We start from the raw sequence: 223831 nt of genomic DNA on the forward strand, positions 1-223831 counted from the left end.
CGCATCCAGAAGGGTCATGCCCCCGCGATCAAGGGCCAGGCCCTCACCTACAGTCGCAACAGCAGGAGCTGCCGGATCTATCTGAATGACGCGCAAATGAAAAAGCCCGCCTTGAAAGGCGGGCTCTTCATGTATGGTGGGTCGTGTAGGATTCGAACCTACGACCAATTGGTTAAAAGCCAACTGCTCTACCAACTGAGCTAACGACCCGTTGGATGGCGCGTATAATACTGATTTCTAACGGGAAATCAACACCCCATCGCAATTTTTTTTAAAAATATCGAGTCGGGTCCGCGACACCCGCCGCCTTGAAGCCCTCGGCACGCAGGCGGCAGCTGTCGCACTTGCCGCAGGCACGGCCGTCGTCGTCCGCCTGGTAGCATGACACCGTGAGGCTGTAGTCCACGCCCTGGGCGATACCGGCCTGGACGATCTGCGCCTTGCTCAGGTTCTGCAAGGGGGCCTGGATACGGAAGCCCTGCCCTTCCACGCCCGCCTTGGTGGCCAGGTTGGCCATGCGCTCGAACGCCTCGACGAACTCGGGACGGCAATCCGGGTAACCCGAGTAGTCCACGGCGTTCACGCCGATGAAGATGTCGCGGGCCTGAAGCACTTCCGCCCAGCCCAGGGCCAGGGACAGGAAGACCGTGTTTCGGGCGGGCACGTAGGTGACCGGAATGCCCTCGCCAGGTGCCTCAGGTACATCGATGCTGGTATCGGTCAGGGCCGAGCCACCGATGCCGTCCAGGTTCAGGCCGATCACCTTGTGCTCGACCACGCCCAGGTCTCGGGCAACTCGCGCTGCAGCATTCAGCTCGGCGCGGTGGCGCTGGCCGTAATCGAAGCTCATGGTATAGCAGCTGTAGCCCTCGGCCTTGGCCATGGCAACCACGGTGGCCGAGTCCAGGCCACCGGACAGCAGGATTACCGCACGTTTCTCAGTCATGTTCATACTCCTTTTATCAGCGGCCAGGCTCGTCGTTCCACAGCAGTTTGTGCAACTGCAGCTGGAAGCGCACGGGCAGGTTGTCGGCGACGATCCAGTCGGCCAGGTCGGTGGCATTGACCTGGTGGTGGCTGGGCGAAAACAGCACTTCGCCTGCGCGCTCGGCCAGGTTGTACTGGATCAGTTTCGAAACCGCCCAGTCGTAGTCCTCACGGGAACAGATCACGAACTTGACCTGGTCGTTACGGGTCAGCAGCTCGATGTTCTCGTAGCGGTTACGGTGCGACTCCTCCGAGCCCGGGGTCTTGAGGTCGACCACGCGGCTGACGCGGGTATCGACGCGGGCGATATCCAGGGCACCGCTGGTTTCCAGGGACACCTCGTAGCCGGCGTCACACAGGCGCTGCAACAGCGCCAGCACGTTGGGCTGGGCCAAGGGTTCGCCCCCGGTCACGCAGACATAGCGCGGCCGGAAGCCCGCCACCTGCTCGAGGATATCGTCAAGGGTACGAAGGGTACCGCCGCTGAAGGCGTAGGCACTGTCACAGTATTGGCAGCGCAAAGGGCAGCCGGTGAGACGCACGAATACGGTGGGCAGCCCCGCCGTTCGTGTTTCACCCTGCAACGAGTAAAAGACTTCGGTGATGCGTAATGTGTCTTGCATGGTCGCCACGGGCGTGACAGCTAAACAGGCTGTCCGCCTCCGTCAGGCACTGGTACGGACTCGACATAGCGTTATCCGCAACAGCGTGTTTACGAAAAAAGGGCCAAGATTCTAACGAAAAAACCCGCGACAAGCGCGGGTTTCTTTCGTCAGGCGATATTCAGAGCTTTTGCAGGTCGCGCTGCGCCAGTTGCGCGGCAGAGGTGCCGGGGTACTGGGTGATGACCTGCTGCAGGATGCCCTTGACCTTGTCGGTGTGGCCCATGCGGCGCTCGACGTCCGCCAGCTTGTACAGCGAGTCAGGCACCTTGCTGTGCTTGGGGTACAACTGGCCGACCTTGGCGAAGGCCTGGCTGGCACCTTGCAGGTCGCCCTTGGCCAGGTTCACCTCGCCAAGCCAGTACTGGGCATTGCCGGCGTACTGGCTGTTAGGGTACTTGCGCAGGAAGGCGGCGAAGGCCTGGCTGGCCTTGTCGAAGTCCTTCTGCTTGATCAGGTCGAAAGCGGCGTCGTAATAGAGCTTCTCTTTCGCCGGATCACCGGGTTCGCTGCTGGCGGCCGGCTGTTGGGCAGCGGCGCCAGCGGCAGCACCGGCGGCGGCACCACCGGTGGAAGAATTCTCGGGAGCCTGGGCAGGCGCGGCACCACTGTTGATGCGGCTGTCCAGATCCTTGTAACGCTCCAGGCTTTCCTGCTTCATGCGGGCCACATCGTTCTGCAGCTCTTCGATGATGCCCTGCTGGCGGGAAATCTGGTCCTGCATCTGCTGCAGCTGCATGAACAGCTGGCCCTGTGCAGAGGCAGGGGTCGAAGCCCCTGCCCCGGCATAGGCGCCGCTCGTGCCATAACCCGCAGGCGGATAGCCGCTCGCGTTGTCATCTACTACGGGAACCTCAGCCCAGGCCGCAAGCGGCAGGCTGAGTGCGAGGACGGTTACAGCACGACGGCACATACGCATAGGAACTTACTTACGCAGTTCTACGCGACGGTTCTGAGCCCAGGACTGCTCGTCGCCACCAGTGGCAACCGGACGCTCTTCGCCGTAGGAAACCAGTTCCAGCTGAGCAGGGGAAACGCCCTGCAGAACCAGGTAGCGCTGAACGGCCTTGGCACGACGCTCGCCCAGAGCCATGTTGTACTCGCGAGTACCGCGCTCGTCGGTGTGGCCTTCCAGGACAACACGGTTGCCGTTGGCTTTCAGGTCCTTGGCGTGAACGTCCAGGGCGCGCATGGCTTCTGGCTTCAGGTCCGAGCTGTCGTATTCGAAGTAGAAGGTGGTGATTGCGCGCAGGGCGGCTTCTTCGCTCAGGCTGCCGTCGACAGCGCCGGTGTTGGCACCGTAGCCAGCGTTCGGGTCAACAGCGGCGCCTTCGCCAGCGTTGTCACCGCCCTTGGAGGAGCAACCTACAGCTACGGCCATGGCCAGAGCCAGCGCAGCGAATTTACCAAACTTCAGCATTTCCATCGTGAAACTCCTAATGAAACCCCAGTGTGTTAAGCAAATAGTGTTACGCCGCAATCAGTTCAGGTAAGGGGACCAGGACGGTTCTCTGACTTCGCCTTGCGCGGTAGGAAGCGGGAGCCTCACGCGTCCGTTGAGAGAGACGAGCATCAAGACTCCCCGGCCCTGCTGGCGGGTGGCGTAGATTAGCATGGTGCCGTTTGGCGCAACAGTGGGAGACTCATCAAGACTGGTGTCCGAAAGAATCTTTACACTTCCACGCTCCAGGTCCTGCGCAGCCACCTTGAAGTTGGTGAAACCCTGCTGGCGATGGATCATCACCAGGGTCTTCTCGTCGGCCGACAGTTTCGGGTTGGCGTTGTAGTTGCCCACGAAGGTCACGCGCTCGGCACCACCACCACCGATGGAGGTCTTGTAGACCTGCGGCTTGCCGCCACGGTCGGAGGTGAAGTACAGGGTGTTGCCATCCTTGCCCCAGAACGGCTCGGTGTTGATGCCAGGGCCGGCGGTGACGCGGGTGATCTGGCGCGAGCCCATGTTCATCACGTAGATGTCCGGGTTACCGTCCTTGGACAACACGAAGGCCAGGCGCGAGCCATCCGGCGACCAGGCCGGAGCACCGTTGAGGCCTTCGAAGTTGGTGACCTGCTCACGGCGACCGGTGTCGATGTGCTGGACGAAGATGCGCGGGCGCTTCTGCTCGAACGAGACATAGGCGATACGCTTGCCGTCCGGCGCGAAGCGCGGCGACAGGATCGGCTCGCGGGACTGCAGCAGGGTCACGGCGCGGGCACCGTCGTAGTCCGAGCGCTGCAGGGTGTAGCGGGTGTTGTTGGCAGAGAAGCGCTCGGCGGTCACGTACAGCATGCGGGTGGAGAACGCGCCCTTGATGCCGGTGAGCTTCTCGAACGACTGGTCGGCGATGTAGTGCGCCATGTCGCGCAGCTGGTCGACGCCGCCGGCGACGCTGCCGGTCAGCACTTGCTGCTCGGTGGCGACGTTGAACAGGGCGTACTGCACCTGCAGGCGACCGCCGGCCGGCACGATGCTGCCGACCATCACGTACTGGGCACCCAAGGCCTTCCAGTCACGGAAGATCACTTCGCTGGCCTGGCTCGGCTGGCTGATCATGTTCTGCCGTGGAATGGGCGAGTAGTAACCGGAGTTGCGCAGGTCATTGCCGATGATCTCGGCCATGTCTTCCGGCAGCACGCTGCCACCCTGCAGACCGAACGGCACCACCGCGATCGGGGTCGCCCGGTCGCTGCCGCTGGTGACCAGGATGTTCTTTTCCTCTGCCACGGCCATACCTGCCACGCAGCAGAGCATGACCAGCAGTCCTTTCAGACGTTTAATCACAACGCAAGATCCTCAGGTGTAAATGTCATCTTGAATGAACGATACGGATTGAACTCGTTCGGCTTCAAGCCCTGCATTTCGGTCAAACGACCAATGTTCTTCACTGCTGCCACCGCCGAGGCGTCGAACGGGCCGTCGCCGCTGGAGCGCGCCACGCTGACATTGGTGATGGTGCCATCGGGCAACATGTTGATCTGCAGGACTACCGTCATGCCCCTGCGTGCGGACGGCGGACGTGCCCAACCTTCGGCTGCCCGCATGCGAATCAGGTCGTCGAAATCGCCGGCCACTTCATCGCCACGCTCATCGGCCAGGGCCTGCTGCCGCTCGGTGGTGTCGGACAACAGCTCGGCCAGGGCCTGGGCTTTCTTGTCCTCCGCTGCCTTGCGGGCCGCTTCCTGGGCCTTTTTCTTCTGGGCATCTGCCGCCGCCTTCTTCTTGGCGTCTTCAGCTGCCTTTTTCTTGGCCTGCTCGGCCGCCGCTTTTTTCTTGGCGTCCTCGGCTGCTTTCTTCTTGGCCTCCTCGGCGGCTTTTTTCTTCGCCTCCTCGGCGGCCTTCTTCTTGGCTTCTTCCTCGGCCTGCTTCTTCGCCTCTTGCTCGGCCTTTTTCTTGGCGATGTCGGCCTGCTGCTTCTCGGCGGCCTTCTTCGCCTCTTCGGCTTTCTTGGCCTCGGCGGCCTTCTTGGCTTCGGCGGCTTTGGCAGCCTCTTCAGCCTTCTTCGCCTCGGCGGCCTCTCGGGCCTCTTCGGCCTTTTGAGCGGCGTCAGCTTTCTTTTGTTCCGCGGCCTTGATGGCTTCCTGCTCGACCTTCTTCTGTTCCAGCTGCTCGACTTCGGTCTGGCGCGAAGCGGTTTTCTTCGCTTCCCCGGCGATCTTCTGGTTGGTCTGGGTGGTTGCCTGGCTCTTGGACTTGAGCTGGTAGAGCGTGGCCTGGACGATAGGCTTGGACGGCGGCAGTTCCGGCGTCATGGCGAAGCTGACGAACAGCATCGCGAACACCAGCACATGCAGACCGATGGCCCAGATACTGGGCCAGAAGTAGCTTTCCGAGGCGGATGGCTCTCGCTGTTGCATCAGGGCGCCTCGGTAATCAGGCCAACGTTACCGACACCGGCCTTCTGCAACCCACCCATGGCGCCCATGACCGCGCCGTAGTCGACGGCCTTGTCGCCACGGATGAAGACCTGGGTCTGCTTGCCCTGGTCACGACCGGCGGCAATGATCTTGGTCACCGCGTCGGTCATTTCCGGCAAGGTCATGGCCTTGTCCATCTGCTTGTCGGTGTCGACCTCGCTGCCGAGGTTCCAGTAGTAGGTCTTGTCGGCCTTGATCGAGATGGTCAGGATCTGAACGTTGTTGTCCTGGGGCAAGGCTTCGCTGGATACCTTGGGCAGGTCGACCTTCACGCCCTGGTTGAGCATGGGAGCGGTCACCATGAAGATGACCAGCAGCACCAGCATCACGTCGATGTAGGGCACCACGTTCATCTCGGCGACCGGCTTGCGTTTGTGGCGAACTCGGGCCATGGGCTTCTACCTGATCACTCTTCGCTGGTGTGTACTTTGCGGTGCAGGATCGCCTGGAACTCGTCGGCGAACGTGTAGTAACGACCGATCAGCACTTCGCTGCGGGCCGAGAAACGGTTGTAGGCGATGACTGCCGGGATCGCGGCGAACAGGCCGATCGCAGTGGCGATCAGCGCCTCGGCAATACCCGGGGCCACGGTGGCCAGGGTCGCCTGCTGGGCAGAGGCCAGGCCGCGGAAGGAGTTCATGATGCCCCAGACGGTACCGAACAGGCCGATGTACGGGCTGGTGGAACCGACGGTGGCCAGGAACGGCAGGCTCTGCTCGAGCTTCTCTTCCTCGCGGGAGATCGCTACGCGCATGGCACGGCCAACGCCTTCCATGACCGCATCCGGGTCGACGCCCGGCTGCTGGCGCAGGCGCGAGAACTCTTTGAAGCCGGCACGGAACACCTGCTCGACGCCGGAATCCGGGTCTGGGTTGCTGCCTGCCTGGCGGTACAGCTTGGACAGGTCGATGCCCGACCAGAAGCGCTCTTCGAAGGCGTCCAGCGCACGACGACCGGCGCGCAGCATGGTGCTGCGCTGGAAGATCATGATCCATGAGGTGACCGAGGCTGCCACCAGGGTCAGCATCACCAGCTGCACCACAATGCTGGCATTGCTGACCAGACTCCACATGGAGGTATGGTCGACGACGTTAGCTTCCACGCTTATTCTCCTGCGTTCGATTGAGTACCCGTGCCGTCCGCCAGGAAGGCGTCGCGCAGCTCTTGGGGTATGGCCCGGGGTTTGAAAGTGTCGGCGCGCACGGCGGCCACCAGGAACTGCCCCTCGCAGAGCAGCGTTTCATCCTTTTCCCGCCAGACCTGCTGCACGAAGCGCAGGCTGGCGCGATTCAATTCAAGTACTTGCGCGGTCACCCGCAACGCGTCGTCCAGCCGCGCCGGCGCGTGGTAGCGCGCTTCGCTGGAATGGACCACGAACAGCAGGTTCTGGCCTGCCAGCTCGGCTTGGGAAAACCCCAGGTGCCGCAGCCGCTCGGTGCGTGCACGCTCCATGAATTTCAGGTAATTGACGTAATACACCACGCCACCTGCGTCGGTGTCCTCGTAATAGACGCGACAGCGGTGGGCGAACGGTTCCAGGCCTTTTTGCGCGCGCATACTCTAGTGCTTACTCCTCAGCTTGCCAATCCGCCCCGGCAACTGTTTTTGCATCGATAATGTCTTATTGCCAGCGCCGCGAGGGCGTGCCAGCGGTAGGACCACGAAAACCCCGATTCGATCTGTCATTCATCGTCGGGATCGGAAAATTCGCCACCTTCGGCAAAGCGGCCGGGAATGTTCAGGCCGAAATGCAGGTAGGCGTGACGGGTGACCACACGCCCGCGTGGCGTACGCATGATGTAGCCCTGCTGGATCAGGTATGGCTCGAGCACGTCTTCGATGGTATGGCGCTCCTCGCTGATGGCTGCCGCCAGGTTGTCGACCCCCACCGGGCCACCGTCGAACTTTTCGATCATGGTCAGCAGCAGGCGGCGGTCGGAATGGTCGAAGCCACGCTCGTCGACATCCAGCAGGTTCAGCGCCATGTCCGCCACCGCCTTGGTGATCTCGCCCTTGCCACGCACCTCGGCGTAGTCGCGCACCCGGCGCAGCAGACGGTTGGCGATCCGCGGGGTGCCACGGGCCCGGCGAGCGATCTCATAGGCGCCTTCGTCCTCGATCACGAGGCCCAGGATGTTGGCCGAACGGCTGACGATGGTGGCCAGGTCCCTGTTGCTATAGAACTCCAGGCGCTGGACGATACCGAAGCGATCGCGCAGCGGGTTGGTCAGCATGCCGGCACGGGTGGTGGCACCGACCAGGGTGAAAGGTGGCAGGTCCAGCTTGATCGAGCGGGCCGCCGGCCCCTCGCCGATCATGATGTCCAGCTGGAAGTCTTCCATCGCCGGGTAGAGCACTTCCTCGACCACCGGGGACAAGCGGTGGATCTCGTCAATGAACAGCACATCGTGGGGCTCGAGGTTGGTCAGCATGGCCGCCAGGTCGCCCGGGCGCTCGAGGATCGGGCCCGAGGTGCTCTTGACCGACACGCCCATTTCCTGGGCGATGATGTTGGCCAGCGTGGTCTTGCCAAGGCCGGGCGGACCGAAGATCAAGGTGTGGTCCAGGGACTCGTTGCGCCCACGGGCTGCCTGGATGAACAGTGCCATCTGCTCGCGCACCACCGGCTGGCCGATGTATTCCTCCAGGCGCAGCGGGCGGATCGCACGGTCCTGGATGTCTTCGCGGTCGCGCCCGCTGGCGGCGATCAGTCGGTCGGCTTCGATCACTTGGTAATCATCCCTTTGAGGCTACGGCGAATCAGCTCCTCGCTGCTCAGACCGGCCTTGTCCTTGATCGCCGATACCGCCTTGCTCGCCTCCTGGGGCTTGTAGCCCAGGGAGACCAGGGCGCTGACCGCATCGGCTTCGGCCGTGGAGGCACTACTGACCGGCAGCGGGCCATCGGACACCAGGGTGAACATGGCAGGCGAGGTTTCCCAGGCCTTGAAGCGGTCCTTGAGCTCGACCAGCAGGCGCTCGGCGGTCTTCTTGCCGACGCCCGGCACACGCACCAGGGCCGAGGTGTCCTGGGCCTGCACGCAGCGCACCAGCTCGTCCACTTCCAGCCCGGACATCAGCGCCAACGCCAGCTTCGGCCCAACCCCGTTCAGCCGGATCAGTTCGCGAAACAACTCGCGCTCGCGCTTTTCGGCGAAGCCATAGAGCAGATGCGCATCTTCACGCACCACCAGATGGGTATGCACGGTCACCGGTTCGCCGACCTTGGGCAGGCGATACAAGGTGGTCATCGGCACTTCCAGCTCGTAGCCTACGCCGTTGACGTCGATAATCAGGTGCGGCGGCTGTTTTTCCGCCAGGGTGCCGCGCAAACGTCCAATCACGTTCCGATCCTTTCTCTCGGGGAGCCGGTCGAAGACCGCTCAACCCTATCAGCAAATGCAACGGGTGAACGTTTCACCCGGACAAAATTTGTATCTGCGCATGAAGCGCTCAAAGACGCAAGCGCCCGCCTCTTCGCCGCGCCGTGGCCAGGCCGTGGGGCACCAGGCTGGAGCGGGTATGGGCATGGCACAGGGCGATGGCCAGGGCGTCGGAGGCGTCGACCTGCGGTTTTTGCGTCAGCTTCAACAGGTGCATGACCATCAGCATCACCTGCTCCTTGTTGGCGCCACCAGTACCTGCCACGGCCTGCTTGACCTGGCTGGCGCTGTACTCGGCGATCTCAAGGCCCGCTTCGGCGGCGGCGACGATGGCCGCGCCCCGCGCCTGACCGAGCTTGAGGGCCGAGTCGGCATTGCGCGCCATGAACACCCGCTCGATGCCCATGGTCACGGGCCCGTGCTGGCGAATGATTTCGCTGACACCACGAAACACGATCTGCAGGCGCTCATGCAGCTCGCCGCTGCCGGTGCGGATACAGCCAGACGCCACGTACTCGCAGCCACGGGCAGTCTGGCGCACCACACCGAAGCCGGTGATGCGCGAGCCGGGGTCGATACCAAGAATCAGAGTCATAACGCCTGCAATAGATAAAGAATACGACGCGCGCGGCCCCTGGGGCTGCTTTGCAGCCCTTTCGCGGCACAAGGCCGCTCCTACAGACATCGCGCCGACCTGAGGAACGTCGCTGTACCTGTAGGAGCGGCCTTGTGCCGCGAAAGGGCCGCAGGCTCAACGAGCCATGCCAGGATAAACCAGATACCTTAGCCGAGTTTTTCCATGATCTCGTCGGAGATTTCGGCATTGGAGTAGACGTTCTGCACGTCATCCAGGTCCTCGAGCATGTCGATCAGCTTGAGCACCTTCTCGGCGCCCTCCTGGTCCAGCTCGGCACTGGTGGTCGGCTGCATCACGATCTCGGCGTCCGAAGCCTTGAAACCGGCTTCCTCCAAGGCGTTGCGCACCGCATAGAAACTGTTGAACGAGGTGAAGACGTCGAAGGAGCCGTCATCGTTGCCAACCACGTCGTCGGCATCGGCTTCCATGGCCGCTTCTATCAAGGCCTCTTCGTTTACGCCCAGGTCGGCGGCGAAGCTGATCTGCCCCTTGCGCTCGAACAGGTAGGCCACCGAGCCGTCGGTGCCGAGGTTGCCGCCACACTTGGCGAAGGCATGGCGCACAGCGGCCGCGGTACGGTTGCGGTTGTCGGTCATGGCCTCGACCATGATCGCCACGCCACCGGGGCCGTAGCCCTCGTAGCTGAGTTCCTCGACGTTGTCGCTTTCGTTGGTACCGGCACCACGGGCTACGGCGCGATCGATGATGTCGCGGCTCATGTTGGCGCCCAAGGCCTTGTCCAATGCCAGGCGCAGGCGTGGGTTGGAGGCCGGGTCGGCGCCGCCCTGCTTGGCAGCGACGGTCAGCTCGCGGATCCACTTGGTGAAGATCTTGCCTCTCTTGGCATCCTGGCGTTCTTTGCGGTGCTTGATGTTTGCCCACTTCGAATGACCAGCCATAACGTCTCCAAATCCTTCAAACAGAAACAGGTTCCGCCCCGAAGGGCGGAACGCGAGAAAACGGCGCCGAAGCGCGTGGGCGCCCCCACCGGGAAGCGCCCGGGCCGATTACTCGACCTTGGTCTGCTCGCGCAGACGGATGTGCAGCTCGCGCAGGGCCTTGGCATCCACCAGGCCAGGGGCCTGGGTCATGACGCACGCGGCGCTCTGGGTTTTCGGGAAGGCGATCACTTCACGGATCGACTGGGCGCCGGTCATCAGCATCACCAGGCGGTCCAGGCCGAAGGCCAGGCCACCGTGGGGCGGCGCGCCGAACTTCAGGGCGTCGAGCAGGAAGCCGAACTTCTCCTGCTGCTCTTCTGCACCGATGCCCAGCAGACGGAACACGGCCTGTTGCATTTCCTTGCGATGGATACGGATCGAACCACCACCGAGCTCGGTGCCGTTGAGGACCATGTCGTAGGCACGGGACAGGGCGCCGGCCGGGTTGGCCTCGAGCTCCTGCGGGGTGCACTTGGGCGCGGTGAACGGGTGGTGCAGCGCGCTGAAGCTGCCATCGTCGTTCTCTTCGAACATCGGGAAGTCAACGACCCACATCGGCGCCCACTCGCAGGTCAGCAGCTCGAAGTCGTGGCCCAGGCGGATACGCAGCGCGCCCAGGGCTTCGCTGACGATCTTGGCCTTGTCGGCGCCGAAGAACACGATATCGCCATCGACTGCACCCACGCGATCGAGGATCACGTTGAGGTTGGCCTCGGGGATGTTCTTGACGATCGGCGACTGCAGACCTTCGACGCCCTTGGCACGTTCGTTGACCTTGATGTACGCCAGGCCCTTGGCACCGTAGATGCCGACGAACTTGGTGTATTCGTCGATACGGCTGCGCGGCATGCTGGCGCCGCCTGGCAGACGCAGGGCGGTGACGCGGCACTTAGGATCGTTGGCCGGGCCGGCGAAGACCTTGAAGTCGACATCCTTGAGCTGGTCGGCAACGTCGACCAGTTCCAGCGGGATACGCAGGTCAGGCTTGTCGGAGCCGTAGCGACGCATGGCCTCTTCGTAGGTCATGTGCGGGAATTCGCCGAACTCCAAGTCCAGGACTTCCTTGAACAGCTTGCGGATCATGCCTTCGGTCAGGCCCATGATCTCGGATTCGTCGAGGAAGCTGGTCTCGATGTCGATCTGGGTGAATTCCGGCTGACGGTCGGCACGCAGGTCTTCGTCGCGGAAGCACTTGGCGATCTGGTAGTAGCGGTCGAAGCCGGCCACCATCAGCAGCTGCTTGAACAGCTGTGGCGATTGCGGCAAGGCGAAGAAGCTGCCGGCGTGGGTGCGGCTCGGCACCAGGTAGTCACGGGCACCTTCCGGGGTGGCGCGGGTCAGGATCGGCGTCTCGACGTCGAGGAAGCCGTTCTCGTCCAGGTAGCGGCGGATGCTGCTGGTGATGCGCGAACGCAGGCGCAGCTTGTCGGCCATCTCCGGGCGACGCAGGTCGATGAAGCGGTAGCGCAGGCGGGTTTCCTCGCCCACGTCGGAGTATTCGTTGAGCGGGAACGGCGGGGTCTCGGCCTCGTTGAGGACGGTCAGCTCGTAGCCCAGCACTTCGATGGCGCCAGAGGCCATGTTCGGGTTGACCGCGCCTTCTGGACGCAGGCGCACCTTGCCGGTGATCTGCACGACGTACTCGCTGCGCACGCGGTCAGCGTTGGCGAAAGTCTCGGCGCGATCCGGGTCGAAAACGACCTGGGCCATGCCTTCGCGGTCACGGATGTCGAGGAAGATCACCCCGCCGTGGTCGCGACGACGATGGACCCAGCCGCAAAGAGTGACTTCCTGGCCGTCCAGGCGCTCGTTCAGTTGGCCGCAATAATGGCTGCGCATCATGATGGTGGTTTCGCTTCTCGTGATTCGTGTATTCGGTGGAGGTCTGGCCGCCCTGAGGGGCTAATACTGCAAGACCCGGTCACTGCAATTCAACTCAGTCGGCCTTGTCGCCGCCTGCCAGATTCTTTTTCGCCCCGGTCTTGAAATCGGTCTCGTACCAGCCATTGCCGCTCAGGCGGAAACCGGGTACCGACAACAGCTTCTTCAGCGCCGGCGCCTGGCACGCCGGGCAATCGGTCAGCGGCGCGGCGCTGATCTTCTGCAACACCTCCATACGGTGGTCGCAGGATGCACATTGATAGTCATAAAGGGGCATGGGTGTCTCTCGTCAACCACAACGCTGACTGCCGGGGGCAGTGAAAAGCGGGATTATATATGGTTAAGGACAGCCGTGCAGCCCGCCTGGCGATCAGCGCATGCTGGGCGGATCGAGCAACCAGGCCACGCAGATGACCCGGACCAGGCCGCTGAAGTTGCGCACCCCACCATGACGCAGGTGCACCTCCCGGTCCACATAGGACAACACAGCGCTTACCGTACACTGATTGGCCTCGGCGATCCGCTCCAGAATCCGCCAGTACACCACCTCCAGGCGCAGGCAGGTGGCAAAGCCATTGAGCCGGACCGAACGCGAGACCGGCCTGACCTGCACCATGTCGAAATCAGCCCTGAACGGGTCAATGCACTGCTTGCCCGGCCACTTTCCCTGGCAAGCACCACGCTTGCCTTGCTGCATCCTTATATCCACCGCACCACTCCATCGCCTGGGAAGACACCCAAGTGCTGCGCACGAGGGGCGCGCCCAATAAAGCGCCGCAGGCGCCTGGAGAGCAGTGGCAAAACCTTCCTCAAGGAAATGGAGCAGCCTGGTTCCGGTCGCGGAACCAGGCCTTGCATCGCACTACGGCCGGGCGATCAATTGCCGTCGAGCAGCACGCGCAACATCCAGGCGGTTTTCTCATGCACCTGCATGCGCTGGGTCAGCAGGTCGGCCGTCGGCTCGTCGCTGACCTTGTCGACCACCGGGAAGATGCTGCGCGCAGTACGCACCACCGCCTCCTGGCCCTGGACCAACTGGCGGATCATCTCGTCCGCCGGCGGCACGCCCTCTTCTTCCTTGATCGATGAATGGCGCGCATAGAAGGCATACGAGCCCGGAGCCGGGAAGCCCAGGGCGCGGATCCGCTCGGCGATCGAATCGACCGCCAGGGCCAGCTCGTTGTACTGCTCTTCGAACATCAAGTGCAGGGTACGGAATGACGGGCCGGTGACGTTCCAATGGAAGTTGTGGGTTTTCAGATACAGCACGTAGGTGTCCGACAACAGGCGTGAAAGCCCGTCGACGATGGACTTGCGGTCTTCTTCGCTGATACCGATATCGATTGCCATGGATCTCTCCTTTTCACAAGGCTTGGTCATCAAGGGGGCATCACAAACTGTATCAGACCTACCCGTTCCTGCCTGTGACCCAGGGCAATCCATCCCTCGCGGTTTGAGAACCCCCGGCCTTTGCTGTTAAATAGGCACCGTGCCACCCGTGCGGACTGTCATTGCCGGGTGCATAGGCTGCCAACCGTGTGATCGCGCCTTACACCTGCGCACCACCCTGGCAGCTCTTCCTGTGATCGGCCTTATCAATGTGAGCCAACCCAAATGTTCAAGATCGTCCATCTGGTGACGGGCGTGGCAGCTTTGCTGCTATCGCTCATACCCAGCCTCAAAACCGAAGCTACACCTTTCCTCCAGCAACCTGAAGCCGTCTACCTGGCCTTGCTCGGCCTGCTCAACCTGCTCCTGGCCCCAGCCCTGCCGCACTACTACAAAGGCCTGCGCCAGCAACTGCAATACCTGGCCTGCGCCCTGCTGGTGCTGGCCGTGGTCCTGCAGACCGTGACGCTGCTGGCCCGCCCGGAGCTGGGCGACCTGCCTGCCCTGCTCTGCGCCGTCGCCGCCGTCGCCCTGCACCTGGGCGCAGGTTTCGCCCGCAGCATCGGCAAGCCCCGCGCCAGCCTGGGCGTCACCCAGGATGGCGGCAAGCGCGATACCGGCACGGTCAAGTGGTTCAACACCTCCAAAGGTTTCGGCTTCATTTCCCGCGACTCGGGTGACGATATCTTCGTGCACTTTCGCGCCATCCGTGGCGAAGGGCATCGCGTTCTGGTCGAAGGCCAACGCGTGGAGTTCTCGGTGATGCACCGTGACAAGGGCCTGCAGGCCGAAGACGTAGTCGCGGTCTCCCGCCGCTGACCCTGGGCGGTTCGTGGCGTAGCGGCTTGCCCGCCACGCCATTGGCCGCACTTCAATAATGAGGCGGTGGCGCCTCCTCTCCCTCGCTGCCGTACTGCCCCACCATTTCCTCGTAGCGTTTGATCAACTCGGCCATCTGCAACTGCAGGCGCTCGATCACGCGGGCCTGCTCGACCACCACGTCATTAAGCGCCTGGATGGTGTCATCCTGAAACGCCTGACGGCTTTCAAGCTCGACGACTCTCGACTCCAGCGACATGGCGTCAGGCCTCCGTGAAGTCTTCATTCAATACCGCGCGCAAGCGTTGACGGATCGCCTCGACCTGCTCCGGGGTGTAGTCGACCGCAGGATGGCGCCCCCACACCGGCGCCGGCCAGGCGGCATCGTCATGGCGGCGAACGATGACATGCATGTGCAACTGGCTGACCACGTTACCCAGGGTGGCCACGTTCATCTTGTCGGCCGCGAAGCACTCCTTGAGGGTCTCGGCCAGGTAGGTGGTTTCCTTCCATAACTGTTGCTGGTCGGCCTCGCTCAGCTGGAACAGCTCGCTGACCTCGGCACGCCGCGGCACCAGGATGAACCAGGGGTAGTTGGCATCCTTGCTCAGCAGCAGCCGGCACAACGGCAGATCTCCCAATACCAGGGAATCCTGTTGCAGACGCGAATCCAGGACAAACACGGCAAACCTCCTCAACGTGAAACGGCCCAGCGGGCACTACGGGCCAATGAGCCAAGGATACCCTGCTTCAACACCCAGGCAGGAGCATTGTTGTGCTCACTGCGGTAACACTGCGCTACTTTTCGCACCAAAAGGAGGCCCGCCCGCGCGATACACCCCACTGCTTTCTACTCGGATTAACAAGTGGCGGTAACACATTGACTTCAATGGCAGGTTTTATCGCAGGCGTTTGATGCGGCTCCTGGCACACCATCAGACATGCTTCGCCCCGTGTTTGCGGAGGTTTTCTCGCCTCGTCCGCAGCGAATGTGAAAATTTCATGAAGAGCTCGTGATTTTGAGCACGCTTGTTGCATTCCCTGTCATTCAAGTCGGCACGATGCCTGCAACCGGCAGGTACGCGACAAATAACAACAGCGGCATGGATTTCCAGGGAGTTTCGCTCGCTTACTTATGTTTGTTACACATTTGTTACGAGAGTGATAACGGCGCTGGCGTTGTACGACCCTGAAAAGGGCGTGATTTGCGACACGGATCTAACTAAAAGCGACATTGTGAAAAAGTTATCAAAAGGTTGTTTTTTCTTTGTCGCCAAGCACAGTCAGCGTGATATACATTTTCGCCGACATAAAAAGAAAGAGCTGCCCCTATAACTAAAAAACCTGGGCGCAGCGGTAATCTTCCTAAAACCAAAGGAGCAAATCACGATGCGCGTGATGAAGTGGAGCATGATCGCCCTGGCCGTCGCGGCAGGGACCTCGCAGCTGGCCCTGGCCTCTTCGCAAGATGAATCCAAGGGTTTCATCGAAGACAGCCAGCTGAACGTCAAGACCCGTATGCTGTATTTCAGCCGTGACTTCCGTAACAATGACCGGGATCCCATTACCGGCGACCGTCAGAGCCGCGTGGAAGAGACCGGCCTAGGTTTCGTGGGCACCTTCGAGTCCGGATTCACCCAGGGTACCGTAGGTGTCGGTGTGGATGCGATCGGACTCCTGGGTGTCAAACTGGACAGCGGTCGCGGCCGCGCGGGCACAGGCTTGTTCCCACTCGGCGAGGATGGTCGTGCGCAAGACGACTACTCTGAAGCTCACGGCGCCGTGAAACTGCGCATCTCCGATACCGTGTTGAAGTATGGCGGACAATTCACCGCCCTGCCGGTCTTCGCTACCGATGATAGCCGCCTGCTGCCAGAAGTCGCCGAAGGCTTCCTGTTGACCAGCAACGAAATCGAAGGCCTCGAACTGAATGCCGGTCATTTCACACGCCTTAACGCTCAGGCCCAGACCTATAAGGACAGCATCGGCGGCCGCGACGGCGACACTGGCATCAAAAACCCTGGCCTGACAGAAGCCAACATCGTTGGCGGCACCTATGCCTTTAACGATAACCTGAGCACCAGCCTGTATTACTCCAAGGTTGAAGACTACTGGCGCAAATATTACGCCAACGTCAACTGGGCCCTGCCAATCTCCGACAAGCAAGGCTTGGTGTTCGACTTCAACATCTATGACACCAAGAGCGATGGTGACCGCGCTCGCGCCTTTGACGGCGACAAGCTCGACAACCGCGCATTCAGCCTCTCGGGCGCTTACAACATTGGCGCACACACCTTCACCCTGGCCTATCAGAAAGTCACCGGTGACGGCGACTATGCCTATGGCGTCGATGGTGGCGGCACCATCTTCCTGGCCAACTCCGTTGCCCGTTCCGACTTCAACGCCGAAGACGAGAAGTCCTGGCAGGCTCGCTACGACCTGAACTTCGCCGAATACGGCATCCCAGGCCTGACCTTCATGACCCGCTACGTGCGCGGTACCGACGCCAACGTCGCCGGCACCAGCAACGGCAAGGAATGGGAACGCGACATCGACATCAAGTACGTGCTGCAGGAAGGCCCGGCCAAAGACCTGAGCTTCCGCGTGCGCCAGGCCACCTACCGCTCCTCCGATGGCGTTTACTACGGTTCCCCATCGCTGGACGAACTGCGCCTGATCGTCGAGTACCCGCTGAGCATCCTGTAAGCCCCCTGGCTTGCATTTGCCCCGCACTGGAAAAGCCCGGCGATCGCCGGGCTTTTTCTTGGCTGACAAGCGCCCCGCCCTGGGGCATCCTGTACGCCTTCGCTTCGCCCCCGTACAATGCGGGGTCATTTCAACGTCTTAGGCAATCGACACGGCTCACCATGCGCACCAGTCAATATTTGCTCGCCACCCAGAAAGAAACCCCTGCCGACGCAGTGGTCATCAGCCATCAGCTCATGCTGCGCGCCGGCATGATCCGCAAGCTGGCCTCCGGCCTGTACACCTGGCTGCCGATGGGCCTGCGGGTGATGCGCAAGGTCGAAGCGGTGGTCCGCGAGGAAATGAACGCCGCCGGCGCCCTGGAAGTGCTGATGCCGAGCATCCAGCCCGCCGAGCTGTGGCAGGAATCCGGCCGCTGGGAACAGTACGGCCCGGAGCTGCTGCGCCTGAAGGACCGCCATGACCGCGAGTTCTGCGTTGGCCCGACCCACGAGGAGGTCATCACCGACCTCGCGCGCAACGAGCTGTCCAGCTATAAACAGCTGCCGCTGAACATGTACCAGATCCAGACCAAGTTCCGTGACGAGATCCGTCCGCGCTTCGGCCTGATGCGCGGCCGCGAATTCATCATGAAGGACGCCTATTCCTTCCATGCCGACCAGGCTTCCCTGCAGGAAACCTACGACCGCATGCACCAGGCGTACACCAATATCTTCACCCGCCTGGGCCTGGACTTCCGTCCGGTGCAGGCCGACACCGGCTCCATCGGTGGCAGCTACTCCCATGAGTTCCATGTCCTGGCCGAGTCCGGCGAAGACGATGTGATCTTCAGCGACAGCTCCGACTACGCCGCCAACATCGAGAAGGCCGAAGCCATCCCGCGTGAAACCGTGCGCCCTGCCCCCACCGAGGAGCTGCGCCTGGTCGACACGCCCGATGCCAAGACCATTGCGCAACTGGTCGAAAACTACGGCCTGCCGATCGAAAAGACCGTCAAGACCCTCATCGTGCGCGGTGCCGAGGAAGGCAAGCTGGTCGCCCTGGTGGTCCGTGGCGACCACGAATTGAACGAAATCAAGGCTGCCAAGCTGGAACAGGTCGCCGACCCGCTGGTCATGGCCACCGACGCCGACCTGCGCGCTGCCATCGGTGCTGGTGCCGGCTCCCTGGGCCCGATGAACCTGCCGCTGGAATGCATCATCGACCGCTCCGTGGCCCTGATGAGCGACTTCTGCATCGGCGCCAACATCGACGACAAGCACTACTTCGGTGTCAACTGGGAACGCGACCTGCCAGTCCCACAGGTCGCCGACCTGCGCAACGTGGTCGAAGGCGACCCGAGCCCGGACGGCCAGGGTACGCTGGTGATCAAGCGTGGCATCGAGGTTGGCCATATCTTCCAGCTCGGCACCAAGTACAGCGAGGCGCTCAAGTGCCAGGTACTGGGCGAGAACGGCAAGCCGGTGACCCTGTCCATGGGTTGCTATGGCATCGGCGTGTCCCGCGTGGTCGCCGCCGCCATCGAGCAGAGCTATGACGACAAGGGCATCATCTGGAACGACGCCCTGGCACCGTTCCAGATCGCCCTGGTACCGCTGCGCTACGAGACCGACGCCGTTCGCGAAGCCACCGACAAGCTGTACGCCGAACTGACCGCCGCCGGCTACGAAGTGCTGCTGGACGACCGCGACAAGAAGACCAGCCCCGGCATCAAGTTCGCCGACATGGAGCTGATCGGCATTCCGCACCGCATCGTGGTCAGCGACCGCGGCCTGGCCGAAGGCAACCTGGAATACAAGCACCGCACCGAGCAGGAGGCTCAGACCTTGCCGCTCAACGAGGTGCTGACCTTCCTGCAAGCCCGCATTCGCCGCTGATACGAGTAGCCATGTCCAAGCGAAGTACCTTTGCCCTGGGGGGCGCCGCACTGTGCGGCGCCCTGCTCGTCAGCGGCTGCGCCAACCAGATGTCCCAGCGCAGCGAGCATGAGGAGCGCGCCGAGCGCAAGCTGCTCGAACATACCCTGCAGATCGACGTCGGCGAGCCCAAGGTCATGGAGCTTCCGCAACGGCGCGTGCGGGTTCATGAACAGAAGCGCTTCGAAGTCACCGAGTTCGAAGTCACTCGCCGGTATGACCGCTACACGCCGTACCAAGCCTGGCGGGAGATCTACGAGATCCCCCTGGGTGCGGTGGCGGTGGTCGCTGGCATCGGCGCCAACGTGGTCAATGTATTCGCCCTGGGCAACCTGCCGCAAAGCGTTACCCGTGACTGGCTCGGCTATGGCCTGGCCGGGCTCAACCCGTTCATGAACGTGCAGTCCAACGGCCGCGCCCAGCAGAACCTGGCGGGTATCAGTGAGGTGCAGAAAGACAAGCGCGAGGAATACACCAGCCTGCCGTGGAACGAGCGGCTGGTCGAGGTCAAGGCCGGCAAGCTGACCCACGAGCTCACCACCGACCACAACGGTGTGTTGCGCCTGAATCTGCTGGACAGCCCGTTCTCCGAACAGAACCTCAACCACGTCGGCACCTTGCACCTGCACGTGGCCGACGAGGACAACGGGGCTCGGGCCGATGCCAGCCTGCTGGTCAGCAGCGCCCTGCGGGGCAAGCTGCAGGAAGCCCACGAGCTGATCTTCGACGACCTCGAGGATGACGAGGTGGGGCAATGGGTCCACCGGGTCAAGCGCTTGTCTGAACTGGGCTTGGAAGAGGAAGCCAGCGAACTGGAGCAAAGCCTGATCGAGCTGACCCGCAACGATCCGGAGCTGCAACAGGAATTCCTGCATGCCTTGACCAAGGATGCCGGGCGGCTGGTGGCTGATCCGGGCGTTCGGTAGCTGAGATCGATGGGGCCGCTTTGCGGCCCTTTCGCGGCGCAAGGCTGCTCCTATACCTTTTACGCGCTTGCCGCTCTATTGCGGTGGAAAAAGCTCCAGCTGCTCATGGGCCCCGCGCAAATCCCGCAAACGTACCCCCACCCCCAGTAGCCGCACCGGCTTGCCGCCCCTGGCAAAGGCCTGGCTCAACAACTGCCGATAGCTCTCCAGGTCTCGCCCCGCGCCCGCCTGCTCCAACGTGGTCTGGCTGAAGTCATGGAACTTGACCTTGACGAACGGTTTGTCGGGCCGATAGCTGCTGTCCATCCGCGCGATACGCTCGTTCAGGCTGCGCAGCAGCTCAGGTAGTTTGGCCAGGCAGCTCGCCAGGTCCGGCAGGTCGGTGTCGTAGGTGTTTTCCACGCTGACCGACTGGCGCCGGCTGTCATTGTGCACACTGCGCTCATCGATACCCCGCGCCAAGCCCCACAGCCGCTCGCCAAAACTACCGAACTCACGCACCAGCGCCAGCCGTGACCAGTCGCGCAGTTCCAGGCAGGTATCGATGCCCAGGCGCGCCAGTTTGTCGGCCGTGACCTTGCCCACCCCATGCAGCCTGGCGACGGGCAACGCGGCCACGAAGGCCTCGACTTCAGGTGGCGTGATGACGAACAGGCCATTGGGCTTGCGCCAGTCGCTGGCGATCTTGGCCAGGAACTTGTTCGGCGCCACACCGGCAGACACCGTGATGTGCAAGGTCTTGGCGACCCGCCTGCGTATATCCTCGGCAATGCGCGTGGCACTGCCGGCGTACCACTGGCTGTCACTGACATCCAGGTAGGCCTCGTCCAGCGACAGCGGCTCGATCAGGTCGGTGTAGTCGCGAAAGATCGCATGGATCTCCCGGGAGGCTTCGCGGTAGGCCTCGAAACGCGGCTTGACGATCAACAGGTCCGGACACAATTTCAAGGCATGCCGCGACGACATGGCCGAGCGCACTCCATAGGCACGCGCCTCATAATTGCAGGTAGCGATGACCCCACGCTGCTCCGGCGCCCCGCCCACGGCCATGGGCCGGCCAGCCAGCCGCGGGTCGTCGCGCATCTCGATCGCGGCATAGAAACAATCGCAGTCGATATGGATGATCTTGCGCAGGGACATGGATGACCGTCAGCACTGTAAATTCATACAGATACTACTCCATGGGACGAAACGGCGTCAGCAGCCTTCCAGTAAAACCGCCAAATTCCTTGCAAGCCCCGCCATGACTGAGCTGCAGCCACGCGATCGACGCTAAGGGATTGAACAAAAAAGGATTTTTCAAAATAAGCCTTGACATGGGGCAGGATTTCCGTAGAATTCGATCTCACAGGCGCGGGATGGAGCAGCCTGGTAGCTCGTCGGGCTCATAACCCGAAGGTCGTCGGTTCAAATCCGGCTCCCGCAACCAGATTCAGAAGAAGGCCACTGTCTATGCAGTGGCCTTTTTTCTTGCCCTGAAAAAAATCGACGGAAAATCAAAGAGTAATGCTTGACAGCCACTCAGAAATCCGTAGAATGCGCCCCACTGACGCGGGATGGAGCAGCCTGGTAGCTCGTCGGGCTCATAACCCGAAGGTCGTCGGTTCAAATCCGGCTCCCGCAACCATATTCGTCAGAACAAACCCCGCACTGTGAAAGCAGTGCGGGGTTTGTCGTTTCTACCCCCGAAAAATACGTCCCCCTGTAGGAGCGGGCTTGTCCCGCGATCGGCTGCAAAGCAGCCGCAAACCAGCGACACCTGTTCTGTCTGTTGTATCGACGTGGGTGGTTTCACGGCTGCTTGCAGCCGATCGCGGGACAAGTCGGACCGCCGCACCGCCGCTCCTACAGGAGGGCATGGCAGCGTGCCGCAAAGTCACACCTTCGGATGAACTATCTTTAACCCTGCCAGAGCGCTGAAAGCGCGTCGGCCAGGAGTAATATCTGGATACGTTTTCCGAAGAGACTTTCACTTGGCCGCACCTCTGCCCAACCTCGCGCAGCCTGCCCGGGGTTACCTATGAATGCGCATGACACCCAAAACCCGGTGCCTCTTGCCACCACGCTGCCCAAGGCCGCCCATCGCCTGCCTTGGCTGGAACGGCTGAGCCGATACCGCCAGCCCCTTGGCCTAGCCTTGACCCTGCTGCTGTTCAGCCTGGCCCTGGTCGCCTGTCGCCACCTGCTGAGCGAACTGGACATCCATGCCCTGCATGACGCTATGCTCAGCGTGCCGGGCCCGTCCCTGGCTGGGGCACTGCTGGCCACCGCGCTGGGTTTCACGGCCCTGCTCGGCTATGAATGGTCGGCCAGCCGCTACGCCGCGGTGCCCCTCCCCGCGCGCACCCTCGCCCTGGGAGGGTTCAGTGCCTTCGCTATTGGCAATGCCGTCGGCCTGTCGATCCTCTCTGGCGGCTCGGTGCGTTATCGCCTGTATGCACGCCATGGCTTGGGCGCAGCAGAAATCGCCCGCATGACCGTGTTCGCCAGCTTGTCACTGGGCTGTGCCCTGCCACCCCTGGCGGCACTGGCAACGCTCGGTGACCTGCCGGCTGCCGCCGCTGCGCTACGCCTGCCCGCCCCCGTGCTGGCCGGTATCGCCGTGGCGGTGCTGGCGATCACCGCTGTACTGGTGGCCAGCCTCTATCGCCGGCGCCTGCCCGAACAACCCTTGGCCGATAACGTGCTGGTGCGGTTCGGGCGACGGACCTTGCGCCTGCCTGGCCTACGCCTGGCGGCCTTGCAACTGCTGGTCACGGGCCTGGATGTCATCGCCGCAGCCACGGTGCTGTACCTACTGCTGCCCGACGCCCCGCCGTTCGGCGCCTTTGTCCTGGTCTACCTGCTGGCCCTGGCAGCAGGCGTGCTCAGCCACGTACCGGGCGGGGTCGGGGTGTTCGAGGCCGTGCTGCTTGCAGCGTTCGCCGAGCAACTGGGCGCCGCACCGCTGGCCGCCGCCTTGCTGCTGTACCGCCTCATCTATGTGGTGCTGCCCCTGCTGGTGGCCTGCGTATTGCTGCTGGCCAGCGAAGCGCGCCGCCTGCTGTTCGCCCGCCAGGCGATCAATGCCGCGGCCGGGCTGGCCGCACCGGTGCTGGCGATTCTGGTGTTCCTATCAGGCGTCGTGCTGCTGTTTTCCGGCGCCACGCCCGAGATCGACACGCGCCTGGAACACATGGGCTTTCTTATCCCCCATCGCCTGATCGACGCCTCACACTTCGGCGCCAGCCTGGTCGGCGTGCTGTGCCTGCTGCTGGCCCAGGGCCTGAGGCGACGGCTGTCAGCGGCCTGGCTGCTGACCACCGTGCTGTTGCTGGTGGGCGCCGTGTTGTCCCTGCTCAAAGGCTTCGACTGGGAGGAAGCCTGCATACTGAGTGTCACCGCAGCGCTGCTGGCCCTGTTCCGCCGTTCCTTCTACCGGCCCAGCCGACTGCTGGAGCTGCCATTCTCACCGGTCTACCTGGTGGCCAGTGTCTGCGTGCTCGGTGCCTCATTGTGGCTGCTGTTATTCGCCTATCAGGACGTGCCCTACAGCCACGAACTGTGGTGGCAGTTCACCCTGGATGCCGACGCACCCCGCGGCCTGCGCGCCGCCATGGGCAGTGCCATGCTGCTGGTGATCGTCGCCCTCACCTGGTTGCTGCGTACCGCGCGGCCAGTCATCCACCTGCCCACCGAAGAAGAACTGCAACGGGCCAAGCGCATTCTGCTGGACTCCGACCAACCCGATGGCGGCCTGGCCCTGACCGGCGACAAGGCGCTGCTTTTCCACCCCAACGACGAAGCCTTCCTCATGTACGCCCGCCGAGGCCGTAGCCTGGTCGCCCTGTACGACCCGATCGGCCCCGCCGAGGCGCGTGCCGAGATGATCTGGCAGTTCCGCGACCTGTGCGACCTGCACCATGCCCGGCCGGTGTTCTACCAAGTGCGTGCGCAGAACCTGCCCTACTACATGGACATCGGCCTGACTGCGCTCAAGCTCGGCGAGGAAGCCCGGGTCGACCTGCAGCGCTTCGATCTGCAGGCCCAAGGCAAGGAAATGAAAGACCTGCGCTACACCTGGAACCGAGGCGGGCGCGATGGCCTGGCTCTGGAGATCCATGAACCCGGCCAGGCACCGCTGGCGGCGCTCAAGGAGATTTCTGACGCCTGGCTCGGCGGCAAGAACGTACGCGAGAAAGGTTTTTCCCTGGGCCGCTTCAGCCAGGACTACCTGCGCCATTTTCGCATCGCCCTGATCCGCTTCCAGGGGCGCCCGGTGGCCTTCGCCAACCTCCTTGAAACCCATGGCAACGAGCTGACCAGCCTGGACCTGATGCGTGCCCACCCCGAGGCGCCCAAGCTGACCATGGAATTCTTGATGATCGGCCTGATCCAGCACTACAAAAGCCAGGGCTACGCCCACTTCAGCCTGGGCATGGTACCGCTTTCCGGCCTGCAGCCAAGGCGTGGCGCGCCCCTGACCCAACGCCTGGGCTCGATGGTGTTCCAGCGCGGCGAGCAGCTCTACAACTTCCAGGGGCTGCGACGCTTCAAGGACAAGTTCCAACCGGACTGGGAACCCCGCTACATGGCCGTGCCGGCCGGGCTCGACCCGCTGGTGGCGCTGGCCGATACCGCCGCCCTGATCGCAGGCGGCCTGACTGGTTTGGTGAAACGTTGATGATCCGACGCTATTGGTTGTACGTATGCAGCGCATTTTTCCTGGCCTTGCTGGCAGGCGCCGCGACGTTCTGGCTATGGACCCGCCCCGCCCCCGAGGCCCACTTGGAACACCTGGCCCTGGCCGACGGCAGCCCCCTTCTGCGTGCCACACCCGGCGTGCATGCCCGCAGCCATGTCGCCATCGCCGTCCCTGCAGGGCAGGCGTTGAGCGACAGGCAGCTGCTTGACCTGAGCCAGGCCGGCGAGGCACAACTGGTGCAGGTCGTCTTGCCGCCAAGCGATTGCACCCGGCAGCAACAGGTACTGGACGAAGCCATGAAGGCCTTGTCCGCACCTGCGAACCTGGTCGCCGGTATCGGCCCTGGTGCCGCCCAGGCCTGGCGTTGGCTCGCTGCCCAAGACGATGACAAGGCCCGCGCCATCTCGGTAGGTTTCACCCTGGAGCAACCCGGCTGCCAGCCCTTGCCCCAAGCGGCCGCCCACGGGCACTGGAACGTGGCCTGGAACGACAACCCCGACGATGCCAGCGCAGCCTTCGTGCGCAACCAGGCCAACGCCGAAACCAGCATCAGCGACTATGACATCCACCTGCCGCAGGTACTCAAGGCGCAACTGACCCAGGCCCTGGTGGGCAACAATGGCAATGGCCTGAACATCCCGGTGGTCGAGGTTCCGGCCGGGCAGACCACCGACACGGTGACCCTGTTCCTCTCCGGCGACGGCGGTTGGCGTGACCTGGACCGCGACGTGGCCGGGGAAATGGCCAAGCTCGGCTACCCGGTGGTCGGTATCGATACCCTGCGCTACTACTGGCAGCACAAGAGCCCGGAACAGAGTGCCGCGGACCTTTCGGAGCTGATGCAGCACTACCGCCAGAAGTGGGGGACCAAACGCTTCGTGCTCACCGGCTATTCCTTCGGTGCCGATGTTCTTCCGGCGATCTACAACCGCTTGCCGGACGAAGACAAGCGACGGGTCGATGCGGTGATCCTGCTGGCGTTCGCCCGCAGTGGCAGTTTCGAGATCGAGGTCGAGGGCTGGCTGGGCAAGGAAGGCCAGGAAGCGCCAACCGGGCCGGAGATGGCCAGGCTGCCGGCTTCCAAGGTGGTGTGTGTGTATGGCGTCGAGGAAGCCGACGAGAGTGGTTGCACGGACAAGACCGCCGTCGGCGAACATGTGAAACTTCCAGGCGGCCACCACTTCGACGAGAACTACCCGGCCCTGGCCAAGCGCCTCATCGGCGAGATCGAGACCCGCCAGGGCAAGGCCAGCGTGGCGGAGCAGAACTGAAACGCAGGAATGGCCTTGCGGGGGGCCGCTTGGCAGCCCTTTCGCGGCGCAAGGCCGCTCCTACACGACCGCGTCGGGCGCTATAGCGAGGTAGGCCTTGTGCCGCGATTGGGCCGCACAGCGGCCTCGATAATCGGCCGCGCAAGGCTACTGCTCAAGACAACGGTTCAGATCTCCACCTGCGTCCCCAGCTCGATCACCCGATTCAACGGCAGGTTGAAGAATCGCAGGTTGCCGTTGGCATTCTTTAACAGGAAGGCGAACAGGTTGCCACGCCAGCGCGCCATGCCTTCGAGCCGTGAAGCGATCACCGTCTCGCGGCTGAGGAAGTAGGTGGTGCGCATCGGGCTGAAATCCAGCGCGTCCAGGTGACACAAACGCAATGCCGCCGGCACGTCAGGCTCGTCCATGAAGCCGAAGTGCAGCAGCACCCGGAAAAAACCGTCGCCATAGGCCTCCACCTCGAAGCGTTCATGCTCCGGCACCCGCGGGCGGTCTTCACTGACCACTGTCAGCAGCACGACCTGACTGTGCAGCACTTGGTTGTGCAACAGGTTGTGCAATAGCGCATGGGGCACGGCATCCGAGCGTGCGGTCAGAAATACCGCGGTGCCCTCCACCCGGTGCGGCGGCTGCGCGCGGATACTGCTGATGAACAGCGGCAACGGCAGCGCCGCGTCATCGATGCGCTCCACGAGGATCTGCTTGCCACGCTTCCAGGTGCTCATCAGCACGAACAACACGATCGCCGCAAGCACCGGGAACGCGCCACCCTGCACGACTTTGGGCAGGTTGGCCGCGAAGAACAGCCCGTCGACCAGCAAGAAGCCCAGCAGCACCGGCACCGCCAGCACGGGTGGCCACTTCCATAGCAGCAACATCACCACCGACACCAGCACTGTGGTCATCAGCATGGTACCGGTCACCGCCACACCATAGGCTGCCGCCAACGCGCTGGAAGACTCGAAACCGATCACCAGCAACACCACGCCGACCATCAAGGCCCAGTTCACCGCGCCGATGTAGATTTGCCCCTGCTCGTCGCTGGAGGTGTGCTGGATCTGCATGCGCGGCACATAGCCCAGCTGGATGGCCTGTCGGGTCAAGGAGAAGGCACCGGAAATCACTGCCTGGGATGCGATCACCGTGGCCAGTGTGGCCAGGCCTACCAAGGGCAGCAAGGCCCAGCTGGGCGCCAGCAGGTAGAACGGGTTGCGTGCCGCAGCCGGGTCCTGCAGCAACATGGCGCCCTGGCCGAAGTAGTTGAGCACCAGCGCTGGCAGCACCAGGGCGAACCAGGCCCGGGCAATGGGCTTGCGACCGAAGTGGCCCATGTCCGCATACAGCGCCTCGGCCCCGGTCAGGGCCAATACCACCGCGCCCAGGATCGCCACCCCCACGCCCGGGTGGACGATGAAGAAACGCACCGCCCACGCCGGGTTGAGTGCCTTGAGCACCTCGGGACTCTGCAGGATGCCATGCACGCCCAACGCCGCCAGCACCAGGAACCAGGCGACCATCACCGGCCCGAACAGGATTCCGATCTTCGCCGTGCCGTGCTTTTGCACCAGGAACAAGGCCACCAGGATCACCACGGCAATGGGCACTACCCAGTGGTCGATGCCGTCGAAGGCCAGCCCCATGCCCTCCACCGCGGACAGCACCGACACCGCCGGGGTGATCATGCTGTCGCCATAGAACAACGAGGCACCGATCAACCCGCAGCCGACCATGACCATGCGCAGCCTCGGATAAGGCGCCACGGCGCGCCGGGCCAGGGCGGTCAGCGCCATGGTGCCGCCCTCGCCCTGGTTGTCTGCACGCAAGATGAAGATCACGTACTTGACCGACACCACCCACACCAACGACCAGAAGATCAGCGCTAGGATCCCCAGCACGCCATCATGGTTGACCGTGACGCCATACCCGCCCGTGAACACTTCCTTGAGGGTATACAACGGGCTGGTGCCGATGTCGCCATACACCACCCCTACCGCTGCCACCAGCAGGCTCAGCGGCCGGGCCGCTCCCTGCCCACTTTCGGCGTGACTGCTTGCCTGAACCATCGACCACTCCCGCAGACGGCCTTGCAGGCCGATAGAATTCACACCCGCGCCAAGGTGTCACGCCTGCCCCGGCACAATGGCGCGAAGCATAGCTCAGCGTTCGTCGCTTTTCTGCTGGTCAAGCGTCCTTGTGCTCGCTAGAATTGCGCACTTTTTGATCAGAGGCGCCAAAAGCGCCCGTCAGGATCGCCCCCTTCAATTCCGGCCGGGCGAGCCGTATTCAATACCGAGGTTAGTCATGTCCACCACTCCCGCCACGCCGAAGGTCGGCTTTGTTTCCCTGGGCTGTCCGAAAGCTCTGGTCGATTCCGAGCGCATCCTGACCCAGCTGCGCATGGAAGGCTACGAAGTCGTGCCCACCTACGAGGACGCCGACGTAGTGGTGGTCAATACCTGCGGCTTCATCGACAGCGCCAAGGCCGAGTCGCTGGAAGTGATCGGCGAGGCGATCAAGGAAAACGGCAAGGTCATCGTCACCGGTTGCATGGGCGTCGAGGAAGGCAACATCCGCGACGTGCACCCGAGCGTGCTGTCGGTCAGCGGCCCGCAGCAGTACGAGCAGGTGGTCAACGCCGTGCATGAGGTGGTGCCTCCGCGCCAGGACCACAACCCACTGATCGACCTGGTACCGCCCCAGGGCGTCAAGCTGACCCCACGCCACTACGCCTATCTGAAGATTTCCGAAGGCTGCAACCATAGCTGCAGCTTCTGCATCATCCCGTCCATGCGCGGCAAGCTGGTCAGCCGCCCGGTGGGCGAGGTACTGAGCGAGGCCGAGCGCCTGGTCAAGGCCGGGGTCAAGGAAATCCTGGTGATCTCCCAGGACACCAGCGCCTACGGCGTGGACGTCAAGTACAAGACCGACTTCTGGAACGGTCGCCCGGTCAAGACCCGCATGCTCGAGTTGTGCGAAGCCCTGAGCAGCCTGGGTGCCTGGGTGCGTCTGCACTACGTCTACCCGTACCCGAACGTCGACGACGTGATCCCGCTGATGGCTGCCGGCAAGATCCTGCCGTACCTGGACATCCCCTTCCAACACGCCAGCCCCAAGGTGCTCAAGGCCATGAAGCGCCCGGCCTTCGAAGACCGCACCCTGGCTCGCATCAAGCGCTGGCGCGAGCAGTGCCCTGAGCTGGTCATCCGTTCGACCTTCATCGTCGGCTTCCCGGGCGAGACCGAAGAAGATTTCCAGTACCTGCTCGACTGGCTGACCGAAGCCCAGCTCGACCGCGTCGGCTGCTTCCAGTATTCGCCTGTCGAAGGCGCCCCGGCCAACGACCTGGGCCTGGACGAAGTACCGGACGACGTCAAGCAGTCGCGCTGGGACCGCTTCATGGCGCACCAGCAGGCGATCAGTGCCGCACGCTTGCAGCTGCGTATCGGCAAGGAGATCGACGTGCTGATCGACGAAGTCGAGGAACAGGGCTCGGTCGGCCGCAGCTTCTTCGACGCGCCGGAAATCGACGGTAGCGTGTTCATCGACGGCGACCACGGCTTCAAGCCGGGCGACAAGGTACGCTGCCGCATCGTCGATGCCGACGAGTACGACATGTGGGCCGAGCCTGTCTGAGGTTTTCTGCCAGCCACTTAAGATCGTCGGGGCCGCTTTGCGGCCCTTTCGCGGCACAAGGCCGCTCCAGGGTTTGCGCGAACCTGTAGGAGCGGCCTTGTGCCGCGATGGGCTGCGCAGCGGCGAAACCGCTCTCACTGGCAGGGTATTTTTTAGCATCTATGTTTTCCTCTATGCCCCACGAGGAAAGCCCAATGTCATCGTCCCTGACGCTACAAACCCCACACGTAAGCGACTACCCGGAGCTGGTCCGGATCTGGGAAGCGTCGGTGCGTGCCACCCATGATTTCCTGCCGGACGCCTATATCGTGCTGCTGCGCGAATACGTGCTGCGCCAGTACCTCGACGCCGTCATGCTGGTCTGCTGCAAAGACACCGCCAAGCGCATCCGCGGCTTCGCGGGCGTGGCCAACGGGCGGCTGGACATGCTGTTCGTGGACCCTGAGTTCATCGGCCAGGGTATCGGCAAACGCCTGCTGCGCTATGCCGTCGATGAACTGAACGCCGAGCGCCTGGACGTCAACGAACAAAACCCCAAGGCCCTGGGCTTCTACCTGCATGAGGGCTTCGAAGTCAGTGGCCGCTCGGAAACCGATGGCCTGGGCCAACCCTACCCCCTGCTGCACATGAGGCTGATTCCTACGAAACCTTGAGATTGGGGCGAAGGATGCCGTACACCTCCCCTGAAATGGCGTAAATGGCGTAGATTCCCAGCCCCAATGTCGCCTGGGCAGGTACAATGTCGGCTTCCCCTGCCCTTATGCGAATCGCTTTCATGTCTGAACCCGTGCGCCTGTCCAAACGCCTCATCGAGCAACTCGGCTGCTCCCGCCGGGAGGCCGAGCTGTTTATCGAGGGCGGCTGGGTCACGGTGGATGGCGTGGTGGTCGAACAACCCCAGTACAAAGTCTCAGCCGAACAGGTCGCCCTGCTGCCCGGTGCCCGTGCCGAGCAATTGCCGCCTGTCACCCTGCTGCTCAACCATCTGACCGGCCAGGACGCCGAGACGGGCCGGACCAGCATGACCATGGCCACCCTCAGCGAAGCCCACCCGCCAGCGGTGCGCCCGCTGCACGGGCATTTCGCCAGGCTGTCCTGCATCGCGCCCCTGGAGCCCGGCGCCAGCGGGCTGCAGCTCTATACCCAGGATTGGCGGGTAACGCGCAAGGTCGAGGCGGACCTGCATCGCCTGGAGCAGGAATATATCGTCCAGGTCGAAGGCCAGGCGCCTGCAGAAGCCTTGCAACGCCTGGCCCGGGGTATCACCCATAGCGGTCAGGAGCTGCCCAAGGCCAAGGCCAGCTGGCAGAACGAAAACCACCTGCGCCTGGCCCTGAAGAACCCACGCCCCGGGCAGATCGGCGCCCTCTGCGCCAGCCTCGGCCTGAAGGTGCTGGGCATGCGCCGTATCCGCCTGGGCGGCGTGTCCATGGGCAAGCTGCCTACCGGCCAATGGCGCTACCTGGCTGTCAACGAACGCTTCTAGCATTACCGCCACGCCATGGTCTGCGTGGCGCTTGAACAGGATCTGTCACATGAACCACAACGATGTCCTGCGTAGCCTGCGCTACATGCTCAAGGTGAACGACGCCAAAATGGCCGAGATCATCGGGCTGTCCGGCCTCGAGGTACACCCGCTGGTACTGGCCACCTACCTGAAGAAAGAGGACGAAGCCGGCTTCGTGCGCTGCCCTGAACGGGTCATGGCGCACTTTCTCGATGGCCTGGTGATCCATCGCCGCGGCCGCGACGACAGCCGTGCACCGCAACCGATCGAAGTGCCGGTGAGCAACAACACCATCCTCAAGAAACTGCGCGTAGCCTTCGAGCTCAAGGAAGAAGACCTGCACGTGATTCTCAAGTCGGTGAACTTCCCGGTGTCCAAGCCAGAGCTGAGCGCCCTGTTCCGTAAGGTCGGGCACGACAACTACCGCCCTTGCGGCGACCAGTTGCTGCGCAACTTCCTCAAGGGCCTGACCCTGCGCGTGCGTGGCTGAGTGACCATGCAGCATACGGTTTCACCGGTCGGTATCGTCCGCTCCTGCTTCAAGGAGAAATTCGCCATCCCGCGTCAACCGCAGTTGGCGCCAGCGGCGCGTGGCGTGCTGGAACTGTTGCCGCCGTTCGACCAGGGCGATGCGGTGGCCGGGCTCGAGCAGGTCAGCCATGTCTGGCTGCTGTTCCTGTTCCACCAAGCCCTGGAAGACAAACCGCGCCTTAAGGTCCGCCCGCCGCGCCTGGGCGGCAACAAGAGCATGGGCGTGTTCGCCACACGTGCGACCCATAGGCCCAATGGCATCGGCCAATCGGTGGTGCGCCTGGAAGGCGTGGAACCGGGGCGCCTGCTGCTGTCGGGCATCGACCTGCTCGATGGCACGCCGGTGCTGGATATCAAGCCCTATGTGCCGTACGCCGACCGTATCGACGGCGCCATCAACCAGATGGCCAGCGATGCACCTGAGGCGATTGCCGTAAGCTGGAGTGAAAGCGCCCTGCCCCAGGCCCATGCCCATGCCGTGCGCCTGGGGGAGCCGTTGGTGGAGCTGATCGAGCAATGCCTGGCGCAGAACCCGCGACCGGCGTACCAGGTGCCGCCGGCCGAGCGGGTGTATGGGGTGAAGTTCTGGGACGTGCAGGTGCGCTGGCACTACCCGCAGCCTGATGAGATTCGCGTATTGGAAGTAGTGCAAGACCTTTGATTTGCAGCGCTACCAATGGCCGATCGCGGGGCAAGCCCTATAGAACAACTCATAACTATTTGATATTACGGGCTCTTTGTGGGAGCGGGCTTGTCCCGCGATTAGGCTCGACCGCCCCTGGCAAGGGCTTCGCCCTTGCCATACAGCCGCGGCGGCTGGGCCGGCCCAATCGCGGGACAAGCCCGCTCCTACAGAAGAAGGCGGCGCTAGCCACTTGTTCTCTGCGCGACAGCACAGCCCAAAGGGCTGGGTGATCTCCCACAGGAGGCAGCACTGATCAATAGTTCTCTGTATTCCACAGGCAATAAAAAACGCAAGCCAAGGCCTGCGTTTTCTTATGCAGCGTGCCGCTTACTTCTCGACGAAGGCACGCTCGATCAGGTAATCGCCCGGCTCGCGCATGCGCGGGGAGATCTTCAGGCCGAAGCTGTCCAGGACCTCAGCGGTCTCGTCGAGCATGCTCGGGCTGCCGCAGATCATGGCGCGGTCGTCCTGCGGGTTGATCGGCGGCAGGCCGATGTCGCTGAACAGCTTGCCGCTGCGCATCAGGTCGGTCAGGCGGCCCTGGTTCTCGAACGGCTCACGGGTCACGGTCGGGTAGTAGATCAGCTTTTCACGTACCGCATCGCCGAAGAACTCGTTCTGCGGCAGGTGCTCGGTGATGAATTCGCGGTAGGCCACTTCGTTGACGTAGCGTACACCGTGAACCAGGACCACCTTCTCGAAGCGCTCGTAGGTTTCCGGATCCTGGATGACGCTCATGAACGGCGCCAGGCCAGTGCCAGTGCTGAGCAGGTACAGGTGCTTGCCCGGGTTCAGGTCGTCGAGGACCAGCGTACCGGTAGGCTTCTTGCTGATGATGATCTCATCGCCTTCCTTCAGGTGCTGCAGCTGGGAGGTCAGCGGACCATCCGGCACCTTGATGCTGAAGAACTCCAGATGCTCTTCCCAGTTCGGCGAAGCGATCGAGTAGGCGCGCATGAGCGGACGGCCATTGTCCTGCTGCAGGCCGATCATCACGAACTGACCGTTCTCGAAGCGCAGGCCCGGGTCACGGGTGCACTTGAAGCTGAACAGGGTGTCGTTCCAGTGGTGCACACTGAGGACACGTTCGTGGTTCATGTTGCTCATCTATGGGGCTCCTGAAGAAAGACGCAGCGCGGACCAAGCGCACTATTGCGCGATATTTTAGGGGCAGCGACAATATCTGTTAAATGGATTATCAAGATATGTCTTATCGGTTATATAGATATGCGATTCACGCTTCGTCAGCTACAAGTCTTTGTCGCCGTCGCCCAGCACCAGAGCGTGTCACGGGCGGCGAGCGTCCTGGCATTGTCGCAATCGGCTGCCAGTACCTCGATCACTGAACTGGAGCGTCAATCCAGCTGCCAGCTGTTCGACCGCGCCGGCAAACGGTTGAGCCTCAATGCCCTGGGCCACCAGTTGTTGCCCCAGGCCGTGGCCCTGCTCGACCAGGCCAAGGAAATCGAAGACCTGCTCAACGGCAAGACCGGTTTCGGCTCATTGGCGGTCGGTGCCACCCTGACCATCGGCAACTATCTGGCCACCTTGCTCATCGGCAGCTTCATGCAGGGCCACCCCGAGAGCCAGGTCAAGCTCCATGTGCAGAACACCGTACATATCGTGCAGCAGGTGGCCCACTATGAAATTGACCTGGGTCTAATCGAAGGCGACTGCAGCCACCCGGACATCGAGGTGCAGCCATGGGTGGAAGATGAACTGGTAGTGTTCTGTGCGCCGCAGCATCCTTTGGCCAAGGCCGGCAGGGCGGACGTGGAGACACTGTCCCACGAAGCCTGGATCTTGCGCGAACAAGGCTCCGGCACCCGCCTGACCTTCGACCAAGCCATGCGCCACCATCGTGCCAACCTGAACATCCGCCTGGAGCTGGAACACACCGAGGCGATCAAGCGCGCCGTGGAGTCGGGCCTGGGCATCGGCTGCATCTCGCGTCTGGCTCTGCGCGATGCGTTCCGCCGTGGCAGCCTGGTGCCGGTGGAAACCCCACAACTGGACCTGTCGCGGCAGTTCTATTTCATCTGGCACAAGCAGAAGTACCAGACTTCTGCCATGCGAGAGTTTCTCGAATTGTGCCGCAGCTTCACCGCCGGCGTCAGCCGCAGCGACGAGATCGTCCTGCCGCCGATCGCCTGATCAGAGCAGGATCACGCCCCACACCAGCGCCACCATGGTCATGGCGACCAACTGGGCGGCGCTGCCCATGTCCTTGGCGTTCTTCGACAAGGGGTGACGCTCCAGGGAGATTCGGTCGATGGCCGCCTCCACCGCCGAGTTGAGCAGTTCGACGATCAACCCCAGCAGGCAGACGGCGATGAGGATCGCCCGCTCCACACGGGTGACCGGCAACCAGAACGCCAGGGGAATCAGCACCAGGTTGGCGATCACCAGTTGGCGGAACGCGGCCTCGCCCTTGAAGGCGGCACGCAGGCCGTCCAGCGAATAGCCGGCGGCGTTGAAGATACGTTTGAGGCCGGTTTGGCCCTTGAATGGCGACATGGGAGTCACTTCACCGGTAAAGGGCCGGCAGATTAGTCCAACCCGAGTCAAAAAAGCGTGAACGGACGGGGACTTAGCTGCTCGCAACCGATTCCAGTTGTTGCAGCAGCAAGGCCGCCTGGGTGCGGGTACGCACTCCGAGCTTGCGGAAGATCGCCGTCACGTGGGCCTTGATGGTCGCCTCCGAGACATTCAGCTCATAGGCGATCTGCTTGTTCAGCAAACCTTCGCAGACCATCGTCAACACCCGGAACTGCTGAGGGGTGAGGCTCGCCAGACCTTCGCTGGCAGCCTTGGCTTCGGCCGAGACATCGACCTTCTCGAACGCCTGGGGCGGCCACCAGACCTCGCCGTCGAGCACTTTCTGCACTGCATCCTGGATGACGTCCAGGTTGCTGGATTTAGGAATGAAGCCACTGGCGCCGAACTCGCGGGACTTGACCACCACGGCCGCTTCTTCCTGGGCCGACACCATCACCACCGGGATCTGCGGGTACTGCCCACGTAGCAGGACCAGGCCGGAGAAACCATAGGCACCGGGCATATTCAGGTCCAGCAGGACCAGATCCCAATCGGCCTTCTCGGTCAGGCGGGTTTCCAGTTCGGCGATGCTCGCCACCTCGACCAGGCGCACGTCGGGCCCCAGGCCGAGGGTAACGGCCTGGCGCAGAGCGCTGCGGAACAGCGGGTGGTCATCGGCAATCAGGATTTCGTATGTGGCCATCGATCTATGGATCCTGTTCTGTGCCAGGCGCTAGAGGGGTGGAGGAAGCACCTGGCAGGCAACTCAAGGCGCGAACGGCAGGGCCGCCGGCCGGTAAGGCACGGCGAAGTCCGGGGTAACAGCATCTTCGTCGTGCCCGAATCGGCGCCAAGAATGCCGAGCACGCTCCGGGTGGTCAAGCCAATCGCCCGGTCGTCCCCGCCTTCCTGGCTGCCAGCCCGGACATTATGAACCAATCCGGCGCACCTGCCCCTTGGACTATAGGAAGGTATGCAAGCGCTGGTGGGTATCGTCCTGCAAGTCCAGCGGCAGGTGCCGCTTGGCACTGAGGTAGTGCAGGCTGAAGACATCCAGGTAGGCATCCAGGGCCCGGGAGGCCTGCTGATCGCCGGCCAGCTCCAGGCACATGGCGGCAACCTCGGCCGTGCAGAAATGGTCGTCACGCTTGGAACGACGCAGGCGATAGCGCGACATCTGCTCGGCCTGCAGGCTCAGCACCGGGAAGCGGTCAAGGTATGGGCTCTTGCGGAACATCTTGCGTGCTTCGGTCCAGGTCGCATCGAGCAGGATGAACAGCGGCCGCTTGCCAGGCTCGCGTACCACGTCGCTGACCACCCGCTCCGGCGCCACGAACTCGCCCGGGAAGACGATATAGGGCTGCCACTGGGGGTCATCGAGCAACGCCAAAAGGCGCGGGTCGACCTCGGTGCGCTGCCAGCCGAACGCTGCGGTATCTTCGACCAGGTCGGCAATCAGCCAGCCGGTGTTGGTCGGCTTCAATGGCTCGGTATCGTGCATCACCAGGCACACCCCGGCCTCGGCTTGCACCTTGGGCTTGAGGGCGCATAGGCAATGGCTGGCGATCACCCGGCAATCCGGACAGCGCAGCGCGCGCGAGCCACGGGCAATGAAAGGTTTGTTGCTGCGGGCCAGGCGCTCGGCGCGCAGGCGCGCTACCGCGTGGCTCATGGCTGCAAGCCTCTGGAGAGATAAGGAACGGACACTGCGACAACTCGGCGAGAAACGAGCCGCCAGTCTACCAGAGGCGGCGTCATTTGCCGTGCAGGCGGCCGGACGCCTCCTTTATAATCACGCTTTTGCGACCTGGGATCCCCATCGATGCGGGGGCCACGGAACGCCGCTCGCCGGCGCAGGTCAAAGTGCCAGTCATCGAACCAGGAGAGATTCATGCTGCGTTTTACCATCCCGGCCTTGAGCCTGTTGCTCGCCCTGCCCCTGGCGGCCCAGGCAGCCTCCAAGCAGGAATACGAGCTCAACCAGATGCTGGAGAAGGTCGCCAAGGAAAGCAGCGTCGGCACGCCCCGCGCCATCAACGAAGATATTCTCGACCAGGGCTACACCGTCGAGAAAGGCAAGGCACTGGTCAACCACCTGAGCGTGCGCGAGAGCCATGCCGAGCGAATGCGCGCCAACCCGGAGCAAGTGCGCAGCCAGCTGGGTGACAGCGTTTGCCGTAACAACGGCTACCGTCAGCTGATGTCCAAGGGCGCCGTACTGGTCTACCGGTTCACCGTGTACAAGACCAACCAGCCGATCATGGATCAGGCGTTCGATAACGCCAGTTGCGTAGCAGGCAACAAGAAGAAGTAATCAGGCCACCCGGCCGTTGTCATTGGCGCGCCGCTGCTCTTCGTCGGCGCGCAGCTCTGCCAGCAGGGCCTGGAGGTAGCGCGACCGCCGCTCGCCGACGCCTAACCTACGCAGGCACTCCGCTTCAAGGCTCAGGTGGTTGGCCTGAGCTGCCCGCTCCAGCAGCAGGTATAGCTGCCTGTCCACCTCGATCACCAACCGATGCATACCACAACCTCCTGCATCGAAACGCCGCGCCTCCAGTTAACCAGAGCTTCGCAAGGCTTGGATCCGATCCGACGAGTGGCGATTGCTCGTTCTGTCTCGCCTGTTTGCGTGCCCTTCGCCCGGCCAGGGTCACCCGAGGCGGCACGTTTGCGCGCCAGGGTCTAGATTGATAGCACCCCCCGTGTATTTCCGGCAAACCGAGGAGAATGCCGAGGGCACGGTATTTGCGGTCCAAATATAGAACGACAACGTGATGGATTTGCCACTGCACCATGGCCTTGAAGGCCTACTGCAATGCTCGGTGTGCACACTCGAGCTAGAGCAGCCAGCGACACACGCAGTGTCGCGGCCGGGATATGCCATCGACCCGGTCAGAGGTTCTGCTGCAGAAGGAGACGTTGAATGCCTTACCAACCGAATGAACTCTTGTTCAATCACTTCAGAGACAACGGTATCGACCTGAGCAAGATTGAAGAACAGCTGCAACTGGTCGCCCCCGGCAGCCCCAACCTGCCGCTGTACCGCGACATGATGTTGACCATCCTGCGTATGGCCCACGACGACACCGACCGCTGGAATGCCAAGATCACCTTGCAGGCCCTGCGCGAACTCGACCATTCCTTCCGCACCCTGGAACGCTACAAGGGGCGGCGCAAGGTCACGGTGTTCGGCTCGGCGCGTACGCCGCTGGAGCATCCCATGTATGCCCTGGCCCGAGAGCTGGGGGCGACCCTGGCCCGCTCGGACCTGATGGTCATCACCGGGGCCGGCGGTGGCATCATGGCTGCCGCCCATGAAGGCGCTGGCACCGAGCACAGCCTGGGCTTCAATATCACGCTGCCTTTCGAGCAGCATGCCAACGCCACGGTGGATGGCACGGAGAAGCTGCTATCGTTCCACTTCTTCTTCATCCGTAAGCTGTTCTTCGTCAAGGAAGCCGACGCGCTGGTCCTGTGCCCGGGCGGCTTCGGTACCCTCGATGAAGCGCTGGAAGTGCTCACCTTGATCCAGACCGGCAAGAGCCCGCTGGTGCCGGTGGTGCTGCTGGACTCGCCCGGCGGCAGTTTCTGGCAAGACGCCCTGGCATTCATCAGCCGGCAACTGGAAGAAAACCGCTACATCCTGCCCAGCGACCTGAAACTGCTACGCCTGGTGCACAGCGCCGACGAAGCCGTCGAGGAAATCAACCAGTTCTACAGCAACTACCATTCCAGCCGCTGGCTGAAAAACCAGTTCGTCATTCGCATGCACCACCCGTTGAGCGACGCGGCGCTCTATGACATCCAGGAGGGGTTCGCCGACCTGCGCCTGAGCGGCAAATACCACCAACAACCTGATAGCGGGCTTGAACATGAGGTAGGCAATTTCAGCCATCTCACGCGGCTGACCTTCGCTTTCAACGGTCGAGACCAAGGCCGCTTGCGCGAGCTGGTGGACTTCATCAACCTACCGGAAAACTGGGCCAAGCCGCAGCCGATGCATACCACCCAACGGGCGCGGGAGGCCTTGAAGGTCGATTGAAGAAGGGATTGCCTTGAGGGGTATGTACCGGCTCTCACCGGTCCTGCGCTGTTTTCAGAAACACCGTCATACCTGTGGGCGCTGGCTTGTCAGCGATAGGGCCGGGGCAGGCAACTCAAGAGCGTTGCTCCGACCCGCTCCTGTGTGAGAATGCTCAGTCGTCCAGATCCCGGCCACTGAGCAGCCGACCGATCAGTTCCATGGGGAAACCACGATAGGCCAGGAATCGGGTTTGCTGGGCTCGGCTACGGGGATCATGGGGGCGTTGCCCGGCGAACTTGCGTTGCCAGACATCCTGCAACCGGGCCGCCCAGTCCACCCCGCTTTCACGCAGGGCCTGGTCGATATCACCACGGTTCAGGCCACGCTGGCCAAGCTCTTCGCGAATACGCGCGGGGCCGTAGCCGGCATTGGAACGGTAGGAAATGAAACTCTCGAGATAACGGGCCTCACTGAGCAGCCCTTCTTCGGCAAGCCGATCGAGCGCGGGCTCGATCAGCTCATCCGGTGCACCGCGCTGACGCAGTTTTCGCGTCAGCTCGACACGACCATGCTCGCGGCGTGCGAGCAGGTCCATGGCTGTCCGTCGGACGGCGACGGGGGTGTCGAGTACGACGGACATAGGGCCAATCAATAACCAGCGTCGGCGTCAGCCATGTCGTCGGCATCGGCCTCGGCGGCAGCAGCCTTGCCTGCAGCAGCGACGGCACCAGCGTTGAGCAGCTTCTCGCGGATCTGCTTCTCGATCTCGGCGCCCACGGCTGGGTTCTCTTGCAGGAACTTGGCGGCGTTCGCCTTGCCCTGGCCGATCTTGTTGCCTTGGTAGCTGTACCAGGCACCGGACTTCTCCACCAGGCCTTGGGCCACGCCCAGGTCGATGATCTCGCCGTTGCGGTAGATGCCCTTGCCGTAGAGGATCTGGAACTCGGCCTGGCGGAACGGTGGCGAGACCTTGTTCTTGACGATCTTGACGCGGGTTTCGCTGCCCACGACTTCGTCGCCTTCCTTGACCGCGCCGGTACGGCGGATGTCCAGGCGCACAGAGGCGTAGAACTTCAAGGCGTTACCACCGGTGGTGGTTTCCGGGCTGCCGAACATCACGCCGATCTTCATACGGATCTGGTTGATGAAGATGACCAGGCAGTTGGCGTTCTTGATGTTACCGGTGATCTTGCGCAGCGCCTGGGACATCAGGCGAGCCTGCAAGCCTACGTGCATATCGCCCATCTCGCCTTCGATCTCGGCCTTGGGCACCAGGGCCGCCACGGAGTCGACGATGATCACGTCGACGGCGTTGGAGCGCACCAGCATGTCGGTGATTTCCAGGGCCTGTTCACCGGTATCCGGCTGGGAAACCAGCAGGTCGTCGACATTGACGCCCAGCTTGCCGGCATATTCCGGATCGAGGGCGTGTTCGGCGTCGACGAAGGCGCAGGTGGCGCCGTTCTTCTGGGCTTCGGCGATGACCGACAAGGTCAGCGTGGTCTTACCCGAGGATTCCGGACCGTAGATCTCGACGATACGGCCTTTTGGCAGGCCGCCGATGCCCAGGGCGATGTCCAGGCCCAGGGAGCCGGTGGAGATGGCTGGAATGGCCTGACGCTCGTGATCGCCCATGCGCATGACTGCGCCCTTGCCGAACTGGCGTTCGATTTGACCCAGGGCCGCAGCCAAGGCGCGCTTCTTGTTGTCGTCCATTGAAATCCTCACGTGATCGACTGGCGGCCCTGGGGCCGGGAATACCTGTATAAGTAGCCAGTATTATTCCACAGGGATACGATTCCGCAAACCCCCGCCAGCGATTTACTCCGCACCAAGCTGTAACAAGCCGTCTAACGCGGCGATCACCGTCTGTCGGCGCACCGCTTCGCGGTCGCCGTCGAAGTGCCGGCGCTCACTGGTTACATGGCTGCCGTCGGCCCAGGCCAGCCATACGGTACCCACCGGCTTGGCCGGTGAACTGCCATCCGGCCCGGCTACGCCACTGACCGCCACGGCAAAGCGCGCCCCGCTGGCAGCCTGGGCACCGCGGACCATGGCCTCGACCACTTCCTGGCTGACGGCGCCTACGTCGGCGAACAGCGCTTCGGGCACCCCCAGCTGACGGGTCTTCTGGCGATTGGAGTAGGTCACGTAGCCGGCTTCGAACCAGGCCGAGCTCCCGGGGATGCGGGTGATGGCCTCGGCGATGCCCCCACCGGTGCAGGATTCAGCAGCGGTCACCTGGGCATTGAAGCGCCGCAGGTGCTCGCCCAGGCGGGTGGAGAGAACGGTGATCGGGTCCATGGCGCACTCCTTGAAGACTGCGCACTACCCTACCACCCTCGACAACCCAGGCAAGCGTTCAGCGCACCAAGGCGCGTATGTAGGCCTGGCAGGCACGCAAGGCGATCAGTCCGCGGTCGCCCCGGTCGGTGATGGCGATAATTCGTCCAGCATGCGCCGGGTCAAGTCGGGCGTGTACGGGGCCATTATCCAGGCCGCCGGCATCGGCGGTGGAAGGCAGTGCGGCACAGGTGGCGTCGCGCTCGACCAGGACCGACAGCCGCAGGTCAGCAGTAGCCAGGCGATCACGCAGGCGAACCTGGGTCTGTCGGGCATCGGAAAGCTCCTTGAAATAGCGTGATTCGTTATCGTGCAGGCGCCGCTCCAGTTGCTGACGCCCCTCGCGCTCAGCCAGCAATTGACGTGTCGCGGCCTCGGCCTGCACCTGCGCCTCGCGGGCCTGGGTTTGGGCCTGCTGCGCCAGCAATCGGCCAAGGCGCCAGCCCTGGACTTGCCAGGCCAGGGTCGCCGACAACAGCATCAGTACCATGCACAACCCCAGGTGCAGGCGGCTCACGACAACACCTCGCGCGCCCGGGCCCATATCGCCAGTCGGTCCTCCAGACCATTGAGCCCCCCATTGATATGTCGGGTGATGCGATTGAACTCGCCGCGATCGGCCAGCCCATTGAGCCCACGCGAATGCCAGAACCAGGCTGCCGATTCACAGGCCCAGCGAGGCTGCTCCAGCATCTGCGGCTGCGCCATCAGCCGCTCGTCACCGAACAGCGCCCGGCTGCATGCCTGGTAGTTGTTGCGCCCGGTGACCTGGATCAGGCCCCGGCCTCGATAACGCTGGCCATCGCCGTCCGCCTCGGGGGTATTGCCCAAGCGCAAGGCCAGGCTGCCGGTGTCATAGCGCGAGAGATAGCGGTCGCTGCCAAGCTCCTTGAGGTAGCGCAGTTGGCCGGACTCATGGCCGACCTGGGCGAGGAAGGCCGCGATACGCTTGGGGTGGTCGATTTCCCAGCGGGCCATGGCGTCGTTCAGTGGTTGTACGAAAATGCCGGCGCGCTGGCCGGCAAGTGGGTAGATAGCTTCAATCTGTCGCTCCGTGAGCATGCTGTATCTCCTGAAAGAGGGTCGACGGCGCCCGCCGCAGGGCCCGGTCAGGCCTTGCTGTCGAGGGTGCGCCGCGACGCGTTGCCCTTGGCCCTGGCCTTGCCTTGTCGGCCACCGTTGCACTGCACAGTGGTGCGCCACCCCGCGTTCGTGAATACCTGCTCGACAGACTCGATCAGGTACGTACCGTCGAGCCCCGAGAGAAAGCCATGCAGTCGCACCGGCCGCTCGGCGAACAGGTCGGTACGCCCCGGCATGTCCAGGCGCACGCTGGCGGTGTCGCGGTTGAAGCTGGCCAGGCGGGCCTTGGCGGCCTGTTCGGCGGCGGCGCGATTGGGGTACAGGTGGCGGTCGGTATAGACCGGCTGCAGGCCATCGGGGGCGTTGTCGTTGGTGAGCTCGACGACATCGAGCTCACCGCTGGCGCCGTTCTGGTGGCGGGTGCGCACGGCCTTGTGGGTGGTCTTGTCGCCCAGCCTGAATTGCCATTGGCTGATGTCTTCGCGGGCAAGGCTCAATGGCGCCAGGGCCTTGCCGGTGGCGCTTTGCCCGCCCTGGCGTGGCAGCACCAGAAGCTGGCCATTGGCAAGTTTGGCGGTGCAATCATATTGGCGTGCCAGGCGTGTGATGAAATTGAAGTCCGACTCGCTGTACTGATCGACTCGGGGGATCTTGCTGGTGACCGGACAGGCGGCCTGCCAGCCGTTACGCGCAGCGATATCGGTGACGATGCGTTGCAGCGTGGCGTCCTCCCAGCTGCCGCTGCGGATGGTCTTGCCGCTGCCTCGCACGTCGCTGGCCTTGCCACGGATGACCAAGGTATCCGGCGGGCCGGCCAACTCCACCTCATCCACGGTGTAACGCCCCAGGCGGGTCAGCGGCCGGCCGGCATGGCCCAGACTGACGTCGATCAGGGCACCACGGGCGGGCAGTGCGATAACACCGTTGCGGGCATCGATGCGCAGCTCGAACTCATCCGCCTCCAGGCCCGGTTTGTCGGTGGTGCGCAGTTGCAACAGGCGATCGTTGATCAGTGCGGTGATGTCCTTGCCATCGGCCAGGACAGAGAAGACAGGCTGCATGAGGCGAACTCCTTGGCTCACACGAGGGGTCAATCCCAAAGCTGAACGGTCGTGGCCAGCGTCATAGGCAGGTCGGGCAACCGGATCGTCACCCCGGAGCGAAACGGCTGAGCCTCCTCGGCCAGGCCCTGGTTGGCAGCCAGCACCGCCTCGACCGTGCCGTTGAGATGCCCGTAGTTATGCTGGCAGAGCGTGTCGAGCACATCGCCCTCAGCGGTCTTGCAGGTCTTGGCCATAGCTGACGAACTCCAGTGAAAAGCCTTGTTTGCGTGGAATGCCACCGGCCAGCAGGCTGCCCTGCTCTTCCTCGATACTGGTCAGGCACCAGGTGCCCAGCACCTCGCCATAGCCGGTGGTGAGTGAAAGCGGCAGCAACTGCCGACCGATACTGCGCAGCGCCTGCAATTGGCCGAGCCCCCCTTTGAAGGCGGGGAAGATCGCACCGCGGATGCTGATGTTCTCCTCCCCCAGGTTCACCGCCTGTTGCGCGGTTTCACGACTCAAACGTTCCTGGCCGGCCCAGCGGAAGCGGGTCTGCCGACGTAACTGGTCGAAGGCCGCGGTATCGAGGTTGAAGTAGTACGGTGGCGCGCCGGCCTTGAGCGGCTGCAGCACCAGCAGGTGGGCGAACGGTGTGACGGCTTGCGCCGTCGGCGTCGCTTCGGGTGCAAGGCCCAGGCTCGACAGTACCGAGCCCACTGTCGCTTGTACCTCGCCTGCCAGCCGCCGTATCGCCCCGTGCGCCTGGTCGACGTGGCCGGCAAAGGCGTCGACTCGATCGCGCACCTCGCGTCCAACGCCCACCGCCTGATCGTACTTGCCGATCACGTTTTCGACCCGCGCCTGCGCTGATGAGATCGCCCGCATCGTGCGTTGCAGGCGCGCCCCGATGGCCGGGCCGACCACCGGCAGCCCCTGCAGCTCGCTCACCGCGCCCTGCACATGGCCGATGGCGTCGTCCATGGGGTCAAGCATGGCGTCGACACGTCGCCGCCCGGCCTCACCAGCGCGGACCACCGCATGCAGCCCGGATTGCAGCTGCTCCATGTAGGTCATGATTGCTCCTCAAAGTGCGATATGTGGGGTATCGGCCAATTGCACCGAACGGGCCTGGCGCATCAGCTCTTCCAGTTGCCGGCGCGCGATGGCTTCCAGGTGCTGGAGGGTGAGCGGGTCGTCGAGGCGGTTGTTGACCGTGACGGGCATGTTGGCGGTGAACGTGAATTGCTGGTTATACACAGGGGCCGAGGCAGCGGGCGCGGTCGGATTCGGCACGCTGGGATTTTGCGAAGGCGGTTGCTCCCGCCTGATCGACCGAATCACTTCACCAGGCGCGACCTTCCGGTCAGGCACCCCCTGGTCCGGAACAGTGGGTTCGGCAGCCACCTCGCCCTTTACCGTGCTGTCGAACCAGGATTTCCCCAGCCACCCACCCAAATGGCCTCCGACCAAGCCCCCCAAGGCGGCACCGAACGTAGTACCGATGATGGGTACGACAGCCCCAATGGCGCCTCCTGCCAAGGTGCCGATCAGCCCTCCTGCAGCCATGCCGTAGCCTTCGGCCTTTTCCCTGCCGGGCTTTTCGCTGGCGAAAGTGTCGAGCGTGCGTTCAGTGGCACTGAGGACAGCAGGCTTTGCCAATGCCTTCATGGCAGCGGCCATACCGCTGGGCTTGGACGGCGGCGGGGAAGACATTGGCTGCGCGTCATGCGAGGTGGTGGTATCCGAACCAGTGCGAGACGCATCCCGCTCGCGGGCGGTCGGCAAGGACGCTGCAGTGGCGCCTCGCGCCTCCTCTACCCCACCGAACCAGGTCTTGCCCAACCAACCGCCCAGCTGGCTTGCAACCAAGCCCCCCAAGGCCGCTCCGAACGTTGTGCCAAGCAAAGGCACCACCGAGCCGACCGCACCGCCCAGCAAGGTGCCGACCAACCCACCTGCGGCGCGTCCATACCCATCGGCCTTTTCATTACGAGGCTCGTCGCTGGCGAAGGTCCGCAGACTTTGTCTGGCCGCCTCCACGATGGCAGGCTTCACCAATACATTGATGGCGGCACCTTTCCCCCTGGGCTCCGACGTCGATGTTTCTATGGTTTGCTTGCCCGGCGCACTCGCTATCGTTGCCGGGGACATCGCAACACCTTCGACGTTGGCAGATGCGGTATTCGAACCAGCTTGCTGCGAAACCGTGCGAGACTCGCCATCGCCAGCAAACCAGGTCCTACCGATCCAACCACCGACCGCCTCGCCGAGCAGACCGCCAACTGTCGACCCCACAACCGTGCCAAAGCCTGGAACGACCGATCCGATGGCTCCCCCCACCAACGTCCCCACCAGCCCGCCCGCTACGCTGCCAAGACCTTCGGCCTGTTCAGCGGAGGCTTGGCCATTGGCGACAGTCGTCTGGTCTCTACCTGTCGCCGCCAAATGAGTGGGTGCCCCTGGCTCCTCGACACTTGTGCGTGGGTTGCCATCGGCAATCGATGCCCTCCTATTCGAGGGCTGCTCATGGGTGGTGCCCAACACGGCCGGGCTTTCGCCAGCCTGGGTTTCGCCAATTCTGGCCCTGTCCTGCGCCAAACCTCCGCCCGACAGGGGCTTGCCCCGCTCCTCAACAACAGTATGGTCGGCACCTTCGGTAACCGATGCCTCAGGCGTGGGCCCGGCGAACAGTTCATGGGCCGTACTGCCTACCCAGTTGCCAAGCTTCTCGCCGAAAAAACCACCCAACAGGCTGCCATATTCGGCCCCCTTGCCCTTCCCTACCAATCCGCCCAGGGCGGCCCCCAGCAAGGTTCCGCCCAGCTCGCCCACTGCACCGCCGACACCTTCGGCGGCCTCCTTGCCATCCTGGGCACTCCCCAACGCATCCATCGTCTTGAGGATGAAAGCCGCTTCCCCCATTTCGAGCTGGTCGCTCACCGCGGTACGTGCCCGAGTGCGTGCAATGGGCGAAGATCGTTTGACGAGGCGATGCCCCACGTAGGCCGCCCCCACTGCTGCGGTTACACCAGTCGCCACCGCAAGGCCCTTGGTAGAGGCGGAGCCACGGGAGCCGAGCGATGGCGGCTCCGTTTGCCTGCTGCCTGGTGCATGAATCGGCACCGGGCGGCGCGCAGGGTGGTCACTGTTCCCACGCGACGCCGCTGACGTCGTCTTCTCGACCCTGGGAGGGCTATGCGCGGCTTCCCCAGACTGCCAAGCCAACGCCTGGTAGAGCCGCCGCAATCGCTCGACTTCACCGCCTTCCCTGCGTAGCCTGTCGATATGTGCCTCGTGCTCGTGGGCCTGCGCGTACGATGCCAGATCAGTTTTTTGCAGCTTGTCCTGCTCCAACCCAAGGCGAATCACTTCGTTGATGATTCGCCCCAACCGTAGGCCGTCGGCCTGCCTGCGCAAGCGCTCGAGCCACTGATGGAGCGAGTCGAACGCGGCGCCTACCGGCTTGTCGACGGTGGCGCCAAGCCCGAGCGTGAACACAGGTGTGTTCGCCATCGATTCCTCCTCTCACTCCGAGAGCCACCAGACCATGTCGCTGTACGACATGGTCATGATTTCGCTCGCGGAAAAGTTCAGCTCCTTGGCCAGCCGCCGGGCGGCGGCCTTCTGCCGGGCGGGATCAAAGCTCGTCGTCCTGCACCAGGCGAAAATAGCCGGCCTGCAGGCGGCTGTAGTCCTTGAGTGTCAGACCTTCCAGATCCCTGACGCCGACTTCGGCCAGCGAGGCGAACAGGTTCAGCTCCCGTTGCTCGTCGTCATTGGCACCGCCCGCCTGGGCATTACGGATGTCCCGCACGGTCGGCGCACGCAGTGACAGGCTGTCGACCTGCATGCCGTTGGCCTCGCTGGGGCGCGACAGGCGCACGGTCACTCGATCAGGATCGAGCGCCAGCCATTGAGGAAGCTTTTTCGCTTGAGCCATCGTCACACCTCCTTACAGACCAAGAGCCGCACGCTGGGCGGCCAGCTGATCGACACCGTCGATCACCCGACGCATGCCCAGGGCATCGATTTCATAGACCAGGCGGCCATCGACTTCGAGCTTGTAGTAGGTCAGGGCCACGCTGTGCTTGATCTCGGCCTTGTCGCCGGACTTCCAGTCGCCCATGTCGATTTCCTTGAGCGAACCACGCAGGGTGACGACCACGGGGTTGATCCGGCCCTTGAGACCTTTGAAAGCACCGCGGAAGGTGCCGTTGAAGGCGGAGCCGTCGGCCAGGCCGAAGAACTTCAGTGCTTCGCGGCGCACGCCAGTGGTGGTGAAGGCCGCTTCCTGCTTCTCCATGCCCTGGTCCATTTCGACCGGCATGTCCATGCCGCCGGGGCGGTGCTCTTCCATTTTCAGGGTGAGTTTGGGCAGGGTCAGGCTCGGGACATCGCCCTGGAAGCTCACACCGTCGATGAACAGGTTCAAGTTGGCCAGGGTTTCGGGAATCATTGCCATGTCATGGGCTCCTTAGGCGGCAGAATCGAGGACTTCGGTCAGCCACTGGTTGGTGACTTCGACGCGGAAGTTGGGGTTTTCGGCAGGCGGTACGTCGGTGAAGCGGATGTTCCAGTACACCTTGCCCTGCTCCAGCTGGCTGGCGGTGTTCAGTTCAGGGTCGGCGTAGACTTCGAAGTTGATGATCGCGCCCTGGTTCTTCAGGTCGCGCATGAAGGCCTGCAGGCCCTCGGTGACGTCCTTGACGTAGGTGGCGGTGATGGCGCGGTCCACGGCCCACTTGTGGCCGTAGAGGATCGCGTCCATGACGATGTCCAACGTGCGCACGCGGGTGACGAAGGCCCATTTCGGGTCGCTCGACAAGGTGCGGTTGCCCCACAGGCGGAAGCCGTCGTCGCGAATGATGGTGGCGATGTTGGCATTGTTCAGCAGGTTGGCGCGGCAGGTGTCGTCACCGTCGAGGAACTCCACCGGGCGGCTGGTGCCAGTGATGCCGACCAATTCCTTGTTCGAGGGCGACGCCCAGAAGCCGTACTCGCTGTCGGTCCAGGCGAACAGGCCGGCGACCCAGGCCGAGCCGGGGGCATCGACGGTGGCTTCGGCGTCGTTGTCCCAATAGCGCACGCCCGGGTCGACCATGAAGGCGCGCTTGGCACCGAAGTTGCCGGCATAGGCGATCGCCGCTTCGTCGGTATTGTTCGGCCCGTCGATGATGGCGATGCCGCGCAGCTTGTCGGCCAGCGCCACCAGGGCTGTGCCCACGGCGTCGGTGGCGCTGTGCTTGGGCGTTACCAACAGGCGCGGCTGGGCGTTGAAACGGCTCTTGCCATCGAGCAGTGCCTGAAGGCCGGTACGCTTGCCATCGTTCTGGACGGTGCCAATGATCGCCACCGTCTGCTCGGCAGCGTCTTCGACCTTGGCCACGCCGCAGGCGACGATGACCGCCTTGGCGCGGGTATAGATGGCGCGGCAAGCCTTGGTGATCGCCGCATCACTGCCGAATGCCGCAACCGCTTCGCGCTCGCTGGTGATCAGCACCAGGTCGTTGGTCTTGGCAGTGACGCCAGGGCCTTCGGTGAAGGTATCGACCAGGCCGATGATCGAGGACGACGGCAGGGCAATGCTGCGGGCGCCGGTGTCGACGTTGGTCACGGTGACGCCGTGGAAGAATCCAGTCATTTAATACTCCAGGTATGAAAAGGCCCCGCGATGCGGGGCCTGAATAGGTAGCCAGATGTAAAAACGCCCCGTCGGTGCGGGGCGCTATCGAGCAAGCTGGTCAGGACGGGTTGGCCATTCGATGGTGAGCGGAAACCCTGGCTGCAACTCGATCCGGTTGAGCGCTACGCGATAGCGCTTCCAAGTCAACAACGCGGCCTGTTCGCTTGCAGTGGCGTCACAGAGATCCAGAGCATCCTGTAAAGGTGGAATCCGCGTGGCTGCCTCAGCAAGCCTTTCATCGCGCTGGGCGAGAACGACCAGACGCACGTTTTCCAGTTCGTCTTTCAGCACCCAGGCTTCGCCACTCCATACATAGGAAGGCCCAGGGTAAGGTAGCTTGGTGAGACCGGCTGGCAGCGGCCCCAAGGTTTGATACTCCTGGGGCGCGCCAGTGGCAGTGTCATACACCGTGCCACGGTTGTCCTCAATGTAGGTCCAAGCCGTCAGATCTGCAGTACGCACGATGGCATGACCGGTTAGAGCAGCAGGCGGTGCATCAAGGTAGGCACCTGCTGGGACCAGCCAGTTATTCGGATCCATCGGATCGAAGTCTGCCAAGCCCTCGCCGATATATTCCAGGGTTTCAGGCTGGGTATAGTAGATTTTTGGTGGGTTCATTCAGATTTCCCTTTGAGTCCATTCGGTGGCGTCGGAGTTTGGGTTGACGCGAGGAAGAAAAACGCCCCGGCGGTGCGGGGCGTTATTAAGTGTACAAACCTATCCAGTCAGGGGCAGGTGGTCGGTATTGTGCGTCTGGAAAATCAGGATTTTGCGGCCAGTCGCGAAGCGCCTGGATATAGGTTAGAAGTTCAATGAACCTTTCCTGACCGAGCGATGTAGGACGGCCTAAATCTTCTTCGTCACGGTGGCGCTCACGCAACCATTGGCATGCCGAAAGCTGACACTCCCGCCACCCCCGCTCTTCTGCAGCCTTTTCAAGCGAACTACGTGGAGGTTCATCGATCAAGATCGGAAACCCCGACTTATCATGACTCCGGACCTTTCCCGGCAACGGGTTGCCAATTACAGCCTCAAAACATTCATCAGATATTTCCACTGCATCGACAGGCATTTCTGCATGGAGCCCGGAAATATAACAATTACCTGTCGTCCTACTATAGAAACGCATTCTACCTCCCCATACAAATAAAAGTATAGCTTAACAAAACCGACGGAACTGCAAGCGCCCCATTAACAATAGTTCTGGCGATAACAGTAATACCGGACGGCGACGCTGATTGTCCGGTCATGATGGTGCCTGCAGATGATGTACCAATAGAATAAGTTATGAGATTACTTGGGAATGCCAAAGGCAATTTAATATCAGCACTTCCGACCCCGCCAGGAATATTACCATTTGCCCATTGAATGATGAATCCACCCATCCAGCTGGGGAAAACAAAATAACCATTGGAGCTAAAAGAGAACGCAAATCCCCATCGCATTTTCTTGGGAGTCACTACCACCTGGTCACTATCCCCAGCGTTTACTTCGTCTTGCGTAGCGATCTGATCAGTTGTGAGAACCGAAGACCAATATAGAATGTCAGATGACTTGTTATATTGTCCCAACCATAGTCGGCGACCTTCGCTTGTAGTGGAATTTTCCACAACCAGATAGTATGTACCATCCGGACGTGGAGTCATCGCCAAAACGGCCATAATATTATTTCTTTGCGAAGGCGGACCATTCGGCGTTGGTATCGATGTTCCACCCGCATAGGCAATATAGAGTCCTGCAGGATTGTTGAATTTAAAATCAGGCATAATGGGCGCAGAAAGCGCCGCAAGCCCTATCTCGTTTAACCGCTTTATTGCTGACTGACGAACACCCAGCGATGTCATCCACTTATTGTCGTCTACACCGCCCTCGGCAAAAGTTTGCGATGCCTTGTCGGCAATATTTACCTTTTCAGCCAGCAAAGAATTCATCGTCGCGGCAAAGTTAGGATCATTGCCAAGTGCGGCAGCCAGCTCATTAAGAGTATCCAATGCTGTCGGTGAAGAGCCCACCAATGCAGAAATTGCGCTACGTACAAATGCAGTCGTTGCAACCTGTGTCGTATTGGTTCCAGCTGGGGCAGTAGGAGCAGATGGAATGCCAGTCAACGCCGGACTCGCCAACGGCGCCTTCAGCGCCAACACTTGGTCGATCTGCGCCTTGGTGTACACATCGGTCAGGCCATAGCCCATTACTGTCGTAGGATTAGTGGCAGCCAGGACACGACCGTAAGCATCCACCGTCACGCTACGATAGGTTCCTGCTCCTACCCCGGTACGACCAAATGCCATTTCGAAAATCAGGGTGGTCACACCGAGGGTAACCGGCGCATCGGTGACCATTTGCCAGGCACTGTCACCATTGACGGCGCCCCGCTCCACCAGCACCAGCAGTCCGGGGGTAACCTTCGCGTTGGTATCGGCATCCGGACAACGCTTCCAGGTCCCTGCGGCGACAGTGTATAGACCGTTATCTTTTCCGGCTGTCTGATTCTTCACCAGCACGCGGGCACCGGCGCCCAACGACACGCCATCGACGCTTTGCAAACCACTCAAAGCAATATTCGTGGTGGTTGCAGCCTGTACCGAATGCTTGAAATCCTGCTTGGCCAACTCCTCCGTCACCCATTCCCGGGTGGCCAGCACCACGCTCGGATCGATCTTCAGCTCCACGTTGCTCGAGCTGCTGACGATGAGGTTCATGCGCACCACCTGGGTACGGCCCGAGCCCTGGCTCAACAAAGGCTTGTAGGTCGGTGCGCAATTGGCGACCGCAACCATGTCGCCATCGGCGTCATACAGCGCAATCTCGCGGATCCAGCGCCCGCCGACATCTGCAGGAATGACCTGCTCGGCAATGATGATCGCGTTGTTCTTGTCGTCCACCTTGAGCTGGTTCAACGGCGCGCGGCGCCACTCATTGATCAAGCTGGCCTGGTTGGCGTTGGGGGTCGGGTCGGTACCGTTGGCGTCCCCCACTCCCATGTGCGTGATTTTCCATGCGATGCCCAAGGCATCTGCATTTGCCTGTTTCGCAGCCCCCACATTGGTGAGGATCGCGTAGAACTGTGAATTCTGGTCAACCATGTGCAATGTCCAAGGTATCGATTGTATGTTCGCGGCCGCCGCGACCGATCGAGCCCATCACGTCGATGTCATGTGGCGCCGGCGGATAGATGTCCAGTTCGTCACCGTCCTGGATCGCGCAGCCAAAGTAGAAGTCGCCACGGCTTTCAAGACTGATTACCAGGCCCGTCATGTGGCGGCTGACCGGGCGGGCGTCGTCGATCAGCGACGACAGTTCGTTGTAGGTCTCTTCGCTGATGCCCGATTCCGACACGCCGACCTTCAGGGCGAAGGTGCCCGGCACCTGGGCAGGCTCGCCTTGCCACCACTCCTGTATTTCGATCAGGTAGCCAAACGGCTCGACCACCCGACGCAAGGCGCCGACGGTGCCCTTGTGGGCATGGACGAAAAAGGCCGAGCGGATCACCGACCGCTTGACGGCGTCGCTCCAGCCATCGTCCCAACGGTCCACGGACCAAGCCCAGGCCAGCTGATGGAGCAAGTGTGCAGGGCAGGCATCTGGGTGATAGAGCAGGCGCAGGTCGACCTTGAGATCTTCCTCGCCCGCCACTTCGATGGCCCTTTCCAGCGGTGTGCGATTGAGCGGCAGCAGGCTTTGCATGTCAGGCTCCCTGCTTGATGTCGAAACCAGTGCACCAGGCTGCCTGGGCCTTGCTGGGCCGGATATCGGCCCAGCCACTCAGCTCGACCCGACTGACTCCGCCGATATGCAGTTGGGCGTCGATCCCCGAACGAGCGACCTCGACACCCAGGCGCCGACGTGGATTCACCCAGGCCTCGAGACGACGCCGGCATTCGACCAGCACCGCCTCCGACTCCGGCCCTTTGTCCGCCATGTACACCACCGCATCGATCCGGTACGGCAATACCTGCGCGCTGCGCACGTTGACCCGGTCAGCCACTGGGCGGATGTCGTCGTCATTGAGGTACACCCTGACCTGCTCCAGCAGCTCGGCGCTGGCCACGCCATTGCCCTCCAGGCTCAGCACCGTGACATCCACCACAGCCGGCGACGGGCTTTCGGCGGTCGCATCCGCGACCAGCCCGGAGGCGTTGCGGGCATGCAGGATGTAGCTGTTGCGCGGGCCTGCGGTGGTGAGGCCCTCATAGACCAGTTGCACCCGCTCGCGCAGGGCTTCATCGGACTCGAGCACCGTTTGGATCGGCGGCACGTGGGTCAGGTCCTCGGCCTGGACCACCAGGCGTTGCAGGCCCACGTTGGCCGCCAGCTGATCCAGGTCACTGCCCTGGGCATAGGCCAGCAGCAATGCCTTGGCCGCATCGTTGATACGTGCCCGGTTGAGCAGCTTGCGGTAGGCACCGACCTCCAGCAGCTTGGTCACCGGATCGCTTTCCAGGCGAGCGTCCCAGGCCTCGCCCAAGTGGGCGCGGAAGGTGTCCAGGTCGGCCTGGTACAAGGCCTCGTAGTCGAGGTCCTCGAGCAATTGCGGCGCAGGGAGTCTGGACAGGTCGACCTGGCTCATACACTCACCTCCACCAAGGCTTCGTCGCCCAGGTAGCGCCCGCTTAAAGCAAGGTTGACCTGGCCGTCGAGCACTGACAGCACCTTTACCCGCTCCAGTTGCAAGCGTGGCTCCCAGCGCCCGAGCGCACGGGCCACCTCGGCCTGCACGGCGCTCTTCCAGCCTTCGGTAACCGGCAGGTCGATGTAGCGGCGCAGTTGGCTGCCATACTCCGGTCGCATACGGCGGCTGCCCAATGGCGTGGTGAGAATGTCTTCGATGGATTGACGCAGGTGGGCGATGCCGGCCAAAGGCTGGCCGGTACGGCGGTCCATGCCGATCATGGCGTACCTCCTGCCCTGGGGCGCAAGGCCCGTCGATGGGGTCGCATATGCAGTCTCCTGACATGAAAAAGCCCGCTGTTGCGGGCCTTGATCAATGTTTGTGGTTGGCTGTGTTGCCGGCGGTATCGATGATCCTGCCGCCGCCGTTGATATCGCCGCTAACGGTCAACGGACCATTGATGGCGACCGTGCCGGTCAAGGTGATGGCCGCAGCGTCGAGGGTGAGCGCGCCATCGCTGACCGCCAGCGTGCTGTCGCCGACCTTGATGCTGGCATTGCCGCTGGGCAAATGGATGTCATAGCGCTTTGCCTGCCAGTCATAGGCGAGCGAGCCGCCATCGTCGAAGCGCCACACCTCCACATGGTCGCGGTTATCCGCTGGGCTGCCGGCATCGCCGTAGAGCCCTGGCACGAAAGTGCCCTGGGCCGGCTCGCCGCTGGGGCTGACCAACACGCCCTGCTCGCCCAGGCTCGGCGCCCTCCAATGGCGTGCCTTGCCGGCGGCCAGGGAATGCCAGCGCAACCAGGCGCTGGTCCAGGTGCCATCGCTTACCCGCACCCGAGCGGCGGCAAGGTCTACCGCTACCACGCGGCAGGGGATGACCAGGCTGGCCAGCATCCGGTCATGCATCGCACTGGCATAGCTCATGGGGTGTCCTCGGCGGCTATGTAGCGGTGTTCGTTGCCCGGGCCGGTGTCCGGGTCGATACCCAGCATCAGCGTGCCGGGTGGTTGGTCGGGCCAAGGCCACTGCATTTCACCCAGCAGCACCGGCTGCTCCCAACGGACTTTCCACAGGCCGCCTTCATATTGGGCCTGGGCGTTGCGGCTGGCCTCGACGAAGTCCAGGCCCCAATGCTGCTGACGCAGCAGATCCATCAGCTGCGCGGCGAGCAGGCTTCCCTGCAGGCGCGCCTCGGGGTTGGCCACATCCGGCGTGATATCCGCCTCGAAGGTGGTGATCAATACCGAGCGGCCATCACGAGGGGCTGCATCGGCGGTCATGCGTACGATGCCGTGGCGCAGGGCCGGTAGTGTCGCGCCGCTGTCGGCCTCGGATGCGATGTCGACCGACGCGAGGTCGGGAATCGCCTCACGTATCGTTACGGTCAATGCTGCATGCAGCGTGGCCAATTCACTCATTGCTTGGACTCCTGTCGCTCATCGACCTGGGAAATGTCACGCAGCCCCAGGCGCTTCGCCGCCCAGCGCTCGTAGAGCCCGATGGCCACGTCGGCGCCTGCCATCGCCGTCATGCAGCCAAAGGCGCTGGCACTCCAGATCGACATGCCGCTGGCATACAGCAGCATCACCGTCGAGACCCCGCAGACCATGCACGCTCCGGAACGCAAGGCCAGCCGCCGCGCCAGCGACCATCCTCGGGCGCCGGCCCTGTCGGCCCGCCACATCTCACCGCTGAGGCCGCCCAGCAATGCCAGGACGATTACCAGCCAGAGCGGTATCTCCAGCAACGTCTGTTGTTCGCTCGTCACTGTCCTGCCTCCTGTAGAAAGCCCGCCGGCAGAGCCGGCGGGTCGGTTGTGTATGAACTCGGCATTCCAAAAAGCCCGGTTTGCCAGGCTTTTCAGTAATGCGTTGTCGAACCGCCGGCCACGGCTGGTGACGCCTGGCGGTTCCGCTTCAAATTGGTGACTCCGACCGCGGCTGCCTGCCCGCCGGATAACTGATCGTGGTGCTTTACGCTGCACACCCGGGCCAGTTGCCAACCCTCTGAACAGTCGAGGCCTGTTCATCGCTGCCTGTGTAACAACCGGTGTCGACCGGCTTGGGACACAAGATATGCACTCATGCATATGCGGTCAATGCGTTTCTTCATATTTTTATGCATAAGAAATTGCTGAAATGCATGGACGCCACGTACGACATGGCTTGTAGGGATTTTCCACAGACGAAAAAAAAACCCGCCGAAGCGGGTTTTCCTAAGCAGATCACCGATCAGCGGGCGTACATCCCCCACCAGAACACATGCCCGAGCAGGCTGATCTGTTCGTCCTGCATCTGCTGGAAGCTGTAGTCTTCGTCAGGGTGCTCGTCGCGGTTGAAGCTGCGCAGGCGGATGCCGGTGGGCAGGCGATAGACCTGCTTCACCCGCAGTTGGCCATTGTGGTTGATGGCATAGAGGTCGCCATCGATGATGTCTCCAATGGAGCACTTGCCGGTGTTGACGCCTACCGTCGCCCCGTCGCGCAGCACTGGCAACATGCTGTTGCCCCGTACCGTCACGCATTTGGCCTGGTCGAACTGCACGCCATTGTGGCGCAGGCTGCGCTTGCCGAAACGCAGGCGCGCGCGTTCGCTTTCCTCGATGACGAATCGTCCTGATCCTGCTGCCAACTCGACCTCTCGAAGAAAGGGAACGGAAACCTCGTCGTCCTCGACTGGGGTTTCGTCGTCCCACAGGCTGATGTCGCTCAGCTCCGCATGGCCATGGGCCGGCTGCGCCGACTCGCGAAGCTCGCGGGTCTCGCCCAGCTCGGCACGGCCTCGCAGCTGATCGGTACTCACGCCGAAATAATCGGCGATCTTCGACACGTGCTTGTCGGACGGGTCGACGATCTTCTCGCTGAGGATGCGCGACAAGGTGGATTGGGGAACGCCCGTGCGCCGGTGCAGCTCCGTCGGGGACAGGCCGTGGCGATCGAGCAGTGCTCTGAGTACGGTGGCAACGTTGCGTTTTTGCATACCGTGCATCATGGATGTGCTGCAACGCAAATGCAATCCATGCAGGCCATTTCTCTTGTCGTTCCCCATGAACAAGCAATTCCTTGTAGGCTCATGGGCCCGGTGGTGCAGGATGATTTCGCCTGCCAACAGAAGGACAAGAACAACAATGATCGGCTTTACCTTCCGCCAGCTCGAATACTTCGTGGCCACTGCCGAACAAGGCAGCGTCAGCGCCGCGGCCCGGGCCAAGCATATTTCGCAACCTTCGGTGTCGCTGGCGATCTCTCAGCTCGAGGCGATCCTGGGCGAGAAGCTGTTCCTGCGCCAGGCCAGCCGCGGCCTGGAACTGAGCCCGGCCGGGCGCCAGCTGCTCGAGCAGGCGCGCGAAATCCTGGCCATGGCTGCTGGCATCGGCACAGCGGGGGACGAACCGGAAGTGCTGCGCGGCAACCTGAGCCTGATCTGCTTCCAGGACCTGGGCCCCTGGTACGCGCCACGCCTGCTCAGCGGCTTTCGCCAGCGTCACCCGGAAGTGGCCATCACCCTGTTCGAGACCGACCTGGCGGGCGTCAACCGACGCCTGAACGACGGCAAGGCGGAACTGGCACTGACCTATGACGTGGGCCTGGACCCGCAGATCGAGCGGCGCGTGCTGGCGCAGGTGGCGCCCTATGCCCTGTTGCCGGTGGACCATCCCTTGGCCCGCCAGGAACAGGTCTCGCTGGTCGAGCTGGCCGAGGAATGCCTGATCCTCGAAGACATCGCCCGCACCCGTGAATACTTCCTGTCGCTGTTCTGGGCCCATGACCTGCAGCCACGTTCCCAGCAACTGACCCAGACCTTCGAGATGCAACGCGGGCTGGTCGCCCATGGCTATGGCGTGGCGTTATCCTGCACCCGCCCCGCGGGGGACCAGAGCTACGATGGCCGGCCATTGGCGTGCCGGCCCTTGCGCGAAGCGGTCAGCCCGCAGTCGGTGGTGCTGGCGCAGTCCAGCGCCATGCGCCCCTCGCCTGCGGCCCAGGCATTCCTGCGCTGGGCCAGCGAGCTGTTTTCCGTCTGACTCAGGCGCTGACTGGTGCCGGGCGCGACTGGCGCGCCACCCACAACCAGTAGCCCACCGACAGCAGGGCCAGCCAGCCGAGGCCGACGTACATCGCCGTGCGGGTATCCGGGAACCAGCCCAGCACGCCGAAGATGAACAGCATGAACACGATGGCCAGGGCCGGCCCTACCGGCCACAGCGGCACCGGGAAGTCCAGGGCGGCGATTTCCTCGCGGCTCATGCCGCGGCGCATGGCGACCTGCGAGAGCAGGATCATCAGCCACACCCAGACGATCGAGAAGGTCACCACAGCGGCCAGGATGAGGAACAGGTTCTCCGGCACCAGGTAGTTGAGCACCACACCCAGCAGCAAAGCGACGCCCATCACCACCACGGTCATCCATGGCACGCCGAAGCGCGACAGCCGCGAAAAGCCCGACGGTGCCTGGCCGTTCTGGGCCATGCCGTACATCATGCGCCCGGCACTGAAGATATCGCTGTTGATCGCCGAGACTGCCGCCGAAATGACCACGATGTTGAGCAGGGTCGCGGCCGAGCCGATGCCCAGGCCGCTGAAGATCTGCACGAACGGGCTGCCCTGGCTGCCGATCTTGGTCCAGGGGTAGATGGCCATCAGCACCACCAGCGTCAGCACGTAGAACAGCAGGATGCGCAGCGGCACCGAATTGATCGCCTTGGGCAGCACGCGCTTGGGGTCCTTGGCTTCGCCGGCGGTGATACCGATCATCTCGACGCCGCCGAAGGCGAACATCACCACGGTGAAGGAGGCGATCATCCCGCCGATGCCGTTGGGGAAGAACCCACCGTGACTCCACAGGTTGGACAGCCCCGTGACGGTCTCGGCGCCATTACCCAGCTGGATGCCGAACAGCAGCACCGCGCCACCGGCCAGGATCATCGCGATGATCGCAGTGACCTTGAGCAGCGACAACCAGAACTCCATTTCACCGAACACCTTGACGCTGCACAGGTTCAGCGCGCCGATGAAGCAGACGATGCCCAGCACCCAGATCCAGCGCGGGGTGTCGGGGAACCACAGGCCCATGTAGACACCGAAGGCGGTGACGTCCGCCAGGCACACCACCAGCATGGAAAACGCATAGCTCCAGCCGGTGAGAAACCCCAGGTAGCGCCCCAGGTACTGACTGGTGTACTGCCCGAACGAGCCGGACACCGGGTTGCGCACGGCCATCTCGCCGAGGGCGCGCATCATCATGTAGATGGCCGCACCACCGATCAGGTAGGCCAGCAGCACCGACGGCCCGGCCAGCTTGATCGCCGACGCCGAGCCATAGAACAGCCCCGTGCCGATCGCCGAGCCCAGCGCCATGAAGCGGATGTGCCGGGTACTCAGGCCCCGTCGCAGGTTGTTGTGGTCGTTCATCCCAGGGACTCCTCGTTGTTCTTGTTCTTGGCCGGCAGTCGCGCTGCCGTGGAAGGGTTCACGCAAGGCCCGGAAACCGCAGGGCGCAGGGCTATTAACCGGCCAATCGAAAGGCAAGACAACAAGGTGGGGCATACAGAATAGCTATAGTGACGAATAGGAATTCTGTGATTTACCCGGCCCTCGCCGGCACCCGATGCTGGTGCCACGACAACAACAAGGAGAGGGCTGCCCCATGAATCCCCACATCGAAGACTACCAGCGCGACGGCGCAGTGATCCTGCGTGGCGTGTTCAAGGACTGGATCGAACGCCTGCGCGAAGGCTTCGAGCAGAACCTGGCCGAACCCAGCGCCTTCGCCATCGAGAACGTCGGCTCCGGCGAAGGCGGGCGGTTCTTCGAGGACTACTGCAACTGGCAGCGCATCCCCGCGTTCACCGACTTCGTGCTCAACTCCCCCGCTGCGGGCCTGGCCGGCGAACTGATGGGCGCCCAGCAGGTGCAGGTGTTCCACGACCACATCCTGGTCAAGGAGCCCGGCACCGCCAAGCCCACCCCCTGGCACCAGGACCTGCCCTACTACTGCGTAGACGGCCTGCAGACTGCCAGCTACTGGATCCCCCTGGACCCGGTCACCCGCCACAACACCCTGAGCGTGGTGCTTGGCTCGCACCGCTGGCCCAAGCCGGTCCGCCCCAAACGCTGGGCCAGCAACCAGGACTTCTACGGCGCCACCGACGCCGACGGCCAGAACCTGTACATGGACATGCCGGATGTAGAGAACGGCGAATACCAGATCCTGTCGCCGGAACTGGAGCCGGGCGATGCCATCATCTTCGACTTCCGCACCGTGCACGGCGCGGCGGGTAACACCGGCACCGGCAGGCGCCGGGCTTTCTCCACCCGCTTTTTGGGCGACGACGTGCGCTACGTGCAGCGCCCCGGCCGCACCTCACCGCCCTTCCCGGGCATCAACCTGCGTGATGGCGAGCGTATGCGCGAAGACTGGTTCCCGGTGGTCTGGCAACGCAGCTGAAAGCGCGTTGCCCCGCGCCCGCCCGCGCGGGGCAACGCCGCTTCGATGATCAACGAAGTGGCCTGGGCGCCTGTGCCCGGCAGGCAAGAACCTGTAGACTTGGGCGTTTCGCATTTTGTCTGAGACGCACAGCTTCAAGGCCTTGAATGTCTGACCTTTCCGCACACACACCAATGATGCAGCAGTACTGGAAGCTGAAGAACCAGCACCCAGACCAGCTGATGTTCTACCGCATGGGCGACTTCTACGAGATCTTCTACGAAGACGCGAAGAAAGCCGCCAAACTGCTGGATATCACCCTGACCGCCCGTGGCCAGTCCGCCGGCCAGTCGATCCCCATGTGCGGGATCCCCTTCCATTCGGTGGAAGGTTACCTGGCCAAGCTGGTCAAGCTCGGCGAGTCGGTGGTGATCTGCGAGCAGATCGGCGACCCGGCCACCAGCAAGGGGCCGGTGGAGCGCCAGGTGGTGCGGATCATCACCCCCGGTACGGTCAGCGACGAGGCCCTGCTCGACGAGCGCCGCGACAACTTGATTGCCGCGCTGCTGGGCGATGAGCGCCTGTTCGGCCTGGCAGTGCTGGACATCACCAGCGGTAACTTCACCGTCCAGGAAATCAAGGGCTGGGAAAACCTGCTGGCCGAGCTCGAACGCATCAACCCGGTGGAGCTACTGATCCCCGACGACTGGCCCCAGGGCCTGCCGGCGGAAAAGCGCCCGGGTTGCCGCCGCCGCGCGCCGTGGGACTTCGACCGCGACTCGGCACGCAAAAGCCTGTGCCAGCAGTTCGCGACCCAGGACCTCAAGGGCTTTGGCTGCGACAAGCTGACCCTGGCCATCGGCGCCGCCGGCTGCCTGCTGACCTACGCCAAGGAAACCCAGCGCACCACCCTGCCGCACCTGCGCAGCCTGCGCCATGAGCGCATGGACGACACGGTGATCCTGGACGGCGCCAGCCGCCGCAACCTGGAGCTGGACGTCAACCTGGCCGGTGGCCGCGACAATACCCTGCAATCGGTCATCGACCGCTGCCAGACCGCCATGGCCAGCCGCTTGCTGACCCGTTGGTTGAACCGCCCGCTGCGCGACCTGAAGGTGCTCAAGGCGCGCCAGGACTCGATCCGCTGCCTGCTCGACGGCTACCGCTTCGAAAAGCTGCAGCCGCAGCTCAAGGAAATCGGCGACATCGAGCGGATCCTGGCCCGTATTGGCCTGCGCAACGCCCGCCCGCGTGACCTAGCCCGCCTGCGCGATGCCCTGGGCGCCCTGCCCGAGCTGCAGAACGCCATGGCCGAGCTGGAGGCCCCGCACCTGGCACGCCTGGCGGCGATCACCGGCACCTACCCGGAACTGGCCAGCCTGCTGGAACGGGCGATCATCGACAACCCGCCAGCGGTGATCCGCGACGGCGGGGTACTCAAGACCGGCTACGACAGCGAGCTGGACGAGCTGCTGGCCATGAGCGAAAACGCCGGCCAGTTCCTCATCGACCTGGAAGCCCGGGAAAAAGCCCGTACGGGCCTGGCCAACCTCAAGGTCGGCTACAACCGCGTGCACGGCTACTATATCGAGCTGCCCACCAAGCAGGCCGAGCAGGCGCCGGGCGACTACATCCGCCGGCAGACCCTCAAAGGTGCCGAGCGCTTCATCACCCCCGAGCTCAAGGCGTTCGAGGATAAGGCGCTGTCGGCCAAGAGCCGCGCCCTGGCCCGCGAGAAAATGCTCTACGACGCCCTGCTCGAGACCCTGATCGGCCACCTGGCCCCGTTGCAGGACAGCGCCGCTGCCCTGGCCGAGCTGGATGTGCTGAGCAACCTGGCCGAGCGCGCGCTGAACCTGGACCTCAACTGCCCGACCTTCGTCGACGAGCCCTGCCTGCGCATCGATCAGGGCCGCCATCCGGTGGTCGAGCAGGTGTTGACCACGCCATTCGTGGCCAACGACCTGGCGCTGGACAACAACACGCGGATGCTGATCATCACCGGCCCGAACATGGGCGGTAAGTCCACCTACATGCGCCAGACCGCGCTGATCGTACTGATGGCGCATATCGGCAGCTTCGTACCTGCAGCGCGCTGCGAGCTGTCGCTGGTCGACCGCATCTTCACCCGTATCGGCTCGAGCGACGACCTGGCTGGTGGGCGCTCGACCTTCATGGTCGAGATGAGCGAAACCGCCAACATCCTGCACAACGCCACCGACCGCAGCCTGGTGCTAATGGACGAAGTCGGCCGCGGCACCAGCACCTTCGACGGCCTGTCGCTGGCCTGGGCCGCCGCCGAGCGCCTGGCCCAGCTGCGTGCCTACACGCTGTTCGCCACGCACTACTTCGAGCTGACCGTGCTGCCGGAGAGCGAGCCGCTGGTGGCCAACGTGCATCTGAACGCCACCGAACACAACGAACGCATCGTCTTCCTGCACCATGTACTGCCTGGTCCGGCCAGCCAGAGCTACGGCCTGGCCGTGGCGCAGCTGGCCGGCGTGCCGGCGCCGGTCATCCAACGTGCCCGCGAGCATCTGGGCCGCCTGGAAACGGCCAGCCTGCCCCATGAGCAACCGGTCAAGGTCGCCAAGGGTGAGCCGCAGGTCCCGCACCAGAGCGACCTGTTCGCCAGCCTGCCACACCCGGCCATCGAGAAGCTGGGCAAGCTAGACCTGGACGAAATGACACCGCGCCAAGCTATCGAAACGCTATATCAACTGAAAAACCTGTTATAACGGCGCCCACAACAAGCTGGTAGAATCCGCCGCGGTTTGCCGGTGCTGCAGGTTATTAGCCTGGCCTGCAGCCAACTGCCTGTAAACCGCGCGGCCCGTTAGAGGAAGGGCCGCCGCCGTCGCCTGAGGAGAGAACTAGAAATGACCTTCGTCGTCACCGACAACTGCATCAAATGCAAATACACCGACTGCGTGGAAGTCTGTCCGGTGGACTGCTTCTACGAAGGCCCGAACTTCCTGGTGATTCACCCGGACGAGTGCATCGACTGCGCCCTGTGTGAGCCGGAATGCCCGGCCCAAGCCATTTTCTCGGAAGACGAAGTACCTGCCGGCATGGAGAACTTCCTCGAGCTGAACGCCGAACTGGCGGAGATCTGGCCGAACATCACCGAGCGCAAGGACCCGCTGCCGGACGCCGAAGAGTGGGATGGCAAGCCTGGCAAGATCGAGTATCTGGAACGTTGAGCGTCCGAACCTGAAAAAGGCCCGAAAGGGCCTTTTTATTGCCTGCAAAACACCTTGCAGACTTCACCCTTGTGGGAGCGGCCTTGTGCCGCGATCGGCTGCGCAGCAGCCGTAAAATCAGCGCCCCCAATACACCAGGTAGAACGTGCATGCAGGCTTTACGCCTGCTACGCAGCCGATCGCGGCACAAGGCCGGCTCCTACAAGGCGAGCGTGGGTATTGCGGCTTTTTCCGGGCAAAAAAAAGGGGCGGTTTGACCCGCCCACATTTTTTCCGTAGTCCCTGCTTGTCCCAATCATCATCCTGATGAATCGCGTCTTGCGATGTCCCTGACCTTCATCCTTGAAAGCCTGTGTCAGTCCGTCGACACAGTTCGAATACTAGCCATTCCAGTTTGACGAGCAAGGGTCAAACCTCTCAAAACAATTCAGTGGACACATGTTTTCACACCTAAAAAATCCTCAATTATCAGCATGTTAGGATTTCAAGCCCGGTGGAAACGACAATGATTTACTGATCCCTACAGAAAAGTCCTACATAACAGGTAAGCAATCTCTTACACGCACTGCTACAACGGTAGCGAAGTAAACATTCTCGCCCACGAACAAAAACGCCCCGAGGTCATCGGGGCGTATATCAAAGCAGCGGCGCTTACTGGAACAGAGACTCGCTGGAGAGCCCGTTCTTCTCGAGGATCTCGCGCAGGCGCTTGAGCCCCTCGACCTGGATCTGCCGCACCCGCTCGCGGGTCAGGCCGATTTCCAGGCCGACATCCTCCAAGGTGCTGCTCTCATGCCCGCGCAGGCCGAAACGGCGTACCACCACCTCACGCTGTTTGTCGGTCAGCTCGCCCAACCACTGGTCGATGCTCTGGGACAGGTCATCGTCCTGAAGCAACTCGCATGGGTCGGTCGGGCGGTCATCCGTCAAGGTGTCGAGCAGAGTCTTGTCGGAGTCCGGGCCGAGCGAGACGTCCACCGAAGAAACCCGTTCGTTGAGCCCAAGCATGCGCTTGACCTCCGCGACCGGTTTTTCCAGCAGGCTGGCGATTTCTTCCGGGGAGGGCTCATGGTCGAGCTTCTGGGTCAACTCCCGTGCCGCGCGCAGGTAGACGTTGAGCTCCTTGACCACGTGGATCGGCAGGCGAATGGTGCGGGTCTGGTTCATGATTGCCCGCTCGATGGTCTGGCGGATCCACCAGGTGGCGTAGGTCGAGAAGCGGAAACCCCGCTCGGGGTCGAACTTCTCCACCGCCCGGATCAACCCCAGGTTGCCCTCCTCGATCAAATCGAGCAACGACAGGCCACGGTTGACGTAACGGCGAGCGATCTTGACCACCAGGCGCAGGTTGCTCTCGATCATGCGCTTGCGACCAGCCGGGTCCCCTTTCTGCGACAGGCGCGCATAGTGCACTTCCTCTTCGGGAGAAAGCAGCGGGGAGAAACCGATCTCGTTGAGATACAGCTGGGTGGCATCGAGCGCCCGGCTGTAATCGATGTACTTGTGTTGCTTGAGCGATGAGCCTTGTTTGGCCTTGGTCCGAACCGAAGGTACAGCAGGTTCGTCTGACACCACATCCGTTTCCAAAACGATGCCTGTCTCCATCAGAAGGAGGTCATCGTCGATGTCAAACTCCGGCACTTCTTTGCTGAGAGCCATTGTTATAGTCCTTTGCTGAGTTCGAACTCAGGCTCGAGCGGCACCTGTTTCCCTGGCAGCGCTGGAGCCTGTCCCCTCTACGTCAGTGGGAACAGGCCGGGGGCAAAGATCAACGACGTGGCAGGAACTGGAGCGGATCGACGGGTTTGCCCTGGCGGCGAATCTCGAAATGCAGCTTCACCCGATCAGTGCCCGTTGACCCCATTTCAGCGATCGTCTGCCCTGCCTTGACCTGCTGTCCCTCCCGAACCAAAAGCCTGCGGTTATGACCGTAGGCACTGACGTAGGTATCGCTGTGCTTGATGATGATCAGCTCGCCGTAGCCCCTCAAGCCACTCCCGGCGTACACCACTGAACCACCAGACGCAGCAAAAACAGGCTGTCCCAAATCACCGGCGATATCAATGCCTTTATTCAAACTACCGTTTGAAGCGAATTTTCCAATCAGCACGCCATTGGCTGGCCACGTCCACCCGCCCACGGAGCGCTCTGCGGCAGGCACCTGGGTGATCACGGGAGCCGGCGTCGTGGGTGCTGGAGTGGAAGGCCGGCTACTCGCAGGAGGCGTGGCCGGGGTGCCCACAGGGCGGCGGGTGACCGTGGTCCTGCTGGACGAGGAAGGGCTGGACACCACGCGGGTCGTGCCGGTGGAGCCACTGCTGAAACGGATGGCCTGGCCAGGCCGGATGGTATAGGGGGCGGCGATATTGTTGCGTGCCGCCAGCTCCTTATAGTCCCAGCCATAGCGGAAGGCGATGGAATACAGGGTATCGCCAGGCTTGACCACATAATGACCGGACGTCACGGTGGGGCGCTTGGGCACCGTGTTGTTGCGATCCACCACACGCGCGTTGTTGGAACCGGTGCTGGAGCAGCCAGCCAGCGTTGTGGCCATGGCCAGGGCAATCAGCAGAAGCCTGAAAAACGACTGATCCTTGCGTTGCCGCATGATTGTGTGCCCCACCCGCGCTCCCCTCATGGTGCCGAAACGATGACGATACGAAATGCAATATTGTTGCAATTATAAACGAGCCGACACGCCTTGGGGTGCCGGCTCAAACGCCACGACAAGACTGGCGAAACCCCGCACGATAGACAGGGACGCGACAGAAGAATTCGTCGATGTTGTAAATATTCCCGTGTGCCCTCAGGCCAGCGGGCCGTTGAGCAGTGGCACGAAGCGCACGGCTCCCAGCACGCGGCGGGAGAAACCATGCTCCTCACGCACGATCAGCATCAATTGCTGCGCTTCGCCGGCAGGCCCCACCGGGATCACCATGCGCCCACCGGGTGCCAGCTGGTCCAGCAGCGCTTGAGGCACTTCCGGTGCCACGGCAGTGACGATGATGCCGTTGTAGGGCGCAAGCGCCGGCCAACCCTCGCAGCCGTCCCCCCAACGGAACACCACGTTGCGCAGGTTGAGCTCGACCAAGCGCTCCTTGGCTCTGTCCTGCAGGACCTTGATCCGCTCCACCGAGAACACCCGTTCCACCAGCTGCGCCAGGACCGCCGTCTGGTAGCCTGAGCCCGTGCCGATCTCCAGGACCTTGTCCAGCGGGCCCGCCTCGAGCAGCAGCTCGCTCATGTGGGCGACCATGAACGGCTGGGAGATGGTCTGGTTGTGCCCGATCGGCAGTGCGGTGTCCTCGTAGGCCCGGTGCGCCAAGGCCTCGTCGACGAACAGGTGGCGCGGGGTACGACGAATGACCTCGAGCACTTGCGTGTTCGACACACCTTCCTCGTACAGGCGCTGTATCAGCCGCTCCCGGGTCCGCTGGGAAGTCATGCCGATACCGCGGCGCAGCATATCGTCCTGTTCACGCATCAGAGCAGGCCCTCCAGCCAACCGTCGAGACGTTCGAAGGCATCATTGAAGGTGCGGTCCAGCTGCAGTGGGGTGATCGACACATAGCCCTGCATCACCGCATGGAAGTCGGTACCCGGCCCACCGTCCTCGGCATCGCCGGCCACGGCAATCCAGTAGCCTTCCTTGCCTCGTGGGTTGACCACTTTGGTCGGCGCAGCCGCGCGCGCCCGGTGGCCGAGGCGGGTCAGCTGGATGCCACGGATATGCTCGAGCGGCAGATTGGGAATGTTGACGTTGAGCACTGTGCGCGGTGGCAGCTCCAGGCGCGACTGAGCCTCGACCAGACGCCGCGCGATGTAGGCGGCGGTGGGCAGGTTATCCGGCTGGCGCGACAACAACGAGAAAGCAAGCGACGTACCGCCCAGGAAGCGCCCCTCCAATGCCGCGGCGACAGTACCGGAGTACAGCACGTCGTCGCCCAGGTTGGCGCCCAGGTTGATGCCGGACACGACCATGTCGGGCGTCTCCGGCAACAGGCCGTTGAGCCCCAGGTGCACGCAGTCGGTCGGCGTGCCGTTGAGGCTGATGAAGCCATTGGCCAGTGTCTGCGGGTGCAGTGGCCGATCCAGCGTCAGCGAACTGCTGGCGCCGCTCTTGTCTTGATCCGGGGCAATCACTACGCACTCGGCGTGATCCACCAGCGCAGCATGCAGCGCGGCGAGGCCGGGTGCGGTAACACCGTCGTCATTCGAAATCAGAATACGCATGGGCTGTCCGTCTGCCCTGCCGGCACCAGATCGACGAGCTCGCGCACAACCACGGTGGCGAAGCATCCGGCCGGAAGGACGAATTCCAGTTGCAGGATATCAGGCTCGGGATAATGCCACGTCAGCTCGCCAATAGGGAGCCGCAAGATACGCCGTTCGTGACTCATGCCCGCTTGCGCCAGCCACTGGCACAGCGCCACGTGCTGTTCGCCGATGCTTGATTCCAGCGTGGATACTGGGCCACAGGCCGGCGTAGGCCCTTCGCCCCACAAAGGGCCGGTAGGATGCAAGTCGAGAATCGACAATCGAGGATCAGAACATTCCTCCTCTCCCGCAGGAAAAAAGCTACGACTGTCCGTGAATGCCAACAGATCACCCACCTGCGCCTGGTTCCAGGTGCCTTCGGCGACCCGTGCGGCCAGCACTTGGTTGAACAGGTAGCTGCGCCCGGCCGACAACAGCCGCGAACGGACATTGCGCTGCTCGGGCAATGCCTTGCGAGCTGCCCAGTCCTGGGCATCGTGCACGTTACCGCCGGCATGACCGAAGCGCTGGCTGCCGAAGTAGTTCGGCACGCCCTGCGCCTTCAACAACGCCAGGCGCGCATCCAGGGCGTCGTGGTCGGCCTGCAAGGCGGTCAGGCGCAAGGTAAAGCCATTGGCCGAATGGGCCCCACGCTGCAGCTTGCGTTGGTGGCGAACCTGCTTGAGCACCCGCAGGCTGGCGTCTTCGGCCCGCGACAGGTCGGGGTCGGCCTTGCCCGGCAGATGCAGGCTGAACCATTGGCGGGTCAAGGCCTGGCGGTCCTTGAGGCCCGCATAGCTGATGGTACGTACCGGCACGCCTGCGGCACGGGCCAGGCGCCGGGCTGCCTCCTCGGTGTTCAGGTCGCGCTTCTCGACCCACAGCCAGAGGTGTTCGCCCTGGCCGGACAACGGGATGTCCAGCACCTCATCGACCTGGAAGTCCTCGGCAACGGCTTTGAGCACCGCCTGGCCGAGCGGTTCGCCCGATGCCCTAGGGCCCAGCAGCTCCAGTTCGGTCATGCTGGCAGTAACAGGGCCACCGCATGCACGGCGATGCCCTCCTCACGGCCGGTGAAGCCTAGTTTCTCGGTGGTGGTGGCCTTGACGTTGACCTGGTCGAGGGCGACCTGCAAGTCTTCGGCGACCCGCTGACGCATGGTCTCGATGTGCGGCGCCATCTTCGGTGCCTGGGCCACGATGGTGGCGTCGACGTTGCCGACCTTCCAGCCCTTGGCCTGGACGATGCCAACCACGTGGCGCAACAGCACGCGGCTGTCGGCGCCCTTGAACTGGGGGTCGGTATCGGGGAAATGCTTGCCGATGTCGCCCAGCGCCGCGGCGCCGAGCAAGGCATCGCTCAGGGCGTGCAACAGCACGTCACCATCGGAATGGGCCAACAGGCCGTATTTGTGGGGGATACGCACCCCACCCAGGGTAATGAAATCACCGTCGCAGAAACGGTGCACATCGTAGCCGTGGCCAATACGCATAGGAAAAAGCCCTGATTGAGTCAGGGCTGGATTCTACCTGCTTTTGAGACATTGGGGCTGGAGGTGATCGCCACGACATTTTTTGCGCCTGCGAGATCGAGCGCCGCGCGGGCGGCGCTCGATCTTGCAGGCACCCAAAATGCTACGCCTTACACCCGCCCCAAGGCCACCGCATGATGACGCAGATGTTCATCGATGAAGCTCGCGATGAAGTAGTAGCTGTGGTCATAGCCCGGCTGCAGACGCAGGGTCAGCTCATGGTTGCCCTTGCGTGCGGCCTGCTCCAAGGTTTCGGGTTTGAGCTGCTTCTCCAGGAAGTCATCCCGGTCGCCCTGGTCCACCAGCAGCGGCGGGCATTGACCGACAGGCGTCTCGGCAAGCAGCACGCTGGCATCCCACTCACGCCAGCGCGCGCGGTCGTCACCCAGGTAACGGGAAAACGCCTTTTCGCCCCACGGGCAATCCATCGGGTTGCTGATCGGTGAGAATGCCGATACCGAGCGGTACCGGCCCGGGTTGCGCAAGGCGCACACCAGCGCACCGTGGCCGCCCATGGAATGGCCGCTGATGCTGCGCTGATCGGAGGCCGGGAAATGAGCTTCCACCAGGGCCGGCAGTTCGTGCACCACATAGTCATGCATGCGGTAGTGCTGGGCCCAGGGCTGTTGGGTGGCGTTGAGGTAGAACCCGGCACCCAGGCCGAAGTCCCAGGCCCCCTCCGGGTCACCCGGCACCTGCTCGCCGCGTGGGCTGGTGTCGGGGGCGACGATGATCAGCCCAAGCTCGGCGGCCAGGCGCTGGGCGCCGGCCTTCTGCATGAAGTTCTCGTCGGTGCAGGTCAGGCCGCTGAGCCAGTACAGCACCGGTAGCTTCTCGCCCTGCTCGGCCTGCGGTGGCAGGTAGACGGCGAACACCATGTCGCAGCCCAGCACCTTGGAAGGGTGCCGGTAGCGCTTGTGCCAGCCGCCGAAGCTCTTCTGGCAGGAAATGTTTTCCAGGCTCATGACAGACCTCAGAAGTGGATCACGCTGCGGATGCTCTTGCCTTCATGCATCAGGTCGAAGGCTTTGTTGATGTCTTCCAGGCCCATGGTGTGGGTGATGAAGGTATCCAGCGGGATCTCGCCTTTCTCGGACATTTCCACGTAGCTTGGCAGCTCGCTGCGGCCGCGCACGCCACCGAAGGCCGAGCCGCGCCATACGCGACCGGTGACCAGCTGGAACGGACGCGTGGCGATTTCCTGGCCGGCACCGGCCACGCCGATGATCACCGACTCGCCCCAGCCCTTGTGGCAGCACTCCAGTGCGGCGCGCATCAGTTGTACGTTGCCGATGCACTCGAAGGAGAAGTCCACGCCGCCGTCGGTGAGGTCGACGATCACTTCCTGGATCGGGCGATCATAGTCTTTCGGGTTGATGCAGTCGGTGGCGCCCAGCTGGCGAGCGATCTCGAACTTGGCCGGGTTGATGTCGATGGCGATGATGCGCGAGGCCTTGGCCTTGACCGCGCCGATCACGGCAGACAGGCCGATGCCGCCCAGGCCGAAGATGGCCACGGTATCGCCCGGCTTGACCTTGGCGGTGTTGAGCACCGCACCGATACCGGTGGTGACGCCGCAACCGAGCAGGCACACCTTCTCCAGCGGCGCTTCCTTCTGGATCTTGGCCACGGAGATTTCCGGCAGCACGGTGTACTCGGAGAAGGTCGAGGTACCCATGTAGTGGAACAGCTGCTGGCCTTTGTACGAGAAGCGGGTGGTGCCGTCAGGCATCAGGCCCTTGCCCTGGGTGGCACGGATGGCCTGGCACAGGTTGGTCTTGCCCGAGAGACAGAACTTGCACTTGCCGCACTCAGGGGTGTACAGCGGGATCACGTGGTCACCCACGGCCACCGAGGTCACGCCCTCGCCTACCGCTTCGACGATGGCGCCGCCTTCATGGCCGAGGATCGATGGGAAGATGCCTTCCGGGTCGGCCCCGGACAAGGTGTAGGCGTCGGTGTGGCAGACACCGCTGGCGACCACGCGCAGCAGCACCTCACCGGCCTTGGGCATGGCCACGTCGACTTCGACGATTTCCAGGGGTTTCTTGGCCTCGAAGGCAACGGCAGCGCGGGACTTGATCATCAAAGGGCTCCAGATAAGAGGATCGATACTGCCCGGCAGTGTAATTCACAAGCTTTTGATGAATAATCCGGCAAAAGTAAAAACATTATTGCTGTACAGGGATAATCAATGAGCAGCCGTTGGGAAGGTATCGACGAGTTCGTCGCCGTGGCCGAAACCGGGCAATTCACCGCCGCAGCCGAACGCCTGGGTGTTTCCTCCTCCCATATCAGCCGACAGATAGCCCGCCTCGAAGAGCGCCTGCAGACGCCACTGCTGTACCGCAGCACCCGCCGGGTGACCCTCAGCGAAGCCGGGCAGACCTTCCTGCAGCATTGCCAACGCCTGCAGGACGGCCGCGAGGAAGCGCTGCGCGCCATGGGCGACTTGGCCAGCGAGCCCAAGGGGCTGCTGCGCATGACCTGCGCAGTGGCCTATGGCGAACGCTTCATCGTGCCCCTGGTGACCCGCTTCATGACGCAGTACCCACAGTTGCGGGTCGAGGTGGAGCTGAGCAACCGCACCCTGGACCTGGTCCATGAAGGCATGGACCTGGCGATACGCCTCGGGCGCCTGCAGGACTCTCGCCTGGTCGCCACGCGGCTGGCCCCACGGCGCATGTACCTGTGCGCATCGCCTGCGTACCTGGAACGTTACGGTCGGCCCCACAGCCTTTCGGAGCTGGCCCGGCACAACTGCCTGGTCGGCAGCTCGGATGTGTGGATGCTGCAACAGGACGGCCGGGAACTGAGCCAGCGGGTTCAGGGCAACTGGCGGTGCAACAGCGGGCAGGCGGTGCTGGATGCGGCATTGTTGGGGATGGGGTTGTGCCAGTTGCCAGACTATTACGTGCTCGAGCATTTGCACAGCGGCGCGCTGGTGTCACTGCTGGAGGCACATCAGCCACCGAACACGGCCGTGTGGGCGTTGTACCCGCAGCAGCGGCACCTGTCGCCTAAGGTGAGGCGGTTGGTGGATTACCTGAAGGAAGGGTTGGCGGGGTTGCCGGAGTACCGGGTGGCCTGATGGTTCGCTGGGGCCGCTGCGCGACCCTTTCGCGGCACAAGGCCGCTCCTACAGGTGAACGCGAAGCCCTGTAGGAGCGGCCTTGTGCCGCGAAAGGACCGCGCAGCGGTCCCAACACCTTCAGCGTCTAGCCGCCCACCGCTGGCGCAACCACTCCAGGTCTTCCGGGCGGGTGACCTTGATATTGTCACTGCGCCCTTCGACCAGCCGCGGCGCCTGCCCGGCCCACTCGATGGCAGACGCTTCGTCGGTGACCAGCACATCCGACACCAGGCATTCCGCCAGGGCCCGGTGCAAGGCGCCGAGACGGAACATTTGCGGCGTATAGGCCTGCCAGATGGTACTGCGGTCCACCGTGGCGCTGACCCGCCCATTGGCATCGGCGCGCTTGAGGGTATCGCGCGCCGGCACCGCAAGCAGGCCGCCGACAGGGTCATCGGCCAACTCCGACAGCAACCGGTCCAGATCGCTACGCGCCAGGTTCGGCCGCGCCGCGTCATGCACCAGCACCCAATCGTCGTCGGCCGCGCCCTGTGCGTGCAACAGCAACAAGGCATTGAGCACCGAGTCGGCACGTTCACAGCCACCGGCCGCCCGCTGGATACGGGGGTCGCTGGCGCAACGCAGGCCAGGCCAGTACGGGTCGTCGGGGGCAATACTGACCACCACGCCCTTGAGCGTGGGATGGTCGAGGAAACAGTCGAGGCTATGCTCGAGGAGGGTCTGCCCGCCCAACTGCAGGTACTGCTTGGGTCGATCGGCAGCCATGCGGGCGCCAACACCCGCAGCAGGAATCACGGCCCAGAAGGCCGGTAGCATCTGTGTCATTTTTGCGGTAACTGGTAGAGGGTTTCGCCCTCCTTGACCATCCCCAGTTCATGACGAGCCCGCTCTTCCACGGTCTCCATACCTTTTTTCAACTCCAGGACTTCGGCATCCAGCACACGGTTACGCTCGAGCAGCCGCTCGTTTTCCGCATGCTGTTCGGCGATCTGCTGCTTGAGCTCGGCCACCTGCGCCAGGCTGCCATTGCCCACCCAGAGGCGGTACTGCAGGCCACCCAGCAGCAGGAGCAGGACGAGAAACAACCAATAGGGACTGCGCATCAAGGTATCCAGAGGTAAAAGGCCGCCGCTGCGGGCTTCCGATAGCACGAAGCCTGGCCGAGGCCAGGCTTCGTCGACAGAAACCCGTAAGAAGCGTCTGGTGTTCAGTGCGAACGTTCAGACAGCCTCGGCTGCTGCCTTTTTACCATCTCTTGCTCAGCCGCGAAACTCGGCACGACCGCGGTACACCGCCTTGGCGCCCAGTTGCTCTTCGATACGCAGCAGCTGGTTGTACTTGGAGACGCGGTCGGAACGGCACAGCGAACCGGTCTTGATCTGGCCGGCAGCGGTACCCACGGCCAGGTCGGCGATGGTGGAATCTTCGGTCTCGCCGGAGCGGTGCGAAATCACCGCAGTGTAGCCAGCGGCCTTGGCCATCTGGATGGCTTCCAGGGTTTCGGTCAGCGAGCCGATCTGGTTGAACTTGATCAGGATCGAGTTACCGATGCCCTTCTCGATGCCTTCCTTGAGGATCTTGGTGTTGGTCACGAACAGGTCGTCACCGACCAGCTGGACCTTGGCGCCGATCTTGTCGGTGAGGATCTTCCAGCCAGCCCAGTCGGACTCGTCCAGGCCGTCTTCGATCGAAATGATCGGGAAGCGCTCGGTCAGGCCCTTGAGGTAGTCGGCAAAGCCTTCGGCGTCGAACGACTTGCCTTCGCCGGACAGGTTGTACTTGCCGTCTTCATAGAACTCGGAAGCCGCGCAGTCCAGGGCCAGGGTCACGTCGGTGCCCAGCTTGTAGCCAGCCTTCTCGACGGCCTCGGCGATGGCGCCCAGGGCGTCTTCGTTGGAGGTCAGGTTCGGGGCGAAGCCACCTTCGTCACCCACGGCGGTGTTCAGGCCACGCGCCTTGAGCACAGCCTTGAGGTGGTGGAAGATCTCGGTGCCCATGCGCAGGGCGTCGGAGAAGGTCTTGGCGCCGACCGGCTGGACCATGAACTCCTGGATGTCGACGTTGTTGTCGGCGTGTTCGCCACCGTTGATGATGTTCATCATCGGCACCGGCATGGAGTACTGGCCTGGGGTGCCGTTGAGGTTGGCGATGTGTGCGTACAGCGGCAGGTCCTGATCCTGGGCAGCAGCCTTGGCAGCAGCCAGGGAGACGGCCAGGATGGCGTTGGCGCCCAGCTTGGCCTTGTTCTCGGTACCGTCCAGTTCGATCATGGCGCGGTCCAGGGCTTTCTGGTCAGCCGGGTCCTTGCCCAGCAGCAAGTCGCGGATCGGGCCGTTGATGTTGGCGACGGCCTTCAGCACGCCCTTGCCCAGGTAACGGCTCTTGTCGCCATCACGCAGCTCCAGCGCTTCGCGCGAGCCAGTGGAAGCACCCGACGGCGCACAGGCGCTGCCGATGATGCCGTTGTCGAGCAGTACATCGGCTTCCACGGTGGGGTTGCCACGCGAATCGAGAACTTCACGACCTTTGATGTCGACGATCTTTGCCATTGTTGTAAGCACTCCAGAATTGACGAAAACAACGCAGCTTTGGGAATTCTTGCCGTTCACCAGGCGACATGGCACGGGCAGGCCTGGCGAAGGGAGCCCCTGACCGAAAGGTCAGGGGTGGAACGGGCGGTACTTTACCCGAGAAATGAGCTTTACGCGGTTTCTACCGTCGGAAAACTTTTCACCAGGTCGTCCAGTTGCTTGAGCTGGGCCAGGAACGGCTCCAGCTTGTCCAGGCGCAGGGCGCATGGGCCATCGCACTTGGCGTTGTCCGGGTCCGGGTGGGCTTCCAGGAACAGCCCGGCCAGGCCCTGGCTCATGCCGGCCTTGGCCAGGTCGGTGACCTGGGCGCGGCGACCGCCGGCAGAATCGGAGCGACCGCCCGGCATCTGCAGGGCATGGGTCACGTCGAAGAACACCGGGTACTCGAACTGCTTCATGATGCCGAAGCCGAGCATATCCACCACGAGGTTGTTGTAGCCGAAGCTCGAACCCCGCTCGCAGAGGATCAACTGGTCGTTGCCGGCTTCCTCGCACTTGGCCAGGATGTGCTTCATTTCCTGGGGCGCGAGGAATTGGGCCTTCTTGATATTGATCACTGCGCCGGTCTTGGCCATCGCCACCACCAGGTCGGTCTGGCGCGACAGGAAGGCCGGCAGCTGGATGATGTCGCACACCTTGGCCACGGGCTCGGCCTGGTAGGGCTCGTGCACGTCGGTGATCACCGGCACCTTGAAGGTCTGCTTGATCTCCTCGAAGATCTTCAGGCCTTCTTCCATGCCGGGGCCACGGTAGGAGTTGATCGACGAACGGTTGGCCTTGTCGAAGCTGGCCTTGAACACATACGGGATACCGAGCTTCTCGGTAACCCGCACGTACTCTTCGCAGACCTTCAGGGCCAGGTCACGGGACTCCAGGACGTTCATGCCGCCGAACAGGACGAACGGCTTGTCGTTGGCGATCTCGATGTTACCGACGCGAATGATCTTCTGGGTCATGGGTCAGGCCTTGTTCTTCTGCGCCAGGGCCGCCTTGACGAAGCCACTGAACAGCGGGTGGCCGTCACGCGGGGTCGAGGTGAACTCTGGGTGGAACTGGCACGCCACGAACCATGGGTGGTCCTTGGACTCGACGACTTCGACCAGGGCACCGTCGCCGGAGCGGCCGGACACCACCAGGCCAGCCTCGACCAACTGCGGCAGCAGGGTGTTGTTGACTTCGTAGCGGTGACGGTGACGCTCGACGATCACGTCCTTGCCATAGCAGTCGTGGACCTTCGAGTTGCCCATCAGCTGGCACTCCTGCGCGCCCAGGCGCATGGTACCGCCCAGGTCCGAGGCTTCGGTGCGGGTCTCGACGGCACCGGTGGCATCGGCCCACTCGGTGATCAGGCCCACGACCGGGTGGCCGCTGTTGCGGTCGAACTCGGTGGAATTGGCGTCTTTCCAGCCCATCACGTTACGGGCGAACTCGATCACCGCAACCTGCATGCCCAGGCAGATACCCAGGTACGGGACCTTGTTCTCACGGGCATATTGCACCGCGGTGATCTTGCCTTCCACACCGCGCAGGCCGAAACCGCCCGGAACCAGGATGGCATCGGCGCCCTCGAGCAGGCTGGTGCCCTGGTTCTCGATGTCTTCGGAGTCGATGTAGCGCAGGTTGACCTTGGTGCGGTTCTGGATGCCGGCGTGGCTCATCGCCTCGATCAGCGACTTGTACGCGTCCAGCAGCTCCATGTACTTGCCGACCATGGCGATGGTGACTTCATGCTCAGGGTTGAGCTTGGCGTCCACCACCTGGTCCCACTCGGACAGGTCGGCGCTGTTGCACTGCAGGCCGAAGCGCTCGACGACGAAATCGTCCAGGCCCTGGGCATGCAGCACGCCTGGGATCTTGTAGATGGTATCGACGTCTTCCAGGGAGATCACCGCACGCTCTTCGACGTTGGTGAACAGCGCGATCTTGCGGCGCGACGACGCGTCGACCGGGTGGTCGGAACGGCAGATCAGCACGTCAGGCTGCAGACCGATGGAGCGCAGCTCCTTGACCGAGTGCTGGGTCGGTTTGGTCTTGGTCTCGCCTGCGGTGGCAATGTACGGCACCAGGGTCAGGTGCATCAGCATGGCGCGCTTGGAACCCACTTCGACGCGCAGCTGGCGGATCGCCTCGAGGAACGGCTGCGACTCGATGTCGCCGACGGTGCCGCCGATTTCCACCAGGGCCACGTCGGCATCGCCGGCACCCTTGATGATGCGACGCTTGATCTCGTCGGTGATGTGCGGGATGACCTGGATGGTCGCGCCCAGGTAGTCACCACGGCGCTCCTTGCGCAGCACGTGCTCGTAGATACGGCCGGTGGTGAAGTTGTTGTTCTGGGTCATGGTCGTGCGGATGAACCGCTCGTAGTGGCCCAGGTCAAGGTCGGTCTCGGCGCCATCGTGGGTGACGAACACCTCACCGTGCTGGAACGGGCTCATGGTGCCGGGGTCGACGTTGATGTACGGGTCCAGCTTGAGCATGGTGACCTTGAGCCCCCGCGCCTCCAGGATGGCCGCCAAGGAAGCCGAGGCAATGCCTTTCCCCAATGAAGAAACAACACCGCCCGTGACGAATATGTAGCGCGTCATGAAAAACCCTAGAAGTCTGCGTTAAAGCGGCCAGCGCCGCCGGAGAAAGCGAAGGAAGGCCGAAGCCCCCGATCACCTGCGTCTATCACAGTGCATCTCGAAAAACTGCCGCGTCTGTACAAACCAGGGGTATCCCCGGCATGGCGCTCGCTCGTCATTTTAAGAATCAGCCCAGCAAAAAACTGCTTGGTAATCGGCAACTCCTGTGTTTTCGATGAACCCACAGAAGCTGTATCAAGAAGGGAGGGTAGTCTACCCGAATGTACCCTTCAGCTCAAACCTTGCACGCTCGTCGGTGGCTGCCAGCGAAACTGCAGGCCGCCCTGCCCAGCCGGCGGCAGGTTGGCCACCGCCAGCACCTGTTCGCCCTGCAACAGCAACGGCAGGCGTGGCCGCACGAAATGCGGGACCTGCCACTCATTGAGCAGGCGCTTGAGGTCGCGTCGGCCGCGCCCGGGCAGGTCGAGCACCTCGCCCCCTTGGCGGTAGCCGACCTGCAACCCCATGGGCCAGCAGTCGGCCTGCAGGCATACCTGCCCGTTGCCGGGCAATTCCAGCGGCATGCCTGGATCCACCCAGGCATGCCTGCCGGCGACCGGCTCCAGCCATTGCCCGCTCAGCCACCAGATGCGCCCATGGCTTCGCTGCAGCACCCCGTCGCCGAGGCGCCAGAGCGGCTGGGCATCGACGGCGGCGTCGCGTAGATCTTCCCACCCGGCCCAGTGGCGGCTGTCCGGCAGCCGCGTACGGGTGCTCAGCCAGTATTGCAGGGCATTGCGCTGGCGTGCGGGGGACAACGCCTTGAGGCGTTCCAGGTCCAGGGAGTCCAGGGCCAACCACGGCAGTGGCGCGCCGCCTGTGGCTGGCGCCAGGTCGCTGCTGGCCAGCTCGTCCAGCAGGCCCAGTGCCTCACCCAGGTGCTCGGCACTGCGCGCCAGGTTGCCCGCCGCCTGGGGCCAGCGCTGACCCAGCAAGGGGAAAATCTCGCGACGCAGGTAGTTGCGAGCGAAGGCGGTGTCGGCATTGGAGGGATCCTCGACCCAGGCAAGCCCGGCCGCCCTGGCATGGGCCAGCAATTGCCCGCGCGCCACGGCCAGCAATGGCCTGGCCAGGGTGCCCTGACCCAGCGTTCGCGCCGTCGGCATCGCTGCCAGCCCACGCAGGCCGGCACCGCGCAACAGGCGAAAGAGCAGGGTTTCGGCCTGGTCCTCACGGTGCTGGCCGGTGAACAGCACTTCGCCCGGCCCGAGCAACCGGCTGAACGCAGCATAGCGAGCCTCCCGGGCGGCCTGCTCCAGGCTAGCCCCCGGAGCGACCTGCACAGGGATCACCTGCAGCTCGATGCCCAGGCCATCACAGACTGACCGGCAATGCGCTGGCCAGCCGTCGGCGGCGGCTTGCAGGCCATGATGGACATGCACGGCGCGCAGGGGCGGTGCGTCATGGGTACGGGCATAGTCAGCCAGCAGGTGCAGGAGGACGGTGGAATCGAGGCCACCAGAGAAGGCGACGTACCAGGCGGAGGCGTCGAGCCAGGGGGTGAGGTTGATCATTGGGGCCTCACTTGGCTTGAGATTGCCGGGGGTGCTTTGCACCCCTTTCGCGGCACAAGGCCGCTCCTACGGGGAAATCGCGGTCTCCTGTAGGAGCGGCCTTGTGCCGCGAAAGGGCCGCATAGCGGCCCCAAGGCCCATCAAACGCCGTAGCTCATCAGGCGCTCGTAACGGCGTGCCAGCAGGGCATCGGTGTCGAACTTGCCCAGCATGTCCAACTGCTCGACCAGGTCGGCGCGGATGCTTTCGGACATCTTGGCCGGGTCGCGGTGGGCGCCGCCCAGCGGTTCATTGATGACCTTGTCGACGATGTTCAGGCTCTTCAGGCGCTCAGCGGTGATGCCCATGGCTTCGGCGGCATCGGCTGCCTTGTCGGCGGTCTTCCACAGGATCGAGGCGCAGCCTTCGGGCGAGATCACCGAGTAGGTGGAGTACTGCAGCATGTTCAGCTGGTCGCATACGCCGATGGCCAAAGCACCGCCGGAACCACCCTCGCCGATGACGGTGGCGATGATCGGCGTCTTCAGCCGTGCCATCACGCGCAGGTTCCAGGCAATGGCCTCGCTCTGGTTGCGCTCTTCGGCGTCGATGCCCGGGTAGGCGCCCGGGGTGTCGATGAAGGTGAGGATCGGCATCTTGAAGCGTTCGGCCATTTCCATCAGGCGGCAGGCCTTGCGGTAGCCTTCTGGACGCGGCATGCCGAAGTTGCGGCGGACCTTCTCGCGAACTTCACGGCCCTTCTGGTGGCCGATGACCATGACCGGCTTGCCGTCCAGGCGCGCGGTACCACCGACGATCGCGGCATCGTCGGCGAAGTGACGGTCGCCGTGCAGCTCTTCGAACTCAGTGAAGATATGATCGATGTAGTCCAGGGTATAGGGACGACGCGGATGACGGGCCAGACGAGCGATCTGCCAGCTGGTCAGGTTGCCGAAGATGCTTTCGGTCAGGGTATTGCTCTTGTCTTGAAGACGGGCAATTTCATCGCTGATGTTCAGCGAATTGTCGTTGCCCACCAGGCGCAGCCCTTCGATCTTGGCTTGCAGGTCGGCAATCGGCTGTTCGAAGTCGAGGAAATTCGGGTTCATAGGCATCCGTCTTGGGTCTACGGCCAGGCGGCCGGCCGGTTGATCCGTTTGGCGCCCTACCTTAAGGGATCAGGCGCATTCAGGTCGAGATTAAAATTCGTCGGTTCAGCGATATTGCAGGAAGACGTTCTCACGTCCGAACTGGTCACGCAGAGCTTGAATCAGGCCATCGGCGGGGTCGATCGACCATTCGTCGCCGAACTGCAACATGGCCCGGGCATCACTGCCGGTGTACTCCAGGGTGATCGGGCAGCCGCCACGATGCTTGGTGATCAGCTCGCCGAGCCAGGCCAGGCGGTCGCCCTTGAGCGCCTCGTGGGCGACTTTCAAGCGCAGGCTCTCGGCCAGCTTGGTCCGCGCATCCTCCATGGTCATCACAGTCTTGACCCGCAGGCGCAGGCCACCGGAGAAGTCGTCGTTGCTCACCTCCCCTTCCACCACCACCATTGCGTCGGTCTGCAGCAGGGCCTGGGCCGCCATGAAGGCATCGGCGAACAACGAGGCCTCGATCCGCCCGGAGCGGTCATCGAGGGTGACGAAGCCCATCTTGTCGCCCTTCTTGTTCTTCATCACCCGCAGGGCAATGATCATCCCGGCCACGGTCTGGGTATCGCGGGAAGGCTTGAGGTCGACGATGCGCTGGCGAGCGAAGCGGCGGATCTCGGCCTCGTACTCGTCGATCGGGTGGCCGGTCAGGTACAGGCCCAGGGTGTCCTTCTCGCCCCGCAGGCGCTCCTTGAGGGTCAACTCGCGCACCTTGCGGTGGTTGGCATAGACATCGGAGTCCTCCTCGACGAACAGCCCGCCGAACAGGTCGACGTGGCCGCTGTCGGCGGTCCGTGCCGTCTGCTCGGCGGCCTTGATCGCCTCTTCCAGGGCCGAGAGCAGCACCGCGCGGTTGCGGTCGATGTTGGCCTGGTAGGCCTTGATCTCGTCATGGAAATAAGGGCCAAGGCGGTCCAGGGCGCCACTGCGGATCAGGGCGTCGAGGGTGCGCTTGTTGATGCGCTTCAAGTCCACGCGCTCGCAGAAATCGAACAGGTCCTTGAACGGCCCCCCCTCGGCGCGCGCCTCGACGATGGCCTCCACCGGCCCTTCGCCGACCCCCTTGATCGCGCCCAGGCCATAGACGATGCGGCCGTCGTTGTTGACGGTGAACTTGAAGTCGGAGAAGTTCACGTCCGGCGCATCGAGGCGCAGCTTCATGCTGCGCACTTCCTCGACCAGCACGACCACCTTGTCGGTGTTGTGCATATCGGCCGAGAGCACCGCAGCCATGAACGGCGCCGGATGATGGGTCTTGAGCCAGGCGGTCTGGTAGGACACCAGGCCGTAGGCGGCCGAGTGGGACTTGTTGAAGCCGTAGCCTGCGAACTTTTCCACCAGGTCGAAGATGTTACCGGCCAGGTCTGCGTCGATGCCGTTTTTCGCGCAGCCTTCAATGAAACCGCCGCGCTGCTTGGCCATCTCCTCGGGCTTTTTCTTACCCATGGCCCGGCGCAGCATGTCGGCGCCGCCGAGGGTGTAACCGGCCATGACCTGGGCGATCTGCATCACCTGTTCCTGGTACAGGATGATGCCGTAGGTCGGTGCCAGCACCGGCTTCAGGCCGTCGTACTGGTAGTCCGGGTGTGGATAGGCCAGCTCTGCGCGGCCGTGCTTGCGGTTGATGAAGTCATCGACCATGCCCGATTGCAACGGGCCCGGGCGGAACAACGCGACCAATGCGATCAGGTCTTCCAGGCAGTCGGGCTTGAGCTTCTTGATCAGCTCCTTCATGCCGCGCGATTCGAGCTGGAACACCGCCGTGGTTTCGGCTTTCTGCAACAGCTCGTAGGTCTTGCGGTCGTCCAGTGGGATGAAGTCGATATTGACCTCGGGCAGGTTCTTCTTTTTCTGCTCGCGGTTGATGATCTCCATCGCCCACTTGATGATGGTCAGCGTGCGCAGGCCGAGGAAGTCGAACTTCACCAGGCCAGCGGCCTCGACGTCGTCCTTGTCGAACTGGGTCACCAGGCCGCCGCCCTCTTCGTCACAGGCGATCGGCGAGAAGTCGGTGAGCTTGGTCGGGGCGATCACCACGCCACCGGCGTGCTTGCCGGTGCCGCGGGTGACGCCTTCGAGCTTGAGGGCCATGTCCCAGATCTCGCGGGCATCCTCGTCGCCCTTGAGAAAGTCGCGCAGGATTTCTTCCTGCTCGTAGGCTTTCTCCAGGGTCATGCCCACTTCGAACGGGATCATCTTCGACAGGCGGTCGGCCAGGCCGTAGGACTTGCCCTGCACCCGCGCCACGTCACGCACCACCGCCTTGGCCGCCATGGTGCCGAAGGTGATGATCTGGCTCACCGCGTTGCGCCCGTAGGCCTCGGCCACGTAGTCGATCACCCGGTCGCGGCCATCCATGCAGAAGTCGACGTCGAAGTCGGGCATGGAAATACGTTCAGGGTTGAGGAAGCGCTCGAACAGCAGGTCGTAGGCCAGCGGGTCGAGGTCAGTGATCTTGAGCACGTAGGCCACCAGCGAACCGGCACCGGACCCTCGACCCGGACCTACCGGCACGCCGTTGTTCTTGGCCCATTTGATGAAGTCCATCACGATCAGGAAGTAACCGGGGAAACCCATCTGGATGATGATGTCCAGTTCGAACTTCAGGCGGTCCAGGTAGACCTGGCGCTTCTCTTCGTAGTTGGGCGTGGTCTCCTTCGGCCAGAGCACCGCCAGACGCTCCTCCAGGCCTTCATGGGAGACATGGCGCAGGTAGTCGTCGATCCCCATGCCGTTGGGCGTCGGGAAGTCGGGCAGGAAGTACTTGCCCAACTGCACGGTGATATTGCAGCGCTTGGCGATTTCCACGGTATTGGCGATGGCGTCCGGCAGGTCGCTGAACAGCTCGGCCATTTCCTCGGCGCTCTTGAGGTACTGCTGGTCGCTGTACATGCGCGGGCGACGAGGGTCATCGAGTGTCCAGCCTTCACCGATGCACACCCGCGTCTCGTGGGCATCGAAGTCGGACTGCTTGATGAAGCGTACGTCGTTGGTCGCCACCAGCGGTGCACCGACCTTGTCGGCCAGGGCCACGGCGGCGTGCAGGTATTCTTCGTCACCGGCACGATTGGTGCGCTGCACCTCGACATAGAAACGATCGGGGAACATCTGCATCCAATCGCGCAACAGGGCCTCAGCCTCTGCAGCCTTGCCAGCCAGCAAGGCCATGCCGATGTCCCCTTCCCTGGCCGCCGACAGGCCGATCAGGCCCTCGCTGGCTGGGGCGATCCACTCGCGCTGAATGATCACCAACCCATTGCGCTGGCCGTCGGTCCAGCCACGGGAGATCAGTTCGGTGAGGTTGCGGTAGCCCTTGGGGTTCATCGCCAGGAAGCAGATGCGCGACAGCGGTGCCTCGGGGTCACTGCCTGCCAACCACAGGTCGGCGCCACAGATCGGCTTGATACCGGCCCCCATGGCGGTCTTGTAGAACTTCACCAGCGAGCACATGTTGCTCTGGTCGGTGATCGCCACCGCCGGCATGTTCATCCCCGCCAGTGCCTTGGCCAGCGGCTTGATCCGCACCAGGCCGTCGACCAGCGAGAATTCGGAGTGCACGCGAAGGTGAACGAAGGAGACCGACATGGATGATCCTATAGCAGTGCCTGAAACAAGGGCGGGATTGTAGCGTAAAAGCCATGAAAGTTTCGGGGCCGCTTTGCGGCCCCGACGGGTTCAGATCAAGGAATCCGATACACCCTCTCGGGCTTCATACGCCGCTCGTACCGGCGCAAAGGACCGCCGATGGATAGGCGTCGGTCCCAACCGCGCCAGGGCCTCCAGGTGCACCGGCGTCGGGTAGCCCTTGTGCCCGCCGATGCCATAGCCCGGGTAGATCAGCTCGAATGCGCTCATCTCCCGGTCACGGGTGACCTTGGCCAGGATGGAGGCCGCGGCGATCGCCGGCACCTGGGCGTCACCCTGAACCACCGGCGCAGCCGGCACCGCGAGCTTCGGGCAACGGTTACCGTCGATCAGCGCAAGCTTGGGCGTGATGCTCAAACCTTCCACCGCTCGCTGCATGGCCAGCATGGTGGCCTGCAGGATGTTCAGGCTATCGATCTCCTCTACCGTGGCGCGTGCGATGAAAAAGCTCAAAGCTTTCTCGCAGATCTCGTCGAACAGCGCCTCGCGCTTGGCCTCGGTGAGTTTCTTCGAGTCGTTCAGCCCCAGGATCGGACGCTGTGGGTCAAGGATCACCGCCGCAGTCACGACGTCACCACACAGCGGCCCACGGCCCACCTCGTCGACACCAGCGACCAGTTCCTCGACCAGATTGAAGTCCAGCCCCATCTGCATGCTATCGCGCTCCTAGCAAGGCCAGCACCGCGTCGGCCGCCTGGTTGGAGGCGTCACGGCGCAGGGTGCGGTGAATCCGGTCGAAACTGTCGGTCTGCTGCGTACCGTCAGTGACCAGCGGAGCCAGGGTCTGGGCCAGGGCATCGCTGGTGGCGGCGTCCTGCAGCAGCTCGGGTACCAACAGTCGCTGGGCCAGCAGGTTGGGCAACGATACGTACGGGCTCTTGACCATGCGTTTGAGGATCCAGTACGTCAATGGCGCCAGGCGGTAGGCGACGACCATGGGCCGCTTGTACAGCAGCGCTTCCAGGGTGGCTGTGCCCGAGGCGATGAGCACCGCATCGCACGCGGCCAGAGCCTCGTGGGAGCGGCCATCGAGCAAGGTCAACGGCAGGTCACGACCCTGCAGCATCTGCTCGAGCTGGGCACGCCGGGACGGGTTGGCACACGGCGAGACGAAACGCACCCCAGGCACCCGCTCACGCAGGCGCTCGGCGGCATCGAGGAACAGCGCGCCCAGGCGCTCGACCTCGCCCCCACGGCTACCCGGCATCAGCGCGACCAGCGGCCCCTCGCCCAGTCCGAGGGCGGTACGCGCCGCCTGGCGATCGGCTTCGAGCGGGATGGTATCGGCCAGCGGATGACCGACGAAACGTACCGGCACGCCCTTCTCTTCGTAAAATTTCGCCTCGAAGGGAAGCAGCGTCAGCATCAGGTCGCAGCCTTCGCGGATCTTCAACACACGCTTCTGCCGCCACGCCCAGACCGACGGGCTGACATAGTGCACGGTCTTGATCCCGGCCTGGCGCAGCTTCAGTTCGATGGTGAGGTTGAAGTCGGGAGCATCGATGCCGATGAACACATCCGGCTTTTCGGCGATGAGTGTCTGGATCAGTTCCTTGCGACGCTTGAGCAGCTCACGCAGCCGGCCCAGCACTTCCACCAGGCCCATGACCGCGAGGCGCTCCATGGGGAAGTAGGACACCAGGCCTTCGGCCTCCATCAAGGGGCCACCGACGCCGATGAAACGCACATCGGGGTGGCGCGCCTTGAGGGCACGCATCAGGCCGGAACCGAGGATATCGCCGCTGGCCTCGCCGGCGACCAATGCCACGCACAGCTGGGCCATGTCAGCGGGTGATGCCGCGAGCGGAGCTTTGGATCGACTGACGGAACAGCTCGACCTCGGGGAACTGCGTTGCCAGCTCGCCCAGCTCGTTGAGCGCGTCTTCCACGGTCAGGCCATGGCGATAGACGATTTTGTAGGCACGGCGCAGGGCGTGGATGACCTCGTCGCTGAACCCCCGGCGGCGCATGCCCTCGAAGTTCATGCTACGGGCCTCTGCCGGGCTGCCGAACACCGTGACGAAGGCCGGCACATCCTTGCCGATCGCCGTGCCCATGCCGGAGAAGGCGTGGGCGCCGATATGGCAGTACTGGTGCACCAGGGTGTAGCCGGACAGGATCGCCCAGTCGCCCACATGCACATGACCGGCCAGCGCGGTGTTGTTGACCAGGATGCAATGATTGCCGATAACGCTGTCGTGCCCGATATGGGCATAGGCCATGATCAGGTTATGGTCGCCGAGGGTGGTTTCCGCGCGGTCCTGGACGGTGCCACGGTGAATGGTGACACCTTCGCGGATCACATTGTGGTCACCGATCACCAGGCGCGTGGGTTCACCCTTGTACTTGAGGTCAGGGGTGTCTTCACCGATGGAGGAAAACTGGTAGATACGGTTGTGCTTGCCGATCCGGGTCGGCCCCTTGAGCACCACGTGAGGGCCGATGACGGTGCCCTCGCCGATTTCCACGCCAGGCCCTACGATCGACCAGGGGCCTACCTCGACGCCGTCGGCCAGCTTGGCCGACGGGTCGATGATCGCCCGAGGGTCAATCGAACTCATAGGGAGCGTTCCGCGCAGGTGATCTCGGCCGAGCAGACCGGCTTGCCGTCGACCAGGGCGCGGCATTCGAACTTCCAGATCATGCTCTTGCGGCTGAGGAACTTGGCTTCCAGGACCAGCTGGTCCCCCGGTAGCACAGGCTGGCGGAAGCGCAGCTTGTCGGAGCCGACGAAGTAGTAGAGGGTGCCGTCGGCAGGCTTGGCATCGAGCATCTTGAAGCCGAGAATCCCGGCCGCCTGGGCCATGGCCTCGATGATCAGCACGCCCGGCATGATTGGATGCGCCGGGAAATGGCCGTTGAAGAACGGCTCGTTGATGCTGACATTCTTGTAGGCACGAATGCTCTGGGCCTCGAAGTCCAGGTCCGTTACGCGGTCCACCAGCAGGAACGGGTAACGGTGAGGCAGGTATTCGCGAATCTCGTTGATGTCCATCATTTCGGGGGGAAGCCTGTAATAAGAATAGGGAGCGCAGGTGCTGACCACACGCTCCTTTTGCAATCCAAAGAGGAGCCAGCTAGCGACTGTTCACTCTTGCTCAGGGAATGGTATCAGCCTTCTGATGCCAGCTGGCCACCTGAGGTCACGGTGTCGACACGTTTTTCCAGCTGCTGGAGACGCTTGGACATCTCGTCCAGCTGGCGGATACGCGCGGCGCTCTTGCGCCATTCGGCCAGCGGCTGCATGGCCGTGCCGGATGAATAGCCACCCGGTTCCGTGATGGAACGGGTCACCATGGTCATGCCGGAAACGAATACGTTGTCGCAGACATCGATATGACCCACCATGCCCACACCGCCCGCGATCATGCAGTGCTTGCCGATACGTGTGCTGCCGGAGATACCGACGCAGGCGGCCATGGCCGTGTGGTCGCCGACCTGCACGTTATGGGCGATCTGGATCTGGTTGTCGAGCTTGACGCCGTTGCCGATGCGCGTGTCCGACAATGCGCCGCGGTCCACGGCGGTGTTCACGCCGATCTCCACGTCGTCGCCGATGGTCACGCCACCGATCTGGGCGATCTTGTTCCAGACCCCCTTCTCGTTGGCAAAGCCGAAACCTTCGCCGCCGATCACCGCACCGGACTGGATGACCACGCGCTTGCCGATGGTCACGTCGTGGTACAGCGTCACCCGCGGTGCCAGCCAGCCGCCTTCACCGATCACGCAACGGGCACCGACGAAGCAGTGGGCACCGATGGTGACATTGGCCGCTACCTGCGCACCGCTCTCGATCACCGCGAACGGGCCGATGCTCGCGCTGGGGTCCACCTGGGCGTCCTCGGCCACCACGGCGCTGGGATGGATTCCCGCCACAGCCTTGGGTTTGGGGTCGAACAGATGGGAAATCCGGGCGTAGGCCAGGTACGGGTCAGGCACGATCAACGCGTTGCCGGCGAAGCCTTCGGCATCCTCGGCCTTGAGCAGCACCGCGCCAGCCTTGGACTCATCCAGGTACTTGCGGTACTGCTTGTTGGCCAGGAAGCTCAACTGCCCGGCGCTGGCTTCCTGCAGGGTTGCCAGGCCGGTGATCTGCAGCGCTTCGGGGCCCTTGAGGGTCGCCCCGAGGGCCTCGGCCAGCTGGCCGAGAGTCATGGTCACGGTCATATCAACGGGCTTGGTTCATACGCTCGATGACTTGACGGGTGATGTCGTATTGCGGCTTGACGTCGATTACCGCGCCGCGCTCGAGCACCAGGTCATAGCCACCCTTCTTGATCACTTCCTCGACAGCACCGTCGAGCTTGGGCTTGAGCTGCTTGAGCATGTCACGGTCAGCGACGGCCTTGGCTTCATTCAGCTCCTTGGACTGGAACTGGAAGTCACGGGCCTTCTGCTTGAATTCGAGCTCCAAGCGCTCGCGCTCCTGCTGTTGCATCTTGTCGCCACCCTTGATCAGGCGGTCCTGGATGCCCTTGGCGCTGCTTTCCAGGTTCTTCAGCTTGGTCAGCTGCGGGCCGAACTTCTTCTCGGCATCGACAGCGTACTTCTTGGCCGCGTCGGACTCGAGCAACGCCATCTGATAGTTCAGCACGGCAATCTTCATTTCGGCGAAAGCCGGGGTGGCGACCAGCGCCGCGGCCATCACGGCCAGTTGAGTCAACTTACGCACGATGCACTCCTGGATAAACCGTTGTCGTTGAGCGAGGGCCGACCTTAGAAGGTCTGGCCCAGAGAGAATTGGAACACCTGGGTATCGGCGTCGTCCGGCTTCTTCACCGGCATCGCCAGGCTGAAGCTCAACGGGCCCAGCGCGGTGATCCAGGTGACGCCCAGGCCGACGGAGCTGGCCATGCCCGAGAAGCCGACCTTCTCGCAGTCAGGCTGGTTGCCGCAATTGGTGTCGAACACGTTACCCACGTCCCAGAACACGGACGTACGCAGGGAACGCTGGTCCTTGACGAACGGCAGCGGGAACAGCAGTTCTACACCACCCTGCACGAGGACGTTGCCACCGAACGGCAGTGGATCCTGGTCCGGGTCCTTGATGGTGCCCGGCTTGGTACCTTGGCTCGGGGTACTGCGCGGGCCCAGGCTGCTGTCCTTGAAGCCACGGACAGAGTTGAAGCCACCGGCGAAGTAGTTCTCGTAGAACGGCAAGCCATCGGTGGAGCCGAAACCATCACCATAGCCCAACTCGGTGTGCAGGCGCAGGGTGTAGTCGTTGTTGATCGGTTTGAACAGCTGGCCGCGGTAGTCGAGCTTGAAGAACGACAGGTCGCTGCCCGGCGTGGTCACCTCGGCACTCAGGCTCTGGGAGTGACCACGGGTCGCCAGTACGCCCTTGTTCAGGGTGGACTCGGACCAACCGGCCGATGCCTTGAAGTTCAGGAAGCTGTCGTCGCCCTCACGGTCCAGGAAGTCGAAGATCTCGTCGACGGTGTACTTACCGGTCTTGATCTTGTCCTGCTGCACGTTGAAGCCGAAGGTCAGGCGCGAGGTCTCGCTGATCGGGTAGCCGACGCTGACACCGGCACCCAGGCTGTCCACCGCATAGCTCGCTACGTCGACATCGAGATCATCGTAGTCGGTGCTGCGGTAGAAGGCGTTGTAGCCCAGGCTGACGCCATCGGCGGTCCAGTAGGGGTCGACGAAGCCGAAGTTGTAGCGGGTCTGGTATTCCGAACGGGTCAGGCCGACAGACACCTTGTTACCGGTACCCAGGAAGTTGCTCTGGCTGATCGAGCCGCCAAGGATCAGGCCCGCGCTCTGGGCGAAACCGACGCTGGCGGTGATGGAGCCGGAGGCCTGCTCCTCGACGCTGTAGTTGACATCGACCTGGTCGTCGGTGCCTGGCACCGGCGGGGTCTCGACGTTGACTTCCTTGAAGAAGCCCAGACGCTCGAGGCGAGTCTTGGACTGGTCGATCAGGTAGGTCGAAGCCCAGCCGCCTTCCATCTGGCGCATTTCGCGGCGCAGCACTTCGTCTTCGGTCTTGGTGTTGCCGCGGTAGTTGATGCGGTTGACGTAGGCACGCTTGCCCGGGTCGACGACGAACATGATATCGACGGTGTGGTCTTCATCGTTCGGCTGCGGCACGCCGTTGACGTTGGCGAAGGTGTAGCCTTCGTTGCCCAGGCGACGGGTGATCAGGTCGGAGGTGGTGGTCATCACCTTGCGCGAGAACACCTGGCCCGGCTGCACCAGCAGCAGCGACTTGACCTGGTCTTCAGGCACCTTCAGGTCGCCGGAGAGCTTCACGTCACGGACGGTGTACTTCTCGCCTTCGTTGATGTTGACGGTGATGTAGACGTGCTTCTTGTCAGGGGTGATGGAAACCTGGGTCGAAGCGATGTCCATGTTGATGTAGCCGCGGTCCAGGTAATAGGAGCGCAGGCGCTCCAGGTCACCGGAGAGCTTCTCGCGGGCGTACTTGTCGTCGTTCTTGAAGAAGGACAGCCAGTTGGTGGTCTTGAGCTCGAAGAGCTGGGCCAGCTCCTCGTCGTCGAAGACATTGTTGCCGACGATGTTGATGTGCTGGATCGCGGCGACGGTGCCTTCGTTGATCTTGATCTTCAGGCCGACGCGGTTGCGCGGCTGCGGCACCACCTCGGCGTCGACCTCGGCCGAGTAGCGGCCCTGGGCCACGTACTGGCGCTGCAGTTCGTTACGCACGCCTTCGAGGGTGGCACGCTGGAAGATCTCGCCTTCGGCCAGGCCCGATTGCTTCAGGCCCTTCATCAGGTCTTCGGTGCTGATCGCCTTGTTGCCTTCGATCTCGATGCTCGACACCGATGGGCGCTCGACCACGTTGATGATCAGGACATTGCCGTCGCGGCTCAGCTGGATGTCCTGGAAGAAGCCGGTCTTGAACAGCGAGCGGGTAGACTCCACCAGGCGCCGATCGTCGGCCTGGTCGCCCACGTTCAGGGGCAGGGCACCGAACACGCTGCCAGCGGAAACCCGCTGCAGGCCATTGACACGAATATCGGAGATGGTGAAGGACTCGGCGTGAACTTCAGCGATCATCAGTGCGGAGAGGACCGCAGTTAGCAGCAGACGTTTCATGAAGTCCTTTTATTCCAACTGGCAATAAACAACCTGCCGCGATGAGGCGGCAGGTTCGTTCGCAATTGAGCGAAGCTTTTTATAGTCGACCCAGATCGTTGATCAGGGCGAGCAACATCACCCCAATGACCAAACTGATACCGATCTGGACCCCCCAACCTTGCACCCGATCCGAAAGCGGACGACCGCGCGCCCACTCGATCAGGTAGAACAGCAAATGCCCCCCATCCAATACGGGGATGGGCAGCAGGTTAAGAACCCCCAGGCTTATGCTCAGGTAGGCCAGGAAATTCAGGAAATCCCCCACGCCCGACTGGGCTGAAGCGCCCGCCACTTTAGCAATGGTTATCGGTCCACTCAAGTTTTTTACCGAGAGCTCCCCGAACAGCATTTTCTTCAGCGATTCGAGGGTCAGGACACTCATGTTCCATGTTCTCGACAGGCTCTGGGCAACGGCATCCAGCGGCCCGTAGCTGACTTCGCGGACCATGTCGGCGGGCCATTCGGCACCCTTGACGCCTGCTCCCAGGTACCCGCCGGAAGCCTGCCCTTCGCCGCGTCGGGCCAAGGTCACCGGGACCTCGAGCTGGGCACCGTCGCGCTCCACGCGCAGCTGCACCTTGGCCTCGGGGCGGGCGCGAACGCTGTCGACCACCTGCTGCCAATCGTTCAGGGCAACGCCATCGAGGCTCAGCAACCGGTCACCGGTCTTGAGCCCGGCAGCGGCGGCCGGGCCTTTCGGGTCGATCTCGGCCAGCACCGGCGCAATGGCCGGGCGCCACGGGCGCAGCCCCAAGGACTGGATCGGGTCCGGTTCGTCCACGCCCTTGAGCCACTGACTGAGGGTGATTTCATGCTGGCGCTCCAGCGTACCGCCCTGCTCGATCACACCAACCTTGAGGGTGCCGCTTTCGCCAAGACGACGGACCAGTTGCAGGTTGACCGCAGACCAGCCATTGGTCGGTTCGCCGTCGATGGATACCACTTCCTGACCAGCGGCCAGGCCTGCGGAAGCCGCCAGGCTGCCCGCCTCGACGGCACCGATCACCGGGCGCACCTGCTGGGTACCGAGCATGGCCAGGACCCAGAAGAACAACAGGGCGAGGAGGAAGTTGGCCACAGGGCCGGCTGCGACGATGGCGATCCGCTGGCGCACCGGCTTGCGATTGAAAGACTGGTCGACCAACGCAGGCGGGACTTCGCCTTCGCGCTCGTCGAGCATCTTGACGTAGCCACCCAGGGGGATGGCTGCCACCACGAACTCGGTGCCGTGGCGGTCGTGCCAGCGCAGCAACGGCGTGCCAAACCCCACGGAGAAGCGCAGCACCTTGACGCCACAGCGCCTGGCCACCCAGAAATGGCCGAATTCGTGGAAGGTGACCAGCACACCCAGGGCGACCAGGGTGCCGACTATCATGTAGAGCGCTGTCATACCTGTCTCCGAATGACGTTCAGCCCATCCCTGGAACTAGCGGACATCAGTAACCGTGACGCCTCAACCATTCCCGGGACAGTTCCCGGGCCCGCTGGTCCGCGGCGAATACCGCCTCCAGCGAAGGCAACGGTACCACGGGTTCCTGGTCGAGCACCTGTTCGATCATACCCGCGATCTCCGGGAAGCGGATACGCCGCTGGAGAAATGCCTCCACGGCCACTTCGTTGGCCGCATTGAGCACGGCCGGTGCGCTGTTGCCCGCCTCAGCCGCCTGGCGCGCCAGGCGCAGGCAGGGGAAGCGCTGCTCGTCGGGGGCCTGGAAGTCCAGGCGGGCGATGGTGAACAGGTCCAGCGGCGCGACACCGGAGTCGATGCGCTCCGGCCAGGCCAGGGCATTGGCGATCGGCGTGCGCATGTCAGGGTTGCCCAGCTGTGCGAGCACCGAACCATCGACATAGTCCACCAGCGAATGGATGACGCTCTGCGGGTGGACCACCACCTCGACCTTGGCCGGCGCCGCGTCGAACAACCAACAGGCTTCGATGAGCTCCAAACCCTTGTTCATCATGCTCGCCGAGTCGACCGAGATCTTGCGCCCCATGGACCAGTTGGGGTGGGCACACGCCTGCTCCGGCGTGACATTGGCCAACGCCGCGGCCGGCGTCTCGCGGAACGGCCCGCCCGAGGCGGTCAGCAGGATGCGCCGCACGCCGACCTGAGCCAGCCCGCGGGCATGGTCGGCAGGCAGGCACTGGAAGATCGCGTTGTGCTCGCTGTCGATCGGCAGCAACACGGCGCCACTGCGCCGTACAGCGTCCATGAACAGCGCGCCGGACATCACCAGCGCTTCCTTGTTGGCGAGCAACACCTTCTTGCCCGCCTCCACGGCCGCCAGGGTCGGGCGCAGGCCCGCGGCACCGACGATGGCCGCCATCACCGCATCCACCTCCGGCGCCGAGGCGACCTGGCACAGCCCCGCCTCTCCTTCCAGCACCTCGGTGGTGCAACCGGCACTCGCCAGGCCGTCGCGCAAGCGCGCGGCAGCCTCGGCGCTGGGCACCACGGCATAGGCCGGGCGGTGCCGCTCGCACAGGGCCAGCAACTCATCGAGACGGGAATAGCCGCTCAGGGCGAACACCTGGTAGCGCTCCGGATGACGCGCGATAACGTCCAGGGTGCTCAGGCCGATGGAACCGGTGGCACCCAGCACCGTGATACGTTGCGGATGGCTCACATCACACCCCATTCAGCAGCCCAGAGCAGTACGGCGAACATCGGGATCGCCGCGGTCAGGCTGTCGATGCGGTCGAGCACGCCACCATGGCCGGGCAGCAGGTTGCTGCTGTCCTTGATGCCTTCGCGGCGCTTGAACATGCTCTCGGTCAAGTCACCGATCACCGAGGACATCACCACGATTACTGCGCCCAGCAGGCCGAGCAGCACATCGCCGATGCTCCAGTCGCGGGCCAGGCCCACGCCCAGGGTGGTCAGCAGGCTCACCGCCAAGCCACCATAGACACCCTCCCAGCTCTTGCCTGGGCTGACCTGCGGCGCCAGCTTGCGCTTGCCGAAGGCTCGACCGGAGAAGTACGCACCGATATCGGCGGCCCACACCAGCACCATGACCGCCAGGATCAGCCAGTTACCCAGCGGCCAGTGCTTGAGCAGCACCAGGCCCTGCCAGGCCGGCAGCAGTACCAGCAGCCCGATCAGCAGGCGACAGGCCGCGCTGTTCCACAGCTCGCTGCTGCGTGGGTAGGTGAGCACCAGCCAGGTGGCCAGCCCCCACCAGATCACCGAGGCGCCGAGCACCCAGGGCGCCAGGTCGGGCATCAGGTAAAGCAGCATCAGCGCCCCGGCGACCACCGCCGCATAGGCCAGGCGCAACGGCTGGGCGACGAGCCCGGCCAGGCGCGCCCATTCCCAGGCGCCGAGGGTGACGACCAGGCCGATGAACAGGGCGAAGTCCCCGCCGTTGAGCAGGAAGAAGCCACCCAGCGCGACCGGCAGCAGGATCAGCGCGGTAATGATGCGTTGTTTAAGCATTAAGCACGAGCTCCAGCCTCGACCTGCTCGCTGGTCTTACCGAAGCGGCGCTGGCGCGAAGCGAAATCGGCCAGGGCGGTACGCATGGCCTCGTGTTTGAAGTCCGGCCAGTACAGGTCGGAGAAGTACAGCTCGGCATAGGCCAGCTGCCACAGCAGGAAGTTGCTGATGCGATGTTCGCCCCCGGTGCGGATGCACAGGTCGGGCAACGGCAGGTCGCCTGTGGCCAGGCAGGTCTGCAACAGGCCCGGGGTGATGTCCTCGGGACGCAGGTGGCCGGCCTGGACTTCACGCGCCAGGCGTTGCGCCGCCTGGGCGATGTCCCACTGACCACCGTAGTTGGCGGCGATCTGCAGGATGAAGCGGTCGTTGCCGGCGGTTAGGGCCTCGGCTTCGCGCATGGCGGCCTGCAACTCGGGATGGAAGCGCGAGCGGTCGCCGATGATGCGCAGGCTGATCTTGTTCTCGTTCAGGCGCTTGGCCTCGCGGCGCAGGGCCGTGAAGAACAGCTCCATGAGCGCACCGACCTCATCGGCCGGCCGCTGCCAGTTCTCGCTGGAGAAGGCGAAGAGGGTCAGTACCTCGACCCCGGCCTCGGCGCAGACTTCGATCACCGCACGGACCGCATCGACGCCGGCCTTGTGCCCGGCGACGCCGGGCAGCAGGCGTCGCTTGGCCCAGCGGTTGTTGCCATCCATGATGATCGCGACGTGACGCGGCACCGAAGGCGATGCCGCTGGCTTGGTCTTTTCCATGAAAGAAACCCCGGCCTCAGACGGCCATCAGGTCCTTTTCCTTGGCCTTGAACGCAGCATCGATTTCAGCGACGAACTTGTCGGTCAGCTTCTGGATCTCGTCCGCGGCACGACGCTCTTCGTCTTCGCTGATTTCCTTGTCCTTGGTGAGCTTCTTGAGGTCAGCCAATGCATCGCGACGCACGTTGCGCACAGCCACCTTGGCGTCCTCGGCGACGCCGCTGGCCTGCTTGGTGTAGCCCTTGCGGGTTTCCTCGGTCAGGGCCGGCATCGGCACACGGATGGTGGTGCCTGCGCTGGACGGGTTCAGGCCCAGGTCGGAGGTCAGGATGGCCTTCTCGATGGCGGCACTGAGGTTCTTGTCGTGGGCGACGATCTTCAGGGTACGGGCGTCCTCGACGGTGATGGCAGCCACTTGGTTCAGCGGCATCTCGCTTCCCCAGGCCGGGACTTTGACGCTGTCCAGGATGCTTGGGTGGGCGCGACCGGTACGGATCGCTGCCAGGTTGCGAGCCAGGGCCTCGATGGACTTGCCCATGCGCTCCTGCGCGTCTTTCTTGATGTCGTTGATCATGCTTGGCCTTCCTCGATCAGAGTACCTTCAGCGCCACCCACCACGATGTTCAGCAGGGCGCCAGGCTTGTTCATGTTGAATACCCGCAATGGCATCTTGTGGTCGCGGCACAGGCAGATTGCGGTCAGGTCCATGACACCGAGCTTGCGATCCAGGACCTCGTCGTAGGTCAGGTGATCGAACTTCTCGGCGTGCGGGTCCTTGAATGGATCGGCAGTGTACACACCATCGACCTTGGTCGCTTTCAGCACCACGTCGGCATCGATCTCGATGGCGCGCAGGCAAGCTGCGGAGTCGGTGGTGAAGAACGGGTTGCCGGTACCGGCGGAGAAAATTACCACATCCCCGGAGTTGAGGTGACGAATAGCTTTGCGGCGGTCGTAATGGTCGGTAACGCCAACCATGGAAATGGCCGACATGACCAGCGCCGGGATGTTCGAACGCTCCAGGGCGTCACGCATGGCCAGGGCGTTCATCACGGTGGCCAGCATACCCATATGGTCGCCGGTGACGCGGTCCATGCCGGCGGCGCTGAGCGCTGCACCGCGGAACAGGTTGCCGCCGCCGATCACCAGGCCGACCTGGACGCCGATGCCGACCAGCTGGCCGACTTCCAGGGCCATGCGGTCCAGTACCTTCGGGTCGATCCCGAACTCTTCCGAGCCCATCAGGGCCTCGCCGCTAAGTTTGAGCAAAATGCGTTTATAGCGAGGTTGGCGACCACTCACCTGCTGGGCCATTGCGAGTTTCTCCTGGGGCGTGCATTTAGAAAATTCGTGCGGGCTGTTTGCAGCCTGCTAACTGTAGCGTGGCGCTGCTTCAGCGCCAGCGGATGCGCGAGGGGTAAACCCGCATCCGTTTTGACAAAGAGGCTGCGCGCGTGAGCGGGCAGCCTCTTTGGGGCGACAGACGGGGCTGTCTTACTGCTTGGCGGCAGCTACCTGGGCGGCAACTTCTTCAGCGAAGTTGTCGACCGGCTTCTCGATGCCTTCGCCGACCTTGAAGTAGGTGAAGGAAACGATTTCAGCACCGGCTTTCTTGGCCAGTTCGCCAACCTTGACTTCCGGGTTCATGACGAAGGCTTGCTCTTTCAGCGAAGCTTCGGCTTTGAACTTGGTGATACGACCGTTGATCATGTTCTCAACGATGTTTTCCGGCTTGCCAGCGATCTTGTCGGCGTTCAGCTGCAGGAAGACGTTCTTCTCACGCTCGATGGCCTCGGCGGAGATTTCCGACGAATCCAGGAACTCAGGGTTCGAAGCTGCAACGTGCATGGCGATGTTCTTGGCCAGCTCGACGTCGCCGCCCTTCAGGACGACAGCAGCGCCGATCTTGTTGCCGTGCAGGTAGGCGCCGACGACGTCGCCTTCAACGCGCACCAGGCGACGGATGTTGACGTTTTCGCCGCACTTGGCGACCAGGGCTTCACGAGCAGCTTCGCGCGAGGCGATCAGCGGAGCGGCATCGGTCAGCTTCTGGGCGAAGGCTTCTTCCAGGCTGTCGGCAACGAAGTTCTTGAAGTCGTCTTGCAGGGCCAGGAAGTCGGTCTGCGAGTTCACTTCCAGCAGGACAGCGGACTTGCCGTCGGTCTTGACCGCGATGGCGCCTTCGGCGGCAACGTTGCCAGCCTTCTTGGCGGCCTTGATGGCGCCGGAAGCGCGCATGTCATCAATGGCTTTTTCGATGTCGCCGCCGGCCTTTTCCAGGGCCTTCTTGCAGTCCATCATGCCTTCGCCGGTACGCTCGCGCAGTTCTTTGACCAGCGCTGCAGTAATTGCTGCCATTTCAAAATCCTCTTGGAAAGTTTTTCAACCATTCCACCCGCTCGTCACGGGCGTTCAATTCTGCGAATCCACTGCTGTCACTTCAGCAGCCCCATGATGCGCGGAGGTGCTGACAGCAGGATTTCAAGGTGGCAAAAAGGGGGCCTAGCCCCCTTTTTGCGTGCCAAGTAGACGCCGGGCGTCAATTACTCGGCAGCAGGTGCAGCCGCTTCTTCAGCGTAGACTTCGGTGCCGCCGGCAACGTTGTTGCGGCCGCGGATGACGGCGTCAGCCATCGAAGTCATGTACAGCTCGATGGCGCGGATGGCGTCGTCGTTGCCTGGGATGACGTAGTCAACGCCTTCCGGGCTGCTGTTGGTATCGACAACACCGATGACCGGGATGCCCAGCTTGTTGGCTTCGGTGATAGCGATGCGCTCGTGCTCGACGTCGATGACGAACAGTGCGTCAGGCAGGCCACCCATGTCCTTGATACCACCCAGGCTGCGATCCAGTTTTTCCAGGTCGCGAGTGCGCATCAGGGCTTCTTTCTTGGTCAGCTTGGCGAAGGTGCCATCTTCGGCCTGGGTTTCCAGGTCGCGCAGACGCTTGATCGAAGCACGGATGGTCTTGTAGTTGGTCAGCATGCCGCCCAACCAGCGGTGGTCAACGTATGGCGAACCGCAACGAGCAGCTTGCTCGGCGACGATCTTGCCAGCGGAACGCTTGGTGCCGACGAACAGGATCTTGTTCTTGCCCTGGGCCAGGCGCTCGACGAACGACAGAGCGTCGTTGAACATCGGCAGGGTTTTTTCCAGGTTGATGATGTGGATCTTGTTGCGCGCGCCGAAAATGAACTTGCCCATTTTCGGGTTCCAGTAACGGGTCTGGTGGCCGAAGTGCACACCGGCCTTCAGCATATCGCGCATGTTGACTTGGGACATGATAGTTCCTTGATAAGTCGGGTTGGGCCTCCACGTGTCCCAATGACCAACCCACAGGCTCGCGAGCTTGGGGCACCCAGGTCATCGTGTCGACACGTGTGTGGGTTAAGGCTTCCGGGGACCTCCCCCGAAAGCGGCGCATTTTATATCACAGACCGCGGGCGAACGGAACCCGGATGATACCTCGTCCGTCAGCGGCTTTTGCAGCCTGTGGGCAATCGCGCCAGAATTGCCTACTGACTAGACAGCAGAACCTGCGCCTTTATCCCCACAGATTGACGCCCCGCTCTGCTAGAATCCGGCCTTTCCCGTTTGTTCGCGCCCCCAGGGCGCCGTAGAGAGCCTGTATGACCGTCACCATCAAGACCGCAGAAGACATCGAGAAGATGCGCATCGCCGGCCGCCTGGCCGCCGAAGTCCTCGAGATGATCGAAGAACACGTCAAGCCCGGCGTCACCACCGAGGAGCTCGACCGCCTCTGCCACGACTACATCGTCAACGTCCAGCAGGCGATCCCGGCGCCGCTCAACTATAAAGGCTTCCCCAAGTCGATCTGCACCTCGATCAATCACGTGGTCTGCCATGGCATCCCCAACGAGAAGCCGCTCAAGGATGGCGACACCCTCAACATCGATGTCACCGTGATCAAGGACGGCTACCACGGCGATACCAGCCGTATGTTCCACGTCGGTACCGTCGCGCCCTGGGCCGAGCGCCTGTCCAAGGTCACCCAGGAATGCATGTACAAGGCCATCGAGCTGGTCAAGCCGGGCTGCCGCTTGGGCGATATCGGCGAGGTGATCCAGAAGCACGCGGAGAAGAACGGCTTCTCGGTGGTACGCGAATTCTGCGGCCATGGCATCGGCAAAGTGTTCCACGAAGAGCCGCAGGTACTGCACTACGGCCGCGCCGGCACCGGCATGGAACTCAAGGAAGGCATGACCTTCACCATCGAGCCGATGATCAACCAGGGCAAGGCCGACACAAAGGTGCTGGGCGACGGCTGGACCGCCATCACCAAGGACCGCAAGCTGTCCGCCCAGTGGGAGCACACTATCCTGGTGACCGCCACTGGCTACGAGATCTTCACCCTGCGCAAGGACGACACCCTGCCGCGCACCTCGGCCTGATCCGTCCCAGGGCCAACAACACAGGAACGCGACTCGATGCCCCAGGTGGATCCCGAGCTGTTCGACCGTGGCCAGTTCCAGGCGGAACTGGCGCTCAAGGCAAGCCCCATCGCTGCCTTCAAGAAAGCCATCCGCCAGGCCGGCGCGGTGCTCGACCGACGCTTTCGCGAAGGCGGCGAGATCCGCCCGCTCATCGAGGATCGCGCCTGGTTCGTCGACAATATCCTGCAACAGGCCTGGAACCAGTTCGACTGGCGCGACCAGGCCGGCATCGCCCTGGTCGCCGTCGGCGGCTACGGCCGCGGCGAACTGCACCCCTGGTCTGACATCGACCTGCTGATCCTGCTCGACAGCGCCGAGCACGAGCAGTACCGCGATGCCATCGAACGCTTCCTTACCCTGCTGTGGGACATCGGCCTGGAAGTGGGCCAGAGCGTGCGCACCGTGGAGGAATGCGCCGAACAGGCCAAGGCCGACCTGACGGTGATCACCAACCTGATGGAAAGCCGCACCATCGCCGGCCCCGAGGCCTTGCGCCAACGCATGCTGGATGTCACCAGCACCAAACATATGTGGCCGAGCAAGGAATTCTTCCTGGCCAAGCGCGCCGAACTCAAGGCACGCCACCACAAGTACAACGACACCGAATACAACCTCGAGCCCAACGTCAAGGGCTCCCCGGGCGGCCTGCGCGATATCCAGACCGTTCTGTGGGTGGCCCGCCGCCAGTACGGCACCCTCAACCTCCACGCCCTGGCGGACGAAGGCTTCCTGCTGGAGAGCGAGAACGAGCTGCTGGCCTCCTCCCAGGCGTTCCTGTGGCGGGTGCGCTATGCCCTGCACATGCTCGCCGGGCGCGCCGAGGACCGCCTGCTGTTCGACCACCAGCGCAGCATCGCCGCATTGCTCGGCTACGGCGACGAGAACCCCAAGCGCGCGATCGAGCAGTTCATGACCCAGTACTACCGGGTGGTGATGAGCATCAGCCAGCTGTGCGACTTGATCATCCAGCACTTCGAGGAGGTCATCCTCGCCGATGATGCCAGTAGCACTACCCAGCCGTTGAATGCACGCTTCCGGCTGCATGACGGCTACATCGAGACGGCCAACCCGGCCGTGTTCAAGCGCACCCCGTTCGCCATGCTGGAAATCTTCGTGCTGATGGCCCAGCACCCGGAGATCAAGGGCGTGCGAGCCGATACCGTGCGTCAGTTGCGCGAACATCGCCACCTGATCAACGACAAGTTCCGCAACGATATCCGCAACACCAGCCTGTTCATCGAACTGTTCAAGTGCGAGATCGGCATCCACCGCAACCTGCGGCGGATGAACCGCTACGGCATCCTCGGGCGCTACCTGCCAGAGTTCGGCCTGATCGTCGGGCAGATGCAGCACGACCTGTTCCACATCTATACGGTCGATGCCCATACCCTCAACCTGATCAAGCACCTGCGCAAGCTGCAGTACACCCCGGTCTCGGAGAAATTCCCGTTGGCCAGCAAGCTCATGGGGCGCCTGCCCAAACCCGAGCTGATCTACCTGGCCGGCCTCTACCATGACATCGGCAAAGGCCGCCAGGGCGACCACTCCGAGCTGGGTGCGGTGGATGCGCAGGCCTTCTGCGCGCGCCACCAGTTGCCGGCGTGGGACAGCCGGCTGATCGTCTGGCTGGTCCAGAACCACCTGGTGATGTCCACCACCGCCCAGCGAAAGGACCTCTCCGACCCGCAGGTGATCAACGACTTCGCCCTGCACGTGGGCGACGAGACCCGTCTGGACTACCTCTACGTGCTGACCGTGGCCGACATCAACGCCACCAACCCCAGCCTCTGGAACTCCTGGCGTGCCAGCCTGCTACGCCAGCTCTACACCGAGACCAAGCGCGCCCTGCGCCGCGGCCTGGAGAACCCGCTGGACCGCGAGGAGCAAATCCGCCAAACGCAGACCGCCGCGCTGGATATCCTGGTGCGCGAAGGCACCGATCCGGACGATGTGGAACAGCTGTGGGCCCAACTGGGCGACGACTACTTCCTCAAGCACACCGCTGCCGACGTAGCCTGGCACAGCGACGCGATCCTCCAGCAGCCGGCCGATGGCGGCCCGCTGGTACTGATCAAGGAAACCACCCAGCGCGAGTTCGAGGGCGGCACGCAGATCTTCATCTATGCCCCCGACCAGCACGACTTCTTCGCCGTGACCGTGGCCGCGATGTCCCAGCTCAACCTGAACATCCATGACGCGCGGATCATCACCTCCAGCAGCCAGTTCACCCTCGATACCTATATCGTCCTGGACAACGACGGCGGCTCGATCGGCGACAACCCGCAGCGGGTCAAGCAGATCCGCGACGGCCTGACCGAGGCCCTGCGTAACCCTGAAGACTACCCGACCATCATCCAGCGTCGGGTCCCGCGCCAGCTCAAACACTTCACCTTCGCCCCGCAGGTGACCATCCACAACGATGCCCAGCGGCCGGTGACCATCCTGGAAATCACCGCCCCCGACCGCCCCGGCCTGCTGGCGCGGATCGGGCGCATCTTCCTGGAGTTCGACCTGTCGCTGCAGAACGCCAAGATCGCCACCCTCGGCGAACGGGTGGAGGACGTGTTCTTCATCACCGACGCCGACAACCAGCCGCTCTCGGACCCCCAGCTGTGCCTGCGCCTGCAGGAAGCGATCATCAAGCAACTGCAGGCTGGCCAGGCCAGCGACACCAGCACCACCCGCGTGACCTTCTAACGATTGACGAGACCCTGCGCCGATGAACCATGCCCTGACCCAGCTTCAGCCCTACCCGTTCGAGAAACTGCGTGCCCTGCTGGGCAGCGTGAAGCCGGCGGACAAACGCGCCATCGCCCTGTCGATCGGCGAGCCGAAGCATGAATCACCGGCGTTCGTCGCCAAGGCCATGGCCGACAACCTCGACAAGCTGGCGGTGTACCCGAGCACCATCGGCCTGCCCGCGCTGCGCCAGGCCATCGGCCAATGGTGCGAACGCCGCTTCGGCGTGCCGGCCGGCTGGCTCGATGCCGACCGCCACATCCTGCCGGTCAACGGCACCCGCGAAGCGCTGTTCGCCTTCACCCAAGCCGTGGTCAACCGCGCCGATGACGGCCTGGTGGTCAGCCCCAATCCGTTCTACCAGATCTACGAAGGCGCGGCCCTGCTGGCCGGCGCCACCCCGCATTACCTGCCATGCCTGGAAAGCAACGGCTTCAACCCGGACTTCGATGCCGTACCGGCCGAGGTCTGGCAGCGTTGCCAGATCCTGTTCCTGTGCTCCCCGGGCAACCCCACCGGCGCCCTGGTGCCGATGGACACGCTGAAGAAGCTGATCGCCCTGGCCGACGAGCACGATTTCGTGATCGCCGCCGACGAATGCTACAGCGAGCTGTACTTCGACGAAGATGCCCCGCCACCGGGCCTGCTGAGTGCCTGTGCCGAGCTTGGCCGCAGCGACTTCAAGCGTTGCGTGGTGTTCCACAGCCTGTCCAAGCGCTCCAACCTGCCGGGCCTGCGCTCGGGCTTCGTCGCCGGCGACGCCTCGATCATCAAGCCGTTCCTGCTGTATCGCACCTATCACGGGTGCGCCATGCCGGTGCAAACCCAGCTGGCCAGCATCGCCGCCTGGCAGGACGAGGCCCATGTCCGTGACAACCGCGACCAGTACCGGGCCAAGTACGACGCGGTACTGGCGATTCTCCAGCCGGTGATGGACGTGCAGCGCCCGGACGGCAGTTTCTACCTGTGGGCCAAGGTGCCGGGCTGCGATGCCGATTTCACCCGTGACCTGTTCGAAGCCCAGCATGTGACCGTGGTACCAGGGTCGTACCTGTCGCGTGAGGTCGATGGCGTGAACCCTGGCGCCGGCCGGGTACGTATGGCGCTGGTTGCGCCGCTGGCCGAGTGCATCGAGGCCGCCGAGCGGATTCGCGCATTCCTGCAAAGCCGCTGATGGCATCAGGGGGCGCTTTGCGCCCCCATTTCGCGGGACAAGCCCGCTCCCACAGAGGCCTCGCTATCTTGAAGGCAGCGCGTACCCTGTGGGAGCGGGCTTGTCCCGCGAATGGGTCAGCGACGGTGCTACCTGACCTGCCCCAGGTTCGCCTCGCTCAGGTCCAGCTCCCCCAGCACCTGGCGCACCACCTCATCGCCCACCAAGTGCTTGCGATGCAGCTCGTACAACGCCAGCCGCTGCGCCCTCAGGGCCCGCACCCGCAATCGCCGCTCCAGCAAGTCCATTTGCTCGGCCAAGGCCCGGGCTTCGGCCGTGTCGTTGTAGCTGTCCAGCTCATCGCGGTACTCGGCCATCAAGCGCGCCTTGAGCTCCACCGCCAAGGTCGCCTGGGCTGCATCCTGAGGGGCATTGGCATCGACCACCTCCTCGGCCTCCAAGGCATGGATGGCCGCCTCCGCCGTGCGCCGCCAGGCGTCCTGTACCTCCTGGCGCAGGCGTTCGTCCGGGCTCCTGGTAACCCCACGCAGCAACAGCGGCAAGGCGACGCAGGCGCTGACCAACGACAGCAGGATCACGCCGGCGGCGATGAAGATCAGCAAGTCACGCTCGGGGAAGGCCTTGCCCGCCCCCATCAGCAATGGCACCGACATCACGCCTGCCAGGGTCACCGCCCCGCGTACGCCACCGAGCGTCAACAGCAGGCAGGACCGGGTGGTGGGCACCAGCACCAGCTCCGGCTTGCCGCGCCAACGGCGTACCACGCCGATCGCACGCCAGATGCTCTGCACCCAGACAAAGCGTAGCGCCACCAGCGCCACGAAGATCGCCACCACGTCCAGGCAGCGCCAGGCCAGGATTGGCCACACGGCGGCCTCATCGCTGACCACCGCCTTGATGATGTCCGGCAGTTGCAGGCCCAGCAGCAGGAAGATCAGGCCATTGAAGGCGAACTCCAGCAGCGACCACACACTGCGGTTGAGCAGGCGCGTGCTGGTCTGGCGCGGCAGCAGGTCGAGCCAGCTCTGCATCATGCCGGCCGCCACCGCAGAGAGGATGCCCGACACACCGAGGCGCTCGGCCAGCACATAGGCAGCGAACGGCAGCAGCAACATGAACACCACGTGGGTCGCCGGATCGTCCCAGCCGCGAGCGATCATCCAGGCCCGCAGCCGCCCGATCAGCCAACTCAGGGCCACGCCGACCGCCAGGCCGCCCAGGGCAACGATGACGAAGGTCACGCTCGCCTCGGTCAGCGAGAACACCCCAGTGATTGCCGCAGCCAGGGCGAACTTGAAGGTCACCAGGCCTGACGCATCGTTCATCAGCGCCTCGCCCTGGAGCATGTGCATCAACGGGGTAGGCAGGCGATCCTGGGCGATGGCCGACACCGCCACGGCGTCGGTGGGCGACAGTACCGCCGCCAGGGCGAAGGCCACCGGCAGAGGAATGCTCGGCAGGATCCAGTGGATGAAGTAGCCCGCCCCGACCACGGTGAACAGCACCAGCCCCACCGCCAAGGCCACCACTGGCCCACGCAGGCGCCACAGTTCGCGCTTGGGCATACGCCAACCGTCGGCGAACAGCAGCGGCGGCAGGAACAGGAACAGGAACAGCTCCGGATCCAGCGCCACGTGCAGGCCCAGGGTTGGCCAGGCCAGCAGCGCGCCGGCGGCGATCTGCACCAGCGGCAATGGCAGCGGGACCACCCGCCCGACCAGTTTCGACACGCTTACCAGCGTCAGCAGGATGAGGACGGTATAGGCTGACTGCATCAGCAAAGGCTTCCTGTGTAATCCGAATAAAGCGACAACGGGGCGAATCCTCGCCATTGAAACAATATGTTAGCGGCGGATGGGGAACCGGGGCCGCTGCACGATAGTCGCAGGGGGCGAGTGAATATGTAACATGATGATACGTGGTAGGGGCGAGGTGCAGGGCTTCAGGATTACGACTGCGCGCGATCGACCATGCACCGAACCCCCAAGCCACGCACACCCGTGGCGCTCCAGGGAGCGTTCCCGCATAATCCCGCGACTGACAATCGAACACGGAGAAATTGGGGCGGCCTTCGAACCCCAATGCACACGATGACCTACACGCTCTATGGCATAAAAGCCTGCGACACCATGAAAAAAGCACGTACCTGGCTCGAAGACCAGGCCATTGCCTACGAATTCCACGACTACAAGACCCAAGGCATCGACCGCGACAGCCTCAACCGCTGGTGCGACGAGCACGGCTGGGAAGTGGTCCTCAATCGCGCCGGTACCACCTTCCGCAAGCTGGATGACGCCAGCAAGGCCGGTCTCGACCAGGCCAAGGCCGTCGAGCTGATGCTGGCCCAGCCGTCGATGATCAAGCGCCCGGTACTCGACCTTGGCAGCCGCACCCTGGTTGGCTTCAAGCCCGACCTGTACGCCGCGGCACTGGCCTGAACCGCCTTCGCTTCAACCCCTTATTTGCATGAGGTAATCGCATGTCCACTACCCTGTTCAGCCTGGCCTTCGGTGTCGGCACCCAGAACCGCCAGGGTGCCTGGCTGGAAGTCTTCTACGCGCAGCCCTTGGTCGCCCCGAGCGCCGAGCTGGTCGCCGCCATCGCCCCGATCCTCGGTTATGAAGGTGGCAACCAGGCCATCGCCTTCAGCAACGCCCAGGCCGCCCAGCTGGCCGAAGCACTCAAGGCTGTGGATGCCGGCCAGGCCGCCCTGCTGACCCGCCTGGCCGAAAGCCACAAGCCGCTGGTCGCTACCCTGCTGGCCGAAGACGGCGCCCTGACCTCCACCCCGGAGGCCTATCTCAAGCTGCACCTGCTGTCCCACCGCCTGGTCAAGCCGCACGGCGTGAGCCTGGCCGGCATCTTCCCGCTGCTGCCGAACGTCGCCTGGACCAACCAGGGCGCGGTGGACCTGAGCGAGCTGGCTGAACTGCAGCTCGAGGCACGCCTGAAGGGCGAGCTGCTGGAAGTGTTCTCGGTGGACAAGTTCCCGAAGATGACCGACTACGTGGTCCCGGCCGGCGTGCGTATCGCCGACACCGCCCGTGTACGCCTGGGCGCCTACATCGGCGAAGGCACCACCATCATGCACGAAGGCTTCGTCAACTTTAACGCCGGCACCGAAGGCCCGGGCATGATCGAAGGCCGCGTCTCGGCGGGCGTGTTCGTCGGCAAGGGCTCGGACCTGGGTGGCGGCTGCTCGACCATGGGCACCCTGTCCGGCGGCGGCAACATCGTCATCAAGGTCGGCGAAGGCTGCCTGATCGGCGCCAATGCCGGCATCGGCATCCCACTGGGCGACCGCAACACCGTGGAAGCGGGCCTGTACATCACGGCCGGTACCAAGGTGAACCTGCTGGACGAGAACAACCAGCTGGTCAAGGTGGTCAAGGCCCGTGACCTGGCCGGCCAGACCGACCTGCTGTTCCGTCGCAACTCGCTGAACGGCGCAGTGGAATGCAAGACCCACAAGTCGGCCATCGAGCTGAACGAGGCGCTGCACGCCCACAACTGAGAACCATGACGGGTTCGAAGTGATAAGATCGGGTCTGGCCTAGCACCAGGCCCGATTTTCATTTCAGGTCCCGTGATCATGTTCCAGCCCTCCCCCTGGCGTGCCGATTTCCCCGCGATCGCCGCCCTGCAACGGCAGCACCAGACCTACCTGGACAGCGCCGCCACCACCCAGAAGCCCCAGGCCCTGCTCGACGCCCTGAACCATTACTACCGCCACGGCGCGGCCAATGTGCATCGCGCCCAGCACCTGCCCGGCGCCATGGCCACCCAGGCCTTCGAAACCAGCCGTGACAAGGTCGCCGCCTGGCTCAACGCCGGCGACGCGCGCCAGGTGGTCTTCACCCATGGCGCCACCTCGGCGCTGAACCTGCTGGCCTACGGCCTGGAATACCGCTTCGAGGCTGGCGACGAAATCGCCATCAGCGCCTTGGAGCACCATGCCAACCTGTTGCCCTGGCAGGAACTGGCCCGGCGCCGCAATCTGCGCCTGGTGGTACTGCCACTGGACGAACACGGCCACATCGACCTGAACCAGGCCTTGCAACTGATCGGCCCCCGTACGCGGTTGCTGGCGGTGAGCCAGCTGTCCAATGTGCTGGGCACCTGGCAACCCCTGCCTGCGTTGCTCGCCCACGCCCAGGCCCAGGGCGCACTGACCGTGGTCGACGGTGCCCAGGGCATCGTCCATGGTCGCCACGACGTGCAACAGCTGGGCTGCGATTTCTATGTGTTCTCCAGCCACAAGCTGTACGGCCCCGAAGGCGTCGGCGTGCTGTATGGACGCCCCGGAGCGCTGGAGCAACTGCGCCACTGGCAGTTCGGCGGCGAAATGGTGCAACTGGCCGACTACCACAGCGCCAGCTATCGCCCCGCGCCGCTGGGCTTCGAAGCCGGCACCCCACCGATCGCCGGCGTCATCGGCCTGGGCGCGACCCTTGGCTACCTTGCCAGCCTCGACGCCACCGCTGTCGCCCAGCATGAAGCCAACCTGCACCAGCATCTGCTGCGTGGCCTGGCCGACCGGGACGGCATCCGCATCCTGGGCATGCCGCAAGCGGCGCTGGCCAGTTTCGTGGTGGAAGGCGTGCACAATGCCGACCTTGCCCACGTGCTGACCGAGCAAGGCATCGCCGTGCGCGCCGGGCATCACTGCGCCATGCCGCTGCTCAAGGGCCTGGGGCTCGAAGGCGCGATTCGGGTGTCGCTGGCCTTGTACAACGACGGCGACGACCTGGTGCGCTTCTTCGACGCCCTCGACCAAGGCCTGGAGCTGTTGCGATGAGCCTGTCGGCAGAGGCCAGCCAGGCGCTGGAGAGCTTCGAACAGGCGCGCGGCTGGGAACAGCGGGCGCGATTGCTGATGCAGTGGGGCGATCGGCTGGAGCCATTGGACGATGCGCAGAAATGCGAAGCCAACCGCGTGCATGGCTGCGAAAGCCTGGTCTGGCTGGTGGCCGAGAACGACCAGGGGCAATGGTACTTCAAGGCCAGCAGCGATGCCCGCCTGTTGCGTGGGCTGCTGGCCCTGCTGCTGGTGCGGGTGCAAGGGTTGCCAAGCGCGGACCTGGCCCAGGTGGACCTGCGCGGCTGGTTTACCCAGCTGGGGCTGGAGCGCCAGCTGTCGCCGTCGCGCAGCAATGGCTTGCATGCAGTGCTCCAGCGCATGGCGGAATTGGCCCCCGATCGCTGACCAACGCCGCTCCTACAGGGCGCGAGCAGGGCGGTTATTCTGGCTTGATGCGCTCCGAAGGCCGCCGCGCCCCTGCCACCAGTTTCTCCACCGCCTTGCTCGCCGCGACCATGCCGAAGGTCGCGGTCACCATCATCACCGCGCCAAAGCCACCTGAGCAGTCCAGGCGCACGCCCTCGCCCACGAAGCTCTTCTGCAGGCAGACGCTGCCATCACCCTTGGGATAGCGCAGCTGCTCGCTGGAAAACACGCAGGGCACGCCATAGTTGCGCGACACGTTACGCGAGAAGTTGTAGTCGCGCCGCAGGGTCGAACGCACCCGCGAGGCCAGCGGGTCGTTGAAGGTCTTGTTGAGGTCACCGACCTGCACCTGGGTCGGGTCGATCTGCCCGCCTGCGCCACCGGTGGTGACGATGGCGATCTTGCGCCGGCGGCACCAGGCGATCAATGCGGCCTTGGCCATGACGCTGTCGATGCAGTCGATGACGCAGTCGAGCGCTTCGGTGATGTACTCGACCATGGTGTCGCGGGTGACGAAGTCGGCCACGGCATGCACCGTGCACGCCGGGTTGATCGCGCGCAGGCGCTCGGCCATCACCTCCACCTTCGGCCGCCCCACCTGGCCCTCCAGGGCATGGGCCTGGCGGTTGGTGTTGCTGACGCAGACATCGTCCAGGTCGAACAAGGTGATCTCGCCCACGCCGCTGCGGGCCATGGCCTCGGCCGCCCAGGAACCGACCCCGCCGATACCGACGATCGCCACATGGGCCTGGCGCAGGCGCTCCAGGCCCTGCTCGCCATACAGCCGGGCAACGCCGGCAAAGCGTGGATCTTCTGTGCTCATGCTCACCCCCTGAAAAAACGGCGCGCATTATATGCCAACAGGCCAGCCCTGGGGCCGCCATGCCGCCCTTGTTAGTAAAGACCCTACAAACCCTGCTTTAATACCCCATCAACCAAAGCGTCCTGAGCGATAGCCGAGCGGCATCAGAACTTCATCGTGCGCGGGCAATCCAAGCATTGCTTGCCCTGGCAAGGCCCGCCCCGCTCCCCCTTCGGAACCTGAAACACCTATGTCATCACGCAAATTCGGTCTCAACCTGGTGGTGGTCCTGGCCATCGCCGCGCTGTTCACTGGCTTCTGGGCGCTGATCAACCGCCCGGTGTCCGCCCCTGCCTGGCCGGAGCAGATCTCCGGCTTCTCCTATTCGCCGTTCCGCCTGGGCCAGAGCCCACAGAAAGGCCAATACCCCAGCGATGAAGAAATGCTCCAGGACCTGGAGCAGATGAGCAAGCTGACCGACAGCATCCGCATCTATACGGTCGAGGGTACCCAGGCGGACATCCCTCGCCTGGCCGAGGAACTGGGGTTGCGCGTCACCCTGGGCATCTGGATCAGCCCGGACCTGGAACGCAACGAGCGTGAGATCGCCAAGGCCATCGAACTGGCCAATACCTCGCGCAGCGTGGTGCGGGTCGTGGTGGGCAACGAAGCCCTGTTCCGCGAGGAGATCACCCCCGAAGCACTGATCAACTACCTGGACCGGGTGCGGGCAGCGGTGAAGGTCCCGGTCACGACCAGCGAACAATGGCACATCTGGAAGGAAAACCCGGAGCTGGCCAAGCATGTCGACCTGATCGCCGCGCATATCCTGCCCTACTGGGAGTTCGTGCCGATGAAGGACTCGCTGCAGTTCGTCCTCGACCGCGCCCGCGAGCTCAAACAGCAATTCCCACGCAAGCCGTTGCTGCTCTCGGAGGTCGGCTGGCCCAGCAACGGGCGCATGCGCGGCGGTGCCGACGCCACCCAGGCCGACCAGGCGATCTACCTGCGCACGCTGGTCAATACCCTCAACCGTCGCGGCTACAACTATTTCGTCATCGAGGCCTACGACCAACCCTGGAAGGCCAGCGACGAAGGCTCCGTGGGCGCCTACTGGGGCGTGTTCAACGCCGCACGCCAACAGAAATTCAATTTAGAGGGCCCCGTGGTCGCCATTCCGCAATGGCGCGCCCTGGCCGTGGCCTCGGTGGTGCTGGCGCTGATCGCCCTGGCGGTGCTGCTGATCGACGGCTCGGCCTTGCGCCAGCGTGGCCGCACCTTCCTCACCTTCATCACCTTCCTGTGCGGGTCGGTGCTGGTGTGGATCGCCTATGACTACAGCCAGCAGTACAGCACCTGGTTCAGCGTGACCGTGGGCGTCTTGCTGGCCCTGGGCGCCCTGGGCGTGTTCATCGTGCTGTTGACCGAGGCCCATGAGCTGGCCGAAGCGGTGTGGATCCACAAGCGGCGCAGGGAATTCCTGCCGGTGCAGGCGGACACGGCCTACCGGCCCAAGGTCTCGATCCACGTGCCCTGCTACAACGAGCCGCCCGAGATGGTGAAACAGACCCTCGACGCCCTGGCCGCCCTCGACTACCCGGACTATGAAGTGCTGGTGATCGACAACAACACCAAGGACCCGGCCGTATGGGAACCGCTCAAGGCCCATTGCGAGCTGCTGGGCGAGCGCTTCCGCTTCTTCCACGTAGCGCCCCTGGCCGGCTTCAAGGGTGGCGCGCTGAACTACCTGATCCCGCACACAGCCGCGGATGCCGAGGTGATCGCCGTGATCGACTCGGACTACTGCGTCGACCGCAACTGGCTCAAGCACATGGTCCCGCACTTCGCCGACCCGAAGATCGCCGTGGTGCAGTCGCCCCAGGACTACCGCGACCAGCATGAAAGTGCCTTCAAGAAGCTGTGCTACAGCGAGTACAAAGGCTTCTTCCACATCGGCATGGTCACCCGCAACGACCGTGACGCGATCATCCAGCACGGCACCATGACCATGACCCGCCGTTCGGTGCTGCAGGAGCTGGGTTGGGCCGAGTGGTGCATCTGCGAGGATGCCGAGCTGGGCCTGCGGGTGTTCGAGAAGGGGCTGTCGGCCGCCTACGCGCACAACAGCTACGGCAAAGGCCTGATGCCGGACACCTTCATCGACTTCAAGAAGCAACGCTTCCGCTGGGCCTACGGCGCCATCCAGATCATCAAGCACCACGCCGCTGCCCTGCTGCGGGGCAAGGGCAGCGAGCTGACCCGTGGCCAGCGCTACCACTTCCTGGCCGGCTGGCTGCCATGGATCGCCGATGGCATGAATATTTTCTTCACCGTCGGTGCGTTGTTGTGGTCGGCCGCGATGATCATCGTGCCGCAACGGGTCGACCCACCGCTGATGATCTTCGCCATCCCGCCGCTGGCGCTGTTCTTCTTCAAGGTCGGCAAGATCATCTTCCTGTACCGCCGCGCCGTGGGTGTCGACCTCAAGGATGCCTTCGCCGCCGCGCTGGCAGGGCTGGCACTGTCTCATACCATCGCCAAGGCGGTGCTGTACGGCTTCTTCACCAGCAGCATGCCGTTCTTCCGCACGCCCAAGAATGCCGACAGCCATGGCTTGCTGGTGGCGATTTCCGAGGCCCGGGAAGAGTTGTTCATCATGCTCATGCTGTGGGGCGCTGCGCTGGGCATCTACCTGGTGCAAGGCTTGCCTGGCGCGGACATGCGCTTCTGGGTGGCGATGTTGCTGGTGCAGTCGCTGCCTTATGTGGCGGCGTTGGTGATGGCGTTCCTGTCGTCGCTGCCCAAGCCGGTGGAAAAGGCGGCCGAGCCGCAACAGGCTTGAAACTATCAGGGCTGCTTTGCAGCCCATCGCCGGCAAGCCGGCTCCCACCGAGATTGCGCCGCTCTCAAGACTTGCGAAATCCGTGTGGGAGCCGGCTTGCCGGCGATTGGGCCGTGCCGCCTGGAACCATTTGATATAAGATAACGCCCCTGTTTCCCCGCCCGCCTTGCCCCCGGAGTCTTTCATGACGGCCCCAGCCGAGCTCTCGCCTACCCTTCAACTGGCCTGCGACTTGATCCGTCGCCCTTCGGTCACCCCTGTCGATGCCGATTGCCAGGCCCAGATGATGAATCGCCTGGGTGCTGTCGGCTTCCAGCTGGAGCCGATGCGCATCGAAGACGTCGACAACTTCTGGGCGACCCACGGCACCGAGGACGGCCCGGTGCTGTGCTTCGCCGGCCATACCGACGTGGTGCCCACCGGCCCCGTGCAGGCCTGGCAGCATGAGCCCTTCGAGGCATTGATCGATGCCGACGGCATGCTTTGTGGTCGTGGCGCCGCGGACATGAAAGGCAGCCTGGCATCCATGGTGGTGGCCAGCGAGCGCTTCGTGCGCGACTACCCGAACCACCGTGGCAAGGTGGCCTTCCTGATCACCAGCGACGAAGAGGGCCCGGCCCACCATGGTACCAAGGCCGTGGTCGAACGCCTGCGGGCGCGCAACGAGCGCCTGGACTGGTGCATCGTCGGCGAACCGTCCAGCACCACCCTGCTGGGCGATGTGGTCAAGAACGGCCGCCGTGGCTCGCTCGGCGCCAAGCTTACCGTGCGCGGCAAGCAGGGCCACGTGGCCTACCCGCACCTGGCGCGCAACCCCATCCACCTGGCCGCCCCGGCCTTGGCGGAACTGGCCGCCGAGCATTGGGACGAAGGCAACGCATTCTTCCCGCCGACCAGCTTCCAGATCTCCAACCTCAATTCCGGCACCGGCGCGACCAACGTGGTCCCGGGCGAGCTGGTCGCGGTGTTCAACTTCCGTTTCTCCACCGAATCCACGGTCGAGGGCCTGCAGGCCCGCGTGGCGGCGATCCTCGACAAGCACCAGTTGGACTGGACCATTGACTGGGCGTTGTCCGGCCTGCCGTTCCTGACCGAACCTGGCGAGTTGCTCGACGCCGTGTCCGCCGGTATCAAGGCCGTCACTGGCCGCGACACCCAACCGTCCACCAGCGGTGGTACCTCCGATGGCCGCTTCATCGCCACCCTGGGCACCCAGGTGGTGGAACTCGGCCCAGTCAACGCCACCATCCACCAGGTCGACGAACGTATCCTGGCCAGCGACCTGGAGTTACTGACCGAGATCTACTACCAGACCCTGGTACGGTTGCTCGCCTGATGCTCGCCTGCCCTCTCTGCCAGGCCGCCCTGACGCGCCTGGACAACGGCGTGGTATGCCCCGCCGGGCACCGCTTCGACCGGGCCCGCCAGGGCTACCTGAACCTGTTGCCGGTGCAGCACAAGAACAGCCGCGACCCCGGCGACAACCAGGCCATGGTCCAGGCGCGCCGTGATTTCCTCGACGCCGGCCACTACGCCCCGGTGGCTCGGCGCCTGGCCGAACTTGCCGCCGAGCGCCAGCCCGGCGCCTGGCTGGACATCGGCTGCGGCGAGGGCTATTACACCGCGCAGCTGGCCCAGGCCCTGCCCGCCGCCGATGGCTACGCCCTGGATATCTCCCGCGAGGCGGTCAAGCGCGCCTGTCGGCGCGCGCCCCAGGTAACCTGGATGGTCGCGAGCATGGCCCGGGTGCCCTTGCTCGACGCCAGCTGCCAGTTCATCGCCAGTGTGTTCAGCCCGCTGGACTGGCACGAGGCCAAGCGCCTGCTCAGCCCCGGTGGCGGCCTGATGCGGGTCGGGCCGACCAGCGGCCACCTGATGGAACTGCGCGAGGTGCTCTACGATGAAGTACGCCCCTACGCCGATGACAAGCACCTGGCCCTGGTCCCGGAGGGCATGTACCACGCCCATGGCGAAGTGCTGGAGTTTCGCCTGAGCCTGGCCGAGCCTCAGGCACGCGCCGACCTGCTGGCGATGACCCCGCATGGTTGGCGCGCCAGCGCCGAGAAGCGCGCGCGGGTGATCGACCAGCCCGAACCGTTCGAAGTCACGGTTTCCATGCGTTATGACTATTTCGTGCGCCAAGACTGAGCACACCGGAGCCCTTTATGCGCCAACCCGATATCGAGATCTACCTCAAGGACACCGACGTCGACCACAAGCAGGTGGCCGAGTGGCTCGGCCAGGCCCTGGGCCCTTGCAGCCAATGGCAGCAACGTGGCCAGACCTGGAAATGCACAGCCGGTAACATTCCGGTCACCTGGGTACCCAAGGCTGTGGGGAAATGGAACAGCCTGTTCCTGGAAAGCGACCAGACGCCGTGGGACGACGACATCGCCTGCGCCCGTGCAGCCTATGCCGCACTCGGGGTCGAAGTGCGCTGCGCACCGGGTGGCTGGGCCGAGGAAGATGGCGAAGAAGATGCCGACCGCTGGGTCCGCATCAGCGCCGACGGTGAACAGGAAATCACCTGGCGCACCAGCTGAAACGCTGGCGGGTAAGCGTCAGGCTGCAAGTTCCACGGTCAACTTGCAGCTTGAAGCTTCAAGCGTGTAGCCAGAGGCCTTAGAGGCCGATCACGTCCTCGGCCTGCAAGCCTTTCTGGCCTTGCACGAGGGCGTATTCAACCCGCTGTCCCTCGACCAGGGTACGATGCCCCTCACCGCGGATAGCCCGATAGTGGACGAACACATCCGCACCACCCTCGCGCTGAATGAAGCCATAACCCTTGGCATCGTTGAACCACTTTACATTCCCAGTCTCACGAGACGACATCTGAACTACTCCGGATTTTTATTTTGAAGATCGCCTTGCAAGCACGGGGTCACCTCCCCGTGCTGACGCAGCTCGCTGAAATATCTTGCAAGCTGCGGACCGAGTATATGACAGCGAACAAAAAAATTTCATGACTGGAACGAGTTTTGGCGAATTTTGCCGAACTTGCACAGATACGGCAGACTAACTGCCCGGATATTCTCAAAACATTTCACCCAGGGCACACACCCCATGACCCGTTCCCCCCTGCGCCGGCTGATTTTCGGCGCCCTGCGTCGCCTGTTGTACCTGTGGGTGCGCTCCGAAACCATCAACCAGTCATCCCTGACGCTCAAGCTCGACCGCAGCCGCCCAGTGTTCTACGCCCTGCCCTCGCCCTCGCTGACCGACCTGGCCGTGGTCGACCGCGAATGCACCAAGGCCGGGCTGCCGCGCCCGGTGCTGCCGGTTGCCGTGGGCCCGCTGCAGGAACCAGCTGCGTTCTTCTACCTGACGCCCGACCCGGACTGGCTCGGCCGCCATGACAAGCGCGGCGCGCCGCCCACCCTGGAGCGCCTGGTGGCCGCGGTCAGCCAGCATGCCGAGGAAGATGCGCAGATCATCCCGGTCAGCGTGTTCTGGGGCCAGTCGCCGGCCAGCGAGTCCAGCCCGTGGAAGCTGTTGTTCGCCGACAGCTGGGCCGTCACCGGTCGCCTGCGCCGGTTGCTGACGATCATGATCCTGGGCCGCAAGACCCGCGTGCAGTTCTCCGCGCCCATCCACCTGCGCGAGCTGGTGCAGCACAACAAAGGCCACGAGCGCACCGTGCGCATGGCCCAGCGCATCATGCGCGTGCACTTTCGCAACCTGAAGACCGCGGTCATCGGCCCGGACATCTCCCACCGGCGCAACCTGGTCAAGGGGCTGGTCCATGACCCGCTGGTGCGCCAGGCGATCAGCGACGAAGCCGAGCGCGAGAAGATCCCCTATGCCAAGGCCGAAGCCCAGGCGCTGCGCTACGGCAACGAGATCGCTTCGGACTACACCTACACGGCGATCCGCTTCCTCGAGGTGGTGCTGAGCTGGTTCTGGAACAAGATCTACGACGGTATCAAGGTCAACCATATCGAGCAGGTCCAAGGCATCGCGCCAGGCCACGAAGTGATCTACGTGCCTTGCCACCGCAGCCATATCGACTACCTGTTGTTGTCGTACCTGCTGTTCCGCAACGGCCTCACCCCACCTCACATCGCGGCGGGCATCAATCTCAACATGCCGGTCATCGGCGGCCTGCTGCGCCGTGGCGGTGCGTTCTTCATGCGCCGCACGTTCAAGGGCAACCCCCTGTACACGGCGGTGTTCAATGAATACCTGCATACCTTGTTCACCAAGGGCTTCCCTGTCGAGTACTTCGTCGAGGGCGGCCGTTCGCGCACCGGCCGCATGCTGCAGCCACGCACCGGCATGCTCGCCATCACCCTGCGCAGCTTCCTGCGTTCCTCGCGCACACCGATCGTCTTCGTGCCGGTGTATATCGGCTACGAACGCGTGCTGGAGGGCCGTACCTACCTGGGCGAGCTGCGCGGGGCGAGCAAAAAGAAGGAGTCGATCTTCGACATCTTCAAGGTGGTCGGCGCGCTGAAACAGCGCTTCGGGCAGGTCTACGTGAACTTCGGCGAGCCGATCCGCCTGGCCGGGTTCCTCGACGAGCAGCAGCCCGGCTGGCGCGAACAGGCGCTCGGCCCACAGTTCCGCCCGGCCTGGCTCAACGAGACCACTACACGCCTGGGCGAGACCGTGGCCCGTCACCTGAACGAAGCCGCGGCGATCAACCCGGTCAACCTGGTGGCCCTGGCGCTGCTCTCCACCAGCCGCCTGGCCCTGGACGACCGCGCCCTGACCCGGGTGCTCGACCTCTACCTGGCGCTGCTGCGCCAAGTGCCCTATTCCCTGCACACCACCCTGCCGGAGGGTGATGGCCCGGCGCTGATCGAGCACGTCAAGGGCATGGGCCTGCTGTCCGAACAGAAGGACGCCCTGGGGCGCATCCTGTACCTGGATGAAGCCAACGCGGTGCTGATGACCTACTATCGCAACAATGTCCTGCACATTTTCGCGCTGCCGGCCCTGTTGGCGAGCTTCTTCCAGAGCAGCTCGCGCATGAGCCGCGACCTGGTCGGACAATATGTCCAGGCGTTGTACCCCTACCTGCAGGCCGAGCTGTTCCTGCGCTGGACACCGGGGCAACTGGAGGGCGTGATCGACCAATGGCTGGCCGCCCTGGTGGAACAGGGCCTGCTGCGCTTCGAGAACGGCGTCTACCTGCGCCCGGCGCCCAGTTCGCGACAGTTCGTCCTGCTGACCCTGCTGGCCCGCGCCATCACCCAGACGCTGCAACGCTTCTACATGGCGACGTCCTTGTTGCTCAACAGCGGCCAGAACACCCTGACTGCCGAGGAGCTGGAGGACCTGTGCGTGATGATGGCCCAGCGCCTGTCGATCCTGCATGGGCTCAATGCCCCGGAATTCTTCGACAAGACGCTGTTCCGCCACTTCATCCAGACCCTGGTTGGCCAGGATGTGCTGCGGCCCGATGCCCAGGGCAAGCTGGGCTATCACGACAAGCTCGCCGAACTGGCCGAGGGCGTGGCCAAGCGGGTGCTGTCGGCCGAGCTGCGCCTGTCGATCCGTCAGGTGGCCTTGCACCGTGACGAACCGGAGGAAATCGTCGGGGTGTAGGATTTCAGCCTGCCAGAGGGCCCCGCAGAGGATTCAGGATGCCAAGGCTGCATCCATCGAATACTTATCGGAGCCCTCACATGACCGATACATCCATGAAGCACCTGGATATCGAAATCGTCTCTACCAGCACCCTGGACCTTCCACCCTCGGCACAGGTTTCGCTCAGCCTCCTGGATACCTCGCTCGCGGATGCGCCAGCCATCGCTGTCGCGCAGCTGCGCTTGCGTTGTGCTGGCGTGATGCCGATCCGCCTTATGCTGAACTACGACAGCCGAAGCCTGAAAGCTGGCCGGCGCTATGTCCTTGGCGCACGCATCGAGCAAGAAGACAAGCTTTGGTACATCAACACCGTGTCGCACCCTGTTGACCCTGACAGCGTTACCGGTCCGCTGCGCGTGTCTGTCGACAGGGTCGCGGAGCCGGCCTGCATGCGTGGCGAACACGGCAGTGGCTTCATCGACCAACAGCCTGACGGCATCCATGGCGGCAACCGTACCAAGTGATCCACCGGGCACACGGCCTCGCGGTTCGTGTGCCATTTCCCTCTGATCCGCAGCCTCGTCATTTCCTAGAGTCCGCCAGACATGCACACGGCACGTTCGCCATCACCCGGCGCATGGCAAGGAGCTCATATGGACCATCGCTTCACGGAAATCTTCGGCACTGTAACCAGCCCCTATCTACCGACACTGGCAGATGGTGCTGCCCGCCTGAGCGTCACACTCAAAACCGAGGCCCAGCCATACGGGGAGTTCATCGCGTCATGGAGCTGCCAGGCCAACGGCTCGCCCATGCCCTTCCAGCTACAAGTCGACAGCAGCTGCCTGGAGACCGAGCAGGCATTAGTACTGGAGGCCAGGTGCTCGACCGCGCCAGGGCAAGCGGGTACGGTGGCCTTCGCGTCGCAGCCCTTCGCAGGGGAGGCTAGCACGCAGGTCGGCCCTCTGGACCTGCTATTGGAACCGATCGACGGCATAGCGCAGGCCACCGCAGAAAAACTGCCGATTCCGCCCGCGATCATTCCGCTGTCCGGCGTTATCCAGATTCCCCCTGAACTCATGCTGGAAGAAGCCTATCTGGACACAACCTTGTTGCTCATCCAGGAAGATGGGTACAGCAACAGAGCGTCGAGCAACATCGCTGAGCATTCCAGGCTCATCCGACAGCCGAATGCACCCTTCACCCTGCTCCTGGATGCCTCCGTCATTCCCCCTGGGTATCGGGTAAAACTGCACATGGGTCTCTTCAGCCTCGATCGACAACAACTACTCGCGGGCAACGTCATCAAGAACCTGGACCTTTCCAATCCAATGGACCTGAGCGAAATCATCCTGCGTAAGCCGCGTCGCTGAATCCTCCGGAAAAATCCGCTAAAGTCCCTGGGGTTGGCCAAAAGCCGACCCCAAGGACATCGGAGATTCCATGAAAAAACTCTTCATGCTGTGTGGCGCATCCCTGCTCGCAGCCTGCTCCAGCAACACCCCCTCGCACCAGGCCAGCCTGGATGGCGAAGTCTTCTACCTGCAGCGCATCGCCCTGCCGCCTGCGGCCACCTTGAGCGTGAGCCTGCAGGATGTATCGCTGATGGACGCCCCGGCAGTGACCTTGGCCAACCAGGCCGGCCCGGTCAAGGGCAACGTCCCGCTGCCCTTCCACCTGAGCTACGACCCCGCCCAGGTCAAACCTGGCCACCGCTATGCCGTCAGCGCACGCATCGAACTGGACGGCAAGCTACTGTTCATCAATACCGAACACCATGGCGTCAAGCTCGACGGCAGCGACCCGCAGCCCGTGCGTATCAAAGTCGACCCGGTGCGCTGACCCGCCCATTTTGCCTATAAGGAAATACCCATGATCCGCACCTCCCTGCGCTTCACCACCCTTTGCGCCGGCCTGCTGCTGTCGGCCAGCGCCCTGGCCCTGTCACTGGGCGACCTCTCCCAGAAAGATGCCAGCGGCGGCCTGAAGGATGCCCTGACCCAGGGCGCCCAAATCGCCGTCAAGCAACTGAGCACGCCTGGCGGGTTCAGCAACAACCCGGATGTGCGCATCGAGTTGCCGGGCAACCTGGGCAAGGCCGCCAAGGCCATGAAGATGTTCGGCAAGGGTGAGCAAGTCGAAGCCCTGGAAGACAGCATGAACAAGGCCGCCGAAGCGGCTGTGCCGCAAGCCCAGGTCATCCTGGTGGACGCGGTGAAGAAGATGACCGTGACCGACGCCAAGGACATCCTCGCAGGCGGCCAGGATTCGGCCACCCAGTACCTGAACAAGAGCAGCCGCGAGGAGATCCGCGCCAAGTTCCTGCCGATCGTCAAGCAAGCCACCGACAAGGTCGGCCTGGCGCAGCAGTACAACAACTTCGCCGGCCAGGCTGTGGCATTGGGCGTGGTCGACGCCAAGAGCGCCAGCATCGAGAACTATGTCACCGAGAAAGCGCTGGACGGCCTGTTCGAGATGATTGCCAAGCAGGAACAGAGCATCCGCCAGAACCCGGCACAAGCGGCTACCAGCCTGGCCAAGAAGGTGTTCGGCGCGCTGTGATCAGCCGTCTACCGACATAAAACCGAGGGCTGCCCATCGCCGGCAAGCCGGCTCCCACAAGTAAAGCGTGAGCTTTGAGGACAGCACCATCCTGTCGGAGCCGGCTTGCCGGCGATGGGCCTGCAGTGCCCCTTCGGTTTTCAGCCTTTCTTCACTCTGAACCATGCCGCATACAACGCCGGCAGGAACAACAGGGTCAGCACCGTCGCCACGATCAACCCACCCATGATCGCCACCGCCATCGGCCCGTAGAACACGCTGCGCGACAGCGGGATCATCGCCAGCACCGCCGCCAGCGCGGTGAGCACGATGGGCCGGAAGCGTCGTACCGTGGCCTCGATGATCGCCTGCCAACGGTCCAGCCCGGCGGCGATATCCTGCTCGATCTGATCGACCAGGATCACCGAGTTGCGCATGATCATCCCCGCCAGGGCGATGGTGCCAAGCATGGCGACGAAGCCGAACGGCTGGCGGAACACCAGCAGGAACAGCGTCACGCCGATCAGCCCCAGGGGGGCGGTGAGGAACACCATCACCGTGCGCGAGAAACTGCGCAGCTGGATCATCAGCAACGTCAGTACCACCACGATGAACAGCGGCATGCCGGCATTCACCGACTTCTGCCCGCGCTCGGAATCCTCCACCGTGCCACCGACCTCCAGCAGGTAACCGTCCGGCAACTGGTCGCGCACCTGCTGCAGGGTCGGCAGGATCTGCTTGACCAGCGTCACCGGCTGCTCCTTGCCGTAGATATCGGCGCGCACGGTCACCGTCGGCAAGCGGTTGCGGTGCCAGATGACGCCTTCCTCGAAGCCGTATTCCAGCGTCGCCACCTGCGACAGGGCCACGCTCTGGCCGTTGTCGGTGGGCAATGCCAGGCTGCCCAGGTTGCCCAGCTCGCGGCGTTCCTGGTCGGTCCCGCGCAGCAGGATCTCGATCAGCTCGTTGTCCTCGCGGTACTGGCTGACAGTGGTGCCGGTGAGCGAGCTTTGCAGGAAGCTCGACAAGTGCGCGGTGCTCACGCCCAGGGCACGAGCGCGGTCCTGGTCGATTTTCAGGAACACGGCCTTGCTCGGCTCCTCCCAGTCCAGGTGCACGTTCACCACATGGGGGTTCTCGCGCACCTTGTCGGCGACTTCACGCGCCAGGGCGCGGACCTTCTCGATATGCTCGCCCGTCACCCGGAACTGCACCGGGTAGCCCACGGGCGGGCCGTTCTCCAGGCGTGTGACCCGCGAGCGCAGTTCGGGGAACTGTTCGTCCAACGTGGCGATCAGCCAACTGCGCAAGGCCTCGCGGTCCTCCAGGCTCTTGGCCAGCACCACGAACTGGGCAAAGCTGGCCGCCGGCAATTGCTGGTCCAGGGGCAGGTAGAAACGCGGCGAGCCGGTGCCGACGTAGGCGACGTAGTTCTCGATGCCGTCCTGCTGCTTGAGCAATGCCTCCAGGCGTTTGACCTGCTCGGCGGTATTGGCCAGCGACGCGCCTTCGGCGAGCTTGAGGTCGACCATCAATTCAGGCCGACCCGACGCCGGGAAGAACTGCTGGGGCACGAAGCGGAACAGCAGCAGGCTGCCGATGAACGCAGCGATGGTCAGCACGATCACCGTCTTGCGCCGTCGCACGCACCATCCCACCACCCGGCGCACCCGCTGGTAGAACGGCGTGCCGTACGGGTCATGGCCTCCCTCGCCATGGCGCGCCGCGTGGCGCTTGGCCAGGTCCGGCAGCAGCCGGTCGCCCAGGTAGGGCACGAATACTACCGCCGCGACCCAGGACGTCAGCAAGGCGATGGTCACCACCTGGAAGATCGAACGGGTGTATTCGCCGGTGCTCGAGGCGGCGGTGGCGATCGGCAGGAAGCCCGCTGCGGTGATCAGGGTACCGGTGAGCATCGGGAACGCCGTGCTCGACCAGGCATAGCTGGCCGCCTTGAGCCGGTCAAAGCCCTGCTCCATCTTGATCGCCATCATCTCGACGGCAATGATCGCATCGTCCACCAGCAACCCCAGGGCCAACACCAATGCGCCCAGGGAGATCTTGTGCAGGCCGATGCCGAAGTAGTGCATGGCGGCGAAGGTCATGGCCAGCACCAGCGGAATGGCCAGGGCCACCACCAAGCCGGTGCGCAGGCCCAGGGAGAAGAAGCTCACCAGCAACACGATCGCCAGGGCCTCGACCAACACCTGAACGAACTCGCCGACCCCGGCCTTCACCGCCGCCGGCTGGTCGGAGACCTTGCGCAGCTCCATGCCGGCGGGCAGGTTGCGGGCCAGGCGGGCGAACTCGCTTTCCAAGGCCTTGCCCAGGACCAGGATGTCGCCCCCCTCCTTCATCGACACCGCAAGACCGATGGCATCTTCCCCCATGAAACGCATGCGCGGCGCAGGCGGATCGTTGAAGCCACGGTGCACGTCGGCCACATCGCCGATGCGGAAGGTGCGCTCACCCACGCGAATCGGGAACTGGCGGATCTGCTCGACCGTATCGAAGCGCCCGCTCACCCGCAGTTGCAGGCGCTCGCTGGGGGTTTCGAAGAAGCCGGCGGTGCTCACCGCATTCTGCTCCTGCAACGCCTGCTGCACGGCCTGCAACGGCACGCCGAGGGTCGCCAGCTTGACGTTGGACAGCTCGATCCAGATTTTTTCGTCCTGCAGGCCGAGCAGTTCCACCTTGCCCACGTCCTTGACCCGCTGCAGCTGGATCTGGATGCGGTCTGCATAATCCTTGAGCACCGCGTAGTCGAAGCCGGCACCGGTCAGGGCATAGATGTTGCCGAAGGTGGTGCCGAATTCGTCGTTGAAGAACGGCCCTTGGATTTCCGGCGGCAGGGTATGGCGGATATCCGCGACCTTCTTGCGGATCTGGTACCAGAGCTCGGGGATGGCTTGCGAATGCATGGAGTCCCGGGCCATGAAGGTGACCTGGGACTCCCCCGGGCGCGAGAACGAAACGATGCGCTCGTACTCGCCGGTTTCCATCAGCTTCTTCTCGATGCGTTCGGTGACCTGCCGGGAGACTTCCTCGGCAGTGGCGCCCGGCCAGAGGGTGCGGATGACCATGGCCTTGAAGGTGAACGGTGGATCCTCGCTCTGCCCTAACTTGGTGTAGGACATGGCGCCAACCGCGGCCAGGAGAATCATCAGGAACAGCACGATCTGCCGGTTGCGCAGGGCCCAGGCGGAAAGATTGAAACCCATCGGGACTTACTCCTTGGCCGCCAGGTCCACATCACGGTTGGTTCGATCCACGGGCCGGACTTGCTGCCCTTCGCGCAATACATGGCCACCGGCGGCCACCACCCAGTCGTCGGCCCGCAGGCCTTCGAGCACCGGCACGCTATCGGCGCCATAGGGCCCCAGACGCACCACGGCGCGCTCCAGCCGGCTGTCCTTGTTGACACGCCAGACATAGGCCTGGCCCTGCTCGGCGGTGACGGCCGACAGCGGCACCGACAGCGGCGCCTGTTCGGCATGGGCGATGAACACCCGCGCGCTCTGGCCCAGCTCTGCCGGTGCGCTGGCCGAGGTGAAGGCAATCCGCGCGGCGAAGGTGCGTGAACGCGGATCGGCCGCCGGAGACAACTCGCGAATACGCCCTTCATAGCGCGCATTGGGGTGCGACCACAGCTCCACGCTGACCGTTTGCCCCACGGCAAAACGGGCGAACTGCTGCTCCGGCAGGCCGATGAGCACTTCACGCTCGCCATCGGCGGCCAAGGTGAAGACTGTTTGCCCGGCGGCCACCACCTGGCCTACCTCGACCTGGCGCTTGGCGATCACGCCAGCCTGGGGAGCGCGCAACACCGCGTATTCAGCCTGGTTGCCGGCCACGTCGAACTCGGCCTTGGCCTGTTTCAGTCGGGCCAGGCCGGCGCGGTAGAGGTTCTCGGCGTTGTCGAACTGGGAACGGCTGACCATCTGCTTCTCTAGCAGCTTCTGATAGCGGTCGCGCTCGGTCCGCACCAGGGCCAGGTTGGCCTGGGCGGCGGCAAGCTGGGCGCGGTTGGCCTCCAGTTGCAGGCGCACATCCTGAGGGTCGAGTTCTGCCAGGGGCTGGTCCGCCTTGACCCGCTGCCCTTCCTCCACCAGGCGCTTGGTGACCTTGCCGCCGATCCGGAAGGCCAGCTCCGGTTCGAAGCGGGCCCGCACCTCGCCTGGGTAGCTGTCGGCCGACGCACCGGCCGGCTGGGGCTGGACCACCAGCGCCGGACGAGGCGCCGCGGGTGCTGCGGTTTCCTGCCCGCAGGCGGACAGCAGCAGGGCCAAGGCGACAGGCAGAACGATGGGCAAGGCATGACGCAACATGATGGAAAATCCTTTCGGGGCAGCGCCTGGAATATTTATACTGGCGAGTATATTAAGTCAGCTGATCGGCCCGGGGAAGCGGGCAGATGCGAGAAAAACGTCCGCCCAGCACACGCCCATCGCCGTCATACCCGGTAAGATGGAGGCCTTTTTCAACCAGATTCGGATCCCCATGTCCCACGACGCACCCATAGGCCCGGGCCGGCCCAAGGACCTGGCCAAACGCGAGGCCATCCTCGAAGCCGCCAAGACGCTGTTCCTCAGCCTTGGCTATGCCAACACCAGCATGGATGCGGTCGCTGCGGCGGCAGGTGTTTCAAAGCTCACGGTCTACAGCCATTTCACCGACAAACAGACGCTGTTCGGCTCGGCGGTCATGGCGACTTGCCAGGCGCAACTGCCGGACCTGATCTTCGAACTCCCCGAGGGGGTACCGCTGGAGCAGGTGCTGCTGAACATCGCTCGCGGTTTCCATGCGTTGATCAGCAGTGACGAGTCGGTGAGATTGAGCCGGTTGATCATTGCCCTGGGGAACCAGGACCCAGGGTTCGGGGAGTACTTCTGGGAAGCAGGGCCGAAACGGGTGCTCGGGGGAATGGAGTCGCTGCTGCGGTGTGTTGCACAGCGAGGGCTTCTGGCGATCGACAACCCGTTGCGGGCGGCGGAGCATTTCTTCTGCCTGGTGAAGGGGGCGCCGGATTATCGGTTGCTGCTGGGGTGTGCACCGGCGTTGGTGGGGGATGAGGCCGAGGCGCATGTGCGAGAGGTGGTCGGGTTGTTCATGCGGGCGTATCGGGTTTAGGCGCTTTTTTGAATGTAGGTATCGAGTAAGTGACACCCTCCTCCCGCTCAGGCACCTTTCCGCCCACGCGACAAAACGCTGGCCCTGCATCCGGCCCCGGCATCGCGCTCGACGGTGTCGAAAAATCATATTGATTGGTTGGCTTTTCTGGCCTAATCGCGGGACAAGCCCGCTCCCACAGGGAGACCGCGCCCTCCTGTAGGAGCGGGCTTGTCCCGCGATTGGCCCAACAGCCCACCGCCAATCCCATTGAATAAACAACGCCAGCCCAGGCGCCACCCAGCACCAAAGCGACCACTCACCCGCCAGGCTTGAGCGCCTTCTTGGGGTAGATGTCATACCGACTCGACTTCCCCTCCAGACTGTGGCTCGGCTTGGGCCCCTCGATCATCGGTGCCTTGCGCGGCCGCTTGACCACCACCCGGTGCGAAGCCAACGTCAGGGCCGCCTCGAGCAATGCCGGCGCATCGAGGTCATCGCCCACCAAAGGCCGAAACACCCGCATTTCCTTCTTCACTAAGGCACTTTTGTCCCGATGCGGGAACATCGGATCGAGGTAGATCACCTGCGGCGCCTCACCCTCCCAGCTGCGCATGCGCTCGATCGCGTTGCCCGTCAGCAAGCGCATGCGCGCCACGATCGCGCCTACCTCCTCATCGCTGCGCGCCCGCGCCAGGCCATCCTCGAGCAAGGCGGCAATCAACGGCTGGCGTTCGATCAAGGTCATCTGGCAGCCCAGGCTGGCCAGGACGAACGCATCCTTGCCCAGCCCCGCCGTGGCATCGAGCACCTGCGGCCGCACGCCCTGGGCGATGCCCACCGCCTTAGCGATCATCTGACCATTGCCGCCGCCATAGAGCCGCCGATGGGCCGCCTGCCCCTCGACGAAATCCACCCGCACCGGCCCCGGTGCCTGTGGCCCCAATTGCTGGATCTGCAATCCCTCGGCCCCTACCTGCACGGTGAAGCCGGCAGCGTCGTCCACCAGCGGCAAGCCCAAGCGCTCGGCCCACGCCACCGCCTGGGCCTGAAATTCGGCCGACAACGCCTCGACCCTGATACCCGCGCCCTGCTCTAGCTCTACCATCCGTTCCCGCACTCGAAAAATTAATGAAATCCCGGCCACCGCCGATACACGCAGTATCCGCTATTCTGCCAGAGCACAACGCGCGCGACTGCCATGTCAGATACTCTTCCCATCGGCTTGACCTACCTGTCGCCTGTCGACCATTTCGGTCGGCAGAACACCCAGGCACTCGGGGGCGTCAGCCACCTGTGGCAGGACTTCTTCGCCCGCACATTGGCCGAACAACAGGCCCCGGAGCCCGACCCGGTCAGCCAGGCCATCGAGCAGCAGGTCGACCAACACAGCGGCGAGCCACTGGGCGGTGCGCATGCTCTGGCGCAGATTCGCCTGCAGCGCGCTTGCGACATCCATGACAGCGAGATCACCCCACCCGAGCCGCTGTTCCTGCCCAAGGCCGAGTTCGAGATGGAGCTGCTGGAAAATGCCCCCGAACCCTTCAGCGCCGCCGAACTCATCGAACAACAACGCCAGCTCGACCTGAACAACAGCTGGTTGCGCCCGGTGGTCATGAGCCAAGGCCAGCCGCTCCCCGAGCCAGGCCCGGCACCTTCGCCGCGCCCACTGTTCCTGCCGATCGCCGAGTTCGAGATGGACCTGCTGGACAACGCCCCCGAACCCTACGATGAGCCCACCCTGGCCCAGCAACAGAACGACCTGGAATTCGACCTCCACTGGGCCCGCCCGGTGGTGTTGAACAACGTGCGCGTACACGCCTGATCAGCGACAGACCTGCCAGAAGCCCATGTCCAGGTGAAAGTGGTTTCGATGGGCCGCGTTGTAGTCCGGCCCCAGCACGGTGCTGAAACTGGCGCACGCCGCCTCATGGACCTGCCGCAGGAACTCGGCTTCCCGCCCCTGCCCCTGCCAGTCCCGCGCCAGCACGATGCGCCGGCCATCCTGGAGGCGAAAGCCGCTGATATCCAGGGCATTGGCCGTGGCATGCTGGCTCAGCCGCCCCTGCTTGCGGTGATAGACATTGCGACAAGCAAAGCTGCCCAGGTGCTCGACCTGCGCCACCGGTTGGCCAAACACCCGCCGTGCCGCCGGTTGCACGCCATGGGTTTCGAACAATGCGTAGGCCACCGCCAGCGGGCACGACGCCAGGAAACTGCTGCCCAGCCGCGCCTGGCCACCTTCGATGCGCCAGACGTTCCGCAACGGGCATGCTGCCGTCGACGGGCTGTCGGCCTGCGCCCGGTAGCGCAGGGATGAGGTCTGCAAGGCCTGGCGGCACAGACCTGCGTCGGTGCGCAGGCGCGACAGCTTGTACGGCGTGAGCAGGTTCGGTGGCTGGCGTACATCCAGCACCGCCCAGGGGTTCCAGGCCGACGGCGGTCGCCAGCCCAGTTGCCAGGCAAAGCCCGCCAGCATCAGCAGGCCGACGGCCAGCACCGACAACAGGCGCATTCAGCGCCGGAACAGGTCGTTGAGGTCGGCGAACGGCATGGCCTGTTCGCCATAGCCGAACGTGCCCTCGTCACGGATCTCCAGCGCCGCTCGGCGGAACGCGCCCAATGCCGCCCGTGCCAGGGAAGAACCGACGCTGATGCGCTTCACACCCAAATCCTGCAACTGGTTGACGCTCAACGCCACGCCAGCCATCCCCATCAACACATTGACCGGCTTGGGCGCCACGGCCTGCACCACCGCACGGATCTCGTCGACGCTGCGCAAGCCCGGGGCATACAGCACATCGGCACCGGCCTCGGCATAGGCCTGCAGGCGGCGGATGGTGTCATCCAGATCCAGGCGGCCGTGCAGCAGGTTCTCGGCCCGGGCGCAGAGGGTGAAGGGAAATGGCAGTTCACGGGCAGCCTGCACCGCTGCACGGACACGCTCCACCGACAGGCCGAAGTCGTAGATCGGTGCATTTGCCTGGCCGCTGGCATCTTCGATCGAACCGCCCACCAACCCGACCCCGGCAGCCTGCCGGATCGTCTCGGCACAGTCCTGGGGCAAGTCGCCAAAACCGTTTTCCAGGTCGGCCGCTACCGGCAAAGGCGTGGCATCGACGATTGCCCGTGCATTACCGAGCGTCTGCTCGAGGTCCAAGGCCCCTTCTGCATCAGGCCGCCCCAGGCTGAAGGCAAGGCCGGCGCTGGTAGTCGCCAGCGCCTCGAACCCAAGGCTGGCCAGCAACTTCGCAGACCCGGCATCCCACGGGTTGGGAATGACGAACGCGCCATCGCGCTCGTGCAGGGCCTTGAAGGCTTCGGCTCGCAGGGTTTGCACATCCATGGTCATGACCTCCGGCAGCGTGTTGGGGATGGCTCAGAGTAGTCCTAGTTGTTCGACCTCGGGAGCGCGGGGCAATTCCGGCAGCGGGGCAAGCCCAGGCAGGCGTGCCATCAGACGCTGGTGAAAGCGCTGGGCCAGGGCAGCGGCCAGCCGGTTGTCGGCCGTGTGCAAGAAGACATAAGGGCTGCGGCCTTCCTCGATCCAGGTGGCCACCTTGTCTACCCAGGGCGTGAGGAAGGGTTCGTTGGCATCCAGGTGCGGATGCCCGATGAAACGCACCTGGGGATGCTGGCTGAAAGCAGCCGGACGTGGCGGCACCCGTGGTTTCTTGGCCTGGGCGTCCAACACGCTGGGGCCGCGCAGCGTGCAACTGAACAGGGCGCGCGGGTCCAGGCAGATACGCTCGACGCCACGCTCGCGCAGCAGCCGATTGAGCAGGCGCTCTTCCTCGCCACGGGCGAAGAATGCGTCGTTGCGCACCTCGACCGCCACCGGTACGCCGATCTCATCGAGAAAATGGCACAGCTCCCCCAGACGCGTTGGGCCGAACTGCGCAGGCAACTGCAGCCAATATGGCGAAACCCGTGGGCCCAGCGGCGCCAGCAGCCGCGTGAAATCATGCGCCGAGGCCAATTGTTCGCCCAGGTGGCTTGCGTGGCTGACATCGCCCGGAAACTTGGCAGTGAAACGGAAATGCGCCGGCATCACCTGCGCCCAGCGCTCCACCGTGGCGGGTGCGGGGCGGGCATAGAAGGTGGTGTTGCCCTCAACGGCGTTGAACACCTGGCTGTACAGGCCAAGGTATTCGGCAGGACGGGCATCGGCGGGATAGAGGTAGTCGCGCCAGGCGTTGTCACTCCAGGACGGGCAACCAAGAAAATAAGGAAGAGACGATGGATTCATCCATCAAATGTACAGGTCCAGCCCCAGCACTTCCATCTCCCAGTCGGTGAAGCCGGCTGTGGCCAGGTAGCTTGCCAGGGCCGTCGCGGTGCGCCGGTCGCGGGCACGCGGGAAGACCATGTCCTGCTGGCGGGCGGGGAACCCAGCGGCGCGGCGACGGGTTCCCGGGTCCTGCGGCACCTCGACCTCATCGACCAGCTCGGCGTCCTCGATCGCTTCGTCGCGCACCGGTGCCTTACGCGTGGGGCGCTTGATCGGATAGGACTGCGAGGAGAAACCGTCGATACGCATGGACAGGGCACTCAGGATCAATGATGGCAATTTAGCAGCACCAGAGATCCGTCGCTAATGCCCGATTTGTTAACTGGACCACAGTTTGGACAAAAGGTTCGGATTTGGCCTCATCGCCGGATGAACCCATTCGCTAGAACGCCGCATTTTCCGGTGAGCCATAACCCAGCCCTTCGGGCTATGCACACAGAACTGAATTCACCGCGATGGCAGGGTCGGCCGAATCAAGGGCGCCGCTTCTCCAAGGTCTGAACTGTTCAGCGCGCCTTGGGCGTGGCCACGTTGTCGCGCAGGTACACAGGTTGCGCCTGCTCGGCGGCAATGGCCTCACCGCGCCCCCAAGCGAAGGTGGCCAGGCTGAGGATGTCCAAAGCGTTGGGCAACGCCGAAGCGTCGCGCTCGCCCACCGGTACGGCCAGGCGCTCGGCATAGCCCCACCCGGTGCCGGCACCGAACCAGTCACCGCTGGCACCTTCGGGCAACTGCACCTGTTCCGGCGGCAGTACCGCTTCGTGCCCGAGCAGACGCATCTCGCCCTCGCTGGCCTGGTAGCAACCCCAGTACACCTCGTCCATGCGCGCGTCGATGGCCGCGGCCACCTGCTGCACGCCACGCTCGCGCAAGGCTCCCTGGGCCAGCGCCGCCAGGTTGGACACCGGCAGCACCGGGCGCTCCAAGGCAAAGGCCAGCCCCTGCACCACGCCAATGGCGATACGCACACCGGTGAACGCGCCCGGGCCACGGCCAAAGGCAATGGCGTCGATGGCATTGAGCGCCACACCGGAATCGGCCAGCAGTTGCTTGATCATCGGCAGCAACTTCTGCGCGTGCATGCGTGGGATGACCTCGTAGTGGCTGGTCACCTTGCCGTCATGCAGCAAGGCGACGGAACAGGCTTCGGTGGCGGTATCCAGGGCCAGCAACGTGGTCATCGAACGGTATTCCAGGGCAGAGGTAAAAGAGCGGCAGTATAAACGACAACGGCCCGCAAGCGGGCCGTCGTGACGCACGGTGTTGGATCAGCTCAGGGCTGCCAGCACCTTGGCGGTGATCGACTCGACCGAGCCGACACCTTCGATGTGGGCGTACTTCGGCTTGCCATTGTTTGCGGCCGACAGCTTCTGGTAGAAGTCCACCAGCGGCTTGGTCTGGCTGTGGTACACCGACAGGCGGTGGCGTACGGTCTCTTCCTTGTCGTCATCACGCTGGATCAGCGCTTCGCCGGTGACGTCGTCCTTGCCTTCCACTTTCGGCGGGTTGTGCTGGATGTGGTAGGTACGGCCCGACGCCAGGTGTACGCGGCGGCCGGCCATACGACCGACGATCTCTTCGTCGTCCACGGCGATCTCGACCACGGCGTCGATGTCGACACCGGCAGCGACCATGGCTTCAGCCTGGGGAATGGTGCGCGGGAAGCCGTCGAACAGGCAGCCGTTGGCGCAATCCGGCTGGGCGATGCGCTCCTTGACCAGGCTGATGATCAGCTCGTCGGAAACCAGCTGGCCGGCATCCATGACCTTCTTGAGTTCCAGGCCCAGCGGGGTGCCGGCCTTGACGGCAGCACGCAGCATGTCACCGGTGGAGATCTGTGGAATACCGAACTTCTCGGTGATGAACTTTGCCTGAGTACCTTTACCGGCCCCGGGAGCTCCCAGCAGAATTACGCGCATCTTGTGCTCCTCATATTTTTCTATGTAAATCAACGGATTCGGCACACATGGCCAATTCCGAAAAATCGGGTGAGACCGAAAATCGGTCAAAAGGCTGCTCAAGATACACAGCGCCCGGCAACCAGACAAGCGTCCCAAAGTTGCAGGAAATCGCCATGCAGGGGCCTTTGGCGAGCCGGTTGCGCCCAGCGCAACCGGCTTGGCCAGGCCCGACCGAACGGCACATGCCACCCGGCCAAGGCCCCTCCTCTGTCACCTCAGCCGGTGTTGCGAAGGCCTGCGGCGATGCCCGCCACGGTCACCAGCAGGGCCTGCTCCAACGGGCTGTCCAGAGCGGCTTCGCGACTGCGCGAACGGGCCAGCAGCTCGGCCTGCAGGCGGTGCAGCGGGTCCAGGTAGGTGTTGCGCAGGCTGATGAACTCCAGGGTCTCGGGGCTGTGAGCCAGTAGCACCGATTGCCCGGTCAGCCCCAGCACCACCTGGCACGACTGCGACAATAGGTCGCGCAGTTGCGCACCCAATGGCAGCAGTTCCGGTTGCACCAGACGTTCGTCGTAGGCCTTGGCGATTTCCGCATCGGCCTTGGCCAGGACCATCTCCAGCATGTCGATGCGCGTGCGGAAGAAGGGCCATTGCTCGCGCATCTGTGCCAGCAGCTCGCCCTGGCCACGGGCCAGGGCATTGCCCAGCGCCGTTTCCCAGCCCAGCCAGGCCGGCAGCATCAGGCGCGTCTGGGTCCAGCCGAAGATCCACGGAATCGCACGCAGGCTCTCGATGCCGCCGGCACGTCGCTTGGCCGGGCGGCTGCCCAGGGGCAGGCGGCCCAACTCCTGCTCGGGGGTGGATTGGCGGAAGTATTCGACGAAGTCAGGGTTCTCGCGCACCACGTCGCGGTACGCCTTGACACCATCGGCGGCCAGTTGATCCATCAATGCGCGCCACGCTGGCTGCGGGGGCGGCGGTGGCAGCAGGGTGGCCTCGAGCACAGCGGCGAGGTACAGGTTGAGGTTCTGCTCGGCGATACCCGGCAGGCCGAACTTGAAGCGGATCATCTCGCCCTGTTCGGTGGTGCGGAACCGCCCGCCCACCGAGCCGGGCGGCTGCGACAGGATCGCAGCGTGGGCCGGCCCACCCCCTCGGCCGACCGTACCGCCCCGGCCATGGAACAACAGCAGTTCGACCTGGTGCTCGCGGCAGATGCGCACCAGGTTTTCCTGGGCCCGGTACTGGGCCCAGGCGGCTGCCGTGGTACCGGCATCCTTGGCGGAGTCGGAGTAGCCGATCATCACTTCCTGCGGCCCGTGCAGCCCGGCACGGTAGCCCGGCAGGCCGAGCAGACGCTCCATCACCGGCCCGGCGTTGTCCAGGTCGGCCAGGGTCTCGAACAGCGGCACCACCCGCATCGGCCGGGTCAGGCCGGCTTCTTTGAGCAACAGCTGCACCGCCAGCACGTCCGAGGCAGCACCGGCCATGGAGATGACATACGAGCCCAGCGAGGCTGCGGGCGCGACGGCGATCTCGCGGCAGGTGGCGAGTACTTCGGCGGTATCGGCCCCGGGCTGGAAATGCGCAGGCAGCAAAGGTCGCCGATTCTTCAGTTCAGCCAGAAGGAACGCGATGCGCTGCTCTTCGTCCCAGTCGGCGTAGCGCCCCAGGCCCAGGTAATCGGTTATTTCGGTCAGCGCGTCCCGATGCCGGGCCGCGTCCTGGCGTACATCCAGGCGCACCAGGAACAGGCCGAAGGTCACCGCCCGGCGCAGGCAGTCGAGCAACGGGCCGTCGGCGATCACCCCCATGCCGCACTCATGCAGCGACTGGTAGCACAGCTCCAGGGGCTCGATCAGCTCACGGTTGCTGGCCAATACCTCGGCTCCAGGCGCCAGCGTGGTGGTAAGGGCGGCATGGGCCCAGGCGCGCGTGGCGCGCAGGCGATCACGCAATTGCTTGAGCAGCGCACGGTAGGGTTCGGCGCTGTCGCCAACCCGTTCGCGCAGGGTCGCGCTGGCCTGTTGCATGGACAGTTCGGCGGCCAGGTAGTCGATATCGCGCAGGAACAGGTCGGCGGCCATCCAACGCGCCAGCAGCAGTACTTCACGGGTCACCGCCGCGGTCACGTTGGGGTTGCCGTCGCGGTCGCCGCCCATCCAGGAGGCGAAGCGGACCGGTGCCGCCTCCAGCGGCAGGCGTAGGCCGGTAGCTTCGAACAGCGCCGTGTCGACCTTGCGCAGGTGGTTGGGGATCGCCTGCCACAGGGAATGCTCGATCACCGCGAAGCCCCACTTGGCTTCGTCCACAGGCGTCGGCCGGGTGCGGCGGATTTCCTCGGTGTGCCAGGCCTCGGCGATCAACCGGCGCAGGCGCTCGCGAACCTGCTGGCGTTCGGCGAGGGTCAGGTCACGATGGTCCTGCACCGCCAGTTGCCCGGCGATGGCGTCGTATTTCTGGATCAGGGTCCGGCGCGTCACCTCGGTGGGGTGGGCGGTGAGCACCAGCTGGATATCCAGCTTGGCCAACTGCCTGGCCAGGGCATCATCGCTGTGGCCGGCCTGTTTCAGGCGCGCCAGCAACTCCGGCAATACCCGCGCCTCGAAGGGCTCGGGTTGGCCAGCGTCGCGGCGGCGGATCAACTGGTACTGCTCGGCGATATTGGCCAGGTTGAGGAACTGGTTGAACGCCCGCGCCACCGGCAGCAGGTCATCGTCGGCCAGGTCGCCCAACGTCGAGCTCAGCTGCTCGGCGGCGCCACGGCGGTCGGCCTTGGCGCTGTGGCGAATGTCCTCGATCTTCTGCAGGAACGCCTCGCCATGCTGCTGGCGTATGGTCTCCCCCAGCAGCTCCCCCAACAGATGGACATCCTCACGCAAGCGTACATCGATATCGGTCATCGGCCCTCTCTCCGGCGCGGCTCGCCCGCGCTCCCGCTCAGGAAGGGAACAGTACTGGCACAGCCGGCCCGCCATGGCAAGCCGCAACCTGGCAAAGCGACTAAAGTGAAAGGAGTCATCCGTGGCCAGAGGTCGTCATGAAAATCCGCGAGCTTGTCCAACAATGGGAACAGAACGCCAAGGGGCATTTGAGCCCTACCGGCCATGTGCTGCACCTGGACTTGGAGTCCGAAGCGCGCCTGGCTGCCTTGATCGACATGTACCCCAAGCGCACCGCCGAAGAACTGCTCGGTGAGCTGGTCGGCGCAGCCCTCGAAGAGTTGGAGGCCAGCTTTCCCTATGTCCAGGGGCAGCAGGTGATCGCCACCGATGAAGAGGGCGACCCGCTGTACGAAGATATCGGCCCTACCCCGCGTTTCCTGGCGCTTTCCCGCCACCACCTGCATAGCCTCGGCAGCGCCGGCGACGACACCTCCAAGTGAGCCTGGGCGAGCGCCCCCAGGGCGCTCGCACTTGCCCCAGACACTCCCATCAGTGGCGAACAACGCTGACTGAACAGTCAGAAAAACTTGCCCATCGAAGGCAATTTTTTCTGAACTATCTGAAAAACGCCTCAGTCACAGCCAATAGCCATCACGCTAAAACCCTGCACACATGCCGTTGTGCACTGTTCAGCCGAAGTGCGCGCATCTGCCAGGGAAAAGCGATGGACTGCTACGGACATTGTCGTCAACAGGAGTGAACCAATGGAGCTGACCACCATGAAGACCCGCACATCGAATGACTCATCCAAGCCTGGGCGCGGGCTCAAGCTGGCCGCACTGGCCCTGGGCAGCAGCCTGATCCTGGCCGGTTGCGCTGGCAACCCGCCCACCGAGCAGTACGCCGTTACCCAATCCGCGGTCAACTCCGCGGTCAGTGCCGGCGGCACCGAATTCGCCGCAGTGGAAATGAAGGCCGCCCAGGACAAGTTCAAGCAGGCCGAAATCGCCATGCATGACAAGAAGTATGACGAAGCCAAGCGCCTGGCCGAACAGGCCGAGTGGGACGCGCGCGTGGCCGAGCGCAAGGCGCAGGCCGCCAAGGCGCAAAAGGCCGTGCAGGACGCTCGCCAGGGCGTCCAGGACCTGCGTGAGGAAGGCATGCGCAGCGCCGAATGAGCGCAGCCCAGCCTTTTCTTGAGCCTTCGCCACTTTTCAAAGGATGAACACTATGCGTAATCACGTCATGATCCCCGCCCTGCTGGCCCTGAGCGTAGGCCTGGCCGCCTGCTCCCACGACCCGAACCCGAACCTTGAGTCGGCGCGTACCAATTTCTCGGCCCTGCAGAGCGACCCGCAAGCCAGCAAGCTGGCGGCTCTCGAGACCAAGGATGCCCAGGACTGGCTGAACAAGGCCGACAAGGCATTCATGGACCGCGAGGACGACAAGAAGGTCGACCAGTTGGCCTACCTGACCAACCAGCGCGTCGAGGTGGCCAAGCAGACCATCGCCCTGCGCTCGGCCGAGAACGAACTGAAAAACGCCTCCGCCCAGCGCGCCCAGGCCCGCCTGGATGCCCGCGACGCACAGATCCGCAAGCTGCAGGAGAGCCTCAACGCCAAGCAGACCGACCGAGGCACGTTGGTGACCTTCGGCGACGTGCTGTTCGACTTCAACAAGTCCGAGCTCAAGAGCAGCGCCTTCCCCAACATCACCAAGCTCGCCCAGTTCCTCCAGGAGAACCCTGAGCGCAAGGTGATCGTCGAGGGCTATACCGACAGCGTAGGTTCGGCCACCTACAACCAGGCCTTGTCCGAACGCCGCGCCAACAGCGTGCGCATGGCCCTGGTGCGTGCCGGCGTCGACCCGACCCGCATCGTCGCCCAAGGCTACGGCAAGGAATACCCGGTGGCCGACAACAGCAGCAACTCCGGCCGCGCCCAGAACCGCCGCGTGGAGGTGACCATCTCCAACGACAACCAACCGGTGCAACCGCGTTCGGTGAGCCAGGCGCGCTAACGCCTGGGTCTTGAAACACAGGGCTGCTTTGCAGCCCATCGCGGGACAAGCCCGCTCCTACAGGGTTCTCTTGTGGGTGCGGGCTTGTTCTGCGATGGGGCTCGTGACAAGAATCACTGCACCTGCTGCGGCGTCTCCTGCCCCAGGCAGCGGATCGCCCGCTTGCGGTTGTCCACCAGCACGCCGGTCAGGCCCTTCTGCTGGGTATCGAACAGCACCAGCACACCATCGACGCATTGGGCCACCTGGGGCGCCGGGTCCAGGGAGACCTTGTAGTCTTCGCCGGGGATGGTCTTGAGCATGGTGAAGTCCTGCAGCAACAGGGCATCCTCGGGCTTGGCGAAATGCACGTAGCCGTAGTACCAGAGGGTGCCGACCGTCACGATGATGCTGCCGACGGCCGTCAGGATCAGCGGGATGGCGTTGCGTTCTTCACTCATTGCTCGTTGTTCTCGTCTGGGTAGTTGGGCACTTCGGCCAAGCGCCGAAGGCCATTGAAATGGCTGGGGTCGTCAAGAAAGCGCAGCATCACCTGGCGCCAGGTCGGGTCGGCGAAGGTCTGCACATGGCCACCCCGGGTCAGCTGCAGGACCCGCGGCGGCGGTGCGTGCTGGTACAGGCGGATCCCGCTGTCCATCGGCACCAGGTTGTCGTCGATGCTGTGGAAGAACAGCTTCGGTGGGCTGTCCAGCCGCTCGATGGAGCGGATCGCACTGTCGCCGTCCGGTACCAGCCATGACAGCGGCACCTGCAACGGCCAGGTCAGCCAGGACGTGCTCAAGGCGAAACGCCCCACTTCCCGGTAGCTGGCCGGCACGCCGTCGAACACCAGTGCCTTGAAGCGCTGGCGCTGGTCGGGATGAGCGGCCAGATAGTGGATGGCCATCGCACCGCCCAGGCTCTGCCCCAGCAGTACCAGGGGCTTGCCCTTGACTTGCGGGGCCTGGTCCAGCCAGGCCATGGCCGCGGCGATGTCCTGGTAGACCTCGGGCAAGCTGGGCTTGCCCCGGGACAGGCCATAGCCACGGTAGTCGATCAACAGCACCTGGTAGCCCTGCTCGGGCAGCCAGTAGCTGCCGCCCAGGTGCCAGGCCAGGTTGCCGCCGTTGCCGTGCAGGTGCAGCACCGTGCCCTTGACCTCGACACCAGGCTTGGCCGGCAGCCACCACCCGTGCAGGCGCGTGCCGTCGGCCGCCGTGAGGGTCAGGTCGCGATAGGCGAGCTTGGCCTTTTCCGGGGTGAACGCAAGGCCCGGCTCCGGGAAGAACAGCAAGCTGCTGCAGCCCCCGAGCCCCAGCAGGAGCAGGCCCAGGATCAGCAGGCGACAAGCGTCAGAGAATGTTCGCGTAGTCGGCTTCAATGCGATCCAGGCTCAGGTGGTTGAGGAAGTTGGAGAAGCACATCCAGGCCGACAGGGCGTTGAGGTCGCGGAACTGCTCCGGCAGGTACTTGGGCGGCTCCACCAGGCCCTCCTCGACCAGCTGGCGCAGGGTACGCATGTCTTCCAGGGTGGTCTTGCCGCAGAACAGCAGCGGGATCTGCTCGAGCTTGCCCTTCTTCACGGCCAACTGAATGTAGTTGTAAACCATGATGAAACCCTTGAGGTAGGACAAGTCCTTGGTGAATGGCAGGCCATTGGGCACCGAACCACGAAACACCCGGCTGGCGTTGCTGTAGCTCTGGGCCATCTCGAAGCCCTGGCCGCGGAAGAATTCATAGACCTGCATGAAGTCGGCGCCCTCCTCCACCATGTGGATCGCCCGGGTGCGGTTGGTGAGCTTGCGCAGGCGGCTGGGGTAGGAGGCGAAGGCGATCACCTCCATGAGGATGGCCAGGCCTTCCTGGGTCACGGTCGACGAGGGCGGCCCCTTGGCCAGGAAGGTGCAGATCGGCTGGTTGAGCCCATTGAGGGTGGTGCCCACGTGCACCAGCCCCTCGTGGACCTCCAGGGCGCGTACGTCGCGGCTGTTGAACATGGCGTCGGCACGCACCTTGATGTAGTCGGCACCGGCAGCAGCGTCGGCGACGATACCATCGGACTCGAACACGCGGATGGTCTCCTCGGCTTCGCCGAACACCTTGTTCAGGCGGCGCTGGAGAATCGCCACGGCTTCCTTGGCGGTGAGGTTCTTCGGCTCGTCCTTCAGGTCGCCCCGGCCATCGATGTTGTTCAGGTAGTCCGAGAGCATCAGACCCAGGTCGGCCAGGGTCGGGTCGCCGGCATGGAAGGCGTCCGAGGCCGCGCCATAGAGCTCCTGGGAAATCAGGCCGAAATCCTCGGTGCCACGGGCTTCGAGCATGCGTACCACCATGCGGTACTCCTTGCACATGCGCCGCATGATCTGGCCGACCGGGTTGAACTGGCCGAGCTGGCGGGTGATGTCGCGCTCGATGCTCTGGAACTCGGCCTTCACTGCGCTGGAATCGAACGACAAGGGCCGGCCCTGGTAGTAGGCGCGATCGACCGCAGGTGGCTCCTTGCCCTTGGCATTGAGAAAACCGTTACGGATGTTGTCGTCCCATTTCACCGCGTCGAGCACACGAATGGGGGTTTGCGCCGCGACGATGCGATCGGACAACGCGCGTATGGTTTGCTGGTACTCGTCCACCGGGGACTCCTTTCAGAACATACCTGTAACGGCCCTATCGCCGGCAAGCCGGCTCCCACCGGGTTGCGCCAGCTCACAGAAATCCGGCAAGACAGTTGCTCTCACCGATACACATGCGCAAGGGCAGTGATATACCCGTGGGAGCCGGCTTGCCGGCGATGAGGCCGCACGGTCATTTGCTGGAACGCTGGAAACGTGCCACTTCGACGAACAGGTCGGAATTGGCCGGGTCGTCCAGGTAGGCCAGAACCCGCTCCGCCGGGCTGTCGATCAACACACCCGGCCCGTTGTCCTCCACCCCCTCGGTGCTGCGCCCGTTGAGCTCTTTGTGCTCCAGCGCCTGCTGGACCTGGTCGACATCGAGGTTGTAGAGCACCAGCTCCTTGTCATCGACGATATCGAAGCCGCCGATCAGGAAGTTGCCGCCCAGTCGCTTGGGCACCCCCGCCGACAGGTACCAGCGGTTGCCATGGCGCGACACGGTAAAGACGTACTCCTCGGGTGCCTTGCCCTTGGCGGTGGCCACCGCCCGGTAGGCATCGCCGCCGACGCGGCTGATGGCGAGCTTGAGCGGCTCGCCCCAGGCGTCCTTGCTGCTCCATTTGCCAAGCAGCGCCTTGGGCGCGGCCTGGTTGCTGGGCAAAGGTTCATGGAAGGTCACCAGACAGCCACCGAGCATCAGGAATGACAGCGTCAACAACACCACACGCCAGGCTTTCATCAGGTTCTCCTTGAAAAAGTCGGTCGCCCCTGGGGTCGGTCCCAGCCTAGGCCGATGCCAGCACCAGGTGCAGGTACCGGGTAAGGATAGCGAGCATCTGCCCATCGGCTTGCGCATTCGCATCCTTGAGCAGGCCCTGATATTCCATCTGCTCGATTATCGCCGTCAACATCTGGGCGTCCTGCTCGGGCTGGCGCGAGCCGACCACCTGCAGCATCTGGCGTGCGCCATGCAGCAGAATCTGTTCGTGGGCGGTTACCAGTTCGGCCAGGCGCGGGCACAACAGCGCCTCCTGGCGGAAGGCCTGCTCGGCCATGATGAAGTCGCGCCGGGTATGCAACTGGCGGCTGACATAGTCTGCCATCATGCGTGCCACGTCGTCGGCCAGGCGCGCCCGGGACGCCGGGCTGCCGTCGCCCTGGGCGAGCAACTGGCGCAGCAGCACTTCGGAACTGGCCCAGAGCTTGGCCATGTAGGCGGCGCTGCGCTCGACATACTGGGCAAAAGTATCGGTGAGCAGGTCTTCGATGTCCTTGAAGTAGTAGGTGGTGGCCGACAAAGGCACACCGGCCTCGGCGGCCACCGCCCGGTGCCGCACGCCACGCACGCCATCGCGCACGACGATGCGCATGGCTGCGTCGAGGATCTGCTGGCGGCGCTGCTCGCTGCCCTGGCGGGCAGTCTTGCGCCCTTGGTATTGCACGCTTTCAGCGACGGCGCTGGCGACGCCGGCTGCACCTTGTTGAGCCATTGCGGGAGTCACGATGTTTACCTCGTTGAATCTCAGCGAGGGTCTTCCCCTCTTCTTCCAGTAAAGACGGTTTGTAGCCGGTGGCGGCGCCGGCCCGCGAACTGTGACCAACCAGTCACAAAAGGGTTGCAGGCAAAAAAAGGCCGCTCCGAAGGCACTTGGCATTCATTGGAGCGGCGCTTTGAAATTCTGGGGCTGCTGCGCAGCCCTTTCGCGGGCGAGCCCGCTCCTACAGGGCAGGGCGCGCAGCGGCCCCCTTTACCATGCTCAGGCCTGCGGACGCATGTGCGGGAACAGGATCACGTCGCGGATCGACGGCGAGTTGGTCAGCAGCATGACCAGACGGTCGATACCGATACCCTCACCGGCAGTCGGCGGCATGCCGTACTCCAGGGCTCGGACGAAGTCGGCGTCGTAGTGCATGGCCTCGTCGTCACCGGCATCCTTCTCGGCCACCTGGGCCAGGAAGCGCTCGGCCTGGTCTTCGGCATCGTTGAGCTCGGAATAGGCGTTGGCGATCTCGCGGCCACCGATGAACAGCTCGAAGCGGTCGGTGACGGCCGGGTTCTCGTCGTTACGGCGCGCCAGCGGCGAGACTTCGAACGGGTACTCGGTGATGAAGTGCGGCTGCTCCAGCTTGTGCTCGACCAGCTCCTCGAAAATCATCACCTGCAGCTTGCCCAGGCCTTCGTGGCCCAGCACCTTGGCGCCGGCCTTCTTGGCGATCTCGCGGGCACGGTCGACGTCCTGCAGGTCGGCGGCGGTGAGCTCAGGGTTGTACTTGAGGATCGAGTCGAACACCGACAGGCGCGCGAACGGCTCGCCGAAGTGGAACACCTTGTCGCCATACGGCACGTCGGTCGAACCCAGTACCAACTGCGCAAGCTCGCGGAACAGCTCCTCGGTGAGGTCCATGTTGTCGCGGTAGTCGGCGTAGGCCTGGTAGAACTCGAGCATGGTGAACTCGGGGTTGTGCCGGGTCGAGACGCCTTCGTTACGGAAGTTGCGGTTGATCTCGAAGACTTTTTCGAAACCGCCCACGACCAGGCGCTTCAAGTACAGCTCCGGCGCAATACGCAGGAACATGGCCATGTCCAGGGCGTTGTGGTGGGTTTCGAACGGCTTGGCCGCGGCGCCACCGGGAATGGTCTGCAGCATCGGCGTCTCGACTTCGAGGAAGTCGCGCTCGATGAGGAACTTGCGGATGTGCGAGATCACCTGCGAACGCACACGGAAGGTGTGGCGAGTTTCCTCGTTGACCATCAGGTCGACGTAACGCTGGCGGTAGCGCTGCTCGGTGTCGGTCAGGCCGTGGTGCTTGTCCGGCAGCGGGCGCAGCGACTTGGTCAGCAAGCGCACGTTGGTCATTTCGACGTACAGGTCACCCTTGCCGGAACGGGCCAGGGTGCCTTCGGCACTGATGATGTCGCCCAGGTCCCAGGTCTTGACCGCGGCCAGGGTTTCTTCCGGCAGAGTCTTGCGGTTGACGTAGACCTGGATGCGCCCGGTCATGTCCTGGATGACCATGAACGAGCCACGGTTGAGCATGATGCGGCCGGCAACCTTGACCGGAATCGCGGCTGCTTCCAGCTCTTCCTTGGTCTTGTCCGCGTACTGTTTCTGCAGGTCGTTGCAGTAGCTGTCGCGACGGAAGTCGTTGGGGAAGGCGTTGCCCTTGGCACGCTCGGCGGCAAGTTTTTCCTTGCGCAGGGCGATCAGGGCATTTTCTTCCTGTTGCAGGTCTTGCGATTCGGTCTTGAGGTCGCTCATGTCGTCATTGTTTCCATCAGGTGTTCGTTGCCCCTGTCGGGCAGGGCACGCGATACCGGCCCGGGGCCTGGTATCGCGGCGGTGGTGTGCGGTTTACAGCCCCTGCTTGAGGCTCGCTTCCAGGTACTGGTCTAGGTCGCCGTCCAGGACCTTCTGGCAGTCGCTGCGCTCGACGCCGGTACGCAGGTCCTTGATGCGCGAGTCATCGAGCACGTAGGAGCGGATCTGGTGGCCCCAGCCGATGTCCGACTTGCTGTCTTCCAGGGCTTGCGAGGCGGCATTGCGCTTCTGCATTTCCAGTTCGTACAACTTGGCCCGCAGCATCTTCATGGCGGTGTCCTTGTTGGCGTGCTGGGAACGTTCGTTCTGGCAGGCCACCACGGTGTTGGTCGGCACGTGGGTGATACGCACCGCCGAGTCGGTGGTGTTCACGTGCTGGCCACCGGCACCGGAGGAGCGGTAGGTGTCGATGCGAAGGTCGGCCGGGTTGATCTCGATCTCGACCTTGTCGTCGATCTCGGGCGAGACGAACACCGCCGAGAACGAGGTGTGGCGACGGGCGCCGGAGTCGAACGGGCTCTTGCGCACCAGGCGGTGCACACCGATCTCGGTGCGCAGCCAGCCGAAGGCGTACTCGCCCTTGATGTGCACGGTGGCGCCCTTGATGCCGGCGACCTCGCCTTCGGACAGCTCGATGATGGTGGCGTCGAAACCGCGCTTGTCGGCCCAGCGCAGGTACATGCGCAGCAGGATGTTGGCCCAGTCCTGGGCCTCGGTGCCGCCGGAGCCGGCCTGGATGTCCAGGTAGGCGTTGTTCATGTCCATCTCGCCGCTGAACATGCGACGGAACTCGAGCTGGGCCAGGACTTCTTCCAGCCCCTCCAGCTCGGTCACGACATCGCTGACGGCAGCTTCGTCATTCTCTTCGACGGCCATGTCGAGCAGGTCCTTGCAGTCGGACAGGCCATTGGACATTTTGTCCAGGGTTTCGACGACCTGTGCCAGCATGGCACGCTCGCGCCCCAGCCCCTGGGCATACTCGGGCTTGTTCCAGACGGCAGGGTCTTCCAGTTCGCGGTTGACTTCGATCAGGCGATCAGCTTTTTGATCGTAGTCAAAGATACCCCCGAATGGACTGGGAACGTTCGGTGAGGTCCTTGATGGTGTTCAGGATTGGTTGGATTTCCATGGGCTGGCTACTCGCGCGAATTCGGTGAAAAGCCCGCGAGTATAACGCAGTCCGTGCCAGGGCGGCAGACCCGCCGGGCGGTATCGGCAGGAGGCCGTCGCGCGCCCCTGCGCGGCACAAGGTACGCGCCGCACTTGCGCGCTGTGTACTGGTGCAAGCCGCAAGGGAGTCAGGCCACACCCACCTGGTTACGCCCGTTGTTCTTGGCCATGTACAGCCCCTTGTCGGCCGCCGAAATCAGCTGCCGGCTATGGCTGCCGATGCCAGGCGTGAGGGTCGCCAGGCCGATGCTCACGCTCAGGTGCGCATCGGCCTGGGGGGCGATGTGTGGAATGTTCAGCGCCAGCACGGTCTGGCGCAGCTTCTCGGCGATCAGCCGGGCCCCGCCGGGCGAGGTATTGGGCAGCACCAGGGCGAACTCCTCGCCGCCATAGCGTGCCGGCAGGTCGGTGGGCCGCGAGCAGGAACCACGGATGGCTTCGGCCACCTGACGCAGGGCCTCGTCGCCGGCCAAGTGGCCGAAGCTGTCGTTGTAGGCCTTGAAATAATCGACGTCGATCATCAACAGCGACAATTGCTGCTGTTCGCGCATGGCTCGCCGCCATTCGAGTTCCAGGTATTCGTCGAAGTGACGGCGGTTTGACAGCCCGGTCAAGCCATCGGAGTTCATCAGCCGCTGCAGCATCAGGTTGGTATCGAGCAGCTGCTGCTGGCTGACCCGCAGGGCGCGGTAGGCTTCGTCGCGCTGCAGCAGGGTCAGGTAGGAGCGCGAGTGATAGCGGATCCGCGCCACCAGCTCGATGTTGTCCGGCAGCTTGACCAGGTAGTCGTTGGCCCCGGCGGCGAAGGCTGCGCTCTTGACCAGTGGGTCTTCCTTGGTCGACAGGACGATGATCGGGATGTCCTGGGTGACCGGGTTGTTGCGGTATTCGCGCACCAGGGTCAGGCCATCGAGGCCTGGCATGATCAGGTCCTGGAGGATGACCGTGGGCTTGATGCGCATGGCCTGGGCCACCGCCTGGTGGGGGTCGGCGCAGAAATGGAAGTCGATGTTCTCCTCATGGGCCAGCCCACGGCGCACCGCTTCGCCGATCATCGCCTGGTCGTCGACCAGCAGGACCATCGCCGCGCTTTCGTTGATGGTCGTGAAACCTTCGATCGGTAGATCATTCATGCCTGTTCACCCGGTCACTGCCGGCCAGCCGGCGTGACTCAATACATAACTTCATTTTGGATAGATCTCCATCAGCCGCCCGGCGATACGCTCCAGCGGCCGGATCTCCACGGCGGCATCAATCGCCGCGGCGGCCTTTGGCATACCGTAGACGGCGGAGCTCTGCTGGTCCTGGGCGATGGTCAGGAACCCTCGCTGGCGCATCTGCTTGAGGCCCTGGGCGCCGTCGCGGCCCATGCCGGTGAGCAGCACGCCGACGGCATCGCCGGTCCAGTAGCGGGCCACGCTCTCGAAGAACACGTTGATCGAGGGGCGGTAGATCTCGTTGATCGGCTCGGCGGTATACGCCAGCTGGCCGCCTTGCATCAGGCGGATATGGTGGTTGGTGCCCGCCAGCAGGACCTGCCCCGGCTGTGGTGGCTCGCCTTCACAGGCCAGGCGTACCGGCAGGCCGGACACCCCGCTGAGCCATTCGGCCATGCCGGCGGCGAACACTTGGTCCACATGCTGGACCAGCACGATGGAGGCCGGGAACTCCCGCGGCAGCCCTTTGAGCAGCACTTCCAGTGCCGCCGGCCCACCCGCCGAGGAACCGATGGCTACCAGGCCACGACGTTGGGACGCTTCACGCAGCGGCGCCGACACAGTCCGGGTCGTGGCTGGCCGTTGCTGGCCGATCAACCAGCCGATATTGAGGATTTTGCGCAACAGTGGCGCGGCCGCTTCCCGGGCGTCGCCGGCCCCCAGCGAAGGCGTGTCGACCACGTCCAGGGCGCCATGGCCCATGGCCTCGAACACCCGGTGCACGTTCTGCTTGCGATCGACCGTGACGATGACGATGGCGCATGGGGTCTCGGCCATGATTCGGCGGGTGGCCTCGACGCCGTCCATCACCGGCATGATCAGGTCCATGAGAATCAGGTCCGGGGTTTGCTCGGCGCACAGCCTTACCGCCTCGGCGCCATTGGCCGCCACCCACAGCACCTGGTGCTCAGGCTCGAAGGCCAGCGCCCGGCGCAGGGCCTCCACGGCCATGGGCATGTCGTTGACGATGGCGATCTTCATCCCTGGGCCCCTCCGATCAGCTCCACCACGGCGTCCAGCAGCGCGTCGTCATGGAAGCTGGCCTTAGCCAAATAGTAGTCGGCGCCGGCGTCCAGTCCACGTCGCCGGTCTTCTTCACGATCCTTGTAGGACACCACCATCACCGGCAGCGATTGCAGGCGCTGGTCCCGGCGTACCAGGGTCACCAGTTCGATGCCGTCCATGCGCGGCATGTCGATATCGGTGATCAGCAGGTCGAAATCATCGCTGCGCAAGGCGTTCCAGCCGTCCATGCCGTCCACCGCCACGGCCACGTCGTAGCCGCGGTTGCCCAGTAGCTTGCGCTGCAGCTCACGTACGGTGAGCGAGTCGTCCACCACCAGGATGCGCTTGCGCACCAGGCCACGCCCACCCCGGGCACCACGTTCGATACGCTCCAGCCGCCCGGTGCTGAGCAGCTTCTCGACCGAGCGCAGCAGGTCTTCGACGTCGATGATCAGCACCACCGAGCCATCGTCGAGCAAGGCCCCGGCAGAAATGTCCTGGACCTTGCCCAGGCGCGTATCCAGCGGCATCACCACCAACACCCGCTCGCCGACCAGGCGCTCGACCGCCACACCGTAGAGCTGATCGCGCTCACGGATCACCACGACCCGCAGGCTGCGTTCGTCATCCTGCCCTGCCGGGCGGTTGAGCAACTGGCTCGCGGCCACCAGACCGATGTGCCGGCCCTCGTGCCAAAAGTGCTGGCGCCCTTCGATCTGCACGATCTGCTCGGCGGACACCTCCAGGGTGCGTTCGATGTGCGCCAATGGGAACGCATAGGCTTCACCGCCCACTTCCACCACCAGGCTGCGCACCACCGACAAGGTCAGCGGCACTTCCAGGTGGAAGGTGCACCCCTGGCCGGACACCTGGGTCAGCTCGATCGAGCCGCGCAGCTCGCGCACCATGTGCTGCACCGCATCCAGGCCAACGCCCCGCCCGGACACCTCGGTGACCTGGTCACGCAGGCTGAAGCCCGGCAGGAAGAGGAAGGTCAGCAGCTCCGCCTCGCTCATCTGCGCCACGGTCTCGGCAGGCGACAGCGCACGCTCGACGATGCTGCGACGCAGGCGCTCAAGGTCGATACCGGCGCCGTCATCGCTGAGTTCGAGAATCAGCAGCCCGGCCTGGTGGGACGCACGCAGGCGCAACGTGCCATCGACCGGCTTGCCCGCCAGCAGACGCCGCTCGGGCAGCTCGATGCCATGGTCGACGGCATTGCGCAGCAGATGGGTCAAGGGCGCTTCTAGCTTCTCCAGCACGTCGCGGTCGACCTGGGTCTTTTCGCCCTCGACCTGCAGTTGCACCTGCTTGCCCAGGGAGCGCCCCAGGTCGCGGACCATGCGGCTCTGCCCGGTCAGGACATCGGCGAAGGGGCGCATGCGGCAGGCCAGCGCCGTGTCGTAGAGGTGCTGCGCACGCTGGCTGGCCTGCCAGCCGAACTCGTCGATCTCTGCGGCCTGCTGCTGCAGGATCTGCTGGGTTTCGCCCAACAGACGTTGGGTCTGGGCCAGGGCTTCGAGCACCTCCTGGCTTTGGCCGCTGCCTTCGAGCTGCTGCTTGAGCCCATCGAGGGCGCGCATGCCCTGGCCATGCATGCGCTTGAGGCGCTGCAGGCTGGCCAGGTAGGGCTTCAGGCGCTGGGTTTCCACCAGCGACTTGCTCGACAGGTCCAGCAGGCTGTTGAGGCGGTCGGCCGTGACCCTGAGCACCCGCTCGGCCCCTTCCCCGCCGCGCTTGGTGGCCCTGCGCAGCGGGCCGGGCTCGGCCGGCTCGCTCACAGCCTCTGGCACCTCTGCCTCTGCTGCAGGAGGCAAGGCCGCAGCGGCGGGAGCACTGGGTTGGGCTGCAGCGGACGCACTCGGGTCTAGCAGGCCGGCCAGCTGTGCCAGGAAGGCCGGCACCGCCGCCTCGCTGCCCTGGTCGCCCGGCGTGGCGATGCGCATCAGCAGGTCGGTGCCCTGCAGCAGGGCATCGATATGCTCGGCACGCAGCAGCAGACGCCCTTCCTGGGCGGCCACCAGGCAATCCTCCATGACATGGGCCACGTTGACCCCGGCATCGATGCCGACGATGCGGGCGGCGCCCTTGAGGGAGTGGGCCGCACGCATGCAGGCTTCCAGCTGGTCGGCCTGGGTCGGGTTGCGTTCCAGCGCCATCAGGCCAGCACTGAGCACCTGGGTCTGGGCCTCGGCCTCCAGGCTGAACAGCTCGAGCAGCGATGCGTCGCGCATTTGCTCAGGGGTCATGACAGGCTCCGCTTCACGGCAGACAGTACGTGTCGTTCATCCAGCACCCGCACGCTGCGGCCGCGCCATTGCAGCACCGCCGCAGTGAAATGCGCGGCGTCCTGGCCATCGACCAAACGCGCAGGGTCCAGGCGGTGGATACCATCGATTTCGTCCACCGCGATAACCACCGGGCCACCTTCGGCTGCAAGGATCAACATACGTGGCATCACTCGGCCATTGCGTTCCTGGGCCGGCAGTATTTCCATGCCCAGCAGGTCGGCCAGCGACAGACAGGGCACCAGCGCGCCACGTACGTTGGCCACGCCCTGCAGTACCCGTGAACGCTGGTGCGGCAGTGAATGCACGGCCTGCAGCGGGGCGATTTCGGCAAGGCATGCGCAGGCCAGGGCCAACCACTCCTCGCCCAGGCGGAACAGCAGCATGGAGCGCCCAACGCTGTCTTCCTCCGGCGGCAACACCACGTCCTGCTCGTCCTGCAACAGGGCATAGCGGTCCAGCAGGCGGGTGGCCGCTGCGGCATAGACCTGGCAGTTGCGGCAGTGGACATGGCGTTCGAGCAACGGGCACTGCTTGTCGCCATGCACGCCGATGCGGTTCCAGCAGTCGTCGATGAGCTCATCGTCCCGTGCGATCAGGTGCACCCCCTGTACGTCACTCATCGTTCAGACTCCCGCCCCGCACGCGCAGCCCGCGCCTGCAGCCGACGGGCCCCGGCCTCATCGCCCTGGGAGGCGAGCAAGGCCGCCAGGTGCACCAACGCCTCTGGATGCTGGGGCTCCAGGTACAGTGCCTTGCGGTAATGGCTGAGTGCGGCTTGGATGTCGCCTTCGGTATCGCTGAGCAGGCCCAGCCAATAATAGACCTGCGCCTTGGGCGGGAACTGCTGCAGATACTGCTGGCAGCTGGCCCGCGCCTGTTCGCTGTCGCCGGCATTGGCCTGGCGAGCGATGCGCTCGAGCAACTGCCGCTCGCCTTCGCCATGGGACGGGGCATGGGAAACCGCCGGCACCGGGCGAGGCATCCGGGCGGGGCGAGTCACAGGCCGCGGCGACAAGGGCGGCATCGTCAGCGTGCGAACGGCCAGTACCGGGCGGGTGGCCGGGGGCGGTGGCTCTTCCTGGCGAACATAGGCGAACGACTGGGCGATGCCCAGCGGGCGCATGCCCAGGCGCGCCAGCAGGCTGCCCTCGGCCGGCCCGATGAACAGCACGCCCTGGGCATGGGTCAGGTGCTTGAGCACCTCGAAAACTCGCCGCTGGGTCGGCACGTCGAAATAGATCAACAGGTTGCGGCAGAACACGAAGTCGTAGAGCCCTTCGCGGCTCTTGAGCAGGGGGTCCAGCACATTGCCTACCTGCAGGTTGACCTGGTTGCGTACCCGCTCGGCCAGTTGGTGGCCTTCGTCGGTTTCACTGAAGTGCCGGTCACGGAAGGCCAGGTCGATACCACGGAAGGAGTTGCGCCCGTATACCGCCTGCTCGCCGCGGGCAATGGAACTGGGGCTGATGTCGATGCCATCGATCCGGAACGTCGCCGGGTCCATGCCCCCATCGAGCAATGCCATGGCGATCGAATAGGGTTCCTCGCCGGTCGAACAGGGCAGGCTGAGAATGCGCAGCGGGCGTGCGCCGGCCAGCTCGGCCAGGCGTTTATGGGCCAGCCCCACCAGGGCAGTGAACGACTCCGGGTAGCGGAAGAACCAGGTTTCCGGAACGATCACCGCCTCGATCAGCGCTTGTTGCTCGTCTACCGACTGCTGCAGGCGCAGCCAGTAGTCGTCCAGGTCGCTGGTCTGGCAAGCGGCGCAGCGCTGCTGCAAGGCCCGCTCGACCATGGGCGCGCCGACCGAGTCCACGTCCAGGCCGATACGCTCCTGCAGGAAGCGGAAGAAATGCTGCTGGTTCATGCCGTCACCTGCCCAGGCAGCTCGGGAAACAGCAACCGGCGCACATCGTCCGGCAGCAGGTCGTCCACCTCGATACGCTGCAACAACCCGCCTGCATCCTGGCGCACCGGCCCCAGGTACGGCGCATCGGTATTGTCCAGGCCATAGGGCTGGAACTCGTCGGGGCGGCAACGCAGGGTATCGGTGGCTTGCTCCAGGACCAGGCCCAGTTGCTGGTCGCCACGGTAATGCACCAGCACCAGTCGGGTACTGGTGCGCATGGGGGCCGGGCGACCGAAGCTCAGCGCCGAGAGGTCCACCACCGGCACCAGTGCGCCGCGGTGGGCCAGGATACCTGCCACCCACGCAGGGGCTTGAGCGATGGGCTTGAGCGTACGGCGCGGCAATACCTCGATCACCTCGTGCACATCCAGGGCAAAACGCTGGTCACCGATGCGAAACTGCAGGTACAGCGTGCCCTTGCCGTCGCCTGCCTGCTCCTGCTGGAGCTGCACGTCGTTCATCGCGATCAGACTTTGAAGCGCGACACGCCGCCGCGCAGTCCGGCAGCCACCTGGCTCAGTTCATCGATGGCGAAGCTGGCCTGGCGCAACGACTCCACAGTCTGGGTGCTGGCATCGCTGAGCTGGGCCAGGGCCTGGTTGATCTGTTCGGCACCGGTGGCCTGGGCCTGCATGCCTTCGTTGACCATCAGTACCCGCGGCGCCAGCGCCTGCACCTGGTGGATGATCTGGCTGAGCTGCTCGCCCACCTGCTGGACTTCGAACATGCCCCGGCGCACTTCCTCGGAGAACTTGTCCATGCCCATGACCCCGGCCGACACGGCGGACTGGATCTCGCGCACCATTTGCTCGATATCGTAGGTGGCCACGGCCGTCTGGTCGGCCAGGCGTCGCACCTCGGTGGCGACCACGGCGAAGCCACGCCCGTACTCGCCCGCCTTCTCCGCTTCGATGGCGGCATTGAGCGACAACAGGTTGGTCTGGTCAGCCACCTTGACGATGGTCACCACCATCTGGTTGATGTTGCTGGCCTTCTCGTTGAGGATCGCCAGCTTGGCGTTGACCAGGTCGGCTGCGCCCATCACCTGGTGCATGGTTTCCTCCATGCGCGCCAGGCCCTGCTGGCCGGAGCCGGCCAATACCGAGGCCTGGTCGGCGGCGGAGGTGACTTCGGTCATGGTCCGCACCAGGTCACGGGAGGTGGCGGCGATTTCCCGCGAGGTGGCACCGATTTCCGTGGTGGTGGCGGCGGTTTCGGTGGCGGTGGCCTGCTGCTGCTTGGACGTGGCGGCGATTTCGGTGACCGAGGTGGTCACCTGCACCGACGAGCGCTGGGCCTGGGCCACCAGGTTGGCCAAGGCCTCGGCCATTTCGTTGAAACCGGTCTCGATGCTGCCGAACTCGTCCTTGCGGTCCAGGCTCAGGCGCATGCTCAGGTCGCCGGAGCGCAGTTTGTCCAACGCATGCACGACGCGCTGCACGGGCGCGGTGATCGCGCGCAGCAGCAACAGGCCGCAGATGCCTGCGGCAACGATTGCCAGCAGCAACGAGACGACCATGCTGCCCTTGGCGGTGGCCACCGCACTGACGATATCGTTGGTCGCCGACTCGGCCGATTCCCGGTTGCGCTCGATGACACCATTGAGGTGTTGGCGGCCATTGACCCACGCCGGCGTCAGCACATCGTTCACCAACCGTTCGGCCTCGGCGTAGTCCTTTTGCCGGTAGGTAGCCAGCACTTGGTCGAGGATCTTGATGTATTCCGCTTCCAGGCGCCGGAAGGTATCGAGGGCGGCCTGGTCGTCCGACTCCTTGATCGTGCCCTGGTAGCTGGCCATGTATTGCTTGAGACGCTCGTCGAACGACTTGAAGTCGGCCAGGTCGGCCGCCGTCATCTCGCGGCGATTGGACAGGCCCACCAGCTGCTGGCTGGCCACGTAGCTGTCGACCCAGGCACTGCGCAGCATCGAGCTGTAGTAGAAGCCGGGAATGCTGTCGGACCCCACCGATTCTTCGCTGGCCTCGATCGCCACCAGCCGCGAGTAGGCGGCAACGATCATCAGCAGCATGATGGCGATGATCACGGCGAAACTTGCCAGGATCCGTTGGCGCAAGGTCCAGTTCTTCACATTCAGCCCTCAGGAATTCGATACGAGCGGGGAAAATCGCCAGAGTATAGCGTAGGCGCCCAGCGCAATCGCAGCTCAATCAAGGGGTGACGGGGCTTCCCTGCCCAGGTCGGGTCATTGCCCGGCGGCGAGCTTGACCTGTGCCTCCAATTCCTGGCGCAAGTTCGCGTCCAGACGCAGCTGGCGTGCCAGTTCATCCAGGTAGGCGCGCTCCATGAAGTTCTCCTGGTCGACCATCATCACGCTCGCCAGGTACATCTCGGCGGCCATTTCCGGTGTCTGCGCGGCGCTGGCAACTTCGGCGGGGTCCAGCGGCTTGTTCAGTTCGGCATGCAGCCAATGCTGCAGTTCGCGGTCGTTGTCGAGCCTGACGAACTCGCCTTCGATCAATGCCCGCTCACGCTCGTCGATATGGCCATCGGACTTCGCGGCCGCCACCAGGGCGCGCAGCACGGCCTGGCTGTGCTGCTCGGCCTGGGCAGCCGGCAGGCGGTCGAGGGTCTGCGGCTCCTGCGGCTGGGCCGTGCCCTGGCGCGCCTGCCAGTTGCCATAGGCTTTGTAGGCCAGCACGCCAAGAGCGGCCAGGCCACCATAGGTCAGCGCCTTGCCGCCATACTTGCGGGCCTTCTTGTTGCCCAGCAACAGGCCCATGGCCCCTGCCGCCAACGCGCCGCCACCGGCACCGGAGAGCAGGCTGCCAAGGCCGCCCTTGCCCGCCTGGCCACCCAGCAGGTCGCCAAGGCCGGGGGCCTTGCCGGCCTCGCTCTTGCCTTGCGAGTTCTGCAGCAATTGCTGGCCGGACTTGAGCAATTGATCGAGCAAGCCACGGGTGTTCATCTGGCATTACCTCTTCACTGGAAAGGAAAGCCCCAGATTAGGCCCGCACGCTGAACTCACGCTTAATGCATTTGCTTCCAGATGTTGCGCGGCCACCCGATAAAAACGGACTAGACTCGACTGCGGCCCATGCCAACCACAGATATCTTCTCGGCGCCTATTCCTTGCCCCGTGGCGGCGAAAGCGTTGCGGGCAGCGGCAAATGACCTAGGAGGACTCCCATGCACACCCGAATGCTGATCAATGGCCGCCTGGTGAACGGCGAAGGTCCGGCCTGGACCGTGCTGAACCCGGCCCTGGGCAGCGCCCTGGCGCAGATCAACGAGGCCAGCGAGGCCCAAGTGGACGCCGCGGTGCGCGCAGCCGACCAGGCCTTCGACACTTGGTCGCAGACCACCCCAAAGGACCGTGCACAGGCCTTGCTGGCGTTGGCCGACACGGTCGAACGCCACGGCGAGGAGCTGGCCCGGCTGGAATCGCAGAACTGCGGCAAGCCGTTCGCCGCCGCACTGGCTGACGAGATCCCGGCCATCGCCGACGTGTTCCGCTACTTCGCCGGTGCCGCCCGCTGCCTGGGCGGCTCGGCGGCCGGCGAATACCTGCCGGGCCATACCTCGATGATCCGTCGCGATCCATTGGGCGTAGTCGCCTCCATTGCCCCGTGGAACTACCCGTTGATGATGCTGGCGTGGAAGATCGCCCCAGCGCTGGCGGCAGGCAACACGGTGGTGCTCAAACCCTCGGAGATGACACCGCTGACCGCCCTGCGCCTGGCCGAGCTGGCCCAGGACCTGTTGCCCGCCGGGGTGCTGAACATCGTCTTCGGTCGTGGCCAGACGGTCGGCACGCCGCTGGTCACCCACCCCAAGGTGCGCATGGTCTCGCTGACCGGCTCCATCCCCACCGGTGCGCGCATCATCGGTGCCACCGCCGAAAGCGTGAAGCGCATGCACATGGAGCTGGGTGGCAAGGCGCCGGTGCTGGTGTTCGATGATGCCGACCTGGATGCCGCCATCGAGGGCATCCGCACGTTCGGGTTCTACAACGCAGGCCAGGACTGCACCGCCGCCTGCCGGCTCTACGTGCAGGATGGCATCTACGAACGCTTCGTCGAGCGCCTGAGCCAGGCCGTGGCCACGATCAAGCCTGGCCTGCAGGATGCCACCGATACCGAACTGGGCCCTTTGATCAGCGCCCAGCATCGCGACAAGGTCGCAGGCATGGTGCAGCGGGCCATCGCCCAGCCGCACATCCGTCTGGTCACCGGCGGCAAGGTACTGCCCGGCGACGGCTTCTTCTTCGAGCCCACGGTACTGGCCGACGCCCAGCAGGACGACGAGATCGTGCGCCACGAAGTGTTCGGCCCGGTGGTATCGGTGACGCGCTTCAGCGACGAGGCCCAGGCCCTGGCCTGGGCCAACGACTCCGACTACGGCCTGGCCTCGTCGGTGTGGACTCGCGACACCGGTCGCGCCCATCGCCTGGCGGCGCGCCTGCAGTATGGCTGCACCTGGGTCAATACCCACTTCATGCTGGTGAGCGAAATGCCCCATGGCGGGCAGAAACATTCGGGGTATGGCAAGGACATGTCGATGTATGGCCTGGAGGACTACACCTGCGTGCGGCATGTGATGATCAAGCATTGAGCTGACGGACGAGATGACGCCGCGTCTTTCACCGGAAGCGGTGTCGCGATTTCATTCAACAAGCGCTTCCCCTTCCTACTCGCAAGCGGTTGTGACACGCGCAATTGGTATCATAGCCTGATACCATGAACACACATCAGCGAACGACCTTGTCCTTAATCTTCAGCACGCCCCCTCCCAAGACCCTGGAATGGTCGCGGCTGGAGTCGCTTTTGGTATCGCTTGGCGCGAGGGTCATCGAGGGCAGAGGCTCTCGGGTGCGCTTCGAGTTAAAGGGGGTGGTGGCGACCTTTCATCGGCCACACCCAGACAGGCATGCAAAGCCATACCAGATATGCGACGCCCGTCAATTCCTCGAGCAGGTAGGAGTAACCCCATGAATGTCATGAGCTATCGCGGCTATAGCGCACGCATCGAGTACAGCGATGAAGACCAATTGCTGATCGGGCACGTTGCCGGCATACGCGATGTGATTGGTTTCCATGGCGAATCGATCAGTGAGTTGCGCAGCGCCTTCGAAGACGCCGTGGACGATTACCTGGAAACCTGCGAACGCTTGGGCCGGGCCCCGCAGAAAGCCTACTCCGGCAAGCTCAGCCTTCGCCTGGAACCGGCTCTCCACGCCAGCGTGGCAGCGAAGGCCGAACTGGCGCAGAAGAGCATCAACCAGTGGGTGAGCGACATCCTCGATCAAGCCGCCCGTAACTGAAATAGCGCGGTCACTCCCTCAAGTCCGACTCATGGATCGGGTTGGCCCGGCTGGTAGCCCGTTGGTACTGGGCCGGCCAGGTGGCCTTGTTGCCGCCCAGGTCGTCGTCGGCGTGCAGGGGCCAGTACGGGTCGCGCAGCAGCTCGCGGGCGAGGAAGATGATGTCGGCCTGCCCGGTGCGCAGGATGTGCTCGGCCTGGGCCGGTTCGGTGATCATGCCCACGGTGCCGGTGGCAATCTCCGACTCCTTGCGCACCCGTTCGGCAAATCGGGTCTGGTAGCCGGGGCCGGTGGGGATTTCGGCGTTGACCGAGGTGCCGCCGGAGGACACATCGATCAAGTCCACGCCAATGGCTCTCAGGCGCCGGGCCAGCTCGACGGTTTCGTCCGGGTTCCAGCCATCTTCGACCCAGTCGGTGGCCGAGACCCGTACGAACAGCGGCAGCTCCTGTGGCCACACCTTGCGCACCGCCTCGGTGACTTCCAGGGTCAGGCGGATACGGTTTTCGAAGCAGCTGCCATAGCGATCGCGCCGCTGGTTGCTCAGCGGCGACAGGAACTGGTGCAGCAGGTAGCCGTGGGCAGCATGCACCTCGACCACCTTGAAACCCGCCTCCAGGGCACGGCGCGCAGCATCGGCGAAGGCCTGGACGATGCCGGTGATTTCATCTTCGGACAACTCACGGGGCACGGTGTGCTCCGGGTCGAAGGCAATCTTCGACGGGCCTACCGGCTGCCAGCCGCCGTCTTCGACCTTGACACTGCCGTGCTTGCCCAGCCAGGGGCGATGGGTACTGGCCTTGCGCCCGGCATGGGCGAGCTGGATGCCGGGCACGGCGCCCTGGGCGGTGATGAAGCGGGTGATGCGCTGCAGGGGTGGGATCTGGGCGTCGTTCCACAGGCCCAGGTCCTCGGCACTGATGCGACCATCGGGGGTGACGGCGGTGGCTTCGGTGATCACCAGGCCAGCGCCGCCAACGGCACGGCTGCCCAGGTGCACCAGGTGCCAATCGTTGGCCAGCCCGTCAGCGGCGGAGTACTGGCACATGGGGGAGACGGCGATGCGGTTGGGTAGGGTCAGCTGACGCAGGGTGTAGGGCTCAAGCAGCAGGCTCATGAGGGGACCTCCCAGGGACTCCAATGGTTGGCCGGTCCGGGCACTTGTGTGAGGCCTTGGTCCGGTATCGGTAGTGTTCAGACTAGACCAGATAGGGAGTGCCTGCCTTCAGGGGGGCGGTGTCTGAAAGATCGAGCGCCGCCCAATCGAGGGAGGAGCGCGCGCCGATAAATCCGGCTACCGCGCCTCCATGTGTGCAATCATCAATTGCACGCTCTCCTGCCCGCGAAACTCGTTCACATCCAGCTTGTAGGCCAGCTCCACCCAACGCACCGTAGGGTTCGGCCAGACCTCCCGGTCGATCCCGAAGGCAATCCCGTCCAGCCTGACCGAACCGCACTCACTCTTGAGCACCACCTTCAGGTGCCGTTCCCCCACCACCCGCTGCTCGACCAACTGGAAAACCCCGTGGAACAATGGCTCGGGGAAGTGCTGCCCCCACGGCCCGGCATGGCGCAAGGCGCGTGCCAGGTCCAGGTGGAACTCCTCGACCGCCAGCGTCCCGTCGGACAGCAACCGCCCGGTCAGGTCCTCTTCCCCAAGGTGCCGGCGAACCTCCTCGTCGAAGGCTGCGGCAAACGCCGGGAAATGCTCCGCCGGCAACGACAGGCCGGCCGCCATGGCATGCCCGCCGAACTTGCTGATCAAGTGCGGATGCCGTGCAGCCACCGCATCCAGCGCATCGCGGATATGGAACCCAGGTACCGAGCGCGCCGACCCCTTGAGCATCCCCTCGCCGGCGTCGGCAAAGGCGATCGTCGGCCGGTGATAGCGCTCCTTCAGCCGCGACGCAAGGATGCCGATCACCCCCTGGTGCCAGTCGGGCTCGAACAGGCACAGGCCATAAGGCATGGACTCGACCGGCAGGTCCTTGAGCTGGGCCAGCGCCTCGCGCTGCATGCCCTGTTCGATGGACTTGCGGTCCTGGTTCAGCCCATCGAGCTGCTGGGCCATGTCCAGCGCCAAGGCTGCGTCATCGCAGAGCAGGCATTCGATCCCCAGGCTCATGTCGTCCAGGCGACCGGCCGCATTCAGGCGCGGGCCGAGAATGAAGCCAAGGTCGGTGGAGGTGATGCGCCGGTGATCGCGCCGGGCCACTTCGAGAATGGCCTTGAGCCCCGGCCGGGCCCGCCCGGCGCGGATACGCTCCAACCCCTGGTGCACCAGGATGCGGTTGTTGGCATCCAACGGCACCACGTCGGCGACGCTGCCCAGGGCCACCAGGTCGAGCAGCTCGCCGATATTCGGCTGCGCTTGGCTGTCATAGCGGCCCAGGCTGCGCAGGCGTGCACGCAGAGCCATCAATACATAGAAGATCACCCCCACGCCGGCCAGGGCCTTGCTGGGGAAATCGCAGCCGGGCTGGTTCGGATTGACGATCGCGTCGGCATCCGGCAGGTGCTCGCCCGGCAGGTGGTGGTCGGTGACCAGCACCTTCAGGCCGGCCGCCTTGGCGGCGGCGACGCCCTCGACGCTGGAGATGCCGTTGTCCACCGTGATCAGCAACTGCGGCTCGCGCTGCAGGGCCACCTGGACGATTTCGGGGGTCAGGCCATAGCCGTATTCGAAACGGTTCGGCACCAGGTAGTCGACATGGGCCGCGCCCAGCAGCCGCAGGCCAAGCACACCGACGGTACTGGCCGTGGCACCGTCGGCGTCGAAATCGCCGACGATGAGGATGCGCTGGCGCTGGTCGAGCGCCTCGACCAGCAGGTCCACCGCCGCGTCGATGCCCTTGAGCTGTTGGTAGGGCAGCAGCCGCGCCAGGCTCTTGTCCAGTTCGGCCTCCGACTGCACGCCACGGGCGGCATACAGGCGGGTCAGCAAGGGCGGGAGGTTACCGAGAAAGGGCAGGCTCGGTGGCAAGGGACGAGGTTCGATACGCATCGGGGGCTTCGGCAATCAGGTTGGGGACAGGTCAGCCACGCTCACCGAGCAGCCACTCCAGCTGCACTTCGTGCTGGCCACGGTCGTCGGTCACGAACAGGGTGCCCTCGCTGATCATCACGTCCCACTTGATCGAGCGGGGCATGTCGGTGGCCAGGGTCTCCAGCGCTTCCTGGGGCACCGCGGCGATGCTGAGGTTCTTCAGGCCCTTGACCGCATCGACCACCTTGTTCTGCCATACGCGCAGGCTGCCATAGGCCAGCAGGCTGGTACGTTCGGTACGGCGCGAGCACCAGGTCAGGCGCTCGGCATCCGGCTGGCCGACTTCGATCCAGTGCAGCACGCGGTCATCCAGGCTCTTTTCCCACAAAGCGGCCTCGTCCACGTCCGACAGGCCGCGGCCGAACGACAGGTTCTCGTTGTACCACAGGGCATAGGCCAGCAGGCGCACGGCCATGCGTTCCTCGGTTTCCGAAGGATGACGGGCGATGGTCTGGCGGACGTTCTCGTATACGCCGCGGTCGAGGTCGGTCAGATTCAGTTCGAACTTGTAGGTGGTGGACGGCTGGGCCATGGGCGGGGGCTTCTTGCGAAATAAAAGTCACACAGTCTAACCGATCCCGCCCTTCGTTGTGCCGTGACAGTACCTGCAGCCGACGACCTATGATAAAACCACGCATCAACCCAGCCGCCACGGATGCCCCATGCCCACGCCCAGCAAACCCCTCGCCGGCCTGAAAGTGATCGAGCTCGGTACCCTGATCGCCGGCCCCTTCGCCTCGCGCATCTGCGCCGAATTCGGCGCCGAGGTCATCAAGGTCGAATCCCCCGATGGCGGCGACCCGCTGCGCAAATGGCGCAAGCTGTACGAGGGCACTTCGTTGTGGTGGTTCGTCCAGGCGCGCAACAAGCAATCGCTGACGCTCAACCTCAAGCACCCTGAGGGCCGTGAGATTCTCAAGCGGCTGCTGGCCGATGCCGACATCCTGATCGAGAACTTCCGGCCCGGCGTGCTGGAGAAACTGGGCCTGGGCTGGGATGTGCTGCATGCGCTCAACCCGCGCCTGGTCATGGTGCGCCTGTCGGGCTTCGGCCAGACCGGCCCGATGAAGGACCAGCCCGGTTTCGGCGCCGTGGGCGAATCCATGGGCGGCCTGCGCTACATCACAGGTTTCGAGGACCGCCCGCCGGTGCGCACCGGGATCTCCATCGGCGATTCGATCGCCGCCCTGTGGGGCGTGATCGGCGCACTCATGGCCCTGCGTCACCGCGAGGTCAACGGTGGCCAGGGGCAGGTGGTGGATGTGGCCTTGTACGAAGCCATCTTCGCCATGATGGAAAGCATGGTGCCGGAGTTCGATGTGTTCGGCTTCATCCGCGAGCGCACCGGCAACATCATGCCGGGCATCACGCCCTCCTCCATCCACACCAGCGCCGATGGCAAGCACGTGCAGATCGGCGCCAATGGCGATGCCATCTTCAAGCGTTTCATGCAGGCCATCGGCCGCGACGACCTGGCCAGCGACCCGGCCCTGGCCACCAACGATGGCCGGGACCTGCGCCGCGACGAGCTCTACGGCGTCATCGACCGCTGGGTCAACAGCCTGCCGCTGGCGCAGGTGATGCAGGTGCTGACCGATGCCGAGGTACCGGCGAGCCGGATCTACTCGGCCGAGGACATGTTCAATGACCCGCAGTACCTGGCCCGCGAAATGTTCCTCCAGGCCAGGCTGCCCGATGGCAAGCCGTTCAAGATGCCGGGCATCGTCCCCAAGCTCTCGGACACCCCGGGCTCCACCGAATGGGTCGGCCCGGCCCTGGGCGAACATACCGAGGCGGTGCTCGCCGGCCTGGGCTACGACGCGCCAGCCATCAGCCGGTTGCGCGAAGCCGGTGCGGTCTGACCGCACGCCGATGCCCCTGGCCGTCCGGAAGGTACTGGGCCTGTTGGTGCTGTTGTGCGGGTTGCTGCCCGCCATGGCCAGCGCCAAGGAGCGCCTGATGTGGCTGATACGCGACTTGCCGCCGTTCACCATCTTCGATGGCGTGGCACAAGGCCAGGGCGTCATCGACCGCTTGCTGCCACAGTTGATCACACAAATGCCCGAATACGAGCACAGCATCATCCGGGTCAATCGTGCCCGGGGCATGCAGATGCTCCAAGAACCCAGCTTCACCTGCGATCCGACCTTGCTGTGGACGCCGGAGCGGGCCAGGTTCGTGCATTTCTCCACACCGTCCTTGGGCGTGCTGAGCAGCGGCGTGGTAGTGCGTAAGCGCGACCAGGGCATGCTGGCGCCCCTTCTGGACGGCCAGCAAGTCGACCTCAAACGCTTGCTCGCCGAGCCCCGTCTCAAGCTTGGCGTGGTCGCAGAACGCAGCTACAGCACCCAGGTCGACGCTATGCTGCGCCAACTGCCCGACACCGTCGTGAGCCGCCATTACGGCAACGAAGCCACCACCAACCTGTTGCAGATGCAGCAGCTGGGGCGCCTGCAACTGGTGCTGGGGTACTGGCCGGAAATCCGCTACCTGATCCAGGTACAGGGTTGGCCGCTGGAAAATTACGCGTTCCATCCCATTCAAGGCGTGAACCGCTACCAGTTCCTGCACGTCGGCTGCTCCGATACACCGCTGGGGCGCGAAGCCATCCGCCATATCGACCAACTGCTGCCGGCCCTGCGCCGGGACGTCCTGCCTGCACTGTATGCCCAATGGCTGGACCCGGAGCAACGACAGGACTACCTGGAGCACAGCAAGCACTTTTTCGAAGACCGCCAGGACTAGGTTTATTGCCTGAAAGCCAAAAAGAAACCCCGGACGCTGGGGAAGGATCGTCCGGGGCCAAGCGAAGTCCAAGGGACTTCCAGGGGCAGCCCGCAGCACCGGAGCAAAGCGCTGTCACACCACCCCTACGGTTTCTGATGAGCCGTTCAGGCGAAGGTTCCCTGAAATGTTCGCTGGTGCTGCAAGGCCGCAATCACGCAGGGTTGCAAGCGGCCTTCGGCGATCTGCAGGTCCCGATGCAGGCCATCGACCAGATCGACCAGCAGCCGCTGGTCCTGCAACTGACGTTGGCTCACGGTGCGTTGGAGGGTCACTTCCCCTTGCTTGTCGACCACGGTGAGTTGGCGGTTGCCGCTGGCGTCGGTTTCGCCAAGGTGGGCCTGGTAAGGGGTCAGGGCATGGTTGAGCAGTTTGCAGATTCTTTCCATCCGGCTTACTCGCTGTTCGTGGAACCTATCGGAACTGACCACCAGGCGCAGCGGAAAGTTCGTCACACGGCGCCGGTCACCTTGAGCATGCGCGGGGGAGATGACAGTTTGACAACGGGCCTAGACGGATAGGCCGGCCGGCAACGCCAGGCGCTCCAGTGCTTTTTGCAAGGTCGGCATCGACAAGGGCCAGGACAACTCACCGACGACCTTGAGGTCCTGCCGCCGGGCTTCGCGGGCCAGGCTCTCCCCCTGCCCCGCCGGCTCGCCGACGAACAACAACGCACAAGGACGCTGCGCGCGATCCACCTGCCGGAGCAGGACTCGCCCCTCTCGTACCGGCATGGCATTGTCCAGGATCAGCAGGTCGATCGTACCGCGTTGCGCCAGGCAGGACTTGGCCTCGAGCAGGTCCTGGGCGACCCGTACATTGAAGACGCCGTGGGCATTGCAGGCCTGATGCAGGGAAATGTCGTGGGAAGGTCGTGCGTGAATCAGCACGTTGAGCCATTGCATGAGCCGCTCCTGGAGTATCGCACCCGCGTGAATGGGCAAGTCACTCTAATGGCGTCACGCTGAAAGCTATGTCAGAAAAATCCGAATCTTTTGTAGAAATATCCGCGCCACGCGCTGCGGGAATGGCTTGCGCGCCACGGCGCATGGCACCGGCGTTGCCGGTGATCGCGGGACAAGTCGGACCGGCGGTCCAACCTGTCCCGCGATGGCGTCAGAGCGGCTTGCCGCGGTTGCCGTGCTGGCTGACGAAGGCCTGGACGGTCTTCAGGTCATTGGCCAGGACCGTGCAGCGCTCTTCGCGGCTGAACAGATCGCTCAGGTGCGCCGGCAGTTCCAGGGCCTTGCCCACGCCTGCCTTTTCCACCGCCTCGGGGAACTTGACCGGGTGCGCCGTGCCCAGCACTACCATTGGCGTGGCCAGGCTGCGGCGGCATTCGCGGGCGGCCTTGACGCCGATCGCCGTGTGCGGGTCCAGCACCTCACCGGTGCTGGCGAACACCTCGGCGATGGTCTCGCAGGTCTGCTCGTCGGTCACCGCCAGGGAATCGAACAGCTTGCGGGCCTCGGTCCAGCGGTCTTGCTCGACGCTGAAGCCGCCGCCCTGCTTGAAGCGCTCCATCAGCTCGGCGATGGCGGCGCCGTTGCGACCGTGCAGGTCGAACAGCAGGCGCTCGAAGTTCGACGACACCATGATGTCCATCGACGGCGACAGGGTCGGGTGCAGGGCATCCTTGACGTACTGGTTGCCGCTCATGAAGCGGTGCAGGATGTCATTGCGGTTGGTGGCCACGATCAATTGGCTGATCGGCAGGCCCATGTTGCGCGCCAGGTAGCCGGCGAAGATGTCGCCGAAGTTGCCGGTCGGCACCGAGAAGGCCACCGAGCGGGCCGGGCCACCCAGCTGCAGCGCTGCATGGAAGTAGTAGACGATCTGGGCCATGATCCGCGCCCAGTTGATCGAGTTCACCGCCACCAGGCGCGTGCCCTTGAGGAAGGACTGGTCGGCGAAGCTGGCCTTGACCATTTCCTGGCAGTCGTCGAAGTTGCCTTCGATGGCGATATTGTGGATGTTGTCACCGAAGATGGTGGTCATCTGGCGGCGCTGCACTTCCGACACGCGCTGGTGTGGGTGCAGGATGAAGATGTCGACGTTGTCGCAACGGCGGCAGCCTTCGATAGCTGCGGAGCCGGTGTCACCGCTGGTGGCGCCGACGATCACCACACGCTCTCCGCGCTTGGCCAGCACGTGGTCGAGCAGGCGGCCGAGCAGCTGCAGGGCGAAATCCTTGAAGGCCAGGGTCGGGCCGTGGAACAGTTCCATGACCCATTCGTTGCCTCCCAGCTGGCGCAGCGGCGCAACGGCGGCGTGGGCGAAGGCGCCGTAGGTTTCTTCCAGGATCTTCTTGAAGTCGGCATCGGCGATGCTGCCGTCGACGAACGGGCGCATCACCCGGAAGGCCAGTTCGTGGTACGGCAAGCCGGCCCAGGAGGCGATCTCCTCCTGGGTGAAGCGTGGCAGGTTTTCCGGCACGTACAGGCCGCCATCGCTGGCAAGGCCGGCCAGCAGGACATCTTCGAAATTCAGGGCCGGTGCCTGGCCGCGGGTACTGATATAGCGCATGGGTGCAAACCTTCGGTTCTGGGCGCGGGCCGCCGTCGCGGCCCGCCGCTGACATTAATTGAGCTGTTCGACGCGGATGCGCACGACCTTGCCGACCACGTCCTGCAAGGCTTCCAGGGCAACGATGGCGTCGTTGATGCGCTGCTCCACCACGCGGTGGGTCAGGAGGATCATCGGCACCAGGCCATCCTGCTCCTCGGCTTCCTTCTGCATGATCGACTCGATGTTGATACCGCGCTCGGAGAGGATGCTCGCCACCTGGGCCAGCACGCCCGGGTGATCCTTGGCCTGGATGCGCAGGTAGTAGGCGCTCTCGCAGGCCTCGATCGGCAGGATCGGGTGGGCCGACAGCGAGTCTGGCTGGAAGGCCAGGTGCGGCACGCGGTTCTCGGGGTCGGAGGTCATGGCGCGGACAACATCCACCAGGTCGGCGACGACCGAGGAGGCAGTCGGCTCCATGCCGGCACCAGCGCCGTAGTACAAGGTGGAACCAGCGGCGTCGCCATTGACCATCACGGCGTTCATCACGCCGTTGACGTTGGCGATCAGGCGGTCGTTGGGGATCAGCGTCGGGTGGACACGCAGCTCGATACCGGCGTCGGTGCTGCGGGCCACGCCCAGGTGCTTGATACGGTAACCCAGGGCCTCGGCGTAGTTGACGTCCGCAGTGGTCAGCTGGGTGATGCCTTCGGTGTAGGCTTTGTCGAACTGCAGCGGGATACCGAAGGCGATGGACGCCAGGATGGTCAGTTTGTGGGCGGCATCGATGCCTTCGACGTCGAAGGTCGGGTCGGCTTCGGCGTAGCCCAGGGCCTGGGCTTCGGCCAGCACTTCGGGGAAGGCACGGCCCTTGTCACGCATTTCGGTCAGGATGAAGTTGCCGGTGCCGTTGATGATGCCCGCCAGCCAGTTGATACGGTTGGCCGACAAGCCTTCGCGGATCGCCTTGATCACCGGGATGCCGCCGGCCACCGCAGCTTCGAAGGCGACGATGACGCCCTTCTCGCGGGCCTTGGCGAAGATCTCGTTGCCATGCACGGCGATCAGCGCCTTGTTGGCGGTGACCACGTGCTTGCCGTTCTCGATGGCCTTGAGCACCAGGTCACGGGCAATGGTGTAGCCACCGATCAGCTCGATGACGATATCGATCTCGGGGTTGCACGCGACCTCGAACACATCAGCGGTAATGGGGGTACCGGTAATCTGGCAGTTCGGGTTCTGCGAGCGCATGGCGATCTGTGCCACTTCAATACCGCGCCCGGCACGGCGGGCGATCTCCTCGGCGTTGCGCTGAAGTACATTGAAGGTTCCGCCACCGACGGTCCCCAACCCACAGATGCCTACTTTGACCGGTTTCACTGTGAACTCCCCATTGAACGGCCGGCACCTGCGCCGACCGTGAAACGTGCCGTCTCCCCATGAAGACGGCGTACTGTTTGAATTACTTGCCTTGCGCCAGCGCCAGCTTGGCCACCTGAGGGGCCGGCTGGTAGCCCGGAATCACCTGGCCACTTTCCAGGACGATCGCAGGCGTGCCATTGACGCCGATCGACTGGCCCAAGTGGAACTGCTTGCCGACCGGGTTGGCGCACTTGGCGGCCTTGATTTCCTTGCCATCGATCATCTTGTCCAGTGCCGCGCGACGGTCGCTGGAGCACCAGACCGCCTGCAGCTGTTCGTCACCCGGCGAGCCCAGGCCCTGGCGCGGGAAGGCGACATAGCGCACTTCGATACCGCGACGGTTGAGCTCGGGCACTTCGGCGTGCAGCTTGTGGCAATACGGGCAGGTGGTATCGGTGAAGACGGTGATATGCGATTTGGTCTGGCCCTTGGCAGGATAAACCACCATCTCGGCAGCCGGAATGCCGTTGATGAGCTTGGCGATGCCCTGGCGCTCGGTCTTCTCGGTGAGGTTGACCGGCTTGCCGTCCTGGATCTGGTACAGGTAGCCCTGCATCACGAACTGGCCGTCGGCGCTGGCATACAGCACGCGTCCGCCCTGCAGCTTGACTTCATAGAGGCCATTGACCGGGCTGCTGGCCACGCTCTCGATCGGTACTTCCAGCTCAAGCGTCTTGAGGGTGTTGCGGATCGCCTGCTCGGCGCCGGCACCGGCGTCGCTGGCCGCAGCCACGGCAAAGGTGCTGGCCAGCGCCAGGGCGGCGGCGGCGAAAAGATGGGTCACGCGCATGGGGTACTCCTGAAGGCGGACGGGGCCGGAGGGCGTCGACATGCGGCAAGCGGGCGTCGACCGTGCGGCCCTTGGAAACCGTCCAAGCCTACCACAACCGGCAGGCGCTAAATCAGCCCTCACACGCCACAGGTCGGAACATGAAAATCATTCATCCACGCGGATGGTGCTGGGCATGCAGCTGTTGCAGGCGCGCCTTGGCCACATGGGTGTAGATCTGCGTGGTGGACAGGTCGCTGTGCCCCAGCAGCATCTGCACCACACGCAGGTCCGCGCCGTGGTTGAGCAAGTGGGTGGCGAAGGCGTGGCGCAGGGTATGGGGCGACAGCGGCTTGTCGATCCCGGCCACCTTGGCCTGGTGCTTGATGCGGTGCCAGAAGGTCTGCCGGGTCATCTGCTCGCCCCGCTGGCTGGGGAACAGCACGTCGCTGGGGCGGCCGTTGAGCAGTTCGCCGCGCCCGTCGCGCAGGTAGCGCTCCAGCCACACCACAGCCTCCTCCCCCATCGGCACCAGGCGCTCCTTGCTGCCCTTGCCCATGACCCGCAACACGCCCTGGCGCAAATTGACCTGGTCCAATGTCAGGCTGACCAGTTCGGTAACGCGCAGCCCACAGGCATAAAGGACCTCAAGCATGGCCCGGTCGCGCTGGCCGATGGCCTCGCCCAGGTCCGGCGCCTTGAGCAATGCCTCGACGTCGGCCTCGGAGAGAGATTTGGGCAAAGGCCGGCCCAACTGCGGCATGTCGACCTGCAAAGTCGGGTCGACACTGACCAGCCGCTCGCGCAGCAGGTAGCGGAAAAAGCCGCGCAGCCCGGAAAGAAAGCGCGCCGTGGAACGCGGCTTGTAGCCCTGGTCGACGCGCCAGGCCAGGTGATCGAAGATCAGTTCGCGACCAACGTCCGGCAATGCCACGCCGCGCGCCTGCAGCCAGCCATTGAACAGGGCCAGGTCGCTTCGGTAGGAGGCGCGGGTGTTATCGGACAGGCCTTTTTCAAGCCACAGGGCATCGAGGAACTGGTCGATCAGGGGGTGGTCGAGGGCGGACATGAAAACTCGGTGGCAAACGACGAATTGGCGCTTAGTCTTTCATAACAACGTCGGCATAGGGAGCCCGCATGAGCGAACAGCAGATTCTCCTGAGTTTCGGTGGCATCGGTGCCGCCGCACTGGCTTGCCAATGGCTGGCCTGGCGCCTGAAGCTGCCTGCGATCCTGTTCCTGCTGCTGTGCGGGATCGTCGCCGGCCCCGTGCTCGGCTGGCTGTCGCCACAAGACCTGTTCGGCCCGCTGCTGATGCCGCTGGTATCCCTGGCCGTGGCCCTGATCCTGTTCGAAGGCAGCCTGACGCTGCACCTGTCCCAATGGCGTGAGATCGGCAGCGTGGTGCACCGGCTGGTGACCCTGGGCGCGCTGAGCACCTGGGTGGTGATCGCCCTGGCCACCCATTGGCTGCTGGGCTTCGACTGGCCGCTGGCGATCCTGTTCGGCACTCTGACCCTGGTGACCGGCCCGACGGTGATCGTGCCCATGCTCCGCGTGGTGCGGCCCAAGGCGGCGATCGCCAACATCCTGCGCTGGGAAGGCATCGTCATCGACCCGATCGGTGCCTTGCTGGCAGTGGTGGTCTACAGCTTCATCATCGCCCGCACCGATGGCGAAGGGCTCAGCCAGAGCCTGGTGACCTTCGGCGGGGTGATCTTCTGCGGCAGCGCCCTGGGCGCCGCCGGCGGCTGGCTGCTGGGCCAGGTGATGCGTGCCCAGTGGCTGCCGGAGTACCTGCACAACCTGGCCTCGTTGGCCGCGGTGCTGGGCATCTTCATCGCCGCCAACCAGATCGTCCATGAATCCGGCCTGCTGGCGGTGACGGTGATGGGCATGTGGCTGGCGAACATGCCGGGGGTGGATGTACGGCAGATCCTGCACTTCAAGGAAAACCTCAGCGTGCTGTTGATTTCCGGCCTGTTCATCCTCCTGGCCGCCCGCCTCGACCTGCATGCACTGCTGGCCCTGGGCCCGGCGGTACTGGCGTTGCTGCTGGTGATCCAACTGCTGGCACGCCCGCTCAATGTTCTGCTGTCCACCTGGGGCTCGACGTTGGCATGGCGCGAACGCCTGCTGCTGGCCTGGATCGCCCCACGGGGTATCGTCGCCGCGGCGGTCTCGGCCATCTTCGCCATCCGCCTGGACGAAGCGGGTCATGAGGGCGCCCTGCTGCTGGTACCTCTGACCTTCGCGGTGATCATCGGCACCGTGGTGCTGCAGAGCGCCACCGCCAGGCCCCTGGCCCGCCTGCTCAAGGTCGCCGAACCTGCGCCCAGCGGCTTTCTCATCGTCGGCGCCAACCCACCGGCACGCGCCGTCGCCAAAGCCTTGCAGCAACTGGGTAGCCGGGTCCTGCTGACCGACTCGAGCTGGGAAAACATCCGCGCTGCGCGCATGGATGGGCTGCCGACCTATTTCGGCAACCCTGCCTCCCAGCATGCCGATGCCCACCTGGACCTGGTCGGTCTTGGCCACCTGCTCGGCCTGTCGCCGGCAGGCGAGCTCAATGCCTTGGCCTGCGCGCGCTTTCGCCATGACTTCGGCCACAACCGCCTGTTCGTACTGGCCAGTGGCCTGGAGAAGCAGCGCAGCGACAAGCACCGGGCCAGCGAGGAACATCGCGGCCAACTGCTGGGGGCGAGCCCGATGACCTACGGGCAACTGGCCAACCGTCTGCACCAGGGCGCCGAGCTGTACAGCACCCACCTGACCGAGGGCTTTTCCTGGCAGGACTACCAGGACCTGCATGGCGATCGAGCCACCGTCCTGTTCGCCCGCGATGCCAATGGCTGGGTGCATGTGGCCAGCCCGGACGCACCGTTAAAACCCCAGCCAGGGTGGACGCTGGTGGCGCTGGTAGAGGCTGATCGGGAGGCGAAAACGGCTGTCGAGGCGGGCGTGGCCAATCGCTGAAGAATGGAAGGGGGGCGCTTTGCGCCCAATCGCGGGACAAGCCCGCTCCTACAGAGCCAGTGAACAATCCCTGCAGCAGAAAGCAAAAAAGCAGCCCGAAGGCTGCTTTTTCTCTCGCAAGGTGGCCTCGGCCACCGGTCAAACTGCACTCAGGACAGTTTTTCCTTGATGCGAGCGGCTTTGCCGGACAGGTCGCGCAGGTAGTACAGCTTGGCCTTACGCACGTCACCACGACGTTTCACGGACAGGCTGTCGATCTGCGGGCTGTAGGTCTGGAAGGTACGCTCTACGCCAACGCCGCTGGAGATCTTGCGCACGGTGAAGGCGCTGTTCAGGCCGCGGTTGCGCTTGGCGATAACGACACCTTCGAACGCCTGCAGACGGGAACGGTCGCCTTCCTTCACTTTGACCTGGACGACAATGGTGTCGCCTGGTGCGAAGGCAGGGATTTCCTTGTTCATCTGCTCGGCTTCGAGCTGCTGGATGATCTTGTTGGTCATGCTGTGCTCCTAAGGCGGATAACTCGATCCACCATCGATACGTTAACTATCGTCCCGCTCGCGGAGGTATTCCTCGAGCAGCTTCTTCTCTTCTCCAGAAAGCGAGCGACTTTCCAGAAGATCGGCGCGTCGTTCGAAGGTCCTACCAAGGGACTGCTTCAACCGCCAACGCCGGATGTGTGCATGGTTGCCGCTAAGCAACACGTCGGGAACGCGCTGATCCGCATACACCTCCGGTCGGGTGTAGTGCGGGCAATCGAGCAGACCATCGGTGAAGGAATCTTCCTGCGCCGAGTCCACATGCCCTAAAGCTCCGGGCAGCAATCGCGTAACCGCATCGATCAGTACCATGGCCGGCAGCTCGCCACCGGAAAGCACATAGTCGCCAATCGACCACTCTTCATCGACATGAGCCTCGATAAAACGCTCGTCGATGCCTTCATAACGGCCGGCAATCAGGATCAACGATTCCTGTTGTGCCAGACCTTCGACCGCCTGCTGGGTCAGCTTGCGGCCTTGTGGCGAGAGGTAGATCACCTTCGCCGATGCTCCGGTTGCCTGCCTGGCGCTGGCCAGGGCGTCTTCCAGAGGCTTGATCTTCATCACCATGCCAGGACCACCGCCAAAAGGCCGATCATCCACCGTGTGATGGCGATCCGTGGTGTAGTCCCGCGGGTTCCAGCAGGTCACCTGCAGCAACCCCTGTTTCACCGCGCGGCTGGTAATGCCGTACTCCGTGATGGCCGAGAACATCTCGGGGAACAGGGTGACGACTTCTACGCGAAGGTTGCCCATCGTTAGAAATCCGCGTCCCATTCGACTCGCATCACGCCTGCTTCCAGGTCGACTGCCAGCACACATTGCTCCGTATAGGGCAACAGACGCTCGCGATCATCCAGGCTGCCTGCGCAAGGCTTGACCACCATTACATCGTTCGCACCGGTCTCCAACAGGTGATCGATCTTGCCGAACAGCTGTTCGTCCTGATTGATGACCTTCAGGCCCACCAACTGGTACCAGTAGTACTCGTCGGCTGCCAGGTTGGGCAAAAGGCTCCGCGGGATGCAGATTTCGTAACCGCTCAGAAGACGCGCTTCATCACGATCATCGAGGCCTTTCAATTTCACGACCAGGCCCTTTTGGGAGCCACGACCGTTGACCAGCTCGACCTGCTTTACCTTGCCTTCGTGCCGAAGCGTCCAGCGCGGATAATCCAACAGGTTTTCAATCGGATCGGTAAAGGAGTACACCTTCACCTCGCCGCGAACGCCGTGAACCGAAAAAATCTTGCCGACGACGATGAGGGCGTCAGCGTTTTCTGGCGTCGCGTTCATACTGCTCAGGCAGCGGCCTTGGCAGCGTCCTTCAGCAGCTGAGCAACACGCTCAGACGGCTGCGCGCCCTGGCTCAGCCAGTAGTTGACGCGTTCCTGGTTGACCGACAGCTTGACTTCGGCGCCCGATGCGATCGGGTTGAAGAAGCCAACGCGCTCAACGAAACGGCCGTCACGGGCGTTACGCGAGTTGGTCACGGTCAGGTGGTAGAATGGGCGCTTTTTCGAGCCGCCACGGGCAAGACGGATGGTTACCATGTGAACATCGTTCCTATAGTCGGTGCTGCAAATCTGAATGCCCAAATGGGCACAGGGTGCCCAAAAGGCCGCATATTCTCGGGGAATACACGGACATTTGCAAATGCCTTTTTCGGCGAGGGCCTGCCGCGCCGTTCAGATCTGCCGGTTAAGCCGCGGATTTCGCGACATCGTTCCCGCCAAGGCGGGGGTTCCGGGTGGCTGCCCGATCAAAGGCAACCGCCCTGAATGACATTACAGCTTCGGCATGCCGCCACCCGGCAGCATCCCGCCCAGGCCACGCATCATCTTGGCCATGCCGCCCTTGGCGGAGAATTTCTTCATCATCTTCTGCATTTGCTTGTGCTGCTTGATCAGCCGGCCGACATCCTGCACCTGGGTGCCGGAGCCGAGGGCGATGCGGCGTTTGCGCGAGCCGCTGATGATTTCCGGGTCGCGGCGTTCGGCCGGCGTCATCGAGTCGATGATCGCCTCCATCTGCTTGAACTGCTTCTCGGCCGCGCCCTGGGCATTGCCCATCTGCGACAGGTTGACCCCGCCGATGCTCGGCAGCTTGTCCATCAGGCCGCCCAGGCCGCCCATGTTCTTCATCTGCTGCAGCTGGTCGCGGAAGTCCTCGAGGTCGAAGCCCTTGCCCTTCTTGAGCTTCTTGGCGAGCTTGTCAGCCTTGGCCTTGTCGATGTTCTGCTCGGCCTGCTCGATCAGGCTGAGCACGTCGCCCATGCCGAGGATTCGCGAGGCGATACGGTCCGGGTGGAACGGCTCCAGGGCCTCGGTCTTCTCGCCCATGCCGATGAACTTGATCGGCTTGCCGGTGATGGCGCGCACCGACAGCGCGGCACCGCCACGGGCGTCGCCGTCGACCTTGGTCAGCACCACGCCGGTCAATGGCAGCGCGTCGCCGAAGGCCTTGGCGGTGTTGGCGGCGTCCTGGCCGGTCATGGCGTCGACCACGAACAGGGTCTCGACCGGCTTGACCGCGGCGTGCAGGGCCTTGATCTCGTCCATCATGTCGGCGTCGATGTGCAGACGGCCGGCGGTATCGACGATCACCACGTCGATGTACTTGAGCTTGGCCTCGCGGATCGCCGCCTCGGCGATGGCCACGGGCTTCTGGCTGATGTCGGACGGGAAGAAGGTCACGCCGATGTCATTGGCCAGGGTTTCCAGCTGTTTGATCGCCGCCGGGCGGTAGACGTCGGCCGAGACCACCATCACGCTCTTTTTCTTGCGCTCTTTAAGGAAGCGCGCCAGCTTGCCGGCGGTGGTGGTCTTGCCCGCGCCCTGCAGGCCGGCCATCAGCACCACGGCGGGCGGAGCGGCATTGAGCGCCAGGTCTTCGTTGGCGGCGCCCATCAGGCCTTCGAGTTCGGCCTGGACGATCTTCACGAACGCCTGGCCCGGGGTCAGGCTGCGCGACACCTCGGTGCCGACCGCACGCTCCTTGACGCTGTTGACGAAATCCTTGACCACCGGCAGGGCGACGTCGGCCTCGAGCAGGGCCATGCGCACTTCGCGCAGCGTGTCCTTGATGTTGTCTTCGGTCAGCTTGGCCTTGCCGGTGACATGGCGCAGCGTCTGTGACAGGCGGTCGGTCAGGTTTTCGAACATGGTGATCCTTTCAGGCCCTAGTGAAGCCGAGGTTTTTCAGGCGCCCAGGTGAATATGTACACGCGCTGGGCACAGCAAGGCGGCGATTATAGCGAAGAGCGGCGACGGCGCACACCTTGGCACCACCGGATCTGGATGGTCGGTGCCCCCAGCGCCGGCAAGCCGGCTCCCACAGGTATGGCGGTGTCTCTGAAAGCAGCGCGGGACAGGTGGGAGCCGCCTTGCAGGCGATGGGGCCTGCCGGTCTTCCTTGGCAGCGGCGATCTATGCCACACTCCGTCTCTTTAAGGCTCGCCAACCAGGACTTATGGTCTCCTCTCCCAGCCTCATCCCCAACCTGATCGCCGCCGGCCTTTATATAGCCGCAGCCATCTACCAGGGTGCCTACCTCGCCCAGGGCCGCAAGGCCGACAAGCGCCTGCTCGGCCTGCTCGGTGCCCTTGCCGTGCTCGCCCAGGGCGGCGCCCTGTTCTTCCAGTTGATCACCCCGCTGGGCCTGAGCCTGGACTTCTTCAGCGCCGCCAGCCTGATCGCCGTGGCGGTGATCGGCCTGACCCTGTTGGCCTGCCTGCGCATCCCGGTGGAAAACCTGCTGATACTGCTGTTCCCGCTCGGCGCGATCACCGCCCTGCTGGCCCAGTTCGCACCGCCCGGCACCGTGCCGCTGGTCAACGAGGAGCCGGGGATCCTGGCGCACATCCTGCTGTCGATCCTGGCCTATGGCCTGTTCACCATCGCCGTGTTCCAGGCCCTGTTGCTGCTGCTGCAGGACCACCAGCTCAAGCACAAGCACCCCTCCGGGCTGATCCGCAACTTCCCGCCCCTGCAAACCATGGAAAGCCTGCTGTTCGGCTTCCTCTGGGCTGGCTGGGGCCTGCTTTCGCTTTCGCTGGTGTCCGGCTGGCTGTTCCTGGAGAACCTGTTCGCCCAGCACCTGGTGCACAAGACCTTGCTGTCCTGCATCGCCTGGGTGGTGTTCGGCTTGTTGCTGTGGGGCCGCACCCGCCTGGGCTGGCGTGGCCACAAGGCGATCCGCTGGACCCTCGCCGGTTTCTGCCTGCTGATGCTGGCCTATTTCGGCAGCAAGCTGGTACGTGAATTCATCCTGCATATCTGACGGCCGCCCATGAACACCTTGCCGTACGCACCGCTACTCGGCACCTTGGCACTGGCGCTGCTGTGGTCGGCGCTGTTCACCGCAGTCGACGCGGCCCGCCAACTGCTCAACGGCCACCAGCGCCCCGCTGAAAGCACCGAACCCGCCCTGCCGGCCCAGGCCGTGGTGCTGTGTGCGAGCCTGGGCAAGCTGCTGGTGCTCGGCCTGGCCTGCCTGGCCGGGCAGCGCTACAACGGTGAGCATGGCTTCTGGCTGGCCGGCTTGGCGGCCACCTTCACCTTGCTGGTCCTGGGCGAATACTTGCCACGACGCATGGCCCGGCGCAACCCGCAGGCCTTCGTCGCCCTCGGCGCCCTGTTGCGCTGGCCGCTGGTGCTATTGCAGCCGCTGGCCTGCCTGCTCGATGGCTGCGCCAAACTGCTCCTGCGGCCGTTTCGCACCCCGCCCACGGCGGTAGCCCTGCACCCGGAGGAGCACGGCGACTTCGACGACGCCGAACCCTTCGAGGCCCCTCGGGCGGGCCTGCTTGAAGGCCTGCAATCGCTGGACAAGATCACCGTCAACGACATCCTGGTGCCGCGCAACGAAGTGGACGGCATCAACCTGGACGAGCCGATCGAGCAGATCATCGAGCAGCTGATCGTCAGCCGCCATACCCGCCTGCCGGTCTATCACAGCGATATCAACCAGGTCGAAGCCATCCTCAACACCAAACAGATCAGCCACCTGCTACCCCACGCCGAACTGACCCGCGAGGCGTTGCGGGCCGCCTGCTACGAGCCCTATTTCGTTCCCGAAAGCACACCGCTGCAGATGCAGCTGCTGAACTTCCACAAGCAGCAGCGGCGCCTGGGCGTGGTGGTCGACGAATATGGCGAAGTGCTGGGGATCGTCACCCTGGAGGATATCCTCGAGGAGATCGTCGGCGAGTTCGAGGACGAACAGTCCCTCGACAACCCCCACGTCCACCCCCTGGCCGATGGCCGCTACGTGATCGAAGGCACCGCCTCGCTGCGCGAGATCAACCGCAGCCTCGGCTGGCATCTGCCCTGCGACGGCGGCCCGAAGACCCTCAACGGCCTGGTCACCGAAGCCCTGGAAAGCATCCCGGAAAGCGCCGTTTGCCTGAAGATCGGCCGCTATCGCCTGGAAATCCTCGAAACAGAGGACAATTGCGCCAGCAAGGTACTGGTGTGGACCGTGACCCGGTAGCTATACTCGGGTCACGCTTACCCAGCCCTGCCGTCCCGCCCGCTACCCGCACCCGGCGTCCTACGGCCAGTCCGCTCCACTGACACGCCCCGCGGTCCTGCTTCACCACCCAGAACAGCCCGCTCCCCTTCCCTACCCCCTGGGCTATCGTCAGTCGGGCGACTCACCACTATTCGCTCCGGCGCCCGTGCGCCCCTGCCTGCCCGGCAGGGCACGAACCGCCCACAAGGAGCAATCGACTGTCAGGGACCTACACGATGACAACCAGCAGTACCTATGCCGATACCCCGGCAACTCCGGTCAACTCGCCTGCGCAGGTGGCCACCGCCAGCTTCATCGGCACCGCCATCGAATTCTACGACTTCTACGTTTATGCCACGGCCGCGGCCCTGGTGATCGGCCCGGTGTTCTTCCCGTCGGGCTCGGGCACCGCGCAGATGCTCGCGGCCTTCATCACCTTCGGCATCGCCTTCCTCGCTCGCCCGCTGGGCTCGGCGCTGTTCGGCCATTTCGGCGACCGCATCGGGCGCAAGTCGACCCTGGTCGCCTCGCTGTTGCTGATGGGCGTGTCCACCACGCTGATCGGCGTGTTGCCGGGCTATGACAGCATCGGTATCTGGGCACCGGTACTGCTCTGCCTGTTGCGTTTCGGCCAAGGCCTGGGGCTGGGCGGCGAATGGGGCGGAGCGGCGCTACTGGCCACCGAGAACGCGCCCGAAGGCAAGCGGGCCTGGTTCGGCATGTTCCCGCAATTGGGCCCTTCGATCGGCTTCCTGGCCGCCAACGGCCTGTTCCTGGGCTTGGCCCTGGTGCTCAGCGACGAACAGTTCCGCGAGTGGGGCTGGCGCATTCCGTTCCTGCTCAGCGCCGCACTGGTGGTGGTGGGCCTGTATGTGCGCCTGAAGCTCGAGGAAAGCCCGGTGTTCGCCAAAGCCGTGGCGCGTCATGAGCGGGTGAAACTGCCGGTGGTCGACCTGTTCGCCAAGTACTGGCTGCCGACCCTGCTGGGCGCCCTGGCGATGGTGGTGTGCTATGCGCTGTTCTACATCTCCACGGTGTTTTCCCTGAGCTACGGGGTCTCGACCCTGGGCTACACTCGCCAGAGCTTCCTGGGCATGCTGTGCTTCGCCGTGGTCTTCATGGCCCTGGCCACGCCCTTGTCGGCCTGGTTGAGCGACCGCTACGGGCGCAAGCCGGTGCTGATCGTCGGCGCATTGCTGGCGGTGGCATCGGGGTTCACCATGGAGCCACTGCTGACCTCGGGCTCGACCACGGGCGTGGCGCTGTTCCTGGCCATCGAGCTGTTCCTGATGGGCGTGACCTTCGCCCCGATGGGCGCCTTGCTGCCTGAACTGTTCCCGACCCATGTGCGCTACACCGGCGCCTCGGCGGCCTACAACCTGGGGGGCATCGTCGGCGCCTCGGCGGCTCCGTTCTTCGCCCAGAAGCTGGTGAGCATGGGTGGGTTGAGCTGGGTGGGCGGCTACGTCTCGGCGGCGGCTGTGATCAGCCTGATCGCCGTGCTGTGCCTGAAAGAGACCCGCAACGCGGAACTTTGAACGGCTGGGGCCGCGTTGCGGCCCTTTCGCGGCACAAGGCCGCTCCTACAGGAATCGTGGGAGCGGCAGCTATCAGAACTCGACCTTGACCGCCTGCGACGCACGGGTCGCCTTGGCCCGCGCGGCCTCGATCGACTCGTCGCGGGCCAGGCATACGCCCATGCGCCGCTGGCCGTCGATTTCCGGCTTGCCGAACAGGCGGATCGCGGTATCCGGCTCGCTCAACGCTGCGCCCAGGTTGGCGAACGAGGTCTGCTGCGACTTGCCCTGCGGCAGGATCACGGCCGAGGCCGACGGGCCGAACTGGCGCACCACCGGGATCGGCAGGCCGAGGATCGCGCGGGCATGCAGGGCGAACTGCGACAGATCCTGGGAGATCAGCGTCACCAGGCCCGTGTCGTGCGGGCGCGGCGAGACCTCGCTGAACCATACCTGGTCACCCTTGACGAACAGCTCTACGCCGAACAGGCCACGCCCGCCCAGGGCATCGGTGACCGTCTGGGCGACCCGCTGGGACTCGGCCAGCGCCTTAGGGCTCATGGCCTGGGGCTGCCAGGACTCCTGGTAGTCACCCTTCTCCTGGCGATGCCCGACCGGTGCCAGGAAGGTGGTGCCGCCCACATGGCGCACGGTCAGCAAGGTGATCTCGTATTCGAAATCGATGAAGCCTTCGATGATCACCCGGCCCTTGCCGGCACGGCCACCTTCCTGGGCATAGTCCCAGGCCTTCTGCAGGTCGGCTTCGCTGCGCAGCAGGCTCTGGCCCTTGCCCGAGGAGCTCATCACCGGCTTGACCACGCACGGGTAGCCCAGGTCGACGACCGCCTTGGCGTAGTCTTCGAAGGTATCGGCAAAGTGATAGGGCGAGGTCGGCAGGTCCAGCTCCTCGGCCGCCAGGCGCCGGATACCCTCTCGGTTCATGGTCAGTTGCGTGGCACGGGCGGTGGGCACCACGTTGAAGCCTTCATTCTCCAGCTCCACCAAGGTGGCGGTGGCGATGGCCTCGATTTCCGGCACGATGTAGTGCGGCTTTTCAGCCTCGATCACCGCGCGCAGGGCAGCGCCATCGAGCATGTTGATGACATGGCTGCGATGCGCGACCTGCATGGCCGGTGCATTGGCGTAGCGGTCCACGGCGATCACCTCGACACCCAGGCGCTGCAGCTCGATCACCACTTCCTTGCCCAGCTCGCCGCAGCCACACAGCAGTACACGGGTCGCGGTGGGCGACAATGGGGTTCCGATACGGGTCATTTCAGGTCCTCGAAGGCGTCGGGGCCGCGCCACGCTGGCTGCCGCCCGCTGAAAAAGGACCGGTATTCTACACCTGGCAACGCCCGTTGGGGCTGTTGTGGAAGCGGCCTGGTGTCGCCAAAGAGCGTGCGCGCCTGCCTCAACCCACCACGGCCGTGCGGCGTGCGCGCCAAGCCATGGCCAGCCACACGGCGGTCACGCCGGCGAATTTCGAGGCCAGCGCCGTGCCGATCACCGCTGGGGTCAGGGCACCGATCATGCCGAAGAAAATGAAGGTGTCCACCGGGATGCTCAGCGCCGAACTCAGCCACAGGCGGTCGCGCAGCGGCCGACGGGTAACGCTGAACACCAGCCAGTCGATCAGCTCGGAGATGAAGAACGCGGTGGCGCTGGCCAGCGCGATGGCCGGCTCCGAAGTGACGTAGGACAGCACCAGGGCCGCCAGCATGGCCAACAGCGCGCCATGGCCATAGCGGGTCTGCACCATGTCACGCAGGATAAACACCAGCCCGCCCCAGGCGGACCAGATCACATCCAGGTGCGGCGCACTGGAGAAGGCGTAGTTGATCAGCACTACGCTGCTGATGTAGGCGATGAGATAGAACATGGAATCACGCGTTGGGCAAGCGGCACAGAATACTTGATTTCAAAGTCAACTGCAGCTTTTGACTCGGTAGTGGCCTTTCATGGCCCTATCGCCGGCAAGCCGGCTCCCACAGGGGGCGAGCTGGATTACCGCCCGATGACCAACCCAGCCGCCACCGCCCGCTCATGGCACAACACCAGCACCTGCCGGCGCTCCTGGTTGTCCATGCGCGACCAGCGGGTGATCTCGGCCACCGTACGCTGGCAGCCCACGCAGACATCCTGTTCATCCAGCGCGCAGACATTCACGCACGGCGAGGCGACCGGCCGCTCACGATCAGCCACGTCAGTCATCCTGCGGCACCAGGTCACGGGCATAGCGTTCGGCGTTCTGCACGTAATGGGCGGCGCTGGCTTCGAGCATGCGCTTCTGCGCCTCGGTCAGCTCGCGTACCACCTTGCCCGGTGAACCCATCACCAACGAGCCGTCGGGAATCTCCTTGCCTTCCGGGATCAATGCGTTGGCGCCGATGATGCAGTGCTTGCCGATACGCGCCCCGTTGAGGATCACCGCATTGATGCCGACCAGGCTGTGGTCGCCCACCGTGCAGCCATGGAGCATGGCGTTGTGGCCGACGGTGACGCCCTTGCCGAGGGTCAGCGGCGAGCCCATGTCGGTATGCATCACCGTGCCATCCTGGACATTGCTGCCTTCGCCGATGTCGATCAGCTCGTTGTCGCCACGCAGCACTGCACCGAACCAGACGCTGGCCCCGGCCTGCAGGCGCACCTTGCCGATCAGCGTGGCATTGGGCGCGGCCCAGCTGGTGGGATGGGTTTCGACCCGCAGGTCGCCCAGGCGGTATTTCATGTCTCGCTCCTCATGGTTCAAGGCCTTGGCGGGATGCCCGATCAGATCGGTATAAAGCGCTCGGGGGGATGGTGCAGGTCGATACCGGCATCGAACAGCACGTTGACCAGCTCGACGATCATGATCGCCGACAGCCCCCAGATCTTGTATTCGCCATAGCGGTAGGCAGGCACATACCAGCTGCGCCCCTGGTAATCGATACGATGGGTATGCTCGCGCGGGTCCTGGCGGAAGAATGCCAGCGGCACGGTGAACACGGCTGCGATCTCTGCGTCGTTGGCCCGGTACTCGACGAAATCCGGCACCACACCGACGAATGGCGTCACCTTCAGGCCATGCAGGGAGATCAGCGGGCTGAGTGGGCCAACCACCTCCACCAGGCCAGGCGGCAGGCCGATTTCCTCCTCGGCTTCACGCAGGGCGGTAAACACCAGGTCAGGATCTTCCGGGTCGCGCCGCCCACCGGGGAAGGCCACTTCGCCGCCGTGGGTGGAAAGGCCCTTGGCCCGCAGGGTCAGCACCAGCTCGGGCTCTTCGCTACGGGTGATGGGCAAGAGAACCGCCGCTTCGGGGAAACGACGGTCCGTTTCCAATGACGCGGGGGTATGGTTGCTCATACGGCGAAGGAGCTCATCCAGCATTACACACTCTCGATTGCAAGGCCTGCCCTGCATGATGCACCAAAGCCGCAACGCACCCAAGCCCCGCCGGATGGCAGCTTGCGGTCACGGTGGCGGGCACGCCAAGATAGCCGTACCTCAAAGGAAGAAAAGCATGAAATTCTGCAGCGCGTGCGGCCAGCCAGTGATACAGCGGATCCCCGAGGGCGACAGCCGCCCCCGCTATGTCTGCGACCATTGCCAGACCATCCATTACCAGAACCCCAATATCGTTGCTGGCGTATTGCCCACCCATGGCACCCAGGTCTTGCTGTGTCGCCGTGCGATCGAGCCGCGCCGTGGGTTCTGGACGCTGCCCGCCGGTTTCATGGAAAACGGCGAGACCCTCGAGCAAGCCGCCCGTCGCGAAACCGTGGAGGAAGCCTGCGCCCGGGTCGGGCACATGAGCCTGTACCAGTTGTTCGACCTGCCGCACATCGACCAGGTGCATGTGTTCTTCCGCGCCGAACTGGCCGACCTGGATTTCGCCGTCGGAATCGAGAGCCTGGAAGTGCGCTTGTTCGAGGAACATGAAATTCCATGGGACCAGCTGGCTTTCCGCACCGTGGCACGCACACTAGAATGCTATTATCGCGACCGCATCGGGCAGTCCTACCCGGTAGGCCATGAGTACCTGCCCCCGATGAATGTCTCGTCGTCCATCACCTAGTTTTCAGGGATACGGTTTCATGCGCTGGTTGCTCGCCCTTTTCTGCCTTTGCGTTACGTCGGTGTCCCAGGCTGCGTTCACCGAGACCATCATCCGCAAGCCACAGGACGCCACGCAGTCCTCGGTCACCCGTCAACCGTTGGTCGACAAGGTGCTGGTGCTCAAGTCCGAGCGCCGCCTGCAACTGATCAGCCGTGGCGAGCCGCTCAAGACCTACCGCATCTCCCTGGGCAAGCAACCCAAGGGCACCAAGGAGCGCGAGGGCGACAACCGCACCCCCGAAGGCCTCTACTGGCTGGACTGGCGCAAGGTCAGCGACCGCTTCAACCTGGCCATGCACATCTCCTACCCCAATATCAGCGATGCCGCCCGCGCCCGCCGTGAAGGCGTCAACCCTGGCGGCATGATCATGATCCACGGTACGCCCATCGACGAGGAATACCCGGAGTGGTACTTCCACACCCTGGACTGGACCGAAGGCTGCATCGCCATGCGCAACGCGGACATGCAGGAAGTCTGGAGCATGGTCAAGGACGGGACCTTGATCGAGATTCGTCCCTGATTCCTACATTTCATCGGTTCTGTCAGAAGCTTCTGCCAGGTGCTGCCGTCCGGGTAGCTGACCTGGGTCACCAGGGTGGTCAAGTGGTGATACTCGTAGGCGATCTTGCGGCCCAGCGGGTCGGTATCCTCGAGCAGGCGGGCGAACTCGTCGTACTTGAAGGCGAGTTTGTTGTCGTCCGGCAGGCCTAGCCCGACCATGTTGCCGTGTTCGTCCAGCTCGATGGCATAGCGCTCGCCACCATAGTCCCGGCTGGCAACCACGCGATGGTCAGCGTTGTACTGCACTTCCAGCTCGCGACCGAGCACGTCGGTGGTCCAACTGGTGCGGGCGCTCAGGTCGTAGCGGAAATGGTAGTGCTCACCGTTGCTGGTCCAGTGCTCGACCACCCGTGGTTTGCCACCCTGGGTTTCCCAGCGGTAGTGACAGCCTCGGTCAGGGTGCCGTCGGACACGCTACCAATAGGACTGAGACTTACGCCTCAGTCCATAAGTCTGAATTTTAAATATCGATTGGCTTGCAGGCTGGGAACGTGAATACAACCTACGTATGTCTGTGCGAGGCTAACTTGCCTCGCACATTTTGCCTTCTACCGATCAAAGCGCCGACTCATGTGAAGAGATTAAAAGTAAAAAATCACAAATCGATAAATTCATCATTATCTTGATAATAATTTAAGGACTTAACATAGTCATCATACGATGCATCAGGCTTTTGCTCCGCCAACAACGTTACAACATCAACAAATTGCTGCCCCGCATAGAGATAACTCAGCCCTGCTTTTTTTACGGACTCTGGATAGATCTCCTTATCGTCTTTAACGCTTGGATAATCCGCCACAAAATATTGCATCTTTAAATCTAGGTGATCTTGATCCTGACCATAAAGACAAAAGTCATCGTCTTGCTCTGCAAAAACCTTAACATGCTCGATTAGCTCTGAAAGAGCATAAAACTTATCCTTCAATAACATGACATTTCTCCAGTTGATCAACCACAGCAAATTTTTCCGGTTGCGCCGTCAAGCTTGCCTTTTCGCCCTTGAGCGCCACCACCCCATATATCTCTACCGCCTTTACCAGTCGGGTGGTATAAACTATGATTCGACTTATGATCCATACGATCCACTAGAGATAGCCTATTAACATCCTCGTGGTGGTGCCACGTCAAGCCAGGGGGCTGCCACTTTTACCACCTGTCTTAGCCCACTCCTCAAGTTTTGAGGTGCCCGCTGCCGTAGTACAGGTGGTTGACCTTGCGGCCATCTGGCAGGGTCAATGTGGTCAGGTTGCTGAGCGGGTCATATTCATAACTGAGCGTGCCAGCGGGCGTGATTTCTTTCGTCAGCCGGCCCAGCAGATCGTAGGCGTACTCCAGCTTCTCTTCCGTGACCCCAAGCTGCTTGCCGATCCCGGTCGGTTGCCGCTCGATGCTCACTAACCGGTCGCCGTCGTCGTACGCAAAGGTCTGGCTCGCATCGCGGTTGATCTTGGCGACCAACCGGCCAATGCTGTCACGCTCGAACAGCGTGTGCCGTTCCGGGCGTTCGGCGTTTTCGCCGTAGCCAATCTCATCCAGTCGGATGAGATGACCTCCGACGTTGTAGCTGAAACGTCGGGTCAGGTTATCCACCCGTACTTCTTCGACCAACCGGTCCGACGCATCGTAGGCAAAGCTGTAGGTCGCGTTGTTCTCGTTGACCAACGCGGTCAGGCGAATGGCTTTGTCGTACTCGTAGCGAATTCGCTGGCCCTTGGCGTCCTGGCGGCTGCTGGGCAGGCCTCTTGAATTGCGCTGCAGGCGGGTGGTTTGGCCCTTGCCGTCGGTGTGTGCGATTACCTGGCCGAGGGTGTTGTAGGTGAAGGTTTCCGAGGTGCCGTCCGGGTGGATGATTTTCAGCACCTCACCGTCTGGTTTGCGCTCCAGCGTGGTCGTCTGGTTCAGCGCATCGGTGACGGCGACCAGGTGTTGACGCTCGTCGTAGCGGTAATAGGTACTTTTGCCCGAGCAGTCCTGGTAACGCTCGACCTGGGCCTGGGTGTTCCACCACAGGTACTTGGATTTGTAGGTCGCGTCGGGGTTACCGTCGGGCAAGGTGAGGCCGACGATGTTGCCGAACGCGTCGAAATCGATCTTGTAGCGTTCGCCACCGAAATCCCGGCTGGCGATGACGCGGTTGTCCTCGTTGTACTGGATCTCCAGTTCGCGGCCCAACACGTCGGTCGCGCAACTGGTACGTTGGCCGAAGTCGTAGCGGAAATGATAATGCTCGCCGTCGCTGGTCCAGTGCTCGACCACGCGCGGTTTACCGTCCTGGGTTTGCCAACGGTATTCGCACATCAGGCCAAGCGCATTGCTGTGGCGTACCATCAGGCCGTCGGCGTAGTGGAAATGCCGGACGGAATCACGTTGCGGTTGATGACCTCGATCAGTTGGCCGTTATCGTCATAGCGATAGCGCACCAGGGTTTCCACAGCTTCCTGATCGACGATGCGCTTGACATCTGTCAAGCGCCCCAGGGGATACTCTATGTAAGTGAGAAAAAACTTGGCCTACCGTACTTTAGGTAGAGCCGAAACGCATATTTTTAAAGAGCCAGACAGGCTACCTAGAAATTATATCCACGCCGTTTTTTAAAACGCCTTACCTGGACCGTCTACCCAAATATCACCCCCTACAAAAACCCTATAAGCCCCGATAGACCAAAAAGTCGAAGCCGCATTAAACCAGGCGACCAATAAAGCAATTAAAGCAAGCCACAAAACGACAAAAATCAACAATAGGAAATCACATACTCTCTCTTCCGTCGACAAAACAGATTCCGACCACTAACTTGGATTTAATAAAATCAGCCACCTGATCCGAAACTATAATGCGCGACATGCTTTCAGAAGCACGAAAGACTGAATGAACAGGGGCTGCACTGCTTAAAACAATATTACTAAATCTCTTGGGACCATTCGGCATTGACTTTATTAGCGGTTTGAAAACACTTTTCTCCATATCAAACGCACTTTCAACCGCCATGTAATTTACTGCAAAGTAATCATCATACCAGTTCCCATTAATCATGACACTGGCTTGAACAAGTTGAATATCCTCCATAAGATTCATCTCTTGAAAAATATTCGCAAGACGAGAACTCACCACATCTGGACCATCACTAAATAGATAGTCATACTTACGAATGGAGTTCAAGCTCACCTTGTTTTTAAGGAGAAATTTCACCGAGAGTGGCTCAGCAACAATCCGCTGCCCTTCTTGGAATTTCAAATGATCTATGCAATCTTCATGATCATAAGAAAGCCAATACTTTTCAGGATAATTTTCTGCAGGCTCAAGCAATTTCATCCGCACGCTCCAGTTCTAATGGAATTTTTATTTAATTTAATCTGTCCTTTGCGAAGCCCTTGACGGTTTTCATTGATCATATCATCCACCGCTGCCTTGTATTGGGCCTGACTCCATTTTTCTTGCCGGCCAATTTTTTCTATTTCATTTAAACTAGCCTTGACATCACGACTATAACTTGGATGCGAGCCTTGATGGATCGTACGCGTAGGATGATATTCTTCATGCGTCGGGAGATAAATTACATTATTTAGCGCATGAATATTCATGCCCGATGCCTTTAGAGCCGGATGAGCTGCAAGTTGCTGGGGAATAATATGGTGCTTTTGGAACCCCTCAATACTTGGCATTGTGTTATATGTTGCCAACCCCATCGGGTCGAGCCATAGTATAGGGCTAGGAGCATAAAGGTATACATTAATCCCCCCCGATAGGCCGATAGGATCTTGCGTCACAAACCGTCCCACCTGCGAATCATAGTATCGGTAGGTGTTGTAATGCAGCTCTGTTTCATGATCGAAATACTGTCCTTGGAAACGCAGATTCTGCTCAATCTCATTGACGGCTAACTGCTCAATCGCCCCCCACGAACGATACGTCGCCTGCCAAACGATCTCACCGTCGCTATCCGTAAGCTCCAGCGGCGTACCGATCTGGTCCGTATGGAAGTAGTAGACCTTCTGCCCTTCCCCTTCGACCTGATCGACACGTGCCAAGGGCGCATAACTCCCCGGCTCATAGAAATACAGAATGCTCTGCCCTGGCGTCTCCTCACGCAGCATCCTCAGCCCTTGCCAGAGGAAGCGTTTCTGCTCGACCTCGCCGTTGATTTCCGACTGCTTCGCAACCCGCCGTCCCAAGCTGTCATAACGGTAGTGCCCGGTGCTTTCCAGCTTGCCATTGACCGTTGTTTCCGCCCGAACCAGTCTGTTTTCGCAATCATAGGCAAAGTGCTGCAGCTTGCTGTGCCCCGAGCGCTTCTCGATCAAATTGCCCCAGGGGTCGTAGCTGTACTCCTGGTCCCGCCACTGTTTGATCCGGTTGTCCTTGACCTTGTCGAACTGGCGCGCGTTGAAGTCCAACCGGTTGGCCGCTGGGTCGTAACGAAACTCTTCGCTCCCAATCAGCGAGCCGGTATCGCGGCTGCGCAATTGCCCGTTGGCTTCGTATTCGTATTTAACCTCGCCGCGTAGCTTGTCCAGCGTGCGCACCAGTTCACCCGACGGGTCGTACTGATAACGGCGGTGGATCGGGTTGTAGGCATGCTCCACTAGCAGCGAGGTATTGATGCCGGTGTTGTGCACTTGCGAGAGCTTGTCAGCCGGCAAGGTCGAGGCAAACTGCCAGGCCTTGCGCCCCATGGCGTCATAACCGAAGCAACTGGTGAGCTTGCCCTGGGTCCGATACACCTCGCGGTGCAGGTCATCACGCTCCATGTCGGTGATCACCTGGCCGTCCAGGTTCAGCTGGTGCAGGTGCCCGCTGCCGTAGTACAGGTGATTGACCTTGCGGCCATCTGGCAGGGTCAATGTGGTCAGGTTGCTGAGCGGGTCGTATTCGTAACCGAGCGTGCCATCGGAAGTGATTTCTTTCGTCAGCCGGCCGAGCAGATCGTAGGCGTACTCCAGCTTTTCTTCCGTGACCCCAAGCTGCTTGCCGATCCCGGTCGGTTGCCGTTCGATGCTCAGTAACCGGTCGGCGTCGTCGTACGCGAAGGTCTGGCTCGCATCGCGGTTGATCTTGGCGACCAACCGGCCAATGGTGTCACGCTCGAATAGCGTGTGCCGTTCCGGGCGTTCGGCATTTTCGCCGTAGCCAATCTCATCCAGTCGGGTGAGATGACCACCTTCGTTGTAGGTGAAGCGCCGCGTCAGGTTGTCCACCCGCACTTCTTCGACCAAGCGGTCCGACGCATCGTAGGCAAAGCTGTAGGTCGCGTTGTTCTCGTTGACCAACGCGGTCAGGCGAATGGCTTTGTCGTACTCGTAGCGAATTCGCTGGCCCTTGGCATCCTGGCGGCTGCTCGGCAAACCCCGGGCCGTGCGCAGCAGGCGGGTGGTCTGGCCCTTGCCGTCGGTATGGCTGAGCACCTGGCCATAGACGTTGTAGGTGAAGGTTTCCGAGGTGCCGTCCGGGTGGGTGATCTTCAGTACCTCACCGTCCGGTTTGCGCTCCAGCGTGGTGGTCTGGTTCAGCGCGTCGGTGACGGCGACCAGGTGCTGGCGCTCGTCGTAGCGGTAGTAGGTGCTCTTGCCCGAGCAGTCCTGGTAACGCTCGACCTGGGCCTGGGTGTTCCACCACAGGTACTTGGACTTGTAGGTCGCGTCGATGATGGTATGCGGCAGGCCATCGTCGCTGTTCAGGTACTCGGTCATCTGGCCGAGGGCATCAAATTCGGCGAGCAGGTTGCCCTTGTCGTCGTAGCGCGCTCGCCAGGTGCTGCCGTCCGGGTAGCTGACCTGGGTCACCAGGGTGGTCAGGTGGTGATACTCGTAGGTGGTCTTGCGCCCCAGCGGGTCAGTTTCCTCCAGCAGGCGGGCGAACTCGTCGTACTTGAAGGCGAGTTTGTTGCCGTCCGGCAGGCCCAGGCCGACCATGTTGCCCTGCTCGTCCAGCTCGATGGCATAGCGCTCGCCACCATAGTCCCGGCTGGCGACCACGCGATGGTCGGCGTTGTACTGCACTTCCAGCTCGCGGCCGAGCACGTCGGTGGCCCAACTGGTGCGGGCGCTCAGGTCGTAGCGGAAGTGATAGTGCTCACCGTCGCTGGTCCAGTGCTCGACCACGCGCGGCTTGTCGCCAATGGTTTCCCAGCGGTAGTGGCAGCCCAGGCCCAGCGCGTTGCTGTGGCTGGTCATCAGCCCTTCGGCGTAGGTGAAGCCGCGCACCGAATCGCCGTTGCGGTTGATCACTTCGCTCAGTTGGCCGTGTTCGTCGTAGCGGTACTGGGTGAGCGTTTCCACCGCTTCGTTGTTCACCACGCGCTTGATGTCGGTCAGGCGGCCCAGCGGGTTGTCATAGTGCAGGTGCACCCGCGTGCCGCCGGTGGCGCTGATGTCGGTCAGCCTGCCTTCGGGTGTACGGGTGAAATGCAGGAAGTGGCCGAGGGCGTTCTCGATGCGTTGCAGCGGCACTTCGGTGTTGGTGTCTGGCACTTCGCCGAAGTAGAAGAACAGGTTGTCCAGCGTTTGCAGGAGGTAGTGGCCGCCCTCGGTGCACACCAGGTACACCTGCTCGTGGGGGTTGTAGATGCGCTCGCCTGGTTGCAGGGTGACGAAGGGGACTTCGCGGCCCTGGTTGTCGGTCAGGTAGATGAAGCTACCGCTGCGGCGCAGGCTCTGCTCCCATGGCAGCACCCAGCCACGGCCGAGTACGCTGTCGACGGTCAGGTCGCTGGCGTAGAAGCGCGACCATTCGATCGGCATGAGGCCCGGGAGGTTGAAATCGACTTCGTCGTGAATGACCTTGCGCCCAGTCGTGAGGTCGACCGGGTTGCCCACCAGGCCGCCCACGGCACGCTCGATCGCGGGGCCGACCACATAACGGCTGGCCACCTCGCCGGCCACGAACCCGGCGGTGAACTTGGCCACGCACGGCATGATGGCCTTCATGCCGGCCTGGCTACCGGCCTTGATCAACTGTGCAATGCCGCCGGCAGCACCCGCGATGGCCATCAGCACATCGACGGTGGTGCGTAGCCATTCGGGTACTTCGTCGTCTACCGGCAGGTAACGGTAAGTGCCGCCGCCGATGATGACATTGCCCGAACCGCTGGTAATGGTCGCGCCGCAAGTCAGCTTGTCGCCATTGCGTGCGGCGGCCACGCTGTTGATGAAGACGTTGGTCGAGCCTTCGGCGATCTTCACCGGCCCGGGATGCTTGTTGCAGGCACCGATGCTTCTCTCGACGCGGGCAGCCTTGCGGCCGTTGATGAAGACGTTGGGGGAGGCCGTGGTTATCGTCCCTGTCGGGGACGAGAACATTTTGCCTATCGCCTCCCCTGCGGCAACCAGCAAGCTGCCTCCGATACCGGCTGCGAGGCCGGCCAACAAGGCCACGCCGAACCCGCATGTGAACGTGGCGATGGCCACCGTGGCCACCAGCGCGATCCCCAGGGCCGCTCCGATCAGGAAGCCCCCCAGCGCGCTGGTGTGTGAAATCTCGTCGCCGAACCTGGCCGCTTCGAACATGAGGGTTACTCCTGTTCGCCAGGAACGGGATCGCCTGCGACCGGGTCGCGTCGATCCATAAACATCAGCATCTCCATGAAATGCACGGTGAAGGTCCTCAATCCGATTGCCGTGTAATCATCCGTGAAAGGCGCTGAGTTAATAGGCTGGGGCGTTGCACTGTCAACCGAGTGAGGGCCTTGTCTGACGCGGGTTACAGGTGGACAAAAATGACATCAAAAAGCCACACACCAGAGAAACCGTTGCCTCCTGAGCCGAAGGTTGGCGGTTCAGTTCAATGGGCCTTTTTGTAATTTCAGAAGCGTCTGTAGGAAAAATCGCTACCACTGGAGCTCTTTTCGACCAGACAGCACTTGCGGCCCTAGCCATTGCATGCCCCGCAACACCGCAATCAGCCCGGCATCTGGCTGCAAATCGAGCGCGACCGTTGCCCGGTGCGCCAGCAGGTCGGCATCCAGCTTCAATTCATGTTGCCCCATCTGCGTCAGTTGCCCGCGCAAACGCCAGCCTGCATGACAGTCCATCTCAACCCAGCCCTGCCCCAACCCCAGCGACCAGGGCGCAGCCAGCGCCAAGTCTTCCACCGCAAGCCGGCCTTGGGCTTGCAGGCATCGCGACCCCTTGCCCTGCAGACGAACCACGCCTTGCCATTGCCCCGCCAACCGATAGACCGACGCAACGCTGGCGCGCGGTCCCAGCGCCTCGAGCTCAGCCTGCCACTGCCACGGCCAACCGCTCAGGCGGGCGCTCCAGCCTTGCCCTTGGTACGCCAGGTCTGCCTCGAGCTCGCGATGCCAGGGGCGCCACTGCCAGCGCACCGGGCCGGCTTCGCCTACCTGACGGGCTTCACCCTGCCATAGGCTCCCAGACACGCCGGCCACCGGCAGGGCCTGGCCACGCAGCACCCAGCCGGCAGGCAGCTCGACCACCAGGGTCAGGCAGAACACCACCATCAGCCATACCCAGCCACGCCGTGTCATGGTCGCAACCACAGCGCGAAGCGCAGGCCCTTGGCGTCCCGCTCCAGGCCCCATTGCAAGGGCTGGGCGCCATCGATCTGCACGGCCTGCAGCCACCCTTGCAGCACCTGCTCGTCGGCGACCAGACCATGCAGTTGCCAGGTTTGGTCGTCGGCTTGCACATCCTGCAGCTCGATCCCCCGTGCCTGGGCCGACTGACGCAGGCGCTCCAGGCTCAGCGTCGGCCCATTGCGCAGCCCTGCAGCCGTGGCGGCCAAGGCTTGCCACTGGTTCGTCTCGCGCCACAGGGCCAAGCCTTCACGCCCGGCCAGCAACGCCAGCAGCGATGCAATCAGGCTCCAGGCCAGGACCATGCGGTAGCGTCGCACGCCCTCCAAGTTCATGTTGCGTCCCCCAGGTCGAACACCACTTGCCATTGCCCTGCTTGCCCATCGCCCTGCACCTCGACGCGTACGCCCGCGCCCGAGGCCATCGCGTCCCAAGGCGGCGCGGCGCCATCACCCTCCATGCGAAGGTGCCAGCGCCGGCCATCGAAGCGCACGGCCTGCAGGCGCCAACGGGGTTGCTCACGCAGCCAGGCCTGCAAACGGGTTTGCAGGTCCTCGAGCTGGCGCAGGCGCAGTTGCCGTTCCGTCTCGGCCCCCTGCAGGCGCTTGAGGGCCTGTGCGGCCTGGCGTGACGACGCCTGTTGGCCTACCACCGCGTGTACCTGGGCTCGCCATAGTTGCGCCTGGCACCATTGCTGGTGCGTCCACAACCCGGCCCATAGCGTGCACAACAGCAGGCAAGCCAGCATCAGGCGCAGATGCACGCGCGGCAGTTGGGGCCTGCGCCAAGTTTGCGTACGCTGCTGGGCGAACAGCCCGGGCAGCGCGTCGAGGTTGGCCAGGTGCGTCGGCCAGGCGCCCTCCATGACCTCCATCGGCAGGCCCGCCCAAGGCGAACGCGGGGCCTCGCCCAGGGCCTGCGGCCAGGCCAGCCAATGCTCGCGGCCATCCTCGAGCACGCCTCTGAACAGCCTCATGTCCGTCGGCTTGCGCCATTGCCATGCCGTGCCCGTCGTCGGTGCCGGCAGCAGCTGGAACTCCGCCCAGCAGCGCTCGAGCGGCAATCCCCAGGTTGCACACTGGGCTTGCCAGGCTTCGAGCTGCTGGCGGGCCACGACTACCAGGCGTACCTTGCCCGCCAGCCGGGCAAGGTTGGCGCAGGCCAGGGTCTGGGGGTCCTGCAACAACTGGTCCTCCAGCAGCAATGGCCACTCCTCGCGCCTGAGCCCAGCAGGTGCAGGCACCTGAAAATGGCTGCACGCCTCCCCCGGCACCACCAGGGCTACACGGGCGTGCGGCTCGGCTGGCGGCTCGCCCTGGCCCTGGCGCAGCGGTGTGTCGCCGTCCACCAGCAACCAGCCCCAGGGGGCGTCGGCCTGGCCGGGGCGCAGCAGGAGCCAGGGCCGGCCCGACGCGGGTCGGCGCCACTCAAGTTTCATGAGCGCCCCCAGGGCAATACGAAGGTGCAGGCATACGGTGCTCCATCACGCTGCAGATGCAGGCGCACGCCACGACCAGGGTGCACCGGTTGGTCGGAAGGCCAGGCCAGCCAACGGCCCTCCTGGAAATAGAGAATGTGCATGGCGTCCACCCGCTGCAGTTGGTCACGCAGCACCCAGTGCGGCTCAGCCACGGCGTACAGGTCTGCCGAGCTTTCCAGCAGCAGGCGCTGGCCCTGGGCATCGAAGCGCAGGCGCTGGCGCTGCAGGCGCGACCCGCCCTCGGCCTGCGGCCAGCCGGTTGCAGCCACCCAGAACAAGGTGTTGCGCTGCGGCTGCCAGTCGAGCCAGCGCACCGCCAGGGGCAGGCGTTGTTCATACACCCGGCGCAGCACCGGGCTGTCGAAGCGACGCTCCAAGGCCAGGCAGAACTCCAGGACGCTGTCTGCGTCGGCAGACGTGCCGAGGCGTTCGCGCACCTTGAGCCAGCCGTTCACCAGCGCCGCGAGCATGACGCCGAGCACGGCGGTCAAGGCCAGCGCCACCATCAGTTCAATCAGGGTCATGCCTCCCTGGCGCGCGTTCATGGGCGCTCCAGGAAAAGGCTGTACTGCCCCAGCGGCAGACGTTGGTCGGCGTCGGCGAACAGCCGCAACTGGCCCCGGCGCAAGTCGCGCACACCTGTGCCACGCAGTTGCAACTGCCAGTGGCAGGCCTGCCCGCCCTGGTGCAGTACGCCGCTGTTCTGGTTGGACGGTGGCCAGTAGCGCTCCACGGTAAAACGCGCCTGCAGTTCGCGCGCGCAGAGCAGGCCCAGGCGATGCTGTTGCACGCTTTCCTGCACGGCCAGGCGCTGGCGCAGCACCTGGCTGGTGATCACCGCCAGCACTGCGGCGATCGCCAGGGCGACGCTCACTTCGAGCAAGGTGAACCCTCGCTGGCGCGCCTTCATGAGCCCTGGATCCTGCGCAGCTGGCCATCACGCCCCCACGCCCAACGCTCGCTGCCTTCGGCCCAGCGCCAGGTCAGGCTGCCCGGCTGGGCCCAGCCCTGCGGGGTGAACACCAGTTGCGGTGCCTGGCTCGCGGGCCAGTCCGGGCGCAGCGCCGTGGGCCAGTCGCCCAGGCGGGTCGGCTCGGCTACCCAACCTGCCGGCTCACGCCGAACGAACTCTGGGCGCTGGCCGTTCCAGCGCAGGCCACGCAACTGGCCCGCGTGCCGGGCCAGGGCAGACTGGCTGCGGATCTCGGCGGCCAGGCGCGCCAAGGCTTGATCGGCGCCAGCCTTGCCGCCGTCGAGCCAGGCCACGCCGAGCCCGGTCATCAGCCCGGCGATGGCCAGCACCACCAGCAACTCGAGCAGGCTGAAGCCGCGTTGGCCGGTCACAGGTCAGAGCGCCCAGTTGCCCAGGTCGGCATCCAGGCCCTCGCCGCCCGGCACGCCATCGGCCCCCAGGGAATAGACATCGACCCGGCCATGCTCACCAGGCAAGCGATATTGATAGGGCGTACCCCAAGGGTCTTCCGGCAAGCGACGGATATAGCCGTCGCTGCGCCAGGCCCGTGGCAGCGGCTCCTGGGTCGGCTTCTTCACCAGGGCCGCCAGGCCCTGTTCGCTGCTGGGAAAGCGCAGGTTGTCCAGGCGGTACATGTCCAACGCCTGTTCCAGGGTCGCCAGGTCGGCCATGACCTTCTGGCGCATGGCCTTGTCCTGGTTGCCCAGCACGCTGGGGGCGACCACGGCGATGAGCAGGCCGATGATGAAGATGACCACCATGATTTCCATGAGGGTGAAGCCACGCTGGCGGGGGCGTCGGTGCTGCATGTCGGTGCTCCTTTTCACATTGCGGGTTTTCACAGTTGCAGGCCCTGGTTGAGCTGCATGATCGGCAACAGCACCGCCAGCACGATGAACAGCACCACGCCGCCCATCACCAGGATCATCAGGGGTTCGAAGAGCGCCATGGCGGTGTCCACCTGGCGGGCGAAGCCGCGCTCCTGGTCATCGGCCACGCGCTCGAGCATGTCGGCCAAGGTACCGCTGGCCTCGCCGCTGCCGACCATGTTCACCAGCAGTGGCGGGAACTGGCCGCTGGCATCCAGGGCCCGGTGCAGGCTGGTACCGCCTTCGACCTGAGTACGCACCTGTTCCATGGCCTGGCGGATGCGTCGGTTGCCGACCGTCTCGGTGGCCACCTGCAAGGCTTCGAGCAGGGCCACGCCGCTGCCGCAGAGGATCGCCAGGCTGCGCGCGAGCCGCGCGCTCTCCAGTACCTGCAGCAGTGCGCCGACACGCGGCAGGCGCAGCAGCAGGTCGTCGCGGCGCAAGCCCCAATGGGGCTTGCGCAGCAGCCAGGCGCACAGCAACGTCGACAGGATCGCCAGGCCGAGCAACCAGGGGCCTGCCGTGACCAGGCCCTGGCTGAGCCCGATCAACAGCGAGGTGACCAGGGGCAGGCTCTGCCCGGAATGGGCGAACTGCTCGGTGAGCTTGGGAACCACGAAGGTCATCAGGCCGATCACCACCGCCAGCGACACCCCCATCAACACGCTGGGGTAGATCAGTGCCGTGCGGGCCTTGTGCTGCTGGCGCTGCACCTGCTCCAGATGATCGGCCAGGCGCGCCAGCACCTGGGCCAGGCGCCCGGAGCGCTCGCCGGCTTCGACCAGGGCACAGTACAGGCCGGTGAAGGGGGCGCCCTGGCGGGCCAGGCTGCGCGCCAGCCCCAGGCCTTCGGCCAGCGAGCCGCGCACGGCGACCAGTACCGTGTGCAACGCCGGCTGACGCAGTTGCCGCTCCAGGGTCGCCAGGGCATCGACCAGGGGAATGCCGGCACCGGTCAAGGTCGCCAACTGCCGGGTCAGCTCGCACAGTTGCGCCCGGCTCAGGCGTTGTCGGTGCGGCTTGCTTTCGCCCGGGTCCTGGCGCTGCAATTGACGGGCGAACAGGCCCTGCTCGCGCAACAGTTGCCGGGCATGGCGCTCGGTGTCGGCCTGCACGCTGGCCTTGTGGGTCCGCCCGGCCATGTCGACCGCCTGGTATCGGTAGGTCGGCATGCTCAGCCCTGCACCACGCGCAACACTTCGGCCAGGCTGGTCCGGCCGCGGGCCAGGCAGTCGCTGGCCATGCCCACCAGGCTCTGGCGCCGGTCGGCGAGGTAGCCTTGCATGGCCACCTCGCTGGCGCCGTCATACAGCAGCGCCACCAGGCCGGCATCCAGTTCGATGAATTCGTAGAGGCCCAGGCGCCCCACATAGCCAGTGCCCTGGCACTGCTCGCAACCGACCGGGTGGTAGGTCTCGTCCAGGTTCGCAAGCTCAGGCCACAGACGCCGCTCGGCCGCCTGCAGTGGGTGTGGCACGGCACATGGGCACAACCGCCTGACCAGGCGTTGGGCCAACACGCCACGCAGGCTGGAGGCGATGAGGAACGGCTCGACACCCATGTCGCGCAGACGCGTCACCGCGCCCACGGCACTGTTGGTGTGCAGGGTCGAAAGCACCAAGTGCCCGGTGAGGCTGGCCTGCACCGCGATCTGCGCGGTTTCCCGGTCACGGATCTCGCCGAGCATGATCACGTCCGGGTCCTGGCGCAGGATGGCACGCAGGCCACTGGCGAAGGTCAGCCCCGCGCGTGGGTTGATGGCGGTCTGGCCGATGCCGGCGATGGCGTATTCCACTGGGTCTTCGACAGTGAGAATGTTGCGGCTGCCGTCGTTGAGGCTGTTGAGGCAGGCATAGAGCGTGGTGGTCTTGCCCGAACCGGTGGGGCCAGTGGAAAGCACGATGCCATTGGGGCGGGCCAGGCAGCCACGCAAGCCGTGCAGCACCGCTTCGGTCATGCCCAGGTTGTCCAGTGCCAGCAGGCTGGCCTGTTTGTCCAGCACGCGCATCACCACCCGCTCGCCGTGGATACCCGGCAAGGTCGAGACCCGTACGTCCACTTCGCGCCCGGCGGCGCGCAGGGTGATGCGCCCGTCCTGGGGTTGGCGCTTCTCGGCGATGTCCAGGCGTGCCATGACCTTGATCCGCGACACCAGCATGGCCGACAGCGCCCGCGGCGGGCGCAGCACCTCGCGCAGGTGACCGTCGATGCGCAGGCGCACCACCAGGCTCTGCTCGAAGGTCTCGATATGGATATCCGAAGCGCGCTGGCGCAAGGCCTGGGCGAACAGGCCGTTGATCAGGCGAATCACCGGCGCTTCGTCATCGCTTTCGAGCAAGTCCTCGATGCGCGGCATCTCGCTCATCAGCCCGGCCAGGTCGACCTGGTCGCCGATGCCTTCGATCAAGGCCTCGGTGGCCGACTCCCCCGCTTGGTACAACAGGCCAAGACGCTCGTCGAAGGCAGCACGGTCCAGGTATTGGCAGGCGAGCGGCCGGCCATGCACGCGCAGCAGCTCGTGAAGCTGGTCGCTGTCGGCATCGTCGCGCAGCCACAGCTGCCAACCTTCGGCACTCGGGGCCATGGCCAGGCCGGCCTGGCGTGCCAGGCGATATGGGAGCATCACCAGTCCCCGCCTTCCAGGCGCGCACGGCTGGAGGGGAACACCTTCAGCAATTGCGAGCCCTCGGCCAGCTCCGGCAGGTGCAGCGGCGTGCCCTGCTGCAGGCTGCGGTATTTCTCCTGGCTCAGGCCCGCCAGGCTCTGGCCGTCGCGCAGGATGCGCGGGCGGATGAACACCATCAGGTTCTGCTTGGTGTTCTTGCTGGCGTCGGAGCGGAACAGCCGGCCCAGCCCCGGGATGTCGCCCAGCAACGGGACGCGCTGGTCGCTGGTGCTCAGCTCGTCGCTGATCAGGCCACCGAGGATCACCAGGCCATTGTCCTCGACCATCACCTTGGTCTTGATTTCGCGCTTGTTGGTGATGACGTCGCTGGCCGCGCTGGAATCAGCGATCGACGAGACCTCCTGGACGATGTCCAGGCGCACGCTGTTGTCGATGTTCACCTGCGGCTTGATACGTAGCTTGACCCCCACTTCCTTGCGCTCGATGGTCTGGTAGGGGTTGGCGTTGTTCTGGGTCACGGAGCCGGTGACGAAGGGCACCTCCTGGCCGACCAGGATCGACGCCTCGGCGTTGTCCAGGGTCAGCAGGGTCGGCGTCGACAGCAGGTTGAAGCCGCTCTTGCCCTTGAGCGCGTTGATCAGCATGGCGAAGTTGAAGCCGCCGCCGATATGGCCGATGCCGACGGTGGCACCGGTGGTGGCCGAAAGCAGCTTGCCGAGCTTTTCGTTGTCGCCGCTGGCGGCCGCCCCGGCGACGTTGGCGATGTTCACGCCGTTGCTGCCGAAGTTGACGATACCGGCGCCGAACTTCTCGTCGGCGAACAGCCATTGCACGCCCAGCTCCTGGGCCTGGCTGTCGCTGACCTCGGCGATGATCGCCTCGACCACCACCTGGGCACGGCGGATGTCCAACTGCTCGACGATGTTGCGGTAGGCGGCCAGCTCGCTGTCCGGGCCGACCATCACCACAGCGTTGGTGCCTTCTTCGTACTCCAGGCGAATACCCGAGTCGCTGGCCATCGCCACCGGCGCCTCCTTGCCCTGCCCTTCGCCTTCGGTCGGCACCGCGCCGCTCTGGCTGAGGCCGCGCAATACCTTGACCACCTCACTGGCGTTGGCGTGACGCAAGTAGATCACCTGGGTGTTGCTGCTGTGCAGGCTGTCGCTGGGCCGGTCGAGCTGGGCCAGCAGGGCGCGCACGCGCTCGCGGCTGTCCGCGCTGCCGCGTACCAGCAAAGCATTGCTGCGCGGGTCGGCCACCACTTGGGCGCTGTCGGCGCCCTGCTCACGGGCCAGCAAGCGGGTTACCAGCTGGGCTGTGTCGGCGGCACTGGCGTGGCGCAGCGGCATCATCTGCAGGGGCTCGTCGCTGACCTGGTCGAGCTGGCGCAGCAGGCTGTCGATACGCTCGAGGTTGCTGCGCCAGTCGGTCACCACCAGCAGGTTGGCCGCCGGATACGGGGTGATGACACCGACCCGGGGGTCGATCAGCGGCTTGAGGATGCCAAGCATCTGTTCGCTGGCAGCGTTGCGCACGTTGAACACCCGGGTGGCCACGCCATCGCTGCCCTCGCTCTGCCTGCCGGCGGCCTCCACAGGCACCGGCTCCAGGCGCGCGGCCTGGTCGGGGACGATCTTCACGCTGCCGTTGGGCAGGTCGACGGCGGCAAAGCCCTGGGCACGCAACTGGGCCAGGAAGATGTCGTAGATGGCCTCGGCGTCATGGCGATCGACGGTGCGCACGGTGACCTTGCCCTTGACCCGTGGGTCGACGATGAAGCTGGTGCCGGTGATGCGCGACACGCTGTCGATGAACTCGCCAAGGTCGGTGTCGACGAAGTTCATCTCGTACAACGGCGTGCCGTTCTCGTCGATCTCCTCGGGCTCCTCGGCCCAGGCCAGGGCAAGGCCCAGGCTCAACATTGCGGCCACACAGTATCTTGCAAACATCGCTCATCCTTGCCGCTTGAAGCCGGTCACGGCGGGCCGTGGCGGCCAGGGCAGGCGTTCGCGCCGCCCCTGGTTGTCGAAAATCAGGCCATCGGCGTCGATGGCCTGCAGCACGATGCCCGGCGCCAGCCGCTGGCCAAGGCCGAGGGTGCGTACCTGTTCGCCGAAACGCAGCACCACCACCGTGGCGGACAGCGGCTGCGCCTTGAGGCCTCCCAGGTAGCGCAGCGGCAAGCGGGTCAAGGGAATGACGCCATCGTCGAGCGCGGGCTGCCAGTGGCCGGCCATCAGACCGGGCAGGCCCGTATCGCGGCTGTCGGGAGCACGGGCGGGCTGCAAGGGTTGGCTGAGCTGCAGCACGCATTGGGCGGCGAGCCAGCCGGCCAGGGTCAGCAGCGATGCGCCGAACAGGCGGCCGCGCCAGGTCACGACGCCACCTGCCGAGGGTGCCAGCCGGGATGGCCCTGTACATAGCGCACATCCGGCCGTTGCAGCGTGTCCAGCTGCCAGTCGGGGCGCTGGCGCAGCAGCCAGGCCTCGACCTTCTGCCACAACGGCTCGCCGGCCTTGGCATCGAACTGCAGGCCAAAGGTGCGGCACAGCCCTTCGACCGGCTCGAGGCCCGCGACCCGCTTGCCCTGGGGGCTGTAGCTCAGGCGCCAGGCCTGGCCTTGCCAGCGGGGCAGGTCCTGGCTGTTGTCCAGCAGCAGCGGGTCGCCGAACAATTGCTCGGCGGCGTTCTCCAGCACCTGCTCGACCTGCCGCGCCGGCGCCTCGACCACCGGTGCCGGGTAGCCGCCAGACAACGCGATCAGGTGTTCGCGGGTGATGAATTCACCGCTGGCCAGCGGTGCGTCGTAGCGCAGCCCTGGCAGCAACACCGGGACGCTGCTGCCGTCGGCCAGTGCCTGGTGCAGCAAGCGGTCCCAGCTGCCGCCGAGGGTGTCGCGACGCCAAAGGGCTTCCGGCGCCCTGGCCAGGGGCTGGTCAAGCCAGGCGGCATGCCCGGCGCGTTGCAGGTGCAGCTGCGTACGCAACTGGCTGGCGCGGCCCTGGGCAACCGGGCCGAGCTGGTGCTCGAAGGCGGGGAAGAATTGCGCCGTGAACCGCCACTGCCCGGCCACCTGCTGGCAACGCAGGCGGAATGCGCCACTGACGCGGCAACCGGCAAACAGCACCGGCACGCGCCGCCCGCTGGCCTGGGTGACCTCTACCGGTGCGGGCCAGAAGTCCTGGCCGCGGGCGCAAAGCAGCACGTCGAGCTCAGGCACCCGCTCGGCCAGCCACAGGCCAGGGCCGGTGCCGACATCGGCCAGCGCCACGACCAGGTCGGCTTCACGGCGCGCCTGCTGAAAAGTGGGCAACAGTGATTGGTACCACTGTTTAAGGGAGGCTTTCTGGTCTTGGGCATAGGGGTCGGTCACCCCGACCACGGCAATGCGCGCCCCGCCCCGCTCGAACACCCGCATGCCATCGATGGCCAGTGCCTTGGCCTGGCTGACTGCGAGGCCGGCACCAACAGTGGTGGCCGGTGCCTGGCGATACAGGCCGGCGCAACGCTGCGGCCAGAGCACGCGTTCGTCACTGCTGACCCGCACCTCGCTGCCCAGCAGCTGGCTGCCCTGCACACCGCTGTCGCCGTGGGTCAGGTAGGCCAGGCCGCTGCCGTTCCAGCATTGGCCGTTCTCCAGGGTCAGACTGTTGTTCGCCCCCGCCTCGCCACGCAATTGCTCCAGCAACGCCGCCAGCACCGCATAGCCACCCAGGCGGGCATTGCCGGCCTGGGTGGCATCGAGCAAGGGGGCCAACGCGGGGTCGAACGCCAGGGCACTGGCGCCGGTCATCCAGGGTGCACGCCCCAGGTGGCTGACCGGCCCCAGCCGGGTCGCTGGCACCACGGGTGGGCCGGGCTGACGGGTGTCGAGGGTGTCGGCGAAGTAGAGCAGGTCCACCGCGGCGTTGTCGCGGCCCCGCCCCGGGAATGTGGAGCAGGCGCCAAGCAAGGGTGCCAGTGCTCCGACACCCATCCAGCTGATGACTTCCCGCCTGCCTACACTGCTTGCCATCGCCCCCGCCATCCTCGCCCGTCTCCTTGTTGGGTCCCGGATATTGCGGCGCCTGGATGACAGTTTGATGGCAGATATCCGACAATGATTCCAAAAAAATCTTTGTAACGCGATGCTAAGAACGGCCTGTTTTAAAAAGCCCTTAACATTTCTGCCAACCAATCATCATCTTTGCGCTCTACAGTCGCGGTTTTCTTCAACTCAGCCAACCTAAGGACACCCTGATGAGTCGAGATACCGGCGACAACCTGGACCGCAACCCAAGCGACAACCTGCCAATGGCCAGCGTCATGGACGCGTACCTGAGCCGTCGCAGCGTGATGCGCGGCAGCCTTGGCGCAGCGATCGCCATGATCGCCGGTACCGGTCTGACAGGCTGCTTCGACGGCGGCGGCTCCGACCACGACGATGCCCCCGCGCCCGAGCCGGAAAATCCGAAACTCAAACTGGGCTTCCAGTCCATCCCCGGCTCGCGCACCGATGCCTGCGTGGTCGCCGCGGGCTACAGCGCCTATGTCCTGGCGCCCTGGGGCACGCCGCTGAACCGCAACGCCAACCCATGGAAGGCCGACGGCAGCAACACCTCCACCGACCAGGCCAATGCCATGGGCATGCACCATGACGGCATGCACTTCTTCCCCATCGACGGCCGCTCCGACGATGGCCTGCTGGCGATCAACTTCGAGTACATCGACGCCGCTGCCCTGCACCCCAACGGACCGACCACCGACCTGGACGGCAAGCGCCCGGTCGAGGAGGTGCGCAAGGAGATCAATGCCCACGGTGCCGGTGTGGTGCGCCTGAGCAAGGTCAACGGCCGCTGGCAGGTGGTGGACAACGACCCGCTCAACCGCCGCTTCACCACCGCCTCGCTGATGGACATCGCCGGCCCGCTGCGCGGCACCGACCACGTCAAGACCAAGTTCTCGCCCACCGGCACCCAGTGCCGCGGCACCAACAACAACTGCGGCAACGGCTACACGCCGTGGGGCACCTACCTGACCTGCGAAGAGAACTGGCCCGGCATCTTCGTCAACAAGGCCACCCGGCCAGAGGACCAGGTGCGTATCGGCGTGGCCACCGCCAACGGCCAGTACAAGTGGGAGAGCGCAGCCGGTGACAGCACCGAGGTGAATGACGAATTCGCCCGCTTCGACATCACCCCGAGCGGCGCCAGCGCCACCGACGACTACCGCAACGAAGCCAGCACCTACGGCTACATCGTCGAGATCGACCCGTACAACAGCGCGACCCTCGCCACCAAGCGCACCGCCCTGGGGCGCTTCCGTCACGAAGGCTGCTGCCCGGGCCTGCCGGTGGCCGGCAAGCCCCTGGTCTGGTACATGGGCGACGACTCGAACAACGAGTACCTGTATAAGTTCGTCTCCGACGCCGTATGGAGCGAGGCCGATGCCAACCCGTCCGACCGCCTGGCGACCGGCGCCAAGTACATGGACAAAGGCAAGCTCTACGTAGCGCGCTTCAATGCCGACGGCACCGGCAAGTGGCTGCTGCTCGACGTGGCCACCCCGACCACCGGCGGCAGCACCCTGGGCGCGCTGTACGGCGACCTGCCCGGCATCATCCTCAACACCCGAGGTGCCGGCGACGCTGTGGGCGCCACGCCGATGGACCGCCCGGAGTGGACCACAGTCAACCCACTCAACGGCGACGTCTACCTGACCCTGACCAACAACAGTGCGCGCACGCCGGACAAGGTGGATGCCGCCAACCCTCGCGGGCCGAACCGCCACGGCCACATCATCCGTTGGCACGACAGCGACGATCACCTGAGCTTCACCTGGGACATCTTCGTGTTCGGCGCCAATGCCGATGGCACCGCGGACATCAACCGCTCCGGTCTTACCGAACTGAACCAGTTCGCCAGCCCCGACGGTATGAGCTTCGATAGCCGGGGCGTGCTGTGGTTCGAGACCGACAACGGTGAGAAGAGCGTGACCAGCTACACCAACGACCAGTTGCTGGCGGTCATCCCGACCGACCTGGTGGACGCCAACGGCAAGCAGGTGCCGGTCAATGCCAAGAACCAGGTGGACCTGCGCCGCTTCTTCGTCGGCCCGAACGGGTGCGAGGTGACCGGTATCGCCTTCACGCCGGACAATAAGACGTTGTTCGTCAACATCCAGCACCCGGACAACTGGCCGTCGACCGACAAGGCGACCGACGTGACCCCGGCAGGCACCACGGTGCGGCCACGGGCTTCGACGGTGGTGATCCAGCGTAACGATGGCGGGGAGATCGGGACGGTCTGACCCAACGGGGCCGCGTTGCGGCCCAATCGCCGGCAAGCCGGCTCCCACCTGCCCTGCGCTGTTTCAAAGACATCGCCATACCGGTGGAAGCTGGCTTACCAGCGATAGGACCAGGGCAAGCAACCAAGACAGTTGCACCCACTTGTCCTGCGCTGTTTTCAGAGACACCGCCGTACCTGTGGGAGCCGGCTTGCCGGCGATTGGTTCTCGCCTTTCACCAGAGAACTGGCGACCTACTGCTGACCCGCACCTGCTGCGCCGGCACCCTCGCATGCCATTGCACCACCCCCTGTGCCTGCACCTGGAACTCGCTGCGCAGGGTGCGCCCTTCTTGTTCGAATGACAGCTGCAACAGGAAGTAGCCACTGTTGAGCAGCAACCCCTCGCTCAGCCGTTGGAAGGTCTCGTCGTCCACCGCCCCCAAGGCCTGGCGCAGTGCCGCCGCATCCACGTAGCCAGACGCCGGCCTGCCGCTGACAATACGGCTGAGCAGCGAACGGGGAAAACGGCCTTCATAGACGGCATCGAGCAATGGCAGGTGCTCCAACCCCAGTGCGTTGGCATTCAAGCGCCAGCCACGGGTCTCGGGCAAGGCGCAGAGCATCGGGTAGCGCGCCTGGCGGCCGGGGTCAGGCTCGAGCAGCAGGTTCAGCTCGCTCATGTCCAGCATCGGCTGGTTGGCCGCCAGCCTTGGTGGCCGCTGACGCAGGTACTGGGCGCTTTCGGCCCCTTGCAAGCGAGCATCGCTGTCGGCATCGAGCCAGTCGGCCAGGGCCTGCACCAGCCGCTCGGCCGCCATGTCGTCGCCGAGCAGGTAGCGCAGCTGGCGCTCGGCACGTTCGCCATCCTCGCCGAGCAAGGCGTTGACGTTGAAGCAAGTGTGCTGGTCGCGCACCCGCAATCGGGCGGTGCCGGCGCCAAAGTCATAGTCTAGCGGTTGACCGCGCAAGGCCTGCCAGAACAACGGGCTGGCCCGCCATGCCGGGTCGCGCAGGGCCTGGCTGGCATAGGCCAGGCCGGCCTGCTCCATCGCCCGCACCTGCACCCGTTGCTGCAACAACCGCACGTCGTCCACCTGATGACGGCCATCCTCCACCAGCCAGGCCAGGCCACCGGCGAGCATCGCCAGCGCCACCAACACCATCAGCAATGCTGCCCCACGCTGTCGCCTACCGCCCATCCTGCCCATCCCTGCGCCTGCCAAAAGCGCCAGTCAACACGGCGCGTGTTTCAGGCAGATGGCAACGCCAGCGTTCATGTGCACGTCATCTAAGGCAGGCAGGATCGTCGTTCCTTTTCATGACCTTACAGGAGTGGTCGCAATGGGTGGCATCGGAATCTGGCAATTGGTGATCGTGCTGTTGATCGTCTTCCTGCTGTTCGGCACCAAGCGTCTGAAGGGCCTGGGTAGCGACGTGGGCGACGCGATCCAGGGCTTTCGCAAATCCATGGGCAGCGGCGCGGAAACAGAGCCGACCAACGCCCAGGTACAGCAACAGGCTCCGCTGACCGGCCAGGCCGCCCAGCAGCCGCAAGCGGACCGCCAGGCCTGATGTTCGAGGTAGGCTTCACCGAACTGTTGCTGGTGGGCATCGTCGCTCTGCTGGTACTGGGCCCCGAGCGTCTGCCCGTGGCGGCGCGTACCGTCGGTCGTGGGCTCGGCCAGGCACGGCGGGCCATGCAGGCACTACGGGCGCAGGTGGAACGGGAAATCGACCTGCCGCCACTGGACAGCCAGCCCCTGCAGCGCCTGGAACAGCAGATCCGCCAGGGCGTGAGCCTCGAGGCCCCGCCTGCGACCACCACCCCGGCCAAGGAGCACAGCGCATGAGCACTGCCATGGAACAGGAGGCGCGCATGCCCTTGACCGAGCATCTGCGCGATATGCGCAAGCGCCTGGTACGCAGCCTGCTGGTGGTCGCTGTGGTGTTCGCCGGGCTGTTTCCCTTCGCCCAGACGCTCTACACCTTGATCTCCGAACCCTTGCGGCGCTTCCTGCCGCAAGGCGCCAGCATGATCGCCACCAGCGTCACCTCGCCCTTCCTCACGCCGTTCAAGCTGGCGGCGATGTGCGCACTGTTCGTCGCCATGCCAATGCTGCTGCACCAGGCCTGGGGCTTCATCGCGCCGGGCCTGTACCGCCGGGAGCGGCGCATTGCCCTGCCCTTGCTGGTGTCGAGCATCCTGCTGTTCTATGCCGGCATGGCGTTCGCGTTCTTCCTGGTGTTTCCGATGATGTTCGGGTTCTTTGCCAGCGTCACCCCAGAAGGGGTGGCAATGATGACCGACATCAGCCAGTACCTGGATTTCATCATGGCGCTATTCCTGGCGTTCGGCCTGGCGTTCGAGATTCCCGTGGCGACCTTCATCGTGGTCTGGGCAGGGCTTGCCGATGTGGCCACACTACGACGCAGCCGGCCCTACGTGATCGTCGGGTGTTTTGTGGTGGGGATGATCCTGACGCCGCCGGACGTGTTTTCACAGACCCTGCTGGCGGTGCCGATGTGGCTGCTGTTCGAGGTGGGGTTGCTGGCCTGTGCGGGGTTGCGGCGGCCTGAGGGTGGGCACGATTCAGCAGTGCAAGACCTGCGTCTGTAGGGGCGGGCTCGGTGTGCGGCTGCTGCGCAGCCGATCGCGGGACAAGCCCGCTCCCACAGAGTCCGGTGTGGTCTAGAACTCGGCGAGGCGCCAGACCTCGTAGGCCGGCGTCTCGTACGGGTGGCTCGCCTTGAGCGCGGCGACGACCTGTGCGACCAGGTCGTCGGCCACCACCAGCTCCACCTTCCATTCCTGCACCTGCTCGACCTGGCCAGCCTGCCCGAGGAACGGCTGGCTACCGTCCAACGGGCGGAACTGGCCCTGGCCGAGGGTTTGCCAGGCGCAGTGGTCGTAGTCACCGATGCGCCCGCCCCCAGCGGCGAACACGGCCGCCTTGACCACATCCACGTGGCTCGGCGGCACGAAGAAGGCGAGCTTGTACACCCTTAGTTCACCCAGACACGCGCATTGCGGAACATACGCATCCAGGCACCGTCTTCCTGCCACTCATCCGGGCGCCAGGAGTTCTGCACGGCACGGAACACACGCTCGGGGTGCGGCATCATGATGGTCACGCGGCCGTCGCGGCTGGTCAGGCCGGTGATACCACGCGGCGAGCCGTTCGGGTTGGCCGGGTAGGCCTCGGTGACCTTGCCATGGTTGTCGACGAAACGCAGGGCCACGCAACCGGACAGGTCGGCTTCCAGCAGGGCCTCTTCGCTGGCGAACTCGGCATGGCCTTCACCATGGGCGATGGCGATCGGCATGTGCGAACCGGCCATGCCCTGCAGGAAGATCGAGTTGGACTTCTGCACCTCGACCATGGCCACGCGCGCCTCGAACTGCTCCGAGCGGTTGCGCACGAAGTGCGGCCAGTATTCGGTGCCCGGGATCAGCTCGTGCAGGTTGGACATCATCTGGCAACCGTTGCACACGCCCAGGGCGAAGCTGTCGTTGCGCGCGAAGAACGCCTGGAAGGTGTCACGGGCACGGCTGTTGAACAGCGCCGACTTGGCCCAGCCCTCGCCGGCCCCCAGCACGTCACCGTAGGAGAAGCCGCCACAGGCCACCAAGCCCTTGAAGGCTTCGAGGTCGACACGGCCAGCGAGGATATCGCTCATGTGCACGTCGATGGCCGCGAAGCCGGCGCGGTCGAAGGCTGCCGCCATCTCGACCTGGCCGTTGACGCCCTGCTCGCGCAGGATCGCCACTTGCGGACGCACGCCCTTCTTGATGTACGGCGCGGCGATGTCCTCGTTGACGTCGAAGCCCAGCTTGACCGACAGGCCAGGGTTGTCTTCTTCCAGCAGGACGTCGAATTCCTGGTCGGCGCAGTCGGCGTTGTCGCGCAGGCGCTGGATCTGGTAGCTGGTCTCGGCCCACTGGCGCTGCAGCAGACGACGGTCGTCGTCGAACAGCACTTCGCCGTTCAGGCTGATGGAGACTTCGCCATTGTTGACCGGCTTGCCGATCACCGCGACGCACCCTTCGCCCAGGCCGGCAGCGCTGAACTGCGCGAGCACGTCCGGGGTGGCATCCTGGCGAACCTGGATGACCGCACCCAGCTCTTCGTTGAAGAGGATGGCCGCCACGTCGCGCTTGCTGTCGGTCAGCGGATCGAGTTGCAGATCGAGACCGCAGTGGCCGGCGAAGGCCATTTCCAGCACGGTGGTCAGCAGGCCGCCGTCGGACCGGTCGTGGTAGGCCAGCAGGTGGCCGTCGGCGTTCAGGCCTTGGATCACGGCGAAGAAGGCCTTGAGATCCTCGGCGTCGTCGACGTCCGGCGCCTGGGCACCGATCTTGCCGTAGGTCTGGGCCAGGATCGAGGCACCCATGCGGTTCTTGCCACGGCCCAGGTCGACCAGGATCAAGTCGGTCTCGCCCTTGTCCATGCGCAGTTGCGGGGTCAGGGTGCCGCGAATGTCAACCACCGGGGCGAAGCCGCTGACGATCAGCGACATCGGCGCGGTGACGCTCTTCTGCACGCCATCCTCGTTCCACTGGGTCTTCATCGACATGGAGTCCTTGCCCACCGGAATGGTCAGGCCCAGTTCCGGGCACAGCTCCATGCCGACGGCCTTGACGGTGTCGTACAGGCGAGCGTCTTCACCCGGATGCCCGGCAGCGGACATCCAGTTGGCCGACAGCTTGATATCGGAAAGCTTCTCGATGCGGGCGCCGGCCAGGTTGGTGAGCACCTCACCGATGGCCATGCGGCCGGAGGCCGGAGCGTCGAGCAGGGCCAGCGGGGTGCGCTCGCCCATGGCCATGGCTTCGCCGGTGTAGACGTCGAAGCTGGTGGCGGTGACCGCGCAGTCGGCCACTGGCACCTGCCACGGGCCGACCATCTGGTCACGGGCGACCAGGCCGGTGATGGTGCGGTCGCCGATGGTGATCAGGAAGCTCTTGCTGGCCACGGCCGGGTGACGCAAAACGCGTTCGACAGCCTGGTCCAAGTCCAGCTCGCTCGGGTCGAAGTCATCACCCAGCTCGGCCTCGCGGGTGACCGAACGGTGCATGCGCGGCGGCTTGCCCAGCAGCACGTCCAGCGGCATGTCGACCGGGGTGTTGTCGAAGTGGCTGTCGGTGACGGTGAGGTGTTTTTCCTCGGTGGCTTCGCCGACCACGGCGAACGGGCAACGCTCGCGCTCGCAGATGGCCTTGAAGCGCTCGAAGTCCTCGGCGCTGACCGCCAGCACGTAGCGCTCCTGCGACTCGTTGCTCCAGATTTCGTGCGGGGCCATGCCCGGCTCGTCGTTGGGCACGTTGCGCAGCTCGAAGCGGCCGCCGCGGCCACCGTCGTTGACCAGCTCGGGGAAGGCGTTGGAGATACCGCCGGCACCGACGTCATGGATGAAGGCGATCGGGTTCTTGTCGCCCAGCTGCCAGCAACGGTCGATGACCTCCTGGCAACGGCGCTCCATTTCCGGGTTTTCGCGCTGTACCGAGGCGAAGTCCAGGTCGGCCGAGCTGGCGCCGGTGGCCACCGACGAGGCGGCGCCGCCGCCCAGGCCGATCAGCATGGCCGGGCCGCCGAGCACGATCAGCTTGGCGCCGACGGTGATCTCGCCCTTCTGTACATGGTCTTCACGGATGTTGCCCATGCCGCCGGCGAGCATGATCGGCTTGTGGTAGCCACGCACTTCTTCGCCGCGCGGGGTGTTGACCGCCTGTTCGAAGGTGCGGAAGTAGCCGGTCAGGGCCGGGCGGCCGAATTCGTTGTTGAACGCAGCGCCGCCCAGAGGGCCTTCGACCATGATGTCGAGGGCGTCGACGATGCGGCCCGGCTTGCCGTAGGCCTGCTCCCAGGGCTGCTCGAAGCCCGGGATGCGCAGGTTGGAGACGGTGAAGCCGGTGAGGCCGGCCTTGGGCTTGGCGCCACGGCCGGTGGCGCCTTCGTCGCGGATTTCGCCGCCGGAGCCGGTGGAGGCGCCGGAGAATGGGGCGATGGCGGTCGGGTGGTTGTGGGTCTCGACCTTCATCAGGATGTGCACCGGCTCCTGCACCGCGCCGTACTGGCGGGTTTCAGGGTTCGGGAAGAAGCGACCAGCGACGTTGCCGACGATGACCGAGGCGTTGTCCTTGTAGGCCGACAGCACGCCTTCGCTGTGCATCTGGTAGGTGTTCTTGATCATCCCGAACAGGCTTTTTTCCTGGGCCTGGCCGTCGATGTCCCAACTGGCGTTGAAGATCTTGTGGCGGCAGTGCTCGGAGTTGGCCTGGGCGAACATCATCAGCTCGATGTCGTTCGGGTTGCGCTTGAGGCCCTGGAAGGCATTGACCAGGTAGTCGATCTCGTCTTCGGCCAGGGCCAGGCCCAGGTCGATGTTGGCCTGGGCCAGGGCGGCGCGACCACCGCCGAGGATGTCCACGGAGGTCATCGGCTTGGGCTGGGCATGGCTGAACAAGTCGGCGGCATCTTCGAGGCGGCCCAGGACGCGCTGGGTCATGCGATCATGCAGCTCGGCGGCGACGGCGGCCGCGTCGGCATCGGACAGCTCGCCGGCGACGTAGTAGGCAATACCGCGCTCCAGGCGCTGGATACTCTGCAGGCCACAGTTATGGGCGATATCGCTGGCCTTGCTGGCCCAGGGCGAAATGGTGCCCAGGCGCGGCACGACCAGGAACAGGCGGCCGCTCGGCTCCTGGACCGGGACGCTCGGGCCGTACTTGAGCAGACGGCCCAGCACCTGCTGCTGGTCGGCGGTCAGCTCGCCATCGACATCGGCGAAGTGGGCGAATTCGGCATACAAACCAGTAACAGCGGGTACTTTCTGGCTCAGTTGCTCGAGTAACTTACCGTGGCGGAAGGCAGAAAGGGCAGGAGCGCCGCGCAGGATCAACATCGTCGGGACAGCCTCAGGAAGGGGTGTGCTTAGAGGCCGTGCATTCTAGCCTAATTCGTACGGTTTCGGCACCCGCTCTAAGCCACGGCTGCCGGGCGGCGGAACCGGACTTTGCGGTCAAAAAATTATCGCTTCCATGCCTTGCAACCGCTACCGGCCTTTCGCCGGCAAGCCGGCACAGGGTACGGCACACCCCTTGCGGGGCCGGCTTGCCGGCGATCGGGCCAGGGCGGACCTGGGGCACACCACAAGGCTCGCTACCAGACAGTCCGTATATTGTCGAGATATGGCGGGGCCAGTCCTTTGCGTATACTGCAACCTATGTTCGCCCACACTGCTTTGCGCCAGCGCTGCGCCAGATGGCTCTTCGCAACCGGACTCTTCCTGATGCTCGGTGCCTGTGTTGAAAAACCCAGCACCCTAGAACGCGTCAAGGAAGACGGCGTGCTGCGCGTAATTACCCGCAACAGCCCGGCCACCTACTTCCAGGACCGCAACGGCGAAACCGGCTTCGAGTACGAACTTGTCAAGCGTTTCGCCGACGATCTCGGCGTGAAACTGGAAATCGAGACGGCCGACAGCCTCGACGAACTGTTCGACCAGTTGGGCAAACCCTCAGGCCCGGTACTGGCCGCCGCAGGCCTTGTCAGCAGCGAAAAGCGCACTGCCCAGGCAAAGTTCTCCCATCCGTACCTCGAGGTGACCCCGCAGGTCATCTACCGCAACGGCCGCTCCCGGCCCACCAACGTCAAGGGGCTCATCGGCAAGAAAATCATGGTGCTCAAGGGCAGCAGCCATGCCGATCAGCTGGCTGAACTGAAAAAGCAAAATCCTACGTTGGAATACGAAGAGTCTGATGCGGTCGAGGTCGTCGATCTCCTGCGCATGGTCGATGAAGGGCAAATCGACCTGACCTTGGTGGATTCCAACGAGCTGGCCATGAACCAGGTCTACTTCCCCAACGTGCGCGTGGCATTCGACCTGGGCGACTCCCGTGACCAGCGCTGGGCGCTGGCGCCCGGCGAGGACAATAGCCTGCTCAACGAGGTCAACGAGTTCCTCGACAAGGCGCAGAAGAACGGCACCCTGCAACGCCTGAAGGAGCGCTATTACGGCCATGTCGACGTGCTCGGCTACGTTGGCGCCTATACCTTCGCCCAGCACCTGCAGCAACGCCTGCCCAAATATGAAAAGCACTTCCGCGCCTCCAGCAAGGTCGAGCAGGTGGACTGGCGCCTGCTGGCAGCGATCGGCTATCAAGAGTCCATGTGGCAACCGGAAGTCACGTCCAAGACCGGCGTGCGCGGCCTGATGATGCTCACCCAACGCACCGCCCAGGCCATGGGCGTGTCCAACCGCCTGGACCCCAAGCAGAGCATCCAGGGTGGCGCCAAGTACTTCGTGCTGGTCAAGAGCCAGCTCGACGACAGCATCAAGGAGCCTGACCGTACCTGGTTCGCCCTGGCCGCCTACAACGTCGGCAGCGGCCACCTGGAGGACGCGCGCATGCTGGCCAAGCGCGAGGGGCTGAACCCGAACAAATGGCTGGACGTGAAGAAGATGCTGCCGCGCCTGTCGCAGAAGCAGTGGTACCGCAAGACTCGCTACGGCTATGCCCGCGGCGGCGAGCCGGTGCACTTCGTGGCCAACATCCGCCGCTACTACGACATCCTCACCTGGGTGACCCAGCCACAGCTCGAAGGCCAGGTGGCCGAAGGCAGCCTGCATGTGCCGGGGGTCAACAAGGACAAGCCGGCGGAACAGTCGCCGCCGATGTAGGCCGCTCCTACAGGGGCGCGCTAGCCCTTGGCGCGCCTGGCCTTGAAGAACTCGCTGAGTATCTGCCCGCACTCCTCGGCCAACACCCCTCCCTCGAACATCACCCGATGGTTCAGAAAGCCTTGGCTGAAGAACTGCCCCTGGCTCTGCACGATCCCTGCCTTGGGCTCCAGCGCTCCATACACCACCCGGGCGATGCGCGAATGCACGATCAAACCGGCGCACATGCTGCACGGCTCCAGGGTCACGTAGAGGGTGCTGCCTGGCAGCCGGTAGTTGCTGGCGGCCTTGGCCGCCGCGCGGATGGCCACCATCTCGGCATGGGCACTGGGGTCGCTGTCGTTGATCGGACGGTTGAAACCCTGGCCGATCACCTGGCCATGCTGCACCAGCACCGCACCCACCGGCACTTCACCCATGGCGGCGCCCTGGGCGGCCAGGTCCAGGGCCAGGCGCATGAATTCCTGGTCGCGGCTGCGATCGATGATCTGCGGGCGCATCAGACCACCGCGATCGCGGCCATCAGGCCGGTTTCCATGTGGTCGATCACGTGGCAGTGGAACATCCAGGTGCCAGGGTTATCCGCCACCAAGGCGACTTGGGCCCGTTCGTTCTTGCCCAGCAAGTAGGTGTCGGTGAACCACGGTTCGACGATCTTGCGTCGATTGGAGGCGATCACCTTGAAGCTCATGCCATGCAGGTGGATGGGGTGCTGGTACTGGGTCATGTTCTTCAGTTCCAGGATGTAGCTCTTGCCCTTGGTCAAGGTGGCGATAGGACGCTCGGCACAGGTCTTGTCGGTGATGTCCCAGGCCTGGCCGTTGATCTGCCAGAGGCTCGGCGGCCGGCCGTTCTCGGTACCCACTGAAACCTTGCCGGCCCACTCGAAATTGAAGTTGAGTTTCTCGGCGTTCTCCAGGTCCGGCTCGGCGATTGGGTTGGCAGGCAACGCTTCGGGCCAATCACCCGGTGCCTCGTGGCTTGCCACCGAGCGCAGGGTGCCCAGGCGCACGAAGCCGTCGCGCAGGGAAATTTCCTCGCCCGCTTCAGGGATGCGAATGGCCAGGCAGATCCGCATGCCCGGGCCGAGCCAGTAGTCGTCGTCCAGCGGCCGTGGGGTGATCGGGTTGCCGTCGAGTGCGTAGATCCTGGCCTCGCAGTTGCCCTTGAGGTTGATGCGGTAGGTCCAGGTGTTGTCCAGGTTCAGCAACCGCACCCGCACCACCTGCCCGGCCGGCAACTCGGTGACCGACCCTGCCTGGCCATTGATGGTGATCAGGCGCCCGGCGGTACCGTTGCGCGCCGCCTCCCGGGGGATGCTGAAGGGCAGCCAGGCGCCCTGCTCATCCACGTGCCAGTTCTTCAGGCTCAAGGTGCGCTCATGCCTGAACCCGGTAGGCTCGCGCTCCTCGACGATCAACGGCCCGACCAGGCCGCGCCCCAGTTCCTCGGAGCTGCTGACATGGGGGTGATACCAGTAGCTGCCGGCATCCGGCACGCGGAACTTGTAGTCGAAGAACTCGCCAGGCTTCACCGGCAGCTGCGACACGTAGGGCACGCCGTCCATTTCCAGCGGCAGGCGGATGCCGTGCCAATGGATGGTGGTTTCCACCGGCAGGTGGTTGATGAAGCGCACCCGCAACCAGGTCCCCTGGCGCACACGCAGCTCGGTGCCCGGAGCCGAGGGGCCAAAGGCCCAGGCCTCGGTCTTGAAGCCCGGTACCAGTTCGACGTCCAGGGGCGCGGCGATCAGTTCATAGTCATGCCCGGCATTCTCGTCCTCGACCTTGCCCAGCCAGTACCGCGCGACGCCTCCCGCGCCCAGGCCAACCACCACCAGGCCGGTCAGGCCCTTGAGCATTTGTCGACGGGTAAAGGACATCGGTGCGGGTACCTCGTTTCTGCGCAATCAGTCTGCCAGTGGGCTGGCAATGAAGGGCGAATACGATACACCTGCAATTGAGAAAGATTAAGTGAAGAGTGCCTTTTATGGGCGCGGCCTTGTGTCGCGACGCCAGATACGACAAGGGCGCCTTGCGGCGCCCTTGTGGCTCAACTCATTCCCACTCGATGGTGGCCGGCGGCTTGCTCGACACGTCATAGGTGACGCGCGAGATACCGTCGATTTCGTTGATGATGCGGCCGCTGACGGTCTCCAGCAGCTCGTACGGCAGGTGTGCCCAGCGAGCGGTCATGAAGTCCACGGTCTCGACGGCGCGCAGGGCCACGACCCAGGCGTAGCGACGGCCATCGCCGACGACGCCGACAGATTTCACCGGCTGGAACACCACGAACGCCTGGCTGGTCTTGTGGTACCAGTCGGCCTTGCGCAGTTCTTCGATGAAGATGTGGTCAGCGCGACGCAGGATGTCGGCGTATTCCTTCTTCACTTCACCGAGGATACGCACGCCCAGGCCCGGGCCCGGGAATGGGTGGCGGTAGACCATGTCGTACGGCAGGCCCAGCTCCAGGCCGATCTTGCGGACTTCGTCCTTGAACAGCTCGCGCAGCGGCTCGACCAGCTTGAGGTTCATTTCCTCCGGCAGGCCGCCGACGTTGTGGTGCGACTTGATCACGTGGGCCTTGCCGCTCTTGGCGCCGGCCGACTCGATCACGTCCGGGTAGATGGTGCCCTGGGCGAGGAACTGGATGTTCTCCAGCTTGCTGGCCTCGGCGTCGAACACGTCGATGAAGGTGCGGCCGATGATCTTGCGCTTCTTCTCTGGGTCGGTCTCGCCGGCCAGGTTGTCGAGGAACTGCTTTTCAGCGTCGGCGCGGATCACCTTGACGCCCATGTTCTCCTTGAACATGGCCATCACCTGGTCACCCTCGTGCAGGCGCAGCAGGCCGTTGTCGACGAAGACGCAGGTCAGCTGGTCGCCAATGGCACGGTGCAGCAGCGCGGCAACCACCGAGGAGTCGACACCGCCGGACAGGCCCAGCAGGACGTTGGCCGAACCGACCTGCTCGCGCACCTGGGCAATGGCGTCTTCGACGATGTTGGATGGGGTCCACAGGGCCTCGCAGCCGCAGATGTCCTGCACGAAGCGGGACAGGATGCGACCGCCCTGCTTGGTGTGGGTCACTTCCGGGTGGAACTGCACGCCGTAGTAGCCACGGGCATCGTCGAACATGCCGGCGATCGGGCAGCTCGGGGTGCTGGCCAGGATATTGAAGCTGCCCGGCATCTGGGTGACCTTGTCGCCGTGGCTCATCCACACGTCCAGGCCCAGTACGCCGTCATCGTCGACATGGTCTTCGATGCCGTCGAGCAGGCGGCTCTTGCCGACCACGTCGACGCGGGCATAGCCGAACTCGCGCAGGTCGGAACCTTCGACCTTGCCGCCCAGCTGCTCGGCCATGGTCTGCATGCCGTAGCAGATACCCAGCAGCGGTACGTTCAGGTCGAAGACGGCCTGCGGCGCGCGCGGGCTGTTGGCTTCGTGAACGGACTCCGGGCCGCCGGCGAGGATGATGCCGCGCGGGTTGAAGGCACGGATCGCTTCATCGTCCATGTCGAACGGGTGCAGTTCGCAGTAGACGCCGATCTCGCGCACGCGGCGGGCGATCAGCTGAGTGTACTGGGAACCGAAATCGAGGATCAGGATGCGGTGAGCGTGAATGTCGAGGGCCATGACTCAATCTCGTCAGTGGAAATCGGAAACGACGCGGGGCTGTCATGACAGCCCCGCTAACAGGTGTTGCTGGAAGCCTCAGCCTACGCGGTAGTTTGGCGCTTCCTTGGTGATCTGCACGTCATGCACGTGGGACTCGGCCATGCCGGCACCAGTGATGCGCACGAATTCCGGCTTGGTGCGCATCTCGTCGATGGTTGCGCTGCCGGTGTAGCCCATGGAGGACCGCAGGCCGCCCATCAGCTGGTGGATGATCGCCGCCAGGGCGCCTTTGTAGGGCACGCGGCCTTCGATGCCTTCCGGAACCAGCTTCTCGGCACCGGCCGAAGAGTCCTGGAAGTAACGGTCCGAGGAGCCTTGGGCCTGCGCCATGGCGCCCAGCGAGCCCATGCCGCGATAGGCCTTGTAGGAGCGGCCTTGGAACAGCTCGACCTCACCCGGGGCCTCTTCGGTACCGGCGAACATCGAACCCATCATGACGCACGAGGCGCCCGCCACGATGGCCTTGGACAGGTCACCGGAGAAGCGGATGCCACCGTCGGCGATCAGCGGCACACCCGTGCCTTCCAATGCGGCGGCGACGTTGGCGATGGCGCTGATCTGCGGCACGCCGACACCAGCGACGATGCGGGTGGTGCAGATCGAGCCTGGGCCGATACCGACCTTGACCGCGTCGGCACCGGCCTCGGCCAGAGCCTTGGCAGCAGCGCCGGTGGCGATGTTGCCGCCGATCACCTGCACGTGCGGGTAGGTCTGCTTGACCCAGCGAACGCGGTCGATCACGCCCTTGGAGTGGCCGTGAGCGGTGTCGACCACCACCACGTCGACGCCGGCGGCAACCAGGGCGGCAACACGCTCGCCGGTGTCCTTGCCGGTGCCGACCGCGGCGCCGACGCGCAGGCGACCCTGGTCGTCCTTGCTGGCCAGCGGGTAGGCCTTGGCTTTTTCGATGTCCTTGACGGTCATCATGCCCTTGAGGTTGAACTTGTCGTCGACGATCAGGACTTTTTCCAGGCGGTGCTTGTGCAGCAGCTCGCGGACTTCGTTCTTGTCGGCGCCTTCGCGCACGGTGACCAGGCGTTCCTTGGGCGTCATCACCTCGCGCACCTTGGCGTCCAGGCGGCTTTCGAAGCGCACGTCACGGGAGGTGACGATACCGACCAGGTCGCCGTTCTCCAGCACCGGAACACCCGAGATGTTGTTCAGGCGGGTCAGGTCGAACAGGTCGCGCACGGTGGCGTCGGCGTCGATGGTGATCGGGTCTTTGACCACGCCGGCCTCGAACTTCTTGACCTTGCGGACTTCGGCAGCCTGCTGCTCGATGGTCATGTTCTTGTGGATGATGCCGATGCCGCCTTCCTGGGCCATGGCGATGGCCAGGCGCGCTTCGGTCACGGTATCCATGGCGGCGGAGACCAGCGGGATGTTCAGCTCGATGCCGCGGGTCAAACGGGTCTTGAGACTGACTTCATTGGGCAGTACCTCGGAATAGCCAGGTACAAGGAGGATATCGTCGAAGGTCAGGGCTTCTTGGCTGATACGCAGCATCGCGGGGGCTCCCGGGCGGGAAAAATGGAAGCGCGCCATTATACTCATCCACGGCGCGCCGCTCAATGCAAAATAAGGGCCTTCGGTCAGCCTTGCGGCAGTTTCACCTGCACCACCGCCACTGGCTGGTCCAGCCAGTCGGCGAAGCTGTCGAGAAAGGCCTGGGTGAACCCGGCCTCGCCCCAGTTGTTGAAGATGAAGCCCAGGTTGGAAAAGGCACATGGCTGCAGGAAAAGAAAGCCGTTGATGTCGTCCTCGAAGCCGCACAGCGGGCAGGTGAAGTTGTCCGTCACCCCGGGCATCCACTCTTCCAGGCTTTCGAACAGCGGCTCGCCGATTTCACGCCGGCATTCGGGGCAACCGGCCTCTTCGAGAAAGCCCTCGGTGGGTGTATAGATGCAGCGCTTGAGCATCACCTCCAGGCCGTTGACCTGCTCGCCGAAGGGTAGCCGCTCGGGGTGCAGCGCCACCTTGCGTGCACCTTCGGCCAGGGCATGCCCCATGCGGTTGCCGGTGCGGCCACAGGTGCTGAGCGGCTCCTCGACGATCTTCTCGCGCACCAGCCAGCGCAGGATCGCCCGGGCGCGGGCTTCGTGGACCGGGACAGTGGAGAGTTTGGGAACGATGATGCTCTGGGTGTTCATGAACGAAACGGGCCTGCGGACTGCGGTAATGATGAGATTCTACCGCTCAGCCACCGAGGTAGCGACCGATCAGCGCCAGCCCGCTGGCCAGCACCAGCCAGGTGACCACGCGCACGAAGGCCTCACGGGACAGCTTCGAGGTCAAGTGCCGGCCTAGCCAGAGCCCGACAGCCATCACCGGCAGCAGGCAGGCCGCGAGCCACAACAGGTGGGCATCGGCATACGCCCCGGCGATGACAAACAGCGACAGGCGCACCACCGTGCTGCAACTGATCAGCGCGCTCTGGGTCGCCCGCGCCTGCTCCGTGGAGTCCAGCCGGGCATTGAGGTAGATCGCATAAAGAAAGCCCCCGCTGCCGAACAAGGCGCCGAACAACCCACCCACCGTGCCCATCGGCACTGCCCAGGCGCCTGCCAGCCGCGCGGGCCGCACCTTTATCGCCAGGCCGTACACCGCATACCCCGTCACGAACAGCCCCATCAGCAACAAGAGAAGGTCCGACTTCAAGTGCAGCAGGAAGACCACGCCCAGGGTGCAGCCCACCGCCATGCACGGCAACAACTTCAACAGCTCGCTGCGCGCCACCGCCCTGCGCGAGGGTAGCCAGTTGCCGAAAGCTGCCACGAAGTCCAGCAGCACAAGCAGCGGGATGATCTGCGACAACGGCATGAAATGAATCAGTATCGGCCCCGCCACCAAGGCGGTGCCGAAGCCGGCGATGCCAAACACAATGTAGGCGATGCCAACACCCAGCAGGATGGGCAACCAATCAAGACCGGAAAAGGGCAGTTGGACGAGCATGGACACGATTCCTGACAAGACGCAGATAGGTTAGCCAGCCATGAGCCATGCCGACTAATATGCTTTTTCACTCTTAGCCATCTCGAAAAGGCATGCCATGACCTCCATCCGCCAACTGCGCTACTTCGTGGAAATTGCCGAGAACGGCAGCTTCAGCGCGGCTGCCGAGCGGCTGTACGTTGCCCAATCGGCCTTGAGCCGGCAGATCAAGGAGCTGGAGCAGGAGCTTGGCACGCCGCTGTTCGAACGCACCGCCCGCCAGCCACGCCTGACCGAGGCCGGGCTGGCGTTTCTCGACCGCGTCCGGCACCTGCTGGCGGACCTGGACAAGGCCGAACGCCTGGCCCAGGAGATTGGCCAAGGCTTGCGCGGTAGCCTGCGCCTGAATCACTCCAGCACCGTACCCTTGACCGGACGGCTGCTCGAGCGTCTGGGCGGTTATCTGGAAGCCAACCCAGGGGTTTCCCTGGAGATCGCCCAGCAATCGTCGGAAGCGCAGTTGGACGATATCGCCAAAGGACGTCTGGAGGTCGGCCTGCTTCGCCTGCCCGTATTGCGCCAGCACCAGGACGTGGAAACCCATACCCTGTTCAGCGAGCCATTGCTGCTGGCCGTGGCGGCAGGCCATCCACTGGCAAACGCCACGCAGGTCGGCCTGGACCGATTGCGGGACGAGCGCTTTATCTCCATTCCCCACCGGCAGCGAGGGGGGCTGAGCTATCTGTCCGCTTCGTTGTGCATGGCGGCGGGGTTCTTTCCACGCGCCGCACAGGTCGTGTCGCGCAAGACCACCCAACTGCAACTGATCCAGGCCGGCTTCGGGGTGGCGCTGTTGCCGTCCTGCATGCGCGACATTGCGCCAGCCTCGGTGCACTTCGTACCGCTGGATGAGCCTTGCCAGAGCACCGTGGCCCTGGCATGTCGACGAGGTGCAGGAGACCTGGTGCGACAATTCATCTCGGCGATGCAAGGCGCGAGCGCCAACACAGACAACCAGGCGTGATGTCCTTTATGATGCCCGCCATGATCAGAGATCCCTTCGAACGACTCGGCCTGGACCGCGAGGTCCTCACCGTCAGCCAGCTCAACGGCCGCGCCCGCGTGCTGCTCGAGGATGTGTTCCGCAGTGTCTGGGTGGAAGGCGAGATTTCCAACCTCGCCCGCCCGGCCTCCGGGCACATGTATTTCACCCTCAAGGACAGCGGCGCCCAGGTGCGCTGCGCACTGTTCCGGCAGAATGCCGCGCGTGTGCGCCAGGCCATGCGCGACGGCCTGGCCGTGCGCGTGCGTGGCAAGATCTCGCTGTTCGAGGGGCGTGGCGACTACCAGCTGATCCTCGACACCGTCGAGCCGGCCGGCGATGGCGCCTTGCGCCTGGCCTTCGAGGCGCTGAAGGAAAAGCTCGGTGCCGAGGGCCTGTTCAGTGCCGAACGCAAGAAACCGCTGCCGGCCCACCCGCAACGCATCGGCATCGTCACCTCGCCCACAGGCGCGGTGATCCGCGACATCATCAGTGTGTTCCGCCGCCGCGCGCCGCAGGTCGAACTGAACCTGATCCCCACCGCCGTTCAGGGGCGCGAGGCCATCGGCCAGATCGTCCGTGCCCTGCGCCTGGCCGACAGCCAAGGCTACGACGCCGTGATCCTGGCCCGCGGCGGTGGTTCGCTGGAGGACCTCTGGTGCTTCAACGAAGAAGATGTGGCCCGCGCCGTGGCTGCCTGCGTGACGCCCATCGTCAGTGCCGTGGGCCATGAGACCGACGTATCGATCAGCGACTTCGTCGCCGATGTGCGCGCGCCGACGCCCTCGGCCGCCGCCGAGCTGCTGGCACCTGACAGCAGCGGCCTGCAGCAACGCCTCGACAGCCTGCAGCGGCGCCTGCTGCTGCGCATGAAGAACCGCCTGGCCCACGACCAACTGCGCCTGGACGGCCTGGCCCGGCGCCTGCGCCACCCCGGCGAGCGTCTACGCCAACAGGCCCAGCGCCTGGATGACCTGGACATGCGCCTGCGGCGTGCCTTCATGCTCACCCTGAACCAGCGCCACGAACGCCTGGGCCGCCTCGACACGCGCCTGGCAGCCCAACATCCAGGCCGGGCGCTGAAGCTGCTCGGCCAGCGCCTGGACGCCCTCGCCAAACGCCTGCCACGGGCCATGCGCGAGGTGCTCAAGGACCGCCGCCAACGCTTCCAGGCCCAGCTGCAGACCTTGCAGGTGGTCAGCCCCCTGGCCACCCTCGCGCGCGGTTACAGCATCCTGCTCGACGAGCGCGGCCAGGCCATCCGCAGCGCCGCCCAGACCCACAACGGCCAACGCCTGACCGCACGCCTGAACGAAGGCGAGCTCAAGGTGAGGGTCGAGGACAACCACCAGACCCCGGTCACCCTTTCGCTACTGGACTGATACATGCCCCGCCTGCTCGCGCCCCTGCTCGCTCTTTCCCTGCTGCTGCTCGGCACCCATGCCCAAGCCAGCTACATCACCCGCCAGCTGAACAAGCCGGTACCCGGCGGCGTGGCAGTGGTCGACCTCGGCCCCGCCGCCACCGCGCCCAGCGCACGTTTCGACGGCAAGCCGGTGTTGGTGGTTCAGGAACAGGGCAACTGGCTGGCCATTGTCGGCATTCCGCTGACCCAGAAACCCGGCCCGGCCGTCGTCACCCAAGGCTCGCGCACCCTGCCCTTCACCGTCGGCAGCAAGAAGTACCCCGAGCAGCACATCACCTTGAAGAACAAGCGCCAGGTCAACCCCAACCCTGCCGACCTCAAGCGCATCGACCGGGAACTGGCCGAACAGATCAAGGCCTATCGCAGCTTCAGCCCCACCCTGCCGAGCAACCTGATCCTCGACAAGCCGGTCACCGGCCCTTTGTCGAGCAAGTTCGGCGTGCGCCGCTTCTTCAACGGCGAGGAACGCAACCCCCACGCCGGCCTGGACTTCGCCGTGCCGGCCGGCACGCCGATCAAGACCCCAGCCAACGGCAAGGTGATCCTGGTGGGCGACTACTTCTTCAATGGCCGCACCGTGTTCGTCGACCACGGCCAGGGGTTCATCAGCATGTTCTGCCATATGTCGAAGATCGACGTGAAGCCGGGGCAGGTACTGCGCCGCGGCGAGGTGGTCGGCCGCGTGGGCGCCACCGGGCGGGCGACCGGGCCGCACATGCACTGGAACGTCAGTCTCAACGACGCACGGGTCGACCCGGCGATCTTCATCGGCGCCTTCCAGCCCTGAATACAGCCCAGGCTCCGCTTGCTTCGTGGGAGCAGCGGTCCGACTTGCCCCGCGATTCAGGCGGCCCAACGAACGCCGTTAGCGCGCCTTTGCAAAGACCGCGCAAGCAACGCCGGACTTTCCAGAAAAGCGAGCGATAAAATCTCGAAACAACGAGTTTTTTGAGCATTTCTATCAATTTTTCCTGAAGGCTTGCCATCCCTCACCCCACTGGTTAGGGTTGAGGCATGAAAACCTCCAGCACCCTCATTCTGCTCCGCCAACACCGCAGCCTCTGCCTGGTCAGTGCACGACTACCAGGGTGAATCGCGTCGCCTCGCCTTTTCATCTCGTTACGTTCGGCAGGCCCGATCACGGCCGCACACTAAAGGATTGCTTCCATGACCATGCTCAAAGACCCTTCGAAGAAATACCGCGCGTTCCCGACCATCGACCTGCCTGACCGCACCTGGCCGTCGAAGACCATCACCCAGGCGCCGATCTGGTGCAGTTCCGACCTGCGTGATGGCAACCAGTCGCTGATCGAGCCAATGGACTCGGAGAAGAAGCTGCGTTTCTGGAAGACCCTGGTGCAGGTGGGCGTGAAGGAAATCGAAGCCGCGTTCCCGTCCGCCTCGCAGACCGACTTCGACTTCGTGCGCACCTTGATCGAAGATGGCCACATCCCGGACGACACCACCATCCAGGTGCTCACCCAGGCCCGTGAAGACCTCATTGCCCGTACCTTCGAGTCCCTGCGCGGGGCCAAGAAGGCCATCGTGCACCTGTACAACGCCACCTGCCCGTCGTTCCGCCGCATCGTCTTCAACCAGGACAAGCAAGGCGTGAAGGACATCGCGGTCAACGCGGCCAAGCTGTTCGTCAAGTACGCCGCCCAGCAGCCAGACACCCAGTGGACCTTCCAGTACTCGCCGGAAACCTTCAGCGCCACCGAGATGGAATTCGCCAAGGAAGTCTGCGATGCCGTGATCGAGGTATGGAACCCGACGCCTGAACACAAGATCATCCTCAACCTGCCGGCCACCGTCGAAGTGTCGACGCCGAACGTCTACGCCGACCAGATCGAGTGGTTCTGCCGCAACGTCAACCGCCGCGACAGCGTGATCATCAGCCTGCACACCCATAACGACCGTGGCACCGGCATCGCCGCCACCGAGCTGGGCCTGATGGCCGGCGCCGACCGCGCCGAAGGCTGCCTGTTCGGCAACGGCGAGCGCACCGGCAACGTCGACCTGGTGACCTTGGCGCTGAACCTCTACACCCAGGGCATCGACCCACAACTGGACTTCTCCGACATCGACGGCGTGCGCAAGGTGGTCGAGGAATGCAACCAGCTGCCGGTACACCCGCGCCACCCGTACGTCGGTGACCTGGTCCATACCGCGTTCTCCGGCTCGCACCAGGACGCCATCCGCAAGGGCTTCGCCAAGCAGAAGGACGGCGAGCTGTGGGAAGTGCCGTACCTGCCGATCGACCCGGCCGACATCGGCCGCAGCTACGAGGCGGTGATCCGCGTCAACAGCCAGTCGGGCAAGGGCGGCATCACCTACCTGCTCGAGCAGGAATATGGCATCAGCCTGCCGCGCCGCATGCAGATCGAGTTCAGCCAAGTGGTACAGGGCGAGACCGACCGCCTGGGCCTGGAAATGACCGCCCAGCAGATCTACAGCCTGTTGCACAAGGAATACCTCCAGGCCAACACGCCGTACGCACTGGTCAGCCATCGCCTGCAGGAGGAAAACGGCCACAGCGCCGTGGAGGTGGAAGTCGCCGGTGAAGGCGAGACCACCCTGCACTGGCGCGGCAAGGGCAACGGTGCGCTGGAGGCATTGGTCGCCGGCCTGCCGATCGCGGTCGAGATCATGGACTACAACGAGCATGCCATCGGCGCCGGTACCAACGCCAAGGCCGCGGCCTACATCGAACTGCGCGTGGCCGGTGGTCGCCCGGTACACGGCGTGGGCATCGATGAGAACATCACCACCGCCAGCTTCAAGGCACTGTTCAGCGCCCTGAACCGCTCGCTGAGCCAGCAGGCTGCCAAGGCGGCGTAAGCTGTCACGCAGTGATCGAGGCCCGCATCGTTCGATGCGGGCTTTTTTATTGGCCGGTACAGGCACTGCAAGAATTCCAGGCAAAAAAAGGGGCGCCGACCAAGCGCCCCACAAGCCGTAAAGCACACAACAAATTCAGTTGGCGTCCAACAATGCCATTGCCTCCGCACTGCACGCTTCGATCCGCGCCCAATCGCCATTCTTCACCCAGCTGCTGTCGAGCATCCAGGTGCCGCCTACGCACATCACGTTCGGCAGGGCCATGTAATTGCGTACATTGGCCGGGTTGACACCACCGGTGGGGCAGAAACGGATATCGCCGAACGGGCCGCCAAAGGCCTTGATCGCCGCCACGCCGCCGCTGATCTCCGCGGGGAACAGCTTGAAGCGACGGTAGCCCAGGGCATAGCCCATCATGATTTCCGAGGGTGTGCTGATGCCCGGCAGCAGCGGGATATCGCTTTGCACGCCGGCCTCGAGGATGTCCGGAGTGATGCCTGGGGTGACGACGAACTGTGCACCGGCGGCCTCCACCGCAGCGAACATCTCGCGGTCGAGCACCGTGCCGGCACCGACGCACAGCTCCGGGCGCTGCTCACGCAGCACACGGATGGCCTTGAGGCCATGCTTGGAGCGCAAGGTCACTTCCAGGGTGCGGATGCCGCCGGCGGCCAGGGCGTCGGCCAGAGGCAGGATGTCCTCTTCACGGGCGATGGTGATCACCGGCAGGATGCGCGCCTGTTCGCAGATCGCGTCGATCCTCGCGGCTTTTTCAGCCATCGAGAGCAAAGGCTGTGGTCGTTCAAGGGTGGTCATGACAGTGGGTCCTTGGCTCATGGGCACCAGTAGATGTCCAGGGGGTCGTGAAGAAAGGCGCGAATCGGCATTTCAGTAATGTTTTCGCCCGCCGAGGCGGCGCGCAGGGTATCGAGTTTGCCCTGGCCCTGCACCGCCAGCACGGTGAAGGCGGCCTTGGCCAGCAAGGCGCGGGTCATGCTCAGGCGCTGGCGCGGCACGCTCGGGGCCAGCATCGGCAGGCAGCGACGCTCGCTGGCCAGGTCCAGGCCTTCGTGCAGGTTGGGGCTGGCCGGGAACAGCGAGGCCGTATGGCCATCGTCGCCCATGCCCAGGACCAGCACATCGATCGGAGGGAGCTCGGCCAGTGCCTGGTCGGCCTGCTCGGCTGCGGCCTCCAGGTTTTCCGCGTTGCGGTACAGCCCGATGAAGCGGGCCTTGGCCGCTGCGCCCTTGAACAGGTGACGCCTGAGCAGGCCGGCATTGCTGTCGGCATGCTCGACCGGTACCCAGCGCTCGTCGGCCAGGCT

Annotated in this window: 214 protein-coding genes, 3 tRNA genes and 2 pseudogenes (1 of these 219 running past the window's edge); 62 read left to right on the forward strand and 157 right to left on the reverse strand. The window is 64.0% G+C overall.

The window, feature by feature from the left end; all coding sequences use genetic code 11:
• Positions 1-134: 134 nt before the first annotated feature.
• The 18 genes from AC1MHZ_RS04210 to AC1MHZ_RS04295 form a co-directional block, all read right to left on the reverse strand.
• Positions 135-210, reverse strand: a tRNA-Lys gene (locus AC1MHZ_RS04210).
• A 61-nt stretch (positions 211-271) separates the two neighbouring features.
• The gene (gene queC / locus AC1MHZ_RS04215; RefSeq protein WP_482966056.1) at positions 272-946 is read right to left on the reverse strand and encodes a 7-cyano-7-deazaguanine synthase QueC; all 675 of its coding nucleotides are present in this window, start codon (positions 944-946) and stop codon (positions 272-274) included.
• Between the two features lie 16 nt (positions 947-962).
• The gene (gene queE, locus AC1MHZ_RS04220) at positions 963-1610 is read right to left on the reverse strand and encodes a 7-carboxy-7-deazaguanine synthase QueE (protein ID WP_416768133.1); all 648 of its coding nucleotides are present in this window, start codon (positions 1608-1610) and stop codon (positions 963-965) included.
• Positions 1611-1770: 160 nt separating this feature from the next.
• The gene (gene ybgF / locus AC1MHZ_RS04225) at positions 1771-2568 is read right to left on the reverse strand and encodes a tol-pal system protein YbgF (RefSeq protein WP_084854490.1); all 798 of its coding nucleotides are present in this window, start codon (positions 2566-2568) and stop codon (positions 1771-1773) included.
• A gap of 6 nt (positions 2569-2574) precedes the next feature.
• Positions 2575-3075: a peptidoglycan-associated lipoprotein Pal gene (gene pal, locus AC1MHZ_RS04230; protein ID WP_084854489.1), complete on the reverse strand. Its 501-nt coding sequence runs from the start codon at positions 3073-3075 to the stop codon at positions 2575-2577.
• Between the two features lie 54 nt (positions 3076-3129).
• Positions 3130-4401: a Tol-Pal system beta propeller repeat protein TolB gene (tolB, locus tag AC1MHZ_RS04235; RefSeq protein ID WP_216356221.1), complete on the reverse strand. Its 1272-nt coding sequence runs from the start codon at positions 4399-4401 to the stop codon at positions 3130-3132.
• Between the two features lie 26 nt (positions 4402-4427).
• A complete protein-coding gene (tolA, locus tag AC1MHZ_RS04240) occupies positions 4428-5504 on the reverse strand; it encodes a cell envelope integrity protein TolA (RefSeq protein ID WP_084854487.1) in 1077 nt (358 codons plus the stop codon).
• Positions 5504-5956 carry a protein TolR gene (gene tolR, locus AC1MHZ_RS04245; protein WP_084854486.1) on the reverse strand — a complete coding sequence of 151 codons (453 nt, stop codon included), beginning with the start codon at positions 5954-5956 and terminating at the stop codon, positions 5504-5506. The genes tolA and tolR overlap by 1 nt, the downstream gene beginning before the upstream one ends.
• Positions 5957-5970: 14 nt before the next feature.
• Entirely contained in the window at positions 5971-6666 is a 696-nt protein-coding gene (tolQ, locus tag AC1MHZ_RS04250; RefSeq protein ID WP_084854485.1) for a protein TolQ, read from the reverse strand.
• 2 nt (positions 6667-6668) lie between these two features.
• Entirely contained in the window at positions 6669-7121 is a 453-nt protein-coding gene (gene ybgC / locus AC1MHZ_RS04255) for a tol-pal system-associated acyl-CoA thioesterase (RefSeq protein WP_084854484.1), read from the reverse strand.
• 125 nt (positions 7122-7246) lie between these two features.
• Positions 7247-8293: a Holliday junction branch migration DNA helicase RuvB gene (gene ruvB / locus AC1MHZ_RS04260; RefSeq protein WP_084854483.1), complete on the reverse strand. Its 1047-nt coding sequence runs from the start codon at positions 8291-8293 to the stop codon at positions 7247-7249.
• Positions 8290-8907: a Holliday junction branch migration protein RuvA gene (gene ruvA, locus AC1MHZ_RS04265; protein ID WP_084854482.1), complete on the reverse strand. Its 618-nt coding sequence runs from the start codon at positions 8905-8907 to the stop codon at positions 8290-8292. The genes ruvB and ruvA overlap by 4 nt, the downstream gene beginning before the upstream one ends.
• Before the next feature lie 109 nt (positions 8908-9016).
• Positions 9017-9541, reverse strand: a complete 525-nt coding sequence (gene ruvC, locus AC1MHZ_RS04270; RefSeq protein WP_084854481.1) for a crossover junction endodeoxyribonuclease RuvC — start codon at positions 9539-9541, stop codon at positions 9017-9019.
• A 188-nt stretch (positions 9542-9729) separates the two neighbouring features.
• On the reverse strand, positions 9730-10482 hold the full coding sequence (locus AC1MHZ_RS04275) for a YebC/PmpR family DNA-binding transcriptional regulator (protein ID WP_368829735.1): 753 nt from the start codon (positions 10480-10482) through the stop codon (positions 9730-9732).
• A gap of 108 nt (positions 10483-10590) precedes the next feature.
• Entirely contained in the window at positions 10591-12366 is a 1776-nt protein-coding gene (aspS, locus tag AC1MHZ_RS04280) for an aspartate--tRNA ligase (protein WP_324818467.1), read from the reverse strand.
• Positions 12367-12460: 94 nt separating this feature from the next.
• Complete coding sequence (locus tag AC1MHZ_RS04285) at positions 12461-12682, reverse strand: FmdB family zinc ribbon protein (protein WP_043209521.1); 222 nt, start codon at positions 12680-12682, stop codon at positions 12461-12463.
• Between the two features lie 93 nt (positions 12683-12775).
• Positions 12776-13102, reverse strand: a complete 327-nt coding sequence (locus tag AC1MHZ_RS04290; protein ID WP_084854478.1) for a ribbon-helix-helix domain-containing protein — start codon at positions 13100-13102, stop codon at positions 12776-12778.
• A gap of 179 nt (positions 13103-13281) precedes the next feature.
• On the reverse strand, positions 13282-13755 hold the full coding sequence (locus AC1MHZ_RS04295; protein ID WP_084854477.1) for a Dps family protein: 474 nt from the start codon (positions 13753-13755) through the stop codon (positions 13282-13284).
• A gap of 264 nt (positions 13756-14019) precedes the next feature.
• Between AC1MHZ_RS04295 and AC1MHZ_RS04300 the strand changes: the two genes are divergently transcribed.
• Positions 14020-14613, forward strand: a complete 594-nt coding sequence (locus tag AC1MHZ_RS04300) for a cold-shock protein (protein WP_324818462.1) — start codon at positions 14020-14022, stop codon at positions 14611-14613.
• A gap of 52 nt (positions 14614-14665) precedes the next feature.
• Here AC1MHZ_RS04300 and AC1MHZ_RS04305 read toward each other — a convergent pair whose 3' ends face one another.
• Both AC1MHZ_RS04305 and AC1MHZ_RS04310 read right to left on the reverse strand, forming a co-directional pair.
• Positions 14666-14872, reverse strand: coding sequence for a SlyX family protein (locus AC1MHZ_RS04305; RefSeq protein ID WP_084854475.1), 207 nt, complete (start codon positions 14870-14872; stop codon positions 14666-14668).
• Between the two features lie 4 nt (positions 14873-14876).
• Positions 14877-15296 (reverse strand): HIT family protein, encoded by a 420-nt coding sequence (locus tag AC1MHZ_RS04310; RefSeq protein WP_084854474.1) that lies wholly within the window; start codon positions 15294-15296, stop codon positions 14877-14879.
• Between the two features lie 706 nt (positions 15297-16002).
• On the opposite strand from AC1MHZ_RS04310, the gene AC1MHZ_RS04315 reads away from it, so the two are divergent.
• The 3 genes from AC1MHZ_RS04315 (at position 16003) to AC1MHZ_RS04325 (ending at position 20161) form a co-directional block, all read left to right on the forward strand.
• A complete protein-coding gene (locus tag AC1MHZ_RS04315) occupies positions 16003-17319 on the forward strand; it encodes an OprD family porin (RefSeq protein ID WP_084854473.1) in 1317 nt (438 codons plus the stop codon).
• 161 nt (positions 17320-17480) lie between these two features.
• Positions 17481-19196: a proline--tRNA ligase gene (locus AC1MHZ_RS04320; RefSeq protein ID WP_084854472.1), complete on the forward strand. Its 1716-nt coding sequence runs from the start codon at positions 17481-17483 to the stop codon at positions 19194-19196.
• Positions 19197-19207: 11 nt separating this feature from the next.
• Entirely contained in the window at positions 19208-20161 is a 954-nt protein-coding gene (locus tag AC1MHZ_RS04325) for a hypothetical protein (protein ID WP_324818409.1), read from the forward strand.
• A 75-nt stretch (positions 20162-20236) separates the two neighbouring features.
• Here AC1MHZ_RS04325 and dinB read toward each other — a convergent pair whose 3' ends face one another.
• A complete protein-coding gene (dinB, locus tag AC1MHZ_RS04330) occupies positions 20237-21295 on the reverse strand; it encodes a DNA polymerase IV (protein ID WP_416768138.1) in 1059 nt (352 codons plus the stop codon).
• 218 nt (positions 21296-21513) lie between these two features.
• On the opposite strand from dinB, the gene AC1MHZ_RS04335 reads away from it, so the two are divergent.
• The 4 genes from AC1MHZ_RS04335 (at position 21514) to AC1MHZ_RS04350 (ending at position 26116) form a co-directional block, all read left to right on the forward strand.
• Positions 21514-21590, forward strand: a tRNA-Met gene (locus tag AC1MHZ_RS04335).
• 121 nt (positions 21591-21711) lie between these two features.
• Positions 21712-21788, forward strand: a tRNA-Met gene (locus tag AC1MHZ_RS04340).
• 393 nt (positions 21789-22181) lie between these two features.
• Positions 22182-24824, forward strand: a complete 2643-nt coding sequence (gene mprF / locus AC1MHZ_RS04345) for a bifunctional lysylphosphatidylglycerol flippase/synthetase MprF (RefSeq protein ID WP_482966057.1) — start codon at positions 22182-22184, stop codon at positions 24822-24824.
• Positions 24824-26116: a virulence factor family protein gene (locus AC1MHZ_RS04350; protein WP_482966058.1), complete on the forward strand. Its 1293-nt coding sequence runs from the start codon at positions 24824-24826 to the stop codon at positions 26114-26116. Before mprF ends, AC1MHZ_RS04350 begins: the two co-directional genes overlap by 1 nt.
• Positions 26117-26283: 167 nt before the next feature.
• On the opposite strand, the gene AC1MHZ_RS04355 is transcribed toward AC1MHZ_RS04350, so the two are convergent.
• Positions 26284-28182: a potassium transporter Kup gene (locus AC1MHZ_RS04355; RefSeq protein WP_084854467.1), complete on the reverse strand. Its 1899-nt coding sequence runs from the start codon at positions 28180-28182 to the stop codon at positions 26284-26286.
• A 238-nt stretch (positions 28183-28420) separates the two neighbouring features.
• Between AC1MHZ_RS04355 and rimO the strand changes: the two genes are divergently transcribed.
• The 5 genes from rimO (at position 28421) to tsaA (ending at position 32451) form a co-directional block, all read left to right on the forward strand.
• Positions 28421-29752 carry a 30S ribosomal protein S12 methylthiotransferase RimO gene (rimO, locus tag AC1MHZ_RS04360; RefSeq protein ID WP_324819033.1) on the forward strand — a complete coding sequence of 444 codons (1332 nt, stop codon included), beginning with the start codon at positions 28421-28423 and terminating at the stop codon, positions 29750-29752.
• 194 nt (positions 29753-29946) lie between these two features.
• On the forward strand, positions 29947-30405 hold the full coding sequence (locus AC1MHZ_RS04365) for a GNAT family N-acetyltransferase (protein WP_084854465.1): 459 nt from the start codon (positions 29947-29949) through the stop codon (positions 30403-30405).
• 122 nt (positions 30406-30527) lie between these two features.
• Positions 30528-31238 (forward strand): rRNA pseudouridine synthase, encoded by a 711-nt coding sequence (locus tag AC1MHZ_RS04370; RefSeq protein ID WP_480460520.1) that lies wholly within the window; start codon positions 30528-30530, stop codon positions 31236-31238.
• 49 nt (positions 31239-31287) lie between these two features.
• On the forward strand, positions 31288-31749 hold the full coding sequence (locus AC1MHZ_RS04375) for a YehS family protein (protein ID WP_324819138.1): 462 nt from the start codon (positions 31288-31290) through the stop codon (positions 31747-31749).
• A gap of 6 nt (positions 31750-31755) precedes the next feature.
• Positions 31756-32451: a tRNA (N6-threonylcarbamoyladenosine(37)-N6)-methyltransferase TrmO gene (tsaA, locus tag AC1MHZ_RS04380; RefSeq protein ID WP_084854463.1), complete on the forward strand. Its 696-nt coding sequence runs from the start codon at positions 31756-31758 to the stop codon at positions 32449-32451.
• 351 nt (positions 32452-32802) lie between these two features.
• Here tsaA and fpr read toward each other — a convergent pair whose 3' ends face one another.
• Complete coding sequence (gene fpr, locus AC1MHZ_RS04385; RefSeq protein WP_084854462.1) at positions 32803-33582, reverse strand: ferredoxin-NADP reductase; 780 nt, start codon at positions 33580-33582, stop codon at positions 32803-32805.
• 120 nt (positions 33583-33702) lie between these two features.
• Between fpr and AC1MHZ_RS04390 the strand changes: the two genes are divergently transcribed.
• Positions 33703-34629, forward strand: coding sequence for a LysR family transcriptional regulator (locus AC1MHZ_RS04390; protein WP_324818653.1), 927 nt, complete (start codon positions 33703-33705; stop codon positions 34627-34629).
• Here AC1MHZ_RS04390 and AC1MHZ_RS04395 read toward each other — a convergent pair whose 3' ends face one another.
• From AC1MHZ_RS04395 to AC1MHZ_RS04405, 3 genes are all read right to left on the reverse strand, one after another.
• Positions 34630-34992 carry a diacylglycerol kinase gene (locus tag AC1MHZ_RS04395; protein WP_084854460.1) on the reverse strand — a complete coding sequence of 121 codons (363 nt, stop codon included), beginning with the start codon at positions 34990-34992 and terminating at the stop codon, positions 34630-34632. It abuts the gene before it with no gap.
• Positions 34993-35065: 73 nt separating this feature from the next.
• The gene (erdR, locus tag AC1MHZ_RS04400) at positions 35066-35716 is read right to left on the reverse strand and encodes a response regulator transcription factor ErdR (protein WP_084854459.1); all 651 of its coding nucleotides are present in this window, start codon (positions 35714-35716) and stop codon (positions 35066-35068) included.
• A gap of 258 nt (positions 35717-35974) precedes the next feature.
• Positions 35975-36685 (reverse strand): tRNA-uridine aminocarboxypropyltransferase, encoded by a 711-nt coding sequence (locus AC1MHZ_RS04405; protein WP_084854458.1) that lies wholly within the window; start codon positions 36683-36685, stop codon positions 35975-35977.
• A gap of 219 nt (positions 36686-36904) precedes the next feature.
• Here AC1MHZ_RS04405 and AC1MHZ_RS04410 point away from each other — a divergent pair, with 219 nt between their 5' ends.
• Positions 36905-37327 (forward strand): quorum-sensing-regulated virulence factor family protein, encoded by a 423-nt coding sequence (locus AC1MHZ_RS04410; RefSeq protein WP_084854457.1) that lies wholly within the window; start codon positions 36905-36907, stop codon positions 37325-37327.
• Here AC1MHZ_RS04410 and AC1MHZ_RS04415 read toward each other — a convergent pair whose 3' ends face one another.
• A complete protein-coding gene (locus AC1MHZ_RS04415; RefSeq protein ID WP_084854456.1) occupies positions 37328-37534 on the reverse strand; it encodes a hypothetical protein in 207 nt (68 codons plus the stop codon). It abuts the gene before it with no gap.
• 402 nt (positions 37535-37936) lie between these two features.
• Between AC1MHZ_RS04415 and AC1MHZ_RS04420 the strand changes: the two genes are divergently transcribed.
• Positions 37937-39055 carry an LOG family protein gene (locus tag AC1MHZ_RS04420; RefSeq protein ID WP_324818645.1) on the forward strand — a complete coding sequence of 373 codons (1119 nt, stop codon included), beginning with the start codon at positions 37937-37939 and terminating at the stop codon, positions 39053-39055.
• 154 nt (positions 39056-39209) lie between these two features.
• Here the strand turns inward: AC1MHZ_RS04420 and recX are convergent, their stop codons facing one another.
• The 22 genes from recX to AC1MHZ_RS04530 all read right to left on the reverse strand — a co-directional run bounded on the left by recX (position 39210) and on the right by AC1MHZ_RS04530 (position 56785).
• Positions 39210-39677 carry a recombination regulator RecX gene (recX, locus tag AC1MHZ_RS04425; protein ID WP_084854454.1) on the reverse strand — a complete coding sequence of 156 codons (468 nt, stop codon included), beginning with the start codon at positions 39675-39677 and terminating at the stop codon, positions 39210-39212.
• Positions 39678-39685: 8 nt separating this feature from the next.
• Positions 39686-40753 carry a recombinase RecA gene (gene recA / locus AC1MHZ_RS04430; protein ID WP_084854453.1) on the reverse strand — a complete coding sequence of 356 codons (1068 nt, stop codon included), beginning with the start codon at positions 40751-40753 and terminating at the stop codon, positions 39686-39688.
• Positions 40754-40858: 105 nt separating this feature from the next.
• The gene (locus AC1MHZ_RS04435; RefSeq protein WP_482966059.1) at positions 40859-41341 is read right to left on the reverse strand and encodes a CinA family protein; all 483 of its coding nucleotides are present in this window, start codon (positions 41339-41341) and stop codon (positions 40859-40861) included.
• Between the two features lie 58 nt (positions 41342-41399).
• Positions 41400-41897, reverse strand: a complete 498-nt coding sequence (locus tag AC1MHZ_RS04440) for a lysis system i-spanin subunit Rz (protein ID WP_482966060.1) — start codon at positions 41895-41897, stop codon at positions 41400-41402.
• Entirely contained in the window at positions 41894-42442 is a 549-nt protein-coding gene (locus tag AC1MHZ_RS04445) for a glycoside hydrolase family 19 protein (protein ID WP_482966061.1), read from the reverse strand. The genes AC1MHZ_RS04440 and AC1MHZ_RS04445 overlap by 4 nt, the downstream gene beginning before the upstream one ends.
• Before the next feature lie 47 nt (positions 42443-42489).
• Positions 42490-43524 carry a phage late control D family protein gene (locus tag AC1MHZ_RS04450; RefSeq protein WP_324814704.1) on the reverse strand — a complete coding sequence of 345 codons (1035 nt, stop codon included), beginning with the start codon at positions 43522-43524 and terminating at the stop codon, positions 42490-42492.
• Between the two features lie 29 nt (positions 43525-43553).
• The gene (locus tag AC1MHZ_RS04455; RefSeq protein ID WP_324814707.1) at positions 43554-43760 is read right to left on the reverse strand and encodes a tail protein X; all 207 of its coding nucleotides are present in this window, start codon (positions 43758-43760) and stop codon (positions 43554-43556) included.
• Positions 43735-44580: a phage tail protein gene (locus AC1MHZ_RS04460; protein WP_324814710.1), complete on the reverse strand. Its 846-nt coding sequence runs from the start codon at positions 44578-44580 to the stop codon at positions 43735-43737. The genes AC1MHZ_RS04455 and AC1MHZ_RS04460 overlap by 26 nt, the downstream gene beginning before the upstream one ends.
• Before the next feature lie 9 nt (positions 44581-44589).
• Positions 44590-47019 carry a hypothetical protein gene (locus tag AC1MHZ_RS04465; RefSeq protein WP_482966062.1) on the reverse strand — a complete coding sequence of 810 codons (2430 nt, stop codon included), beginning with the start codon at positions 47017-47019 and terminating at the stop codon, positions 44590-44592.
• Between the two features lie 124 nt (positions 47020-47143).
• Entirely contained in the window at positions 47144-47446 is a 303-nt protein-coding gene (locus tag AC1MHZ_RS04470) for a phage tail assembly protein (RefSeq protein WP_084854445.1), read from the reverse strand.
• A gap of 12 nt (positions 47447-47458) precedes the next feature.
• Positions 47459-47968 (reverse strand): phage major tail tube protein, encoded by a 510-nt coding sequence (locus tag AC1MHZ_RS04475; RefSeq protein WP_482966063.1) that lies wholly within the window; start codon positions 47966-47968, stop codon positions 47459-47461.
• A gap of 12 nt (positions 47969-47980) precedes the next feature.
• Positions 47981-49147: a phage tail sheath subtilisin-like domain-containing protein gene (locus AC1MHZ_RS04480; RefSeq protein WP_482966064.1), complete on the reverse strand. Its 1167-nt coding sequence runs from the start codon at positions 49145-49147 to the stop codon at positions 47981-47983.
• Positions 49148-49231: 84 nt separating this feature from the next.
• Complete coding sequence (locus tag AC1MHZ_RS04485) at positions 49232-49807, reverse strand: tail fiber assembly protein (protein ID WP_482966065.1); 576 nt, start codon at positions 49805-49807, stop codon at positions 49232-49234.
• 85 nt (positions 49808-49892) lie between these two features.
• Positions 49893-50318: a phage tail assembly chaperone gene (locus AC1MHZ_RS04490; RefSeq protein WP_482966066.1), complete on the reverse strand. Its 426-nt coding sequence runs from the start codon at positions 50316-50318 to the stop codon at positions 49893-49895.
• 1 nt (position 50319) lies between these two features.
• The gene (locus tag AC1MHZ_RS04495; RefSeq protein WP_482966067.1) at positions 50320-52275 is read right to left on the reverse strand and encodes a phage tail protein; all 1956 of its coding nucleotides are present in this window, start codon (positions 52273-52275) and stop codon (positions 50320-50322) included.
• On the reverse strand, positions 52268-52876 hold the full coding sequence (locus tag AC1MHZ_RS04500) for a phage tail protein I (RefSeq protein ID WP_084854438.1): 609 nt from the start codon (positions 52874-52876) through the stop codon (positions 52268-52270). Before AC1MHZ_RS04500 ends, AC1MHZ_RS04495 begins: the two co-directional genes overlap by 8 nt.
• 1 nt (position 52877) lies before the next feature.
• Positions 52878-53759 carry a baseplate J/gp47 family protein gene (locus AC1MHZ_RS04505; RefSeq protein ID WP_084854436.1) on the reverse strand — a complete coding sequence of 294 codons (882 nt, stop codon included), beginning with the start codon at positions 53757-53759 and terminating at the stop codon, positions 52878-52880.
• Entirely contained in the window at positions 53756-54082 is a 327-nt protein-coding gene (locus tag AC1MHZ_RS04510) for a GPW/gp25 family protein (RefSeq protein ID WP_084854434.1), read from the reverse strand. The genes AC1MHZ_RS04505 and AC1MHZ_RS04510 overlap by 4 nt, the downstream gene beginning before the upstream one ends.
• A gap of 91 nt (positions 54083-54173) precedes the next feature.
• Positions 54174-54731: a phage baseplate assembly protein V gene (locus AC1MHZ_RS04515; protein WP_324814725.1), complete on the reverse strand. Its 558-nt coding sequence runs from the start codon at positions 54729-54731 to the stop codon at positions 54174-54176.
• Complete coding sequence (locus AC1MHZ_RS04520) at positions 54728-55225, reverse strand: hypothetical protein (protein ID WP_084854430.1); 498 nt, start codon at positions 55223-55225, stop codon at positions 54728-54730. Before AC1MHZ_RS04520 ends, AC1MHZ_RS04515 begins: the two co-directional genes overlap by 4 nt.
• A complete protein-coding gene (locus AC1MHZ_RS04525) occupies positions 55222-55575 on the reverse strand; it encodes a phage holin family protein (protein WP_084854428.1) in 354 nt (117 codons plus the stop codon). The genes AC1MHZ_RS04520 and AC1MHZ_RS04525 overlap by 4 nt, the downstream gene beginning before the upstream one ends.
• Positions 55576-56038: 463 nt before the next feature.
• Positions 56039-56785, reverse strand: a complete 747-nt coding sequence (locus AC1MHZ_RS04530; protein ID WP_084854426.1) for an XRE family transcriptional regulator — start codon at positions 56783-56785, stop codon at positions 56039-56041.
• 148 nt (positions 56786-56933) lie between these two features.
• Here AC1MHZ_RS04530 and AC1MHZ_RS04535 point away from each other — a divergent pair, with 148 nt between their 5' ends.
• Entirely contained in the window at positions 56934-57830 is an 897-nt protein-coding gene (locus AC1MHZ_RS04535; protein ID WP_084854424.1) for a LysR substrate-binding domain-containing protein, read from the forward strand.
• Between the two features lies 1 nt (position 57831).
• Here the strand turns inward: AC1MHZ_RS04535 and AC1MHZ_RS04540 are convergent, their stop codons facing one another.
• Complete coding sequence (locus AC1MHZ_RS04540) at positions 57832-59217, reverse strand: amino acid permease (protein ID WP_482966068.1); 1386 nt, start codon at positions 59215-59217, stop codon at positions 57832-57834.
• A 235-nt stretch (positions 59218-59452) separates the two neighbouring features.
• Here AC1MHZ_RS04540 and AC1MHZ_RS04545 point away from each other — a divergent pair, with 235 nt between their 5' ends.
• The 3 genes from AC1MHZ_RS04545 to fdxA all read left to right on the forward strand — a co-directional run bounded on the left by AC1MHZ_RS04545 (position 59453) and on the right by fdxA (position 63435).
• Entirely contained in the window at positions 59453-60253 is an 801-nt protein-coding gene (locus tag AC1MHZ_RS04545) for a phytanoyl-CoA dioxygenase family protein (RefSeq protein WP_482966069.1), read from the forward strand.
• Positions 60254-60399: 146 nt separating this feature from the next.
• Positions 60400-62970: a DNA mismatch repair protein MutS gene (mutS, locus tag AC1MHZ_RS04550; protein WP_482966070.1), complete on the forward strand. Its 2571-nt coding sequence runs from the start codon at positions 60400-60402 to the stop codon at positions 62968-62970.
• Between the two features lie 141 nt (positions 62971-63111).
• Complete coding sequence (gene fdxA / locus AC1MHZ_RS04555; protein ID WP_084854416.1) at positions 63112-63435, forward strand: ferredoxin FdxA; 324 nt, start codon at positions 63112-63114, stop codon at positions 63433-63435.
• A 651-nt stretch (positions 63436-64086) separates the two neighbouring features.
• On the opposite strand, the gene rpoS is transcribed toward fdxA, so the two are convergent.
• The 8 genes from rpoS to AC1MHZ_RS04595 form a co-directional block, all read right to left on the reverse strand.
• Positions 64087-65094, reverse strand: a complete 1008-nt coding sequence (rpoS, locus tag AC1MHZ_RS04560) for an RNA polymerase sigma factor RpoS (RefSeq protein WP_084854413.1) — start codon at positions 65092-65094, stop codon at positions 64087-64089.
• 109 nt (positions 65095-65203) lie between these two features.
• Positions 65204-66058 carry a peptidoglycan DD-metalloendopeptidase family protein gene (locus AC1MHZ_RS04565; RefSeq protein WP_084854410.1) on the reverse strand — a complete coding sequence of 285 codons (855 nt, stop codon included), beginning with the start codon at positions 66056-66058 and terminating at the stop codon, positions 65204-65206.
• 183 nt (positions 66059-66241) lie between these two features.
• On the reverse strand, positions 66242-66880 hold the full coding sequence (locus AC1MHZ_RS04570) for a protein-L-isoaspartate(D-aspartate) O-methyltransferase (protein ID WP_172402942.1): 639 nt from the start codon (positions 66878-66880) through the stop codon (positions 66242-66244).
• 38 nt (positions 66881-66918) lie between these two features.
• Complete coding sequence (gene surE, locus AC1MHZ_RS04575; protein ID WP_084854406.1) at positions 66919-67668, reverse strand: 5'/3'-nucleotidase SurE; 750 nt, start codon at positions 67666-67668, stop codon at positions 66919-66921.
• Positions 67656-68714, reverse strand: coding sequence for a tRNA pseudouridine(13) synthase TruD (truD, locus tag AC1MHZ_RS04580; RefSeq protein ID WP_368829916.1), 1059 nt, complete (start codon positions 68712-68714; stop codon positions 67656-67658). Before truD ends, surE begins: the two co-directional genes overlap by 13 nt.
• Positions 68711-69184, reverse strand: a complete 474-nt coding sequence (ispF, locus tag AC1MHZ_RS04585; RefSeq protein ID WP_084854401.1) for a 2-C-methyl-D-erythritol 2,4-cyclodiphosphate synthase — start codon at positions 69182-69184, stop codon at positions 68711-68713. Before ispF ends, truD begins: the two co-directional genes overlap by 4 nt.
• A 149-nt stretch (positions 69185-69333) precedes the next feature.
• Positions 69334-70188 carry an S-formylglutathione hydrolase gene (fghA, locus tag AC1MHZ_RS04590; RefSeq protein WP_482966071.1) on the reverse strand — a complete coding sequence of 285 codons (855 nt, stop codon included), beginning with the start codon at positions 70186-70188 and terminating at the stop codon, positions 69334-69336.
• 8 nt (positions 70189-70196) lie between these two features.
• Positions 70197-71309: an S-(hydroxymethyl)glutathione dehydrogenase/class III alcohol dehydrogenase gene (locus tag AC1MHZ_RS04595; protein ID WP_016712915.1), complete on the reverse strand. Its 1113-nt coding sequence runs from the start codon at positions 71307-71309 to the stop codon at positions 70197-70199.
• Between the two features lie 108 nt (positions 71310-71417).
• Here AC1MHZ_RS04595 and AC1MHZ_RS04600 point away from each other — a divergent pair, with 108 nt between their 5' ends.
• Entirely contained in the window at positions 71418-72314 is an 897-nt protein-coding gene (locus AC1MHZ_RS04600; RefSeq protein WP_368829915.1) for a LysR substrate-binding domain-containing protein, read from the forward strand.
• A 120-nt stretch (positions 72315-72434) separates the two neighbouring features.
• Here AC1MHZ_RS04600 and ispD read toward each other — a convergent pair whose 3' ends face one another.
• The 23 genes from ispD to rpsB form a co-directional block, all read right to left on the reverse strand.
• Positions 72435-73142, reverse strand: coding sequence for a 2-C-methyl-D-erythritol 4-phosphate cytidylyltransferase (gene ispD / locus AC1MHZ_RS04605; RefSeq protein ID WP_084854395.1), 708 nt, complete (start codon positions 73140-73142; stop codon positions 72435-72437).
• Positions 73139-73420: a cell division protein FtsB gene (gene ftsB, locus AC1MHZ_RS04610; protein WP_043208829.1), complete on the reverse strand. Its 282-nt coding sequence runs from the start codon at positions 73418-73420 to the stop codon at positions 73139-73141. The genes ispD and ftsB overlap by 4 nt, the downstream gene beginning before the upstream one ends.
• Before the next feature lie 156 nt (positions 73421-73576).
• Positions 73577-74866 (reverse strand): phosphopyruvate hydratase, encoded by a 1290-nt coding sequence (gene eno / locus AC1MHZ_RS04615; protein ID WP_043208831.1) that lies wholly within the window; start codon positions 74864-74866, stop codon positions 73577-73579.
• A 152-nt stretch (positions 74867-75018) separates the two neighbouring features.
• Positions 75019-75864 carry a 3-deoxy-8-phosphooctulonate synthase gene (gene kdsA, locus AC1MHZ_RS04620; protein WP_084854393.1) on the reverse strand — a complete coding sequence of 282 codons (846 nt, stop codon included), beginning with the start codon at positions 75862-75864 and terminating at the stop codon, positions 75019-75021.
• A gap of 3 nt (positions 75865-75867) precedes the next feature.
• Positions 75868-77496, reverse strand: a complete 1629-nt coding sequence (locus AC1MHZ_RS04625; protein ID WP_084854391.1) for a CTP synthase — start codon at positions 77494-77496, stop codon at positions 75868-75870.
• Positions 77497-77765: 269 nt separating this feature from the next.
• Complete coding sequence (gene tilS, locus AC1MHZ_RS04630) at positions 77766-79049, reverse strand: tRNA lysidine(34) synthetase TilS (RefSeq protein ID WP_482966072.1); 1284 nt, start codon at positions 79047-79049, stop codon at positions 77766-77768.
• 140 nt (positions 79050-79189) lie between these two features.
• Entirely contained in the window at positions 79190-80137 is a 948-nt protein-coding gene (locus tag AC1MHZ_RS04635; protein WP_084854387.1) for an acetyl-CoA carboxylase carboxyltransferase subunit alpha, read from the reverse strand.
• 105 nt (positions 80138-80242) lie between these two features.
• Entirely contained in the window at positions 80243-83767 is a 3525-nt protein-coding gene (gene dnaE / locus AC1MHZ_RS04640; protein WP_084854385.1) for a DNA polymerase III subunit alpha, read from the reverse strand.
• 90 nt (positions 83768-83857) lie between these two features.
• Positions 83858-84481, reverse strand: a complete 624-nt coding sequence (gene rnhB, locus AC1MHZ_RS04645) for a ribonuclease HII (protein ID WP_084854383.1) — start codon at positions 84479-84481, stop codon at positions 83858-83860.
• A gap of 1 nt (position 84482) precedes the next feature.
• The gene (gene lpxB / locus AC1MHZ_RS04650) at positions 84483-85610 is read right to left on the reverse strand and encodes a lipid-A-disaccharide synthase (protein ID WP_368829912.1); all 1128 of its coding nucleotides are present in this window, start codon (positions 85608-85610) and stop codon (positions 84483-84485) included.
• A gap of 1 nt (position 85611) precedes the next feature.
• Complete coding sequence (gene lpxA / locus AC1MHZ_RS04655; RefSeq protein ID WP_084854379.1) at positions 85612-86388, reverse strand: acyl-ACP--UDP-N-acetylglucosamine O-acyltransferase; 777 nt, start codon at positions 86386-86388, stop codon at positions 85612-85614.
• Complete coding sequence (gene fabZ, locus AC1MHZ_RS04660) at positions 86385-86825, reverse strand: 3-hydroxyacyl-ACP dehydratase FabZ (RefSeq protein ID WP_003252314.1); 441 nt, start codon at positions 86823-86825, stop codon at positions 86385-86387. The genes lpxA and fabZ overlap by 4 nt, the downstream gene beginning before the upstream one ends.
• Positions 86826-86938: 113 nt before the next feature.
• Positions 86939-87994, reverse strand: a complete 1056-nt coding sequence (lpxD, locus tag AC1MHZ_RS04665) for a UDP-3-O-(3-hydroxymyristoyl)glucosamine N-acyltransferase (protein ID WP_482966073.1) — start codon at positions 87992-87994, stop codon at positions 86939-86941.
• A 1-nt stretch (position 87995) separates the two neighbouring features.
• The gene (locus tag AC1MHZ_RS04670; protein ID WP_084854375.1) at positions 87996-88499 is read right to left on the reverse strand and encodes an OmpH/Skp family outer membrane protein; all 504 of its coding nucleotides are present in this window, start codon (positions 88497-88499) and stop codon (positions 87996-87998) included.
• A gap of 44 nt (positions 88500-88543) precedes the next feature.
• Complete coding sequence (bamA, locus tag AC1MHZ_RS04675) at positions 88544-90895, reverse strand: outer membrane protein assembly factor BamA (protein WP_084854373.1); 2352 nt, start codon at positions 90893-90895, stop codon at positions 88544-88546.
• Positions 90896-90974: 79 nt separating this feature from the next.
• Positions 90975-92327, reverse strand: coding sequence for an RIP metalloprotease RseP (gene rseP / locus AC1MHZ_RS04680; RefSeq protein WP_324814489.1), 1353 nt, complete (start codon positions 92325-92327; stop codon positions 90975-90977).
• Positions 92328-92373: 46 nt separating this feature from the next.
• A complete protein-coding gene (gene ispC, locus AC1MHZ_RS04685) occupies positions 92374-93564 on the reverse strand; it encodes a 1-deoxy-D-xylulose-5-phosphate reductoisomerase (RefSeq protein WP_084854369.1) in 1191 nt (396 codons plus the stop codon).
• Positions 93561-94376 carry a phosphatidate cytidylyltransferase gene (locus tag AC1MHZ_RS04690; protein WP_482966074.1) on the reverse strand — a complete coding sequence of 272 codons (816 nt, stop codon included), beginning with the start codon at positions 94374-94376 and terminating at the stop codon, positions 93561-93563. The genes ispC and AC1MHZ_RS04690 overlap by 4 nt, the downstream gene beginning before the upstream one ends.
• Complete coding sequence (uppS, locus tag AC1MHZ_RS04695) at positions 94376-95131, reverse strand: polyprenyl diphosphate synthase (RefSeq protein ID WP_084854365.1); 756 nt, start codon at positions 95129-95131, stop codon at positions 94376-94378. The genes AC1MHZ_RS04690 and uppS overlap by 1 nt, the downstream gene beginning before the upstream one ends.
• Before the next feature lie 16 nt (positions 95132-95147).
• A complete protein-coding gene (gene frr / locus AC1MHZ_RS04700; protein WP_084854363.1) occupies positions 95148-95705 on the reverse strand; it encodes a ribosome recycling factor in 558 nt (185 codons plus the stop codon).
• The gene (gene pyrH / locus AC1MHZ_RS04705; RefSeq protein WP_084854362.1) at positions 95702-96445 is read right to left on the reverse strand and encodes a UMP kinase; all 744 of its coding nucleotides are present in this window, start codon (positions 96443-96445) and stop codon (positions 95702-95704) included. Before pyrH ends, frr begins: the two co-directional genes overlap by 4 nt.
• 180 nt (positions 96446-96625) lie before the next feature.
• Complete coding sequence (gene tsf, locus AC1MHZ_RS04710) at positions 96626-97489, reverse strand: translation elongation factor Ts (RefSeq protein WP_084854360.1); 864 nt, start codon at positions 97487-97489, stop codon at positions 96626-96628.
• Positions 97490-97674: 185 nt separating this feature from the next.
• Positions 97675-98412 (reverse strand): 30S ribosomal protein S2, encoded by a 738-nt coding sequence (gene rpsB, locus AC1MHZ_RS04715; protein ID WP_084854358.1) that lies wholly within the window; start codon positions 98410-98412, stop codon positions 97675-97677.
• A 347-nt stretch (positions 98413-98759) separates the two neighbouring features.
• Between rpsB and map the strand changes: the two genes are divergently transcribed.
• From map to dapC, 3 genes are read left to right on the forward strand one after another with little or no spacing between them, the layout of a single operon-like run.
• Positions 98760-99542, forward strand: coding sequence for a type I methionyl aminopeptidase (map, locus tag AC1MHZ_RS04720; RefSeq protein ID WP_084854356.1), 783 nt, complete (start codon positions 98760-98762; stop codon positions 99540-99542).
• Positions 99543-99578: 36 nt separating this feature from the next.
• On the forward strand, positions 99579-102281 hold the full coding sequence (locus AC1MHZ_RS04725; RefSeq protein WP_084854354.1) for a [protein-PII] uridylyltransferase: 2703 nt from the start codon (positions 99579-99581) through the stop codon (positions 102279-102281).
• Between the two features lie 22 nt (positions 102282-102303).
• Positions 102304-103497, forward strand: a complete 1194-nt coding sequence (gene dapC, locus AC1MHZ_RS04730; RefSeq protein WP_084854352.1) for a succinyldiaminopimelate transaminase — start codon at positions 102304-102306, stop codon at positions 103495-103497.
• Between the two features lie 128 nt (positions 103498-103625).
• On the opposite strand, the gene AC1MHZ_RS04735 is transcribed toward dapC, so the two are convergent.
• Complete coding sequence (locus AC1MHZ_RS04735; RefSeq protein WP_324814508.1) at positions 103626-105272, reverse strand: Na+/H+ antiporter; 1647 nt, start codon at positions 105270-105272, stop codon at positions 103626-103628.
• A gap of 315 nt (positions 105273-105587) precedes the next feature.
• On the opposite strand from AC1MHZ_RS04735, the gene AC1MHZ_RS04740 reads away from it, so the two are divergent.
• From AC1MHZ_RS04740 to AC1MHZ_RS04755, 4 genes are all read left to right on the forward strand, one after another.
• Positions 105588-105935, forward strand: coding sequence for an ArsC family reductase (locus tag AC1MHZ_RS04740; protein WP_172402941.1), 348 nt, complete (start codon positions 105588-105590; stop codon positions 105933-105935).
• 41 nt (positions 105936-105976) lie between these two features.
• Complete coding sequence (gene dapD, locus AC1MHZ_RS04745) at positions 105977-107011, forward strand: 2,3,4,5-tetrahydropyridine-2,6-dicarboxylate N-succinyltransferase (RefSeq protein WP_084854346.1); 1035 nt, start codon at positions 105977-105979, stop codon at positions 107009-107011.
• A gap of 78 nt (positions 107012-107089) precedes the next feature.
• Complete coding sequence (locus AC1MHZ_RS04750; protein WP_465001364.1) at positions 107090-108295, forward strand: cysteine desulfurase; 1206 nt, start codon at positions 107090-107092, stop codon at positions 108293-108295.
• Positions 108292-108702 (forward strand): SufE family protein, encoded by a 411-nt coding sequence (locus AC1MHZ_RS04755; protein WP_482966075.1) that lies wholly within the window; start codon positions 108292-108294, stop codon positions 108700-108702. Before AC1MHZ_RS04750 ends, AC1MHZ_RS04755 begins: the two co-directional genes overlap by 4 nt.
• 34 nt (positions 108703-108736) lie before the next feature.
• Here AC1MHZ_RS04755 and tcdA read toward each other — a convergent pair whose 3' ends face one another.
• Positions 108737-109546 (reverse strand): tRNA cyclic N6-threonylcarbamoyladenosine(37) synthase TcdA, encoded by an 810-nt coding sequence (tcdA, locus tag AC1MHZ_RS04760; protein WP_224456678.1) that lies wholly within the window; start codon positions 109544-109546, stop codon positions 108737-108739.
• A 229-nt stretch (positions 109547-109775) separates the two neighbouring features.
• Here tcdA and AC1MHZ_RS04765 point away from each other — a divergent pair, with 229 nt between their 5' ends.
• The 4 genes from AC1MHZ_RS04765 to AC1MHZ_RS04780 all read left to right on the forward strand — a co-directional run bounded on the left by AC1MHZ_RS04765 (position 109776) and on the right by AC1MHZ_RS04780 (position 114910).
• Complete coding sequence (locus AC1MHZ_RS04765) at positions 109776-112367, forward strand: glycosyltransferase (protein ID WP_482966076.1); 2592 nt, start codon at positions 109776-109778, stop codon at positions 112365-112367.
• 184 nt (positions 112368-112551) lie between these two features.
• On the forward strand, positions 112552-113703 hold the full coding sequence (gene dapE / locus AC1MHZ_RS04770; RefSeq protein ID WP_084854334.1) for a succinyl-diaminopimelate desuccinylase: 1152 nt from the start codon (positions 112552-112554) through the stop codon (positions 113701-113703).
• Complete coding sequence (locus tag AC1MHZ_RS04775; RefSeq protein WP_084854331.1) at positions 113703-114515, forward strand: putative RNA methyltransferase; 813 nt, start codon at positions 113703-113705, stop codon at positions 114513-114515. The genes dapE and AC1MHZ_RS04775 overlap by 1 nt, the downstream gene beginning before the upstream one ends.
• A 17-nt stretch (positions 114516-114532) precedes the next feature.
• Entirely contained in the window at positions 114533-114910 is a 378-nt protein-coding gene (locus AC1MHZ_RS04780; RefSeq protein ID WP_084854328.1) for a hypothetical protein, read from the forward strand.
• A gap of 79 nt (positions 114911-114989) precedes the next feature.
• Here AC1MHZ_RS04780 and AC1MHZ_RS04785 read toward each other — a convergent pair whose 3' ends face one another.
• Positions 114990-115199 carry a cold-shock protein gene (locus AC1MHZ_RS04785; protein ID WP_084854326.1) on the reverse strand — a complete coding sequence of 70 codons (210 nt, stop codon included), beginning with the start codon at positions 115197-115199 and terminating at the stop codon, positions 114990-114992.
• Between the two features lie 231 nt (positions 115200-115430).
• On the opposite strand from AC1MHZ_RS04785, the gene plsB reads away from it, so the two are divergent.
• The 5 genes from plsB (at position 115431) to AC1MHZ_RS04810 (ending at position 120461) form a co-directional block, all read left to right on the forward strand.
• Positions 115431-117917, forward strand: a complete 2487-nt coding sequence (plsB, locus tag AC1MHZ_RS04790; protein ID WP_084854324.1) for a glycerol-3-phosphate 1-O-acyltransferase PlsB — start codon at positions 115431-115433, stop codon at positions 117915-117917.
• 80 nt (positions 117918-117997) lie between these two features.
• Positions 117998-118423: a YbaY family lipoprotein gene (locus AC1MHZ_RS04795; RefSeq protein ID WP_253249301.1), complete on the forward strand. Its 426-nt coding sequence runs from the start codon at positions 117998-118000 to the stop codon at positions 118421-118423.
• 129 nt (positions 118424-118552) lie between these two features.
• Positions 118553-119272: a hypothetical protein gene (locus tag AC1MHZ_RS04800; RefSeq protein WP_482966077.1), complete on the forward strand. Its 720-nt coding sequence runs from the start codon at positions 118553-118555 to the stop codon at positions 119270-119272.
• Between the two features lie 70 nt (positions 119273-119342).
• A complete protein-coding gene (locus AC1MHZ_RS04805) occupies positions 119343-119741 on the forward strand; it encodes a YbaY family lipoprotein (RefSeq protein ID WP_084854318.1) in 399 nt (132 codons plus the stop codon).
• Between the two features lie 30 nt (positions 119742-119771).
• Positions 119772-120461, forward strand: coding sequence for a DUF4197 domain-containing protein (locus AC1MHZ_RS04810; protein WP_196146904.1), 690 nt, complete (start codon positions 119772-119774; stop codon positions 120459-120461).
• 140 nt (positions 120462-120601) lie between these two features.
• Here AC1MHZ_RS04810 and AC1MHZ_RS04815 read toward each other — a convergent pair whose 3' ends face one another.
• Both AC1MHZ_RS04815 and AC1MHZ_RS04820 read right to left on the reverse strand, forming a co-directional pair.
• The gene (locus AC1MHZ_RS04815) at positions 120602-123661 is read right to left on the reverse strand and encodes an efflux RND transporter permease subunit (protein WP_482966078.1); all 3060 of its coding nucleotides are present in this window, start codon (positions 123659-123661) and stop codon (positions 120602-120604) included.
• Positions 123662-123667: 6 nt separating this feature from the next.
• Complete coding sequence (locus AC1MHZ_RS04820) at positions 123668-124768, reverse strand: efflux RND transporter periplasmic adaptor subunit (RefSeq protein WP_324814538.1); 1101 nt, start codon at positions 124766-124768, stop codon at positions 123668-123670.
• Positions 124769-124940: 172 nt separating this feature from the next.
• Between AC1MHZ_RS04820 and AC1MHZ_RS04825 the strand changes: the two genes are divergently transcribed.
• Positions 124941-125570, forward strand: a complete 630-nt coding sequence (locus AC1MHZ_RS04825; protein ID WP_172402940.1) for a TetR/AcrR family transcriptional regulator — start codon at positions 124941-124943, stop codon at positions 125568-125570.
• 298 nt (positions 125571-125868) lie between these two features.
• Here the strand turns inward: AC1MHZ_RS04825 and AC1MHZ_RS04830 are convergent, their stop codons facing one another.
• Positions 125869-126657, reverse strand: coding sequence for a class I SAM-dependent methyltransferase (locus tag AC1MHZ_RS04830; RefSeq protein WP_482966079.1), 789 nt, complete (start codon positions 126655-126657; stop codon positions 125869-125871).
• A 93-nt stretch (positions 126658-126750) separates the two neighbouring features.
• Here AC1MHZ_RS04830 and AC1MHZ_RS04835 point away from each other — a divergent pair, with 93 nt between their 5' ends.
• Positions 126751-127374, forward strand: a complete 624-nt coding sequence (locus tag AC1MHZ_RS04835; protein WP_482966080.1) for an energy transducer TonB — start codon at positions 126751-126753, stop codon at positions 127372-127374.
• On the opposite strand, the gene AC1MHZ_RS04840 is transcribed toward AC1MHZ_RS04835, so the two are convergent.
• The 7 genes from AC1MHZ_RS04840 to ppc form a co-directional block, all read right to left on the reverse strand.
• Positions 127375-128064 carry an extensin-like domain-containing protein gene (locus AC1MHZ_RS04840; protein ID WP_482966081.1) on the reverse strand — a complete coding sequence of 230 codons (690 nt, stop codon included), beginning with the start codon at positions 128062-128064 and terminating at the stop codon, positions 127375-127377.
• Complete coding sequence (locus AC1MHZ_RS04845) at positions 128065-128895, reverse strand: isocitrate lyase/PEP mutase family protein (protein WP_084856847.1); 831 nt, start codon at positions 128893-128895, stop codon at positions 128065-128067. It lies immediately after the preceding gene.
• Positions 128896-128928: 33 nt separating this feature from the next.
• Positions 128929-129798: a DUF72 domain-containing protein gene (locus AC1MHZ_RS04850; protein ID WP_482966082.1), complete on the reverse strand. Its 870-nt coding sequence runs from the start codon at positions 129796-129798 to the stop codon at positions 128929-128931.
• Positions 129799-129801: 3 nt separating this feature from the next.
• On the reverse strand, positions 129802-130089 hold the full coding sequence (locus AC1MHZ_RS04855) for a hypothetical protein (RefSeq protein WP_465002258.1): 288 nt from the start codon (positions 130087-130089) through the stop codon (positions 129802-129804).
• A 257-nt stretch (positions 130090-130346) separates the two neighbouring features.
• On the reverse strand, positions 130347-131021 hold the full coding sequence (gene tsaB, locus AC1MHZ_RS04860; protein WP_482966083.1) for a tRNA (adenosine(37)-N6)-threonylcarbamoyltransferase complex dimerization subunit type 1 TsaB: 675 nt from the start codon (positions 131019-131021) through the stop codon (positions 130347-130349).
• A gap of 87 nt (positions 131022-131108) precedes the next feature.
• Complete coding sequence (gene adk, locus AC1MHZ_RS04865) at positions 131109-131759, reverse strand: adenylate kinase (RefSeq protein WP_084856818.1); 651 nt, start codon at positions 131757-131759, stop codon at positions 131109-131111.
• Positions 131760-132016: 257 nt separating this feature from the next.
• Positions 132017-134644: a phosphoenolpyruvate carboxylase gene (ppc, locus tag AC1MHZ_RS04870; RefSeq protein WP_482966084.1), complete on the reverse strand. Its 2628-nt coding sequence runs from the start codon at positions 134642-134644 to the stop codon at positions 132017-132019.
• A gap of 137 nt (positions 134645-134781) precedes the next feature.
• On the opposite strand from ppc, the gene AC1MHZ_RS04875 reads away from it, so the two are divergent.
• The 3 genes from AC1MHZ_RS04875 to lptF all read left to right on the forward strand — a co-directional run bounded on the left by AC1MHZ_RS04875 (position 134782) and on the right by lptF (position 136645).
• The gene (locus AC1MHZ_RS04875; RefSeq protein ID WP_084856813.1) at positions 134782-135126 is read left to right on the forward strand and encodes a pilin assembly protein; all 345 of its coding nucleotides are present in this window, start codon (positions 134782-134784) and stop codon (positions 135124-135126) included.
• A gap of 264 nt (positions 135127-135390) precedes the next feature.
• Positions 135391-135804, forward strand: a complete 414-nt coding sequence (locus AC1MHZ_RS04880; RefSeq protein WP_482966085.1) for a DUF4398 domain-containing protein — start codon at positions 135391-135393, stop codon at positions 135802-135804.
• 52 nt (positions 135805-135856) lie between these two features.
• Positions 135857-136645, forward strand: a complete 789-nt coding sequence (gene lptF, locus AC1MHZ_RS04885) for a lipotoxin F family OmpA-related lipoprotein LptF (protein WP_084856809.1) — start codon at positions 135857-135859, stop codon at positions 136643-136645.
• Positions 136646-136758: 113 nt separating this feature from the next.
• On the opposite strand, the gene AC1MHZ_RS04890 is transcribed toward lptF, so the two are convergent.
• The 15 genes from AC1MHZ_RS04890 to AC1MHZ_RS04960 all read right to left on the reverse strand — a co-directional run bounded on the left by AC1MHZ_RS04890 (position 136759) and on the right by AC1MHZ_RS04960 (position 153074).
• Positions 136759-137085 (reverse strand): PA3694 family proteiin, encoded by a 327-nt coding sequence (locus tag AC1MHZ_RS04890; protein WP_084856807.1) that lies wholly within the window; start codon positions 137083-137085, stop codon positions 136759-136761.
• The gene (locus AC1MHZ_RS04895) at positions 137082-138005 is read right to left on the reverse strand and encodes an alpha/beta hydrolase (protein WP_084856805.1); all 924 of its coding nucleotides are present in this window, start codon (positions 138003-138005) and stop codon (positions 137082-137084) included. The genes AC1MHZ_RS04890 and AC1MHZ_RS04895 overlap by 4 nt, the downstream gene beginning before the upstream one ends.
• A complete protein-coding gene (locus AC1MHZ_RS04900; protein WP_368829997.1) occupies positions 137977-139254 on the reverse strand; it encodes a flavohemoglobin expression-modulating QEGLA motif protein in 1278 nt (425 codons plus the stop codon). The genes AC1MHZ_RS04895 and AC1MHZ_RS04900 overlap by 29 nt, the downstream gene beginning before the upstream one ends.
• A gap of 172 nt (positions 139255-139426) precedes the next feature.
• On the reverse strand, positions 139427-139975 hold the full coding sequence (locus AC1MHZ_RS04905) for a hypothetical protein (RefSeq protein ID WP_084856801.1): 549 nt from the start codon (positions 139973-139975) through the stop codon (positions 139427-139429).
• A 46-nt stretch (positions 139976-140021) separates the two neighbouring features.
• On the reverse strand, positions 140022-140726 hold the full coding sequence (locus AC1MHZ_RS04910; RefSeq protein WP_084856799.1) for a TetR/AcrR family transcriptional regulator: 705 nt from the start codon (positions 140724-140726) through the stop codon (positions 140022-140024).
• A 267-nt stretch (positions 140727-140993) separates the two neighbouring features.
• Positions 140994-142496 (reverse strand): lysine--tRNA ligase, encoded by a 1503-nt coding sequence (lysS, locus tag AC1MHZ_RS04915; protein WP_060478386.1) that lies wholly within the window; start codon positions 142494-142496, stop codon positions 140994-140996.
• Between the two features lie 93 nt (positions 142497-142589).
• Positions 142590-143685 (reverse strand): peptide chain release factor 2 gene (gene prfB / locus AC1MHZ_RS04920; RefSeq protein WP_143515203.1). Its coding sequence is split into 2 segments (ribosomal slippage): positions 142590-143612 and positions 143614-143685, totalling 1095 coding nucleotides; the frame shifts between segments, so codons are not numbered across the junction.
• Positions 143686-143854: 169 nt separating this feature from the next.
• A complete protein-coding gene (locus AC1MHZ_RS04925) occupies positions 143855-144859 on the reverse strand; it encodes a response regulator (RefSeq protein ID WP_084856796.1) in 1005 nt (334 codons plus the stop codon).
• Between the two features lie 51 nt (positions 144860-144910).
• Positions 144911-145924, reverse strand: coding sequence for a chemotaxis-specific protein-glutamate methyltransferase CheB (gene cheB, locus AC1MHZ_RS04930; RefSeq protein WP_482966086.1), 1014 nt, complete (start codon positions 145922-145924; stop codon positions 144911-144913).
• Positions 145921-148197, reverse strand: a complete 2277-nt coding sequence (locus AC1MHZ_RS04935) for a hybrid sensor histidine kinase/response regulator (protein ID WP_084856793.1) — start codon at positions 148195-148197, stop codon at positions 145921-145923. Before AC1MHZ_RS04935 ends, cheB begins: the two co-directional genes overlap by 4 nt.
• Positions 148194-148859: a chemotaxis protein CheW gene (locus AC1MHZ_RS04940; protein WP_084856791.1), complete on the reverse strand. Its 666-nt coding sequence runs from the start codon at positions 148857-148859 to the stop codon at positions 148194-148196. The genes AC1MHZ_RS04935 and AC1MHZ_RS04940 overlap by 4 nt, the downstream gene beginning before the upstream one ends.
• On the reverse strand, positions 148856-150106 hold the full coding sequence (locus AC1MHZ_RS04945; protein ID WP_482966087.1) for a CheR family methyltransferase: 1251 nt from the start codon (positions 150104-150106) through the stop codon (positions 148856-148858). The genes AC1MHZ_RS04940 and AC1MHZ_RS04945 overlap by 4 nt, the downstream gene beginning before the upstream one ends.
• Positions 150103-150609, reverse strand: coding sequence for a chemotaxis protein CheW (locus AC1MHZ_RS04950; RefSeq protein WP_084856788.1), 507 nt, complete (start codon positions 150607-150609; stop codon positions 150103-150105). The genes AC1MHZ_RS04945 and AC1MHZ_RS04950 overlap by 4 nt, the downstream gene beginning before the upstream one ends.
• Positions 150610-150614: 5 nt before the next feature.
• Positions 150615-152237 carry a methyl-accepting chemotaxis protein gene (locus AC1MHZ_RS04955; RefSeq protein WP_084856787.1) on the reverse strand — a complete coding sequence of 541 codons (1623 nt, stop codon included), beginning with the start codon at positions 152235-152237 and terminating at the stop codon, positions 150615-150617.
• A 114-nt stretch (positions 152238-152351) separates the two neighbouring features.
• Positions 152352-153074: a tellurite resistance TerB family protein gene (locus AC1MHZ_RS04960; protein ID WP_084856785.1), complete on the reverse strand. Its 723-nt coding sequence runs from the start codon at positions 153072-153074 to the stop codon at positions 152352-152354.
• A gap of 221 nt (positions 153075-153295) precedes the next feature.
• Here AC1MHZ_RS04960 and AC1MHZ_RS04965 point away from each other — a divergent pair, with 221 nt between their 5' ends.
• The 3 genes from AC1MHZ_RS04965 to AC1MHZ_RS04975 all read left to right on the forward strand — a co-directional run bounded on the left by AC1MHZ_RS04965 (position 153296) and on the right by AC1MHZ_RS04975 (position 155429).
• A complete protein-coding gene (locus AC1MHZ_RS04965; RefSeq protein ID WP_482966088.1) occupies positions 153296-154720 on the forward strand; it encodes a gamma-aminobutyraldehyde dehydrogenase in 1425 nt (474 codons plus the stop codon).
• 125 nt (positions 154721-154845) lie between these two features.
• On the forward strand, positions 154846-155100 hold the full coding sequence (locus AC1MHZ_RS04970) for a type II toxin-antitoxin system HicA family toxin (RefSeq protein ID WP_084856782.1): 255 nt from the start codon (positions 154846-154848) through the stop codon (positions 155098-155100).
• Positions 155097-155429: a type II toxin-antitoxin system HicB family antitoxin gene (locus AC1MHZ_RS04975; RefSeq protein WP_084856780.1), complete on the forward strand. Its 333-nt coding sequence runs from the start codon at positions 155097-155099 to the stop codon at positions 155427-155429. The genes AC1MHZ_RS04970 and AC1MHZ_RS04975 overlap by 4 nt, the downstream gene beginning before the upstream one ends.
• Before the next feature lie 10 nt (positions 155430-155439).
• Here AC1MHZ_RS04975 and AC1MHZ_RS04980 read toward each other — a convergent pair whose 3' ends face one another.
• The 3 genes from AC1MHZ_RS04980 to AC1MHZ_RS04990 all read right to left on the reverse strand — a co-directional run bounded on the left by AC1MHZ_RS04980 (position 155440) and on the right by AC1MHZ_RS04990 (position 159007).
• Positions 155440-156546: an NADH:flavin oxidoreductase/NADH oxidase gene (locus AC1MHZ_RS04980; RefSeq protein ID WP_084856779.1), complete on the reverse strand. Its 1107-nt coding sequence runs from the start codon at positions 156544-156546 to the stop codon at positions 155440-155442.
• Positions 156547-156723: 177 nt separating this feature from the next.
• Positions 156724-158433 (reverse strand): single-stranded-DNA-specific exonuclease RecJ, encoded by a 1710-nt coding sequence (recJ, locus tag AC1MHZ_RS04985; protein ID WP_084856777.1) that lies wholly within the window; start codon positions 158431-158433, stop codon positions 156724-156726.
• Between the two features lie 31 nt (positions 158434-158464).
• A complete protein-coding gene (locus AC1MHZ_RS04990) occupies positions 158465-159007 on the reverse strand; it encodes a YaeQ family protein (RefSeq protein ID WP_084856775.1) in 543 nt (180 codons plus the stop codon).
• Positions 159008-159137: 130 nt separating this feature from the next.
• Between AC1MHZ_RS04990 and AC1MHZ_RS04995 the strand changes: the two genes are divergently transcribed.
• Together AC1MHZ_RS04995 and AC1MHZ_RS05000 are read left to right on the forward strand one after the other, a co-directional pair.
• Positions 159138-160337, forward strand: a complete 1200-nt coding sequence (locus tag AC1MHZ_RS04995; RefSeq protein WP_324813148.1) for a CaiB/BaiF CoA transferase family protein — start codon at positions 159138-159140, stop codon at positions 160335-160337.
• 10 nt (positions 160338-160347) lie between these two features.
• Positions 160348-161220, forward strand: a complete 873-nt coding sequence (locus AC1MHZ_RS05000; RefSeq protein WP_324813151.1) for a TIGR02285 family protein — start codon at positions 160348-160350, stop codon at positions 161218-161220.
• 146 nt (positions 161221-161366) lie between these two features.
• Here AC1MHZ_RS05000 and AC1MHZ_RS05005 read toward each other — a convergent pair whose 3' ends face one another.
• From AC1MHZ_RS05005 to xerD, 6 genes are all read right to left on the reverse strand, one after another.
• Positions 161367-161648 (reverse strand): DUF3509 domain-containing protein, encoded by a 282-nt coding sequence (locus AC1MHZ_RS05005; protein WP_084856772.1) that lies wholly within the window; start codon positions 161646-161648, stop codon positions 161367-161369.
• A 120-nt stretch (positions 161649-161768) separates the two neighbouring features.
• Positions 161769-162164, reverse strand: a complete 396-nt coding sequence (locus tag AC1MHZ_RS05010) for a response regulator (protein ID WP_482966089.1) — start codon at positions 162162-162164, stop codon at positions 161769-161771.
• 211 nt (positions 162165-162375) lie between these two features.
• Positions 162376-163785: a threonine synthase gene (gene thrC / locus AC1MHZ_RS05015; protein ID WP_482966090.1), complete on the reverse strand. Its 1410-nt coding sequence runs from the start codon at positions 163783-163785 to the stop codon at positions 162376-162378.
• A gap of 54 nt (positions 163786-163839) precedes the next feature.
• Entirely contained in the window at positions 163840-165144 is a 1305-nt protein-coding gene (locus AC1MHZ_RS05020; RefSeq protein WP_224456721.1) for a homoserine dehydrogenase, read from the reverse strand.
• A gap of 82 nt (positions 165145-165226) precedes the next feature.
• Positions 165227-165976, reverse strand: coding sequence for a DsbC family protein (locus AC1MHZ_RS05025; RefSeq protein WP_324813163.1), 750 nt, complete (start codon positions 165974-165976; stop codon positions 165227-165229).
• 151 nt (positions 165977-166127) lie between these two features.
• Positions 166128-167024: a site-specific tyrosine recombinase XerD gene (gene xerD, locus AC1MHZ_RS05030; RefSeq protein WP_084856764.1), complete on the reverse strand. Its 897-nt coding sequence runs from the start codon at positions 167022-167024 to the stop codon at positions 166128-166130.
• A gap of 68 nt (positions 167025-167092) precedes the next feature.
• On the opposite strand from xerD, the gene AC1MHZ_RS05035 reads away from it, so the two are divergent.
• Positions 167093-168931, forward strand: coding sequence for a cation:proton antiporter (locus tag AC1MHZ_RS05035; protein ID WP_084856763.1), 1839 nt, complete (start codon positions 167093-167095; stop codon positions 168929-168931).
• 149 nt (positions 168932-169080) lie between these two features.
• Here the strand turns inward: AC1MHZ_RS05035 and rplS are convergent, their stop codons facing one another.
• The 5 genes from rplS to ffh all read right to left on the reverse strand — a co-directional run bounded on the left by rplS (position 169081) and on the right by ffh (position 172633).
• Positions 169081-169431, reverse strand: coding sequence for a 50S ribosomal protein L19 (gene rplS, locus AC1MHZ_RS05040; protein WP_084856761.1), 351 nt, complete (start codon positions 169429-169431; stop codon positions 169081-169083).
• A gap of 42 nt (positions 169432-169473) precedes the next feature.
• Positions 169474-170226 (reverse strand): tRNA (guanosine(37)-N1)-methyltransferase TrmD, encoded by a 753-nt coding sequence (trmD, locus tag AC1MHZ_RS05045; RefSeq protein ID WP_196144557.1) that lies wholly within the window; start codon positions 170224-170226, stop codon positions 169474-169476.
• A gap of 2 nt (positions 170227-170228) precedes the next feature.
• The gene (gene rimM, locus AC1MHZ_RS05050; protein ID WP_070574704.1) at positions 170229-170765 is read right to left on the reverse strand and encodes a ribosome maturation factor RimM; all 537 of its coding nucleotides are present in this window, start codon (positions 170763-170765) and stop codon (positions 170229-170231) included.
• Between the two features lie 5 nt (positions 170766-170770).
• Positions 170771-171022: a 30S ribosomal protein S16 gene (gene rpsP, locus AC1MHZ_RS05055; RefSeq protein WP_023382041.1), complete on the reverse strand. Its 252-nt coding sequence runs from the start codon at positions 171020-171022 to the stop codon at positions 170771-170773.
• A gap of 234 nt (positions 171023-171256) precedes the next feature.
• Positions 171257-172633 carry a signal recognition particle protein gene (ffh, locus tag AC1MHZ_RS05060; RefSeq protein ID WP_043212452.1) on the reverse strand — a complete coding sequence of 459 codons (1377 nt, stop codon included), beginning with the start codon at positions 172631-172633 and terminating at the stop codon, positions 171257-171259.
• Between the two features lie 307 nt (positions 172634-172940).
• On the opposite strand from ffh, the gene AC1MHZ_RS05065 reads away from it, so the two are divergent.
• From AC1MHZ_RS05065 to AC1MHZ_RS05075, 3 genes are all read left to right on the forward strand, one after another.
• Positions 172941-173750 (forward strand): cytochrome C assembly family protein, encoded by an 810-nt coding sequence (locus AC1MHZ_RS05065; protein WP_224456727.1) that lies wholly within the window; start codon positions 172941-172943, stop codon positions 173748-173750.
• A 9-nt stretch (positions 173751-173759) separates the two neighbouring features.
• Complete coding sequence (locus AC1MHZ_RS05070; RefSeq protein WP_084856756.1) at positions 173760-174962, forward strand: transporter associated domain-containing protein; 1203 nt, start codon at positions 173760-173762, stop codon at positions 174960-174962.
• 257 nt (positions 174963-175219) lie between these two features.
• On the forward strand, positions 175220-176521 hold the full coding sequence (locus AC1MHZ_RS05075; protein ID WP_482966091.1) for an MFS transporter: 1302 nt from the start codon (positions 175220-175222) through the stop codon (positions 176519-176521).
• Between the two features lie 72 nt (positions 176522-176593).
• Here AC1MHZ_RS05075 and purT read toward each other — a convergent pair whose 3' ends face one another.
• The 5 genes from purT to AC1MHZ_RS05100 all read right to left on the reverse strand — a co-directional run bounded on the left by purT (position 176594) and on the right by AC1MHZ_RS05100 (position 179872).
• On the reverse strand, positions 176594-177775 hold the full coding sequence (gene purT / locus AC1MHZ_RS05080; RefSeq protein WP_482966092.1) for a formate-dependent phosphoribosylglycinamide formyltransferase: 1182 nt from the start codon (positions 177773-177775) through the stop codon (positions 176594-176596).
• Between the two features lie 139 nt (positions 177776-177914).
• The gene (locus AC1MHZ_RS05085) at positions 177915-178382 is read right to left on the reverse strand and encodes a VUT family protein (protein ID WP_084856751.1); all 468 of its coding nucleotides are present in this window, start codon (positions 178380-178382) and stop codon (positions 177915-177917) included.
• Positions 178383-178507: 125 nt separating this feature from the next.
• Positions 178508-178714 (reverse strand): DUF1289 domain-containing protein, encoded by a 207-nt coding sequence (locus AC1MHZ_RS05090; RefSeq protein WP_084856749.1) that lies wholly within the window; start codon positions 178712-178714, stop codon positions 178508-178510.
• Positions 178707-179231, reverse strand: coding sequence for a gamma carbonic anhydrase family protein (locus AC1MHZ_RS05095; protein ID WP_084856748.1), 525 nt, complete (start codon positions 179229-179231; stop codon positions 178707-178709). The genes AC1MHZ_RS05090 and AC1MHZ_RS05095 overlap by 8 nt, the downstream gene beginning before the upstream one ends.
• A 41-nt stretch (positions 179232-179272) precedes the next feature.
• A complete protein-coding gene (locus AC1MHZ_RS05100; protein ID WP_084856746.1) occupies positions 179273-179872 on the reverse strand; it encodes a CoA pyrophosphatase in 600 nt (199 codons plus the stop codon).
• Between the two features lie 133 nt (positions 179873-180005).
• Here AC1MHZ_RS05100 and AC1MHZ_RS05105 point away from each other — a divergent pair, with 133 nt between their 5' ends.
• Both AC1MHZ_RS05105 and AC1MHZ_RS05110 read left to right on the forward strand, forming a co-directional pair.
• On the forward strand, positions 180006-180560 hold the full coding sequence (locus tag AC1MHZ_RS05105; RefSeq protein WP_465001376.1) for an NUDIX hydrolase: 555 nt from the start codon (positions 180006-180008) through the stop codon (positions 180558-180560).
• 19 nt (positions 180561-180579) lie between these two features.
• Complete coding sequence (locus AC1MHZ_RS05110; RefSeq protein WP_084856743.1) at positions 180580-181122, forward strand: L,D-transpeptidase family protein; 543 nt, start codon at positions 180580-180582, stop codon at positions 181120-181122.
• Between the two features lie 32 nt (positions 181123-181154).
• On the opposite strand, the pseudogene AC1MHZ_RS05115 reads toward AC1MHZ_RS05110, so the two are convergent.
• The 18 genes and pseudogenes from AC1MHZ_RS05115 to AC1MHZ_RS05200 all read right to left on the reverse strand — a co-directional run.
• Positions 181155-181553, reverse strand: a pseudogene (locus tag AC1MHZ_RS05115) (hypothetical protein); the annotation flags it as partial.
• A 205-nt stretch (positions 181554-181758) separates the two neighbouring features.
• Complete coding sequence (locus AC1MHZ_RS05120) at positions 181759-182094, reverse strand: DUF7716 domain-containing protein (RefSeq protein WP_416767994.1); 336 nt, start codon at positions 182092-182094, stop codon at positions 181759-181761.
• Positions 182095-182111: 17 nt separating this feature from the next.
• The gene (locus AC1MHZ_RS05125) at positions 182112-182291 is read right to left on the reverse strand and encodes an HNH endonuclease (RefSeq protein ID WP_482966093.1); all 180 of its coding nucleotides are present in this window, start codon (positions 182289-182291) and stop codon (positions 182112-182114) included.
• Between the two features lie 51 nt (positions 182292-182342).
• Positions 182343-183655: pseudogene (locus tag AC1MHZ_RS05130) on the reverse strand (type IV secretion protein Rhs); the annotation flags it as partial.
• A 253-nt stretch (positions 183656-183908) separates the two neighbouring features.
• A complete protein-coding gene (locus AC1MHZ_RS05135; protein WP_482966094.1) occupies positions 183909-184472 on the reverse strand; it encodes an imm11 family protein in 564 nt (187 codons plus the stop codon).
• Positions 184469-188662 (reverse strand): RHS repeat-associated core domain-containing protein, encoded by a 4194-nt coding sequence (locus AC1MHZ_RS05140; RefSeq protein WP_482966095.1) that lies wholly within the window; start codon positions 188660-188662, stop codon positions 184469-184471. Before AC1MHZ_RS05140 ends, AC1MHZ_RS05135 begins: the two co-directional genes overlap by 4 nt.
• Positions 188663-188982: 320 nt before the next feature.
• Entirely contained in the window at positions 188983-189642 is a 660-nt protein-coding gene (locus tag AC1MHZ_RS05145) for a hypothetical protein (RefSeq protein WP_482966096.1), read from the reverse strand.
• Entirely contained in the window at positions 189639-190025 is a 387-nt protein-coding gene (gene gspM / locus AC1MHZ_RS05150) for a type II secretion system protein GspM (RefSeq protein WP_482966097.1), read from the reverse strand. Before gspM ends, AC1MHZ_RS05145 begins: the two co-directional genes overlap by 4 nt.
• Positions 190022-191128 carry a type II secretion system protein GspL gene (gspL, locus tag AC1MHZ_RS05155; RefSeq protein ID WP_482966098.1) on the reverse strand — a complete coding sequence of 369 codons (1107 nt, stop codon included), beginning with the start codon at positions 191126-191128 and terminating at the stop codon, positions 190022-190024. Before gspL ends, gspM begins: the two co-directional genes overlap by 4 nt.
• A complete protein-coding gene (locus AC1MHZ_RS05160) occupies positions 191125-191715 on the reverse strand; it encodes a PulJ/GspJ family protein (RefSeq protein WP_416768159.1) in 591 nt (196 codons plus the stop codon). Before AC1MHZ_RS05160 ends, gspL begins: the two co-directional genes overlap by 4 nt.
• The gene (locus AC1MHZ_RS05165; protein WP_084856735.1) at positions 191712-192080 is read right to left on the reverse strand and encodes a type II secretion system protein GspI; all 369 of its coding nucleotides are present in this window, start codon (positions 192078-192080) and stop codon (positions 191712-191714) included. The genes AC1MHZ_RS05160 and AC1MHZ_RS05165 overlap by 4 nt, the downstream gene beginning before the upstream one ends.
• Positions 192077-192514 (reverse strand): type II secretion system minor pseudopilin GspH, encoded by a 438-nt coding sequence (gene gspH / locus AC1MHZ_RS05170; RefSeq protein ID WP_368829787.1) that lies wholly within the window; start codon positions 192512-192514, stop codon positions 192077-192079. Before gspH ends, AC1MHZ_RS05165 begins: the two co-directional genes overlap by 4 nt.
• Before the next feature lie 3 nt (positions 192515-192517).
• Entirely contained in the window at positions 192518-192952 is a 435-nt protein-coding gene (gene gspG, locus AC1MHZ_RS05175) for a type II secretion system major pseudopilin GspG (protein ID WP_084856732.1), read from the reverse strand.
• Positions 192953-192981: 29 nt separating this feature from the next.
• Complete coding sequence (gene gspF, locus AC1MHZ_RS05180) at positions 192982-194184, reverse strand: type II secretion system inner membrane protein GspF (RefSeq protein ID WP_482966099.1); 1203 nt, start codon at positions 194182-194184, stop codon at positions 192982-192984.
• Between the two features lie 2 nt (positions 194185-194186).
• On the reverse strand, positions 194187-195635 hold the full coding sequence (locus AC1MHZ_RS05185) for a GspE/PulE family protein (RefSeq protein WP_084856728.1): 1449 nt from the start codon (positions 195633-195635) through the stop codon (positions 194187-194189).
• The gene (gene gspD / locus AC1MHZ_RS05190) at positions 195635-197587 is read right to left on the reverse strand and encodes a type II secretion system secretin GspD (protein ID WP_482966100.1); all 1953 of its coding nucleotides are present in this window, start codon (positions 197585-197587) and stop codon (positions 195635-195637) included. The genes AC1MHZ_RS05185 and gspD overlap by 1 nt, the downstream gene beginning before the upstream one ends.
• A gap of 3 nt (positions 197588-197590) precedes the next feature.
• Complete coding sequence (locus tag AC1MHZ_RS05195) at positions 197591-198016, reverse strand: pilus assembly protein PilZ (RefSeq protein WP_084856727.1); 426 nt, start codon at positions 198014-198016, stop codon at positions 197591-197593.
• A complete protein-coding gene (locus tag AC1MHZ_RS05200; RefSeq protein ID WP_482966101.1) occupies positions 198013-199653 on the reverse strand; it encodes a bifunctional UDP-sugar hydrolase/5'-nucleotidase in 1641 nt (546 codons plus the stop codon). Before AC1MHZ_RS05200 ends, AC1MHZ_RS05195 begins: the two co-directional genes overlap by 4 nt.
• A 224-nt stretch (positions 199654-199877) precedes the next feature.
• On the opposite strand from AC1MHZ_RS05200, the gene AC1MHZ_RS05205 reads away from it, so the two are divergent.
• Positions 199878-201926: a PhoX family protein gene (locus AC1MHZ_RS05205; RefSeq protein WP_482966102.1), complete on the forward strand. Its 2049-nt coding sequence runs from the start codon at positions 199878-199880 to the stop codon at positions 201924-201926.
• A 214-nt stretch (positions 201927-202140) separates the two neighbouring features.
• Here AC1MHZ_RS05205 and gspK read toward each other — a convergent pair whose 3' ends face one another.
• Complete coding sequence (gene gspK / locus AC1MHZ_RS05210) at positions 202141-203106, reverse strand: type II secretion system minor pseudopilin GspK (RefSeq protein ID WP_084856722.1); 966 nt, start codon at positions 203104-203106, stop codon at positions 202141-202143.
• Positions 203107-203248: 142 nt separating this feature from the next.
• Here gspK and tatA point away from each other — a divergent pair, with 142 nt between their 5' ends.
• Genes tatA through tatC form a run of 3 tightly spaced genes read left to right on the forward strand, consistent with a single transcriptional unit; the run spans position 203249 to position 204524 of the window.
• Positions 203249-203479: a twin-arginine translocase TatA/TatE family subunit gene (tatA, locus tag AC1MHZ_RS05215; protein ID WP_084856720.1), complete on the forward strand. Its 231-nt coding sequence runs from the start codon at positions 203249-203251 to the stop codon at positions 203477-203479.
• Complete coding sequence (gene tatB / locus AC1MHZ_RS05220) at positions 203479-203757, forward strand: Sec-independent protein translocase protein TatB (protein ID WP_084856718.1); 279 nt, start codon at positions 203479-203481, stop codon at positions 203755-203757. Before tatA ends, tatB begins: the two co-directional genes overlap by 1 nt.
• Entirely contained in the window at positions 203754-204524 is a 771-nt protein-coding gene (tatC, locus tag AC1MHZ_RS05225) for a twin-arginine translocase subunit TatC (RefSeq protein WP_465001393.1), read from the forward strand. Before tatB ends, tatC begins: the two co-directional genes overlap by 4 nt.
• Before the next feature lie 72 nt (positions 204525-204596).
• On the opposite strand, the gene cutA is transcribed toward tatC, so the two are convergent.
• Together cutA and purL are read right to left on the reverse strand one after the other, a co-directional pair.
• A complete protein-coding gene (cutA, locus tag AC1MHZ_RS05230) occupies positions 204597-204908 on the reverse strand; it encodes a divalent cation tolerance protein CutA (protein ID WP_084856714.1) in 312 nt (103 codons plus the stop codon).
• Positions 204909-204910: 2 nt separating this feature from the next.
• Entirely contained in the window at positions 204911-208810 is a 3900-nt protein-coding gene (gene purL / locus AC1MHZ_RS05235) for a phosphoribosylformylglycinamidine synthase (RefSeq protein ID WP_324813220.1), read from the reverse strand.
• Between the two features lie 321 nt (positions 208811-209131).
• Between purL and mltF the strand changes: the two genes are divergently transcribed.
• Entirely contained in the window at positions 209132-210589 is a 1458-nt protein-coding gene (mltF, locus tag AC1MHZ_RS05240; RefSeq protein ID WP_084856711.1) for a membrane-bound lytic murein transglycosylase MltF, read from the forward strand.
• 20 nt (positions 210590-210609) lie between these two features.
• Here the strand turns inward: mltF and tadA are convergent, their stop codons facing one another.
• The 6 genes from tadA to AC1MHZ_RS05270 all read right to left on the reverse strand — a co-directional run bounded on the left by tadA (position 210610) and on the right by AC1MHZ_RS05270 (position 217218).
• On the reverse strand, positions 210610-211089 hold the full coding sequence (tadA, locus tag AC1MHZ_RS05245) for a tRNA adenosine(34) deaminase TadA (RefSeq protein ID WP_368829797.1): 480 nt from the start codon (positions 211087-211089) through the stop codon (positions 210610-210612).
• The gene (locus AC1MHZ_RS05250) at positions 211089-212471 is read right to left on the reverse strand and encodes a multicopper oxidase family protein (RefSeq protein WP_482966103.1); all 1383 of its coding nucleotides are present in this window, start codon (positions 212469-212471) and stop codon (positions 211089-211091) included. Before AC1MHZ_RS05250 ends, tadA begins: the two co-directional genes overlap by 1 nt.
• Before the next feature lie 175 nt (positions 212472-212646).
• On the reverse strand, positions 212647-214224 hold the full coding sequence (gene guaA, locus AC1MHZ_RS05255) for a glutamine-hydrolyzing GMP synthase (protein ID WP_084856706.1): 1578 nt from the start codon (positions 214222-214224) through the stop codon (positions 212647-212649).
• A gap of 78 nt (positions 214225-214302) precedes the next feature.
• The gene (guaB, locus tag AC1MHZ_RS05260; RefSeq protein WP_084856704.1) at positions 214303-215772 is read right to left on the reverse strand and encodes an IMP dehydrogenase; all 1470 of its coding nucleotides are present in this window, start codon (positions 215770-215772) and stop codon (positions 214303-214305) included.
• A gap of 86 nt (positions 215773-215858) precedes the next feature.
• Entirely contained in the window at positions 215859-216416 is a 558-nt protein-coding gene (locus AC1MHZ_RS05265; protein ID WP_084856702.1) for a sugar ABC transporter ATPase, read from the reverse strand.
• A gap of 46 nt (positions 216417-216462) precedes the next feature.
• Positions 216463-217218, reverse strand: a complete 756-nt coding sequence (locus AC1MHZ_RS05270; protein ID WP_084856700.1) for a sulfite exporter TauE/SafE family protein — start codon at positions 217216-217218, stop codon at positions 216463-216465.
• 97 nt (positions 217219-217315) lie between these two features.
• Here AC1MHZ_RS05270 and AC1MHZ_RS05275 point away from each other — a divergent pair, with 97 nt between their 5' ends.
• The 4 genes from AC1MHZ_RS05275 to leuA all read left to right on the forward strand — a co-directional run bounded on the left by AC1MHZ_RS05275 (position 217316) and on the right by leuA (position 222506).
• Positions 217316-218221, forward strand: coding sequence for a LysR family transcriptional regulator (locus AC1MHZ_RS05275; protein ID WP_324814142.1), 906 nt, complete (start codon positions 217316-217318; stop codon positions 218219-218221).
• Positions 218222-218241: 20 nt separating this feature from the next.
• On the forward strand, positions 218242-219621 hold the full coding sequence (gene xseA / locus AC1MHZ_RS05280; protein ID WP_482966104.1) for an exodeoxyribonuclease VII large subunit: 1380 nt from the start codon (positions 218242-218244) through the stop codon (positions 219619-219621).
• A 3-nt stretch (positions 219622-219624) separates the two neighbouring features.
• Positions 219625-220452: a M23 family metallopeptidase gene (locus AC1MHZ_RS05285; RefSeq protein ID WP_084856696.1), complete on the forward strand. Its 828-nt coding sequence runs from the start codon at positions 219625-219627 to the stop codon at positions 220450-220452.
• 380 nt (positions 220453-220832) lie between these two features.
• Positions 220833-222506, forward strand: coding sequence for a 2-isopropylmalate synthase (leuA, locus tag AC1MHZ_RS05290; protein ID WP_084856694.1), 1674 nt, complete (start codon positions 220833-220835; stop codon positions 222504-222506).
• A 135-nt stretch (positions 222507-222641) separates the two neighbouring features.
• On the opposite strand, the gene AC1MHZ_RS05295 is transcribed toward leuA, so the two are convergent.
• Positions 222642-223322, reverse strand: coding sequence for a bifunctional 4-hydroxy-2-oxoglutarate aldolase/2-dehydro-3-deoxy-phosphogluconate aldolase (locus tag AC1MHZ_RS05295; RefSeq protein ID WP_224456768.1), 681 nt, complete (start codon positions 223320-223322; stop codon positions 222642-222644).
• 17 nt (positions 223323-223339) lie between these two features.
• A protein-coding gene (pgl, locus tag AC1MHZ_RS05300; protein WP_482966105.1) for a 6-phosphogluconolactonase crosses the window boundary here: on the reverse strand, positions 223340-223831 show its 3' portion. It continues 222 nt past the right edge of the window; only the last 492 of its 714 coding nucleotides appear in the window; the start codon falls outside the window, past its right edge; its stop codon occupies positions 223340-223342.

The organism is Pseudomonas sp. FA-1 (assembly GCF_056856075.1).

What these genes read in the sequence shown, in the direction of transcription:
- AC1MHZ_RS05200 (WP_482966101.1), bottom strand. Translation starts at nt 199,653, where the DNA reads ATGGCAAGCAGTGTAGGCAGGCGGGAAGTCATCAGCTGGATGGGTGTC.
- AC1MHZ_RS05135 (WP_482966094.1), bottom strand. Translation starts at nt 184,472, where the DNA reads ATGAAATTGCTTGAGCCTGCAGAAAATTATCCTGAAAAGTATTGGCTT.
- lpxD (WP_482966073.1), bottom strand. Translation starts at nt 87,994, where the DNA reads ATGACCGTGACCATGACTCTCGGCCAGCTGGCCGAGGCCCTCGGGGCG.
- AC1MHZ_RS04285 (WP_043209521.1), bottom strand. Translation starts at nt 12,682, where the DNA reads ATGCCCCTTTATGACTATCAATGTGCATCCTGCGACCACCGTATGGAG.
- gspM (WP_482966097.1), bottom strand. Translation starts at nt 190,025, where the DNA reads ATGAACTTGGAGGGCGTGCGACGCTACCGCATGGTCCTGGCCTGGAGC.
- purT (WP_482966092.1), bottom strand. Translation starts at nt 177,775, where the DNA reads ATGACCCGTATCGGAACCCCATTGTCGCCCACCGCGACCCGTGTACTG.
- AC1MHZ_RS04600 (WP_368829915.1), top strand. Translation starts at nt 71,418, where the DNA reads ATGAGCAGCCGTTGGGAAGGTATCGACGAGTTCGTCGCCGTGGCCGAA.
- xseA (WP_482966104.1), top strand. Translation starts at nt 218,242, where the DNA reads ATGATCAGAGATCCCTTCGAACGACTCGGCCTGGACCGCGAGGTCCTC.
- AC1MHZ_RS04835 (WP_482966080.1), top strand. Translation starts at nt 126,751, where the DNA reads ATGTCAGATACTCTTCCCATCGGCTTGACCTACCTGTCGCCTGTCGAC.
- AC1MHZ_RS04595 (WP_016712915.1), bottom strand. Translation starts at nt 71,309, where the DNA reads ATGATCAAGTCCCGCGCTGCCGTTGCCTTCGAGGCCAAGAAACCCCTG.
- tcdA (WP_224456678.1), bottom strand. Translation starts at nt 109,546, where the DNA reads ATGAGCACAGAAGATCCACGCTTTGCCGGCGTTGCCCGGCTGTATGGC.
- AC1MHZ_RS04295 (WP_084854477.1), bottom strand. Translation starts at nt 13,755, where the DNA reads ATGGCAATCGATATCGGTATCAGCGAAGAAGACCGCAAGTCCATCGTC.
- AC1MHZ_RS05295 (WP_224456768.1), bottom strand. Translation starts at nt 223,322, where the DNA reads ATGACCACCCTTGAACGACCACAGCCTTTGCTCTCGATGGCTGAAAAA.
- AC1MHZ_RS04320 (WP_084854472.1), top strand. Translation starts at nt 17,481, where the DNA reads ATGCGCACCAGTCAATATTTGCTCGCCACCCAGAAAGAAACCCCTGCC.
- pyrH (WP_084854362.1), bottom strand. Translation starts at nt 96,445, where the DNA reads ATGGCCCAGCAGGTGAGTGGTCGCCAACCTCGCTATAAACGCATTTTG.
- bamA (WP_084854373.1), bottom strand. Translation starts at nt 90,895, where the DNA reads ATGAAACGTCTGCTGCTAACTGCGGTCCTCTCCGCACTGATGATCGCT.
- rimM (WP_070574704.1), bottom strand. Translation starts at nt 170,765, where the DNA reads ATGAACGCGACGCCAGAAAACGCTGACGCCCTCATCGTCGTCGGCAAG.
- AC1MHZ_RS05205 (WP_482966102.1), top strand. Translation starts at nt 199,878, where the DNA reads ATGAGTCGAGATACCGGCGACAACCTGGACCGCAACCCAAGCGACAAC.
- frr (WP_084854363.1), bottom strand. Translation starts at nt 95,705, where the DNA reads ATGATCAACGACATCAAGAAAGACGCGCAGGAGCGCATGGGCAAGTCC.
- AC1MHZ_RS05100 (WP_084856746.1), bottom strand. Translation starts at nt 179,872, where the DNA reads ATGCTGGATGAGCTCCTTCGCCGTATGAGCAACCATACCCCCGCGTCA.
- fabZ (WP_003252314.1), bottom strand. Translation starts at nt 86,825, where the DNA reads ATGATGGACATCAACGAGATTCGCGAATACCTGCCTCACCGTTACCCG.
- mltF (WP_084856711.1), top strand. Translation starts at nt 209,132, where the DNA reads ATGTTCGCCCACACTGCTTTGCGCCAGCGCTGCGCCAGATGGCTCTTC.
- rpoS (WP_084854413.1), bottom strand. Translation starts at nt 65,094, where the DNA reads ATGGCTCTCAGCAAAGAAGTGCCGGAGTTTGACATCGACGATGACCTC.
- dnaE (WP_084854385.1), bottom strand. Translation starts at nt 83,767, where the DNA reads ATGTCGGTCTCCTTCGTTCACCTTCGCGTGCACTCCGAATTCTCGCTG.
- fghA (WP_482966071.1), bottom strand. Translation starts at nt 70,188, where the DNA reads ATGAGCCTGGAAAACATTTCCTGCCAGAAGAGCTTCGGCGGCTGGCAC.
- AC1MHZ_RS04775 (WP_084854331.1), top strand. Translation starts at nt 113,703, where the DNA reads ATGCTCGCCTGCCCTCTCTGCCAGGCCGCCCTGACGCGCCTGGACAAC.
- AC1MHZ_RS05140 (WP_482966095.1), bottom strand. Translation starts at nt 188,662, where the DNA reads ATGTTCGAAGCGGCCAGGTTCGGCGACGAGATTTCACACACCAGCGCG.
- adk (WP_084856818.1), bottom strand. Translation starts at nt 131,759, where the DNA reads ATGCGCGTAATTCTGCTGGGAGCTCCCGGGGCCGGTAAAGGTACTCAG.
- AC1MHZ_RS04635 (WP_084854387.1), bottom strand. Translation starts at nt 80,137, where the DNA reads ATGAACCCGAATTTCCTCGACTTCGAACAGCCGATTGCCGACCTGCAA.
- AC1MHZ_RS05070 (WP_084856756.1), top strand. Translation starts at nt 173,760, where the DNA reads ATGAACACCTTGCCGTACGCACCGCTACTCGGCACCTTGGCACTGGCG.
- AC1MHZ_RS04520 (WP_084854430.1), bottom strand. Translation starts at nt 55,225, where the DNA reads ATGAGTGAATTGGCCACGCTGCATGCAGCATTGACCGTAACGATACGT.
- AC1MHZ_RS04830 (WP_482966079.1), bottom strand. Translation starts at nt 126,657, where the DNA reads ATGGTAGAGCTAGAGCAGGGCGCGGGTATCAGGGTCGAGGCGTTGTCG.
- AC1MHZ_RS05025 (WP_324813163.1), bottom strand. Translation starts at nt 165,976, where the DNA reads ATGCGCGTGACCCATCTTTTCGCCGCCGCCGCCCTGGCGCTGGCCAGC.
- AC1MHZ_RS04300 (WP_324818462.1), top strand. Translation starts at nt 14,020, where the DNA reads ATGTTCAAGATCGTCCATCTGGTGACGGGCGTGGCAGCTTTGCTGCTA.
- AC1MHZ_RS04625 (WP_084854391.1), bottom strand. Translation starts at nt 77,496, where the DNA reads ATGACGCGCTACATATTCGTCACGGGCGGTGTTGTTTCTTCATTGGGG.
- guaB (WP_084856704.1), bottom strand. Translation starts at nt 215,772, where the DNA reads ATGCTGCGTATCAGCCAAGAAGCCCTGACCTTCGACGATATCCTCCTT.
- truD (WP_368829916.1), bottom strand. Translation starts at nt 68,714, where the DNA reads ATGACCGAACTGGAGCTGCTGGGCCCTAGGGCATCGGGCGAACCGCTC.
- AC1MHZ_RS04940 (WP_084856791.1), bottom strand. Translation starts at nt 148,859, where the DNA reads ATGAGTGACGTACAGGGGGTGCACCTGATCGCACGGGACGATGAGCTC.
- AC1MHZ_RS04410 (WP_084854457.1), top strand. Translation starts at nt 36,905, where the DNA reads ATGCTGCGTTTTACCATCCCGGCCTTGAGCCTGTTGCTCGCCCTGCCC.
- AC1MHZ_RS04855 (WP_465002258.1), bottom strand. Translation starts at nt 130,089, where the DNA reads ATGCGTATCGACGGTTTCTCCTCGCAGTCCTATCCGATCAAGCGCCCC.
- rimO (WP_324819033.1), top strand. Translation starts at nt 28,421, where the DNA reads ATGTCCACCACTCCCGCCACGCCGAAGGTCGGCTTTGTTTCCCTGGGC.
- AC1MHZ_RS05095 (WP_084856748.1), bottom strand. Translation starts at nt 179,231, where the DNA reads ATGAAATACCGCCTGGGCGACCTGCGGGTCGAAACCCATCCCACCAGC.
- AC1MHZ_RS04435 (WP_482966059.1), bottom strand. Translation starts at nt 41,341, where the DNA reads ATGGACCCGATCACCGTTCTCTCCACCCGCCTGGGCGAGCACCTGCGG.
- ispD (WP_084854395.1), bottom strand. Translation starts at nt 73,142, where the DNA reads ATGACACAGATGCTACCGGCCTTCTGGGCCGTGATTCCTGCTGCGGGT.
- AC1MHZ_RS04850 (WP_482966082.1), bottom strand. Translation starts at nt 129,798, where the DNA reads ATGAATCCATCGTCTCTTCCTTATTTTCTTGGTTGCCCGTCCTGGAGT.
- lpxA (WP_084854379.1), bottom strand. Translation starts at nt 86,388, where the DNA reads ATGAGTTCGATTGACCCTCGGGCGATCATCGACCCGTCGGCCAAGCTG.
- AC1MHZ_RS05160 (WP_416768159.1), bottom strand. Translation starts at nt 191,715, where the DNA reads ATGAACGCGCGCCAGGGAGGCATGACCCTGATTGAACTGATGGTGGCG.
- AC1MHZ_RS04970 (WP_084856782.1), top strand. Translation starts at nt 154,846, where the DNA reads ATGAACACACATCAGCGAACGACCTTGTCCTTAATCTTCAGCACGCCC.
- AC1MHZ_RS04820 (WP_324814538.1), bottom strand. Translation starts at nt 124,768, where the DNA reads ATGTTGCGTCATGCCTTGCCCATCGTTCTGCCTGTCGCCTTGGCCCTG.
- AC1MHZ_RS04530 (WP_084854426.1), bottom strand. Translation starts at nt 56,785, where the DNA reads ATGCAAAAACGCAACGTTGCCACCGTACTCAGAGCACTGCTCGATCGC.
- AC1MHZ_RS04305 (WP_084854475.1), bottom strand. Translation starts at nt 14,872, where the DNA reads ATGTCGCTGGAGTCGAGAGTCGTCGAGCTTGAAAGCCGTCAGGCGTTT.
- AC1MHZ_RS04690 (WP_482966074.1), bottom strand. Translation starts at nt 94,376, where the DNA reads ATGCTTAAACAACGCATCATTACCGCGCTGATCCTGCTGCCGGTCGCG.
- recA (WP_084854453.1), bottom strand. Translation starts at nt 40,753, where the DNA reads ATGGACGACAACAAGAAGCGCGCCTTGGCTGCGGCCCTGGGTCAAATC.
- tolB (WP_216356221.1), bottom strand. Translation starts at nt 4,401, where the DNA reads ATGCTCTGCTGCGTGGCAGGTATGGCCGTGGCAGAGGAAAAGAACATC.
- AC1MHZ_RS05035 (WP_084856763.1), top strand. Translation starts at nt 167,093, where the DNA reads ATGAGCGAACAGCAGATTCTCCTGAGTTTCGGTGGCATCGGTGCCGCC.
- recJ (WP_084856777.1), bottom strand. Translation starts at nt 158,433, where the DNA reads ATGCGTATCGAACCTCGTCCCTTGCCACCGAGCCTGCCCTTTCTCGGT.
- guaA (WP_084856706.1), bottom strand. Translation starts at nt 214,224, where the DNA reads ATGGCCCTCGACATTCACGCTCACCGCATCCTGATCCTCGATTTCGGT.
- AC1MHZ_RS04960 (WP_084856785.1), bottom strand. Translation starts at nt 153,074, where the DNA reads ATGAACACCCGTGGCTTGCTCGATCAATTGCTCAAGTCCGGCCAGCAA.
- AC1MHZ_RS05105 (WP_465001376.1), top strand. Translation starts at nt 180,006, where the DNA reads ATGAAATTCTGCAGCGCGTGCGGCCAGCCAGTGATACAGCGGATCCCC.
- gspK (WP_084856722.1), bottom strand. Translation starts at nt 203,106, where the DNA reads ATGGGCGGTAGGCGACAGCGTGGGGCAGCATTGCTGATGGTGTTGGTG.
- mprF (WP_482966057.1), top strand. Translation starts at nt 22,182, where the DNA reads ATGAATGCGCATGACACCCAAAACCCGGTGCCTCTTGCCACCACGCTG.
- AC1MHZ_RS04315 (WP_084854473.1), top strand. Translation starts at nt 16,003, where the DNA reads ATGCGCGTGATGAAGTGGAGCATGATCGCCCTGGCCGTCGCGGCAGGG.
- AC1MHZ_RS04980 (WP_084856779.1), bottom strand. Translation starts at nt 156,546, where the DNA reads ATGAGCCTGCTGCTTGAGCCCTACACCCTGCGTCAGCTGACCCTACCC.
- aspS (WP_324818467.1), bottom strand. Translation starts at nt 12,366, where the DNA reads ATGATGCGCAGCCATTATTGCGGCCAACTGAACGAGCGCCTGGACGGC.
- leuA (WP_084856694.1), top strand. Translation starts at nt 220,833, where the DNA reads ATGACCATGCTCAAAGACCCTTCGAAGAAATACCGCGCGTTCCCGACC.
- tatC (WP_465001393.1), top strand. Translation starts at nt 203,754, where the DNA reads ATGAGCACTGCCATGGAACAGGAGGCGCGCATGCCCTTGACCGAGCAT.
- tsf (WP_084854360.1), bottom strand. Translation starts at nt 97,489, where the DNA reads ATGGCAGCAATTACTGCAGCGCTGGTCAAAGAACTGCGCGAGCGTACC.
- AC1MHZ_RS04495 (WP_482966067.1), bottom strand. Translation starts at nt 52,275, where the DNA reads ATGGTTGACCAGAATTCACAGTTCTACGCGATCCTCACCAATGTGGGG.
- queE (WP_416768133.1), bottom strand. Translation starts at nt 1,610, where the DNA reads ATGCAAGACACATTACGCATCACCGAAGTCTTTTACTCGTTGCAGGGT.
- AC1MHZ_RS04350 (WP_482966058.1), top strand. Translation starts at nt 24,824, where the DNA reads ATGATCCGACGCTATTGGTTGTACGTATGCAGCGCATTTTTCCTGGCC.
- AC1MHZ_RS04990 (WP_084856775.1), bottom strand. Translation starts at nt 159,007, where the DNA reads ATGGCCCAGCCGTCCACCACCTACAAGTTCGAACTGAATCTGACCGAC.
- erdR (WP_084854459.1), bottom strand. Translation starts at nt 35,716, where the DNA reads ATGGCCACATACGAAATCCTGATTGCCGATGACCACCCGCTGTTCCGC.
- uppS (WP_084854365.1), bottom strand. Translation starts at nt 95,131, where the DNA reads ATGGAAAAGACCAAGCCAGCGGCATCGCCTTCGGTGCCGCGTCACGTC.
- AC1MHZ_RS04445 (WP_482966061.1), bottom strand. Translation starts at nt 42,442, where the DNA reads ATGCTCACGGAGCGACAGATTGAAGCTATCTACCCACTTGCCGGCCAG.
- AC1MHZ_RS05250 (WP_482966103.1), bottom strand. Translation starts at nt 212,471, where the DNA reads ATGTCCTTTACCCGTCGACAAATGCTCAAGGGCCTGACCGGCCTGGTG.
- AC1MHZ_RS04780 (WP_084854328.1), top strand. Translation starts at nt 114,533, where the DNA reads ATGCGCCAACCCGATATCGAGATCTACCTCAAGGACACCGACGTCGAC.
- tatA (WP_084856720.1), top strand. Translation starts at nt 203,249, where the DNA reads ATGGGTGGCATCGGAATCTGGCAATTGGTGATCGTGCTGTTGATCGTC.
- ffh (WP_043212452.1), bottom strand. Translation starts at nt 172,633, where the DNA reads ATGTTCGAAAACCTGACCGACCGCCTGTCACAGACGCTGCGCCATGTC.
- AC1MHZ_RS05145 (WP_482966096.1), bottom strand. Translation starts at nt 189,642, where the DNA reads ATGACACGGCGTGGCTGGGTATGGCTGATGGTGGTGTTCTGCCTGACC.
- gspD (WP_482966100.1), bottom strand. Translation starts at nt 197,587, where the DNA reads ATGTTTGCAAGATACTGTGTGGCCGCAATGTTGAGCCTGGGCCTTGCC.
- ybgF (WP_084854490.1), bottom strand. Translation starts at nt 2,568, where the DNA reads ATGCGTATGTGCCGTCGTGCTGTAACCGTCCTCGCACTCAGCCTGCCG.
- AC1MHZ_RS04740 (WP_172402941.1), top strand. Translation starts at nt 105,588, where the DNA reads ATGACCTACACGCTCTATGGCATAAAAGCCTGCGACACCATGAAAAAA.
- fdxA (WP_084854416.1), top strand. Translation starts at nt 63,112, where the DNA reads ATGACCTTCGTCGTCACCGACAACTGCATCAAATGCAAATACACCGAC.
- xerD (WP_084856764.1), bottom strand. Translation starts at nt 167,024, where the DNA reads ATGTCCGCCCTCGACCACCCCCTGATCGACCAGTTCCTCGATGCCCTG.
- AC1MHZ_RS04735 (WP_324814508.1), bottom strand. Translation starts at nt 105,272, where the DNA reads ATGCAGTCAGCCTATACCGTCCTCATCCTGCTGACGCTGGTAAGCGTG.
- AC1MHZ_RS04945 (WP_482966087.1), bottom strand. Translation starts at nt 150,106, where the DNA reads ATGAACCAGCAGCATTTCTTCCGCTTCCTGCAGGAGCGTATCGGCCTG.
- ruvC (WP_084854481.1), bottom strand. Translation starts at nt 9,541, where the DNA reads ATGACTCTGATTCTTGGTATCGACCCCGGCTCGCGCATCACCGGCTTC.
- tsaB (WP_482966083.1), bottom strand. Translation starts at nt 131,021, where the DNA reads ATGACCACGTTGCTGGCCCTGGATACCGCCACCGAAGCCTGTTCCGTC.
- eno (WP_043208831.1), bottom strand. Translation starts at nt 74,866, where the DNA reads ATGGCAAAGATCGTCGACATCAAAGGTCGTGAAGTTCTCGATTCGCGT.
- AC1MHZ_RS04470 (WP_084854445.1), bottom strand. Translation starts at nt 47,446, where the DNA reads ATGGCTCAAGCGAAAAAGCTTCCTCAATGGCTGGCGCTCGATCCTGAT.
- rpsB (WP_084854358.1), bottom strand. Translation starts at nt 98,412, where the DNA reads ATGTCCCAAGTCAACATGCGCGATATGCTGAAGGCCGGTGTGCACTTC.
- AC1MHZ_RS04485 (WP_482966065.1), bottom strand. Translation starts at nt 49,807, where the DNA reads ATGAACCCACCAAAAATCTACTATACCCAGCCTGAAACCCTGGAATAT.
- AC1MHZ_RS04540 (WP_482966068.1), bottom strand. Translation starts at nt 59,217, where the DNA reads ATGAACGACCACAACAACCTGCGACGGGGCCTGAGTACCCGGCACATC.
- AC1MHZ_RS05000 (WP_324813151.1), top strand. Translation starts at nt 160,348, where the DNA reads ATGCCCCTGGCCGTCCGGAAGGTACTGGGCCTGTTGGTGCTGTTGTGC.
- trmD (WP_196144557.1), bottom strand. Translation starts at nt 170,226, where the DNA reads ATGGGCAACCTTCGCGTAGAAGTCGTCACCCTGTTCCCCGAGATGTTC.
- AC1MHZ_RS05120 (WP_416767994.1), bottom strand. Translation starts at nt 182,094, where the DNA reads ATGTTATTGAAGGATAAGTTTTATGCTCTTTCAGAGCTAATCGAGCAT.
- lpxB (WP_368829912.1), bottom strand. Translation starts at nt 85,610, where the DNA reads ATGGCCCAGCTGTGCGTGGCATTGGTCGCCGGCGAGGCCAGCGGCGAT.
- rplS (WP_084856761.1), bottom strand. Translation starts at nt 169,431, where the DNA reads ATGACCAACAAGATCATCCAGCAGCTCGAAGCCGAGCAGATGAACAAG.
- AC1MHZ_RS04750 (WP_465001364.1), top strand. Translation starts at nt 107,090, where the DNA reads ATGTTCCAGCCCTCCCCCTGGCGTGCCGATTTCCCCGCGATCGCCGCC.
- AC1MHZ_RS04975 (WP_084856780.1), top strand. Translation starts at nt 155,097, where the DNA reads ATGAATGTCATGAGCTATCGCGGCTATAGCGCACGCATCGAGTACAGC.
- thrC (WP_482966090.1), bottom strand. Translation starts at nt 163,785, where the DNA reads ATGCGCTATATCAGTACCCGCGGCCAGGCACCGGCCCTGAATTTCGAA.
- dapC (WP_084854352.1), top strand. Translation starts at nt 102,304, where the DNA reads ATGAACCATGCCCTGACCCAGCTTCAGCCCTACCCGTTCGAGAAACTG.
- gspG (WP_084856732.1), bottom strand. Translation starts at nt 192,952, where the DNA reads ATGCAGCACCGACGCCCCCGCCAGCGTGGCTTCACCCTCATGGAAATC.
- ppc (WP_482966084.1), bottom strand. Translation starts at nt 134,644, where the DNA reads ATGACCGATATCGATGTACGCTTGCGTGAGGATGTCCATCTGTTGGGG.
- AC1MHZ_RS04840 (WP_482966081.1), bottom strand. Translation starts at nt 128,064, where the DNA reads ATGCGCCTGTTGTCGGTGCTGGCCGTCGGCCTGCTGATGCTGGCGGGC.
- AC1MHZ_RS04370 (WP_480460520.1), top strand. Translation starts at nt 30,528, where the DNA reads ATGTCTGAACCCGTGCGCCTGTCCAAACGCCTCATCGAGCAACTCGGC.
- tatB (WP_084856718.1), top strand. Translation starts at nt 203,479, where the DNA reads ATGTTCGAGGTAGGCTTCACCGAACTGTTGCTGGTGGGCATCGTCGCT.
- AC1MHZ_RS04905 (WP_084856801.1), bottom strand. Translation starts at nt 139,975, where the DNA reads ATGAAAGCCTGGCGTGTGGTGTTGTTGACGCTGTCATTCCTGATGCTC.
- AC1MHZ_RS04880 (WP_482966085.1), top strand. Translation starts at nt 135,391, where the DNA reads ATGGAGCTGACCACCATGAAGACCCGCACATCGAATGACTCATCCAAG.
- AC1MHZ_RS05165 (WP_084856735.1), bottom strand. Translation starts at nt 192,080, where the DNA reads ATGAAGGCGCGCCAGCGAGGGTTCACCTTGCTCGAAGTGAGCGTCGCC.
- AC1MHZ_RS04490 (WP_482966066.1), bottom strand. Translation starts at nt 50,318, where the DNA reads ATGCGTTTCTATAGTAGGACGACAGGTAATTGTTATATTTCCGGGCTC.
- surE (WP_084854406.1), bottom strand. Translation starts at nt 67,668, where the DNA reads ATGCGTATTCTGATTTCGAATGACGACGGTGTTACCGCACCCGGCCTC.
- tadA (WP_368829797.1), bottom strand. Translation starts at nt 211,089, where the DNA reads ATGCGCCCGCAGATCATCGATCGCAGCCGCGACCAGGAATTCATGCGC.
- AC1MHZ_RS04325 (WP_324818409.1), top strand. Translation starts at nt 19,208, where the DNA reads ATGTCCAAGCGAAGTACCTTTGCCCTGGGGGGCGCCGCACTGTGCGGC.
- AC1MHZ_RS04570 (WP_172402942.1), bottom strand. Translation starts at nt 66,880, where the DNA reads ATGACTTCCCAGCGGACCCGGGAGCGGCTGATACAGCGCCTGTACGAG.
- AC1MHZ_RS04355 (WP_084854467.1), bottom strand. Translation starts at nt 28,182, where the DNA reads ATGGTTCAGGCAAGCAGTCACGCCGAAAGTGGGCAGGGAGCGGCCCGG.
- AC1MHZ_RS04785 (WP_084854326.1), bottom strand. Translation starts at nt 115,199, where the DNA reads ATGTCGTCTCGTGAGACTGGGAATGTAAAGTGGTTCAACGATGCCAAG.
- AC1MHZ_RS04795 (WP_253249301.1), top strand. Translation starts at nt 117,998, where the DNA reads ATGACCGATACATCCATGAAGCACCTGGATATCGAAATCGTCTCTACC.
- AC1MHZ_RS05010 (WP_482966089.1), bottom strand. Translation starts at nt 162,164, where the DNA reads ATGCAATGGCTCAACGTGCTGATTCACGCACGACCTTCCCACGACATT.
- rpsP (WP_023382041.1), bottom strand. Translation starts at nt 171,022, where the DNA reads ATGGTAACCATCCGTCTTGCCCGTGGCGGCTCGAAAAAGCGCCCATTC.
- tolR (WP_084854486.1), bottom strand. Translation starts at nt 5,956, where the DNA reads ATGGCCCGAGTTCGCCACAAACGCAAGCCGGTCGCCGAGATGAACGTG.
- ftsB (WP_043208829.1), bottom strand. Translation starts at nt 73,420, where the DNA reads ATGCGCAGTCCCTATTGGTTGTTTCTCGTCCTGCTCCTGCTGCTGGGT.
- AC1MHZ_RS04390 (WP_324818653.1), top strand. Translation starts at nt 33,703, where the DNA reads ATGCGATTCACGCTTCGTCAGCTACAAGTCTTTGTCGCCGTCGCCCAG.
- AC1MHZ_RS04365 (WP_084854465.1), top strand. Translation starts at nt 29,947, where the DNA reads ATGTCATCGTCCCTGACGCTACAAACCCCACACGTAAGCGACTACCCG.
- AC1MHZ_RS04910 (WP_084856799.1), bottom strand. Translation starts at nt 140,726, where the DNA reads ATGGCTCAACAAGGTGCAGCCGGCGTCGCCAGCGCCGTCGCTGAAAGC.
- plsB (WP_084854324.1), top strand. Translation starts at nt 115,431, where the DNA reads ATGACCCGTTCCCCCCTGCGCCGGCTGATTTTCGGCGCCCTGCGTCGC.
- mutS (WP_482966070.1), top strand. Translation starts at nt 60,400, where the DNA reads ATGTCTGACCTTTCCGCACACACACCAATGATGCAGCAGTACTGGAAG.
- AC1MHZ_RS04460 (WP_324814710.1), bottom strand. Translation starts at nt 44,580, where the DNA reads ATGACCTACATGGAGCAGCTGCAATCCGGGCTGCATGCGGTGGTCCGC.
- tsaA (WP_084854463.1), top strand. Translation starts at nt 31,756, where the DNA reads ATGCAGCATACGGTTTCACCGGTCGGTATCGTCCGCTCCTGCTTCAAG.
- AC1MHZ_RS04925 (WP_084856796.1), bottom strand. Translation starts at nt 144,859, where the DNA reads ATGAATGATCTACCGATCGAAGGTTTCACGACCATCAACGAAAGCGCG.
- cheB (WP_482966086.1), bottom strand. Translation starts at nt 145,924, where the DNA reads ATGAAGATCGCCATCGTCAACGACATGCCCATGGCCGTGGAGGCCCTG.
- AC1MHZ_RS04275 (WP_368829735.1), bottom strand. Translation starts at nt 10,482, where the DNA reads ATGGCTGGTCATTCGAAGTGGGCAAACATCAAGCACCGCAAAGAACGC.
- AC1MHZ_RS04535 (WP_084854424.1), top strand. Translation starts at nt 56,934, where the DNA reads ATGATCGGCTTTACCTTCCGCCAGCTCGAATACTTCGTGGCCACTGCC.
- queC (WP_482966056.1), bottom strand. Translation starts at nt 946, where the DNA reads ATGACTGAGAAACGTGCGGTAATCCTGCTGTCCGGTGGCCTGGACTCG.
- AC1MHZ_RS05285 (WP_084856696.1), top strand. Translation starts at nt 219,625, where the DNA reads ATGCCCCGCCTGCTCGCGCCCCTGCTCGCTCTTTCCCTGCTGCTGCTC.
- gspF (WP_482966099.1), bottom strand. Translation starts at nt 194,184, where the DNA reads ATGCCGACCTACCGATACCAGGCGGTCGACATGGCCGGGCGGACCCAC.
- AC1MHZ_RS04395 (WP_084854460.1), bottom strand. Translation starts at nt 34,992, where the DNA reads ATGTCGCCATTCAAGGGCCAAACCGGCCTCAAACGTATCTTCAACGCC.
- AC1MHZ_RS04810 (WP_196146904.1), top strand. Translation starts at nt 119,772, where the DNA reads ATGATCCGCACCTCCCTGCGCTTCACCACCCTTTGCGCCGGCCTGCTG.
- AC1MHZ_RS04375 (WP_324819138.1), top strand. Translation starts at nt 31,288, where the DNA reads ATGAACCACAACGATGTCCTGCGTAGCCTGCGCTACATGCTCAAGGTG.
- AC1MHZ_RS04890 (WP_084856807.1), bottom strand. Translation starts at nt 137,085, where the DNA reads ATGAGTGAAGAACGCAACGCCATCCCGCTGATCCTGACGGCCGTCGGC.
- AC1MHZ_RS04465 (WP_482966062.1), bottom strand. Translation starts at nt 47,019, where the DNA reads ATGGCGAACACACCTGTGTTCACGCTCGGGCTTGGCGCCACCGTCGAC.
- AC1MHZ_RS04415 (WP_084854456.1), bottom strand. Translation starts at nt 37,534, where the DNA reads ATGCATCGGTTGGTGATCGAGGTGGACAGGCAGCTATACCTGCTGCTG.
- AC1MHZ_RS04800 (WP_482966077.1), top strand. Translation starts at nt 118,553, where the DNA reads ATGGACCATCGCTTCACGGAAATCTTCGGCACTGTAACCAGCCCCTAT.
- ispF (WP_084854401.1), bottom strand. Translation starts at nt 69,184, where the DNA reads ATGCGTATTGGCCACGGCTACGATGTGCACCGTTTCTGCGACGGTGAT.
- recX (WP_084854454.1), bottom strand. Translation starts at nt 39,677, where the DNA reads ATGTCCGTCGTACTCGACACCCCCGTCGCCGTCCGACGGACAGCCATG.
- kdsA (WP_084854393.1), bottom strand. Translation starts at nt 75,864, where the DNA reads ATGACCCAGAAGATCATTCGCGTCGGTAACATCGAGATCGCCAACGAC.
- dapD (WP_084854346.1), top strand. Translation starts at nt 105,977, where the DNA reads ATGTCCACTACCCTGTTCAGCCTGGCCTTCGGTGTCGGCACCCAGAAC.
- AC1MHZ_RS05110 (WP_084856743.1), top strand. Translation starts at nt 180,580, where the DNA reads ATGCGCTGGTTGCTCGCCCTTTTCTGCCTTTGCGTTACGTCGGTGTCC.
- AC1MHZ_RS04825 (WP_172402940.1), top strand. Translation starts at nt 124,941, where the DNA reads ATGTCCCACGACGCACCCATAGGCCCGGGCCGGCCCAAGGACCTGGCC.
- AC1MHZ_RS04755 (WP_482966075.1), top strand. Translation starts at nt 108,292, where the DNA reads ATGAGCCTGTCGGCAGAGGCCAGCCAGGCGCTGGAGAGCTTCGAACAG.
- AC1MHZ_RS04515 (WP_324814725.1), bottom strand. Translation starts at nt 54,731, where the DNA reads ATGAGCTATGCCAGTGCGATGCATGACCGGATGCTGGCCAGCCTGGTC.
- AC1MHZ_RS05265 (WP_084856702.1), bottom strand. Translation starts at nt 216,416, where the DNA reads ATGAACACCCAGAGCATCATCGTTCCCAAACTCTCCACTGTCCCGGTC.
- AC1MHZ_RS04845 (WP_084856847.1), bottom strand. Translation starts at nt 128,895, where the DNA reads ATGGATGTGCAAACCCTGCGAGCCGAAGCCTTCAAGGCCCTGCACGAG.
- lysS (WP_060478386.1), bottom strand. Translation starts at nt 142,496, where the DNA reads ATGAGCGACCTCAAGACCGAATCGCAAGACCTGCAACAGGAAGAAAAT.
- AC1MHZ_RS04965 (WP_482966088.1), top strand. Translation starts at nt 153,296, where the DNA reads ATGCACACCCGAATGCTGATCAATGGCCGCCTGGTGAACGGCGAAGGT.
- AC1MHZ_RS04765 (WP_482966076.1), top strand. Translation starts at nt 109,776, where the DNA reads ATGTCATCACGCAAATTCGGTCTCAACCTGGTGGTGGTCCTGGCCATC.
- tilS (WP_482966072.1), bottom strand. Translation starts at nt 79,049, where the DNA reads ATGATCAACCTCACCCCCTGGCTCGACGCCTCCGCCTGGTACGTCGCC.
- lptF (WP_084856809.1), top strand. Translation starts at nt 135,857, where the DNA reads ATGCGTAATCACGTCATGATCCCCGCCCTGCTGGCCCTGAGCGTAGGC.
- AC1MHZ_RS05270 (WP_084856700.1), bottom strand. Translation starts at nt 217,218, where the DNA reads ATGCTCGTCCAACTGCCCTTTTCCGGTCTTGATTGGTTGCCCATCCTG.
- AC1MHZ_RS05085 (WP_084856751.1), bottom strand. Translation starts at nt 178,382, where the DNA reads ATGTTCTATCTCATCGCCTACATCAGCAGCGTAGTGCTGATCAACTAC.
- AC1MHZ_RS04290 (WP_084854478.1), bottom strand. Translation starts at nt 13,102, where the DNA reads ATGCAGCAAGGCAAGCGTGGTGCTTGCCAGGGAAAGTGGCCGGGCAAG.
- tolA (WP_084854487.1), bottom strand. Translation starts at nt 5,504, where the DNA reads ATGCAACAGCGAGAGCCATCCGCCTCGGAAAGCTACTTCTGGCCCAGT.
- AC1MHZ_RS04475 (WP_482966063.1), bottom strand. Translation starts at nt 47,968, where the DNA reads ATGGCAATGATTCCCGAAACCCTGGCCAACTTGAACCTGTTCATCGAC.
- dapE (WP_084854334.1), top strand. Translation starts at nt 112,552, where the DNA reads ATGACGGCCCCAGCCGAGCTCTCGCCTACCCTTCAACTGGCCTGCGAC.
- AC1MHZ_RS05275 (WP_324814142.1), top strand. Translation starts at nt 217,316, where the DNA reads ATGACCTCCATCCGCCAACTGCGCTACTTCGTGGAAATTGCCGAGAAC.
- AC1MHZ_RS05075 (WP_482966091.1), top strand. Translation starts at nt 175,220, where the DNA reads ATGACAACCAGCAGTACCTATGCCGATACCCCGGCAACTCCGGTCAAC.
- AC1MHZ_RS04935 (WP_084856793.1), bottom strand. Translation starts at nt 148,197, where the DNA reads ATGACCCCTGAGCAAATGCGCGACGCATCGCTGCTCGAGCTGTTCAGC.
- AC1MHZ_RS05185 (WP_084856728.1), bottom strand. Translation starts at nt 195,635, where the DNA reads ATGCTCCCATATCGCCTGGCACGCCAGGCCGGCCTGGCCATGGCCCCG.
- rnhB (WP_084854383.1), bottom strand. Translation starts at nt 84,481, where the DNA reads ATGCAGATGGGGCTGGACTTCAATCTGGTCGAGGAACTGGTCGCTGGT.
- AC1MHZ_RS04815 (WP_482966078.1), bottom strand. Translation starts at nt 123,661, where the DNA reads ATGGGTTTCAATCTTTCCGCCTGGGCCCTGCGCAACCGGCAGATCGTG.
- AC1MHZ_RS04545 (WP_482966069.1), top strand. Translation starts at nt 59,453, where the DNA reads ATGAATCCCCACATCGAAGACTACCAGCGCGACGGCGCAGTGATCCTG.
- AC1MHZ_RS05090 (WP_084856749.1), bottom strand. Translation starts at nt 178,714, where the DNA reads ATGACTGACGTGGCTGATCGTGAGCGGCCGGTCGCCTCGCCGTGCGTG.
- AC1MHZ_RS05005 (WP_084856772.1), bottom strand. Translation starts at nt 161,648, where the DNA reads ATGGAAAGAATCTGCAAACTGCTCAACCATGCCCTGACCCCTTACCAG.
- AC1MHZ_RS04995 (WP_324813148.1), top strand. Translation starts at nt 159,138, where the DNA reads ATGCCCACGCCCAGCAAACCCCTCGCCGGCCTGAAAGTGATCGAGCTC.
- AC1MHZ_RS04480 (WP_482966064.1), bottom strand. Translation starts at nt 49,147, where the DNA reads ATGACTGGATTCTTCCACGGCGTCACCGTGACCAACGTCGACACCGGC.
- purL (WP_324813220.1), bottom strand. Translation starts at nt 208,810, where the DNA reads ATGTTGATCCTGCGCGGCGCTCCTGCCCTTTCTGCCTTCCGCCACGGT.
- AC1MHZ_RS04420 (WP_324818645.1), top strand. Translation starts at nt 37,937, where the DNA reads ATGCCTTACCAACCGAATGAACTCTTGTTCAATCACTTCAGAGACAAC.
- AC1MHZ_RS04725 (WP_084854354.1), top strand. Translation starts at nt 99,579, where the DNA reads ATGCCCCAGGTGGATCCCGAGCTGTTCGACCGTGGCCAGTTCCAGGCG.
- gspL (WP_482966098.1), bottom strand. Translation starts at nt 191,128, where the DNA reads ATGAAACTTGAGTGGCGCCGACCCGCGTCGGGCCGGCCCTGGCTCCTG.
- pal (WP_084854489.1), bottom strand. Translation starts at nt 3,075, where the DNA reads ATGGAAATGCTGAAGTTTGGTAAATTCGCTGCGCTGGCTCTGGCCATG.
- AC1MHZ_RS04450 (WP_324814704.1), bottom strand. Translation starts at nt 43,524, where the DNA reads ATGCAGCCTGTCTTCTCTGTCCTGGCCGATGGCAAGGACATCACCGCA.
- map (WP_084854356.1), top strand. Translation starts at nt 98,760, where the DNA reads ATGACCGTCACCATCAAGACCGCAGAAGACATCGAGAAGATGCGCATC.
- AC1MHZ_RS04805 (WP_084854318.1), top strand. Translation starts at nt 119,343, where the DNA reads ATGAAAAAACTCTTCATGCTGTGTGGCGCATCCCTGCTCGCAGCCTGC.
- ybgC (WP_084854484.1), bottom strand. Translation starts at nt 7,121, where the DNA reads ATGCGCGCGCAAAAAGGCCTGGAACCGTTCGCCCACCGCTGTCGCGTC.
- AC1MHZ_RS04510 (WP_084854434.1), bottom strand. Translation starts at nt 54,082, where the DNA reads ATGATCGGCATGGACCGCCGTACCGGCCAGCCTTTGGCCGGCATCGCC.
- AC1MHZ_RS04405 (WP_084854458.1), bottom strand. Translation starts at nt 36,685, where the DNA reads ATGAGCCACGCGGTAGCGCGCCTGCGCGCCGAGCGCCTGGCCCGCAGC.
- AC1MHZ_RS04950 (WP_084856788.1), bottom strand. Translation starts at nt 150,609, where the DNA reads ATGAACGACGTGCAGCTCCAGCAGGAGCAGGCAGGCGACGGCAAGGGC.
- fpr (WP_084854462.1), bottom strand. Translation starts at nt 33,582, where the DNA reads ATGAGCAACATGAACCACGAACGTGTCCTCAGTGTGCACCACTGGAAC.
- AC1MHZ_RS04455 (WP_324814707.1), bottom strand. Translation starts at nt 43,760, where the DNA reads ATGGCCAAGACCTGCAAGACCGCTGAGGGCGATGTGCTCGACACGCTC.
- AC1MHZ_RS04500 (WP_084854438.1), bottom strand. Translation starts at nt 52,876, where the DNA reads ATGCAAAGCCTGCTGCCGCTCAATCGCACACCGCTGGAAAGGGCCATC.
- AC1MHZ_RS05065 (WP_224456727.1), top strand. Translation starts at nt 172,941, where the DNA reads ATGGTCTCCTCTCCCAGCCTCATCCCCAACCTGATCGCCGCCGGCCTT.
- AC1MHZ_RS04875 (WP_084856813.1), top strand. Translation starts at nt 134,782, where the DNA reads ATGAAAATCCGCGAGCTTGTCCAACAATGGGAACAGAACGCCAAGGGG.
- AC1MHZ_RS04505 (WP_084854436.1), bottom strand. Translation starts at nt 53,759, where the DNA reads ATGAGCCAGGTCGACCTGTCCAGACTCCCTGCGCCGCAATTGCTCGAG.
- rseP (WP_324814489.1), bottom strand. Translation starts at nt 92,327, where the DNA reads ATGACAGCGCTCTACATGATAGTCGGCACCCTGGTCGCCCTGGGTGTG.